Source organism: Streptomyces sp. NPDC022552, assembly GCF_055561875.1.
In genome coordinates this window covers 394483-618943 of record NZ_JBVHGJ010000003.1, presented here as the reverse complement: position 1 = coordinate 618943, position 224461 = coordinate 394483, and the positions used below count along the sequence as shown (strand labels likewise).

The 224461-nt window shown below is 71.6% G+C and carries 224 protein-coding genes, 2 pseudogenes and 1 riboswitch (2 of these 227 running past the window's edge); of the genes and pseudogenes, 149 read left to right on the top strand and 77 right to left on the bottom strand.

The features are described from left to right. The 3 genes from ACZ3OF_RS12690 to ACZ3OF_RS12680 all read right to left on the bottom strand — a co-directional run. Positions 1-51 carry the start of a hypothetical protein gene (locus tag ACZ3OF_RS12690; RefSeq protein WP_467304372.1) on the bottom strand. The gene continues 825 nt to the left of window position 1, outside the view, so the window shows 51 of its 876 coding nt (coding positions 1-51); its start codon is at positions 49-51; the stop codon falls past the left edge of the window. 11 nt (positions 52-62) lie between these two features. Then, on the bottom strand, positions 63-446 hold the full coding sequence (locus ACZ3OF_RS12685; protein WP_361667566.1) for a hypothetical protein: 384 nt from the start codon (positions 444-446) through the stop codon (positions 63-65). A 147-nt stretch (positions 447-593) separates the two neighbouring features. Continuing rightward, positions 594-1427 (bottom strand): RNA repair domain-containing protein, encoded by an 834-nt coding sequence (locus tag ACZ3OF_RS12680; protein ID WP_467304370.1) that lies wholly within the window; start codon positions 1425-1427, stop codon positions 594-596. A gap of 605 nt (positions 1428-2032) precedes the next feature. Here ACZ3OF_RS12680 and rpsJ point away from each other — a divergent pair. The 31 genes from rpsJ (at position 2033) to truA (ending at position 19179) form a co-directional block, all read left to right on the top strand. Beyond that, positions 2033-2341 (top strand): 30S ribosomal protein S10, encoded by a 309-nt coding sequence (gene rpsJ, locus ACZ3OF_RS12675; protein WP_003948644.1) that lies wholly within the window; start codon positions 2033-2035, stop codon positions 2339-2341. A gap of 13 nt (positions 2342-2354) precedes the next feature. Further along, positions 2355-2999 carry a 50S ribosomal protein L3 gene (rplC, locus tag ACZ3OF_RS12670; RefSeq protein ID WP_260229398.1) on the top strand — a complete coding sequence of 215 codons (645 nt, stop codon included), beginning with the start codon at positions 2355-2357 and terminating at the stop codon, positions 2997-2999. Between the two features lie 4 nt (positions 3000-3003). Further along, complete coding sequence (gene rplD / locus ACZ3OF_RS12665; RefSeq protein WP_361667568.1) at positions 3004-3654, top strand: 50S ribosomal protein L4; 651 nt, start codon at positions 3004-3006, stop codon at positions 3652-3654. After that, on the top strand, positions 3654-3977 hold the full coding sequence (gene rplW / locus ACZ3OF_RS12660; protein WP_352188385.1) for a 50S ribosomal protein L23: 324 nt from the start codon (positions 3654-3656) through the stop codon (positions 3975-3977). The genes rplD and rplW overlap by 1 nt, the downstream gene beginning before the upstream one ends. 39 nt (positions 3978-4016) lie before the next feature. Continuing rightward, positions 4017-4853, top strand: coding sequence for a 50S ribosomal protein L2 (gene rplB / locus ACZ3OF_RS12655; protein ID WP_361445385.1), 837 nt, complete (start codon positions 4017-4019; stop codon positions 4851-4853). A gap of 12 nt (positions 4854-4865) precedes the next feature. After that, entirely contained in the window at positions 4866-5147 is a 282-nt protein-coding gene (gene rpsS, locus ACZ3OF_RS12650; RefSeq protein ID WP_019888752.1) for a 30S ribosomal protein S19, read from the top strand. A 42-nt stretch (positions 5148-5189) separates the two neighbouring features. Then, on the top strand, positions 5190-5537 hold the full coding sequence (gene rplV / locus ACZ3OF_RS12645) for a 50S ribosomal protein L22 (protein WP_041662774.1): 348 nt from the start codon (positions 5190-5192) through the stop codon (positions 5535-5537). After that, positions 5537-6373 carry a 30S ribosomal protein S3 gene (rpsC, locus tag ACZ3OF_RS12640; protein ID WP_260229395.1) on the top strand — a complete coding sequence of 279 codons (837 nt, stop codon included), beginning with the start codon at positions 5537-5539 and terminating at the stop codon, positions 6371-6373. The genes rplV and rpsC overlap by 1 nt, the downstream gene beginning before the upstream one ends. A gap of 5 nt (positions 6374-6378) precedes the next feature. Then, a complete protein-coding gene (gene rplP, locus ACZ3OF_RS12635) occupies positions 6379-6798 on the top strand; it encodes a 50S ribosomal protein L16 (protein WP_015035580.1) in 420 nt (139 codons plus the stop codon). Then, positions 6798-7022 carry a 50S ribosomal protein L29 gene (rpmC, locus tag ACZ3OF_RS12630; protein ID WP_361445390.1) on the top strand — a complete coding sequence of 75 codons (225 nt, stop codon included), beginning with the start codon at positions 6798-6800 and terminating at the stop codon, positions 7020-7022. Before rplP ends, rpmC begins: the two co-directional genes overlap by 1 nt. Then, a complete protein-coding gene (gene rpsQ, locus ACZ3OF_RS12625; RefSeq protein ID WP_260229394.1) occupies positions 7022-7303 on the top strand; it encodes a 30S ribosomal protein S17 in 282 nt (93 codons plus the stop codon). The genes rpmC and rpsQ overlap by 1 nt, the downstream gene beginning before the upstream one ends. A 97-nt stretch (positions 7304-7400) precedes the next feature. Then, a complete protein-coding gene (gene rplN / locus ACZ3OF_RS12620; protein ID WP_003956455.1) occupies positions 7401-7769 on the top strand; it encodes a 50S ribosomal protein L14 in 369 nt (122 codons plus the stop codon). 2 nt (positions 7770-7771) lie between these two features. After that, on the top strand, positions 7772-8083 hold the full coding sequence (rplX, locus tag ACZ3OF_RS12615; protein ID WP_015035583.1) for a 50S ribosomal protein L24: 312 nt from the start codon (positions 7772-7774) through the stop codon (positions 8081-8083). Beyond that, entirely contained in the window at positions 8083-8640 is a 558-nt protein-coding gene (gene rplE / locus ACZ3OF_RS12610; RefSeq protein WP_260229393.1) for a 50S ribosomal protein L5, read from the top strand. The genes rplX and rplE overlap by 1 nt, the downstream gene beginning before the upstream one ends. 5 nt (positions 8641-8645) lie before the next feature. Next, a complete protein-coding gene (locus tag ACZ3OF_RS12605) occupies positions 8646-8831 on the top strand; it encodes a type Z 30S ribosomal protein S14 (protein ID WP_003948630.1) in 186 nt (61 codons plus the stop codon). A 209-nt stretch (positions 8832-9040) separates the two neighbouring features. Beyond that, positions 9041-9439 carry a 30S ribosomal protein S8 gene (rpsH, locus tag ACZ3OF_RS12600; RefSeq protein ID WP_158989430.1) on the top strand — a complete coding sequence of 133 codons (399 nt, stop codon included), beginning with the start codon at positions 9041-9043 and terminating at the stop codon, positions 9437-9439. A gap of 21 nt (positions 9440-9460) precedes the next feature. Further along, a complete protein-coding gene (rplF, locus tag ACZ3OF_RS12595; protein ID WP_361667570.1) occupies positions 9461-10000 on the top strand; it encodes a 50S ribosomal protein L6 in 540 nt (179 codons plus the stop codon). A gap of 3 nt (positions 10001-10003) precedes the next feature. Then, positions 10004-10387, top strand: coding sequence for a 50S ribosomal protein L18 (rplR, locus tag ACZ3OF_RS12590; protein ID WP_352188391.1), 384 nt, complete (start codon positions 10004-10006; stop codon positions 10385-10387). Positions 10388-10433: 46 nt separating this feature from the next. Then, positions 10434-11036, top strand: coding sequence for a 30S ribosomal protein S5 (gene rpsE, locus ACZ3OF_RS12585; RefSeq protein ID WP_015035588.1), 603 nt, complete (start codon positions 10434-10436; stop codon positions 11034-11036). Further along, the gene (gene rpmD / locus ACZ3OF_RS12580; RefSeq protein WP_005313525.1) at positions 11036-11218 is read left to right on the top strand and encodes a 50S ribosomal protein L30; all 183 of its coding nucleotides are present in this window, start codon (positions 11036-11038) and stop codon (positions 11216-11218) included. The genes rpsE and rpmD overlap by 1 nt, the downstream gene beginning before the upstream one ends. A 1-nt stretch (position 11219) precedes the next feature. Beyond that, on the top strand, positions 11220-11675 hold the full coding sequence (gene rplO, locus ACZ3OF_RS12575; protein ID WP_361445400.1) for a 50S ribosomal protein L15: 456 nt from the start codon (positions 11220-11222) through the stop codon (positions 11673-11675). Between the two features lie 212 nt (positions 11676-11887). Beyond that, complete coding sequence (gene secY / locus ACZ3OF_RS12570; protein WP_361445403.1) at positions 11888-13207, top strand: preprotein translocase subunit SecY; 1320 nt, start codon at positions 11888-11890, stop codon at positions 13205-13207. Then, on the top strand, positions 13207-13854 hold the full coding sequence (locus ACZ3OF_RS12565) for an adenylate kinase (protein WP_361667572.1): 648 nt from the start codon (positions 13207-13209) through the stop codon (positions 13852-13854). Before secY ends, ACZ3OF_RS12565 begins: the two co-directional genes overlap by 1 nt. Before the next feature lie 96 nt (positions 13855-13950). Further along, positions 13951-14787: a type I methionyl aminopeptidase gene (map, locus tag ACZ3OF_RS12560; protein WP_361667575.1), complete on the top strand. Its 837-nt coding sequence runs from the start codon at positions 13951-13953 to the stop codon at positions 14785-14787. Between the two features lie 172 nt (positions 14788-14959). Beyond that, positions 14960-15181 carry a translation initiation factor IF-1 gene (gene infA / locus ACZ3OF_RS12555; RefSeq protein ID WP_003956442.1) on the top strand — a complete coding sequence of 74 codons (222 nt, stop codon included), beginning with the start codon at positions 14960-14962 and terminating at the stop codon, positions 15179-15181. 62 nt (positions 15182-15243) lie between these two features. Continuing rightward, positions 15244-15357: a 50S ribosomal protein L36 gene (gene rpmJ / locus ACZ3OF_RS12550; protein WP_003956441.1), complete on the top strand. Its 114-nt coding sequence runs from the start codon at positions 15244-15246 to the stop codon at positions 15355-15357. Positions 15358-15542: 185 nt separating this feature from the next. Continuing rightward, positions 15543-15923 (top strand): 30S ribosomal protein S13, encoded by a 381-nt coding sequence (rpsM, locus tag ACZ3OF_RS12545; protein ID WP_005313488.1) that lies wholly within the window; start codon positions 15543-15545, stop codon positions 15921-15923. A 66-nt stretch (positions 15924-15989) separates the two neighbouring features. Then, complete coding sequence (gene rpsK, locus ACZ3OF_RS12540) at positions 15990-16394, top strand: 30S ribosomal protein S11 (protein ID WP_003956432.1); 405 nt, start codon at positions 15990-15992, stop codon at positions 16392-16394. A gap of 149 nt (positions 16395-16543) precedes the next feature. Continuing rightward, entirely contained in the window at positions 16544-17566 is a 1023-nt protein-coding gene (locus tag ACZ3OF_RS12535) for a DNA-directed RNA polymerase subunit alpha (protein ID WP_003966937.1), read from the top strand. Between the two features lie 181 nt (positions 17567-17747). Further along, positions 17748-18245, top strand: coding sequence for a 50S ribosomal protein L17 (gene rplQ / locus ACZ3OF_RS12530; RefSeq protein WP_361442477.1), 498 nt, complete (start codon positions 17748-17750; stop codon positions 18243-18245). 79 nt (positions 18246-18324) lie between these two features. Further along, on the top strand, positions 18325-19179 hold the full coding sequence (truA, locus tag ACZ3OF_RS12525; RefSeq protein WP_361667577.1) for a tRNA pseudouridine(38-40) synthase TruA: 855 nt from the start codon (positions 18325-18327) through the stop codon (positions 19177-19179). Between the two features lie 111 nt (positions 19180-19290). Here the strand turns inward: truA and ACZ3OF_RS12520 are convergent, their stop codons facing one another. Beyond that, positions 19291-20310 carry a hypothetical protein gene (locus ACZ3OF_RS12520; RefSeq protein WP_361667579.1) on the bottom strand — a complete coding sequence of 340 codons (1020 nt, stop codon included), beginning with the start codon at positions 20308-20310 and terminating at the stop codon, positions 19291-19293. 55 nt (positions 20311-20365) lie between these two features. On the opposite strand from ACZ3OF_RS12520, the gene ACZ3OF_RS12515 reads away from it, so the two are divergent. After that, a complete protein-coding gene (locus tag ACZ3OF_RS12515; RefSeq protein ID WP_361667581.1) occupies positions 20366-21988 on the top strand; it encodes an ABC-F family ATP-binding cassette domain-containing protein in 1623 nt (540 codons plus the stop codon). Positions 21989-22017: 29 nt separating this feature from the next. On the opposite strand, the gene ACZ3OF_RS12510 is transcribed toward ACZ3OF_RS12515, so the two are convergent. Then, on the bottom strand, positions 22018-22959 hold the full coding sequence (locus ACZ3OF_RS12510; RefSeq protein WP_361667583.1) for an NADP-dependent oxidoreductase: 942 nt from the start codon (positions 22957-22959) through the stop codon (positions 22018-22020). A gap of 107 nt (positions 22960-23066) precedes the next feature. On the opposite strand from ACZ3OF_RS12510, the gene ACZ3OF_RS12505 reads away from it, so the two are divergent. The 4 genes from ACZ3OF_RS12505 (at position 23067) to glmM (ending at position 26241) form a co-directional block, all read left to right on the top strand. Then, positions 23067-23483 carry a winged helix-turn-helix transcriptional regulator gene (locus tag ACZ3OF_RS12505; RefSeq protein WP_467304355.1) on the top strand — a complete coding sequence of 139 codons (417 nt, stop codon included), beginning with the start codon at positions 23067-23069 and terminating at the stop codon, positions 23481-23483. A 229-nt stretch (positions 23484-23712) separates the two neighbouring features. Then, positions 23713-24156, top strand: a complete 444-nt coding sequence (gene rplM, locus ACZ3OF_RS12500; protein WP_015035600.1) for a 50S ribosomal protein L13 — start codon at positions 23713-23715, stop codon at positions 24154-24156. 44 nt (positions 24157-24200) lie between these two features. Beyond that, complete coding sequence (rpsI, locus tag ACZ3OF_RS12495; protein ID WP_352188402.1) at positions 24201-24719, top strand: 30S ribosomal protein S9; 519 nt, start codon at positions 24201-24203, stop codon at positions 24717-24719. A gap of 163 nt (positions 24720-24882) precedes the next feature. After that, positions 24883-26241 (top strand): phosphoglucosamine mutase, encoded by a 1359-nt coding sequence (gene glmM / locus ACZ3OF_RS12490; RefSeq protein WP_361667586.1) that lies wholly within the window; start codon positions 24883-24885, stop codon positions 26239-26241. 12 nt (positions 26242-26253) lie between these two features. Here glmM and ACZ3OF_RS12485 read toward each other — a convergent pair whose 3' ends face one another. Both ACZ3OF_RS12485 and coaA read right to left on the bottom strand, forming a co-directional pair. Continuing rightward, positions 26254-27213, bottom strand: coding sequence for a DUF389 domain-containing protein (locus tag ACZ3OF_RS12485; protein WP_361667589.1), 960 nt, complete (start codon positions 27211-27213; stop codon positions 26254-26256). A 2-nt stretch (positions 27214-27215) separates the two neighbouring features. Continuing rightward, positions 27216-28190 (bottom strand): type I pantothenate kinase, encoded by a 975-nt coding sequence (gene coaA, locus ACZ3OF_RS12480; protein WP_361667591.1) that lies wholly within the window; start codon positions 28188-28190, stop codon positions 27216-27218. A gap of 209 nt (positions 28191-28399) precedes the next feature. On the opposite strand from coaA, the gene ACZ3OF_RS12475 reads away from it, so the two are divergent. From ACZ3OF_RS12475 to ACZ3OF_RS12435, 9 genes are all read left to right on the top strand, one after another. Continuing rightward, entirely contained in the window at positions 28400-29161 is a 762-nt protein-coding gene (locus ACZ3OF_RS12475; RefSeq protein ID WP_361667594.1) for a hypothetical protein, read from the top strand. A gap of 39 nt (positions 29162-29200) precedes the next feature. Next, complete coding sequence (gene glmS, locus ACZ3OF_RS12470; protein WP_361667596.1) at positions 29201-31048, top strand: glutamine--fructose-6-phosphate transaminase (isomerizing); 1848 nt, start codon at positions 29201-29203, stop codon at positions 31046-31048. Between the two features lie 4 nt (positions 31049-31052). Next, positions 31053-31421, top strand: a complete 369-nt coding sequence (locus ACZ3OF_RS12465; protein WP_361667599.1) for a holo-ACP synthase — start codon at positions 31053-31055, stop codon at positions 31419-31421. Between the two features lie 81 nt (positions 31422-31502). Next, positions 31503-31673, top strand: coding sequence for a hypothetical protein (locus tag ACZ3OF_RS12460; protein ID WP_467304350.1), 171 nt, complete (start codon positions 31503-31505; stop codon positions 31671-31673). 118 nt (positions 31674-31791) lie between these two features. Then, on the top strand, positions 31792-33219 hold the full coding sequence (locus ACZ3OF_RS12455; RefSeq protein WP_361667604.1) for an NAD(P)H-hydrate dehydratase: 1428 nt from the start codon (positions 31792-31794) through the stop codon (positions 33217-33219). A gap of 92 nt (positions 33220-33311) precedes the next feature. Then, positions 33312-34460 (top strand): alanine racemase, encoded by a 1149-nt coding sequence (gene alr / locus ACZ3OF_RS12450; protein ID WP_467304348.1) that lies wholly within the window; start codon positions 33312-33314, stop codon positions 34458-34460. 37 nt (positions 34461-34497) lie between these two features. After that, positions 34498-35670, top strand: coding sequence for an alpha/beta fold hydrolase (locus ACZ3OF_RS12445; RefSeq protein ID WP_361667609.1), 1173 nt, complete (start codon positions 34498-34500; stop codon positions 35668-35670). Positions 35671-35680: 10 nt separating this feature from the next. Then, entirely contained in the window at positions 35681-36172 is a 492-nt protein-coding gene (gene tsaE, locus ACZ3OF_RS12440) for a tRNA (adenosine(37)-N6)-threonylcarbamoyltransferase complex ATPase subunit type 1 TsaE (protein WP_361596314.1), read from the top strand. A 110-nt stretch (positions 36173-36282) separates the two neighbouring features. After that, a complete protein-coding gene (locus ACZ3OF_RS12435; RefSeq protein WP_361667611.1) occupies positions 36283-36444 on the top strand; it encodes a hypothetical protein in 162 nt (53 codons plus the stop codon). A 235-nt stretch (positions 36445-36679) separates the two neighbouring features. On the opposite strand, the gene ACZ3OF_RS12430 is transcribed toward ACZ3OF_RS12435, so the two are convergent. Further along, positions 36680-37240 (bottom strand): hypothetical protein, encoded by a 561-nt coding sequence (locus ACZ3OF_RS12430; protein ID WP_467304345.1) that lies wholly within the window; start codon positions 37238-37240, stop codon positions 36680-36682. A gap of 133 nt (positions 37241-37373) precedes the next feature. Here ACZ3OF_RS12430 and tsaB point away from each other — a divergent pair, with 133 nt between their 5' ends. From tsaB to ACZ3OF_RS12390, 8 genes are all read left to right on the top strand, one after another. Next, entirely contained in the window at positions 37374-38027 is a 654-nt protein-coding gene (gene tsaB, locus ACZ3OF_RS12425) for a tRNA (adenosine(37)-N6)-threonylcarbamoyltransferase complex dimerization subunit type 1 TsaB (RefSeq protein WP_361667613.1), read from the top strand. A gap of 104 nt (positions 38028-38131) precedes the next feature. Continuing rightward, entirely contained in the window at positions 38132-38611 is a 480-nt protein-coding gene (gene rimI / locus ACZ3OF_RS12420; protein ID WP_361668742.1) for a ribosomal protein S18-alanine N-acetyltransferase, read from the top strand. Continuing rightward, positions 38601-39722 (top strand): tRNA (adenosine(37)-N6)-threonylcarbamoyltransferase complex transferase subunit TsaD, encoded by a 1122-nt coding sequence (tsaD, locus tag ACZ3OF_RS12415; protein WP_361667616.1) that lies wholly within the window; start codon positions 38601-38603, stop codon positions 39720-39722. Before rimI ends, tsaD begins: the two co-directional genes overlap by 11 nt. Further along, positions 39719-39973 carry a hypothetical protein gene (locus ACZ3OF_RS12410; protein WP_361667618.1) on the top strand — a complete coding sequence of 85 codons (255 nt, stop codon included), beginning with the start codon at positions 39719-39721 and terminating at the stop codon, positions 39971-39973. The genes tsaD and ACZ3OF_RS12410 overlap by 4 nt, the downstream gene beginning before the upstream one ends. A gap of 36 nt (positions 39974-40009) precedes the next feature. Then, positions 40010-40885 carry a polysaccharide deacetylase family protein gene (locus tag ACZ3OF_RS12405; RefSeq protein WP_361667620.1) on the top strand — a complete coding sequence of 292 codons (876 nt, stop codon included), beginning with the start codon at positions 40010-40012 and terminating at the stop codon, positions 40883-40885. 96 nt (positions 40886-40981) lie between these two features. Then, positions 40982-41338, top strand: coding sequence for a YciI family protein (locus tag ACZ3OF_RS12400; RefSeq protein WP_361667623.1), 357 nt, complete (start codon positions 40982-40984; stop codon positions 41336-41338). Between the two features lie 35 nt (positions 41339-41373). Beyond that, complete coding sequence (locus ACZ3OF_RS12395) at positions 41374-42711, top strand: RNA polymerase sigma factor (RefSeq protein WP_467304340.1); 1338 nt, start codon at positions 41374-41376, stop codon at positions 42709-42711. Positions 42712-42721: 10 nt separating this feature from the next. Then, complete coding sequence (locus ACZ3OF_RS12390; protein WP_361667629.1) at positions 42722-43339, top strand: hypothetical protein; 618 nt, start codon at positions 42722-42724, stop codon at positions 43337-43339. A 14-nt stretch (positions 43340-43353) separates the two neighbouring features. Here ACZ3OF_RS12390 and ACZ3OF_RS12385 read toward each other — a convergent pair whose 3' ends face one another. Next, on the bottom strand, positions 43354-44538 hold the full coding sequence (locus ACZ3OF_RS12385; RefSeq protein WP_361667632.1) for a THUMP-like domain-containing protein: 1185 nt from the start codon (positions 44536-44538) through the stop codon (positions 43354-43356). Between the two features lie 110 nt (positions 44539-44648). On the opposite strand from ACZ3OF_RS12385, the gene ACZ3OF_RS12380 reads away from it, so the two are divergent. The 4 genes from ACZ3OF_RS12380 (at position 44649) to groL (ending at position 48099) form a co-directional block, all read left to right on the top strand. After that, the gene (locus ACZ3OF_RS12380; RefSeq protein WP_361667635.1) at positions 44649-45566 is read left to right on the top strand and encodes a polysaccharide deacetylase family protein; all 918 of its coding nucleotides are present in this window, start codon (positions 44649-44651) and stop codon (positions 45564-45566) included. Then, the gene (locus ACZ3OF_RS12375) at positions 45563-45784 is read left to right on the top strand and encodes a hypothetical protein (protein ID WP_467304337.1); all 222 of its coding nucleotides are present in this window, start codon (positions 45563-45565) and stop codon (positions 45782-45784) included. Before ACZ3OF_RS12380 ends, ACZ3OF_RS12375 begins: the two co-directional genes overlap by 4 nt. Positions 45785-46044: 260 nt before the next feature. Continuing rightward, on the top strand, positions 46045-46353 hold the full coding sequence (gene groES, locus ACZ3OF_RS12370; RefSeq protein WP_057584642.1) for a co-chaperone GroES: 309 nt from the start codon (positions 46045-46047) through the stop codon (positions 46351-46353). Positions 46354-46470: 117 nt separating this feature from the next. Next, entirely contained in the window at positions 46471-48099 is a 1629-nt protein-coding gene (gene groL, locus ACZ3OF_RS12365; protein ID WP_361667637.1) for a chaperonin GroEL, read from the top strand. A gap of 93 nt (positions 48100-48192) precedes the next feature. Here the strand turns inward: groL and ACZ3OF_RS12360 are convergent, their stop codons facing one another. Together ACZ3OF_RS12360 and ACZ3OF_RS12355 are read right to left on the bottom strand one after the other, a co-directional pair. After that, the gene (locus ACZ3OF_RS12360; RefSeq protein ID WP_361667639.1) at positions 48193-48897 is read right to left on the bottom strand and encodes an ester cyclase; all 705 of its coding nucleotides are present in this window, start codon (positions 48895-48897) and stop codon (positions 48193-48195) included. A 161-nt stretch (positions 48898-49058) separates the two neighbouring features. Then, positions 49059-50192, bottom strand: a complete 1134-nt coding sequence (locus tag ACZ3OF_RS12355) for a substrate-binding domain-containing protein (protein ID WP_361667642.1) — start codon at positions 50190-50192, stop codon at positions 49059-49061. Positions 50193-50363: 171 nt separating this feature from the next. Here ACZ3OF_RS12355 and ACZ3OF_RS12350 point away from each other — a divergent pair, with 171 nt between their 5' ends. Further along, positions 50364-52235, top strand: a complete 1872-nt coding sequence (locus ACZ3OF_RS12350; protein ID WP_467304331.1) for a DUF2264 domain-containing protein — start codon at positions 50364-50366, stop codon at positions 52233-52235. Positions 52236-52248: 13 nt separating this feature from the next. Here the strand turns inward: ACZ3OF_RS12350 and ACZ3OF_RS12345 are convergent, their stop codons facing one another. Both ACZ3OF_RS12345 and ACZ3OF_RS12340 read right to left on the bottom strand, forming a co-directional pair. Next, positions 52249-53022, bottom strand: a complete 774-nt coding sequence (locus tag ACZ3OF_RS12345; protein WP_361667647.1) for an SDR family NAD(P)-dependent oxidoreductase — start codon at positions 53020-53022, stop codon at positions 52249-52251. A 38-nt stretch (positions 53023-53060) separates the two neighbouring features. Beyond that, positions 53061-53738, bottom strand: coding sequence for an MOSC domain-containing protein (locus ACZ3OF_RS12340; RefSeq protein WP_361667650.1), 678 nt, complete (start codon positions 53736-53738; stop codon positions 53061-53063). A gap of 81 nt (positions 53739-53819) precedes the next feature. Here ACZ3OF_RS12340 and ACZ3OF_RS12335 point away from each other — a divergent pair, with 81 nt between their 5' ends. Continuing rightward, entirely contained in the window at positions 53820-54725 is a 906-nt protein-coding gene (locus ACZ3OF_RS12335) for a LysR family transcriptional regulator (protein ID WP_361667652.1), read from the top strand. Between the two features lie 179 nt (positions 54726-54904). Here ACZ3OF_RS12335 and ACZ3OF_RS12330 read toward each other — a convergent pair whose 3' ends face one another. Next, entirely contained in the window at positions 54905-55246 is a 342-nt protein-coding gene (locus ACZ3OF_RS12330; protein WP_361667655.1) for a WhiB family transcriptional regulator, read from the bottom strand. Positions 55247-55698: 452 nt separating this feature from the next. Between ACZ3OF_RS12330 and ACZ3OF_RS12325 the strand changes: the two genes are divergently transcribed. The 4 genes from ACZ3OF_RS12325 (at position 55699) to ACZ3OF_RS12310 (ending at position 60060) form a co-directional block, all read left to right on the top strand. Continuing rightward, on the top strand, positions 55699-56310 hold the full coding sequence (locus ACZ3OF_RS12325) for a response regulator transcription factor (RefSeq protein ID WP_003948568.1): 612 nt from the start codon (positions 55699-55701) through the stop codon (positions 56308-56310). 275 nt (positions 56311-56585) lie between these two features. Beyond that, positions 56586-57188, top strand: a complete 603-nt coding sequence (locus ACZ3OF_RS12320; protein ID WP_361667657.1) for a sigma-70 family RNA polymerase sigma factor — start codon at positions 56586-56588, stop codon at positions 57186-57188. 139 nt (positions 57189-57327) lie between these two features. Further along, a complete protein-coding gene (gene guaB, locus ACZ3OF_RS12315; RefSeq protein ID WP_361442577.1) occupies positions 57328-58830 on the top strand; it encodes an IMP dehydrogenase in 1503 nt (500 codons plus the stop codon). A 105-nt stretch (positions 58831-58935) separates the two neighbouring features. Further along, the gene (locus tag ACZ3OF_RS12310) at positions 58936-60060 is read left to right on the top strand and encodes a GuaB3 family IMP dehydrogenase-related protein (RefSeq protein WP_361596371.1); all 1125 of its coding nucleotides are present in this window, start codon (positions 58936-58938) and stop codon (positions 60058-60060) included. Between the two features lie 66 nt (positions 60061-60126). On the opposite strand, the gene ACZ3OF_RS12305 is transcribed toward ACZ3OF_RS12310, so the two are convergent. Both ACZ3OF_RS12305 and ACZ3OF_RS12300 read right to left on the bottom strand, forming a co-directional pair. Then, positions 60127-60618, bottom strand: a complete 492-nt coding sequence (locus tag ACZ3OF_RS12305) for a hypothetical protein (protein WP_361667659.1) — start codon at positions 60616-60618, stop codon at positions 60127-60129. Positions 60619-60707: 89 nt separating this feature from the next. Further along, the gene (locus ACZ3OF_RS12300) at positions 60708-61949 is read right to left on the bottom strand and encodes a nucleotide sugar dehydrogenase (protein ID WP_361667662.1); all 1242 of its coding nucleotides are present in this window, start codon (positions 61947-61949) and stop codon (positions 60708-60710) included. Between the two features lie 225 nt (positions 61950-62174). On the opposite strand from ACZ3OF_RS12300, the gene ACZ3OF_RS12295 reads away from it, so the two are divergent. The 6 genes from ACZ3OF_RS12295 to ACZ3OF_RS12270 all read left to right on the top strand — a co-directional run bounded on the left by ACZ3OF_RS12295 (position 62175) and on the right by ACZ3OF_RS12270 (position 74883). Further along, positions 62175-63881 carry a glycerol-3-phosphate dehydrogenase/oxidase gene (locus ACZ3OF_RS12295; RefSeq protein ID WP_361667665.1) on the top strand — a complete coding sequence of 569 codons (1707 nt, stop codon included), beginning with the start codon at positions 62175-62177 and terminating at the stop codon, positions 63879-63881. Positions 63882-64171: 290 nt separating this feature from the next. Then, a complete protein-coding gene (locus ACZ3OF_RS12290) occupies positions 64172-66490 on the top strand; it encodes a serine/threonine-protein kinase (RefSeq protein ID WP_361667668.1) in 2319 nt (772 codons plus the stop codon). A gap of 164 nt (positions 66491-66654) precedes the next feature. Next, positions 66655-69429: a protein kinase gene (locus ACZ3OF_RS12285; protein ID WP_467304326.1), complete on the top strand. Its 2775-nt coding sequence runs from the start codon at positions 66655-66657 to the stop codon at positions 69427-69429. Positions 69430-69623: 194 nt separating this feature from the next. After that, complete coding sequence (locus tag ACZ3OF_RS12280) at positions 69624-71249, top strand: serine/threonine-protein kinase (RefSeq protein WP_361667672.1); 1626 nt, start codon at positions 69624-69626, stop codon at positions 71247-71249. A 146-nt stretch (positions 71250-71395) separates the two neighbouring features. Then, positions 71396-73024 carry a succinic semialdehyde dehydrogenase gene (locus tag ACZ3OF_RS12275; RefSeq protein ID WP_467304323.1) on the top strand — a complete coding sequence of 543 codons (1629 nt, stop codon included), beginning with the start codon at positions 71396-71398 and terminating at the stop codon, positions 73022-73024. Between the two features lie 44 nt (positions 73025-73068). Further along, a complete protein-coding gene (locus ACZ3OF_RS12270) occupies positions 73069-74883 on the top strand; it encodes a GMC oxidoreductase (protein WP_467304321.1) in 1815 nt (604 codons plus the stop codon). 668 nt (positions 74884-75551) lie between these two features. Here ACZ3OF_RS12270 and ACZ3OF_RS12265 read toward each other — a convergent pair. Beyond that, on the bottom strand, positions 75552-75842 hold the full coding sequence (locus ACZ3OF_RS12265) for a chorismate mutase (protein ID WP_467304319.1): 291 nt from the start codon (positions 75840-75842) through the stop codon (positions 75552-75554). Positions 75843-76168: 326 nt separating this feature from the next. On the opposite strand from ACZ3OF_RS12265, the gene guaA reads away from it, so the two are divergent. The 4 genes from guaA (at position 76169) to ACZ3OF_RS12245 (ending at position 80837) form a co-directional block, all read left to right on the top strand. Then, positions 76169-77770 (top strand): glutamine-hydrolyzing GMP synthase, encoded by a 1602-nt coding sequence (gene guaA / locus ACZ3OF_RS12260; RefSeq protein ID WP_361667680.1) that lies wholly within the window; start codon positions 76169-76171, stop codon positions 77768-77770. A 161-nt stretch (positions 77771-77931) separates the two neighbouring features. Beyond that, positions 77932-78720 (top strand): class II aldolase/adducin family protein, encoded by a 789-nt coding sequence (locus ACZ3OF_RS12255; protein WP_467304317.1) that lies wholly within the window; start codon positions 77932-77934, stop codon positions 78718-78720. Between the two features lie 166 nt (positions 78721-78886). After that, complete coding sequence (locus ACZ3OF_RS12250; protein WP_467304315.1) at positions 78887-80116, top strand: hypothetical protein; 1230 nt, start codon at positions 78887-78889, stop codon at positions 80114-80116. Between the two features lie 88 nt (positions 80117-80204). Then, a complete protein-coding gene (locus ACZ3OF_RS12245) occupies positions 80205-80837 on the top strand; it encodes a DoxX family protein (protein WP_361667688.1) in 633 nt (210 codons plus the stop codon). A gap of 156 nt (positions 80838-80993) precedes the next feature. On the opposite strand, the gene ACZ3OF_RS12240 is transcribed toward ACZ3OF_RS12245, so the two are convergent. After that, entirely contained in the window at positions 80994-82346 is a 1353-nt protein-coding gene (locus tag ACZ3OF_RS12240) for a PspC domain-containing protein (RefSeq protein WP_467304313.1), read from the bottom strand. Positions 82347-82517: 171 nt separating this feature from the next. On the opposite strand from ACZ3OF_RS12240, the gene ACZ3OF_RS12235 reads away from it, so the two are divergent. Then, positions 82518-83786, top strand: a complete 1269-nt coding sequence (locus ACZ3OF_RS12235; protein ID WP_361667695.1) for a PspC domain-containing protein — start codon at positions 82518-82520, stop codon at positions 83784-83786. Beyond that, positions 83783-84490, top strand: a complete 708-nt coding sequence (locus tag ACZ3OF_RS12230) for a response regulator transcription factor (protein ID WP_361667697.1) — start codon at positions 83783-83785, stop codon at positions 84488-84490. The genes ACZ3OF_RS12235 and ACZ3OF_RS12230 overlap by 4 nt, the downstream gene beginning before the upstream one ends. 79 nt (positions 84491-84569) lie before the next feature. Here ACZ3OF_RS12230 and ACZ3OF_RS12225 read toward each other — a convergent pair whose 3' ends face one another. Further along, positions 84570-85655: a C40 family peptidase gene (locus ACZ3OF_RS12225; protein WP_361667699.1), complete on the bottom strand. Its 1086-nt coding sequence runs from the start codon at positions 85653-85655 to the stop codon at positions 84570-84572. A gap of 345 nt (positions 85656-86000) precedes the next feature. On the opposite strand from ACZ3OF_RS12225, the gene ACZ3OF_RS12220 reads away from it, so the two are divergent. Beyond that, the gene (locus ACZ3OF_RS12220; protein WP_361667700.1) at positions 86001-86354 is read left to right on the top strand and encodes a hypothetical protein; all 354 of its coding nucleotides are present in this window, start codon (positions 86001-86003) and stop codon (positions 86352-86354) included. Between the two features lie 25 nt (positions 86355-86379). On the opposite strand, the gene ACZ3OF_RS12215 is transcribed toward ACZ3OF_RS12220, so the two are convergent. Beyond that, positions 86380-87555 (bottom strand): C40 family peptidase, encoded by a 1176-nt coding sequence (locus ACZ3OF_RS12215; RefSeq protein WP_361667702.1) that lies wholly within the window; start codon positions 87553-87555, stop codon positions 86380-86382. A gap of 277 nt (positions 87556-87832) precedes the next feature. On the opposite strand from ACZ3OF_RS12215, the gene pcrA reads away from it, so the two are divergent. After that, complete coding sequence (gene pcrA, locus ACZ3OF_RS12210; protein ID WP_361667705.1) at positions 87833-90292, top strand: DNA helicase PcrA; 2460 nt, start codon at positions 87833-87835, stop codon at positions 90290-90292. Between the two features lie 67 nt (positions 90293-90359). On the opposite strand, the gene ACZ3OF_RS12205 is transcribed toward pcrA, so the two are convergent. Then, a complete protein-coding gene (locus tag ACZ3OF_RS12205) occupies positions 90360-91805 on the bottom strand; it encodes a M23 family metallopeptidase (protein ID WP_467304309.1) in 1446 nt (481 codons plus the stop codon). Positions 91806-92106: 301 nt separating this feature from the next. After that, positions 92107-92913, bottom strand: a complete 807-nt coding sequence (locus tag ACZ3OF_RS12200) for an esterase/lipase family protein (RefSeq protein ID WP_467304307.1) — start codon at positions 92911-92913, stop codon at positions 92107-92109. Positions 92914-93205: 292 nt separating this feature from the next. Between ACZ3OF_RS12200 and ACZ3OF_RS12195 the strand changes: the two genes are divergently transcribed. After that, positions 93206-93613, top strand: coding sequence for a cobalamin B12-binding domain-containing protein (locus tag ACZ3OF_RS12195; protein ID WP_361667713.1), 408 nt, complete (start codon positions 93206-93208; stop codon positions 93611-93613). 140 nt (positions 93614-93753) lie between these two features. Here ACZ3OF_RS12195 and ACZ3OF_RS12190 read toward each other — a convergent pair whose 3' ends face one another. Next, positions 93754-95418 carry a DUF5691 domain-containing protein gene (locus ACZ3OF_RS12190; protein ID WP_467304305.1) on the bottom strand — a complete coding sequence of 555 codons (1665 nt, stop codon included), beginning with the start codon at positions 95416-95418 and terminating at the stop codon, positions 93754-93756. Between the two features lie 105 nt (positions 95419-95523). Further along, the gene (locus ACZ3OF_RS12185; RefSeq protein ID WP_467304303.1) at positions 95524-96885 is read right to left on the bottom strand and encodes an SWIM zinc finger family protein; all 1362 of its coding nucleotides are present in this window, start codon (positions 96883-96885) and stop codon (positions 95524-95526) included. A gap of 146 nt (positions 96886-97031) precedes the next feature. Here ACZ3OF_RS12185 and ACZ3OF_RS12180 point away from each other — a divergent pair, with 146 nt between their 5' ends. The 6 genes from ACZ3OF_RS12180 (at position 97032) to sucD (ending at position 104851) form a co-directional block, all read left to right on the top strand. Beyond that, complete coding sequence (locus tag ACZ3OF_RS12180; protein ID WP_361667721.1) at positions 97032-97442, top strand: hypothetical protein; 411 nt, start codon at positions 97032-97034, stop codon at positions 97440-97442. A gap of 109 nt (positions 97443-97551) precedes the next feature. Then, the gene (locus tag ACZ3OF_RS12175) at positions 97552-98721 is read left to right on the top strand and encodes an ATP-binding protein (protein ID WP_467304302.1); all 1170 of its coding nucleotides are present in this window, start codon (positions 97552-97554) and stop codon (positions 98719-98721) included. Next, entirely contained in the window at positions 98718-101198 is a 2481-nt protein-coding gene (locus tag ACZ3OF_RS12170) for a DUF5682 family protein (protein WP_467304300.1), read from the top strand. The genes ACZ3OF_RS12175 and ACZ3OF_RS12170 overlap by 4 nt, the downstream gene beginning before the upstream one ends. Beyond that, positions 101195-102391, top strand: a complete 1197-nt coding sequence (locus ACZ3OF_RS12165) for a VWA domain-containing protein (RefSeq protein WP_361667728.1) — start codon at positions 101195-101197, stop codon at positions 102389-102391. Before ACZ3OF_RS12170 ends, ACZ3OF_RS12165 begins: the two co-directional genes overlap by 4 nt. Before the next feature lie 376 nt (positions 102392-102767). Next, positions 102768-103946, top strand: a complete 1179-nt coding sequence (gene sucC / locus ACZ3OF_RS12160) for an ADP-forming succinate--CoA ligase subunit beta (protein WP_361667730.1) — start codon at positions 102768-102770, stop codon at positions 103944-103946. 20 nt (positions 103947-103966) lie between these two features. Then, positions 103967-104851, top strand: a complete 885-nt coding sequence (gene sucD, locus ACZ3OF_RS12155; protein ID WP_260229316.1) for a succinate--CoA ligase subunit alpha — start codon at positions 103967-103969, stop codon at positions 104849-104851. A gap of 94 nt (positions 104852-104945) precedes the next feature. On the opposite strand, the gene ACZ3OF_RS12150 is transcribed toward sucD, so the two are convergent. Next, positions 104946-106358: a sigma factor-like helix-turn-helix DNA-binding protein gene (locus tag ACZ3OF_RS12150; RefSeq protein WP_361667732.1), complete on the bottom strand. Its 1413-nt coding sequence runs from the start codon at positions 106356-106358 to the stop codon at positions 104946-104948. Positions 106359-106474: 116 nt separating this feature from the next. Between ACZ3OF_RS12150 and ACZ3OF_RS12145 the strand changes: the two genes are divergently transcribed. Continuing rightward, the gene (locus ACZ3OF_RS12145; RefSeq protein WP_361667734.1) at positions 106475-108064 is read left to right on the top strand and encodes a cell division protein PerM; all 1590 of its coding nucleotides are present in this window, start codon (positions 106475-106477) and stop codon (positions 108062-108064) included. Between the two features lie 16 nt (positions 108065-108080). Here ACZ3OF_RS12145 and ACZ3OF_RS12140 read toward each other — a convergent pair whose 3' ends face one another. Next, positions 108081-108833 carry a hypothetical protein gene (locus tag ACZ3OF_RS12140; RefSeq protein WP_361667736.1) on the bottom strand — a complete coding sequence of 251 codons (753 nt, stop codon included), beginning with the start codon at positions 108831-108833 and terminating at the stop codon, positions 108081-108083. A gap of 304 nt (positions 108834-109137) precedes the next feature. Between ACZ3OF_RS12140 and purN the strand changes: the two genes are divergently transcribed. From purN to ACZ3OF_RS12125, 3 genes are all read left to right on the top strand, one after another. After that, a complete protein-coding gene (purN, locus tag ACZ3OF_RS12135) occupies positions 109138-109752 on the top strand; it encodes a phosphoribosylglycinamide formyltransferase (protein WP_361667738.1) in 615 nt (204 codons plus the stop codon). Continuing rightward, positions 109749-111317, top strand: a complete 1569-nt coding sequence (purH, locus tag ACZ3OF_RS12130) for a bifunctional phosphoribosylaminoimidazolecarboxamide formyltransferase/IMP cyclohydrolase (protein ID WP_361667741.1) — start codon at positions 109749-109751, stop codon at positions 111315-111317. Before purN ends, purH begins: the two co-directional genes overlap by 4 nt. 197 nt (positions 111318-111514) lie before the next feature. Next, positions 111515-112966: a DUF2079 domain-containing protein gene (locus ACZ3OF_RS12125; RefSeq protein ID WP_467304295.1), complete on the top strand. Its 1452-nt coding sequence runs from the start codon at positions 111515-111517 to the stop codon at positions 112964-112966. A 61-nt stretch (positions 112967-113027) separates the two neighbouring features. Here ACZ3OF_RS12125 and ACZ3OF_RS12120 read toward each other — a convergent pair whose 3' ends face one another. Beyond that, complete coding sequence (locus ACZ3OF_RS12120) at positions 113028-113621, bottom strand: hypothetical protein (RefSeq protein ID WP_361667743.1); 594 nt, start codon at positions 113619-113621, stop codon at positions 113028-113030. Between the two features lie 256 nt (positions 113622-113877). Between ACZ3OF_RS12120 and ACZ3OF_RS12115 the strand changes: the two genes are divergently transcribed. The 4 genes from ACZ3OF_RS12115 (at position 113878) to ACZ3OF_RS12100 (ending at position 118119) form a co-directional block, all read left to right on the top strand. Next, the gene (locus tag ACZ3OF_RS12115) at positions 113878-114738 is read left to right on the top strand and encodes a bifunctional methylenetetrahydrofolate dehydrogenase/methenyltetrahydrofolate cyclohydrolase (RefSeq protein ID WP_361667746.1); all 861 of its coding nucleotides are present in this window, start codon (positions 113878-113880) and stop codon (positions 114736-114738) included. A 398-nt stretch (positions 114739-115136) separates the two neighbouring features. Continuing rightward, on the top strand, positions 115137-115670 hold the full coding sequence (locus ACZ3OF_RS12110) for a DUF3017 domain-containing protein (RefSeq protein ID WP_361667749.1): 534 nt from the start codon (positions 115137-115139) through the stop codon (positions 115668-115670). A gap of 284 nt (positions 115671-115954) precedes the next feature. Beyond that, positions 115955-116944, top strand: a complete 990-nt coding sequence (locus ACZ3OF_RS12105) for a helix-turn-helix domain-containing protein (RefSeq protein ID WP_467304292.1) — start codon at positions 115955-115957, stop codon at positions 116942-116944. Between the two features lie 185 nt (positions 116945-117129). Beyond that, positions 117130-118119, top strand: coding sequence for a malate dehydrogenase (locus tag ACZ3OF_RS12100; protein WP_361667753.1), 990 nt, complete (start codon positions 117130-117132; stop codon positions 118117-118119). 106 nt (positions 118120-118225) lie between these two features. Here ACZ3OF_RS12100 and ACZ3OF_RS12095 read toward each other — a convergent pair whose 3' ends face one another. Together ACZ3OF_RS12095 and ACZ3OF_RS12090 are read right to left on the bottom strand one after the other, a co-directional pair. After that, positions 118226-118963: an isocitrate lyase/PEP mutase family protein gene (locus ACZ3OF_RS12095; RefSeq protein WP_361667755.1), complete on the bottom strand. Its 738-nt coding sequence runs from the start codon at positions 118961-118963 to the stop codon at positions 118226-118228. Continuing rightward, complete coding sequence (locus ACZ3OF_RS12090) at positions 118960-119472, bottom strand: carboxymuconolactone decarboxylase family protein (RefSeq protein ID WP_361667759.1); 513 nt, start codon at positions 119470-119472, stop codon at positions 118960-118962. The genes ACZ3OF_RS12095 and ACZ3OF_RS12090 overlap by 4 nt, the downstream gene beginning before the upstream one ends. Before the next feature lie 47 nt (positions 119473-119519). Here ACZ3OF_RS12090 and pdxR point away from each other — a divergent pair, with 47 nt between their 5' ends. Next, positions 119520-120932, top strand: a complete 1413-nt coding sequence (pdxR, locus tag ACZ3OF_RS12085; protein ID WP_467304289.1) for a MocR-like pyridoxine biosynthesis transcription factor PdxR — start codon at positions 119520-119522, stop codon at positions 120930-120932. A gap of 97 nt (positions 120933-121029) precedes the next feature. Here pdxR and ACZ3OF_RS12080 read toward each other — a convergent pair whose 3' ends face one another. Next, a complete protein-coding gene (locus ACZ3OF_RS12080; RefSeq protein ID WP_361668750.1) occupies positions 121030-121848 on the bottom strand; it encodes a hypothetical protein in 819 nt (272 codons plus the stop codon). 90 nt (positions 121849-121938) lie between these two features. Between ACZ3OF_RS12080 and ACZ3OF_RS12075 the strand changes: the two genes are divergently transcribed. Together ACZ3OF_RS12075 and ACZ3OF_RS12070 are read left to right on the top strand one after the other, a co-directional pair. Continuing rightward, positions 121939-122229, top strand: a complete 291-nt coding sequence (locus ACZ3OF_RS12075) for a hypothetical protein (protein ID WP_361667765.1) — start codon at positions 121939-121941, stop codon at positions 122227-122229. A gap of 16 nt (positions 122230-122245) precedes the next feature. Then, complete coding sequence (locus ACZ3OF_RS12070) at positions 122246-123430, top strand: glutathionylspermidine synthase family protein (protein ID WP_467304287.1); 1185 nt, start codon at positions 122246-122248, stop codon at positions 123428-123430. 30 nt (positions 123431-123460) lie between these two features. Here the strand turns inward: ACZ3OF_RS12070 and ACZ3OF_RS12065 are convergent, their stop codons facing one another. Beyond that, positions 123461-124162, bottom strand: a complete 702-nt coding sequence (locus tag ACZ3OF_RS12065) for a polysaccharide deacetylase family protein (RefSeq protein ID WP_467304285.1) — start codon at positions 124160-124162, stop codon at positions 123461-123463. Between the two features lie 79 nt (positions 124163-124241). Next, positions 124242-125447, bottom strand: a complete 1206-nt coding sequence (rocD, locus tag ACZ3OF_RS12060) for an ornithine--oxo-acid transaminase (protein WP_361667772.1) — start codon at positions 125445-125447, stop codon at positions 124242-124244. Positions 125448-125552: 105 nt separating this feature from the next. Beyond that, a riboswitch (ZMP/ZTP riboswitch) is annotated at positions 125553-125643 on the top strand. Between the two features lie 79 nt (positions 125644-125722). Here rocD and ACZ3OF_RS12055 point away from each other — a divergent pair. Beyond that, positions 125723-127012: a serine hydroxymethyltransferase gene (locus tag ACZ3OF_RS12055; protein ID WP_467304282.1), complete on the top strand. Its 1290-nt coding sequence runs from the start codon at positions 125723-125725 to the stop codon at positions 127010-127012. Between the two features lie 289 nt (positions 127013-127301). Here the strand turns inward: ACZ3OF_RS12055 and ACZ3OF_RS12050 are convergent, their stop codons facing one another. Then, on the bottom strand, positions 127302-128084 hold the full coding sequence (locus ACZ3OF_RS12050; RefSeq protein WP_467304281.1) for a hypothetical protein: 783 nt from the start codon (positions 128082-128084) through the stop codon (positions 127302-127304). After that, on the bottom strand, positions 128068-128682 hold the full coding sequence (locus tag ACZ3OF_RS12045; RefSeq protein WP_361668753.1) for an RNA polymerase sigma factor: 615 nt from the start codon (positions 128680-128682) through the stop codon (positions 128068-128070). The genes ACZ3OF_RS12050 and ACZ3OF_RS12045 overlap by 17 nt, the downstream gene beginning before the upstream one ends. 137 nt (positions 128683-128819) lie before the next feature. Between ACZ3OF_RS12045 and trpS the strand changes: the two genes are divergently transcribed. Next, positions 128820-129833, top strand: a complete 1014-nt coding sequence (trpS, locus tag ACZ3OF_RS12040; RefSeq protein ID WP_361596518.1) for a tryptophan--tRNA ligase — start codon at positions 128820-128822, stop codon at positions 129831-129833. Positions 129834-129923: 90 nt separating this feature from the next. Then, a complete protein-coding gene (locus ACZ3OF_RS12035) occupies positions 129924-130511 on the top strand; it encodes a 2'-5' RNA ligase family protein (RefSeq protein WP_361667780.1) in 588 nt (195 codons plus the stop codon). Between the two features lie 56 nt (positions 130512-130567). On the opposite strand, the gene ACZ3OF_RS12030 is transcribed toward ACZ3OF_RS12035, so the two are convergent. After that, the gene (locus ACZ3OF_RS12030) at positions 130568-131323 is read right to left on the bottom strand and encodes a decaprenylphospho-beta-D-erythro-pentofuranosid-2-ulose 2-reductase (RefSeq protein ID WP_361442733.1); all 756 of its coding nucleotides are present in this window, start codon (positions 131321-131323) and stop codon (positions 130568-130570) included. Positions 131324-131351: 28 nt separating this feature from the next. Then, positions 131352-132716 carry an FAD-binding protein gene (locus tag ACZ3OF_RS12025; RefSeq protein WP_467304280.1) on the bottom strand — a complete coding sequence of 455 codons (1365 nt, stop codon included), beginning with the start codon at positions 132714-132716 and terminating at the stop codon, positions 131352-131354. Positions 132717-132888: 172 nt separating this feature from the next. On the opposite strand from ACZ3OF_RS12025, the pseudogene ACZ3OF_RS12020 reads away from it, so the two are divergent. From ACZ3OF_RS12020 to ACZ3OF_RS12010, 3 genes and pseudogenes are all read left to right on the top strand, one after another. Further along, positions 132889-133401: pseudogene (locus tag ACZ3OF_RS12020) on the top strand (phosphatase PAP2 family protein); the annotation flags it as partial. 187 nt (positions 133402-133588) lie between these two features. Next, positions 133589-134557 (top strand): decaprenyl-phosphate phosphoribosyltransferase, encoded by a 969-nt coding sequence (locus tag ACZ3OF_RS12015; RefSeq protein ID WP_467304277.1) that lies wholly within the window; start codon positions 133589-133591, stop codon positions 134555-134557. A 52-nt stretch (positions 134558-134609) separates the two neighbouring features. Then, positions 134610-135590, top strand: a complete 981-nt coding sequence (locus tag ACZ3OF_RS12010; RefSeq protein WP_467304275.1) for a YihY/virulence factor BrkB family protein — start codon at positions 134610-134612, stop codon at positions 135588-135590. On the opposite strand, the pseudogene ACZ3OF_RS12005 reads toward ACZ3OF_RS12010, so the two are convergent. Next, positions 135544-136785: pseudogene (locus tag ACZ3OF_RS12005) on the bottom strand (D-alanyl-D-alanine carboxypeptidase family protein); the annotation flags it as partial. The gene ACZ3OF_RS12010 and the pseudogene ACZ3OF_RS12005 sit on opposite strands and share 47 nt — an antisense overlap. 127 nt (positions 136786-136912) lie before the next feature. Between ACZ3OF_RS12005 and ACZ3OF_RS12000 the strand changes: the two are divergent. From ACZ3OF_RS12000 to ACZ3OF_RS11990, 3 genes are all read left to right on the top strand, one after another. Beyond that, positions 136913-137158 (top strand): SCO4848 family membrane protein, encoded by a 246-nt coding sequence (locus ACZ3OF_RS12000; protein ID WP_361442745.1) that lies wholly within the window; start codon positions 136913-136915, stop codon positions 137156-137158. A 12-nt stretch (positions 137159-137170) separates the two neighbouring features. Then, positions 137171-138487, top strand: coding sequence for a metallophosphoesterase (locus ACZ3OF_RS11995; RefSeq protein ID WP_361667792.1), 1317 nt, complete (start codon positions 137171-137173; stop codon positions 138485-138487). Positions 138488-138711: 224 nt separating this feature from the next. Then, positions 138712-140268: an ABC transporter substrate-binding protein gene (locus ACZ3OF_RS11990; RefSeq protein ID WP_467304272.1), complete on the top strand. Its 1557-nt coding sequence runs from the start codon at positions 138712-138714 to the stop codon at positions 140266-140268. A 90-nt stretch (positions 140269-140358) separates the two neighbouring features. On the opposite strand, the gene ACZ3OF_RS11985 is transcribed toward ACZ3OF_RS11990, so the two are convergent. The 3 genes from ACZ3OF_RS11985 to ACZ3OF_RS11975 form a co-directional block, all read right to left on the bottom strand. Beyond that, positions 140359-141042 carry a TetR/AcrR family transcriptional regulator gene (locus tag ACZ3OF_RS11985; protein WP_361668756.1) on the bottom strand — a complete coding sequence of 228 codons (684 nt, stop codon included), beginning with the start codon at positions 141040-141042 and terminating at the stop codon, positions 140359-140361. Positions 141043-141188: 146 nt separating this feature from the next. Then, a complete protein-coding gene (locus ACZ3OF_RS11980) occupies positions 141189-141608 on the bottom strand; it encodes a thiol-disulfide oxidoreductase DCC family protein (RefSeq protein ID WP_361667799.1) in 420 nt (139 codons plus the stop codon). A gap of 10 nt (positions 141609-141618) precedes the next feature. After that, positions 141619-142050, bottom strand: a complete 432-nt coding sequence (locus tag ACZ3OF_RS11975) for a hypothetical protein (protein WP_361442757.1) — start codon at positions 142048-142050, stop codon at positions 141619-141621. A 136-nt stretch (positions 142051-142186) separates the two neighbouring features. On the opposite strand from ACZ3OF_RS11975, the gene ACZ3OF_RS11970 reads away from it, so the two are divergent. Then, on the top strand, positions 142187-142972 hold the full coding sequence (locus ACZ3OF_RS11970; protein WP_361668758.1) for an alpha/beta fold hydrolase: 786 nt from the start codon (positions 142187-142189) through the stop codon (positions 142970-142972). On the opposite strand, the gene ACZ3OF_RS11965 is transcribed toward ACZ3OF_RS11970, so the two are convergent. Further along, positions 142944-145460: a DUF4132 domain-containing protein gene (locus ACZ3OF_RS11965; RefSeq protein ID WP_467304269.1), complete on the bottom strand. Its 2517-nt coding sequence runs from the start codon at positions 145458-145460 to the stop codon at positions 142944-142946. The two genes, ACZ3OF_RS11970 and ACZ3OF_RS11965, sit on opposite strands and share 29 nt — an antisense overlap. Before the next feature lie 44 nt (positions 145461-145504). Continuing rightward, positions 145505-146743 carry an MFS transporter gene (locus tag ACZ3OF_RS11960; RefSeq protein ID WP_361667806.1) on the bottom strand — a complete coding sequence of 413 codons (1239 nt, stop codon included), beginning with the start codon at positions 146741-146743 and terminating at the stop codon, positions 145505-145507. Between the two features lie 86 nt (positions 146744-146829). Between ACZ3OF_RS11960 and ACZ3OF_RS11955 the strand changes: the two genes are divergently transcribed. After that, the gene (locus ACZ3OF_RS11955; RefSeq protein ID WP_467304266.1) at positions 146830-147375 is read left to right on the top strand and encodes a MarR family winged helix-turn-helix transcriptional regulator; all 546 of its coding nucleotides are present in this window, start codon (positions 146830-146832) and stop codon (positions 147373-147375) included. 254 nt (positions 147376-147629) lie between these two features. On the opposite strand, the gene ACZ3OF_RS11950 is transcribed toward ACZ3OF_RS11955, so the two are convergent. The 6 genes from ACZ3OF_RS11950 to ACZ3OF_RS11925 all read right to left on the bottom strand — a co-directional run bounded on the left by ACZ3OF_RS11950 (position 147630) and on the right by ACZ3OF_RS11925 (position 152436). Continuing rightward, the gene (locus tag ACZ3OF_RS11950; protein ID WP_361667812.1) at positions 147630-148169 is read right to left on the bottom strand and encodes a hypothetical protein; all 540 of its coding nucleotides are present in this window, start codon (positions 148167-148169) and stop codon (positions 147630-147632) included. A 112-nt stretch (positions 148170-148281) separates the two neighbouring features. Continuing rightward, positions 148282-149040, bottom strand: coding sequence for a succinate dehydrogenase iron-sulfur subunit (locus ACZ3OF_RS11945; RefSeq protein WP_331907562.1), 759 nt, complete (start codon positions 149038-149040; stop codon positions 148282-148284). Then, on the bottom strand, positions 149040-150794 hold the full coding sequence (gene sdhA, locus ACZ3OF_RS11940; protein WP_361667815.1) for a succinate dehydrogenase flavoprotein subunit: 1755 nt from the start codon (positions 150792-150794) through the stop codon (positions 149040-149042). Before sdhA ends, ACZ3OF_RS11945 begins: the two co-directional genes overlap by 1 nt. Positions 150795-150819: 25 nt before the next feature. After that, a complete protein-coding gene (locus ACZ3OF_RS11935) occupies positions 150820-151293 on the bottom strand; it encodes a succinate dehydrogenase hydrophobic membrane anchor subunit (protein ID WP_361667817.1) in 474 nt (157 codons plus the stop codon). 8 nt (positions 151294-151301) lie between these two features. Continuing rightward, on the bottom strand, positions 151302-151682 hold the full coding sequence (gene sdhC, locus ACZ3OF_RS11930) for a succinate dehydrogenase, cytochrome b556 subunit (RefSeq protein ID WP_361442776.1): 381 nt from the start codon (positions 151680-151682) through the stop codon (positions 151302-151304). A gap of 154 nt (positions 151683-151836) precedes the next feature. Next, positions 151837-152436 (bottom strand): 2-oxo-4-hydroxy-4-carboxy-5-ureidoimidazoline decarboxylase, encoded by a 600-nt coding sequence (locus ACZ3OF_RS11925; RefSeq protein WP_361667819.1) that lies wholly within the window; start codon positions 152434-152436, stop codon positions 151837-151839. Positions 152437-152789: 353 nt separating this feature from the next. On the opposite strand from ACZ3OF_RS11925, the gene ACZ3OF_RS11920 reads away from it, so the two are divergent. The 3 genes from ACZ3OF_RS11920 (at position 152790) to ACZ3OF_RS11910 (ending at position 155782) form a co-directional block, all read left to right on the top strand. Next, a complete protein-coding gene (locus ACZ3OF_RS11920; RefSeq protein WP_361667822.1) occupies positions 152790-154406 on the top strand; it encodes a beta-N-acetylhexosaminidase in 1617 nt (538 codons plus the stop codon). A 118-nt stretch (positions 154407-154524) separates the two neighbouring features. Next, positions 154525-155172 (top strand): DUF4328 domain-containing protein, encoded by a 648-nt coding sequence (locus ACZ3OF_RS11915; RefSeq protein ID WP_361667825.1) that lies wholly within the window; start codon positions 154525-154527, stop codon positions 155170-155172. Positions 155173-155233: 61 nt separating this feature from the next. Further along, positions 155234-155782, top strand: coding sequence for a hypothetical protein (locus tag ACZ3OF_RS11910; RefSeq protein WP_361667827.1), 549 nt, complete (start codon positions 155234-155236; stop codon positions 155780-155782). A 96-nt stretch (positions 155783-155878) separates the two neighbouring features. On the opposite strand, the gene ACZ3OF_RS11905 is transcribed toward ACZ3OF_RS11910, so the two are convergent. Further along, the gene (locus tag ACZ3OF_RS11905) at positions 155879-156613 is read right to left on the bottom strand and encodes a Clp protease N-terminal domain-containing protein (RefSeq protein ID WP_361667829.1); all 735 of its coding nucleotides are present in this window, start codon (positions 156611-156613) and stop codon (positions 155879-155881) included. Positions 156614-156688: 75 nt separating this feature from the next. Here ACZ3OF_RS11905 and ACZ3OF_RS11900 point away from each other — a divergent pair, with 75 nt between their 5' ends. From ACZ3OF_RS11900 to ACZ3OF_RS11875, 6 genes are all read left to right on the top strand, one after another. Next, positions 156689-157381: a DinB family protein gene (locus tag ACZ3OF_RS11900; protein ID WP_361667832.1), complete on the top strand. Its 693-nt coding sequence runs from the start codon at positions 156689-156691 to the stop codon at positions 157379-157381. Between the two features lie 56 nt (positions 157382-157437). After that, entirely contained in the window at positions 157438-157881 is a 444-nt protein-coding gene (locus ACZ3OF_RS11895) for a hypothetical protein (RefSeq protein WP_361667835.1), read from the top strand. A gap of 116 nt (positions 157882-157997) precedes the next feature. After that, the gene (locus ACZ3OF_RS11890; protein ID WP_467304256.1) at positions 157998-158573 is read left to right on the top strand and encodes an RNA polymerase sigma factor; all 576 of its coding nucleotides are present in this window, start codon (positions 157998-158000) and stop codon (positions 158571-158573) included. Further along, a complete protein-coding gene (locus ACZ3OF_RS11885) occupies positions 158570-159193 on the top strand; it encodes a hypothetical protein (protein ID WP_361667840.1) in 624 nt (207 codons plus the stop codon). The genes ACZ3OF_RS11890 and ACZ3OF_RS11885 overlap by 4 nt, the downstream gene beginning before the upstream one ends. 284 nt (positions 159194-159477) lie before the next feature. Continuing rightward, the gene (locus ACZ3OF_RS11880) at positions 159478-160143 is read left to right on the top strand and encodes an RNA polymerase sigma factor (protein WP_361667842.1); all 666 of its coding nucleotides are present in this window, start codon (positions 159478-159480) and stop codon (positions 160141-160143) included. Beyond that, positions 160143-161306: a hypothetical protein gene (locus ACZ3OF_RS11875; RefSeq protein WP_467304252.1), complete on the top strand. Its 1164-nt coding sequence runs from the start codon at positions 160143-160145 to the stop codon at positions 161304-161306. The genes ACZ3OF_RS11880 and ACZ3OF_RS11875 overlap by 1 nt, the downstream gene beginning before the upstream one ends. A 155-nt stretch (positions 161307-161461) precedes the next feature. On the opposite strand, the gene ACZ3OF_RS11870 is transcribed toward ACZ3OF_RS11875, so the two are convergent. Next, positions 161462-162298 (bottom strand): L,D-transpeptidase family protein, encoded by an 837-nt coding sequence (locus ACZ3OF_RS11870; protein WP_467304250.1) that lies wholly within the window; start codon positions 162296-162298, stop codon positions 161462-161464. Between the two features lie 229 nt (positions 162299-162527). On the opposite strand from ACZ3OF_RS11870, the gene ACZ3OF_RS11865 reads away from it, so the two are divergent. From ACZ3OF_RS11865 to ACZ3OF_RS11855, 3 genes are all read left to right on the top strand, one after another. Next, positions 162528-164108 carry an acyl-CoA mutase large subunit family protein gene (locus ACZ3OF_RS11865; RefSeq protein ID WP_361667850.1) on the top strand — a complete coding sequence of 527 codons (1581 nt, stop codon included), beginning with the start codon at positions 162528-162530 and terminating at the stop codon, positions 164106-164108. Between the two features lie 92 nt (positions 164109-164200). Further along, positions 164201-164857 carry a leucine efflux protein LeuE gene (gene leuE, locus ACZ3OF_RS11860; protein ID WP_467304248.1) on the top strand — a complete coding sequence of 219 codons (657 nt, stop codon included), beginning with the start codon at positions 164201-164203 and terminating at the stop codon, positions 164855-164857. 37 nt (positions 164858-164894) lie between these two features. Then, positions 164895-165719 carry a MerR family transcriptional regulator gene (locus ACZ3OF_RS11855; protein ID WP_361667855.1) on the top strand — a complete coding sequence of 275 codons (825 nt, stop codon included), beginning with the start codon at positions 164895-164897 and terminating at the stop codon, positions 165717-165719. 47 nt (positions 165720-165766) lie between these two features. On the opposite strand, the gene ACZ3OF_RS11850 is transcribed toward ACZ3OF_RS11855, so the two are convergent. Together ACZ3OF_RS11850 and ACZ3OF_RS11845 are read right to left on the bottom strand one after the other, a co-directional pair. Beyond that, positions 165767-167080 carry an alpha-2,8-polysialyltransferase family protein gene (locus ACZ3OF_RS11850; RefSeq protein WP_467304245.1) on the bottom strand — a complete coding sequence of 438 codons (1314 nt, stop codon included), beginning with the start codon at positions 167078-167080 and terminating at the stop codon, positions 165767-165769. After that, complete coding sequence (locus ACZ3OF_RS11845; protein WP_467304243.1) at positions 167077-168075, bottom strand: glycosyltransferase family 2 protein; 999 nt, start codon at positions 168073-168075, stop codon at positions 167077-167079. Before ACZ3OF_RS11845 ends, ACZ3OF_RS11850 begins: the two co-directional genes overlap by 4 nt. Positions 168076-168262: 187 nt before the next feature. Here ACZ3OF_RS11845 and ACZ3OF_RS11840 point away from each other — a divergent pair, with 187 nt between their 5' ends. From ACZ3OF_RS11840 to ACZ3OF_RS11785, 12 genes are all read left to right on the top strand, one after another. Continuing rightward, positions 168263-169561, top strand: coding sequence for a DUF6716 putative glycosyltransferase (locus ACZ3OF_RS11840; protein ID WP_361667862.1), 1299 nt, complete (start codon positions 168263-168265; stop codon positions 169559-169561). Further along, positions 169561-170742 (top strand): acylneuraminate cytidylyltransferase, encoded by a 1182-nt coding sequence (locus ACZ3OF_RS11835; protein ID WP_361667865.1) that lies wholly within the window; start codon positions 169561-169563, stop codon positions 170740-170742. Before ACZ3OF_RS11840 ends, ACZ3OF_RS11835 begins: the two co-directional genes overlap by 1 nt. A gap of 15 nt (positions 170743-170757) precedes the next feature. Then, the gene (locus tag ACZ3OF_RS11830; RefSeq protein WP_467304242.1) at positions 170758-171651 is read left to right on the top strand and encodes an N-acetylneuraminate synthase family protein; all 894 of its coding nucleotides are present in this window, start codon (positions 170758-170760) and stop codon (positions 171649-171651) included. After that, positions 171648-172895 carry a hypothetical protein gene (locus ACZ3OF_RS11825; protein ID WP_361667870.1) on the top strand — a complete coding sequence of 416 codons (1248 nt, stop codon included), beginning with the start codon at positions 171648-171650 and terminating at the stop codon, positions 172893-172895. The genes ACZ3OF_RS11830 and ACZ3OF_RS11825 overlap by 4 nt, the downstream gene beginning before the upstream one ends. 116 nt (positions 172896-173011) lie before the next feature. Continuing rightward, complete coding sequence (locus tag ACZ3OF_RS11820; RefSeq protein WP_361667873.1) at positions 173012-174232, top strand: M20 family metallopeptidase; 1221 nt, start codon at positions 173012-173014, stop codon at positions 174230-174232. Positions 174233-174508: 276 nt separating this feature from the next. Continuing rightward, positions 174509-175546, top strand: coding sequence for a BMP family lipoprotein (locus ACZ3OF_RS11815; RefSeq protein ID WP_361442845.1), 1038 nt, complete (start codon positions 174509-174511; stop codon positions 175544-175546). A 196-nt stretch (positions 175547-175742) separates the two neighbouring features. Beyond that, positions 175743-177335: an ABC transporter ATP-binding protein gene (locus ACZ3OF_RS11810; RefSeq protein ID WP_467304454.1), complete on the top strand. Its 1593-nt coding sequence runs from the start codon at positions 175743-175745 to the stop codon at positions 177333-177335. Beyond that, on the top strand, positions 177332-178444 hold the full coding sequence (locus tag ACZ3OF_RS11805; protein ID WP_361667876.1) for an ABC transporter permease: 1113 nt from the start codon (positions 177332-177334) through the stop codon (positions 178442-178444). Before ACZ3OF_RS11810 ends, ACZ3OF_RS11805 begins: the two co-directional genes overlap by 4 nt. Beyond that, a complete protein-coding gene (locus tag ACZ3OF_RS11800; protein WP_361667879.1) occupies positions 178441-179730 on the top strand; it encodes an ABC transporter permease in 1290 nt (429 codons plus the stop codon). Before ACZ3OF_RS11805 ends, ACZ3OF_RS11800 begins: the two co-directional genes overlap by 4 nt. Next, a complete protein-coding gene (locus ACZ3OF_RS11795) occupies positions 179727-180131 on the top strand; it encodes a cytidine deaminase (RefSeq protein WP_361667882.1) in 405 nt (134 codons plus the stop codon). The genes ACZ3OF_RS11800 and ACZ3OF_RS11795 overlap by 4 nt, the downstream gene beginning before the upstream one ends. Before the next feature lie 81 nt (positions 180132-180212). Continuing rightward, positions 180213-181490, top strand: a complete 1278-nt coding sequence (locus ACZ3OF_RS11790) for a thymidine phosphorylase (protein ID WP_361667884.1) — start codon at positions 180213-180215, stop codon at positions 181488-181490. Between the two features lie 157 nt (positions 181491-181647). Further along, the gene (locus ACZ3OF_RS11785) at positions 181648-181920 is read left to right on the top strand and encodes an STAS domain-containing protein (protein WP_361667886.1); all 273 of its coding nucleotides are present in this window, start codon (positions 181648-181650) and stop codon (positions 181918-181920) included. On the opposite strand, the gene ACZ3OF_RS11780 is transcribed toward ACZ3OF_RS11785, so the two are convergent. The 3 genes from ACZ3OF_RS11780 to ACZ3OF_RS11770 form a co-directional block, all read right to left on the bottom strand. Further along, complete coding sequence (locus tag ACZ3OF_RS11780) at positions 181921-182895, bottom strand: sigma-70 family RNA polymerase sigma factor (RefSeq protein WP_361667888.1); 975 nt, start codon at positions 182893-182895, stop codon at positions 181921-181923. It lies immediately after the preceding gene. A gap of 81 nt (positions 182896-182976) precedes the next feature. Beyond that, on the bottom strand, positions 182977-183624 hold the full coding sequence (locus tag ACZ3OF_RS11775) for a L,D-transpeptidase family protein (RefSeq protein WP_361668763.1): 648 nt from the start codon (positions 183622-183624) through the stop codon (positions 182977-182979). Between the two features lie 127 nt (positions 183625-183751). Next, on the bottom strand, positions 183752-185014 hold the full coding sequence (locus ACZ3OF_RS11770) for an MFS transporter (RefSeq protein ID WP_361667891.1): 1263 nt from the start codon (positions 185012-185014) through the stop codon (positions 183752-183754). A gap of 62 nt (positions 185015-185076) precedes the next feature. Between ACZ3OF_RS11770 and ACZ3OF_RS11765 the strand changes: the two genes are divergently transcribed. Beyond that, positions 185077-186030 (top strand): LysR family transcriptional regulator, encoded by a 954-nt coding sequence (locus ACZ3OF_RS11765; RefSeq protein ID WP_361596640.1) that lies wholly within the window; start codon positions 185077-185079, stop codon positions 186028-186030. Between the two features lie 15 nt (positions 186031-186045). On the opposite strand, the gene ACZ3OF_RS11760 is transcribed toward ACZ3OF_RS11765, so the two are convergent. Further along, positions 186046-186822, bottom strand: a complete 777-nt coding sequence (locus tag ACZ3OF_RS11760; protein WP_361667894.1) for a dienelactone hydrolase family protein — start codon at positions 186820-186822, stop codon at positions 186046-186048. 115 nt (positions 186823-186937) lie between these two features. Between ACZ3OF_RS11760 and ACZ3OF_RS11755 the strand changes: the two genes are divergently transcribed. Further along, entirely contained in the window at positions 186938-188092 is a 1155-nt protein-coding gene (locus ACZ3OF_RS11755) for an adenosine deaminase (protein ID WP_361667897.1), read from the top strand. Between the two features lie 172 nt (positions 188093-188264). After that, positions 188265-188618, top strand: coding sequence for a hypothetical protein (locus ACZ3OF_RS11750; RefSeq protein WP_361667899.1), 354 nt, complete (start codon positions 188265-188267; stop codon positions 188616-188618). A 95-nt stretch (positions 188619-188713) separates the two neighbouring features. On the opposite strand, the gene ACZ3OF_RS11745 is transcribed toward ACZ3OF_RS11750, so the two are convergent. From ACZ3OF_RS11745 to afsQ1, 5 genes are all read right to left on the bottom strand, one after another. Then, complete coding sequence (locus ACZ3OF_RS11745) at positions 188714-188914, bottom strand: PspC domain-containing protein (RefSeq protein ID WP_361442884.1); 201 nt, start codon at positions 188912-188914, stop codon at positions 188714-188716. A 93-nt stretch (positions 188915-189007) separates the two neighbouring features. After that, positions 189008-189592, bottom strand: a complete 585-nt coding sequence (locus ACZ3OF_RS11740) for a VanZ family protein (protein ID WP_467304232.1) — start codon at positions 189590-189592, stop codon at positions 189008-189010. A gap of 58 nt (positions 189593-189650) precedes the next feature. Then, a complete protein-coding gene (locus tag ACZ3OF_RS11735) occupies positions 189651-190277 on the bottom strand; it encodes a hypothetical protein (protein ID WP_361667904.1) in 627 nt (208 codons plus the stop codon). Further along, positions 190274-191746 carry a HAMP domain-containing sensor histidine kinase gene (locus ACZ3OF_RS11730; protein WP_361668766.1) on the bottom strand — a complete coding sequence of 491 codons (1473 nt, stop codon included), beginning with the start codon at positions 191744-191746 and terminating at the stop codon, positions 190274-190276. Before ACZ3OF_RS11730 ends, ACZ3OF_RS11735 begins: the two co-directional genes overlap by 4 nt. Positions 191747-191754: 8 nt before the next feature. Then, positions 191755-192432, bottom strand: coding sequence for a two-component system response regulator AfsQ1 (gene afsQ1 / locus ACZ3OF_RS11725; protein ID WP_181019089.1), 678 nt, complete (start codon positions 192430-192432; stop codon positions 191755-191757). A 160-nt stretch (positions 192433-192592) separates the two neighbouring features. On the opposite strand from afsQ1, the gene ACZ3OF_RS11720 reads away from it, so the two are divergent. Further along, positions 192593-193318, top strand: coding sequence for a SigE family RNA polymerase sigma factor (locus ACZ3OF_RS11720; protein WP_361667906.1), 726 nt, complete (start codon positions 192593-192595; stop codon positions 193316-193318). Between the two features lie 117 nt (positions 193319-193435). Here the strand turns inward: ACZ3OF_RS11720 and ACZ3OF_RS11715 are convergent, their stop codons facing one another. After that, positions 193436-194134: a uridine kinase family protein gene (locus ACZ3OF_RS11715; protein ID WP_361667909.1), complete on the bottom strand. Its 699-nt coding sequence runs from the start codon at positions 194132-194134 to the stop codon at positions 193436-193438. Positions 194135-194188: 54 nt separating this feature from the next. Between ACZ3OF_RS11715 and ACZ3OF_RS11710 the strand changes: the two genes are divergently transcribed. After that, the gene (locus ACZ3OF_RS11710) at positions 194189-194584 is read left to right on the top strand and encodes a hypothetical protein (protein WP_467304228.1); all 396 of its coding nucleotides are present in this window, start codon (positions 194189-194191) and stop codon (positions 194582-194584) included. A 57-nt stretch (positions 194585-194641) separates the two neighbouring features. Here the strand turns inward: ACZ3OF_RS11710 and ACZ3OF_RS11705 are convergent, their stop codons facing one another. Genes ACZ3OF_RS11705 through deoC form a run of 3 tightly spaced genes read right to left on the bottom strand, consistent with a single transcriptional unit; the run spans position 194642 to position 197917 of the window. Beyond that, positions 194642-195526 carry an aldehyde dehydrogenase family protein gene (locus ACZ3OF_RS11705; RefSeq protein WP_361667913.1) on the bottom strand — a complete coding sequence of 295 codons (885 nt, stop codon included), beginning with the start codon at positions 195524-195526 and terminating at the stop codon, positions 194642-194644. Further along, positions 195519-196955 carry an aldehyde dehydrogenase family protein gene (locus ACZ3OF_RS11700; RefSeq protein WP_361667915.1) on the bottom strand — a complete coding sequence of 479 codons (1437 nt, stop codon included), beginning with the start codon at positions 196953-196955 and terminating at the stop codon, positions 195519-195521. The genes ACZ3OF_RS11705 and ACZ3OF_RS11700 overlap by 8 nt, the downstream gene beginning before the upstream one ends. A gap of 5 nt (positions 196956-196960) precedes the next feature. Then, entirely contained in the window at positions 196961-197917 is a 957-nt protein-coding gene (gene deoC / locus ACZ3OF_RS11695) for a deoxyribose-phosphate aldolase (protein WP_361667917.1), read from the bottom strand. Positions 197918-198148: 231 nt separating this feature from the next. Here deoC and ACZ3OF_RS11690 point away from each other — a divergent pair, with 231 nt between their 5' ends. The 3 genes from ACZ3OF_RS11690 (at position 198149) to ACZ3OF_RS11680 (ending at position 200656) form a co-directional block, all read left to right on the top strand. Further along, positions 198149-199270, top strand: coding sequence for a hypothetical protein (locus tag ACZ3OF_RS11690; protein WP_467304226.1), 1122 nt, complete (start codon positions 198149-198151; stop codon positions 199268-199270). 122 nt (positions 199271-199392) lie between these two features. Then, a complete protein-coding gene (locus ACZ3OF_RS11685) occupies positions 199393-200004 on the top strand; it encodes a class F sortase (RefSeq protein WP_467304224.1) in 612 nt (203 codons plus the stop codon). A gap of 34 nt (positions 200005-200038) precedes the next feature. Further along, positions 200039-200656 (top strand): PH domain-containing protein, encoded by a 618-nt coding sequence (locus ACZ3OF_RS11680; RefSeq protein WP_361667927.1) that lies wholly within the window; start codon positions 200039-200041, stop codon positions 200654-200656. 24 nt (positions 200657-200680) lie between these two features. Here ACZ3OF_RS11680 and ACZ3OF_RS11675 read toward each other — a convergent pair whose 3' ends face one another. The 4 genes from ACZ3OF_RS11675 to ACZ3OF_RS11660 all read right to left on the bottom strand — a co-directional run bounded on the left by ACZ3OF_RS11675 (position 200681) and on the right by ACZ3OF_RS11660 (position 205382). Beyond that, positions 200681-201865 carry a hypothetical protein gene (locus tag ACZ3OF_RS11675; RefSeq protein ID WP_467304223.1) on the bottom strand — a complete coding sequence of 395 codons (1185 nt, stop codon included), beginning with the start codon at positions 201863-201865 and terminating at the stop codon, positions 200681-200683. Between the two features lie 168 nt (positions 201866-202033). Continuing rightward, positions 202034-203686 carry a phospho-sugar mutase gene (locus ACZ3OF_RS11670; protein ID WP_361667935.1) on the bottom strand — a complete coding sequence of 551 codons (1653 nt, stop codon included), beginning with the start codon at positions 203684-203686 and terminating at the stop codon, positions 202034-202036. Between the two features lie 248 nt (positions 203687-203934). Next, entirely contained in the window at positions 203935-204738 is an 804-nt protein-coding gene (locus ACZ3OF_RS11665) for a purine-nucleoside phosphorylase (protein WP_260231530.1), read from the bottom strand. Positions 204739-204944: 206 nt separating this feature from the next. Beyond that, on the bottom strand, positions 204945-205382 hold the full coding sequence (locus tag ACZ3OF_RS11660; RefSeq protein ID WP_352190175.1) for a gamma-glutamylcyclotransferase family protein: 438 nt from the start codon (positions 205380-205382) through the stop codon (positions 204945-204947). A gap of 205 nt (positions 205383-205587) precedes the next feature. Here ACZ3OF_RS11660 and ACZ3OF_RS11655 point away from each other — a divergent pair, with 205 nt between their 5' ends. Both ACZ3OF_RS11655 and ACZ3OF_RS11650 read left to right on the top strand, forming a co-directional pair. After that, on the top strand, positions 205588-207027 hold the full coding sequence (locus ACZ3OF_RS11655) for an NAD(P)H-quinone dehydrogenase (protein ID WP_361442928.1): 1440 nt from the start codon (positions 205588-205590) through the stop codon (positions 207025-207027). A gap of 166 nt (positions 207028-207193) precedes the next feature. Next, complete coding sequence (locus ACZ3OF_RS11650) at positions 207194-208147, top strand: DeoR/GlpR family DNA-binding transcription regulator (protein WP_361667938.1); 954 nt, start codon at positions 207194-207196, stop codon at positions 208145-208147. Between the two features lie 120 nt (positions 208148-208267). Here the strand turns inward: ACZ3OF_RS11650 and ACZ3OF_RS11645 are convergent, their stop codons facing one another. Together ACZ3OF_RS11645 and ACZ3OF_RS11640 are read right to left on the bottom strand one after the other, a co-directional pair. After that, positions 208268-208822, bottom strand: a complete 555-nt coding sequence (locus ACZ3OF_RS11645) for a TetR/AcrR family transcriptional regulator (RefSeq protein WP_361667941.1) — start codon at positions 208820-208822, stop codon at positions 208268-208270. A 97-nt stretch (positions 208823-208919) separates the two neighbouring features. Then, positions 208920-210674, bottom strand: coding sequence for an acetyl/propionyl/methylcrotonyl-CoA carboxylase subunit alpha (locus tag ACZ3OF_RS11640; RefSeq protein ID WP_361667944.1), 1755 nt, complete (start codon positions 210672-210674; stop codon positions 208920-208922). Between the two features lie 362 nt (positions 210675-211036). Here ACZ3OF_RS11640 and ACZ3OF_RS11635 point away from each other — a divergent pair, with 362 nt between their 5' ends. Then, positions 211037-211462 carry a hypothetical protein gene (locus ACZ3OF_RS11635; protein WP_361667946.1) on the top strand — a complete coding sequence of 142 codons (426 nt, stop codon included), beginning with the start codon at positions 211037-211039 and terminating at the stop codon, positions 211460-211462. 24 nt (positions 211463-211486) lie between these two features. On the opposite strand, the gene ACZ3OF_RS11630 is transcribed toward ACZ3OF_RS11635, so the two are convergent. From ACZ3OF_RS11630 to ACZ3OF_RS11620, 3 genes are all read right to left on the bottom strand, one after another. Next, entirely contained in the window at positions 211487-212092 is a 606-nt protein-coding gene (locus tag ACZ3OF_RS11630) for a nucleoside triphosphate pyrophosphatase (protein ID WP_361667949.1), read from the bottom strand. 110 nt (positions 212093-212202) lie between these two features. Beyond that, positions 212203-212331, bottom strand: a complete 129-nt coding sequence (mmpB, locus tag ACZ3OF_RS11625) for a morphogenic membrane protein MmpB (RefSeq protein WP_361442946.1) — start codon at positions 212329-212331, stop codon at positions 212203-212205. 75 nt (positions 212332-212406) lie between these two features. Further along, positions 212407-213042: a TetR/AcrR family transcriptional regulator gene (locus ACZ3OF_RS11620; RefSeq protein ID WP_361667953.1), complete on the bottom strand. Its 636-nt coding sequence runs from the start codon at positions 213040-213042 to the stop codon at positions 212407-212409. Positions 213043-213111: 69 nt separating this feature from the next. Between ACZ3OF_RS11620 and ACZ3OF_RS11615 the strand changes: the two genes are divergently transcribed. Next, complete coding sequence (locus tag ACZ3OF_RS11615; RefSeq protein ID WP_361667955.1) at positions 213112-214479, top strand: MFS transporter; 1368 nt, start codon at positions 213112-213114, stop codon at positions 214477-214479. Between the two features lie 122 nt (positions 214480-214601). On the opposite strand, the gene ACZ3OF_RS11610 is transcribed toward ACZ3OF_RS11615, so the two are convergent. Both ACZ3OF_RS11610 and ACZ3OF_RS11605 read right to left on the bottom strand, forming a co-directional pair. Continuing rightward, entirely contained in the window at positions 214602-214814 is a 213-nt protein-coding gene (locus tag ACZ3OF_RS11610; RefSeq protein ID WP_361667957.1) for an acyl-CoA carboxylase epsilon subunit, read from the bottom strand. A 16-nt stretch (positions 214815-214830) separates the two neighbouring features. Next, a complete protein-coding gene (locus tag ACZ3OF_RS11605) occupies positions 214831-216423 on the bottom strand; it encodes an acyl-CoA carboxylase subunit beta (RefSeq protein ID WP_361667960.1) in 1593 nt (530 codons plus the stop codon). A 133-nt stretch (positions 216424-216556) separates the two neighbouring features. On the opposite strand from ACZ3OF_RS11605, the gene ACZ3OF_RS11600 reads away from it, so the two are divergent. The 5 genes from ACZ3OF_RS11600 (at position 216557) to hutH (ending at position 222601) form a co-directional block, all read left to right on the top strand. Next, positions 216557-217408, top strand: a complete 852-nt coding sequence (locus tag ACZ3OF_RS11600) for a biotin--[acetyl-CoA-carboxylase] ligase (protein ID WP_361667963.1) — start codon at positions 216557-216559, stop codon at positions 217406-217408. Positions 217409-217574: 166 nt separating this feature from the next. After that, positions 217575-218714 (top strand): adenylate/guanylate cyclase domain-containing protein, encoded by a 1140-nt coding sequence (locus tag ACZ3OF_RS11595; RefSeq protein WP_361667965.1) that lies wholly within the window; start codon positions 217575-217577, stop codon positions 218712-218714. A gap of 229 nt (positions 218715-218943) precedes the next feature. Continuing rightward, positions 218944-219732 (top strand): enoyl-CoA hydratase/isomerase family protein, encoded by a 789-nt coding sequence (locus ACZ3OF_RS11590; RefSeq protein WP_361667967.1) that lies wholly within the window; start codon positions 218944-218946, stop codon positions 219730-219732. A gap of 82 nt (positions 219733-219814) precedes the next feature. Further along, positions 219815-220930 (top strand): GGDEF domain-containing protein, encoded by a 1116-nt coding sequence (locus ACZ3OF_RS11585; protein WP_361667969.1) that lies wholly within the window; start codon positions 219815-219817, stop codon positions 220928-220930. Between the two features lie 129 nt (positions 220931-221059). Further along, complete coding sequence (hutH, locus tag ACZ3OF_RS11580; RefSeq protein WP_361668771.1) at positions 221060-222601, top strand: histidine ammonia-lyase; 1542 nt, start codon at positions 221060-221062, stop codon at positions 222599-222601. Positions 222602-222677: 76 nt separating this feature from the next. Here hutH and ACZ3OF_RS11575 read toward each other — a convergent pair whose 3' ends face one another. Next, entirely contained in the window at positions 222678-222938 is a 261-nt protein-coding gene (locus ACZ3OF_RS11575) for an LAETG motif-containing sortase-dependent surface protein (RefSeq protein WP_361667971.1), read from the bottom strand. Between the two features lie 109 nt (positions 222939-223047). Here ACZ3OF_RS11575 and ACZ3OF_RS11570 point away from each other — a divergent pair, with 109 nt between their 5' ends. Next, complete coding sequence (locus ACZ3OF_RS11570) at positions 223048-223389, top strand: hypothetical protein (protein WP_361442971.1); 342 nt, start codon at positions 223048-223050, stop codon at positions 223387-223389. 252 nt (positions 223390-223641) lie between these two features. Then, positions 223642-224461 carry the 5' portion of a L,D-transpeptidase gene (locus ACZ3OF_RS11565; RefSeq protein ID WP_361667973.1) on the top strand. The gene runs 449 nt beyond the window's last position, so 820 of the gene's 1269 nt are visible here — the first part of the coding sequence; it begins with the start codon at positions 223642-223644; its stop codon lies off the right edge, out of view.

Here is a 224461-nt window from a genome sequence, read left to right as displayed (position 1 = left end):
GTTGCCGGTCTGTTCGGACGGAGGCGGCCCGTCCACGGAACGGTCGCTCACTTCTCGATCGGTCACTTTCCGCCGCGCAGGCCGCGGAAGCTGAAGCGGCCCCGGATGTTCTGGCCCTGGATCACGTTCCCGTGCACCGTGCCGGAGATCTGGTTGCTGTGCCGGAGCTGGTTCGTCGGGGCGGCCGGACCGCCGTCCTCGTACTCCTTGAGCCAGTCGCGCAGGTCCTCGGCGAAGGCCGGATCGCTCTCGATGTAGCGCGCCAGGGCCTCGACCAGAGGTGCGGTCTCCGTCCCGGCCGCGTCGAGGGCGGTCAGCGCCTCGTCGTCGCGGCGGAACCGGTGCCGGATCACGCCGAGCAGGCTGTCCAGAGCCCCTGCTCCGACCGCGCCCAGCGCGCCCTGCGCGACCGCGGCAGCCACCGACTGGGCAAGCGCAATGTCCATGGGATTCTCCGAAAGGTGACCGCGCCAGGGCACCGGCGCACGGCGCCGCCCGGGCCTGATCCGACGTTGGGTCAGATGATGGCAGAGTGCGGTCGCGTTCGACCAACTGAACGTATGATCAGGCCAGTTGGCGAAAATCACGTGCTGTCACGCGGGTCGCTCGGCGCCGGACTCCTCGGGCCGCCGCACCTCGCCCGTCCCCAGGCTCACCGTCGCCCGCACCCGCATCGGGCCGTCCTCGCGGCGGGAGAGCAGGACCAGCTCGGCGACCCGGGCCGTCGTGGAGCCGAGCAGGGCCTGGGAGGTGGTGGCCAGGGTGTGGGGGTCGTGGCTGCGGCCGAGGGAGAGGTGCGGGGTGAAGCCCCTGGCCTGCCCGCCGCACAGGGGGAACCGGGCCTCCAGCGCCTCCCGCAGGCGGATCCAGGGCCGGTCGCCGCCGGCGCAGGGGTCGAGCCAGACGGTGGCGTCCTCGCGGTGGCCGAACCAGTGGACGCCCTCCAGCTGCGCCCGGAACGGATGCGAGGCGCGGGCCGCGGCGGCGACGAGCTGGGTGGCCCGGTCGAACTCGGACTCCGGTACGAAGCCGAAGAGCACGTTGACGTGCGGAGGCCAGCGGTGGATCTGGCGGTCGTGCACGCGGCGGATGTGCTGGATCGGGGGCCAGAGCCGCCGGGGCGGGATCCAGGCCACGGCGGTCCGGCTCGTCGCGGGCACGGCGAGGACCTCCTCGGGCGGTACGTCCTCCTCGGGCGGCACCGTGTCGCCGAGCCGGTCCACACCCGTCGCCCGGTCCCAGACGAGCTCCCCGTCGGCCTCGAAGAAGATCACCCGGTGCCAGGGGATCTCGCCGCCCGGTACGAAGTCGGACAGCGCGACGCGTGCCGGACCGGCGCCACGCTCGGCGATCCCCATGACGAACCGTTCCGGGTCGAGGCGCGAGTCCCACAGCACTCGGTGGTAGATCTCGTCGCTCGTATGCACACCGGGCGACTGCCCAAGGGACGGTGTCCCACTCGCCGGTACCGGGCGGCGTGCCGCCCCACCGCACGCGCGGGCGTGGCGCCGGAGCCGTGCAGCGCACCGCCGGCGTCAGGACCGTCGCGGCCGCGCGTATCGGGCGCGGCCGTACCCCACCCGCGTGCCCGAAGCGTTGATCTTCGCAGCCGCCGATCGAACCGTGGCCGTGCCCCTACGTGTACCCCCACGTGACGTGGGGTACAGTCTTGCGCCCCGATTGGCGGCCGGATGCCCGCGTATGGCAGACTGTCGGGGTTGCTCGGTTGAGTGCCGATGCTGCACGCCTCCCGTCGGGAGGACCGGAAGCGAGTCCCACAGTACTCGTCGCCCCTTCTCAGGAGCGGACGTACGGGAATCTTCCGGGAAGTGTCAGCGGGGTACCGACCAGGCGCTCGGTGGGTGTTCTGCCCCCGACTCGCGGTCATGGTGACCGCACCCCCTTGGTTGGGAAATCCTTCGGGATTTCTGCGTAGAGGGAGTGCGACACGCCCGACCGCGTGGGTCGGAGGCGGAGTCATGAGAGCCCCCGAGTCCAGAGCGTTACTACGAGACAGGACTACTGAGTAGCCATGGCGGGACAGAAGATCCGCATCCGGCTCAAGGCCTACGACCACGAGGTCATCGACTCCTCGGCGAAGAAGATCGTCGAGACGGTGACGCGCACTGGTGCGTCGGTCGCGGGCCCGGTGCCGCTGCCCACTGAGAAGAACGTGTACTGCGTCATCAAGTCGCCGCACAAGTACAAGGACTCGCGCGAGCACTTCGAGATGCGCACGCACAAGCGCCTCATCGACATCCTCGACCCCACGCCGAAGACGGTTGACTCGCTGATGCGTCTCGACCTGCCGGCGGGCGTCGACATCGAGATCAAGCTCTGAGGTGACGCGCGAGATGGCTAAGAACATCAAGGGCATCCTGGGCGAGAAGCTCGGCATGACGCAGGTCTGGGACGAGAACAACCGGGTCGTCCCGGTGACCGTCGTCAAGGCCGGCCCCAATGTCGTGACCCAGGTGCGTACGAACGACATCGACGGCTACGAGTCGGTCCAGATCGCCTTCGGCGAGATCGACCCGCGCAAGGTGAACAAGCCCCTCAAGGGCCACTTCGCCAAGGCCGACGTCACCCCGCGCCGTCACCTTGTGGAGCTCCGCACCGCTGACGCCTCCGAGTACACGCTCGGCCAGGAGATCACCGCCGAGCTCTTCGAGGCCGGCGTGAAGGTCGACGTCACCGGTAAGAGCAAGGGCAAGGGCTTCGCCGGTGTCATGAAGCGCCACAACTTCCGTGGTGGCAAGGCCTCCCACGGTGCCCACCGCGTGCACCGTAAGCCCGGTTCGATCGGTGGCTGCGCCACCCCGGGCCGTGTCTTCAAGGGCATGCGCATGGCCGGCCGCATGGGCAACGAGCGCGTGACCACCCAGAACCTGACCGTTCACGCCGTTGACGCGGAGAAGGGCCTGCTCCTGATCAAGGGTGCGGTTCCTGGTCCGAACGGCGGCCTCGTCCTGGTCCGCACCGCGGCCAAGGGGGCCTGAGGATATGAGCACCATTGACATTCTGTCGCCCTCCGGCGACAAGACCGGGACCGTCGAGCTCCCGGCCGAGATCTTCGAGGCCAAGGTCAGCATCCCGCTGATCCACCAGGTCGTCGTCGCGCAGCTGGCCGCCGCCCGTCAGGGTACGCACAAGGTCAAGACGCGTGGCGAGGTCCGTGGTGGTGGCAAGAAGCCTTACCGCCAGAAGGGCACCGGCCGCGCCCGTCAGGGTTCGACCCGCGCCCCGCAGTTCGCCGGTGGTGGCGTCGTGCACGGTCCCGTGCCGCGTGACTACTCGCAGCGGACCCCGAAGAAGATGAAGGCCGCCGCCCTCCGCGGTGCCCTCTCCGACCGGGCGACCCACTCCCGCATCCACGTCGTCTCCGGCGTGGTCGAGGGTGGCATCTCCACCAAGGCCGCGAAGTCGCTGTTCGGCAAGATCTCGGAGCGCAAGAACCTGCTCCTGATCGCCGAGCGCTCCGACGAGGCCGCGTGGCTGTCCGCCCGCAACCTGCCCCAGGTCCACATCCTGGAGCCGGGCCAGCTGAACACGTACGACGTGATGCGATCCGACGACGTGGTCTTCACCCAGGCCGCCCTCGAGTCCTTCGTGTCTGGCCCCAAGGCCGCTGACAACGAAGGGAGCGAGGCCTGATGTCCGAGGCCACGATCACCAGCAAGACCTTCACGGACCCGCGTGACATCCTCGTCAAGCCGGTTGTTTCCGAGAAGAGCTACGCGCTGCTCGACGAGAACAAGTACACGTTCATCGTTGCGCCCGGCGCCAACAAGACCCAGATCAAGCAGGCCGTCGAGGCGGTCTTCTCGGTCAAGGTCACCGGGGTCAACACGATCAACCGTCAGGGCAAGCGCAAGCGCACCCGCACCGGTTTCGGCAAGCGCGCCAACACCAAGCGCGCCATCGTGACCCTTGCCGAGGGCAACCGTATCGACATCTTCGGCGGCCCGACCGCCTGACGGCGGTCGAGTCGTCCGGAATCGGACGAGGACTGAGAAATGGGAATCCGCAAGTACAAGCCGACTACGCCGGGCCGCCGTGGCTCCTCCGTAGCCGACTTCGTCGAGATCACGCGGTCCACGCCGGAGAAGTCGCTGGTCCGCCCGCTGCACAGCAAGGGTGGCCGTAACAACACCGGTCGTGTGACCGTCCGTCACCAGGGCGGTGGCCACAAGCGCGCCTACCGCGTGATCGACTTCCGTCGTCACGACAAGGACGGCGTGCCGGCCAAGGTCGCTCACATCGAGTACGACCCGAACCGCACCGCTCGCATCGCGCTGCTCCACTACGCGGACGGCGAGAAGCGCTACATCATTGCCCCGCGCGGTCTCTCGCAGGGCGACCGGGTTGAGAACGGCCCCACGGCCGACATCAAGCCCGGCAACAACCTGGCCCTCCGCAACATCCCGGTCGGTACCACGATCCACGCGATCGAGCTCCGTCCCGGCGGTGGCGCCAAGTTCGCCCGTTCCGCGGGTGCCTCCGTGCAGCTGCTGGCGAAGGAGGGCACGATGGCCCACCTTCGTATGCCTTCCGGTGAGATCCGTCTGGTCGATGCCCGCTGCCGCGCCACCATTGGCGAGGTCGGCAACGCCGAGCAGTCGAACATCAACTGGGGTAAGGCCGGCCGCAAGCGCTGGCTGGGCGTTCGCCCGACCGTTCGCGGTGTGGCGATGAACCCGGTCGACCACCCGCACGGTGGTGGTGAGGGCAAGACCTCCGGTGGTCGCCACCCGGTCTCCCCGTGGGGTCAGAAGGAGGGTCGTACTCGCTCGCCGAAGAAGGCTTCGAGCAAGTACATCGTCCGCCGCCGCAAGACGAACAAGAAGCGCTAGGAGCGGGTTTAGATGCCGCGCAGTCTCAAGAAGGGGCCCTTCGTCGACGACCACCTCGTAAAGAAGGTGGACGCCCAGAACGAAGCCGGCACCAAGAACGTCATCAAGACCTGGTCCCGTCGCTCGATGATCATCCCGGCCATGCTCGGCCACACGATCGCGGTGCACAACGGCAAGACCCACATTCCGGTGTTTGTCACCGAGTCGATGGTCGGCCACAAGCTCGGCGAGTTCTCGCCGACGCGCACCTTCCGGGGTCACGTGAAGGACGACCGGAAGTCGAAGCGCCGCTAGTAGCGGGGTGGAATGACCATGACAGACACTGGAAGGACAACCATGGAAGCCAGGGCCCAGGCGCGGTACATCCGCGTTACGCCCATGAAGGCCCGCCGTGTGGTGGACCTTATCCGTGGCATGGATGCCACGGAGGCTCAGGCGGTCCTGCGTTTCGCCCCGCAGGCCGCGAGCGTGCCGGTCGGCAAGGTGCTTGACAGCGCCATCGCCAACGCCGCGCACAACTACGACCACAGTGACGCCTCTTCGCTGTACATCAGCGAGGCGTTCGTGGATGAGGGCCCGACCCTGAAGCGGTTCCGTCCGCGTGCTCAGGGCCGTGCCTACCGGATCCGTAAGCGGACCAGCCACATCACCGTGGTCGTCAGCAGCAAGGAAGGAACCCGGTAATGGGCCAGAAGGTTAACCCGCATGGGTTCCGGCTCGGCATCACCACGGACTTCAAGTCCCGCTGGTACGCCGACAAGCTGTACAAGGACTACGTCAAGGAAGACGTCGCCATCCGTCGGATGATGACGTCCGGCATGGAGCGCGCCGGCATCTCGAAGGTTGAGATCGAGCGCACCCGTGACCGCGTGCGGGTGGACATCCACACCGCGCGTCCCGGCATCGTCATCGGCCGCCGTGGCGCCGAGGCCGACCGCATCCGCGGCGACCTCGAGAAGCTCACGGGCAAGCAGGTCCAGCTGAACATCCTCGAGGTCAAGAACCCCGAGATGGACGCTCAGCTGGTTGCTCAGGCCGTTGCCGAGCAGCTCTCCTCCCGCGTCTCCTTCCGTCGCGCCATGCGTAAGAGCATGCAGGGCACGATGAAGGCCGGCGCCAAGGGCATCAAGATCCAGTGCGGCGGTCGCCTCGGCGGCGCCGAGATGTCCCGCTCGGAGTTCTACCGCGAGGGCCGTGTGCCCCTGCACACGCTCCGCGCGAACGTCGACTACGGCTTCTTCGAGGCCAAGACGACCTTCGGCCGCATCGGTGTGAAGGTCTGGATCTACAAGGGCGATGTCAAGAACATCGCCGAGGTCCGCGCCGAGAACGCAGCGGCCCGTGCGGGTAACCGCCCGGCCCGTGGCGCCGGTGACCGTCCGGCCGGTGGCCGCGGTGGTCGCGGTGGCGAGCGTGGCGGTCGCGGTCGCAAGCCGCAGCAGGCTCAGGCTGCCGAGGCCCCCAAGGCCGACGCTCCCGCCGCCGCTCCGGCTGCTGAGAGCACCGGAACGGAGGCCTGACCGAAATGCTGATCCCCCGTAGGGTCAAGCACCGCAAGCAGCACCACCCGAAGCGCAGCGGTATGTCCAAGGGTGGTACGCAGGTTGCGTTCGGCGAGTACGGCATTCAGGCCCTCACTCCGGCGTACGTGACCAACCGCCAGATCGAGGCGGCTCGTATCGCGATGACCCGCCACATCAAGCGTGGCGGCAAGGTCTGGATCAACATCTACCCGGACCGCCCGCTGACCAAGAAGCCTGCCGAGACCCGCATGGGTTCCGGTAAGGGTTCGCCGGAGTGGTGGATCGCGAACGTCAAGCCCGGTCGGGTGATGTTCGAGCTGTCCTACCCGAACGAGAAGATCGCGCGCGAGGCCCTGACCCGTGCGGCCCACAAGCTGCCGATGAAGTGCAAGATCGTTAAGCGCGAAGCAGGTGAGCTGTGATGACCGCCGGTACCAAGGCGTCCGAGCTGCGCGAGCTGGGCAACGAGGAGCTTGTCGCCAAGCTCCGCGAGGCCAAGGAAGAGCTGTTCAACCTCCGCTTCCAGGCGGCGACCGGTCAGCTCGAGAACCACGGTCGGCTCAAGTCCGTCCGTAAGGACATCGCCCGGATCTACACCCTGATGCGTGAGCGCGAGCTGGGCATCGAGACGGTGGAGAACGCCTGATGAGCGAGAGCAATGTGACTGAGAAGACCGAGCGCAACGCTCGTAAGGTCCGTGAGGGCCTGGTCGTCAGCGACAAGATGGACAAGACCGTCGTCGTCGCCGTCGAGGACCGCGTCAAGCACGCGCTGTACGGCAAGGTCATCCGCCGTACGAACAAGCTCAAGGCTCACGACGAGCAGAACGCTGCCGGCGTCGGCGACCGCGTCCTCCTGATGGAGACCCGGAAGCTGTCGTCGACGAAGCACTGGCGCGTCATCGAGATCCTCGAGAAGGCCAAGTAATCACTTGAAGGGGTAACCCTTCGAGTTCGTTCCGCCAGGCTCGGCAGGGGCACCTCGGTGCCCCTGCCGGGAACCGGCAGACAATCAGGAGATAGACGTGATCCAGCAGGAGTCGCGACTGCGTGTCGCCGACAACACTGGTGCCAAGGAGATCCTTTGCATCCGTGTTCTCGGTGGTTCCGGTCGCCGCTACGCGGGCATCGGTGACGTCATCGTCGCCACCGTCAAGGACGCGATCCCCGGTGGCAACGTGAAGAAGGGTGACGTCGTCAAGGCGGTCATCGTTCGCACCGTCAAGGAGCGCCGCCGCCAGGACGGCTCGTACATCCGCTTCGACGAGAACGCCGCTGTCATTCTCAAGAACGACGGCGACCCTCGCGGCACCCGTATCTTCGGCCCGGTGGGCCGTGAGCTGCGCGAGAAGAAGTTCATGAAGATCATCTCGCTCGCGCCGGAGGTGCTGTAAGCATGAAGATCAAGAAGGGCGACCTGGTCCAGGTCATCACCGGTAAGGACAAGGGCAAGCAGGGCAAGGTCATCACGGCCTTCCCCCGCGAGAACCGTGTTCTGGTCGAGGGTGTCAACCGGGTCAAGAAGCACACCAAGGCCGGCCCGTCGCAGGCCGGTGGCATCGTCACGACCGAGGCGCCGGTCCACGTCTCCAACGTCCAGCTGGTCGTTGAGAAGGACGGCAAGAAGGTCGTCACGCGCGTCGGTTACCGCTTCGACGACGAGGGCAACAAGATCCGCGTTGCCAAGCGGACGGGTGAGGACATCTGATGGCTACCACCACCACTCCGCGTCTCAAGACGAAGTACCGCGAGGAGATCGCGGGCAAGCTGCGTGAGGAGTTCTCCTACGAGAACGTCATGCAGATCCCCGGCCTCGTCAAGGTCGTGGTCAACATGGGTGTGGGCGACGCCGCCCGCGACTCCAAGCTGATCGAGGGCGCCATCCGCGACCTCACCACGATCACCGGTCAGAAGCCGGCCGTCACCAAGGCTCGCAAGTCCATCGCGCAGTTCAAGCTGCGTGAGGGCCAGCCGATCGGTGCGCACGTCACCCTCCGTGGCGACCGCATGTGGGAGTTCCTGGACCGCACCCTGTCGCTCGCGCTTCCGCGCATCCGCGACTTCCGTGGTCTGTCCCCCAAGCAGTTCGACGGGCGTGGCAACTACACCTTCGGTCTCACGGAGCAGGTCATGTTCCACGAGATCGACCAGGACAAGATCGACCGTGTCCGGGGTATGGACATCACCGTGGTGACCACGGCGACCAACGACGCTGAGGGCCGCGCCCTTCTCCGTCACCTCGGCTTCCCGTTCAAGGAGGCGTAAGCGAGATGGCGAAGAAGGCTCTCATCGCGAAGGCTGCCCGCAAGCCCAAGTTCGGCGTGCGCGGCTACACGCGCTGCCAGCGCTGTGGTCGTCCCCACTCCGTGTACCGCAAGTTCGGCCTGTGCCGCGTGTGCCTTCGTGAGATGGCTCACCGTGGCGAGCTGCCGGGCGTGACCAAGAGCTCCTGGTAATCCCCCACTTAAGGGATTCCGGAGTCTCTCGGTAAGCACTGGGTCGGCGGAGGCCCACCCCCGCATGCCGTAGGCTTGTGGGGTTGGGCGTCCGCCGCCCGTACGACTTACTACGCCGTAGGTCCCCGCGCCGCACCCGTCCCGCCCCTGTGTGGGGAGAGGGATGGCGCATACAGGAAACCCCGGCGAGAGAGGCCGAAGGCCAATTCATGACCATGACTGATCCCATCGCAGACATGCTCACGCGTCTGCGTAACGCGAACTCGGCGTACCACGACTCCGTGTCGATGCCGCACAGCAAGATCAAGTCTCACATCGCGGAAATCCTCCAGCAGGAGGGCTTCATCACGGGCTGGAAGGTCGAGGACGCCGAGGTCGGCAAGAACCTCGTCCTCGAGCTCAAGTTCGGTCCGAACCGTGAGCGCTCCATCGCGGGCATCAAGCGGATCTCGAAGCCGGGCCTCCGGGTTTACGCGAAGTCCACCAACCTGCCGAAGGTTCTCGGCGGCCTGGGCGTGGCGATCATCTCCACGTCCCACGGTCTCCTGACCGGCCAGCAGGCAGGCAAGAAGGGCGTAGGTGGGGAAGTCCTCGCCTACGTCTGGTAGTCGGGAACGGAGGAATAGCTAATGTCGCGTATTGGCAAGCTGCCTATCCAGGTTCCCGCCGGCGTGGACGTCACCATCGAGGGTCGCTCGGTCACGGTCAAGGGTTCCAAGGGCACCCTGACCCACACCGTTGCCGCGCCGATCGAGATCGTTAAGGGCGAGGACGGCGTTCTCAACGTCACCCGTCCGAACGACGAGCGTCAGAACAAGGCCCTCCACGGCCTGTCCCGCACGCTGGTGGCCAACATGATCACCGGTGTGACCCAGGGTTACGTGAAGGCGCTCGAGATCAGCGGTGTCGGTTACCGCGTTGCCGCGAAGGGCTCCAACCTGGAGTTCCAGCTCGGCTACAGCCACCCGATCCTGGTGGAGGCGCCCGAGGGCATCTCCTTCAAGGTCGAGTCGCCGACCAAGTTCTCGGTCGAGGGCATCGACAAGCAGAAGGTCGGCGAGGTCGCGGCGAACATCCGCAAGCTGCGGAAGCCCGACCCGTACAAGGCCAAGGGCGTCAAGTACGCCGGCGAGGTCATCCGCCGCAAGGTCGGAAAGGCTGGTAAGTAAGCCATGGCATACGGTGTGAAGATCGCCAAGGGCGACGCTTACAAGCGTGCGGCCAAGGCCCGCCGTCACATCCGCATCCGCAAGAACGTGTCGGGTACGGCGGAGCGTCCGCGCCTCGTCGTGACGCGTTCGAACCGCGGTATCACCGCTCAGGTCATCGACGACCTCAAGGGTCACACCCTTGCGTCCGCGTCGAACCTGGACGCGTCGATCCGCGGTGGCGAGGGTGACAAGTCGTCGCAGGCCAAGCAGGTCGGCGCGCTCGTCGCCGAGCGCGCCAAGGCCGCGGGTGTCGAGGCTGTCGTGTTCGACCGTGGTGGCAACAGGTACGCCGGGCGCATTGCCGCTCTGGCTGACGCCGCCCGCGAAGCCGGGCTGAAGTTCTAAGCCCCGGTTCCGGGACTAACGGACGTAACAGAGAGAGGTAAATCCAATGGCTGGACCCCAGCGCCGCGGAAGCGGTGCCGGTGGCGGCGAGCGGCGGGACCGGAAGGGCCGCGACGGTGGCGCTGCCGCCGAGAAGACCGCGTACGTTGAGCGCGTTGTCGCGATCAACCGCGTCGCCAAGGTTGTCAAGGGTGGTCGTCGTTTCTCCTTCACCGCGCTGGTCGTGGTGGGTGACGGTGACGGCACCGTAGGTGTCGGTTACGGCAAGGCCAAGGAAGTTCCCGCGGCCATCGCCAAGGGTGTCGAGGAAGCCAAGAAGAACTTCTTCAAGGTTCCGCGCATCCAGGGCACCATCCCTCACCCGATCCAGGGCGAGAAGGCCGCGGGCGTCGTCCTGCTCAAGCCGGCTTCCCCCGGTACCGGTGTTATCGCCGGTGGCCCGGTGCGTGCCGTGCTCGAGTGCGCCGGCGTTCACGACATCCTGTCGAAGTCGCTCGGCTCCGACAACGCGATCAACATCGTGCACGCGACCGTGGAGGCCCTGAAGGGCCTGCAGCGTCCCGAGGAGATCGCGGCTCGCCGTGGTCTGCCCCTCGAGGACGTCGCCCCCGCGGCTCTGCTTCGTGCTCGTGCGGGAGCGGGTGCGTAATGGCCCGCCTCAAGATCACGCAGACGAAGTCGTACATCGGCAGCAAGCAGAACCACCGCGACACCCTGCGTTCGCTCGGGCTCAAGCGCCTGAACGACGTGGTCGTCAAGGAGGACCGCCCCGAGTTCCGCGGAATGGTGCACACCGTCCGCCACCTCGTGACGGTCGAGGAGGTCGACTGACATGGCGGAGAACAACCCGCTGAAGGTCCACAACCTCCGTCCCGCCCCGGGCGCCAAGACCGCCAAGACCCGTGTGGGTCGTGGTGAGGCGTCGAAGGGTAAGACGGCCGGTCGTGGTACGAAGGGCACCAAGGCCCGTTACCAGGTTCCGGAGCGCTTCGAGGGTGGGCAGATGCCCCTCCACATGCGTCTCCCGAAGCTCAAGGGCTTCAAGAACCCGTTCCGCACCGAGTACCAGGTCGTGAACCTGGACAAGCTGGCCGCGCTCTACCCGCAGGGTGGCGAGGTCACGGTGGCCGATCTGGTCGCCAAGGGTGCGGTTCGTAAGAACCAGCTCGTCAAGGTGCTCGGCGCCGGCGAGGTCTCCGTGGCGCTGCAGGTGACGGTCGACGCCGTCTCCGGCTCCGCCAAGGAGAAGATCGCCGCCGCCGGCGGCACCGTCACCGAGCTCGTCTGAGACGACTCGATGGCTTGAACATCCGACCGGGGATGCCTCCCAAAAGGGGCATCCCCGGTTGGTCGTTCCTAGGGGGGCATGGTCGCCGGTAAGGTGGCGTGCACGTCTATGCTCCGTGCGGTATGCCCGCACGGTTTTCATGACCGGTATCTATTCGTCGAACCTCAAGACCGTCACCTCTGGCGCATGGCGCGGGGGTCGCAGGAGGCACCGTGCTCACCGCGTTCGCCCGGGCGTTCAAGACGCCCGACCTGCGCAAGAAGCTGCTCTTCACGCTCGGCATCATCGTGCTGTACCGGCTCGGGGCACACATCCCCGTGCCCGGTGTCAGTTACCAGGCCGTACAGCAGTGTGTGGACCAGGCGAGCCAGGGCAACAACTCCCTGTTCGGCCTGGTGAACATGTTCAGTGGCGGAGCGCTGCTGCAGATCACCATCTTCGCGCTCGGCATCATGCCGTACATCACGGCGAGCATCATCCTGCAGCTGCTGACCGTCGTGATTCCGCGCCTCGAGGCCCTCAAGAAGGAGGGGCAGTCGGGCACGGCCAAGATCACGCAGTACACGCGTTATCTGACGATCGCGCTCGCCATCCTCCAGGGCACCGGTCTCGTCGCGACGGCCCGCACCGGCGCGCTCTTCAGCGGCTGCACGGTGGCCAACCAGGTCGTCCCCGACCAGTCGATCTTCGTGACCGCCACCATGGTCATCACGATGACCGCCGGTACCGCCGTCGTCATGTGGCTCGGTGAGCTCATCACCGACCGCGGCATCGGCAACGGCATGTCGATCCTGATGTTCATCTCGATCGCCGCCGGCTTCCCGGGCGCCCTGTGGGCCATCAAGGAGAGCGGCAAGCTCGCCAAGGGCTGGATCGAGTTCGGCACCGTCATCCTCATCGGCTTCGTGATGGTGGCCCTCGTCGTCTTCGTCGAGCAGGCCCAGCGTCGCATCCCGGTGCAGTACGCGAAGCGGATGATCGGCCGCAGGTCCTACGGCGGAACGTCCACTTATATCCCTCTCAAGGTGAACCAGGCAGGTGTGATTCCTGTCATCTTCGCCTCGTCGCTGCTCTACATCCCGGCCTTGATCGCTCAGTTCTCGAGCTCCACCGCAGGGTGGAAGACCTGGATCGAAGCCCACTTCGTCAAGGGTGACCACCCCTACTACATCGCTACGTACTTCCTCCTGATCGTGTTCTTCGCCTTCTTCTACGTGGCGATCTCGTTCAACCCCGAGGAAGTCGCGGACAACATGAAGAAGTATGGTGGCTTCATCCCGGGTATCCGGGCTGGTCGACCTACTGCCGAGTATCTGAGCTACGTGCTCAACCGGATCACTTGGCCGGGCTCGCTGTATCTGGGTCTGATCGCTCTTGTGCCGACGATGGCGTTGGCAGGCTTCGGCGGTGCCAATGCCAACTTCCCCTTCGGTGGGACGAGCATCCTCATCATCGTGGGTGTGGGGCTGGAGACCGTGAAGCAGATCGAGAGCCAGCTCCAGCAGCGCAATTACGAAGGGTTCCTCCGCTGATGCGAATCGTCCTCGTCGGACCGCCCGGGGCCGGCAAGGGTACGCAGGCTGCGTTCCTTGCCAAGAACCTGGACATTCCGCACATCTCCACCGGTGACCTGTTCCGTGCCAACATCTCGCAGGGCACGGAGCTGGGCGTGAAGGCCAAGGCGTACATGGACGCCGGCGACCTCGTGCCCGACGAGGTGACCATCGGGATGGCCAAGGACCGCATGGAGCAGGCCGACGCCGCCAACGGCTTCCTGCTCGACGGGTTCCCGCGGAACGTGGCCCAGGCCGAGGCGCTCGATGTGGTGCTCAAGGCCGAGGACATGCAGCTGGACGCAGTCCTGGACCTGGAGGTCCCCGAGGACGAGGTCGTGAAGCGGATCGCGGGTCGCCGTATCTGCCGCAACGACAGCGCGCACGTCTTCCACGTCACGTACACCCCGCCGAAGGCCGAGGGCGTGTGCGACGTGTGTGGCGGCGAGCTCTACCAGCGCGACGACGACTCCGAGGAGACCGTCCGCCGGCGCCTGGAGGTCTACCACACGCAGACCGAGCCGATCATCGACTACTACCGGGCGCAGAACCTGGTCGTGACGATCTCGGCGCTCGGCAAGGTGGACGAGGTCACCGCGAGGGCGATGGCAGCGCTCAAGAAGTAACCCTGGTTCGTACGACACGGCCGCGGTGCCCCTCGGGGGCGCCGCGGCCGTATCGTTGTTCTGTCCCGTGTACTCGCAAGGAAGGCCCCCGTCACGATGGTGCAGATCAAGACCCCCGAGCAGATCGCGAAGATGCGCGAGGCCGGGCTGGTCGTAGCCGCCATCCACGCGGCCACGCGTGAGGCCGCCGTGCCGGGTGCCACGACGAAGGACCTGGACGAGGTCGCGCGGAAGGTGATCGCGGACCACGGGGCGAAGTCGAACTTCCTCGGGTACGGCGGGTTCCCCGCGACGATCTGCACCTCGGTGAACGAGGTCGTCGTCCACGGCATCCCGGACGAGAAGACCGTCCTCAAGGACGGCGACATCATCTCCATCGACGCGGGCGCGATCGTCGACGGCTGGCACGGCGACGCGGCGTACACGGCGTTCGTGGGCTCGGGTCACGCCCCGGAGCTGATCGAGCTCTCCCGGGTCACCGAGGAGTCGATGTGGGCCGGCATCGCCGCGATGAAGAACGGCAACCGGCTCGTGGACGTCTCGCGGGCGATCGAGACGTACATCCGCCGCCAGCCGAAGCCGGGCGGCGGCAAGTACGGCATCGTCGAGGACTACGGCGGCCACGGCATCGGCACCGAGATGCACATGGACCCGCACCTGCTGAACTACGTCTCCCGCAAGCGCGGCAAGGGCCCGAAGCTGGTGCCCGGCTTCTGCCTGGCGATCGAGCCGATGGTCTCGCTCGGCACGCCGCGCACGGAGGTCCTGGAGGACGACTGGACGGTCGTCTCCACGGACGGCACCTGGTCCTCGCACTGGGAGCACTCGGTGGCCCTGACGGAGGAAGGCCCCCTGGTCCTGACGGCCCCCGACGGCGGCAAGGCGAAGCTGGCCGAGCTGGGCGTGGTGGCGGCGCCGGACCCCCTGGCGTAGGCGGGCCGTACTGCGGCGTGGCTGCTTGCGTAAGGATCTTCTCCGGTGGGCAAACTTCCCGGATTCGTCTTTTCCAGGGCCCTGACGTAGACTGATGCGTCGGCTCTCGTGTACCCGTGTGCCCGCACACGGATCGAGAGTCGATCAAGGTAGCCGATTCGAAAGGCGAAGCGTGGCCAAGAAGCAAGGTGCCATCGAAATCGAGGGCACCGTGATCGAGTCCCTCCCGAACGCCATGTTCAAGGTGGAGCTCCAGAACGGTCACAAGGTCCTCGCGCACATCTCCGGCAAGATGCGGATGCACTACATCCGAATCCTTCCGGACGACCGGGTCGTCGTGGAGCTCTCTCCGTACGACCTGACGCGTGGCCGGATCGTCTACCGGTACAAGTAGATCTTGCCCGCACCCCGGCTCCGCCGCGGGTGGTGGCACTGACCCGGAGAACCTCACATCCCATGAAGGTCAAGCCGAGCGTCAAGAAGATCTGCGACAAGTGCAAGGTGATCCGCCGTCACGGCCGGGTCATGGTCATCTGCGACAACCTGCGCCACAAGCAGCGCCAGGGCTGACGCACGCCGACCGACCTGCACCCGCAGTTCTTCGCGCGACGCAAGTAATTCGTACATACGCAGAGCCCGCCCAGCCCGCAAGGGTCGGCGGCACCTCCGGCGGGGGCCGGGGACCTGATTCGTACCTCATACGGCGGCTCAGGAGCGGCTTTGCGGAAGACCCCCGAACACACAGGAGCCATTGAATGGCACGCGTTTCCGGTGTTGACATCCCGCGCGAAAAGCGTGTGGAGATCGCACTCACCTACGTCTTCGGTATCGGGCGTACCCGTTCCAAGGAGATTCTCGCCTCCACCGGCGTGAACCCCAACACCCGCGTTCGTGACCTGGCCGAAGAGGACCTGGTCAAGATCCGCGAGTACGTGGACGCCAACCTCCAGACCGAGGGTGACCTCCGCCGCGAGATCCAGGGCGACATCCGCCGCAAGATCGAGATCCAGTGCTACCAGGGCATCCGCCACCGTCGTGGCCTGCCCGTGCACGGTCAGCGCACCAGCACGAACGCCCGTACCCGCAAGGGCCCGCGTCGCGCGATCGCCGGTAAGAAGAAGCCGGGCAAGAAGTAGTCCTCAGCGGACGCTTGACCAAGCGGTCTTCGCTGTAGGACCGACCACCTCCCGTAGGAGTTATAGATGCCCCCCAAGGGTCGTCAGGGCGCTGCCAAGAAGGTGCGCCGCAAGGAAAAGAAGAACGTCGCTCACGGCCACGCGCACATCAAGAGCACGTTCAACAACACGATCGTCTCGATCACGGACCCCTCGGGCAACGTGATCTCCTGGGCCTCCGCCGGCCACGTCGGCTTCAAGGGCTCGCGCAAGTCCACCCCGTTCGCCGCGCAGATGGCCGCCGAGTCGGCCGCTCGCCGCGCGCAGGAGCACGGCATGCGCAAGGTCGACGTCTTCGTCAAGGGTCCCGGCTCCGGCCGTGAGACCGCGATCCGTTCCCTCCAGGCCACGGGCCTCGAGGTCGGTTCGATCCAGGACGTCACCCCCACGCCGCACAACGGCTGCCGTCCGCCGAAGCGTCGTCGCGTCTGACGCTCTGCGTCTGACGTACGACCGGCAACGGTTGTTCTGAGGGATGGGCGGTACGGCTCTTCGGAGGCGTGCCGCCCGTACCCTTGCAGTACGAGAAGTACCCGTCGGGCGTCAAATAGTGGGCGTCCACGACTGAAGGAACAGACACCATGCTGATCGCTCAGCGTCCCTCGCTGACCGAAGAGGTCGTCGACGAATTCCGCTCGCGGTTCGTCATCGAGCCCCTGGAGCCGGGCTTCGGCTACACGCTCGGCAACAGCCTCCGCCGTACGCTCCTCTCCTCGATCCCGGGTGCGGCGGTCACGTCCATCCGTATCGACGGTGTCCTGCACGAGTTCACCACCGTGCCGGGCGTCAAGGAGGACGTCACCGACCTCATCCTGAACATCAAGCAGCTGGTCGTCTCCTCGGAGCACGACGAGCCGGTCGTGATGTACCTGCGCAAGCAGGGTCCCGGCCTGGTCACCGCTGCTGACATCGCCCCGCCGGCCGGTGTCGAGGTGCACAACCCCGACCTGGTGCTCGCCACGCTGAACGGCAAGGGCAAGCTGGAGATGGAGCTGACCGTCGAGCGCGGTCGCGGCTACGTCTCCGCCGTGCAGAACAAGCAGGTGGGCCAGGAGATCGGCCGTATCCCGGTCGACTCCATCTACTCGCCGGTGCTCAAGGTCACGTACAAGGTCGAGGCGACCCGTGTCGAGCAGCGCACCGACTTCGACAAGCTGATCGTCGACGTCGAGACCAAGCAGGCCATGCGGCCGCGCGACGCCATGGCGTCCGCCGGTAAGACGCTGGTCGAGCTGTTCGGTCTGGCGCGCGAGCTCAACATCGACGCCGAGGGCATCGACATGGGCCCGTCCCCCACGGACGCCGCCCTCGCCGCCGACCTGGCGCTGCCGATCGAGGAGCTCGAGCTCACCGTTCGTTCGTACAACTGCCTCAAGCGTGAGGGCATCCACTCCGTGGGTGAGCTCGTGGCGCGCTCCGAGGCCGACCTGCTCGACATCCGCAACTTCGGTGCGAAGTCGATCGACGAGGTCAAGGCGAAGCTGGCCGGCATGGGCCTGGCCCTCAAGGACAGCCCGCCCGGATTCGACCCGACCGCCGCCGCGGACGCCTTCGGCGCCGACGACGACGCGGACGCGGGCTTCGTCGAGACCGAGCAGTACTAAGAGCTCGGGCCGTTCCGGTCCGTACTTCGGGTGCGGGTGCGCTGTGCTTGATCGCGCAGTTCCCCGCGCCCCTTCCGGGCGCCCCCTACGGGGGCAGCCCGGATCTCCGATGGGCGACCGCCCGCTCGGACACTGACACCGGTACCTCATACGGCCGGTGCAGATCACAAGGAGAAACACCATGCCGCGTCCCGCCAAGGGTGCCCGCCTCGGTGGCAGCGCCGCTCACGAGCGTCTGCTGCTCGCCAACCTGGCGAAGTCCCTCTTCGAGCACGGCCGCATCACCACGACCGAGGCCAAGGCTCGCCGCCTGCGTCCGGTCGCCGAGCGCCTGATCACCAAGGCGAAGAAGGGCGACATCCACAACCGTCGCCTGGTGCTGCAGACGATCACGGACAAGGGCGTCGTCCACACGCTCTTCACCGAGATCGCCCCGCGCTACTCCGAGCGCCCGGGTGGCTACACCCGTATCACCAAGATCGGCAACCGTCGTGGCGACAACGCCCCGATGGCTGTGATCGAGCTGGTCGAGGGCGAGATCGCCAAGAAGGCGACCGTCGCCGAGGCCGAGGCCGCCACCAAGCGCGCCGTCAAGGAGGCCGACGAGGCCGCCAAGGTCGAGGACACCAAGGTCGAGGACGCCGCTGAGGCCCCGGCCGAGGAGTCGAAGGACGCGTAAGCGTTCCGACGATCTTGTGTGCGGGCCCGTACCCCTAGGGGTACGGGCCCGTTCCCGTGATGTTGAGAGGATTGATCGCGTGAGCGACGACGTGCAGGACGGCTTCGTACGGGTACGGCTCGACCTTTCGTACGACGGCAAGGACTTCTCCGGATGGGCCAAGCAGGCCCAGGGACAGCGGACCGTCCAGGGTGAGATCGAGGACGCCCTGAAGACCGTCACCCGCTCCAAGGAGACGTACGAGCTGACCGTCGCCGGCCGTACCGACGCCGGTGTGCACGCCCGCGGTCAGGTCGCGCACGTCGATCTGCCCGTCGAGCTGTGGGCCGAGCACCAGGACAAGCTGCTCAGGCGGCTCGCCGGGCGGCTCTCCCACGACGTACGGGTCTGGCGGCTCACCGAGGCCCCCGAGGGGTTCAACGCGCGCTTCTCCGCGATCTGGCGCCGTTACGCCTACCGCGTCACCGACAACCCCGGCGGGGTCGACCCGCTGCTGCGCGGCCACGTCCTGTGGCACGACTGGACCCTCGACATGGACGCCATGAACGCGGCCGCCGAGCGGCTCGTCGGCGAGCACGACTTCGCCGCGTACTGCAAGAAGCGCGAGGGCGCGACGACCATCCGTACGCTCCAGGAGCTGCGCTGGGAGCGGCGGGCCGGGGGCGTTCTGGAAGCGACCGTGAAGGCGGACGCCTTCTGCCACAACATGGTGCGCTCGCTCGTCGGCGCGCTGCTCTTCGTCGGCGACGGGCACCGTCCGGTGGAGTGGCCCGCGAAGGTCCTGGCGGCGGGCGTACGGGACTCGGCCGTGCACGTGGTCCGGCCGCACGGCCTCACCCTGGAAGAGGTCGGCTACCCCGCCGACGAGCTGCTGGCCGCGCGCAACCGCGAGGCCAGGAACAGGCGCACTCTGCCGGGCGCCGGCTGCTGCTGATCCGGCGCCCCGGGGGTTCGGCCGTCTCGACGGAGGTGTCCGCCGAGACGGCTTCTGCTCGGCCGAACCGGCACGAGGCGACGTGTCACGGTCCGCACCTGCGGTGTCCGCCTACTCCTGGGGGGCGCCCGCCGCCGCCGCGGAGGCCTGCGACTTGCCGCGGGCGTAGATCTGGTTGAAGGCGAAGGTGCCCAGGTCGTCGCTGGCCTGGAAGACGGCCTTGTCGGAGGTGGTCACCTTCTTGCCGTCGGTGAAGCCGGCCTGGGTGAAGTACGCGTACCGGCCGATCGAGTTCGCCCGGCGCAGACAGACCGTCGCACGGCAGAAGTCCTTCACACCCGCCCCGGCGAGCGGGGCGACACCGCCGCTGGCCTGGTTCTTCGCCTTCAGCGCCGCGGCCTCGGTCGGGAACACGGCCACGCCGACGGTGATGGCCACCCCGTCCTTCTCGTACGTGGCGCGGATCACCCGGTCGCAGCCGTTCTTCTTCAGGACGGCACCCAGACCGCCCTGGGTGACGCTCGCGCAGTCGGTCGTCGAGGAGGTCGCGCCCTTCTTGTAGGCCCGGCCGTTCATCGTGAGCTTCTTGCCCGGGAAGAGGCCCTCGGCGCTCAGCGGCGCCTTGTCCTTCTTCTCGTCCGAGATGTAGTCCTTGGGATTGGGCGGGGGCGGCGGCGCGACGGAGGAGAACGTCGGACCGGGGGTGGGGGAGCCACTGGGGGCGGCCGAGCCGGTCGGGGTGACCGTGCCGTTCTTGGCCGTGCCCGTGTCCTTGTTGCTGTTCACGACCGCCGTGGCGACGATCGCGCCGACCACGAGGGCCGCGAGCACGCCACCGCCGACCACCAGCCAGCGCTTACGGCGCCGGCCGGCCGCGGAGGCGTCGGCGAGGGCACCCCAGTCGGGTGTGTGGCCGGCCTCCGCACCCGGGAACGGGTTCGGCTGTCCCCCCGGGCCCTGCGGCCCGGGCGGTACCCCCAGCCCGAACTGGTTCCCGTACTGCTGCTGCTCGTTCTGCTGTCCGTACTGCTGTTGTCCCGGCTGTCCTGGCTGCTGCGCCGGCTGCTGTCCGAACGGCTGCTGCCCCGGCTGCTGCGGCTCCTGCGGCCACTGGGGTCCCCCAAAGCTCATGTCGCGCATCCTAAACCGGTTGGGCCTGAGCGGTGCGGGCGGCGACAATGCCCCCATGGGACACGTCGAGGCCGCGCATCTGGAGTACTACCTTCCCGACGGGAGGGTCCTGCTCGCGGACGCCTCCTTCCGGGTCGGGGAGGGCGCGGTCGTCGCCCTGGTCGGGGCCAACGGCGCCGGGAAGACCACACTGCTCCGGATGATCGCCGGTGAGCTCCAGCCGCACGGCGGCTCGGTCACCGTGAGCGGCGGGCTCGGTGTCATGCCGCAGTTCGTCGGATCGGTACGGGACGACCGCACGGTCCGTGACCTGCTCGTCTCCGTCGCCCAGCCGCGCATCCGCGAGGCGGCGAAGGCGGTCGACGCGGCCGAGCACCTGATCATGACGGTCGACGACGAGGCCGCGCAGATGGCGTACGCGCAGGCGCTCAGCGACTGGGCCGAGGTCCAGGGGTACGAGGCCGAGACCGTCTGGGACATGTGCACGATGGCGGCGCTCGGCGTCCCGTACGAGAAGGCGCAGTTCCGCGAGGTCCGTACGCTCAGCGGTGGCGAGCAGAAGCGCCTTGTCCTGGAGTCGCTGCTGCGCGGCACCGACGAGGTGCTGCTCCTCGACGAGCCGGACAACTATCTGGACGTCCCCGGCAAGCGGTGGCTGGAGGAGCGGCTGCGGGAGACCCGTAAGACCGTGCTCTTCATCTCCCACGACCGGGAGCTGCTCGCGCGGGCCGCGCAGAAGATCATCGCGGTCGAGCCGGGCCCGGCCGGGTCGGACGTCTGGGTGCACGGCGGCGGCTTCGAGACCTTCCACGAAGCGCGGCGGGAGCGGTTCGCCCGCTTCGAGGAGCTGAAGCGGCGCTGGGAGGAGAAGCACGCGCAGCTGAAGAAGCTGGTGATCAACCTGCGGCAGGCGGCGGCGGTCAGCCACGAGATGGCGTCCCGGTACGCGGCGGCGCAGACCCGGCTGAAGAAGTTCGAGGAGGCCGGCCCGCCGCCGGAGCCGCCGCGCGAGCAGGACATCCGGATGCGGCTGCGCGGCGGCCGCACCGGTGTACGTGCCGTGACCTGCGAGAACCTTGAGCTGACCGGTCTGATGAAGCCGTTCTCGCTGGAGATCTTCTACGGCGAGCGGGTCGCCGTGCTCGGCTCGAACGGGTCGGGCAAGTCACACTTCCTGCGTCTCCTCGCCGGGGACCCGTCCGTGGCCCACACGGGCGAGTGGAAGCTGGGCGCGCGGGTCGTGCCGGGCCACTTCGCGCAGACCCACGCCCACCCGGAGCTCCTGGGCCGCTCCCTGGTGGACATCCTCTGGTCGGAGCACGCCAAGGACCGGGGCGGGGCGATGTCGGTCCTGCGGCGGTACGAGCTGGAGGGGCAGGGCGACCAGCCCTTCGAGAAGCTCTCCGGCGGCCAGCAGGCCCGCTTCCAGATCCTGCTCCTGGAGCTCTCGGGCACGACCGCTCTGCTGCTCGACGAGCCGACGGACAACCTGGACCTGGAGTCGGCCGAGGCGCTCCAGGACGGCCTGGAGTCGTACGACGGCACGGTGCTGGCCGTCACGCACGACCGCTGGTTCGCGAAGAGCTTCGACCGGTATCTGGTCTTCGGCTCGGACGGTGTCGTCCGGGAGACGCCGGAGCCTGTCTGGGACGAGCGCAGGGTCGACCGGGTGCGCTGACGGCGGTGGCCGCCGGGTCCTCGGGGCTTCTACGGGAGCAGGACCAGACGGCCCCGTACGCCGCCCGCGGCGAGGCGCTCGTGGGCGGCCCGCGCCGCAGTGAGGGGGAGGGCGGCCGCGACGCGCGGTGTCAGGGTGCCGGTCTCGGCGAGGGCGGCCAGTCCGGCGAGGGCCCGGCCGTCGGCGCGGATCCAGATCTGGTGGACCCGGGTGCCCCGCAGCGGGACCGGGGCGCCGCCCGCGACGAGCGCCGCGAAGGCGCCGCCGGAGCGTACGGCGTCAAGGGCGGCCGCACCCAGGACCGCCGCGTCCACGGCCCCCGCCACGCCTCCCGGGACCAGGGCGCGGACCGCTTCGCCGAGGCGGTCGGCCGTGTCCGGCACGAAGAGCTCCGCCCCCAGGGTGCGGACGAGCGCCTCGTCGTTCTCCCGGGAGGTCGCGAGGACCCGCAGCCCGCGTGCGAAGGCGAGCTGCACGGCGTAACCTCCGACCGCTCCCGCCGCTCCGGTGACCAGCAGCGTCGCGCCCGGGGGCAGGTCGAGCGCGTCGAGCGCCTGGAGGGCGGTGAGGCCGCTCAGCGGCAGTGCGGCGGCCGCGGCGGCGGGGACGCCCGCGGGGGCCGGGGCGAGGGCGAGGGCATCGAGGACGACCTGCTCGGCCTGGGTGCCGAGCGGCACGTCCAGCCGGTCGTTCAGACCGATGACCCGGTCGCCGGTGCGCGGCTCGGTGACGCCGGGGCCCGTCTCCTCGACCACGCCCGCCACGTCCCAGCCGAGGCCGGTACGCGGCCGCGCCGGCATGAGCCCGGCGGCCGCGAGCGCGCCGGAGCGTGTCGCCAGGTCCACGGGGTTGACCGTCGCCGCCTCGACGCGGATCCGGACCTGACCGGGGCCCACGGAGGCGGGCGCGGGTACGTCCGCGATCCGCAGAACCTCAGGACCGCCGAACGAGTCGATGACGAGGGCGCGCAAGGCAGCCGCCTTTCCACGGGAAGGGGTGTTGCCACGAACCTAGGGAGAGCTACTCTCCGTGGGGAAGTACGTACTCGGGAGTGCGTACCGCACCGGGAGGGGCCTCCATGGCCACGCGTACCGCCGCGCAGCAGCGCGAGGAGGCGCGGCGCGCCTATGACGCCTATCTCGCCGAGTGCCCCGCCCGGCACCTTCTCGACCGGATCGCCGACAAGTGGGTCACTCTGGTCCTGAACGCCCTGGCGGACGGCCCGCGGCGCTACAGCGACCTGGGGCGCACGATCGCCGGTGTCAGCCAGAAGATGCTCACGCAGACGCTGCGGGCGCTGGAGCGGGACGGGCTGGTGACCAGGTCGGTGACGCCGTCCGTGCCGGTGCGGGTGGACTACGGGCTCACCGCGCTCGGGGTGAGCCTGCTGCCTGTGGTCCGGGCGGTGAAGGACTGGGCGGACGGGCACATCGAGGAGGTCCTCGCGTCGCGGGAGATCTACGACGGGGTGCCCCGGGTCGAGCGGGCGCGGTGAGCCGGGAGCGCCGGAGGCGTTTTGACCCGTCGGGGGTGGCGCGGGTACCGTTGCGGTTTGTTATGCGTATTGGCTTCGTCGTTCTCACGTGACGGGCCCTTACGCAGGTTCCCTGGAGCAGTTACCAGTGGCTCGCATACGGGCGGTGTTCCCGGCAGTGCAGGCCCCAGCTGCATGATCGCTTCAGGTGTGTCTGGACTCCATCCACTGAAGAAGCGAAGGCTACGAAGTGCGTACGTACAGCCCCAAGCCCGGCGATGTCACTCGCCAGTGGCACATCATCGACGCGCAGGACGTTGTCCTGGGCCGTCTGGCGACGACGGCTGCGAACCTCCTGCGAGGCAAGCACAAGCCCGTCTACGCCCCCCACATGGACATGGGCGACTTCGTCATCATCATCAACGCTGACAAGGTCCACCTGTCCGGCAACAAGAAGACCCAGAAGCTGGCGTACCGCCACTCCGGCTTCCCGGGTGGTCTGCGCTCCGTCCGTTACGACGAGCTGCTGGACAAGAACCCCGAGAAGGCCGTCGAGAAGGCCATCAAGGGCATGATCCCCAAGAACACCCTGGGCCGTCAGATGCTCTCGAAGCTGAAGGTCTACGCGGGCGAGAACCACCCGCACGCTGCTCAGCAGCCGGTCCCGTTCGAGATCACCCAGGTCGCGCAGTAGTTCCGGCCACACCCCCTAAGAACGAAAGAAATCTGAGGAGAATCGTGGCCGAGACCACTGTTGAGAACCCCATCGAGGGCGAGGAGACCTACGCCGAGGTCACCACCTTCGAGTCCGAGGTCCCCGTCGAGGGCGAGTACACCTCGGAGTCCCTGGCGTCGCGCTTCGGTGACCCGCAGCCGGCCGCCGGCCTGGGTCGTCGCAAGAACGCCATCGCCCGCGTCCGGATCGTCCCGGGCACCGGCAAGTGGAAGATCAACGGGCGTACGCTCGAGGACTACTTCCCGAACAAGGTGCACCAGCAGGAAGTCAACGAGCCCTTCAAGGTGCTCGAGCTGGACAACCGCTACGACGTCATCGCCCGCATCTCGGGTGGCGGCGTCTCCGGTCAGGCCGGTGCCCTGCGCCTCGGTGTGGCCCGCGCCCTGAACGAGGCGGACGTGGAGAACAACCGCGGTCCGCTGAAGAAGGCCGGCTTCCTCTCCCGCGACGACCGTGCGGTCGAGCGCAAGAAGGCCGGTCTCAAGAAGGCCCGTAAGGCCCCGCAGTACAGCAAGCGTTAATCGCCTGCTCGGTCTGCTTTGCACGTACGCCCCGGCGGCACTGCCCGTGCTGCCGGGGCGTACGTCTTTTCCTCCCCCTGGGCCCTTTCGGGCAGCTTTCACGTGAAAACGGGCATCAGGCGCTCAGGGGATCGCATTTTCGGAGCAGTTTCGGAGGACAGCTGTGGGACGACTCTTCGGCACGGACGGTGTGCGCGGTGTTGCCAACGCGGATCTGACGGCGGAGCTCGCGCTCGGCCTGTCGGTCGCTGCGGCGCATGTGCTCGCCGAGGCGGGGACCTTCGAGGGCCATCGGCCGACCGCGGTGGTCGGGCGTGACCCCCGTGCGTCGGGAGAGTTCCTGGAGGCCGCCGTCGTGGCGGGCCTCGCGAGCGCGGGTGTCGACGTCCTGCGCGTCGGCGTCCTGCCCACCCCCGCGGTGGCGTACCTCACCGGAGCGCTCGGCGCCGACCTCGGTGTGATGCTCTCCGCCAGCCACAACGCGATGCCCGACAACGGCATCAAGTTCTTCGCCCGCGGTGGCCACAAGCTCGCCGACGAGCTGGAGGACCGGATCGAGTCCGTCTACGAGGAGCACCGCACCGGTGCCCCGTGGGAGCGGCCGACCGGCGCCGGTGTCGGCCGGGTCCGTGACTACGACGAGGGCTTCGACAAGTACGTCGCCCACCTCATCGCCGTCCTGCCGAACCGGCTCGACGGGCTCAAGGTCGTCCTCGACGAGGCCCACGGCGCGGCCGCGTTCGTGTCGCCCGAGGCCTTCGCCCGGGCCGGCGCCGAGGTCATCACGATCGGCGCGGAGCCCGACGGCCTCAACATCAACGACGGCTGCGGCTCCACCCACCTCGGCCTGCTCAAGGAAGCCGTCGTCGAGCACGGCGCCCACTTCGGCATCGCCCACGACGGCGACGCGGACCGCTGCCTGGCCGTCGACGCGGCGGGCAACGAGGTCGACGGCGACCAGATCCTCGCCGTCCTCGCGCTGGCCATGCGCGAGGCCGGGACGCTGCGCGGCGACACCGTCGTCGCGACCGTGATGTCCAACCTCGGCTTCAAGCTGGCCATGGAGCGCGAAGGTCTCCAGCTGGTGCAGACGGCGGTCGGCGACCGTTACGTCCTGGAGTCCATGAAGGAGCACGGCTACGCGCTCGGCGGCGAGCAGTCGGGCCACGTCATCGTGCTCGACCACGCCACCACCGGCGACGGCACCCTCACCGGCCTGATGCTGGCGGCGCGGGTCGCGGCCACCGGCAAGTCCCTCGCGGAGCTGGCCGGCGTCATGGAGCGGCTGCCGCAGGTCCTCGTCAACGTGCCCGACGTCGACAAGTCCCGGGTGAAGACCTCCGGAGAGCTGGCCGCCGCGGTCGGCGACGCCGAGCGCGAGCTGGGCTCCACCGGCCGTGTGCTGCTCCGCCCCTCGGGCACCGAGCCGCTCGTACGGGTCATGGTCGAGGCCGCCGACATCGAGCAGGCGCGCGCCGTGGCCGGCAGGCTGGCCGACGTGGTGAAGTCGGCGCTCGGCTAGGACGTCCGAGAGTCACATGCCTCGTGGCGCACCCGGCGGTCGGGTCATCCGACCCCGCTGGGTGCGCCACAGCAGTTTCCAGCCGACGAGTGTGAGCACCCCGGCGACGATGATGCCGGTGAGGTTCAGCAGCAACTGCTCGGCGGAGCCCCACATCTGAGGCAGATCGCCGTAGCTGAGGGCGACGGCGGCGTTCGCGGCGGCCGGGACGGTCGTCACCGAGATCGCCACGCCGACCAGCACCCCGGCCTTGGAAGAGGTCAGCGAGACCACTCCGGCCACGCCCGCCAGCAGCGCCACGACGAGCGAGAACGGGTCGGGCTGGAAGATGAAGCCGGTGTTCGGGCGCGCCGCGTCGAGCATGCCCTCGTCGAACTGGCCGAGAGCGTCCATCACCAGGCTGAACACGGTCGTCGCGACGATCGCCGCGGCAAAGCCGGCCACCAGGGCGACCGTCGAGCGCCAGACGGCCCTCGGCGCGCGCTGCACCAGACCCGTACTGATGCCGGCGAGCGGGCCGAACTCCGGGCCGACCGCCATGGCCCCCACGATCAGGATCGCGTTGTCCAGGACCACACCGCAGGCCGCGATCATCGTCGCCACGATCATCAGGGCGACGTAGGTGATCGTGAGTGTGGACTCCTCCTGGGCGGTGTCCGTGAGCTGCTCCCAGATCACCGCGTCCGCGGCCTCGCCGGGTGCCTCCTCCTCCGCCTTCTCGGCGCGCCCGGAGAGCGACAGGTCGATGTGCTCGACGGCCACCGAACCGACCTTGTCGATGCCCAGCACCCGCAGCCCGTGCAGGAGTTCGTCACCGGCCTCGCGGGCCACGTCGCACAGCACGATGTCGCCCGCGGGATCGCGGGCGACATCCTTGAGCACCGCGAGATGAGTGGTGCCCACGGTCGTCTCGATCAGCTCGAGGACGGCGTCGGTGCGGACGGACGGAGTGATGATCCGCAGATGCAGCATGCTCAGAGCTTACGGAGACTCAGCCGCTGCACCTTGTGATCCGGTCCCTTGCGTACGACGAGTGTGGCGCGGCCGCGTGTGGGCGCCACGTTCTCCAGCAGGTTGACCTTGTTGATGGTCCGCCACATCGTGCGGGCGTAGTCCATGGCCTCCTCCTCGGAGACCTGGGTGTACTTCTGGAAGTACGAGAAGGGGTTCTGGAACGCGGTCTCGCGGAGCCGGCGGAAGCGGTTGAGATACCAGCGTTCGATGTCCTCGGGCCGGGCGTCGACGTACACCGAGAAGTCGAAGTAGTCGGCGAGCCCGACCCGTGTCCGGCCGTCCTTGCCGGGAAGCGCGGGCTGGAGGACGTTGAGCCCCTCGACGATCAGGATGTCGGGGCGGCGGACCACGAGCCGCTCGCCCGGCACGATGTCGTAGATGAGGTGGGAGTAGACCGGGGCGGTGACCTCCTCCTTCCCCGCCTTGATGTCGGCGACGAAGCGGGTCAGGGCGCGGCGGTCGTACGACTCGGGGAAACCCTTGCGGGACATCAGCCCGCGCTCCTTCAGCTCCTCCATCGGATAGAGGAAGCCGTCGGTGGTGACCAGCTCCACGCGCGGGTGCTCCGGCCAGCGCGCGAGCAGGGCCTGGAGGAGACGGGCGACGGTGGACTTGCCGACGGCGACGGAGCCGGCGACCCCTATGACGAACGGGGTGCCGCGCTGCTCGGCGCGCTCGCCGAGGAACGTGTTGAGCGCGCCGCGCAGCCCGCTGGTGGCCTGGACGTACAGATTGAGCAGCCGGGACAGCGGCAGGTAGACGTCCCGGACCTCGTCGAGGTCGATGACGTCGCCGAGCCCCCGCAGCCGCTCGACCTCCTCGGCGGAGAGCGGCAGGGGCGTCTTGTCGCGCAGCGCGCTCCACTCGTCCCTGGTGAGGTCGACGTAGGGCGTGGCCTCGGGCCGGCGCTGGCTTCGTGGCGGCGAAGTGATCACGGGTCCCATTGTCGCGGCTGGGGGGCGAGGGTGGTGGGTGGTGTCGGTCACGCGGGGGAGGTGGTGGAGGCCGCCGGGACCGCGATCGTGCGAGGCCCGTGCCGACGGGGTGGAGGCGGGGTGTGTACCGGCTGGTAATCCGGTGTCGGCGGTGGGTGGGGCTCGCATAGGGTGCGCACGAATCGCCGTTTCTCAGCAGAGAGTTGAACATGAGAGCCACCGCCCTTCGCCGTACCGCCGTCGCCGTCTCCGCCGTCTCGCTCGTGTTCGGTGTCGCCGCCTGTGGCGGGGGTGGGGAGGGCGAGGACAAGGGGAAGGACGCGCCCAAGGGCTCCGCCTCGGCTTCCGCCGCGCCCGACGCGAAGGCGCTGTCGGCCGCCGAGCTGGAGAAGCTGCTCGTCGAGCAGGCCGACCTCAAGGGCTACCAGGTGCAGAAGGACGAGGCCGCCGACGTCGTGAAGGCGGGTGAGGTCAGTGCGGACAAGCCCGCCTGCACGCCGATCGCCGAGGCCATGTCCTTCATCGCGACCGGCACCCCGGGCGCCAGTGTGCAGCGCAAGGCCATCGAGATGCCGAAGCCGGAGGGGGCGACGGCTTCGCCCGAGGAGGCCCTGGGCGTGCTCAGCGCGCCGGTGACGTCCGTGACGCTCGGCTCGTACGACGGCGGGGGCGCCCAGGAGGCGCTGGCCTCGTTGAAGACGGCGGGCACGGAGTGCGCGGGCGGCTTCACGCTCATCGGCGGCGGCGAGAAGACGAAGATCACCAAGGTCGCTCCGGAGGCCGTGACCGCCGGTGAGGAGGCGCTCGCCTTCACCGTCACCACCGACGTGGAGGGGGACGCGTGGACCAGCAAGCTGGTGGCCTTCCGGAAGGGCAACACGCTGGCGTCGTTCTCCGTCATCAGCCTCGGGGGCACGGTCAAGGAACTCCCGCAGCCCGTCATCGACGCGCAGGCGGCCAAGCTCGGCTGACTCCGGGCCTCCGGGCGGGTTCGGTCGTAGGCTGCCGACATGTGCGGAATCGTGGGGTACGTCGGCGGGCAGTCGGCGCTTGATGTGGTGATCGCGGGCCTCAAGCGGCTCGAGTACCGGGGCTACGACTCGGCCGGTGTCGCGGTGCTCTCCGACGGGGGGCTGGCCGCGGCGAAGAAGGCGGGCAAGCTCGTCAACCTGGAGAAGGAGCTGGTGGACCGGCCGCTGCCGAGCGGCACCACCGGGATCGGACACACCCGCTGGGCCACCCACGGCGGGCCGACCGATGCCAACGCGCACCCGCATCTGGACAACGCGGGGCGCGTGGCCGTCGTCCACAACGGGATCATCGAGAACTTCGCCGCCCTGCGCGCGGAGCTGGAGGAGCGCGGGCACGACCTGGCGTCCGAGACGGACACCGAGGTCGTGGCCCATCTCCTCGCCGAGGAGTTCTCCTCCTGCGGTGACCTGGCAGAGGCGATGCGGCTGGTGTGCCGGCGGCTCGACGGGGCGTTCACCCTCGTCGCCGTGCACGCCGACGAGCCCGACGTCGTCGTCGGCGCGCGCCGCAACTCGCCCCTCGTGGTGGGCGTCGGCGAGGGCGAGTACTTCCTCGCCTCCGACGTCGCCGCCTTCATCGCGCACACCCGCGCCGCGATCGAGCTCGGCCAGGACCAGGTCGTGAAGCTGTCCCGCGAGGGCGTCGAGGTCACCGACTTCGCCGGCACCCCCGCCGACGTCCGGGCGTACCACGTGGACTGGGACGCCTCGGCCGCCGAGAAGGGCGGCTACGACTACTTCATGCTCAAGGAGATCGCCGAGCAGCCGAAGGCCGTCGCCGACACCCTCCTCGGCCGGATCGACGGCGACGGCCGGCTCCGGCTCGACGAGGTGCGCATCCCCGACGCCGTCCTGCGCGAGGCCGACAAGGTCGTGATCATCGCGTGCGGCACCGCCTTCCACGCCGGCATGATCGCGAAGTACGCCATCGAACACTGGACCCGGATCCCCTGCGAGGTGGAGCTCGCCAGCGAGTTCCGCTACCGCGATCCGATCCTCGGCCAGCGGACGCTCGTCATCGCGATCTCGCAGTCCGGCGAGACGATGGACACCCTCATGGCGCTGCGCCACGCGCGTGAGCAGGGCGCCAAGGTGCTGGCCGTGTGCAACACGAACGGTTCGACCATTCCGCGCGAGTCCGACGCCGTTCTCTACACGCACGCCGGGCCCGAAGTCGCCGTCGCGTCCACCAAGGCCTTCCTGACCCAGTTGGTCGCCTGCTATCTGCTCGCGCTGTACCTGGGACAGGTGCGCGGGACCAAGTGGGGCGACGAGATCCACGCCGTCGTACGCGAGCTCTCCCGGATCGCCGACGAGGTCGAGCGCGTCCTGGAGACGATGGAGCCGGTACGCGCCCTGGCCCGCTCCCTCGCCGACAAGAACACCGTCCTCTTCCTCGGCCGGCACGTCGGCTACCCGGTCGCCCTGGAGGGCGCGCTGAAGCTGAAGGAACTGGCGTACATGCACGCCGAGGGCTTCGCGGCCGGCGAGCTGAAGCACGGGCCGATCGCGCTCATCGAGGAGGACCTGCCGGTGGTCGTGGTCGTGCCGTCGCCGCGTGGGCGGTCCGTCCTGCACGACAAGATCGTCTCCAACATCCAGGAGATCCGGGCGCGCGGGGCGCGGACGATCGTGATCGCGGAGGAGGGCGACGAGACCGTCGTCCCGTACGCCGACCATCTGATCCGCATCCCGGCAACGCCTACGCTGCTTCAGCCGCTGGTCTCCACCGTGCCCCTCCAGGTCTTCGCGTGCGAACTCGCGACGGCACGGGGCAACGAGGTCGACCAGCCGCGGAACCTGGCGAAATCTGTGACCGTGGAGTGAGTGAATGATCATCGGGGTGGGGATCGACGTGGCCGAGGTGGACCGCTTCGCGGCCTCCGTGGAGCGGACTCCCGGACTGCTCCAGCGGCTCTTCGTCGAGGGCGAGCTGCTGCTCCCGAGCGGCGAGCGCCGGGGCCCGGCCTCCCTGGCCGTCCGATTCGCCGCCAAGGAGGCGGTGGCCAAGGCTCTGGGCGCGCCCGCGGGCCTGCACTGGACGGACGCGGAGGTCTACGTGGAGGCCAGCGGTCAGCCCCGGCTCCGCGTACGCGGCACGGTGGCGGCCCGGGCGGCGGAACTGGGCGTCCGCCACTGGCACGTCTCGCTGAGCCACGACGCGGGCGTGGCCTCGGCCGTGGTGATCGCGGAGGGGTAGACGGTCGTACGAGCCCGGCTCGCCGCCGCGTCCGGCTTCGTCCTCACGTCCCTGGTCCTGCTCGGTGCGCTGGCCGTCGCCGTGGCCTCGAGCGTCCTCGAGGCCCTCAGCGGTTCGGCGTCGCGCGCGGCCTCCGACGGCCCGGCGATCGAGTCGGTACTCCGGGCGGCGGCCGTCCTCGCCCTGCTCGGGGGAGTGCTCCTGCTCCGCCTGGTCCGCGCCACAGGGCCGCCCACGTCGCGGAACGCCTGAAGCACCGGTACAGCCGGCGCCGACGGGTGGCCGCACGGGCGGAGTGGAGACCGTCTCGGTGGTCGGCGTCAACCCGCGCTTCCGGGCGGGGGCTTGGAGGGTGCGGCAGACTGCGGGCATGCGTACCGCTTACCGCGTGGAGACCGTACGGGCCGCCGAGGCCGAGCTGATGGCGATGCTGCCCGAGGGCACGCTCATGCAACGGGCGGCGGCGGGGCTCGCCGCCGCGTGCTTCTCGCTGCTCGGCCGCGGCCATGTGTACGGGGCGAGGGTCGTCCTGCTCGTCGGCAGCGGGGACAACGGGGGCGACGCCCTCTACGCGGGGGTGCGGCTCGCCCGGCGCGGGGCGGGGGTGACGGCCGTGCTGCTCGGCTCGCGGGCCCACGAGGCCGGCCTCGCCGCGCTGCTCGCGGCCGGGGGGCGGGTGGCGGAGGACCCGTTCGAGGCGCTCGCCGTGGCCGACCTCGTCCTCGACGGCATCACCGGGATCGGCGGGCAGGGCGGCCTGCGGCCGGACGCGGTCCCGGTCGCGCGGGCGGCGCGTGGATCGGACGCGGCCGTGGTCGCCGTCGACCTGCCGAGCGGGGTGGACGCGGACTCGGGGCAGGTCGCGGGGGAGGCGCTGCGGGCGGACGCGACGGTGACTTTCGGGGCGTACAAACCGGGGCTGCTGATCGATCCGGCGCGCGAGTACGCGGGGGCGCTGCGGCTGGTGGACATCGGCCTCGCGGACCACCTGCCGTCCGTGCCGGACGTGGAGGCGCTGCAACACGAGGACGTGGCGGGGCTGTTGCCGGTGCCGGGCGCGGAGAGCGACAAGTACCGGCGGGGTGTGGTGGGTGTCGTCGCCGGCTCCGCGCGCTATCCGGGCGCGGCGGTGCTCGCCGTCACGGGCGCGCTGCGGGGCGGTGCGGGCGCGGTGCGGTACGTGGGGCCGGCCGGGGACGCGGTGATCGCGAGCCACCCGGAGACGCTGGTGCACGCAGGGCCGCCGGGGAAGGCGGGGCGGGTGCAGGCGTGGGTGGTCGGACCGGGCCTCGGTGACGGGCCGGGGGTCGCGGACGTCCTCGCCTCGGACGTGCCGGTCCTCGTGGACGCGGACGGGCTGCGCGACCTGGACGCGGAGGCGGTACGGGCCCGCAGCGCGCCGACCCTGCTCACCCCGCACGCGGGGGAGGCGGCGGCGCTGCTCGGCGCGTCGCGGGAGTCGGTGGAGGCGGAACGGCTCTCGGCCGTGCGGGAGTTGGCGGCGCGCTTCGGGGCGACGGTGCTGCTGAAGGGCTCGACGACGCTGGTGGCGGAGGGTTCGGGTCCGGTACGGGTGAACCCGACCGGCACGTCGTGGCTGGCGACGGCGGGCAGCGGGGACGTGCTGTCGGGGCTCGCGGGTTCGCTGCTCGCGGCGGGCCTGCGGGCACGGGACGCGGCCTCGGCGGCCGCGTACCTCCACGGCCTGGCGGCCCGCCGCGCCTCGAACGGCGCCCCGATCGCGGCGAGCGACGTGGCCGCGGCCCTGCCGGACGCGTGGCGGGACGTGGTGGCGTAGGGCGGCCGGGCGCAGGGCTTCACGTGTGAGGGTGATCGGGGCTACAGCCTGGGAAAGCGGTGCGGGGGCCGACACCTGAGAGACTGGGCGCGATGACTGAGACACCGCCGCCCCGCCGAGCCCGCGCCGAGATCGACCTCGGTGCGCTGCGTGCGAACGTTCGCACGCTGCGTGCCCGTGTCGCGCCCCACGTCCAGGTCATGGCCGTGGTCAAGGCGGACGCGTACGGACACGGAGCCGTCCGCTGCGCCCGCGCCGCGCTCGAAGCCGGTGCCGACTGGCTCGGCACCGCCACCCCGCACGAGGCGCTCGCCCTGCGCGCCGCCGGGCTCACGGACGCCCCGATCCTGTGCTGGCTCTGGACCCCCGGCGACCCCTGGGCCGAGGGTATCGAGGCCGGTCTCGACATGACCGTCAGCGGGATGTGGGCCCTGCGCGAGGTCGTCCAGGCGGCGCGGGAGACCGGGCGGCGGGCCCGCGTCCAGCTCAAGGCCGACACCGGGCTGGGCCGGAACGGCTGCCAGCCCGCCGACTGGCCCGAGCTCGTCGGTGAGGCGCTCAGGGCGGAGAAGGACGGACTGGTCACGGTCACCGGGCTCTGGTCGCACTTCGCGTGTGCCGACGAGCCTGGCCACCCCTCGAGCGCCTCCCAGCTCGACGTCTTCCGCTCGATGCTCGACTACGCCGAGAAGGCCGGCGTCCAGCCCGAGGTCCGGCACATCGCCAACTCCCCGGCGACGCTCACCCTCCCCGAGACCCACTTCGACCTGGTCCGGCCCGGCATCGCCATGTACGGCGTCTCGCCCAGCCCTGAGCTCGGCGCCCCCGCCGACTTCGGTCTGCGGCCGGTCATGACGTTCAAGGCGAGCGTCGCACTGGTGAAGCAGGTCCCGGCCGGCCACGGCGTCAGCTACGGGCACCACTACGTCACCGAGGGCGAGACCCGGCTCGGCCTCGTGCCGGTCGGCTACGCCGACGGGGTCCCGCGCCACGCCTCCGGCCGCGGCCCCGTCCTGGTCGGCGACCGGGTGCGCCGGGTCGCCGGCCGGGTCGCCATGGACCAGTTCGTTGTGGACCTCGACGGAGACGACGTCGAACCCGGCACCGAGGCCGTGCTCTTCGGCCCCGGCGACCGCGGCGAGCCGACCGCCCAGGACTGGGCCGAGGCCGCCGACACCATCGCGTACGAGATCGTCACCCGCATCGGCGCGCGCGTCCCGCGCGTCTATGTGAACGGGTGAGCGAACAGGCAGGGCACCTACCGAACAGGGAGCGGCAGTGAGCGAGTCCAGCACCGACAACTGGCGGCGTGCCGGTCTCGCCGGTGCCGCGATAGGCGTCCTCGCCGCGGGCGCGGCGGCCGGCGTCGCCGTCGAGCGGCTCACGGTCGGGCGCGGCATGCGGCAGAAGGCACGGCTCGCCCTCGACACCTCCGCGCCGTACGGCTCCCTGCGCGGCACCCCCGGCAAGGCGACCGCCGACGACGGCACCGAGCTGTACTACGAGACGGACGCGGTCGCGCCGGACGCGCCGGCGCCCCGTCGCCGCAGGCTCTTCGGCCGCAAGGCCCCCGCGCCCGTCACCGTGGTCTTCAGCCACGGCTACTGCCTCGGCCAGGACTCCTGGCACTTCCAGCGGGAGGCCCTGCGCGGACTCGTCCGTACCGTCTACTGGGACCAGCGCAGCCACGGCCGCTCCGGCCGGGGCGTGGCCCAGTCCGGCCCCGACGGTGTGCCCGTCTCCATCGACCAGCTGGGCCGCGACCTCAGGGCCGTCATCGACGCCGCCGCGCCCGAAGGGCCGCTCGTCCTGGTCGGGCACTCGATGGGCGGCATGACGATCATGGCCCTCGCCGACCGCTACCCGGACCTCGTCCGCGAGCGGGTCGTCGGCGTCGCCTTCGTCGGTACGTCGGCGGGGAAACTGGGCGAGGTCAACTACGGGCTGCCCACGGCCGGGGTCAACGTGGTGCGGCGGGTCCTTCCGGGTGTCCTGAAGGCGCTCGGCGCGCAGGCCGAACTCGTCGAGCGGGGCCGCAGAGCCACGGCCGACCTGTTCGCCGGGCTGATCAAGAAGTACTCGTTCTCGTCCAGGGACGTGGACCCGGCCGTCGCCCGGTTCGCCGAGCGGATGATCGAGTCCACCCCGATCGACGTGGTGGCGGAGTTCTACCCGGCCTTCGCCGAGCACGACAAGGCGGCGGCGCTCGCGGCCTTCCTCGGCGTACCCGTGCTCGCGCTCGCCGGTGACCGTGACCTGGTCACCCCCAGCTCGCACACCGAGGCGATCGTCGATCTGCTGCCGGACGCGGAGCTGGTCATCGTGCCCGACGCCGGGCACCTGGTGATGCTGGAGCACCCCGAGGCGGTGACGGACCGGCTCGCCGACCTGCTGGCGAAGGTCGGAGCGGTCCCCGCGGCAGCGGCCAGGGCGGGCGCCGGCAGCAGTTAGGTTGGGCCGTATGGAAGAACCGCACTCCGCTGCCACCCTGGACATCGACTCCCCGGAGGAGATGCAGGAGATCGGCCGTCGTCTGGCGAAGCTGCTGCGCCCGGGCGACCTCGTGATGCTCACCGGCGAGCTCGGCGCCGGAAAGACGACGCTGACCCGTGGCCTGGGCGAGGGCCTCGGCGTGCGCGGCGCCGTCACCTCCCCGACCTTCGTCATCGCCCGCGTCCATCCGTCGCTGGTCGGCGGTCCGGCCCTGGTCCACGTCGACGCGTACCGCCTCGGCGGCGGGCTCGACGAGATGGAGGACCTCGACCTGGACGTCTCGCTGCCCGAGTCGGTGGTCGTCGTGGAGTGGGGCGACGGCAAGGTCGAGGACCTCACGGACGACCGGCTGCACATCCTGATCCACCGTGTGGTGGGCGACACGGACGACGACCGGCGCACGGTCGCGCTGCGGGGGATCGGCGCGCGGTGGGCGGACGAGAACCTCGCGCTGAGCTGAACGTACGTAGGTTCCGACAAGGTGTCGGGAAGATGTTGCGGCGACCGTACGAGCCGTGGTGACATGGATGCACGAGCTGGTTAGGTGTACCTAACCTACGGGAGGCATGCATGGCGACGCCAGAGCGCGCGGAAGCGCGGATCTCGATGAGTGAGCTGCTGGCGTCCTGTGCCGCGGCGAACGTGGTGTCGACACCGCCGAGAGAGTCGGACCGCGCGGAGACCGACCGCCCGGACCACGTCGAGCAGGACATCGAGCGCGAGGCGGCGTAGCCCGTACGAGTGACGGCGTGGCGTTGCCCGGGGCGTGAGCCGCGCGTGCCGGGCTCGCGCGCCCGGCGCGCGAAGAGCCGGCGGGAGCGGCGCGCGCGCAGAGCGGGCGGGAGCACGGTGCGCCGGACACGCGCGTGCCGGGCCGTTCCGCCTGCCGGAGAGGTCGGGGCGTGGGCCGTTCCGCCTGCCGGAGAGGGCCGCGTGGGCGTCGGCCGGGCGTCCGGTCGTCGCGTTCCTACGCGACGACCACGACCTTCGCGCCGATCGACGCGAACGTCCACATCGCGGTGGCGTCCGCGCGCTTCATGCGGATGCCGCCCGTCTTCCGCGACGGGTCCGGCGTCGGGAGCGAGCCGTCGACCGCCGCGCTGAAGCCGACCGAGACGTCCTGCACGCTCGCGAACCGCACCACGTGCTCGATCCGTACCCCGTCCGAGCCGGTCACCGCACCCGAGCGCGAGGTCACCTTGTACGACCCCGGGGCCGGGTGGACCGTGCTGGGCATGACCGAGAAGGTGTGCGTGGCCTGGCCCTTCGCGTCCACCAGCCACACCCGCCGCTCGGCCAGCGCGTACACGACGCGCGTTCCGGTGCCCGAGTTCGCGGGCACGGCGAGCGGGTCCTTGACGGGTTTCTGTGGGCCACCGGTCGCGGCGGAGGAAGGGGTCGCGGTGGCCCTAGGCTTGGCCGAGACGTCCGCCGGCGCGTTCGCCGACGCCTGGTAGGCGAGGAAGGCGACCGCGGCGACCGCCGCCGCCGTGAGCCCGGCCACGAATCCCGAGCTGCTCCGTGCCACCCTGCTGCCCACCTTCCTCCCCGGAGCCTCCGGCCCGGGAGGTACCCCTATACCTGTTCGACGTGACGGTAGCAGCCGCGGGCGACCGGGACGGGGCGCCGTGCGGACCGGCCGGGAGCCGTAGGCTGTTTGCGTGCTCTTGCTCGCCATGGATACCGCCACGCCCGCCGTCACCGTCGCCCTCCACGACGGCGACTCCGTCGTCGCCGAGTCGCGGCAGGTCGACGCCCGCCGCCACGGGGAGCTGCTGCTGCCCGCCGTCGACCGGGTCCTGAAAGAGGCCGGGCTGAAGCTCGACGCGGTCACCGGCCTCGTGGTCGGCGTCGGGCCGGGGCCGTACACCGGACTGCGCGTCGGTCTCGTCACCGCCTCGACCTTCGCCTCCGTCCTCGGCGTGCCCGTGCACGGCCTGTGCACCCTGGACGGGCTCGCGTACGCCTCGGGGATCGAGGAGCCGTTCGTCGTCGCGACGGACGCGCGCCGCAAGGAGGTCTACTGGGCGCGGTACGAGAACTCCCGTACGCGCGTCACCGACGCGGCCGTCGACCGGCCCGCCGAGATCGCCGAGCAGGTTGCCGGGCTGCCGGTCGTCGGTGCGGGCGCGCGCCTGTACCCCGAGGTCTTCCCGGATGCCCGCGACCCCGAGCACCAGTCGGCGGGCGCGCTGGCCGCGCTCGCGGCGGAGCGGCTCGCGGCGGGCGCCGACTTCCTCGACCCGCTGCCGATGTACCTGCGCCGCCCCGACGCCCAGGTGCCGAAGAACTACAAGGTGGTCACGCCCAAGTGACCGCCGGACAGCCCACCGCCGGACAGCCTGCCGGGCCGCCCGTGAGCGCCGGACAGCCCGCGACCGCGGGACCGTCCGCCGTCGGCGCCGCGACGCTGCGCGAGATGCGCTGGTGGGACATCGAGCCCGTGCTCGTGCTCGAACACGAGCTGTTCCCCGAGGACGCCTGGTCCGAGGGGATGTTCTGGTCCGAGCTGGCCCACGCCCGCGGCCCGCGCGCCACCCGCCGCTATGTCGTGGCGGAGGCCGGGGGGAAGCTCGTCGGTTACGCCGGACTCGCCGCCGCCGGCGGCCTCGGCGACGTCCAGACGATCGCCGTCGCCCGCGACCAGTGGGGCACCGGCCTCGGCGCGCGGCTGCTCACCGACCTGCTCCAGCACGCCACCGCGTTCGAGTGCGAAGAGGTGCTCCTGGAGGTACGGGTGGACAACACCCGCGCGCAGAAGCTGTACGAGCGCTTCGGCTTCGAGCCGATCGGCTTCCGGCGCGGCTACTACCAGCCGGGCAACGTCGACGCGCTCGTGATGCGACTGACCGTTCAAGCAACTGAGACCGAAACTGGAACTGATTCCGATGGCTGCTGACGAACCGCTCGTACTCGGTATCGAGACCTCCTGCGACGAGACCGGCGTCGGCATCGTCCGGGGCACGACGCTGCTCGCCGACGCCGTCGCCTCCAGCGTCGACACCCACGCCCGCTTCGGCGGCGTCGTGCCCGAGATCGCCTCCCGCGCGCACCTGGAGGCGATGGTCCCGACCATCGAGCGCGCCCTGAAGGACGCCGGGATCTCCGCCCGCGACCTCGACGGCATCGCCGTGACGGCGGGCCCCGGCCTCGCGGGAGCGCTGCTCGTCGGCGTCTCGGCGGCCAAGGCTTACGCCTACGCGCTGGGCAAGCCGCTGTACGGCGTGAACCACCTGGCCTCGCACATCTGCGTCGACCAGCTGGAGCACGGCCCGCTGCCCGAGCCCACGATGGCCCTCCTCGTCTCCGGCGGACACTCCTCGCTGCTGCTCGCCCCCGACATCACCGCCGACGTCCGGCCGATGGGTGCCACCATCGACGACGCGGCCGGCGAGGCCTTCGACAAGATCGCGCGCGTCCTCGACCTCGGCTTCCCCGGCGGCCCGGTCATCGACCGGCTCGCGAGGGAGGGCGACCCGAACGCGATCGCGTTCCCGCGCGGGCTGACCGGCTCGAAGGACCCCGCGTACGACTTCTCCTTCTCCGGTCTCAAGACCGCCGTGGCCCGCTGGATCGAGGCCAAGCGGGCCGCCGGCGAGGAGGTGCCGGTACGGGACGTGGCGGCGTCCTTCCAGGAGGCCGTCGTCGACGTGCTGACCCGGAAGGCCGTACGCGCCTGCAAGGACGAGGGCGTCGACCACCTGATGATCGGCGGCGGAGTCGCGGCCAACTCGCGGCTGCGGGCGCTGGCCCAGGAGCGGTGCGAGCGGGCCGGCATCCGGCTGCGGGTGCCGCGGCCCGGGCTGTGCACGGACAACGGCGCGATGGTGGCGGCCCTCGGCGCCGAGATGGTCGCCCGGAACCGGCCGGCCTCCGACCTGGAGCTGTCGGCGGACTCGTCGCTCCCGGTGACGGACCCGCACGTGCCGGGCGCGGACGGCCACGGTCACGGCCACACCCACGACCACGACCATGTGCACGAGATCAGCAAGGAGAACCTCTACTCGTGATCCTCACGCTCATGTGGGAGGCCCGGGCGGTCCAGGGCCGGGGCGCCGAACTCCTGGAGTGGGCGCGGTCGCGGGAGCTTCCGTACGAGCCGCTCCGGCGCGAGACCTTCCGGGCCCCGCAGGACCGTGTGCTCGTGCTGACCTGGTGGGAGGCCCCGGCGGTGGACGCCGAGCTGCCCGAGCTGCCGGAGCCGGCGGCCGACCTGGTCACCAGGCCGGTGCACCGCTGGCGCTTCGAGTCCGTGGACTGAGGCAACCTCCGGCACGGTTTCGACATCATCCACGGCGTGACTCACGGCGTGGACAAGAAGATCGTGACCTGGGCGGCGCTGACCGTCGCCGCGCTGCTCGTGTCGGGCTGCGGCGGCTCGGCGGGGGCGGAGCCCTCCGCCGCGAGACCGTCCGCGCCGGCGACGGCCTCCGCCGAGGACAAGGGCCCCGCCGAGGGCGGGGCCCCGGCCCCCGACCGGGCCGCCGAGGCCTCGGCCGCGTACCGGAAGTGGGGTCTGAAGCCCTTCGCCGCCCCGCCCGCGCCGCCGAAGGTCAAGCCGGTGCGGCGGCAGGCGGGCGGTCCCGTCCCCGTCATCAGCGAGATACCGACGAAGGACAAGATCGTCTTCATCACGATCGACGACGGAGCCGAGAAGGACCCGGAGTTCGTGACGATGATGGAGGAGCTCAAGGTCCCGGTGACGATGTTCCTCACCGACTCCGCGATACGGACGGACTACCCGTACTTCGCCCGGCTGGGCGCCCTCGGCAACGGCTTCGCCAACCACACCCTCACCCACCCGAACCTGCGCACCCTCGGCCGGGCCGCCCAGAGCCGGGAGATATGCGGCCAGCAGACGAAGCTGGCGAAGGAGTACGGCACGAAGCCGCGGCTCTTCCGCCCGCCGTTCGGCAACTGGAACGAGGACACCCGCGCGGCGGCGGGGGAGTGCGGCGTGGACGCGATCGTGCTGTGGCGCGAGTCCATGCAGATCAAGAACATGCAGTACCAGCGCGCGGACAGGAAGCTCCATCCGGGCGACATCATCCTGGCCCACTTCCGCGGACCGGCCGAGCTCAAGGGCACGACGATGACCCGGATGACGGCCAACATGCTCCGCCACATCCAGGAGCAGGGCTTCACGGTGGCCCGCCTGGAGGATTACGTCTAGAAGTTTTCCGGCTCCGGTGTCGATGCGGGCCCGGCCCGTTCGACGTATGAGTGGAAGGCGGGGAACGGCCCCGCCCGCCACGCAAGGAGACAGACCATGCCCCGCTATCTGACCATGATCCGCATCGAAGAGGGCGCGTTCCAGATGGAGGACGCCGACCCCGGTTTCGACGAGCGCATGGCCGCGCTGTTCGAGGAGATCACCAAGGCGGGCGTGATGCTGGAGACGGCCGGGCTCAAGCCGACCTCCGAGGCCACCCGCGTCATCTGGGAGAACGGGAAGATCGGCACCACCGACGGCCCGTTCACCGAGACCAAGGAGGTCGTCGGCGGCTACTCCATCAGCCAGTGCCGGGACAAGGCCGAGGCCATCGAGTGGTCCAGGCGGTTCCTGGAGATTCACCCGCCGCAGTGGAAGGTGACCTGCGAGGTCCGCGAGATCGAGGAGATGTAGGCGACCACCGGGGCGGGTGCTGTCATGGTGGATCCATGACCGCACCCGCCCCCGCCGCCGTCGAGACGGTCTTCCGGATGGAGTCGCCGCGGATCATCGCCGCCGTGGCGCGGATCGTGCGCGACGTCGGCATCGCCGAGGAGATCGCCCAGGACGCGCTGGTCGCCGCCCTGGAGCAGTGGCCGCGGACGGGCGTCCCCGAGCGGCCGGCGGCGTGGCTGACGGCCGCCGCCAAGAACCGCGCCGTCGATCTCGTACGCCGCCGGGAGACGTACGCGCGCAAGCTGGCCGAGGTCGGGCGGGAGCTGACCGAGGAGTCCTACGACCCCGAGCCGTCCGGGCCGGGCGACATCGACGACGACCTGCTGCGGCTGATCTTCACCGCCTGCCACCCGGTGCTCTCCGCCGAGGCGCGGACCGCGCTGACCCTGCGGCTGGTCGGTGGGCTGCGCACGGACGAGATCGCCCGCGCCTTCCTCGTACCGGAGTCGACGGTCGCGCAGCGGATCGTGCGGGCGAAACGGACGCTGGCGACGGCGGGCGTGGAGTTCGAGGTGCCGTACGGGGAGGAGCGGGCGGCCCGGCTCGGCTCCGTCCTGGACGTCATCTACCTCATCTTCAACGAGGGTTACGCGGCGACCGCCGGCGACGACCTGCTGCGGCCGGCGCTGTGCGAGGACGCGCTGCGGCTGGCCAGGGTGCTCGCCGGGCTGATGCCGAAGGAGGGCGAGGTCCACGGACTGGCGGCCCTGTTGGAGATCCAGGCTTCCCGGACCGCGGCCAGGACCGGTCCGGACGGACGGCCGGTCCTCCTCGCCGACCAGAACCGGAGCCGATGGGACCGGCGGCTGATCCTGCGCGGCTTCGAGGCCCTCGGGCGGGCGGGCGAGGGCGGTACGTACGGTCCGTACGCCCTCCAGGCCGCGATCGCCGCCTGTCACGCGAAGGCGCCGGCGTACGAGGAGACGGACTGGCGGACGATCGCCGCGCTGTACGGGCGGCTCGCTGCCGTCGCGCCCTCGCCGGTGGTCGAGTTGAACCGCGCGGTCGCCGTCTCGGTGGCCGAGGGCCCGGAGGCCGGCCTCGCCCTCGTCGACGCGCTGGCGGAGGAACGTGCCCTGATGGGCTACCACTTGCTGCCGAGCGTCCGCGGGGACCTGCTGGAGCGGCTGGGGCGGTCGGACGAGGCGCGTGCGGAGTTCGAGCGGGCGGCCTCGCTGACCCGTAACGAACGGGAGCGGGAGCTGCTGCGGGAGCGGGCGGAACGGGCGGGCCCGCGGAGGGCGGCGGATCGGGCCGAACGGGCGGACCCGGAGGGGGCGGCGGATCGGGCCGAACGGGCGGACGGGCGGGGCGCGTCGGAGGCTCGGTAGGGTCGGCCGTATGTCCCCACGCGCACCCCTGCCTCCCCCTCCGCCGCCCGCCGAGATACGGAGCTGGCCCGGCCGCGAGGCCCGACTGGCCGACCGGGCACGGGCGATGGCCGAGCTCAACCGCCGTCTGCTGGGCGGAGCGCGGCTGTCGGTCTTCCTGGTCTGGGTGGCCACCCTTCAGCTCGGCTGGGGGATCTGCGGCACCGGGTTCATCATGCTGGACGAGTCCAGCGACCCGTTCTCGGCCCTGTTCGCCTGCTTCTTCGTGGCCTTCGGGCTTCCTGCCGTGGTCCCCGCCGTCTTCTTCCTCGCCCGGGGTGTCCGCCGGGACCGCGAGGCGCGGGAGCGGCTGGTCCTGTGGGCCTCGCTGGACGCCGACCGCGCCGCCGACGCGCGGCTGCGCGAGCCCGTGCTGAGCGTGGTCTGGCTGCTGGTCTCGCTCGCCATGTGCGCCTTCGGCCTCTGGGTCTCCCTGGCCGCGCCCGCGGAGGCGGTCGGCCCGGGGCGCGGCGGATACGGAACGGTCACCTACCTCATGGGGGCGGCGCTCGGGCTGTGGATCAACGGCCTGATCGGCGCGACGAAGGCGATCAACCACTACCGGCTGGCGGTACGGCTGGTGGCCTAGCCCCGGGGGTGCGTTCAGGCCTTCACCGGGTGGCCGATCAGCATCGTCGGAGCCCCCGCGACCCGGGTCAGGACGACCGTGGCGGCGTTCGGGCCCTTCGGCTTGACGCGGCGGCGGATCTCCTCGGGTTCGACGGCCGAGCCGCGCTTCTTCACCGTGAGCGTGCCGACCTCCCGCTCACGCAGCAGTGCCTTCAACCTCTTCAGATTGAAGGGCAGTTCGTCGGTGATCTCGTACGCCGTGGCATACGGGGTGGGGGTGAGGGTGTCGGCGGTGACGTACGCGATGGTCTCGTCGATCAGACCCCCGTCCAGCTCCTCGGCCACCTCGGCGACCAGATGCGCGCGGATGACCGCGCCGTCCGGCTCGTAGAGGTAACGGCCGACCGGGCGGACCGCCGGATCGGGCAGGCCGCGGCCGGTCAGGCTCGCGCCGGAGGGCAGGAGGGTGGCCCGGCGGGTGCCGGGGGAGGTGCCGAACCACAGGACGGCCTCCTTCACGTCCCCGCCGTCCGAGATCCACTCGGCCTCGGCCTCCTGCGGCACGGCCTCGTGCGGGATGCCGGGGGCGATCTTCAGTGCGGCGTGCGGGGCCGTACGGGCGGCCTCGACCGCCCAGGAGAGCGGCGGCGAGTACGCCTCGGGGTCGAAGATCCGGCCCCTTCCCCCGCGCCGTGCGGGGTCCACGAAGACGGCGTCGTACGGGCTCGTGTCGATCTCGGTCACGTCCGCGCAGCGCACCTCGATCAGATCGGCGAGACCGAGCGCGGCGGCGTTGGCGCGGGCGACCTCGGCCGTCAGCGGGTCGCGGTCCACCGCCAGGACCGCGATCCCGGCCCGGGCGAACGCGAGGGCGTCCCCGCCGATCCCGCCGCACAGGTCGGCCACGCCGCGCACCCCGAGCCCGCGGAGCCGCTCCGCGCGGTACGCCCCGACCGTCGCCCGCGTCGACTGTTCGACGCCGTTGGGCGTGAAGTACATCCGGTACGCGTCCTCGGCGCCGAACTTCGCCACGGCGCGCTGACGCAGCCGCGCCTGCCCCAGCGCCGCCGAGACCAGCTCGGCGGGGTGCTCGCGGCGCAGCCGGGAGGCGACGGCCAGTTCCTGGGCGGGGTCGTAGTCGCGCAGGGCGGCGAGCAGCGTCTGGCCCTCGGGGGAGAGCAGGGCGGTGAAGTCGGCGAGGTCGGTCACCCGTCCCATTGTGGGCCAGCCGGGGGACGGTGGGCGCCGGGGCGGCGGTGTCGGCGGCCCTGGCGGTCCCGGCGCTGACAGGATGCGGCGCCATGCAGCTAGTAAGACAAAAAGAACAGATGCGAACAAAGCGAGCCCTGCGCCTTCGCCGGTCGGTGGGTGCGGCGCTGGTGGTCGCCGCGCTCGGATCGGCCTGTGCGGGCCCCTCCGGCGAGGGCTCCGAGAGCGGACGCAAGGCGCCCGCGCGCCCCGCCGCCGGTCAGCAGCAGCCCGAGGGCGCGGCCGCCGCACTCGACTCGTACGTGGAGAAGGTCCGCGAGCGGCGCGCCGCCCGGGTGCTCGCCGCCAAGAAATGGGGCCTCGAACGGCCGCCCCTGGAGGCCCCGGCGCCGCCTGCCGTGAAGCCGAAGATCACCACGCGCAAGGGCTTCGAGACCGATGGCGAGGGCCTGCCGCCGGTCTTCACCACCGTGCCGACCAAACAGAAGGTCGTCTTCCTGACGATCGACGACGGCGCGGAGAAGGACCCCGAGCTGCTGCGGATGATGAGCGACCTCCAGATCCCCTACAGCGCCTTCCTCAGCGACTACGTCGTCAAGGACGACTACGGGTACTTCGAGAAGATGCGGGACTCCGGCGTCTCCCTGCACAACCACACCCTCAACCACCGCTATCTGCCCGGGCTTTCGTACAAGGCGCAGAAGCGGGAGATCTGCGGGATGCAGGACGTCATCGAGAAGCAGTTCGGCACACGGCCCCCGCTCTTCCGCCCGCCGTACGGCAACTACAACGAGGACACGTTGCGCGCGGCGCAGACGTGCGGGGTGAAGGCGGTCCCGCTCTGGGCCTCGGAGGCCTTCCCGGACCGGATGGAGTGGCGCGAGTGGGACCGGGACCTGCACCCCGGTGACATCGTGCTCACGCACTTCCGGGGCAAGCGGGACTGGAAGGGCTCGATGCCCGACATGATCCGCCGGGTGATGAAGACGATCACGGCCAAGGGGTACGCGGTCGCGAAGCTCGAGGACTACGTGTGAGGCGCGCGCGCCGGCCGGTGGCCGCCGTCGCGCTGGCCGGCGCGCTCCTGGGGGTGACGGGGTGCGCCTCGTCCGTGGACCCGATCGAGCGCCTGGGCCGCAAGGCGGCCGTGCGGGTCGGGGAGGCGGGGGCGGGGGACGGGGCGTTCTCGAGGACGGCGGCCCGCGTCCTCCACACACTGGCCGGGCTCGACGGGAGCCGGCACCCGGGGCCTTGAGGCCGTCGCAACCGCACCTTTGTGCGGAACCATCGGCTCCGAAGCGCCGTTGCCCGTACCGGGACCGAATCGCCACGCGGCACTGTATTGGCACTCCGCTTGACCGAGTGCTAATCGCAGTCATAGTCTCGGCTCTGGCACTCCCCACTGGAGAGTGCCAACACAGCGACGGGCAGGTCCGGCACCCGCGACGACGGATCCACCTGGTCGCCACCTCAGACAGTTAGCCCCGTGAGATCTCCGAAGGGGGAGGTCGGATCGTGACGACCACCAGCTCCAAGGTTGCCATCAAGCCGCTCGAGGACCGCATTGTGGTCCAGCCGCTCGACGCCGAGCAGACCACCGCCTCTGGCCTGGTCATCCCGGACACCGCGAAGGAGAAGCCCCAGGAGGGTGCTGTCCTCGCCGTCGGTCCGGGCCGCTTCGAGAACGGCGAGCGCCTGCCGCTCGACGTCAAGGTCGGCGATGTCGTGCTGTACAGCAAGTACGGCGGCACCGAGGTGAAGTACAACGGCGAGGAGTTCCTCGTCCTCTCGGCTCGCGACGTGCTCGCGATCATCGAGAAGTAATTCACCGAAGTACCTGAAGCACATGCTTTGAGCTGCGCCCCTGACCCCGCACCGGGCGTCCGGGGCGCAGTTCGGTTTCACCAGTTTTTCGACATCCGAGAGGGCTGAATCGCTCCCATGGCGAAGATCCTGAAGTTCGACGAGGACGCCCGTCGCGCCCTTGAGCGCGGCGTCAACAAGCTTGCCGACACGGTGAAGGTGACGATCGGCCCGAAGGGTCGCAACGTCGTCATCGACAAGAAGTTCGGCGCTCCCACCATCACCAACGACGGTGTCACGATCGCCCGCGAGGTCGAGATCGAGGACCCGTACGAGAACCTCGGCGCCCAGCTGGTGAAGGAGGTGGCGACCAAGACCAACGACATCGCGGGTGACGGCACCACCACCGCCACCGTGCTCGCCCAGGCGCTGGTCCGCGAGGGCCTGAAGAACGTCGCCGCCGGTGCTTCCCCGGCCGCCCTGAAGAAGGGCATCGACGCCGCGGTCAAGGCCGTCTCCGACGAGCTGCTCGCGACCGCCCGTCCGATCGAGGACAAGTCGGACATCGCCGCCGTCGCCGCGCTCTCCGCGCAGGACCAGCAGGTCGGCGAGCTCATCGCCGAGGCCATGGACAAGGTCGGCAAGGACGGTGTCATCACCGTCGAGGAGTCCAACACCTTCGGTCTGGAGCTCGACTTCACCGAGGGCATGGCCTTCGACAAGGGCTACCTGTCCCCGTACATGGTCACCGACCAGGAGCGTATGGAGGCCGTCCTCGACGACCCGTACATCCTGATCCACCAGGGCAAGATCTCCTCGATCCAGGACCTCCTGCCGCTCCTCGAGAAGGTCATCCAGGCCGGCTCCTCCAAGCCGCTGCTGATCATCGCCGAGGACGTCGAGGGCGAGGCCCTGTCGACCCTGGTCGTCAACAAGATCCGTGGCACGTTCAACGCCGTGGCCGTCAAGGCCCCGGGCTTCGGCGACCGCCGCAAGGCGATGCTCGGCGACATGGCCACCCTCACCGGTGCCACCGTCATCGCCGAGGAGGTCGGCCTCAAGCTCGACCAGGCCGGTCTGGACGTGCTGGGCACCGCCCGCCGCGTGACCATCACCAAGGACGACACCACCATCGTCGACGGTGGCGGCAACTCCGAGGACGTCGCGGGCCGCGTCAACCAGATCAAGGCCGAGATCGAGTCCACCGACTCCGACTGGGACCGCGAGAAGCTCCAGGAGCGCCTCGCGAAGCTGGCCGGCGGCGTGTGCGTGATCAAGGTCGGCGCCGCCACCGAGGTGGAGCTGAAGGAGAAGAAGCACCGTCTGGAGGACGCCATCTCCGCGACCCGCGCCGCGGTCGAGGAGGGCATCGTCTCCGGTGGTGGCTCCGCTCTGGTCCACGCCGTCAAGGTCCTCGAGGGCAACCTCGACAAGACCGGCGACGAGGCCACGGGTGTCGCGGTCGTCCGCCGCGCCGCCGTCGAGCCGCTGCGCTGGATCGCCGAGAACGCCGGCCTCGAGGGCTACGTCATCACCTCGAAGGTGGCGGAGCTCGACAAGGGCCAGGGCTTCAACGCCGCGACCGGTGAGTACGGCGACCTGGTCAAGGCCGGCGTCATCGACCCGGTGAAGGTGACGCGCTCCGCGCTGGAGAACGCCGCCTCGATCGCCTCCCTCCTCCTCACCACCGAGACCCTCGTGGTGGAGAAGAAGGAAGAGGAGCCGGCGGACGCGGGCCACGGCCACGGTCACGGCCACTCGCACTGACGCGCGCGTAACTGATCACTGAGGCCCGGTGCCCCCGAGGAGGGGGCACCGGGCCTCAGCGTTCTCCGCAGTGATCTCCGGCGACGGCGGGTCCTAGCCCTCCACGGCGCCGAGCTGCCCCATCAGCCCGAGCAGGTCGTACTGCCACCAGGTCTCGGCGATCTTCCCGTCCGGCCGGAACTGGTGGATCGTCGTGCCGGTCATGGAGACCTTCATGCCGGGCCCGGCGGGCTTGAGCCCCAGGAACTCGCCCGTGTGCGTCCCCACCCAGGTCCACCGGGTGCACACCCGGTCGCCCTCGGCGATCTGGTCGTTCACGGTGAAGTCGAAGTCGAACCCGCCCCGCCACATCTCCACCTGGTGGCGGATCGCGTCCATCCCGATGGTGTCCTGGACATTGGTCGGATCGTGATCGTGACAGCCTTCCGCGAGGACCTCGTCGAGCGGCGGAAGCTCGCCCTCGGAGGAGACGAGCTCGAAGAACCGGCGGGCGTTGGACTTGTACAGCTGGATGTCCCGCACGATGTCGAGGTCCGTGAACGTCGGCATCTCGTCGCAGAGCGCCACCATCTCCCGGAAGATGCGGTCCGTCTCGGGGAGCTGCGAGTTGGTCATCGCGACCTCGTAGGAGGGGAACTCCACGATCTCCACGAGATGCTCCGAGTCGGAGCGGTCCTTGCCGATGACGCTGTGGCTGGCTGTCCGCTTGCCCTGGGTCTGCTCGACCCACTTGTCCATGAGCCGGTTCAGATCCTCGAACCGGCTGGTCTTGCAATCGATGATCTGTACGAAAGTCATGACACCTCCCGGACCGGGTGGGACACGTCCAGTCTAGGTCCGGGACCCGGGCAGCACGGGCCGGCGCCGGTGCCCGGACCAGGCCCGGAGCGGCTGCGCCGAGCACCGGAGATCCGCCGGCTGTACCGGAAGACCGATTGATCGAAAAAGGATCGCGTCGATCAGGTGGTGCGCGCCTCCGGTGCCGCCCCGCAGGAGGCCCGCACCCGCAGCCGCGGCAGCAGGCTCAGATGGCGCCGCGCGGGTTCCTCGTCCGGGGCCTCCCGGTCCGGGGCCTCCCGCCCCTCCGTGAGCCGCTCCACCAGCAGCTCCGTCGCGTGCCTGCCCACCTGACGCTTGGGCGGGGCGACCGCTGTGAGGGGGGTGTCGGCGAGCGCCGCGACCTCGTCGTCGTACGCGATGAGGGCCAGGTCCTCCGGCACCTTCACGCCCAGCTCCGCCAGGCGCCGGACGATCTCGATCGCGTCCACGTCGTTGTGGACCAGGGCCGCGCCGGCCCGGCCCGAGCTCACCGCCTCGTACAGGGCGCGCACCGCGCGCTCGAACCCGGCCGGATCCTGGTCGGCCGGTACGGAGGCGATCACCGGGCCGGGCGCCGTCAGGCCCAGCGTGCCCAGCGCCTCCGCGTAACCCGCGCGCACGGCGAGCGCGGTCGGGCTGTCGCCCCGGGCGACGAGCAGCGGGGTGCCGTGGCCGAGGCCGAGCAGGTGGCGCAGGGCGAGCAGGACGCCGTGGCCGTGGTCGGAGACCACCCGGTCCAGGGCGTCCAGCGGGCTGCCGGGGGCGGCCCGGCGCTCCAGGAGCACGGCGGGCACGGGGAGTTCGGCGAGCCAGTTCCCGTACGCCGGCAGGTCCTCCGGCCCCCGCCAGCCCGGCGCGACGAGGACGCCCTCGGCACCGGCCGCGAGGAGGCCCTCGGTGCGCGCGCGGTCCTCCTCGGGGCGGTAGTCGGAGATCCGCAGGATCAGCCGGGCCCCGGCCTTCGCGGCCGCCTCGTGCGCACCCCGGATGACCTCGGCGAAGTAGTACGTGGCGGAGGGTGCGAGCAGCCCCAGGACCAGGCCGTCGCCCGCACGCCGGGGACCCGCGCCGCCCGGGGCCGCGTGCCGCTCCGGCCAGGAGACCTGCCCGTGCACCCGGTCGAGGAGCCCCTTGGCGGCCAGTGCCTCGACGTCGCGGCGGGCGGTCACCGGGGAGACGCCGAGCCGGTCGGCGAGTTCCGCGACACGGGCGGTGCCGCGCTCGCGCACCAGGGCCAGAAGTCGGTCGTGTCGTTCGGCGGCACTCTCGCGCACGGTGCATCCCCTCGCGGTCGGTCGGTCCGGCGAGCAGTCGGACCCGGAATCGGAGCCTACGCCAGAATGATCGAACGACAGGAGTTTCGATCATTCGCTCCGATCTCATTGACGTTCGATCGAAGCCTGTCCATGATTCCGGCGACGACGACGTCCGCCTCAGGGAGCATCATGCCTACGCCGCCCGAGAACCGGGAGCTCAGTCCGTTCACCGGCTGGACCCGTGCTCACTGGGAGGACGCCGCCGACCGCCTCCTCCTCGCCGTACGGCCGTACGCCTCACCCCGCCACGGCCTCGTCGGCCTGCCCGGACCCCGCCCCAGCTGGTCCGGCGCCCGCTCCGACGGCCTCGAAGGCCATGCCCGTACGTTCCTGCTCGCCGCCCTCCGCGTCGCGGGCGCCCGGGGCGCGGACCCGCACGGCCACCTGGCCCGATACGCCGAGGGCCTCGCCGCCGGCACGGAGGCACCGGGCGGGGAGGAGCCCGAATCCTGGCCGCTCCTCACCGACGTACGCCAGGCCGTCGTCGAATCGGCCTCCGTCGCCCTCGGACTGCGGCTGACCCGCCCCTGGCTCTGGGACACCCTCGACGACCGCACCCGCCGGCAGATCGTCGACTGGCTGCTGCCCGCCCTCGAACCCTCCCCGGTCGACAACAACTGGTGGCTCTTCGGCCTCACCGTCGCCGGCTTTCTCCAGGACGCCGGCATCGAGACGGACCGCGCGGCCGCCACGATCGACCGCGCCTGCGCCACCGTCCACCGCTCCCTCGACCGGATCGAGCCGTGGTACCTCGGCGACGGCTGGTACAGCGACGGCGACAACCGCGCCTTCGACCACTACAACGCCTGGGCCCTGCACTTCTACCCCGTCCTGCACGCCCACCTCTCCGGCGACCAGGACCTCCTCGCCCGCTACGGCCCCCGTCTGCGCGCCCATCTCGACGACTACGTCCACCTCTTCGACGCGAACGGCGCCCCCGTCCCGTACGGACGCTCCCTCACCTACCGCTTCGCCACGGCCGCCGCCCCCTGGCTCGGCGCCCTCACCGGCCACACCCCGCTCACCCCCGGCGCCACCCGCCGCCTCGCCTCCGGCACGCTGCGGTACTTCCTCGACCGGGGCGCGTGCGACGAACGCGGGCTGCTCACGCTCGGCTGGCACGGCTCGTACGCGCCGATCGTCCAGAGGTACTCGGGGCCCGCCTCGCCCTACTGGGCGTCCAAGGGGTTCCTCGGCCTCCTGCTGCCCGCCGACCACCCGGTGTGGACCGACCCCGAGGAGCCCCTGCCCGCCGAGCGCGCCGACACCGTGCGCCGCGTCGCCCCGGCGGCGCTGCTCATCCAGACCACCGCCGCCGACGGACTCGTACGCCTCCACAACCACGGCAGCAACCAGGCCGCCGGTGATCCGGCCGGCGAGGACGACTCCGGCTACGCCCGCTTCGCGTACTCCACCCGCACCGGCCCCACGGCCCCGCCCGACCACGCCGACAACCACTTCGCCCTGGTCGTCGACGGCCGGGTCACCCGGCGCGGCCCGGCGACCCCCGCCGGCACCGGCCCCGGCTGGGCCGCCTCGCTCCACACCCCGCTCCCCGGGGTCCGGGTCCTCTCCGCGACCCTGGCCCACGGCCGTGCCGAGGTCCGCGCCCATCTCGTCCTCGGTGCCCCCGACGGAACCCCCGTCCGCCAGACGGGCTGGGCCACCACACCGGACGGACCGACGGCCCAGCTCCACGCCGTCCACGGCTACCCGCGCGCCGCCGGAACCGTCGAACTCGCCACCGGCGCCACGCTCCAGAGCGCCACGCCCGGGGGCGGCCCGCTCACCCGCACCGCCGCCCTGCACGGCACGACGGGCGGCGCCGAGTCGCTCTTCGTCGCCCTCGCCTCCCTCACCGCCGAACCGGACCCGGCCCCCGTCTCCACCCTCGCGACCGTGCGGGTCACCGGCCGCACGATCCACGTGACCTGGCAGGACGGCGCCACCACACGACTCGCGCTCGACGCGCCCGAACCGGAGGCGGGCACGGTCAAGTAGCTCGTGACTCCCCTTACTTGGGGCCGTACGTGCGGCCCGCCCTGGAGGAGACCCCGCCCAGCAGGCCGCGTGGCGTCAGCTTCACCACGCCCATCAGTGCCTTGTAGCGGGGATCGGGGATGGACAGCGTCTTCCCGCGCGACAGATCGCTCAGCGCCGTGGCCACCAGCTTGTCCGCGTCGAGCCACATCCAGCCCGGGATGTTGTCCGTCCCCATCCCGGCCCGCTCGTGGAACTCCGTCCGTACGAAGCCCGGGCAGAGCGCCATGAGCCGTACGCCGCTGTCCGCCAGGTCGCGCGCCGCGCCCTGGGTGAACTGCACGACCCACGCCTTCGACGCCCCGTACGTGCCCCGCGGCACGAACGCCGCCACCGAGGCCACGTTGACGACCCCGCCCCGGCCGCGGGCGCGCATGGACTCCGCCGCCGCCGACGTCAGCCGGAGCACCGCCTCGCAGTGCACGGTCAGCATCTTCAATTCGTCGGCCATGGAGACTTCCAGGAACCGGCCCTTGTTGCCGAAGCCCGCGTTGTTCACCAGCAGGTCCACCGGCTGCTTCGGGTCGGAGAGCCTGGCCTCCACGGCCGCGATCCCCTTCTCCTCGGACAGGTCCGCCGCCAGGACCTCGGCCTCGACGCCGTGCCGGTCGTGCAGTTCGGTCGCCTGCTCCCGCAGCCGCGTCACATCGCGGGCCACGAGCACGAGATCGTGTCCGTCCGCCGCCAGCTTCCGCGCGAAGGCGGCCCCGATCCCCGCCGTCGCGCCCGTAATCAGTGCAGTCGTCATACGCGGCACGTTAGTGCCCCGGGCCGCGGCCCCGGCGATCAGGAGCCGCTGCCGTACTTCTCCGTGTGGGTACGGGCCAGTTCGAGCAGTTCGGCGTCCATCCACGCGGCGGCGACCAGGGTGCTCGGCAGCAGCGAGCGCTCGGTGGTCACGGCCCGGTGCAGCAGCGCGACCGTGATGGTGTGGTCGGGGCGGCGGACGACCTCCACCGGGTCGCCGACCGTGAACGCGCCCGGCTCGATCACGCGCAGCAGGGCCCCCGGGCCGGCCGTCGACCGCGTGAAGCGCCGGACCCACCCCTTCTCCCCGAGGAAGCCACCGAACGTACGGCAGGGAGTGCGGCCGCCGGTCACTTCGAGGACCACCTCGGGGCCGACCCGCCAACGCTCGCCGATCAGAGCCCCGTTCACATCGAGCCCGAGCGTGGTGAGGTTCTCGCCGAAGGAGCCGTTGGCGAGCGGCCGGCCGAGCTCGCGCTCCCAGGCGTCCATGTCCTCGCGGGCGAAGGCGGAGACGGCGCGGTCGTTCCCGCCGTGGAAGCGCAGGTCGCACACGGTGTCCCCGACGAGCCCGCCGCCCCCGACACCGCGCGGTCCCGGCGCCTCGACCCGTACCGGACCCTCCACCGGACGCTTGTCGATGCCCGTCATGCCGGACGCCGCATCCGTGTAGTCCACGGCCATGGCGCGTCCGACATTCACACTCAGAACCTTCATAACGGCACCATAAGCCCCCTCGAACTCAAAGGTGCAGAGGGGTATTCGCATCGAAGCCCAAGTATCGCTTATGCTCGCCGTATGATCGAGGCCCGTCATCTCCGCGTCCTGCGCGCCGTCGCCGCGACCGGTTCCTTCTCGGCCGCCGCGCGCGAACTCGGCTGCACCCAGCCCGCGGTGAGCCAGCAGATGAAGGCGCTGGAGGCCTCCGCCGGAACGCCTCTGCTCATCAGGACCGGCCGCGAGATGCGGCTCACCCAGGCGGGCGAGGCCCTGGTCCGGCACGCCTCGGGCATCCTCGCGGGCCTCACAGCCGCCGAGGAGGAGGTGGCCGCGATCGCGGGGCTGCGGGCCGGGCGCGTCCGGCTGGTCTCCTTCCCCAGCGGCAGTTCGACGCTGGTCCCCACCGCCCTTGCCGCGCTGCGTGCGGCGCACCCGGGTACGCGGGTCTCGCTGGTGGAGGCGGAGCCGCCGCGCTCGGTGGAGATGCTGCGCGAGGGCGACTGCGACGTGGCCCTCGCCTTCCGGTACGGCGCGGGTCCGGCGGAGTGGGACGACCTGATCGTCCGGCCGCTGCTCGCCGACCGTCTGGTGGGCCTGGTGCCCGAGGGGCACCGCCTCGCCGACGCGGACGCGGTGGGCATCGCCGAACTGGCCGAGGAGTCCTGGATCGCGGGCTGTCCGCGCTGCCGGCGTCAGCTGGTGGAGGTGTGCGAGGAGGCGGGGTTCACCCCGCGCATCGACTTCGCGACCGACGACTATCCGGCGGTGGTCGGGCTCGTCGGCGCCGGCCTGGGTGTCGCGGTCCTGCCGCAGCTCGCCATCGAGTCCGTACGTCCCAAGGGTGCGCGGACCGTGGTCGTGGAACCGGCCGTGGAGCGCGAGATCGTCGCCCTCACCCTGCCCGACCTGGCCCAGGTCCCGGCGGTCGCGGCGACCCTCGACGAACTGACCCGGGCGGCCGGACGCGCGGCGACGTACGCGTGACGACGAACGTGTGACGACGACTCTTCGGCGACGCACGCGTGACGACGTACGCGTGACGACTCTTCGGTGCCGCACGCCCCCGGGCCGTGTGCGGCGTGGCCTCATGAGGCCGGGTGAGGCGCGGCCCCGGCCCCATCAAGGGCAGAAACGTTCCTTCATACCTTCGGGCGATCCGGGTCTCAGGCTCGCCCTACGCCGGCCGAACCCGGCCCCGATGCCGCGGCCGAAGCCGTGATCAGGCGGTTGCGGGCTCGTCCCATGAGCTCTTCGCGTTCGTCCTCGGTGAGGCCGCCCCATACGCCGTAGGGCTCGCGTACGGCGAGTGCGTGTGCCGCGCACTCCGCGCGTACCGGGCACCGCATGCAGACCTCTTTCGCCGAGTTCTCACGCGCACTCCGTGCCGCGCCGCGCTCTCCCTCGGGGTGGAAGAACAGGGAACTGTCGACTCCGCGGCAGGCCGCGAGCAGCTGCCAGTCCCACAGATCGGCGTTGGGTCCGGGAAGGCGGGAGAAATCTGCCATTGCGCTTGTCCCCTTGAAACCGTGTCGAACGGATTGGTGGGCGGGTGGATGGCTGATGTGCCGGGGGCCCTTCACCCCCCCGTGGGTCTCGCGTACCCGCTCTCGTGGATACGACCCGACCGTACAACTACTGTCTAAGTAGATGTAAATATGACTCATTGCGAATCTAGCCACAGACACCACAAAAAGGGAAGAAAACCCGCTAAATGGGGCATAGCTTCCAGTGAAGGACGGATGACCTGCGGCGCTCTCCTCCGCGCACGCTCCCTCACGTAGAGTGCCGAAGGCGGCCGTCCGACCCGTAACTCTTTCGAGTGACCGTCGTTGAGAGTGCGGAGGCGGTTGAAGGAACAAGCGCTCGGGCAGGTGTCCGAGAGCGTCAACCGCACAGGTGACGATACGTACCAGCCCTGGAGGCTCAAGGTGACGCGCATCAGCTGCGGAGGGCGGCCATGACATCCGTCCTCGTCTGCGACGACTCCCCGCTTGCCCGAGAGGCTCTTCGCCGTGCGGTCGCGACCGTGCCCGGCGTGGAGCGCGTGACCACCGCGGCCAACGGCGAGGAAGTCCTCCGCCGCTGGGGCGCGGACCGCTCGGACCTGATTCTGATGGACGTACGCATGCCCGGTCTGGGCGGCGTGGAGACCGTCCGCCGGCTGCTGTCCGCCGACCCCGGCGCCCGCATCATCATGCTCACCGTCGCCGAGGACCTGGACGGTGTCGCGCTCGCGGTCGCCGCAGGTGCCCGTGGCTACCTGCACAAGGACGCCTCGCGCGCCGAGCTGCGGGCCACGGTCACCCAGGCCCTCGCCGACCCGACCTGGCGGCTCGCCCCGCGCCGGCTGCGGTCGGCCGAGATGGGCGCGGCGCCGACGCTCACCGCGCGTGAGATCCAGGTGCTCGAAGGCATGAGCCACGGCCGGTCCAACGCGGAGATCGGGCGCGAGCTCTTCCTCTCCGAGGACACGGTGAAGACGCACGCGCGGCGGCTCTTCAAGAAGCTCGGCGCATCGGACCGGGCGCACGCCGTCGCCCTCGGCTTCCGGTGGGGCCTGGTCCGCTAGGCGGCGCCGACCGGCCGTTTCCCCGTCCGCGGCGTGCGGACGGGGCGGTAGCCCGGGCCCCGTCACGGCGGCAGCTCGGGTCTCCGTCGCGGCGGCTTGTGTCACTTCCGCGCGGGATGACGCATCCTTGAGATGTGGAGTTCCTCGGGGACGAGTCGATCGAGCGGAAGGGGAGGGCGCAGGAGATGAGTTCCGGCGCACCTGCTCATAACGCTTCGGTGCACAACAATGGACGCGGTGCCGCGAATGCTCAGGCGTCAAGGCACCATGGAGCGATGCGCGACGACGAGACCATGGGGTCCCCCATGCCCGTAGGGCCAGGGGAGATCGGTGCGCTCGTCCACCGCGCCGTCGACGGCGACGAGCAGGCCACGCACGACCTTCTGGCGCGCGTGCACCCCCTCGCGCTGCGCTATTGCCGTACGCGGCTGAGCCGGCTGCCCGGTGATGCTCGCCACTTCGTCGAGGACCTCGCGCAGGAGGTCTGCGTCGCCGTCCTGATGGCGCTGCCGCGCTACAAGGACACGGGCAGGCCCTTCGAGGCCTTCGTCTTCGCCATCGCCGGTCACAAGGTCGCCGATCTGCAGCGGGCCGCGATGCGGCACCCGGGATCGACGGCCGTGCCCTCCGACGAGATGCCCGAACGGCCCGACGACTCCCTGGGCCCCGAGGAGCGGGCGCTGCTCAGCGACGATGCCGAATGGGCCAAGAAGCTGCTCGCCAACCTTCCGGAGAACCAGCGGGAGCTGCTGGTCCTACGGGTGGCGGTCGGCCTCACGGCCGAGGAGACCGGCCAGATGCTCGGGATGTCCCCGGGGGCGGTACGGGTGGCGCAGCACCGCGCGCTCAGCCGCCTGCGGGCGCTGGCCGAGCAGTAAGGGTCGACGATGGCCGGTGGCCCTCACGTACACGTAGGAACGTCCAAAGCTGCTCTCTGATCTTGATCGTGGAATGAGACACCGTCGAGGCCCGTTAGCATGGACATCCGCACCGATCAAGGCCATTGGGGAAGGTGTCATGACTGCAAACGTCGACGGAGTGCCCGGTAAATTCGCGACACTCGGGCTGACCTACGACGACGTACTGCTGCTGCCGGGAGCATCCGAGGTGCTCCCCAACGCGGTCGACACCTCGTCCCGTATCTCCCGCAACGTCCGGGTCAACATCCCGCTGCTCTCGGCGGCGATGGACAAGGTGACCGAGTCCCGCATGGCGATCGCCATGGCCCGGCTGGGCGGCGTCGGCGTGCTGCACCGCAACCTGTCCGTCGAGGACCAGGTCAACCAGGTCGACCTGGTCAAGCGGTCCGAGTCCGGCATGGTCACGGATCCCATCACCGTGCACCCGGAGGCGACGCTCGCCGAGGCGGACGCGCTGTGCGCCAAGTTCCGCATCAGCGGTGTCCCGGTCACCAACCCGGACGGCAAACTGCTGGGCATCGTGACCAACCGCGACATGGCCTTCGAGAGCGAGCGCAGCCGTCAGGTCCGTGAGGTCATGACGCCGATGCCGCTGGTCACCGGCAAGGTCGGCATCTCGGGCGTCGACGCCATGGAGCTGCTGCGCCGCCACAAGATCGAGAAGCTGCCGCTGGTCGACGACGAGGGCGTGCTCAAGGGCCTGATCACCGTCAAGGACTTCGTCAAGGCGGAGAAGTACCCGAACGCGGCCAAGGACGCCGAGGGCCGCCTGCTCGTCGGTGCCGCCGTGGGCGCCAGCCCCGAGGCGCTGGAGCGCGCCCAGGCGCTCGCCGCCGCCGGCGTGGACTTCCTGGTCGTCGACACCTCGCACGGCCACAACAGCAACGCCCTGAGCTGGATGGCGAAGATCAAGTCGAGCGTGAACGTCGACGTGATCGGCGGCAACGTCGCCACGCGTGACGGCGCGCAGGCGCTGATCGACGCCGGTGTCGACGGCATCAAGGTCGGCGTGGGCCCCGGCTCGATCTGCACCACCCGCGTGGTCGCGGGCATCGGTGTCCCGCAGGTCACCGCCATCTACGAGGCCTCTCTCGCGGCCCGTCCCGCCGGTGTCCCGCTGATCGGCGACGGTGGCCTGCAGTACTCCGGCGACATCGGCAAGGCGCTGGCCGCCGGCGCCGACACCGTGATGCTCGGCAGCCTCCTCGCGGGCTGTGAGGAGTCGCCCGGCGAGCTGCTCTTCATCAACGGCAAGCAGTTCAAGTCGTACCGCGGCATGGGCTCGCTCGGCGCCATGCAGTCCCGCGGCCAGGGCAGGTCGTACTCGAAGGACCGCTACTTCCAGGCCGAGGTCGCCTCCGACGACAAGCTCGTGCCCGAGGGCGTCGAGGGCCAGGTGCCCTACCGCGGCCCGCTCTCCAACGTCCTGCACCAGCTCGTCGGCGGTCTGCGCCAGACCATGGGCTATGTGGGTGCCGCCACCGTCGCGGAGATGGAGTCCAAGGGCCGGTTCGTCCGGATCACCTCCGCGGGCCTCAAGGAGAGCCACCCGCACGACATCCAGATGACCGTCGAGGCGCCGAACTACAGCAGGAAGTAACGCAGCGCGACGCGTGGGGCGGTTCCGGCATGTGGCCGGAACCGCCCCACGCGCTTGTGTCGGGGATACTGGTAGGCGCAGACGTAGAGGGAAAGGCCACACATCGTGACTGAGATCGAGATCGGGCGCGGCAAGCGCGGCCGCAGGGCGTACGCGTTCGACGACATCGCCGTCGTACCGAGCCGGCGCACCCGGGACCCGAAGGAGGTCTCGATCGCCTGGCAGATCGACGCCTACCGCTTCGAGCTCCCCTTCCTGGCCGCCCCCATGGACTCGGTCGTCTCGCCGCAGACCGCCATCCGCATCGGCGAGCTGGGCGGCCTGGGCGTGCTGAACCTCGAGGGCCTGTGGACCCGGTACGAGGACCCGCAGCCGCTGCTCGACGAGATCGCGGAGATGGACGAGTCCACCGCGACCCGCCGTCTGCAGGAGATCTACGCCGCTCCGATCAAGGAGGAGCTGATCGGACAGCGCATCAAGGAGGTGCGCGACTCGGGTGTGGTCACCGCCGCCGCGCTCTCCCCGCAGCGCACCGCGCAGTTCTCCAAGGCCGTCGTCGACGCCGGGGTGGACATCTTCGTCATCCGCGGCACGACGGTCTCCGCCGAGCACGTCTCGGGCGCGGCCGAGCCGCTGAACCTCAAGCAGTTCATCTACGAGCTCGACGTCCCGGTCATCGTCGGCGGCTGCGCCACGTACACCGCGGCCCTGCACCTGATGCGCACCGGCGCGGCGGGTGTCCTGGTCGGCTTCGGCGGCGGCGCGGCGCACACCACGCGCAACGTGCTCGGCATCCAGGTCCCGATGGCGACCGCGGTCGCCGACGTGGCCGCGGCCCGTCGTGACTACATGGACGAGTCCGGCGGCCGGTACGTCCACGTCATCGCCGACGGCGGCGTGGGTTGGTCCGGCGACCTGCCCAAGGCGATCGCCTGCGGTGCCGACTCGGTCATGATCGGCTCCCCGCTGGCCCGCGCCACGGACGCGCCGGGCAAGGGCCACCACTGGGGCATGGAGGCCGTCCACGAGGACGTGCCGCGCGGCAAGCTGGTCGACCTGGGCATCGTCGGCACGACCGAGGAGATCCTCACCGGTCCGTCGCACACCCCGGACGGCTCGATGAACTTCTTCGGCGCGCTGCGCCGGGCGATGGCCACGACGGGCTACAGCGAGCTCAAGGAGTTCCAGCGCGTCGAGGTCACGGTCGCGGACTCGCAGCACAAGCGCTGACGTCCGTCCGTTCCGTACGGAGAGGGGCCCGCACCTGATGGTGCGGGGCCCCTCTCCGTACGGCTGTTACTGGGAGGCCTTCTTCGAGCCAGCGAACGCGGCGAACGCCGCCAGTGCGAAGAACAGGAACGTCATGAAGTCCTTGCTCTCGCTCCAGACCTCCATCAGGAGGTCGAAGTGCTCGAAGAACATGTCCGTCGCGGACACGCTCAGCTCCTTGCCGAGGATGATGGCGATCGCCAGGAGCTGGCCGAGGTAGACGGCCCCGAGGGACAGCGCGGCGCTGACCACCGGCAGGACCGGGTTGCGGCCGCCGACCTTGCCGGCGGCGAAGCCGACGAGGAAGCCGACACCCACGGCGGCGTAGCCGATCTCCCGGTCGACGGCCCCGGCGAGGCCGCCGTAGAGACCCGCGCCGACGAGAGCCGCGACCAGGGCGGCGACGAGGCCGAGGGCCACGTTGTCGCGGGCGGGCGCCGGCGGCGGGGCGGCCGGGTACGGGGTGGGCGCGGCGCCCTCGGCGAAGGGGTTGCCGGGCGGCGGAACGGGCTGAGACATGGTGCTGATCCCCCCAGGGACACGGGCGCACGGATGTGCGATCAAGAGCCCGGAGAGTAACAGTCCGCTCCGACACTCCGCCCGGGGTTTCAGAGGCGGTGGGCCGCGCCCGCCGGGGTGGCTCCGCGGGTGTCGAGGAGGAGCTGCGCCTTGACCGCCAGTCCCTGGAGGTCGTAGGTGCGGTGGTGTTGCAGAAGGACCGTCAGGTCGGCGTGGGCGGCGGCCTCGTAGAGGGAGTCGGCGCGGGGGACCGGGGTGTCGCGGACGCGCCAGTCCAGGACGTGCGGGTCGTGATAGCTGACGACGGCGCCCAGGTCCATCAGACGGCGCGCGATCTCGTCGGCGGGGGAGCTCTCGCGGTCGGCGAGATCGGGTTTGTACGTGATGCCGAGCAGAAGCACCCGGGCTCCCCGGGCCGACTTGCCGTGCTCGTTGAGGAGGGTCGCGCAGCGCTGGATGACGTACTGCGGCATGCGCTCGTTGACCTGGGTCGCCAGTTCGACCATACGGAGCGGGCGGTGGGTGCCCAGGCGCTCGACCGGGACGCCGTGGCCCCCGACGCCGGGGCCGGGGCGGAAGGCCTGGAAGCCGAAGGGCTTGGTCTCGGCGCAGCGGATGACGTCCCAGAGGTCGACGCCGAGTTCGTGGCAGAGGACCGCCATCTCGTTGACGAGCGCGATGTTGACGTGCCGGAAGTTGGTCTCCAGGAGCTTGACCGTCTCGGCCTCGCGCGGGCCACGCGCGCGTACGACCTTGTCGGTGAGCCGGCCGTAGAAGGCGGCGGCGGATTCGGTGCAGGCCGGGGTGAGCCCGCCGATGACCTTGGGGGTGCCCGCGAAGCCGTGCGCGCGGTTGCCGGGGTCGAGCCGGCCGGGGGAGTACGCGAGGTGGAAGTCGCGGCCCGCGCGCAGCCCGGAGCCCTCCTCCAGAACGTCCCTCAGCACACCTTCGGTGGTGCCGGGGTGGACGGGGGATTCGAGCAGGACCGTCGTGTGGGGGCGCAGCCTGGCGGCGAGGGCGCGCGCGGCGTCGAGGACGGCGGTGAGGTCGAGTGCCCGGTCGGGGCCGAGCGGGGTCGGGGCGCAGATGACGGCTGTACGGACCCGGCCGAGTTCGGCCGGGTTGGTGGTGGGCCGGAAGCCCCCCGAGAGCATCCGGCGGATCTCCGACGCGGTGAGCGAGCCGTCGACGGGCGGGCGGCCGGCGGCGAGTTCGGCGACGGGCCGGGGGTCGGTGTCGTATCCGATGGTGTCGACGCCGGCGGCGATCGCGGCCTGGGCGAGGGGGAGTCCGAGGTGGCCGAGGCCGATGACGGCGAGATCAGCGGGCATGAGGGTGGGCCGTCCTTCCCAATAGCCGGAGGGGACGAGGCGCGCAAGCCCGGTGGACAGAACGGGGCGAGTGCAATGTCAGACTAGGCGTAAATATGACCGATATGCCGCATTGCGTGGTCAAAGGTCGCCGAGTGTTATCCACAGGCGGTGGCTGAAGTCGGAGGGGCGGGACAGAATCGAGTCTGTGAGCCCGATCACGCAGGGGGACGACGGGAGGCAGCGGTGAGGACAGCGACACTGGGACCGGCCGAGCGCGCAGAGGCGCTCGCGGACATGGCCGAGCGTGAACTGGACGTACTGGTCGTGGGCGCCGGCGTGGTCGGTGCCGGGACGGCACTCGACGCGGTCACGAGAGGACTCTCGACCGGCCTCGTGGAGGCCCGCGACTGGGCATCCGGCACCTCGAGCCGCTCCAGCAAGCTGATCCACGGCGGCCTGCGCTATCTGGAGATGCTGGACTTCGCGCTGGTGCGGGAGGCGCTGAAGGAGCGCGGTCTGCTCCTGGAGCGCCTCGCACCCCATCTGGTGAAACCCGTCCCCTTCCTCTATCCCTTGCAGCACAAGGGCTGGGAGCGGCTCTACGCGGGCTCGGGCGTCGCGCTGTACGACGCGATGTCGCTCTCCTCGGGCCACGGCCGCGGACTGCCGGTCCACCGCCACCTCTCCCGGCGCAACGCCCTGCGGGTGGCACCCTGTCTGAAGAAGGACGCCCTGGTCGGCGCCTTGCAGTACTACGACGCCCAGATGGACGACGCCCGCTTCGTCACCACGCTGGTCCGTACGGCCGCGAGTTACGGAGCGAAGGTCGCCAGCCGTGCCCGGGTGATCGGCTTCCTCCGCGAGGGTGAACGGGTCGTGGGTGCCCGGGTCCAGGACGTCGAGGCGGGCGGGGAGTACGAGATCCGCGCGAAGCAGCTCGTCAACGCGACCGGGGTGTGGACGGACGACACCCAGGCGCTCATCGGGGAGCGCGGACAGTTCCATGTCCGCGCGTCGAAGGGCATCCATCTGGTCGTGCCCAAGGACCGGATTCACTCGAACAGCGGGCTGATCCTGCGGACCGAGAAGTCCGTCCTGTTCGTGATCCCGTGGGGACGGCACTGGATCGTCGGCACCACGGACACCGACTGGGACCTGGACAAGGCGCATCCGGCCGCGTCCAGCGCCGACATCGACTATCTCCTGGAGCATGTGAACAGCGTCCTGGCGGTGCCGCTCACCAGGGACGACGTCCAGGGTGTGTACGCGGGCCTGCGGCCCCTGCTGGCGGGCGAGTCGGACGCCACGAGCAAGCTCTCGCGCGAACACACCGTCGCGCACCCGGTGCCGGGCCTCGTCGTCGTCGCCGGCGGGAAGTACACGACCTACCGGGTGATGGCCAAGGACGCCGTGGACGAGGCCGTGCACGGGCTCGACCAGCGGGTCGCCGCCTGCGTCACGGAGGACATCCCGCTCCTGGGCGCCGAGGGCTACAAGGCCCTGTGGAACGCCCGGGCGAGGATCGCCGCCCGGACCGGCCTCCATGTCGTCAGGGTCGAGCATCTGCTCAACCGGTACGGCTCGATGACCGAGGAGCTCCTGGCGCTCATCGCCGCCGACCCGGGTCTCGCCGAGCCGCTGGCGGGTGCGGAGGACTATCTCCGCGCCGAGATCGTCTACGCCGCCTCGCACGAGGGCGCCCGGCACCTCGACGACGTCCTGACCCGGCGCACCCGGATCTCCATCGAGACCTTCGACCGCGGGACGCGCTGCGCGCGGGAGTGCGCCGAGTTGATGGCGCCCGTACTGGGCTGGGACACGCACCAGATCGAGAAGGAGGTGGAGCACTACGAGAAGCGGGTGCAGGCGGAGCGGGAGTCGCAGCGGCAGCCGGACGACCTGACGGCGGACGCGGCCCGGCTCGGCGCCCCCGACATCGTGCCGATCTGACCCGCTCGACGGGCTCATCGGGGTGCCACGGACGAACTCGGCTTCGGGGAGGGGACGTTGGGAGGCGTCTGCGGCATCCTGTTCGTACGGGTACGGAACCCGAGGGGGATGCTTCGGCGTCGGGTGCCATGACGGCAGCGCTTTCCCGCGAGGCCCTCTTCTCGGAGTGCGGACCCCGGAGCGGGATCGGTCCCGGGGTGAGAGACAATGGGCTCTCTTCCAGGGCGGGTTACCGCATCGCGCGGGAAGCGGCAGACGCGGGCGAAGATCAGGGATCGCAGAGGGGACGCATGTCGGAGGCGGAGCAGTCGCGGGACACGGCGCGGGACCCTCGGCGGGACGCCGGCGCGGGTGCCGGAACCGACGGCGACCGGGGTGTGGTTCCCGCGGCACGTGAGGCGGAGCCGGGCGGGAAGTCCGGCACGGAATCGGACGCGGCGGCGGGTGCTGCCGGACCGGCCGGAACCAGCGGCCCGGCCGAGGCCGGTACGGCCGGCGGGCCGGAGAAGTCGTCCGGGGCCGCGAAGGCCGGGGCGTCCGGAGCGGAGAAGGCGTCGGGGGCGGGGAAGTCGACGGCCTCCGAGCCGTCCGACGCCGTGCCGTCCGGGGCCAAGGGTGCCGGCGCCGAGCGGGCCGGCGTCGAGCCGTCCGACGCCGTGCCCGGTGCGACGCCGAAGGCCGAGGCGCCCAGGCTCAGGAAGCCGGCCGGTGGCGGGCGTTCCGGGTCGGCGGAGCGCGCCGGGGCGACGACCGAGGGCCGGTTGCTCGCCGGGCGGTACCGGCTCGACGGCGTCCTCGGGCGCGGCGGCATGGGCACGGTGTGGCGCGCGGTCGACGAGACGCTCGGCCGTACCGTCGCCGTCAAGGAGCTCCGCTTCCCCAACAGCATCGACGAGGACGAGAAGCGACGCCTCATCACCCGGACCCTGCGCGAGGCCAAGGCCATCGCCCGGATCCGTAACAACGGCGCCGTGACCGTCTACGACGTCGTCGACGAGGACGACCGGCCGTGGATCGTCATGGAGCTCATCGAGGGCAAGTCCCTCGCCGACGCCGTCCGTGAGGACGGCACGCTCACCCCGCACCGCGCAGCCGAGGTCGGTCTCGCGATCCTGGACGTGCTGCGCTCGGCGCACCGTCAGGGCATCCTGCACCGCGACGTGAAGCCGTCCAACGTGCTGATCGCCGAGGACGGCCGCGTCGTCCTCACCGACTTCGGCATCGCGCAGGTCGAGGGCGACCCGTCGATCACCTCCACGGGCATGCTCGTCGGCGCGCCCTCGTACATCTCGCCCGAGCGGGCCCGCGGCCACAAGCCCGGCCCGGCCGCCGACATGTGGTCGCTGGGCGGACTGCTGTACGCGAGCGTCGAGGGCAGCCCGCCGTACGACAAGGGTTCCGCGATCGCGACGCTCACCGCCGTGATGACCGAGCCCGTCGACCCGCCGAAGAACGCGGGGCCGCTCCTGGAGAAGGTCATCTACGGCCTGCTCGCCAAGGACCCGGACCAGCGGCTCGACGACGCCGGGGCGCGCGTGCTGCTCAGGGCCGTGCTCGACGCGCCCGCGCCCGCCCCGGTGGAGCCCGAGCCGTCGCCCGAGGCGACCCGTGTCGTGCCGCTGCCCCCGGTTCCGCCGGAGCCGCCGAAGGGGTCGGCGACCGCCCCGAAGGAGAAGGCCACGGACGTGGCCGCCGAGCGGATGCGCGGCGCGCTGAAGTCCGTACGGAACGCGGCCGCGTCGGTCCGGTCCGAGCCGCGGCCCAAGCCGCGGCCCGAGCCGCTTCAGGGCGGGAGCAGGCCGGCCCAGCCGCGGGCCTCGCTCACCGACGTTGTGCCGCGCCGCACGCTCGTCATCATCGCCGGGATCGTGGTTCTCGCCCTGCTCGGCACCATCCTCGCCGTCTCACTCGGTGGCGGTGACGACGGCAAGGACGGCAAGGCGGGCAAGGGCACCGACAAGACGGCCTCGGCCGGGGCCACGGCCGGCACCGGCGACGCCGAGGGCAAGGGCGAGACCCCGAGCGACCCCGGTCAGCAGGGCGGCGACCAGCCGTCCGGCTCGGGTTCGGACTCCGGTTCGGGTTCGGGTTCGGGCGGGCAGACCGGCAAGCCGTCGGGGAAGCCGAGCACCGGCGCCCCCGGGACGCAGCTGCCCGCCGGATACGTCATGGTGACGAACAGCCGGTTCCACTTCGCCATGGCGATGCCGTCCTCGTTCAAGCTCGCCGGCATAGCGGGCCGGAACTCGGGCGGGATCTTCAACGCCGGCGGCGGGTACCCGCGCGTCCAGGTCGACTACAACGGCAGCCCCAAGGACGACGCGGCCGCCGCGTGGGCGGCGGCCGTGGCCGGCGTCTCCGCGTCCAGCAACGGCTACCGCCACATCGGCATCAAGGCCGTCTCGTACAAGGGGTACCCGACGGTCGCCGACTGGGAGTTCGAGCGCAACGAGAAGGGCATGCGCGTCCGGATACTGAACCGGGGCTTCAAGGTGGACGCCACGCACGGTTACTCGATCATGGTCAGCTGCAAGGCGGACGAGTGGAACGCCACCGCGTGCAAGACGCTGCGGGACACCGCGTTCGCCACGTTCAGCCCCAAGGACTGACCGGCGCCACGTATCGTGAGAGGACGTGGACCGTACGCAGCCGAAAAGCATCGTCAACTGTACGGGCCAAGACCGGAATTGACGGTTTCGCGTATTCCGTGCGATTCATGAGCTGAACGGGATCCGTGCGACCCGGGGGACAGCGCGCTCGGTGGGGAGGCGTCGTGGACGACTACGCGGGAAGGGTGCTCGCCGACCGCTATCGCCTGCCCGTACCGCCGCAGGACGCGTACGAACTCGTCGAGACCCGCGCCTTCGACACCTACAGCGGGCAGGAGGTCCTGGTCCACCAGGTGCCCCTGCCCGAGGTCATCGACGCCGAGGTCGTCGACGAGGACGGCACCGGATTCACCCCGCACCGACCCGCCTCCGGCCGGGCGACCAGACGGCCCGCCGACCCCGCGGTGCGGCGCGCCGTCGAGGCGGCGCAGGCAGCCGCGCAGATCCCGGACCACCCGCGACTCGACCAGGTCTTCGACGTGTTCGCGGAGGCCGGTTCGCTGTGGATAGTGAGTGAACTGATCGCGGCCAGGCCGCTCGCGGCGCTCCTCGCCGAGCGCCCGCTGAGCCCCTACCGCGCCGCCGAGATCGGCTCCGACGTCCTCACCGCCCTGCGCGCGCTGCACGCGCACGGCTGGACCCACCGGAACATCACCCCGCGGACCGTGCTCGTCTGCGACGACGGACGTGTGCTCCTGACCGGGCTCGCGGCGGGCGCCGCGGAGGAGGCCCTGTGCGGCTACGCACCGGTGCCGCTCGCCGAGGACGACGAGCAGGGGTACGAGAGCGAGCCGGGCCACAGGGCCGGGCCGGCCTACGGGGACGAGCGGGGGTACCGGGACGAGCAGGGGTACCGGGACGAGGACGGAGCGCGTACCGGTACGGATGAGGGCGACAGTGCGCCTCCGGCGAGCGAACCGGGGGCACGTCCCGAACTCCCGGCGGGCGGCACCCCTCCGGCCACGGACGTACGGGCGGCCCGCGCGGGCGCCATCGCCGCGTACCGGGCGGGAGCCCGCGCCGCGGCGCACATCGGCGAGACCGGGGCCGCCGTCCCCGTGCAGCGGCCGGCGCCCGAGCCCGCCCCCGAGGCCGACCCGCGGGCCGCCCACGACCCGGAGCCTCCCGCCGCCCTCCCGACGCCCCCCGCGCCCGTGCCCGCGCAGGGGCTGGGGCCGGAGCCGCACTGGTGGTCCCAGACCGGCGACGACGAGGACGAGGACGACACCGACGACGAGTACCCGGCCCCGTACCGCAAGGGGTACGGCAGCGAAGACGGGGGGCCGCCCCGCGCGTTGCTCGCCGGTACCTGGAGCGACGGCCCGCACGCCTCGCGCGACGCCTCCGGACCCGTCCCCGCGGGCGGCGGCCACGCGCTCCCCGCCCTCCCCGCCGGATACGCCCCGGCCCCCGTCCCGGAGCACGTCCCCGCCCCCGCCTCCGGCGGGTGGGACGGGGCGGCCGAAGCGGGCGCGCCGACGTCCGTCTACCGCGGCCCTGCCACCCGGCTCGCCGCCGAACGCGCCCGCCAGGCCCGGATCGCCGTCGTCGGCGCGGTCACCGAGCGCTGGGCGCCCGAGCAGGCGGGACCGGTCCACGAGAACTGGCGCCTGGCCCCGCCCATCGGCCCCGCCACCGACCTCTGGGCGCTCGGCGCGCTCCTCTACCGGGCCGTCCAGGGCCATGCCCCGTACCCCGAGGACAACGCCGCCGAACTCGTCCAGCTGGTCTGCGCCGAGCCCCCGGCCTTCGCCGAGGAGTGCGGCCCGCTGCGCCCCGTCGTCGAGTCCCTGCTGCGCCAGGACCCCATCGAGCGACCCGACTTCGAGGAGCTGCGCGGCTGGCTGCGCTCGCTCGTACGGTCCGCCCCGGAGCCGGAGGCGGGCATGGGGATCGTCCCGCTGCCGTCCGTGGACGCGACGCGGCTGCCCGTCGTACGGCGCCGAGGCGAGCTGGTGCGCAGGCGCCGTGGAGGCGCGGCGGGGGGCCGGCACCGGCACCGCAAGGGCAGGCGCCACCAGGAGCTGCCCGCCCACGACGAGCCCCAGGCCGTACGCCACGAGCCCCAGGCCGGCCACCGCGAGCCCCAGACCGTACGCCATGAGCCCGGGCCGCGGCACCCGCGCCAGGAGTTCGCCCAGGAGCATTTCCACGAGGAACTCCCTCAGCGCGCCCCCCGTGCGCCCCGTGCGCCCCGAGCGCCGCGCGGCGCGGGCGGAGCCGGCCGTTCTCCGCGCTCCCTCGGCCTCACGCTCCTGCTCCTGGTCCTCCTCCTGCTCGTCGGAGCCGTCGCGTACGCCGTGCTGTTCCTGCCCAAGGACGGGGCCGACGGCGGGCAGCCCGCCGCCCACACGGGTGCGCCCACCACCGCGCCCCAGTCCCCGCCGTCCGGCAGACCGAGCCCCGGGCCCAGCACCAGGCCCGGCACCACGCCCGGTCCCACGAGGACGACCCCGCCGGCCACCACGCCGAGCACCCCCGCCCTCGCCGCCGGGTACACGCTCCGGAAGGACCCGGAGGGGTTCGAGGTCGGTGTCGCCAAGGACTGGCGCCGCAGCCCGATCAACGACGCGGGGCAAGTCCGCTACACCGGGGGGGATTTCACGCTGATCGTCGTTCCCGGCAGGGACACCGTGCAGGCCAACGGCTCTGACCCGATGGCCTACCAGCGCACCAAGGAGCGCGAGCTCCAGCCGTGGCGGGACTCCAGCTGGTCCGGCGCCACCGGTCTGCGGCGGATCGACGTGGGGCAGCAGTCCATGGCGGTGGGCCAGTTCACCTGGCAGGACAGCACCGGCCGCGATGTCTTCGTCCGTAACCTCGCCCTGATCGAGGACGGCCGCTACCACGTCGTCCAGGTCATCGGCCCCGAGAGCGAACGCGACAAGGTGTCCGAGATCTACGACCAGGCGGTGAAGGTCTACCGCGCCACCCGCTGATCCGGCCCCGGTCGGGCAGGTGAGGAAGCCCCCGGTCGGCCACCTGTACAGGACCCCTCGGCCAGGTGAAAGGCCCTCTACGGTCACGTGAACGGGCACCCGTCGGTCACGGTGCGGTTCCTTTGCCAGCCCCGAGGTTCCGTCCTGCGTGCCCCCCTCCGTAACCTGGCATCCGAAGGAACAGGCGGGGGACAGTGGAACATTCTCAGGGTGCGGACACGGCCGCGGGGCTTCTGCTCGCGGGGCGGTACAGGCTGGGCGAGGCCATCGGCCGTGGCGGCATGGGCAAGGTCTGGCGAGCGCACGACGAAGTGCTGCACCGGGTGGTGGCGGTCAAGGAGTTGACGGCGGGTCGGTTCGTGGCCGAGGCCGACCGCCTCGTCCTGCACGCCCGTACGCAGAAGGAGGCCCGCGCCGCCGCGCGGATCACCCATCCCGGTGTGGTCACCGTGCACGACGTCCTGGAGCACGACGACCGCCCGTGGATCGTCATGCAGTACGTCGACGGGCCCTCGCTCGCGGACGCCGCGAAGGAGGCCGGCACGATCGAGGCCCGCGAGGCGGCCCGGATCGGCCTGCACGTCCTGGGCGCCCTGCGCGCCGCGCACGCCGCGGGAGTCCTGCACCGGGACGTCAAGCCCGGCAACGTCCTGCTGGCCCGCGACGGGCGGGTGCTGCTCACCGACTTCGGCATCGCGGCCATCGAGGGCGACTCCACGATCACCCGGACCGGTGAACTCGTCGGCTCCATCGACTACCTGGCGCCGGAGCGGGTACGGGGCGGCGATCCCGGCCCTGCCTCCGACCTCTGGTCGCTGGGCGCGACCCTGTACTCGGCGGTGGAGGGGACCTCTCCGTTCCGGCGGACCTCGCCCATCAGCACCATGCAGGCCGTGGTGACGGAGGAGCCGCCGCACCCGGCCAAGGCGGGCGCGCTGGCCCCCGTCATCGTGGCGCTGCTCCGCAAGGATCCGGCGGAGCGGCCGCGCGCGGACGAGGCCGAGCGAATGCTGCTCGACGCCATGGAGGGCCGTTCGCCGCAGGCCGCGCAGGCGTACGTACCGACGCGGCGGGTGGGGCAGGAGGAGCTGGTCTCCGCGACCGCCCAGCTCCCGGCAGATCAGCCCCCCGCTTCCACGGCCACCCCCGTGCCCACCCTCACCGATGGGGCCCGTCCCGCGCGCCCCGAGCCCAAGGGCCGCGGTCGGTGGCTTTCGGCGGCCCTGGCGGCCGTTCTCGCCGGCCTGGTCGCCGGTGGTGCCGTCTTCGCTGCCATGAACTACTCCGGTGGAGGCGGCAAGGCCGTGGACGCCGGTCACAGCACGCAGCCCGAGGTGACGAAGGCCGCCAAGGACGCCCTTCCGGCCGGCTGGCACCGTGTCGAGGACGAGAAGGGCTTCAGCCTGGCGGTACCGAAGGGCTGGAAGCGCCAGACGGAGGGCGACAGCATCGACTACACGCCGGACAACGGACGCCACCGGATCCGGATCAGTGTCGACCCCACTCCCGACTTCGAGAACCCGTACGTGCACGTGCTGGACCTGGAGAAGACGCTGAAGAGGCGGCTCCAGTACAAGCGGATCAAGCTCAACCAGAACACCTACCGCGACCAGGTCCGCTCCGCCCGGTGGGAGTTCACCTGGTACGAGAAGCAGGAGTTCCCGGGCCCGAGACACGCCATCGACCAGCTGTACTTCGCGGACGACGGCACCGAGTACGCCGTGTACATGTCCTCGCCGGAATCGAGCTGGGAGACCACCCGGGAACAGTTCGACGTCGTCCTGAAGCACTGGCGGGCGCCGGGCGAACAGACGGGCTGAGCCAGCCGGATTTCGCACTCCCGGCCGACCGTAAGCCGCTGATCAGGGCTTATGTGCCAGCGATCGCTGGCGCGATTGTGCGTACCCCGTGAAAACGCGTTACCGACGGGTACCCAAAGGGCGGAATGCGCCCTACTCTCGCCCTCATGACGGACTTGCAGGCACCCACCGCCCCGGCCACCGCCGCCCTCGGCACGAACCCCCTCGCGCCCTCGCCGGCCGGTGTCCGTACCGCCGCCGACGTGGTCACCCCCGAGGTGGTCGCCCAGCTCACCCGCGGCGTCGCCGGTTCCGGCCGCACCTGGAACCACACCCCCTTCACCGGGGAGAAGCTGGCCGAGCTGCCCGAGTCCACCCCCGAGGACGTCGCCGAGGCCTTCGCGCGCGCCCGCGCCGCCCAGGCCGTCTGGGCCGCGACCCCTGTCAAGGCCCGCGCGGCCGTCCTGCTCCGCTTCCACGACCTGGTCCTGGAGCGCCAGGGCGAGGTCCTCGACCTCATCCAGCTGGAGACAGGCAAGGCCCGTCTGCACGCCCACGAAGAGGTCCTCGCCGTCGCGGTCGCCGCCCGCCACTACGGCCGCAAGGCCCCCGCCTACCTGCGCCCCAAGCACCACACCGGCGTCGTACCGACCCTCACCAAGGTCACCGAGCTGCGCCAGCCGCGCGGTGTCGTCGGCCAGATCGCGCCCTGGAACTACCCCCTGGAGCTGTCGGTCGGCGACGCGCTGCCCGCCTTCGTCTCGGGCAACGCCGTCGTGATGAAGCCGGACACCGAGACCGCGCTCACCGCGCTCTGGGCCCGTGACCTGCTCATCGAGGCCGGGCTGCCCGCCGAGGTCTTCCAGGTCGTCATCGGCGAGGGCCCGGTCGTCGGCCCCGAGGTCGTCAAGCACGCCGACTACGTCTCCTTCACCGGCTCCACCCGTACCGGCCGCCAGGTCGCCCAGGGCGCCGCGGCCCGGCTCGTCGGTGTGACCCTCGAACTCGGCGGCAAGAACGCCATGCTGGTCCTGAAGGACGCCGACATAGAGAAGGCCGCCGCCGGCGCCGTCCGCGCCTGCTTCTCCTCCGCCGGCCAGCTCTGCATCTCCATCGAGCGGCTGTACGTCCACGAGTCGGTCGCCGACGACTTCGTCGCCCGCTTCGCCGCCCGTACGAAGGCGATGCGTCTCGGCAACTCCCTCTCCTACGGCGCCGACATGGGCTCCCTCGTCGGCGAGCGCCAGCTGGAGACGGTCACGAAGCATGTGGAGGAGGCCGTCGCCAAGGGCGCCAAGCTGGTCGCCGGCGGCGTCGCCCGCCCCGACATCGGCCCGCTCTTCTACGAGCCGACCATCCTCGACGGCGTCGAGGCGCCCATGGCCGTCTGCGCCGAGGAGACCTTCGGACCGGTCGTCTCGATCTACCGCTTCAAGGACGAGGACGAGGTCGTCGAGCTGGCCAACGCCACCCCGTACGGACTGAACTCCTCCGTCTGGACGAAGGACTCGCGGCGCGGCCACGCCATCGCCGCCCGGCTGCGCACCGGCACGGTCAACATCAACGAGGGGTACGCGCCGGCGTACGGCAGCGTCCAGGCGCCGATGGGCGGCATGAAGGACTCCGGGCTCGGCCGGCGCCACGGCTCCGAGGGCATCCTCAAGTTCACCGAGGCCCAGACCGTGGCCCAGCAGCGGCTGATCCCGCTCGCGCCCTCCTTCGGGATGGACGACGAGAAGTACGCCGCGTTCATGAGCCTGTCCCTGAAGGCGATGAAGGCCCTGCGCCTGCGCTGACGCCCCGCCTGCCCGTTCCCGCCCCTTTTCGCACGAGGAGAGCCATGACCGCGGTACCCCCTGCCCAGAATCAGGACGAGGACGACCTGGACTCGGCGTACGACTACGACGTCATCGTGGTCGGCTCCGGGTTCGGCGGCTCGGTCACGGCCCTGCGCCTGACCGAGAAGGGCTACCGGGTCGGCGTCCTGGAAGCGGGCCGCCGCTTCACCCGTACCGAACTGCCCAGGAACTCCTGGGACCTGAAGAACTTCCTCTGGGCCCCCGCCCTCGGCCTCTACGGCATCCAGCGCATCCACCTGCTGGGCAACGTCATGGTGCTGGCCGGCGCGGGCGTGGGCGGCGGCTCGCTGAACTACGCCAACACGCTCTACGTACCGCCCACGCCGTTCTTCCAGGACCCGCAGTGGAAGGACATCACCGACTGGCAGGAGGAGCTGGCGCCGTACTACGACCAGGCCAAGCGCATGCTGGGCGTACGGCTCAACCCGACCATGACCCCCTCGGACGTCCACCTCAAGGCGACCGCGCAGGCCATGGGCATCGGCGACACCTTCCACATGGCGCCGGTCGGGGTCTTCTTCGGTGACGGCGAGGACGCCGGGGGCGCGGCCAAGGCGAGGCCGGGCACGGAGGTCGCCGACCCGTACTTCGGCGGCGTCGGACCGTCGCGCACGGCGTGCACCGAGTGCGGCGAGTGCATGACGGGCTGCCGCCACGGCGCCAAGAACACCCTCAACGAGAACTACCTCTACCTCGCCGAGAAGGCCGGCGCCGTCGTCCACCCGATGACCTCGGTCGTCGCCCTGACGGAGGACTCGCGCGGCGGGTACGCCGTGAAGACGCTGCCCACGGACGACAAGAAGAAGGGCAAGGGCCGGACGTTCACGGCGCCACGGGTCGTCGTCGCGGCCGGTACGTACGGGACGCAGACGCTGCTGCACCGGATGAAGGACACCGGGCTGCTGCCCCGGATCTCCGCCCGGCTCGGCGAGCTGACCCGTACCAACTCGGAGGCGCTGGTCGGCTCGCAGACCACCGACCGGCGCTACCGCAGGAAGCACGGCGCGGCGAAGGTCGACTTCACGCGCGGCGTCGCGATCACCTCCTCGATCCACCCGGACGAGAACACCCACATCGAGCCGGTCCGCTACGGCAAGGGCTCCAACGCCATGGGCGGCATGACGGTCCTCCAGGTGCCCTACGGCGCGCATCGCGTACGGAACTGGCTCCTGGAGATGGTCAAGCACCCCACCCTGGCCCTCCGCGCCCTCTCCAACCGCCGCTGGTCGGAGCGGACGATCATCGGTCTCGTCATGCAGTCCCTGGACAACTCCCTGACGACCTACCGCAAGCCGGGCGGCGTCGGAAAGGGCCTGCTCACGGCCCGCCAGGGACACGGCGCGCCGAACCCGAACCAGATCCCCGAGGCGACCCGCGCGGCCTCCCTGCTCGCCGAGGAGATCAACGGCTTCGCCGGCTCCAACATCGGCGAGCTGATGGGCACCCCGCTCACCGCGCACTTCCTGGGCGGCTGCCCGATCGGCGCGGACGCGGAGACCGGTGTCATCGACCCGTACCACCGGCTCTTCGGTCACCCGGGCATCTCGGTCGTCGACGGGGCGGCGGTCTCCGCCAACCTCGGCGTCAATCCGTCGCTGACGATCACGGCGCAGGCGGAGCGGGCGATGTCGCTGTGGCCGAACAAGGGCGAGGAGGACCCGCGCCCCGGCCAGGGCGAGGCGTACGTCCGCGTCGCGGCCGTCGCCCCGAAGTCCCCGATGGTTCCGGCGGACGCCTTCGGCGCGCTGAAGCTGCCGTTCCTGGGGATGCCGGCGGTCCCGCCGAAGAAGGCGTAGCCGGGTCCGGACGTGGAAGAGGCGCTGCACCCCCCTCCGAGTGCAGCGCCTCTCCAGCTTCTGGGTGGTGCTGCATACATGACCTGTGTCCAGAGGGATTGGTTGTAGGCGATCGGAGAATTCTTGATGTGACGCGCGTCACGTGGTCCGGAGGGTGCCGTTCCCGGGCAGCGCAAGGGCCCCGTGGCGCGATTCCGGTCGCGGCACGGGGCCCTTGGCGATCGGCACCGGTGTCAGGGCAGCGGCGGTGCCGGGGGAGCGCGGCGCCCGGGGGTCGCGCCGCGAGGGTGGTGTGGGGTGGAGGGGACGGGGAGGGGTGGGAGATGTTCGTGCTGGACGGACGTCGGCGCATCCGTCTGGACCGGTTGCGGTCGGCCCCGGGCGTCCCCGGGGCCGACCGCCCTTTCTGGGTGACCGGGCTGCTGTCCCCTGCCGTCCGGTCACGCGCGCTGGGGCGAGGTCCCACGACGTACTTGCGGTACGTCACACGCCCCAGCGAAGCCACGCGTGGTTTTTTCGGGCCCGCCCCTGGCTGGCACGGACACCGGGACCAACGAAGGGGGCCGGGAGGCGGTCACGCGCCGTACGGGTGAGAGCGGGCCCGAACTCAGGTCCGTCACCCCGCCCGCGGGAGGCACCTTGATGCGCGCCCGGACGTGCGCGTGTCCTCAGATACGGCCCCGGCAGAGCTCCAGCATCGTCATCGCCAGCGCCGTGCCCGGCTTGCCCAGCGCGTCCCTGTAGTGGCCGAGCACCTCCATCTCGCGCGCGAGGTTCACCCGGCGGCCGCCGGAGCCGATCCGGGCCTCCTGGATCACGGCCGAGACGGCCATCCGTTCCTGGATCAGGCCGATGATCCGGTCGTCGAGCGAGTCGATCCGCTCGCGCGCGTCACCGATGAGCTCGGCCGCCTCGTCGGTCCGGGCGCCGGTCTTCTCGGTGTGGGTCATCGCGGTCATGGTGGGGCTCCTGTTCTGGTGGGGTGCTGCCCCGGAGCGACAGGGCCCGGAAACGACAGAGCGCCCCGGGCCTTGTCGGCCCGGGGCGCCTGGGAAGTCGCTTGTCAGTTGCTCAAGCAGCACGACCATGGCAGCCGGACGGGCCGGTGCCATAGGTAAAGACGAAGGTCGTGAGCTTGCGCATGCGGACAGTATGGACTCCGCCGCGGGGCCCGGGACAACCCGGGTTCGGATGGTGAGACGAAAAGCGAGCCCGGCGCGCCGGTAGAATCGACAAATAGCCCCCCTTCGGGGGACCCCCTCCCTACCGCCGGAAGGCCGCCGTAGTGTCATCAGCGACTCCCGCTGCCGCGCCCGACGTCACCAACCCGGACGTAGTCCTCGTTGTCGACTTCGGCGCCCAGTACGCCCAGCTCATCGCCCGACGCGTCCGTGAGGCGCGGGTCTACAGCGAGATCGTCCCGTCCACCATGCCGGTGGCCGAGATGCTGGCCAAGAAGCCGAGGGCGATCATCCTCTCCGGCGGCCCGTCCTCCGTGTACGCGGAAGGCGCCCCGCGCCTCGACCGCGCGCTCTTCGAGGCCGGTGTCCCCGTCTTCGGCATGTGCTACGGCTTCCAGCTGATGGCGACCACCCTCGGTGGCACCGTCGACAACACGGGCGCCCGCGAGTACGGCCGTACGCCGCTGCACGTCTCCAAGGCCGGATCGACCCTCTTCGAGGGCACCCCGACCGAGCAGTCCGTGTGGATGTCGCACGGCGACGCCTGCTCCGCCGCCCCCGAGGGCTTCGCCGTCACCGCGTCCACGGACGTCGTACCGGTCGCCGCCTTCGAGAACGACGAGAAGAAGCTGTACGGCGTCCAGTACCACCCCGAGGTGCTGCACTCCACGCACGGCCAGCAGATCCTGGAGCACTTCCTCTACCGGGGCGCCGGCATCGAGCCGACCTGGACGACCGGCAACGTCATCGACGAGCAGGTCGCGGCCATCCGCGAGCAGGTCGGCACCAAGCGCGCCATCTGCGGTCTGTCCGGCGGCGTCGACTCCGCCGTGGCGGCCGCGCTCGTCCAGAAGGCGATCGGCTCGCAGCTCACCTGCGTGTACGTCGACCACGGCCTGATGCGCAAGAACGAGACCGAGCAGGTCGAGAAGGACTTCGTCGCCGCGACCGGCGTCCAGCTGAAGGTCGTCGACGCGCAGGAGCGCTTCCTCGCCGCCCTCGCCGGGGTCTCCGACCCCGAGCAGAAGCGGAAGATCATCGGGCGCGAGTTCATCCGCGTCTTCGAGCAGGCGCAGGCCGAGATCGTCGCCGAGTCGGCGGGCGCCGGCGAGGACGTCGCGTTCCTCGTCCAGGGCACGCTCTACCCGGACATCGTCGAGTCCGGCGGCGGCACCGGCACCGCGAACATCAAGTCCCACCACAACGTGGGCGGCCTGCCCGAGGACCTGGAGTTCGAGCTCGTCGAGCCGCTGCGCCAGCTGTTCAAGGACGAGGTCCGCATGGTCGGCCAGGAGCTCGGCCTGCCGGAGGAGATCGTCCAGCGGCAGCCGTTCCCGGGCCCCGGCCTCGGCATCCGTATCGTCGGCGAGGTCACCAAGGAACGCCTGGACCTGCTGCGCGAGGCCGACGCCATCGCCCGCGAGGAGCTGACGGCCGCCGGTCTCGACCGCGAGATCTGGCAGTGCCCCGTCGTGCTGCTCGCCGATGTGCGCTCGGTGGGCGTGCAGGGCGACGGCCGGACGTACGGTCACCCGATCGTCCTGCGTCCGGTCTCCTCCGAGGACGCCATGACGGCGGACTGGACGCGGATGCCGTACGACGTCCTGGCGAAGATCTCGACCCGCATCACCAACGAGGTCGCCGATGTGAACCGTGTGGTGCTCGACGTGACGAGCAAGCCGCCGGGCACCATCGAGTGGGAGTAGGACCTCCGGTCACTCCCGTAGGCGTGTGAAGCCGCCGCCCCCGTCATCCCGGGGGCGGCGGCTTCGTCGTCTGCGTCGTCTGCGTCGTCTTCGGGCTCCTCGTCGTCTTCGTCGTGTGATCTCTCTGGTCAGTTGTACGGCCCGGCGTTACCTTCCCGCGCATGAGTGATGCACCGGCACCCGTACCCGTCGAGCACCTCCATGTCGCGATGCCGCCCCTCCACGAGACCGCCGACGAGGAGCGGACGTACCGCAAGCGGAGACTCGCGGGCGCGCTCAGACTCTTCGGACAGTTCGGGTACGAGGAGGGCGTCTCGGGTCATGTGACCGCCCGGGACCCCGAGTACGCCGACTGTTTCTGGGTGAACCCCTTCGGCGCGCCCTTCGCCGAGCTGACCGCGAGCGACCTGGTCCTGGTCAACGGGGACGGGCAGGTGGTGCGGGGCAGCGCACCGGTGAACCAGGCGGCCTTCGCCGTCCACGCCCAGGTGCACCGGGCCCGGCCGGACGTCGTCGCCGTCGCGCACAGCCACTCCACCTACGGGCGGGCGCTGGCCGCGCTCGGCGAGCTGATCGAGCCGATCACCCAGGAGGCCTGCGGGTTCTACCAGGACCACGCGCTCTACGACGCGTACACCGGCGTTGCCGTCGACCACGAGGAGGGGCGGCGGATCGCCACCGCCCTCGGTCCGTACAAGGCGATCGTGCTCCGCAATCACGGGCTGCTGACCGTCGGGACCTCGGTCGACGCGGCCGCGTGGTGGTTCATCGCCATGGAACGGTGCGCCCGGGTTCAGCTGACCGCGCGGGCCGCCGGGAAGCCGGTGCCGATCGGGCACAAGGGCGCGGTCGCCACCCGCGAGCAGCTCGGCACCGACCTCGCCGCCTGGATCAACTACCAGCCACTGTGGCGCCGGATCAGCCGCGCCGAGCCCGAACTGCTGTCGTAGAGGTGGCCTTAACTGTCTTTAACTGTCTTTAACTGTCCTTACGTCAATGTGATGACGGTTCAATCACTCTCGCGCGGGGCGCACGGAGCAGGCCGGAGGCTCTTGGGTGCGACACAATTCCCAGTACTCAACGGTCAGTTGACGGGTAGATCGGGAAGTGGGCGCCGTGGCGGTGCAAGAGGCGAGACAGTGCGGTGACCACGCGGGGTGCGCGGAGGGCGGGCGCGCGGGTCACCGGCGAGCGGTCGCCGCCTTCCTCGCCCGACGGGACGAGCTGGCCGCGGGCCAGGGTGTGCCCGCGGCCGTCGCGCACTCGCCGGGGGCCTCGCGGCAGTGGGTCTCCGACGCGCTCGCCCAGTCCGCGCGCGCGGTCGCGGCCCGCGGCCGCGCGGCGGACGACGCATGGCTCCGCCGGGTCCGGTACGCCACGCTCGGCGCCGTCTGGGGCGGGGTCCTCGCCCTGCTCCTCGGTCAGACGCTCACGGCGCTCGGCACCGGCTGGACCGGACCGCGCACGGCCGGGCTCGTCGCCGCGCTCGTCCTCGCCGTCCCGCTCACCCTCGCCGCGCATGCCCACCGCGCGCGCGGCGGCGTCCTCGCCCCGCTGACCGGGGAGGACAACCGGCTCTCCACCTCCCGCGTGGTGGCCGCCGGCTGGCTGCTCCTCACCGTCTACACCGTGCTCTTCCTCGCGCTGCGCCTGGTCACCGGCGCCGAACGGGTCGGCCTCGGCATCCGCCAGGGCGCCGGACTGCTCACCGTCTTCGCGCTGACGGCGGCGGTCGCCGTCGCCACCCGCAGGATCGTGTGGTCCCGTGTCGCGGGGCAGCGGCTGCAGAAGGTCCGGGCCGACCGGCCCCGCGCCGCCGATCTGCTCTGCGACGACGACGGCCGCGCCTGCCTCACCGACGTCGCCCACGTCCTGGTTTCCGGCGCCGTCCTCGTCGTCGCCGCCGTGCGGCTGGGGCGCGCCCCCGACCGGCTGCCCGAGGTGCCGTGGTCCCTCGTACTCCTCGTCGCCGTGGCGGCGGCCGCGTACCTCGCGGCCAAGTTCACGGAGGGCGGCCGGCCCGCGATCCTCTCCGTCGTCCGGTCCCGCGAGGCGGGCGACCTGGATGCCGCGATCCGCATCGGCGACGACATCGAGATCCGAGGGACCGGTTTCGTCCCGGCCGGGGCCTCGGGACCGGACCCGTTGACCCGATTGGTCGTGCGCGTCGGTCCCGTTCACGCGCACGTTCCCCTGGTCCCCGTCCCGGGCGGCTTCGCCAACCCCACGGACACGGTCCTGACCGTTCCGCTGCCGGTCGACGTGGAGCCGGGGCGGGTCGAGGTGTCGGTGGTGACGGCCTCCGGCGTGGAGACCAACCGGGTCACGATCGACGTCGTCGACTGAACCATCCGCGCGTCCTCCACGTATCCACGGGGAGGGGGTCCGGGGACAATCGATTCCGCGGACAGTGGCGTGGAGAGGCAGGCCGACGATGGCACAGCACGGCAATGGAACGTCCGGGGCGCCCGGGGCTTCCGACCCGACCGGTTCGACGGGCTCGACCGGTTCGACCCGTCCGTACGGAGTGCCGGGCGGTGGCCATGGCGGGCGCGGGGGGCACGGCGGCCACGGCGGGTCCGGCCGGTCCGGGGGGCTCACCGCCTGGAAGGCGGCCGCCTCGCGCTATGCGCTGCTGCCGCTGCGCATCTTCCTCGGCGTCACCTTCGTCTACGCCGGGCTCGACAAGCTCACCGACTCCGCCTTCATGTCCGACAGCGGCAGCGGGTCCATCGGCGAGATGATGCGCGGCGTCCGGGACACCTCGGCCATCCCCGCCCTCGTCGACCTGGCGCTCAAGAGCCCCGTCGGCTTCGGCTACGCCATCGCCTTCGGTGAACTGGCCGTCGGCCTCGGCACGCTGGTGGGCCTGTTCGCCCGGGTGGCCGCGCTCGGAGGGGCGCTGATCTCCCTGAGCCTGTGGCTGACGGTGAGCTGGCAGGTCGACCCGTACTACTACGGGAACGACCTCGCCTATCTCATGTCCTGGCTCCCGCTCGTGCTCGCCGGCGCCGCGTACTTCTCGCTCGACGCCGTTCTCGCCGAGCGGCGGCGGCGCACACCGTAGGCGATCCAGGTCGCCACGGCCGCCAGACCCAGGCCGCCGAAGAGGATCGGGATCACTTCGTACCAGGGCGTCTCCCAGGCGTCCGCGGCGTCCCCCGCGTACATCACGGCGAGGGCGAGGGCTGTCGCGCCGACGATCAGCCGGCCCGGCCGGAACTCATGAAGCAGCACGGATGACCTCCACCTGTCCGAGACCGACCTCCAGCGAGAGGTCGACCGTTCCCCCGGGCGCGGTGCCTTCGACGGGGGGCAGCGTCCGCCGCTCGTCGCGGTCGGGCGCGATGTCGATGTCCTCGGGCCGCTGCTGCGGCAGCTGAAGATCACCCAGGCCCACCTGGGCCCGCAGCTTCACCGTGACGTTCTTCGGCACGATCACCTCCAGCTTCCCTGCGCCGACCTCGGCCTCCGTACCGACCGTCGTGCCCGCCGGGACGGCGAGCCGTGACAGATCGAGCGTGCCGACGCCCGTGCCCAGTTCGTACCGGGGCTCCACGGCGGCGACCGACGCCGGTCTCCAGGTCGTACGGACCCACTCCGTGGAGATCTCCTTGGGCAGCGCCGCCGCCACCGCGAGCAGGCCCGCGGTGACCACGGTCAGGAAGAGCGTGCCGAACCCGGTCCGGCCGAGGAAGCTGCTGACCACCAGACCGAGACCGAACACCCCCAGGGCGGCGACCAGTCCGATCTGCAGGCTCGTACCGAGCGGATGCGTCTCCCAGGACAGCCCGGTGCCGAGGCCGCCCGCGAGCATCGCGAGGAGGAGGACCAGGCCGCCGATGGAGCGCGGCCCGCGCCGGACCGCCGACGCCTCCGGCCGTCGCCCGGCCGCCGGGCCGTCCGAGCCCCACTGGCTGCCGGGCACCGGGATCTCCCCGTTCGGGAGCCGGCCGTCCGGCCCCGCGCCGTGCGGGCCCCAGAGGTAGCCGATGGCGACCTTGCCCGTCGAGCCGTCCTTGACGATGGGGTCCTTCCACCAGGAGGGGAACTCCACGAGCGGGGGCGCCTTCGTCTCGGGCGGTGCCTCCGCGACCGCGGCCGCCGTCGCCGCGTCCATGCGGCTCTCGGTGTCGCCCGTGGTGGCCTGCACGCGCCGCTGGGACCAGACCGCCGCGCCGCACACCGCTATCGACAGCATCATCGCGAACGCGAGCATCCCGCCGTTGCGCAGCATCGACAGGAAGACACCGCACCCCACCAGGGCCATCAGCACGGCCGCGAGCGCGGCACCGTCCACCCTGCCCGAGAGCAGTCTGCGGCCCTCGTTCTCCTCCTCGCCCGCGAGCGGCAGGAGCAGCCACGCGAAGCCGTAGAAGATCAGCCCGAAACCGCCGGTCACGGCCAGCACGCCGATCGCGATACGGAAGATCACCGGATCGAGGTCGAAGTGCCGGCCGAGGCCACCGCACACACCGGCCACGACCCGGTGCTGCCGAGAGCGGCGCAGGGGCGCGGCAGGGGGAGCCTCCGCCGGCGGCGGGGCCTCGTGCGAGGAAGGCGTCGAACTCGTCATGCGTCCATGGTGACGGCCGCCGTCCCGCCGCGGCACCGGGGCCGACCCTGGCCCGACCCTGATATTCCGCGGGCGGTCCACCCCGAGAAGTCCCCAGGGGCCGCTTCCTAGGGGCGATCTCAGGGATCGACCCTGATGTACCCGCCCGGCCGCACGTGTGACGATCGGTGCATGCCAGCAGCCGCCCAAGCCACCGAGACCGACGAACCGCCCGTGCGCAAGCTCTACCGCAGCGCCGACGGACGGTGGCTCGGCGGTGTCGCGCGCGGCCTCGCAGGTCATCTCGGACTGCCCGTGGTCTGGGTCCGCGTCCTGTTCGCGGCCCTGCTCCTCGCGGACGGCCTGGGCGCTCTCCTGTACGCGGTGTTCTGGATCGTCGTCCCGCTCGGTGTCGGCGGCCGGAGCGCGCCCCGCCCCGTCTTCGAGACCACCGCCGACGGCAGACGCCGGCTGCGCAAGCCGGACCGGGGCCAGGTCTTCGCCCTGATCGCGCTGGGGATCGGCGCCGCGGTCTTCGCGGGCAACATCAACTGGGGCAATCAGACGGACCGATATGTCTGGCCCACGCTGCTCATCGGGGTCGGCGTCGTCCTCGTCTGGCGGCAGGCGGACAACGCCCGCCGCGCGAGCTGGACCGAGCCGGGCCGCCGCCGGCGCACCCTCCAGCTCGCCCGCGGGTTCGCGGGCGTCGCCCTCGTCGGCATGGGCCTGACGGTCTTCATGGTGGTCCGGGGCTCCGCCGCCCAGCTGGGCACGGCGCTCACCGCCGCGATAGCCGTGCTCACCGGCATCGCGCTGCTCGCCGGGCCGTGGCTGGTGCGGATGTCGCAGGACCTCTCCGAGGAGCGGACCATGCGGATCCGCGCGCAGGAGCGCGCCGAGGTCGCGGCCCATGTCCACGACTCCGTTTTGCACACGCTCACGCTGATCCAGCGCAACGCGGACGAGCCGGGCGAGGTGCGCCGACTGGCCCGCGCGCAGGAGCGGGAGCTGCGGAACTGGCTGTACAAGCCGGAGGGCACGGGCAAGGACGAGAGCGAGGAGCCCGAGACGCTCGCCGAGGCGGTGAAGCGGGCAGCCGCCGAGGTCGAGGACAAGCACGGCGTCCCGCTGGAGGTCGTGGTCGTGGGCGACTGCCCGCTCGACGAGAAACTGGCCGCACAGATGCAGGCCGCGCGCGAGGCGATGGTCAACGCCGCCAAGTACGGTGGCGAGGGAGGGGCGGTGCAGGTCTACGCGGAGGTCGAGGGCCGTACGGTGTTCGTCTCCGTGCGGGACCGCGGCCCCGGCTTCGACCTCGACGCGGTGCCTGCCGACCGGATGGGCGTACGAGAATCGATCATCGGCCGGATGCAGCGCAACGGCGGTTCGGCCCGGTTGCGGTCCGTGCCGGACGGGGGCACCGAAGTGGAGCTTGAGATGGAGAGGGCGGACGGATGAGCGACGAGACCGGGACCGGGACGACGGCGGCACCGACCACGGAGCGTCGGGTGCGGGTCGTGCTCGTCGACGACCACCGGATGTTCCGCACGGGCGTTCAGGCCGAGATCGGCCGGACGGACGTCACGGGTGTCGAGGTGGTCGGGGAGGCCGCCGATGTCGACCAGGCGGTCACGGTGATCACCGCGACCCGCCCCGAGGTCGTCCTGCTCGACGTGCACCTGCCGGGTGGCGGCGGGGTGGAGGTGCTGCGCCGCTGCGCGAACCTGATGACGGCGCCCGAGGACCCGGTGCGGTTCCTGGCCCTGTCGGTCTCGGACGCCGCGGAGGACGTGATCGGGGTGATCCGGGGCGGCGCCCGCGGCTATGTCACCAAGACGATCACGGGCACCGACCTGGTCGACTCGATCTTCCGTGTCCAGGAGGGCGACGCCGTGTTCTCGCCCCGGCTGGCGGGCTTCGTGCTGGACGCCTTCGCCTCCACCGACGCCCCGCCGGTGGACGAGGACCTCGACCGGCTCACCCAGCGCGAGCGCGAGGTGCTGCGGCTGATCGCCCGTGGGTACGCCTACAAGGAGATCGCCAAGCAGCTCTACATCTCGGTGAAGACGGTCGAGTCGCATGTCTCGGCGGTGCTGCGCAAGCTGCAGCTGTCCAACCGGCACGAGCTGACCCGCTGGGCGACGGCCCGCCGACTGGTCTGAGCCTGCGCGCCTCACGCGACGCGCGTCGTGCGGGCGGCCGCGCGCCCGCACGACACGCGCGTCAGGCGGGCGCGCGCCCTCACGAGACGCGTGTCGCTCCCGCGAAGGGCATCTCGTCGATGGGCGCGATCCGCACCGGCGCGCCCGGTCGGGGCGCGTGGATCATCTGGCCGCCGCCGATGTAGAGCCCGACATGGCTGATCCCCGAGTAGAAGAACACCAGGTCGCCCGGGGCCAGTTCGGAGCGGGAGACCCGCTGCCCGGCGTTGATCTGCGTGTACGTCGTCCGGGGCAGCGCCACCCCGGCCGAGCGCCAGGCGGCCTGCGTCAGCCCCGAGCAGTCGTACGCCGACGGCCCCGTCGCGCCCCACACGTACGGCTTGCCGATCTGGTCCCGGGCGAAGGAGATCGCCTGCTCGGCGCGGCTGCTCGGCGCCGTGACCGGACCGCGCGTCCCCGAGGCCCGGTCGGCCCGGGTCCCCGACGTTCCCGTGGAGGAGCCGTCGGCGTCACTCCGCCCCGACCCGGCCGCCGCCGCCTCGTACCGTGCCCGCTCCTCGGCGGTCAGCCGGGCCAGCAGCGAGCGCGCCTCGCCGAGCTTGCCCTGGACGGCCGCCTTCTGCCGCCGCAGATCGGCCTCGTGCCCGCGCAGCTGGGTAAGCCGCTCGTCGGACTCGGCCCGCAGCTGTCTGATCCCGGCGAGTTCCCGCCGCATCGAGGCGATGGTCGCCGCCTGCCGCTGACCGGCCTTCTCGGCCAGCGCGGCGCGCTCCAGATACTGCTCGGGGTCGGAGGTGAGCGCGAGCTGAACGGCGGGGTCGAGGCCGCCGGAACGGTACTGGGCGGCGGCGACGGAACCGAGCCCGTTGCGCGCGGTGTTGAGCCGGTCGGTCCTCCGGGCGGCCTCGTCCCGCAGCCGGTCGAGTGCGTCCCGCGCCGCGTCCGCCTTCTCCTTCGCGCCGTTGTACCTCTCGGTGGCCACCTCGGCCTCCTGGTACAGCCGGTCCACCTTCGCCTTGACCTGGGCGGCGGTAAGCCGGGGCTCGGCGTGCCCGGACCCCTCGAAGAGGGTCGCCGTCGCCGCGGAGGCGAGGGCGAGCGTGGCGGCGGTCCGTGCCGCCTGGCCACCGAGGGGGGAGTTCCTGGGCTTCCGGTGCGATGCCACGAGGGCGGGTCACATCCTCTCCCTGAGGGGGTCGATGCCCACCGGGTCCGGCGATGGACCGCACAGGGGAGACGGCCCACCGCCGGATTCTCGGCGGGGGCGGCCGACTGCCGCCGGGAGACCGACGGTGGTGGGGAGCCGGCCACCTGGGGGAGGACGCTAAACCTGCCCGTCACGGGGCGGCGCGGCCTTGACCGCTATTGGCGCCAGTTGTCCCTTCGGGACCGTTCCCCTCCGGCCGCGGCGACGGGTGGGCCACGCATTCCGGCGCGGGCATGACCGAACGGCCGGAGAAGCCGCACCCGGCCGAACGGGGGTGCTATGGCCACGGTTAGGCTCCGCCCCATGGACGTACTCATCAATGTCTTCGTCGCCCTGCACATCATCGGAATCGCCTCGCTGCTCGGTGGATTCCTCACCCAGATGAAGGCGATGGGCGCGGGTACGGCCCGCTTCACGCCCGCCATGCTCCACGGCGCGCTCACCATGCTGGTCACCGGCGTCGCCCTGGTCGGCCTCAATCAGGCGGACGACCAGAGCGTCAACAACGTGAAGATCGGCATCAAGATGGCGGTGCTCGTCGTCATCCTCGCCCTCGTCTATGTGAAGCGGGACGAGGAGACGGTCGACAAGGGCCTCTTCGGCGCCGTCGGCGGCCTCACGATCGCGAACATCTTCATCGCGACCCTCTGGACCTGACGGCACCGGCGGCACCGGCGCCGGCTCAGGCCGGGCGGACGCCGCCGTAGATCGGCATGTAGTAGATCGACTCCTCGCGGACGTTCGCGCCCGGCTTCGGTGCGTGGATCATCTTGCCGCCGCCGATGTAGAGACCGACGTGGCTGATGTCGTCGTAGAAGAAGACGAGGTCCCCGGGGAGCAGATCGGCCGTCGCGACCCGGGTGCCCACCTCCACCTGGTCCCAGGTGGTACGGGGCAGGTCGACGCCCGCGGCCTTCCAGGCGCCCTGGGTGAGTCCCGAGCAGTCGTACGAGCTCGGGCCGGTCGCGCCCCACACGTACGGCTTGCCGATCTGGGCGCGGGCGAAGGCCATCGCCTTCTCCGCCTTCGCCGCGTACGTCGAGCCGGCCGATCCACCGGTCGATCCGCCGGGCGCCGGCTGCGTCGGCTGCTGCTCCTTCGCCGCCTCCTCCTGCCTGCGCCGCTCGGCCTCCTCCGACTCGGCCCTGGCCTCGGCCTCCGCCTTGGCCCGCGCCTCCGCCTTGCGCCGGGCCTCCGCCTCCCGCTTGCGCTCCAGCTCCGCGAGCCGCGCCTTCTCCTCGGCCGTCAGCCGGGCCAGCAGCGTCCGCGCCTCGCCCAGCTTCCGCTGGACGGTCTGCTTGGTCGTACGGAGCGTCGCCTGCGACTCGGTGAGGGTCTCCAGGCTCTCCGTCGCCTTCGCGCGCTGCTTCGCCGCCGCGACGCGCTTGCCCTCGTACTCCGTCACCGCGCTGCGCTGGCGCTCGGTGAGCCGGTCCATGAGGTGGGTCTGGTCGAAGTACGACTGCGGGCTGTCCGCGAAGATCAGAGCGGCGGTCGGGCCGACGGCCCCCGCGCGGTACTGCGCCGCCGCGTACGAGCCGAGCGCCCGCCGCGACTCGTTGATCTCCTGCGTCCGCTTGGCCACGTCGTCCAGGAGCCCGTCGACCTTGCGACGCTGCTGGTCGGTGGCCTCCTTGGCCCGGTTGTACTCCTGCGTCGCCGTGCCGGCCTGCCGGTAGAGGTCGTCGACCTTCTTCTGGATCTCCTCCACCGTCGGCTTCGACGGGGCGGCGGGTGTCGCCTGGGCGCTCTGCGTGGTCAGCAGCGTGACCCCGGCGAGTGCGGCCGTCGTGACCCCGACGGCGGGGGAGTGCGAACGATTGCTGCGCGGCTTGCGATGGGACGCCAAGACCGGCATCTCCTTCCGTGGCCGCCGAGGGGAACGACCGGCGACAACTGCCGTGGGGCAGGGCCGGTTTCGGCGTGAGCGGCCCGCTCGGCGCGTTTCGCCGTCGGAGCGGACGGGCTGCCTGGGCGAGCACGCTAGCCAACCGGTGAGGGTGCTGTGAAGGCCGATGTTCGATATGCCCGATACATTTTCGTGACCTGAAGCGGATGGCCACCCTCCGTGACATTTCTGTCACTTCGGGAGGTGGGGACCGGCTGTCGGTGCGGCGGCCTAGACTCGTTAGGCGATGAGCAGCCTCTTTGACGACAGCTTCCTGGCGAGCCTCCAGAACCACTCCTCGGAGGAGCCTCCGCCCCCGCCCGAGGACGACGAGCACCACGTCCACGGCGCCCCGGCCGCGGAGGAGGTCCCGCACGACCTCTTCGAGGGGCGCTTCGACGCGCCGCCGGCCCGGGACGCGTACTACCGCGACGGAGCCCCCCGCCCCGTCGTGGACGCCGCCGCGCTCCTGGACGGCCTGAACGAACAGCAGCGCGCCGCCGTCGTCCACACCGACACTCCGCTGCTCATCGTCGCGGGTGCCGGCTCCGGCAAGACCCGGGTGCTCACCCACCGCATCGCCCACCTCCTGGGCACCCGGCACGTGCACCCCGGCCAGATACTGGCGATCACCTTCACCAACAAGGCCGCCGGTGAGATGAAGGAGCGCGTCGAGCACCTCGTCGGCCCGCGCGCCAACGCCATGTGGGTCATGACGTTCCACAGCGCCTGCGTCCGCATCCTGCGCCGCGAGAGCAAGAAGCTCGGCTTCACGTCCTCCTTCTCGATCTACGACGCCGCCGACTCCAAGCGCCTGATGGCGCTGGTCTGCCGCGACCTGGACCTCGACCCGAAGAAGTTCCCGCCGAAGTCCTTCAGCGCCAAGATCTCGAACCTGAAGAACGAGCTGATCGACGAGGAGACCTTCGCCGACCAGGCCGTCGACGGCTTCGAGAAGACGCTCGCCGAGGCGTACCGGATGTACCAGGCACGGCTGCGCGAGGCCAACGCCCTGGACTTCGACGACATCATCATGACGACGGTCCACCTGCTCCAGGCGTTCCCGGACGTCGCCGAGCACTACCGCCGCCGCTTCCGCCACGTCCTCGTCGACGAGTACCAGGACACCAACCACGCCCAGTACACCCTCGTACGGGAGCTGGTCGGCACCGGTTACGAAGACCTGGACCCGGCCGAGCTGTGTGTCGTCGGTGACGCGGACCAGTCGATCTACGCCTTCCGCGGCGCGACCATCCGCAACATCCTCCAGTTCGAGGAGGACTACCCGAACGCGACGACGATCCTGCTCGAGCAGAACTACCGCTCCACGCAGACGATCCTCTCCGCCGCCAACGCCGTCATCGAGCGCAACGAGTCCCGCCGCCCCAAGAACCTGTGGACCAACGCGGGCGCCGGCGCGCAGATCACCGGCTATGTCGCCGACACCGAGCACGACGAGGCCCAGTTCGTCGCCGACGAGATCGACCGGCTCACGGACGCGGGCGACGCGAAGGCCGGCGACGTCGCCGTGTTCTACCGGACGAACGCCCAGTCCCGGGTCTTCGAAGAGATCTTCATCCGCGTCGGCCTGCCCTACAAGGTCGTCGGCGGCGTGCGCTTCTACGAGCGCAAGGAGGTCCGCGACGTCCTCGCCTACCTGCGCGTCCTCGCCAACCCCGAGGACAACGTCCCGCTGCGCCGCATTCTGAACGTGCCCAAGCGCGGCATCGGCGAGCGCGCCGAGGCGATGATCGACGCCCTCTCCCTCCGGGAGAAGATCACCTTCCCGCAGGCGCTGAAGCGGGTCGACGAGGCGTACGGCATGGCGGCGCGGTCCGCGAACGCGGTGAAGCGCTTCAACGCCCTCATGGAGGAGCTGCGCACGGTCGTCGACTCCGGCGCCGGCCCCGCCGTCGTCCTCGAGGCCGTCCTGGAGCGGACCGGGTACCTCGCCGAGCTGCAGGCCTCCACCGACCCGCAGGACGAGACCCGGATCGAGAACCTCCAGGAACTGGCCGCAGTGGCCCTGGAGTTCGAGCAGGAGCGGGGCGAGGACGAGACCGGCACCCTGGCCGAGTTCCTGGAGAAGGTCGCGCTCGTCGCCGACTCCGACCAGATCCCCGACGAGGACGAGGAGGGATCCGGCGTCATCACGCTGATGACGCTGCACACCGCCAAGGGCCTCGAATTCCCGGTGGTGTTCCTGACCGGCATGGAGGACGGCGTCTTCCCGCACATGCGCGCGCTCGGCCAGACCAAGGAGCTGGAGGAGGAGCGGCGCCTCGCGTACGTGGGCATCACCCGCGCCCGCGAGCGGCTGTATCTGACCCGTTCTTCGATGCGCAGCGCCTGGGGCCAGCCCTCGTACAACCCGGCCTCGCGCTTCCTGGAGGAGATCCCGGCGACGTATCTGGAGTGGAAGCGGACCGGTCCGATGGTCAAGCCCGCCGGGCCGACCTCGGGGATCACCTCCTCGCTCTCCTCCTCCCGAGCGCGCTCGGGCCCCTCGGGCTTCGCCACCCGCCGGACCAGCGACAAGCCGGTGATCACGCTCCAGGTCGGCGACCGGGTCACGCACGACCAGTTCGGCCTCGGCACGGTCATGCAGGTGACGGGTGCGGGAGCCGACGCGCAGGCGACGATCGACTTTGGTGACGAGAAGCCCAAGAGGCTGCTGCTGCGGTACGCGCCGGTCGAGAAGCTGTAGCGGTACGCACGGGAGAGGGGCCCCGGCTTCGGCCGGGGCCCCTCTCGCGTACGTCGGTACGGAGTCGTCAGCCGGTCGGGTTGAGACCGTGACTGCGCAGCCATGCCTCGGGGTCGATCGCGGCCCCGCCGCCCGGACGGACCTCGAAGTGGAGGTGCGGACCGGTGGAGTTGCCCGAGTTGCCGGAGTACGCGATGACGTCACCGGCCTTGACCTTGCCTGAGCGGATCTTGGTGCTGCTCAGGTGGCAGTACCAGGTCTCGGTGCCGTCCGGGGCGGTCACGATCGCCATGTTGCCGTAGGCGCTGTTCCACTGGGTGCGGACCGTGCCGTCGGTCGCGGCCATCACCTTCGTGCCGTACTGCACGGGGAAGTCGATGCCGGTGTGCACGGACATCCAGTTGACGCCCGCCTGGCCGTAGCTCGCGCTGAGCTGGTGCAGCTTCACCGGGAGCGCGAACTTGGGACGCATCGCCTCCTTGCGGGCGGCCTCCTCCTCGCGCTTCTTCTTCTCCGCCTCCTGGCGCGCCTTGAGGTCGATGCGCTCCTGGGTGCGGCTGGCGCGGTCGCCGAAGTCGCGGGCGTCGGCGCTGAGCGCCGCCAGCTGGGTGTCCAGCTTGTTGTTGGCGGCGACCGGCTTGACCGAGGAGGGGTCGGCGGCGGCGAGCGCCGTCGTGTCGTCCTTCTTGTCGGCGCCCGGGTCCGCGAGCCCGCCGACCGAGGCGGCGGCGATCCCGGCGACGCCCATGACGCAGGCGGAGGGAACGGCGACGGTCAGGAGCGCGGAGCGTTTGGCGGGCGTACGGCGACGGCCTCGGCTGCCACCGGAGGAGCGGCGCACGGGGCGGCCGACGGGGGCGGCGGCGGGTTCAGGGACGGCCGGAGACTCGTCGAGGAGCTCGACGGCCGGTTCCTCGGACCCCGCGGGGGCCTCGTAGTCGTACTCGTACGTGTCCTCGTAGGGCGCTTCGTACGGAGCCTCGTACGGCTGCTCGTTCGTGTCCTCGTACGGCGCCTCGTAGGTGTCCGCCTGCTCGGCCTGCGGTTCGGGCGCGGGGACGAACTCGTACTCAGGGGTGTACTGCTGCGGAACCACGGGCTCGGCGACCAGGACGTCCTGGTGCGGCGCGGCGTAGTTCCAGGCCGTGGCGTCGTACGTACCCGTCTCGAAGGTGGGGGTCGTCCACTGGCCGGTGGTGTCGTACGAGGCGAAGTGCGCGGTCTCGTACTGGCCCGTTTGCTGGGCCTCGTTCCAGGCGGAGGCGTCCCACTGTCCGGTGGTGTCGTACTGGACGCCGGCGTCGTACTGCCCGGTCGTGTCGTACTGACCGGTGGTCTCGTACGCGCCGGTCTCCCACTGGTGGCTGCCGCTCCACTGCGTGGTGTCGTACTGGCCGCTGTGACCGGCGTCGTAGCCGCCCGGGAGGGCGCCGAAGAGCGGGTCCGTGGCGAAGCTGCCGGTGCTGTGGGCGTCGTCTCCGACGTACCCGGCGTGGGGGTGCTGGTCGTTCACCAACTTCTCTCTCGCCTCGGCGGCAGGACCAGTCCGGGGCGGGCCCGTCGAGGGGTGTCCCGGGGTAAAGCAGTGGCGCGACTGTACCCGGCGGTATACGTGACCGACAATCTTCCGAGGGTTTTGGTTCCACAGGAAACGGGCAATCGGCCGTGTTTCGGCGGCCCGGGGACAGAGCTTTGGCTTGTGTTCGAGGAACGTTCGAAGAACAGCAACCTTCTGATGGGACGTCAGGCGTCCTGGCGTCATCCCGGCGCGCGGTGCTGCGTCGCGTCGGCTCGCGGTGCCGCGCCGAGCCGGCTCAGGCGACGGACGCGGCTCCCGGTTCGGCTTCCGGCGTGGCGTCGGGTTCGTCGATGTCCAGCGCCTCGCAGATCCCCGCCGCGACGGTCGGATGCACCGGCAGGGCGAGGTGGCCGATCCCGCTGACCTGAACGTTGTGCACCCGCAGATCCGGGTGGTCGAGGCGCGCCGTCTCCACCGGAACCATCACCTGGTCCAGATCGCTCCAGAAGCTGACGCAGCGCGTCCGGCACCCCTGCGCGGGCTCGGCGAGCTCCCGCAGGACGTCGGAGCCGGGGCGCATCTGGCGGACCAGGGGGTGGGCGCCCGCCCACGGGGCGGCGGTCGTCCCGGAGTGCGGGGTGCCGAGCATGACCAGCGTGCGCACCCGCGCGTCACCGCCCAGGCGCTGTACGTAATAACGCGCGATGAGCCCGCCCAGGCTGTGCCCGACGATGTCCACCTCGTGGTGGCCGGTGCGGGTGCAGACCTCCTCGACATGGCGGCCGAGGAGCTCGGCGGCGGCGCGCAGGTCGCAGGTGAGCGGAGAGTAGTTGAAGGACTCGACCGGGTGACGGCCGTGCCGGGCCAGGGAACGGCGCAGCAGGACGAAGACGCTGCGGTTGTCCACGAAGCCGTGGAGGAGGACGACGGGGCGCCCCGCCCGGGCCTTGGTCCCCGGCGCGGCGTCGGGGTCGGGGGCGGCCTCGGGGCGCTCGGAGACGATGCCGGAGGGGTAGAGGAGCAGATGGCCGGTGAGGATCGCCAGCTCGAGGGCGTTGGCCTTCAGTGCAGTGGTGACCTTGGTGAGCCTGGTGAGCTCCATCGGCGACCTCCGAGCGGCACGCGGGCGCCGAACGGTGGTCCGGTGAGCCGTACGTCCGGGCCGCCGGCTGACGGCCCGGACGTACGGCTACTCCGTTGCGGCTCCCTTGCGCGCGACCCTTGCGGCTGGTGGGCCCAGGAGGAGGGCCCGGGGTCCGGCGCGGGCGAACAATGTCCCACCGTGTGATTTCCCCCTCGGTGCCCACCGCGAAACAGCGGCGTGCGGGATGCTGGCGATAACGTTCGTTCACCTCCCCGGCAATCAGGCGCGGGGGTCGCATGTGGAGGCAGTGATGGGTGTGACCGGTCCGATCCGCGTGGTGGTGGCCAAGCCGGGTCTCGACGGCCACGATCGCGGGGCCAAGGTGATCGCGCGGGCACTGCGCGACGCCGGCATGGAGGTCATCTACACGGGTCTGCACCAGACGCCGGAGCAGATCGTGGACACGGCGATCCAGGAGGACGCCGACGCGATCGGCCTGTCGATCCTCTCGGGCGCCCACAACACGCTGTTCGTGAAGGTCCTGGAGCTTCTGAAGGAGCGCGACGCGGAGGACATCAAGGTCTTCGGCGGCGGCATCATCCCGGACGCCGACATCGCGCCGCTGAAGGAGAAGGGCGTGGCGGAGATCTTCACGCCGGGCGCGACGACGGCGTCCATCGTGCAGTGGGTCAACGCGAACGTCCGCGTCGCCGCGTAACCCCCTCAGGGTGAGGGGGCGGGGAGTGGCGGACGGGCGGCCCTGACGCGGGCCGCCGCAGCGCCGGGAAACTGTGACGCCCTTTCACCCGAACGGCCCAACACGCCGCCCGCCGGGACGCCGGTCGCGCTCCCTTTCGGCTACCCCGGTGGGGTGGTCGGGACCGTCCGCCACGCGGTCGGCTCGGTCGGCTCGGTCGGCTCAGTCGGTCCGGCCGTCGGCTCCGTCAGCTCCGTCTGCATCTGGGCGCGCAGGCGAAGGGTGGACACCAGGCGCTGGAACGCCTCCGACCAGTAGCCGCCGGCTCCCGGGGACGCGTCCTCCGGGTCCGTCGTGAGGGCGGTCAGAGACTCCAGCTGGCCGGCCGCGTCGGGCGAGAGGCAGCGTTCGGCGAGGCCCATCACCCCGCTGAAGCTCCAGGGGTAGCTGCCCGCGTCCCGGGCGATGTCCAAGGCGTCGATCACCGCCCCGCCCAGCGGCTCCGACCAGGGCACCGTGCACACGCCGAGGAGCTGGAAGGCCTCCGACAGGCCGTGGGCCGCGATGAACGAGGCGACCCAGCGGGCCCGCTCCTCGTGCGGGAGTATCGAGAGCAGCTTCGCCCGTTCCGCCAGGGACGACGTGCCCGGGCCGGTCGCCGGCGGGGCGGACGGCGCGCCGAGCAGCGCCCGCGACCAGTCGGCGTCCCGCTGGCGGACGGCGGCCCGGCACCACGCGGCATGCAGCTCGGCCGCCCAGTCGTCCATGACCGGCAGCGCGACGACCTCCTCGGGCGAACGCCCCCCGAACCGTTCCGGCCAGCAGGACAGCGGCGCCGACTCGACGATCCGGCCCAGCCACCAGGACCGCTCGCCCCGTCCGGTCGGCGGGACGGCGACGACTCCGTCCCGCTGCATCCCGGCGTCGCACTCGTGCGGTGCCTCGACGACGATCGTCGCGCGCCCTTGCGTACGGTCCAGGGAGACGCAGGACGACGCGCGGTCCGCCATCCGGTCGGCGAGGGCCGAGGAGGGCAGGGCGGAGAGCAGTTCGGCGGCGGTGGACCGCACGTTACGGCTGCGGTCGGACAGGGCCTCCTCCAGGAACTCCTCGTCCGCGCCGGAGAGCCCGGCCCGCAGGGAATCAAGGAACATCAGCCGGTCCTCGGCCCGCTCAGCCGTCCAGGTGGAACGCAGCAGGGCCAGGCCTGCGGCCGGATCATCGGCCCGTACGGAGGCGAGCAGCGCGACCCGCTCGGCGAACAGGCCCTCCGCCCAGAGGGCCTCGACCGCCTCGCCGTCCCGGGCGTCGGGGAGCGTGGTGCTGCCTCCGGCCCCGCGCAGGGCGAACTTCCAGTCCGGGTTGAGCCGGGCCAGCCAGAGCCCGCGCGGCCCTGCGAGGGTCAGCGCCTGGGGCCGTAGATCCGTACGGGCGCGGGCGGCGTCGAGGAGGGCGGGCAGGGTGGAGGCGGGTGCTCTGTAGCCGTGTTCGTTGGCGGCGGCGAGCCACTGGGGGAGCAGCTCGGCGAGGTCGGGCGCCGCCCCGCGCCGGCCGCCGGACGGGGCGGGGGCGGCGCGGCCCGCGAGCAACTGGCCGAGCCGGTGGCGCGCGGCCTCGGGCAGGGGGCGGCGGCGGTCCTCCGGCGCGGGCTCGGGAGCCGGGGCGGCGGGCCCGGGCCGCAGGCCCGCCCTGCGTCGTACGGTGTGCAGCGCGGCGGCGTCGAGCAGGGCGACGGGAGTGCCGCCGGCCGCCGTCGCGGGGAGTGCGGGCGGCCGGCGATCCGTGCCGAGCAGCGCCGAGGTGACGAGTTCTTCCCAGGCGTCCATGGAGGTCCTCCAGGCTGTCGTCGGGCGGTCGTACGGAGTCGGTCGACGAGTCGGTCGTACAGGGACGGTCGAACGGGGACGCGCGTACGGAGTCGGTCGTTCGGGTCAGTGGAGCGGGACCGTTTCGCCGGGGGCGTCGGCCGACCAGGCGGCGAGCGGGGTGAAACCGCGGTGTCCGCACTCGCCGAAGACGGTCACCGGGCCGCCCCCGGAGAGCGCGGCGAGCCGCCACAGGCCGGGCCGACCGAGAGCGGGCCCGCTGAGGGGCAGCGCCGCGCCGCCGTCCGCGGCCGGGGCCGCGTCGGCGAGCTGCCAGCCGTGGTCCGTCGGTATCGGCACGACGTCGGAGAGCGTCACCGGCCAGGAGTCCAGCCAGGGGTCGTCCCGCAGGGCGTGGCCGTAGGCCGTGAGCGCGTCGCCGACGGTGCCGCCGCGGGGCGGGGCGTCGAGCGGGACCGGGGCGGCGAACTGCTCTCCCAGCTCGGCCCTGAGCGCACCCGCGCCCGTGTGCGGGACGAGCGCGGCGTCGATCACGACCCCCACCGGAAGCGTCAGTTGGGGTGCGCGACCCGCCGCTCCGAAGGAGAGCAGCAGTGCCGTGCGCCCGGTGTCGCGGCCCCGCAGCCAGATGCGGCGCGTCGTCAGCTTGCCGTCGCCGGTGTCGTACTGGGCGAGGACGAGCCAGTGGTCCCGCACCGAGGGGCCCTCGGCGGGGGCGGTCAGGCCCACCCGGGTCCGTACCGTCGCCGCGAGCGGGCCGGGGAGCGTGTCCACGGAGAGCCAGGCCCGGTCGAGGAGATGGGTCAGCGCGCACTCCTCCAGGAGCCGCACCGGCCAACCCGGGCCCGAGCCCGGTATGGCGCCCAACTCCCTGACCCGGCCCGCGAGTCCCGGCGCCTGGGCGTCGACCATGCGGGCCGCGGTCTCCTCCCACAGGCCGTAGCCGGACTGCTCGGCCGAGGCCAGGCCGCCGCGCAGCAGATCGGCGAGCCGCTGCTCCAGCTCCTCGGCGCCCGAGGTGATCCGGGCCGACCGCCGCTCCGCCCTGCGCCGCGCGGCCTCGGGGTCGGCGCTGACGGCCGGACCGGCACCCTCTGCGCCCTTCGCGCGAGCGGCGGCGCGCTCGCGTCTGCCCTCCAGCCACCCGGACGCCCAGTCGGGCACGTCGGCGTCCGCGACGGCCGCCGTGTCCGTCGCCCAGAGGAGCAGCAGCCCCAGCGCGTGCTTGCACGGGAACTTCCGGCTGGGGCAACTGCACGAACAGGCCGGACCCGTGGTGTCGACGACCGTCCGGTACGGCTTGCTGCCGCTGCCCTTGCACAGACCCCACACGGCCCCGTCGCCGCCGCTGCCCGTGCCCGACCAGGGCCCGGCCGTGCCGAGCTTGCTTCCCGCCCTGCGCGAGGCGTCGTCAGGAGCCAGTGCCAGCACCTGATCCGCCGTCCAGCGCACCCCCTGTGTCTTCATGCCCTCGACCGTATGGGGCGCCACTGACAATGGACTTGACCTGCTGCTACGGCAGCCGGAAACGCGTCGCCGGGTATTTGACTTTGCCTGTCCTTTACGATTTTCTTCCGGGGCCCGCCACCGAACTCGTACCAGGGGGATCCCTCATGAAGCGCACCATCCGCACCGCCGTCGCGTCGCTCGCCGTCACCGGTCTCGCCTTCGGTCTCGGCGCGTGCTCCGCGGCCGACAAGGCCGCCGACCAGGTCGACAAGGCCGTGAACGAGACCTACGAGGTCACCTACGAGGTCACTGGCAAGGGCATCGAGTCGATCGACTACCACGGCGGCAGCGGCACGGCCATGGAGCCGAAGCTCGAGAAGGAGACGAAGCCGACCACGCCGTGGAAGAAGACGGTGACGCTGAAGGGCATCATGCCGGCGGCCGTCATGCCGATCTCGCTCAGCCCGGCCGACCTCACCTGCAAGGTCATCCACGAGGGCAAGGTCATCAAGGAGGCGAAGGGCGAGGAGGCGATGGCCGGGGGCTGCGTCGCGGTCTCCCCGATCGCCGGCTGACGCTCGTAGCGCATCCGGATTCCGCCCCTGACCTGCGGCGATGGCCGACTGTCAGTCGCATGGTGCACGGTGGATCCCACATCGGGTCGAACGATCTGGAGGGGGATCCATGACCGTGTCCGAAACCATCGCGAGCGCCGTGCCCGGTGCCGGAAGCGACACCGGGGCGGGCGTCGCCCCGGCCGCGGCTGACCTCGGTTCCGAGGCCCTGCGGCCGCACGCCGAACACGCCTTCGCGGACGAGCTCAAGGCGCTCGCCGCCGCCGACGACCGTCCGCGGCCCGTCCGTTGGCAGCTCTCGCCGTGGGCCGTCGCCACCTATCTCCTCGGTGGGACGCTCCCGGACGGAACGGTGATCACACCGAAGTACGTAGGACCGCGCCGCATCGTCGAGGTCGCCGTCACCACACTCGCCACCGACCGGGCGCTGCTCCTGCTCGGCGTGCCCGGCACCGCGAAGACCTGGGTCTCCGAGCACCTCGCCGCCGCCGTCAGCGGCGACTCGACGCTGCTGGTCCAGGGCACCGCCGGGACGCCCGAGGAGGCGATCCGGTACGGCTGGAACTATGCCAAGCTGCTCGCCCACGGCCCCAGTCGGGACGCGCTCGTGCCCAGCCCCGTCATGCGCGCCATGTCCGAAGGGCTGACCGCCCGCGTCGAGGAGCTCACCCGCATCCCCGCCGACGTGCAGGACACACTCATCACGATCCTGTCCGAGAAGACCCTGCCCGTGCCGGAGCTGGGCCAGGAGGTCCAGGCGGTACGGGGCTTCAACCTCATCGCCACCGCCAACGACCGGGACCGCGGGGTCAACGACCTCTCCAGCGCGCTGCGCCGCCGCTTCAACACCGTGGTGCTGCCGCTGCCCGCCACCCCCGAGGCGGAGGTCGACATCGTCGCGCGCCGCGTCGACCAGCTCGGCCGCTCGCTCGACCTGCCGGCCGTGCCCGAGGGCGTCGAGGAGATCCGGCGGGTCGTCACCGTCTTCCGTGAGCTGCGCGACGGGGTCACCACCGACGGCCGCACGAAGCTCAAGTCCCCTTCGGGGACGCTGTCCACGGCCGAGGCCATCTCCGTCGTCACCGGCGGCCTCGCGCTCTCCGCCCACTTCGGCGACGGCGTGCTGCGCCCCGCCGACGTCGCCGCCGGCATCCTCGGCGCGGTCGTCCGCGACCCGGCCGCCGACCGCGTCATCTGGCAGGAGTACCTGGAGACGGTCGTCCGGGAGAGAGACGGCTGGAAGGACTTCTACCGCGCCTGCCGTGAGGTGAGCGCATGACAGCGCCTCAGGCGGCGGGCTCACCCGTGAGGGTGACGGAGCCTCAGGGTGCGGGCGCGGGGGTGGCGCCTCGGGAGGTCGGGGCACCCACGCCGACGCCCACGCCACCGCCGACGCCCACGCCACCGCCGACGCCCGCGACGGCGGTGGCGGCTGCCGGAGCGGCGCCCTCCGTAGCGGCGCCCGCAGGCGGGGCGGCGCCCGCCGTCCGGGCGTCCGGGCCCTTGTTCCTCGGGGTGCGGCATCACGGGCCCGGGTCCGCCCGGGCCGTGCGGGGGGCGCTGGAGGCGCGGCAGCCGGCGGTCGTGCTGATCGAGGGACCCCCGGAGGCCGACGCCCTCCTCCCGCTCGCCTCCGACGACGGGATGCGGCCGCCGGTCGCCCTGCTCGCCCACGCAGTGGACGACCCCGGCCGGGCCGCGTTCTGGCCCTTCGCCGAGTTCTCGCCCGAGTGGGTGGCGATCCGCTGGGCGCTCGACCACGGAGCCGCCGTCCGCTTCATCGACCTCCCCGCCGCCCACACCCTCGCCGCCACCGACCCCACCTGGGGCGACGGCGAGGAGGACGAGGCCGATCAGGGGGTGCGGATCGACCCGATCGCCGAGCTCGCGCGCGCCGCCGGCTACGACGACCCCGAGCGCTGGTGGGAGGACGTGGTCGAGCTGCGCGGCGCCGCCGACCCCGTCACCCCCTTCGAGGCGCTCGCCGACGCCATGGGCGCCCTGCGCGAGACGTACGGTCACGGCGGCCACGCCCGTGACCTGGTCCGCGAGGCGTACATGCGGATCCAGCTCCGCGCCGCCCGCAAGGAGTTCGGCGACGACGTGGCCGTCGTCTGCGGCGCCTGGCACGTGCCCGCGCTGACCCGGAAGACGACCGTTACCGCCGACCGCGCCCTGCTCAAGGGCCTGCCCAAGGTGAAGACCGAGATGACGTGGGTGCCCTGGACCCACCGCCGCCTCGCCCGCCGCTCCGGATACGGCGCCGGCATCGACGCCCCCGGCTGGTACGGACACCTCTTCGCCGCCCCCGACCGCCCGATCGAGCGCTGGATGACCAAGGTCGCGGGCCTCCTCAGGGCGGAGGACACGATGGTCTCCTCCGCCCATGTCATCGAGGCCGTGCGGCTCGCGGAGACCCTCGCGGCGATGCGCGGCAGGCCGCTGGCCGGGCTCGGCGAGACCACCGACGCCGTACGGGCCGTGATGTGCGACGGCTCCGACCTGCGCCTCGACCTCGTGCGGGACCGCCTCGTCGTCGGCGACGTCCTCGGCGAGGTCCCCGCCGCCGCCCCCGCCGTACCGCTCCAGCGCGACCTCGCCCGGCTCCAGCGGAGCCTGCGCCTCAAACCCGAGGCGCAGGAGCGGGAGCTGGAGCTCGATCTGCGCAAGGAGAACGACGCGGCGCGCAGCCGCATGCTGCACCGGCTCGGCCTGCTCGCCATCGGCTGGGGCACCCCCGTCGCCGGGCGCGGCAGCACCGGTACCTTCCGGGAGAGCTGGCGGCTGCGCTGGGAGCCCGAGCTGCACGTCCGGGTCGCCGAGGCCGGCGTCTGGGGCACCACCGTGGAATCCGCCGCGACCGCCAAGGCCGAGGCCCGCGCCCTGGAGGCCACCGCCCTCGCCGACGTCACCTCGCTCGCCGAGCAGTGCCTCCTCGGCGGACTCGGCGCCGCCCTGCCCGTCGTCATGACGGCCCTCGCCGACCGCGCCGCGCTCGACACCGACGTCGCCCACCTCGCCCAGGCCCTCCCCGCGCTCGCCCGCTCCCTGCGCTACGGAGACGTGCGAGCCACCGACACCGCCGCGCTCGGTGAGGTCGCGGCCGGGCTCGCCGAGCGGATCTGCGTCGGCCTGCCGCCCGCCTGCACCGGGCTCGACACCGACGCCGCCGCCGAGATGCGCGGCCATCTCGACGGCGTCCACGGCGCGCTCCAGCTGCTCACCGACGACGCGGGGCTGACCGGGAGATGGGCCGGCGTCCTGCGCGGGCTCGCCGCCCGCGACAGCGTGCCGGGCACCATCCGGGGCCGGGCCGCCCGACTGCTCCTCGACGAGGGCGGCCTGGAGGAGGACGAGGCCGCGCGGCTGATGAGCCTCGCCCTGTCGCCCGGGACCCCGCCCGCCGACGCCGCCGCCTGGATCGAGGGCTTCGTCGGCGGCGCCTCCGGCGGAGGCATGCTCCTCGTCCACGACGAACGCCTGCTCGCGCTGGTCGACACCTGGCTGACGGGCGTCACGGCCGACGCCTTCACCGATGTCCTGCCGCTGCTGCGCCGCACGTTCTCGGCGTACGAGCCCGGCGTGCGCCGCACGCTGGGCGAGCTGGTCGCCCGCGGCCCGTCCGCCACCGCCGACCGTACGGAAGCCGGCCTGCCCGGATTCGGCCCCGGCCTCGACGAGGAGCGGGCCGACGGAGTCCTGCCGGTGCTCACGCTGATCCTGGGAGACATCGACATGGTGGGGGTGGACCGATGACCGGCACGATCGGCGGCACGGGGCACGACGAGCGGCTGCGCCGCTGGCGCATGGTCCTCGGCGGCGGCGACGCCGACGGCACGGGCTGCTCCCTCACCGGCACGGACGCCGCCATGGACGGCGCCCTGACCGCGCTCTACGGAGGAGGGGCGAAGAAGCCGGGGGGAGGCGCCACCGGGCGCGACCGGTCCGCCGGTCTCGGCGCCTCCGCGCCCTCCGTCGCCCGGTGGCTCGGTGACATCAGGACGTACTTCCCCAGCTCCGTCGTCCAGGTGATGCAGCGCGACGCCATCGACCGGCTCGGGCTCTCCACCCTGCTCCTGGAGCCCGAGATGCTGGAGGCCGTCGAGGCCGACGTCCACCTCGTCGGCACACTGCTCTCCCTCAACAAGGTGATGCCCGAGACGACCAAGGAGACGGCCCGGGCGGTCGTCCGCAAGGTCGTCGACGACCTCGAGAAGCGCCTCGCCACCCGCACCCGGGCCACGCTCACCGGCGCCCTCGACCGCTCGGCCCGTATCAGCCGCCCCCGGTACCGGGACATCGACTGGGACCGCACGATCCGCGCCAACCTCAGGAACTATCTGCCCGAGTACCGCACGGTCGTCCCCGAGCGGCTCATCGGCTACGGACGGGCGGCGCGGTCGGTCAAGAAGGACGTCGTCCTCTGTATCGACCAGTCCGGCTCGATGGCGGCCTCCGTCGTCTACGCCTCCGTGTTCGGCGCCGTCCTCGCCTCCATGAGGTCGATCGCGACCCGGCTCGTCGTCTTCGACACGGCGGTCGTCGATCTGACCGACCAGCTCGACGACCCGGTCGACGTGCTCTTCGGCACCCAGCTCGGCGGCGGCACCGACATCAACCGTGCCCTCGCCTACTGCCAGTCCCAGATCACCCGTCCGGCCGACACCGTCGTCGTCCTCATCAGCGACCTCTACGAAGGAGGCATACGCGACGAGATGCTGAAGCGGGTCGCGGCCATGAAGGCGTCCGGCGTCCAGTTCGTCGCCCTCCTCGCCCTCTCCGACGAGGGAGCCCCCGCCTACGACCGCGAGCACGCGGCGGCCCTCGCCGCTCTCGGCGCCCCGGCCTTCGCCTGCACCCCGGATCTCTTCCCCGAGGTGATGGCGGCGGCGATCGAGAAGCGGCCGCTGCCCGTGCCGGACCCGGCGGAAGGGCTGCGGAATCCGTAGCCGATCCACCACCCGAGCGGGCGTGTCGGGGCGCACTGAGGCCCATATCACACCCGGGTCCGCAGGCCCCTCACCCCGCGCCCGGGCGCGTCGTGAGGGCCGTACAGCCCTGTTCCCACCTGTGCCAGGGCCTCGGAGGCACCATAGGGGCCCCCTACGGACCGCCCCGGGACCCCTACGATCTGTGACTCGTATCACCGCTCCGGTGTGATCTGCGATTTAGGGACCCACGGCCTGCGGGGATAACCTGCGAGACGGACATGCCGCGTCCACGGACACCGTGTACGCCTCCCTTGTGACAGCGCAGTCACGTTGCCCTTCGCGGCACGCCCACGCAGACAACGAACCGCGATCATCAGAAAAGGGACGGACGCGCGTGGACCTGTTCGAGTACCAGGCGAGGGACCTCTTCGCCAAGCACGGTGTACCGGTGCTGGCCGGTGAAGTCATCGACACGCCTGAGGCGGCGCGCGAGGCCACCGAGCGTCTTGGCGGCAAGTCGGTCGTCAAGGCGCAGGTGAAGGTCGGTGGCCGCGGCAAGGCCGGCGGCGTGAAGCTGGCCGCCACCCCGGACGAGGCCGTCGCCCGCGCGACGGACATCCTCGGGATGGACATCAAGGGCCACACGGTCCACAAGGTGATGATCGCGGAGACCGCTCCGGAGATCCTCGAGGAGTACTACGTCTCGTACCTCCTCGACCGCACCAACCGCACCTTCCTCGCCATGGCCTCCGTGGCCGGTGGCATGGACATCGAGGAGGTCGCCGCGACGACCCCCGAGAAGCTCGCGAAGGTGCCGGTCAACGCCGTCGAGGGCGTCGACATCGAGAAGGCCCGCGAGATCGTGGCCCTGGCGCAGTTCCCGGCCGAGGTGGCCGAGAAGGTCGCCGAGGTCCTCGTGACCCTGTGGGACACCTTCGTCGCCGAGGACGCGCTCCTCGTCGAGGTGAACCCGCTGGCCAAGGTCGCCTCCGGCGACATCCTGGCGCTGGACGGCAAGGTGTCCCTGGACGCCAACGCCGACTTCCGTCAGCCCGGGCACGAGGCGCTCGAGGACAAGGACGCAGCCAACCCGCTCGAGGCTGCGGCCAAGGCCAAGGGCCTCAACTACGTCAAGCTGGACGGCGAGGTCGGCATCATCGGCAACGGCGCCGGCCTGGTCATGTCGACCCTGGACGTCGTCGCGTACGCCGGTGAGAACCACGGCGGCGTGAAGCCGGCCAACTTCCTCGACATCGGCGGCGGCGCCTCCGCCGAGGTCATGGCGAACGGCCTGGAGATCATCCTGGGCGACCCGGACGTCAAGTCCGTGTTCGTCAACGTCTTCGGTGGCATCACCGCGTGTGACGAGGTCGCCAACGGCATCGTCCAGGCCCTGGAGCTCCTCGCCACCAAGGGCGAAGAGGTCACCAAGCCGCTGGTCGTGCGCCTCGACGGCAACAACGCGGAGCTGGGTCGCAAGATCCTGTCGGACGCGAACCACCCGCTCGTGCAGCGTGTGGACACCATGGACGGCGCGGCCGACAAGGCCGCCGAGCTCGCGGCTGCGAAGTAAGGGACGAGGTCAAGCACACCATGGCTATCTTCCTCACCAAGGACAGCAAGGTCATCGTCCAGGGCATGACCGGTGCCACGGGCATGAAGCACACCAAGCTCATGCTGGGTGACGGCACCAACATCGTCGGTGGCGTGAACCCGCGCAAGGCCGGTACGTCCGTCGACTTCGACGGCACCGAGGTCCCGGTCTTCGGCTCCGTCGCCGAGGCGATGGAGAAGACGGGCGCCAACGTCTCCGTCCTCTTCGTCCCGCCGGCCTTCGCCAAGGCCGCCGTGGTCGAGGCGATCGACGCCGAGATCCCGCTCGCGGTCGTCATCACCGAGGGCATCGCCGTCCACGACTCCGCCGCCTTCTGGGCTTACGCGCAGTCGAAGGGCAACAAGACCCGCATCATCGGCCCGAACTGCCCCGGTCTCATCACCCCGGGCCAGTCCAACGCCGGCATCATCCCGGGCGACATCACGAAGCCGGGCCGCATCGGCCTGGTCTCGAAGTCCGGCACGCTGACGTACCAGATGATGTACGAGCTCCGTGACATCGGCTTCTCGTCCGCCGTCGGCATCGGTGGCGACCCGGTCATCGGCACCACGCACATCGACGCCCTCGCGGCGTTCGAGGCGGACCCCGACACCGACCTGATCGTCATGATCGGCGAGATCGGCGGCGACGCCGAGGAGCGTGCGGCGGACTTCATCGCGAAGAACGTCACCAAGCCGGTCGTCGGCTACGTCGCGGGCTTCACCGCGCCCGAGGGCAAGACCATGGGCCACGCCGGCGCCATCGTCTCCGGCTCCTCCGGCACCGCCCAGGCGAAGAAGGAGGCCCTCGAGGCCGCCGGCGTCAAGGTCGGCAAGACGCCGACCGAGACGGCCAAGCTGGCGCGCGCCATCCTCGCGGGCTGAAGCGGAATCGTCTGAACCGCACAGGTGGGCCCCGCCCCCTCCCGGGAAACCGGGCAGGGGGCGGGGCCCACGCGCGTACTGCGGTGTCCGCGCTCTAGTGCGGGTCCGGGATCAGCCGCTCCGGCCCGTTGTGGGGCTGGGAGCGGAGCGTGTCGTGCAGCTTCACGTCCTCCGGGGTGAGCTGCGGTGAGCCGCCGCGGACCGGGACGCCGTTGACGGTCTCGCCGGGGTGGATCAGCGGCAGGTACTGCGTCGGCGCGGTCGCGGCCGTGATGGCGGTCACCGCGATGAGCGCCGCCGTCACGCCGATCACCGCCCGCGTCCACATCCGGCTGCTCCGCTCGCTGCCGGTCCGTACGGACCGCGCCTCCGGGAGCGTCGCCGTCGGCGCCTCCGTGGCCAGCGCGCCCAGCGTCCGGTGGAGGGCGTCGGGGTCGGCGAGCTCGGGCACGCGCTGTCCGATGACGGTACGGGCGTGCAGCACGCGGTTGGCGGCTGCGGGGGTGCTCGCCTCGGTCTCGGCCGCCGTCTCGGGCAGGTCGAGGCCGAGACCGTCGTAGAGCAGGACGGTGCGGCGGTACGGCGGCGGCAGCTCGAGGAGCGCTGCGAGCAGCTCCCGCCGCCCTGCCTCGGCAGGCGGGGCGTCCGGGTGCTTGTGGGTGCGGCGCAGCCGGTGCCAGGGGGAGAGCGCGTACTCGTACGCCGCCGCCCGCACCCAGCCCACCGGGTCCCTGTCGACCGCGACCTCGGGCCAGTGCTGCCAGGCGTGGTGGAAGGCGTGCTCGACGGACTCCCGGGAGAGCCGGCGGCGGCCGGTGAGCAGGTACGTCTGGTGGAGGAGACCGGGCGCCGCGTGCGCGTAGAGCGCGTCGAAGGCCTGCTCCGGGGTGAGTGAGGGCTCCGCGGGAGCCTCGGGGGGCTGCTCGGCCGGGAACTGCGCCGCCGGGACCTGCTCGGCGGGGGGCTGCTCGGCCGGGAACTGTTCCGCCGGGGCGTGCGGGGGCCGTGGGGGAGTCTCCACCGGTTTCAGCTTCTCCAGGGGCTGCTGGGCGCCCGGGGCGCCCGCGCGGACGGCTCGCGGAGGCTTCTGGCCGCCGCCGATGCCACCGAAGGCGGCGATGCCGCCGCCGATGCCGAGGGCGCCTGCCGCGGGGGCCTTGGGCGGCTTCGCCGCGCGCTTGGTCGCGGACCGCGGACGGGTGTTGGCGGTCGCTGCCCCGGCGCCCACGGCGGGCTTCGGGGGCTGGACGTATGCCGTCGGCTCCGGCCGCGTCCCGGCGGGCTGCGGCTCCGGCGTCGGATCGAAGGGGGCGCCCGGCTCGTCGTACGCGCCGATCAGCTTCGCGTACGCCTCCTGCTTGCGCCCCCGTGGTGTGGTGCGGCCGGTCTCCCAGGACCGGACCGTGGCCCGTGTGACACCCATGGCCTCCGCGACCTGGTCCTCGCTCAACCCTCTGGCCTCGCGCAGTCTGCGCCGCTCCTTGGGGGAGGGCATGCTCCGGTTCATGGACGACGACCTCCCGAAGAGTTCCGGGCGGAAAAGTACATAAACGTATCTTGAGCGACACAACGGCGTTTTGCCTGTTACGCGAGAAAAGCGCGTGTCGTTGGCAGCATGGGCGCGTGACCCATCTGACCGAACGGTCCCCCTCGCCGGCGGCCGAGTCCGTGGTCCAGGGCGGCCGGTCCGCCGCCCTGGCGACCGCCTTCGTGCGCGGCGCGGTCGCGGCGGGGCTCGGCCTCGGGACCCTCGCGGTGCTCGTGACGGGGCTGTGGATCAGCTCGCCGTACCCCGACAGCGGTCCCGGCGGGGCCCTGCACGCGGCCGCCGGGCTGTGGCTGCTCGCCCACGGCGTCGACCTGATCCGCACGGAGGCCCTCGCCGGGATGCCCGCGCCCGTCGGCGTGGCGCCGCTGTTGCTCATGGTCCTGCCGGGCTGGCTCCTGCACCGGGCCGCCCGGGACACGATGGAGCCGTACGCCATGGAGCCGTACGCCCTCGGGCCGTACGCCGACGAGGAGATCGCGCACCGGTCGTCCACGAGCGCCACGAGCGCCGCGGTGGCCGCCATGGCCGGCGGATACCTGCTGGTCGCGGCCGGTGTCGTGGTCTACGCGGCGAGCGGCCCGCTGCCCGCCGACCCGCTGGCCGCCGGCCTGTGGCTGCCCGGAACGGTGGCGGCGGCGACGGGTCTGGGCGTCTGGACGGCGGCCGGGCGGCCCCTGCCCGAGCAGGAACAGACGGCCGTGGCGCTCCGTGCGGCGGGGCCGGCGGTCGTGGCCCTCCTGGGCGGCGGGGCGGCCGTGTTCGCGGCCTCGCTGGTCTGGCACGCGGGCGCGGCCCACGAGTCCTTCACCCGGCTCGCGGGTCCTTCGGGCGATTGGTCGGGGCGCGTGTCGGTCCTGCTCCTGGCCGCCGCGCTGGTGCCGAACGCGGCGGTGTGGGGTGCGTCGTACGGCCTCGGGCCCGGATTCGCACTCGGTACGGGCGCCTCGGCGACCCCGCTCGGCCTCACCGGCGCCGCGGCCGTCCCGCCCTTCCCGCTCCTGGCCGCCCTCCCCGCCGAGGGCCGGGGCAGCTGGCCGCACTGGGCCGCCGCGGCGGTCCCCCTGGTGGCTGCCGTGATCCTCGGGGCGGGCGTGGGCCGGTCGGCGCGGACCTGGACGGCCCGGGAGACGGCGCTGACGGCCCTGATCGGCGCCTGGGTGTGCGGGGCGGCGACGGCGCTGCTCGCGGCGGCCGCGGGAGGCCCGCTCGGCACGGGCCGGCTGGCGGAGTTCGGCCCGGTGTGGTGGCAGGCCGGCGCGGCGGCGGTGCTGTGGTGCGCGGCGGTGGGGGCGCCGGTGGCGCTGGGGGTACGGGCCTGGTCGCGGCGCGGCATGGAACCGGCGCCCAGGCCGAAGGCGACGACGGAGCCGCAGGCCGGGGCCGCCATGGCGCCGGGCCCCGTTCCGGATTCCGTACCGGCGCCCGCTCCCGTACCCGTGCCCGTCCTGCTCCCTGAGGAGGCGGAGCAGGACGACGACGGCGGGTTCGAGCCGTACGACTACCTGCCGGCGGCCTGGGAGCCGGCCCTGCCACCTCTGCCCCTGCCGCCGCCGGCTCACTCTCCGGCAGCCCAGTCTCCGCCGGCCCACTCTCCGGCGGCCCAGTCTCCGGCGGCCCAGTCCCCGGCGGCCCAGTCTCCGGCGGCGCCTGACGGCGACGCGTAGGGCGGGCCCGCCGGGCCTACTTCGGTACGCCGAACGGCTCCCGCAGCGGTTCCGGCAGCAGGTCGTTGCAGGCCAGCTGGCCCGACCTGGTCAGAGCGTCGTCGCGGCAGGTGTAGAAGTCGCGGTAGACCATCTGCAGGGTGAAGCCGCCCGCGACGATCAGTAGCGACAGGACCGCGGCGACCAGACCGCTGACGGCGGCCGTGCGCTGGGCGCGGGCCGCGACGCGCGTTCCTCCGGGCTGGACGGGCGGCTGCGGGCCGCTCGCGGACAGCGGCTGCGGCGGGGCAGGGGCCTGGACGGGCGCCTGACCCGGAGCCTGCGTCTGCGCCTGGGCCTGCGCCTTCGGCTTGGACCGCAGCGCGCTGATCGACCAGTACATGCCGAGCGCGCCGAGCAGCAGCGCCAGCTCCTGGATCTCGAAGATGGCGAAGAAGAACGCCCACATGCCGGCGAGCAGCGCGTACCGCGCCCGCCGCTGCGCCGGGTCCGTGGGGTCCCACCTGGGGCCCGGCCCCTGGCCCTGGCCGTCACCGCCGCCGGGGCGCTCCGGGCGGCGGCCGAAGCCGTCGGAGGAGCGGCCGGGCTGGCGGCTGCTCCAGCGGCCCGGGGCCCCGGAGCGGTCGGAGCCGTCGGAGGATCCGGACGACCCGGACGACGCGTCGTCGTCCGAGCCCTCCGGCCGCCGCGGCTGCCACGGCTGGTCCGGCTGCCCCTCGGGCGGCGGCGCGAACGGGTTGTTGTCGTCCGTGGACTGGCGTTCCGGCATCTGCTGAACGTCTTCCCTCTGTCGTCTCAACTGCTGTCTCAACTGCCGTTTCCACTACTGGCTCGGCCACTGGCCCAACCACCGGGGCTCGGCCACGTGCTCAACTGCTCGTTCCACCAAGGGTCGACCACGGGCCGAACTGTCGTCGAACCCCGACGCTACCCCCCGGCCACGCCCCCGTCCCGTGGGGGCCTTCCCGTGTGCCGGTATCGTTGCTGACGGTCGGGCCCTTCGTAGGGTTCCCCGTATCCAGGGGCACGATTCGTTCGTGCGACCGTACAAACACCACGGAAAGAGTGACCCAGTGGCCGCCGCCCGCCTCGTCGTCCTGGTCTCCGGCTCCGGCACCAACCTTCAGGCGCTGCTCGACGCCATCGCCGCCGACCCCGAGGGGTACGGCGCCGAGATCGTCGCCGTCGGCGCCGACCGCGACCACATCGCCGGCCTGGAGCGGGCCGAGCGCGCCGGACTCCCCACCTTCGTGTGCAAGGTGAAGGACCACGCGACCCGCGAGGAGTGGGACCGCGCCCTGGCCGAGGCCACCGCGGCGTACGAGCCCGACCTCGTCGTCTCGGCCGGATTCATGAAGATCGTCGGCAAGGAGTTCCTCGCCCGCTTCGGCGGCCGGGTCGTCAACACCCACCCGGCGCTGCTGCCCAGTTTTCCCGGTGCCCATGGAGTGCGGGACGCACTCGCGTACGGCGCGAAGGTCACCGGATGCACCGTCCACTTCGTCGACGACGGCGTCGACACCGGCCCGATCATCGCCCAGGGCGTGGTCGAGGTCCGGGACGAGGACGATGAAGCCGCTCTCCATGAGCGCATCAAGGAAGTCGAGCGTTCGCTGCTCGTCGAGGTCGTGGGGCGTCTGGCCCGGCACGGCTACCGCATTGAGGGACGAAAGGTAACAATCCCGTGACCGCCGAAGGTACGAAGCGCCCCATCCGCCGCGCACTCGTCAGCGTCTACGACAAGACCGGCCTTGAGGAGCTGGCCCGCGGCCTGCACGAGGCGGGTGTCGCCCTCGTCTCCACCGGCTCCACCGCCTCGAAGATCGCCGCCGCCGGTGTCCCGGTCACCAAGGTCGAGGAGCTCACCGGCTTCCCCGAGTGCCTGGACGGCCGGGTCAAGACCCTCCACCCGCGCGTGCACGCCGGCATCCTCGCCGACCTGCGCCTGGAGGACCACCGCAACCAGCTCGCCGAGCTGGGCGTCGAGCCCTTCGACCTGGTGATCGTCAACCTGTACCCGTTCAAGGAGACCGTCGCCTCCGGCGCCACCCCGGACGAGTGCGTCGAGCAGATCGACATCGGCGGCCCGTCGATGGTCCGCGCCGCCGCCAAGAACCACCCGTCCGTGGCGGTCGTCACCAGCCCGGCCCGGTACGCCGACGTCCTCGCGGCGGCCAACGACGGCGGCTTCGACCTGACCACGCGCAAGCGCCTGGCGGCCGAGGCCTTCCAGCACACCGCCGCGTACGACGTGGCGGTCGCCTCCTGGTTCACCGACAGCTACGCGGCCGACGAGGACGCGGAGCTGCCGGAGTTCCTCGGCAAGACGTGGGAGCGCAAGTCGTCCCTGCGCTACGGCGAGAACCCGCACCAGAGCGCCGCGCTCTACACCGACGGTCTGCGCGGCGGGCTGGCCAACGCCGAGCAGCTGCACGGCAAGGAGATGTCCTTCAACAACTACGTGGACACCGAGGCGGCCCGGCGCGCCGCCTTCGACCACGACGAGCCCTGTGTCGCGATCATCAAGCACGCCAACCCGTGCGGCATCGCGCTCGGCGAGGACGTCGCGGAGGCGCACCGCAAGGCGCACGCGTGCGACCCGCTGTCGGCCTTCGGCGGCGTCATCGCCGTGAACCGTCCGGTGTCGGTCGCCATGGCCGAGCAGGTCGCGGAGATCTTCACCGAGGTCATCGCCGCTCCGGACTTCGAGGACGGCGCGGTCGAGATCCTGGCCCGCAAGAAGAACATCCGCGTCCTGAAGGTCGACGGCTACCCGGCCGCGATGATCGACGACATCAAGCCCATCTCGGGTGGCGCGGTCGTCCAGCACCTCGACCTCTTCCAGGCCGAGGGCGACGACCCGGCGAACTGGACGCTGGCCGCGGGTGACGCGCTGTCCGCGGAGGAGCTGACCGAGCTCGCGTTCGCCTGGAAGGCGTGCCGCGCGGTGAAGTCCAACGCGATCCTGCTGGCGAAGGACGGCGCCTCGGTCGGCGTCGGCATGGGCCAGGTCAACCGCGTCGACTCCGCGAAGCTCGCGGTCGAGCGGGCGGGCGAGGAGCGGGCGCGAGGCTCGTACGCGGCTTCGGACGCGTTCTTCCCCTTCCCGGACGGCCTGGAGATCCTCACGGTGGCGGGCGTGAAGGCGGTCGTGCAGCCGGGCGGCTCGGTGCGGGACGAGCAGGTCGTCGAGGCGGCGAAGAAGGCGGGCGTGACGATGTACTTCACGGGCACGCGCCACTTCTTCCACTGATCCGAGCGGTACGACGGACGGCCCGCCGGTACTCCACGTACCGGCGGGCCGTCCGTCCCTGTGCGCCGACCCGGTGCGGCCGGTGGTCCGGCCGAGGCCGGTGACCGGAAGCGGAACGCCGTCGGGCCGTGGGGCGGGCCGGAGCGCTCTGGTCTAATGGGTTGCTCTTTTGTCGGCGGCTGGTAGGTGGGGGCGCGGTGTTGGATGTACAGAGCGGGGCGGTGGAGACCTCCGCCCCGGAGACCGGCCGGGCCGAGCCGCCGGAGCGCGGGCTCGCCGAGGCGCCCATACGCCCGTACGCCCTGGTGGCGGGCGTGCTGTGCGCGCTCTACTTCCTCTACTCCTGGGTCCAGTACACGCACTTCCGTACGCCTTCCTGGGACCTCGGGATCTTCAACCAGTCCGTCCGGGCCTACGCCGAGTTCCGGGCGCCGATCGTCGACATCAAGGGCCCCGGCTTCCTCATACTCGGGGACCACTTCAGTCCCGTGACGGCGCTGCTCGCGCCCCTGTACTGGATCTGGTCCTCCCCACTCGCCCTCCTCTTCGCCCAGGCCGCGCTCTTCGCCGCCTCCGCCGTCGTCGTCGGCCGCACCGCCCACCAGGTGCTCGGCAGCCGCGCCGCCGGCATCGGGCTCACCGTCGCCTACGGCCTGTCCTGGGGCCTCCAGGAAGCGGTCAAGTCCGACTTCCACGAGATCGCCTTCGCCGTCCCGCTGCTCGCCCTGACCTGCCGCGCCCTGCTCCTCGGGCGCTGGACGGCGGCCGCCGCCTGGTCCGCGCCCCTGGTCCTGGTCAAGGAGGACATGGGGCTCACCGTCGCGATGGTCGGCGCGGTCCTCTTCCTGAAGGGGCAGAAGCGCCTCGGCGCCTCGCTGGCCGCCTTCGGCGCCGCCTTCTTCGCCCTGACGGTCCTGGTCCTCATCCCGGCGGCGAGCCGGGTCGGCCAGTACGACTACTGGGCCAAGATCGAGAAGTCGAGCGAGGGCGCCGACGTCTCCTTCGTCCAGGTGCTGCTCGGCTCGCTCGGCTCCGGCGTGAAGTGGGAGATGATCTTCTTCCTCGCCGGCATCACCGGCTTCCTGGCCCTGCGCTCCCCGCTGATGCTCCTGGTGCTGCCGACGCTCGGCTGGCGCTTCCTCTCCCAGGACCCGAACCACTGGGGGATGCCCTGGCACTACAGCGCCATCCTGATGCCGATCGTCTTCCTCGCCCTCGTCGACGCCGTCCGCGCCGTCCGGACCTCCCCGCGCGCGTGGCTCGTGGCGTACGGCAAGGTCGTTGTCCCGGTCGTCACGGCGGTCGCGATCGTGGTCGCCCTGGACCTGCCGCTGCGGGAGCTGCTGCGCTCGGAGACGTACCGCACCGACGCCCGGACGCTGGAGGCCCGGCAGGCGGTCGACGCGGTGCCGGCAGGGGCGAGCGTGGAGACGAACGTGACGCTCATGGCCCACCTCACCGCGGACCGCAAGGTCTACTGGGTGGGCGGGGCGAAGGGCGTCAGCCCGGACTACCTGGCCCTCGACCTCGCCTCGGGCTGGTCCCAGCCGGTGACGGACCCGGTGCAGCTGGCGTCCCAGCTGCACCCGGAGGCGCGGTACGAGGTGTCGGCGCGGTCGGGACAGTTCGTGGTGCTGCGCCGCGTGTGAGATGTGCGGACACGCGAGGGGCCCGGTTCCGCACGGAACCGGGCCCCTCGGCGTGGGTTGATCAGTACTGCGGCGTGTTGCGCTTGAACCAGGCCTTGCCGTCGGACTTGGCCAGGAAGACGATGATCAGGATGCCCATGACCAGGCTGATCAGGGCGAAGACGTTCGCGCCGAGCAGGTTCACCAGGCTGCCCGCCGTCACCAGCGAGCCGTACACGATGCCGGAGATGCGCAGGCCGTTGCCGCCGGTACGGATCTTGGCGGCCGTGATGATCCCCCACACGCCGAAGCCGAGCGAGATGATGCCCACGACCACCATGACGCCGGTCATGACCGACGCGACGTCCTCGCCCTCGGAGCCGCTGAACTCGCCGGAGCTGGTCATCTGGTCGGCGATCCACCCGCCCGCGACGATCGCGAGGACGGCCATGAGGGCCTGCAGGATGCCGAGGATCCACAGCATGACGCGCGCGGCCTTGACGCCGCCGGGCATCTCCATCGTCGCGCCCGGGTAACCGCCGCCGTACGGCTGCTGGACCGGGGGAGCCTGCGGGTAGCCGTAGCCGGGCTGCTGACCCTGCTGCTGGGGGTAGCCGTATCCCGGCTGCTGACCCTGCGGCTGGCCGTAGGGGTTGTTCGGTTCGCCGAAGCTCATCGCGGGATTCCTCCGTTGGTCTGTGCGGGGACGACGCGGCCCGCGACGGAGGAACTTTCACACCTTATGAGCGATTTGCCCCCCGGCACTGCCCGCGGCAGTTCGCGGACATCGTCGTCGTAGCGTCGACTTTTTGTCCAGTCGGTTCGCACGGGTGTTGTGCGAGTGCAACTTTTCCCTCCGCTTCCGCGTGGTCCGTGTGGTCCGCGCGGACGCGAATTGGAACAAGCGAGGGGTCATCCGGGAGGATGGGCCCATGAGCGCCCAGATTCTCGATGGCAAGGCCACCGCAGCCGCGATCAAGTCCGATCTGACCGCCCGCGTGGCGGTCCTGAAGGAGAAGGGCGTCACGCCCGGCCTCGGCACGATCCTGGTCGGTGACGACCCGGGCAGCCAGAAGTACGTCGCGGGCAAGCACCGCGACTGCGCGCAGGTCGGCATCGCCTCGATCCAGCGCGAACTGCCCGCGACGGCCACGCAGGAGGAGATCGAGGCCGTCGTACGGGAGCTCAACGAGGACCCCGAGTGCACCGGCTACATCGTGCAACTCCCGCTGCCCAAGGGCATCGACGAGAACCGTGTCCTGGAGCTGATGGACCCGGCCAAGGACGCCGACGGTCTGCACCCGATGAACCTGGGCCGTCTCGTACTGAACGAGCCGGCGCCGCTGCCCTGCACCCCCAACGGCATCATCACGCTGCTGCGCGGTCACGGCGTGGAGATCAAGGGCGCGGAGGTCGTGGTCGTCGGCCGCGGTGTCACCATCGGCCGCCCGATGCCGCTGCTGCTCACGCGGCGCTCGGAGAACGCGACGGTCACGCAGTGCCACACGGGGACGCGCGACCTGGCGGCGCACCTGCGGCGCGCGGACATCATCATCGCGGCGGCAGGCGTGCCGCACCTGATCAAGCCGGAGGACGTGAAGCCGGGCGCCGCCGTGCTGGACGTCGGCGTCTCGCGCAACGGCGAGGGCAAGATCGTCGGCGACGTGCACCCGGGGGTGAACGAGGTCGCGGCCTGGATCTCCCCGAACCCGGGCGGTGTGGGCCCGATGACCCGCGCGCAGCTGCTCGTCAACGTCGTCGAGGCCGCGGAGCGCGCGGCCGAGGCGCTCTGACGATGACATCGCGCGTGGCGGGGGACGACACCCCGGACGCCTCGGACGCCCGGGACGCTTCGGATGCCCGGGGAGCTTCGGACGCTCCGGGTGCCGTGGGCGCTTCGGCTGCCTCGGGCAGGCCGGGTGCTTCGGGCGGCTCGGGTACCTCGGCCGCTTCGGGCGGCTCGCGTGCTTCGGCTGCCTCGGGCACTTCGGCTGCCTCGGGCAGGTCGCGTGCTTCGGGTGGCTCGGGCAGGCCGGGCGCTTCGGGTGCTTCGGGTGCCACGGGCAGGCCGGGTGCTTCGGGTGCTCCGGGCAGGTCCGGTGCTCCGGCCGCCTCGGGCAGGTCGGGAGCCTCGGACGCCTCGGGTGCCCTGGGCGCCCCGGGTGCTTCGGGAGTCGAGGGGCTGGGCGCGGTGCCGCATGCGGCGGAGGCCGCGGACGCTGTCGTGCCGGGCGACTCCGCCACCTCCGGCGGCTCCGGTGCCGAGTCCGGGGCCGCGGCCGAGTCCGGGGCCGGACCCGGTACGGAGGCGTCAGGTGACGCCGCCGGGCGGTCGCGGCGGCCTCCGGCGCTGACGACCGACACCGCACGACCCGAAGGCGGCGGGCGGGCCGCGGCCGGCGGGGCCTCGGCGCCCGCGCGCCAGTGGCCTCTGCTGACCGTGCTCGGGCTCGCCGCGCTGGGGCTGCTGGTCGTCGGTACGGATCTCTTCCCGCAGTCGTTCCGCGTCGGGACGATCCTCGTCGGGATCGCGCTGCTCGCCGGCGCGGCGCTGCGGCGCGCGCTGCCGTCGGTGGGCATGCTCGCCGTACGGTCGCGGTTCACCGACATGGTGACGTACGGCGTCATGGGCGGGCTCATCGTGCTGCTCGCGCTCATGGTGCAGCCGGACCCCTGGCTGAAGATCCCGTTCCTGGAGGACATCCTCCATCTGACGATCACCTAGGCCCGGCCGGCATCAGGCCGCACGGCCGGCGGAAACGGCGCCCGTCCTCTCCCCCGAGGGAGGACGGGCGCCGTTCCTCATTGAGGATCATGTACGCGCCAATGGGGTTCAAGCGCCACCCATGCCCTGTGGCACGGAAGTGACCATTCCGCTACTCCGTCACGCTCCGGGGGCGCGCGCTCGTCATGCATGCACCCACACACCCATGCGCCCCCGCCCCGGAGCTGTCATCCTGGCCCGAGCATCTTCCGGGGGTCGTCATGGGTGACGAGGGGGAACCGCACATGGCTCGTGGGAAGGCGCCTCCCGACGAACTCGACCCGCGCGTCAGGGAGTTCGTGAGTCGGTTGCGGCGCCTCGTCGACCGCAGCGGGCTCAGCGTCGCCGCCGTCGCCGACCGCACCGGCCACAGCAGGGCCGCCTGGGAGCGGTATCTCGACGGACGGCTCCTCGCGCCCCGCGGCGCTGTCGTCGCGCTCGCCGAGGTGACCGGCACCGACAGCGGCCGACTCATGGCGATGTGGGAGCAGGCCGAGCGCGCCTGGAGCCGCACCGAGGGCCGTCGCGACCCCGCTGCGGAGGCCCAGCGGCTCCCACAGGCCCGTTCCGCCCACGGAGCGAACGTCTCGACGGAGACCAGCGGCAGCAGTGGGGGCGGTGGACACGGTGCCGGTACGGGCGCCGGTACGGCCTCCGCCCCACCGCGCCGTACCACCGCCCCCGCGGGACCGGCGGGCGAGCCGCCACCCGCCCCCGTGCCTCCCCGCCGCCGCGCCGTCCTGCTCCTCACCGGGATCCTCGGTGCCCTGCTCGTCATCGCCGCCGCCGTCCTCCTCACCGACCTCGGCGGAACCGGCACCGGCGGCCGCGGCGGCACGGCCGCGGGTCCCTCCACCAGCGCCACCACGCCGAGTGCGACGCTCCCCGCGGGAGTGAAGTGCACCGGCGCCGGCTGCACCGGCCAGGACCCGGAGGCCATGGGGTGCGGTGGCACGTTCGCCACGACCGTCTCCCGGACGCCGGTCGGCGCCGCCGGGCTGCTCGAAGTGCGGCACAGCAGGATCTGCGCCGCCGCCTGGGTCCGTATCACCGGGGCCGCCCCCGGCGACACGCTGCGCATCACCGCCGGTACGGGCGCCCGCGCGAGCCAGGACACCACCGTGGGCGCCGACCCCGACGCGTACAGCCCGATGGTCGCCGCCACGAACGCGACGGACGCGACCGCGTGCGTGACGCGGACGAACGGCGCGCGGGTGTGCACCGGCGGCCGCTGACCCCGGTCGGGTGGCAGTGAGCCGGACCACAAGGGGGTGGGGGTTGAGCGGGTCCCGGGTCGGATAGCCTGACCGCTGGATATCTCTTCACGTCGAGACATCGGGTCGACCGATCGATCGTCGATCAAGAGAATCCGACACCAGGGGCAGGGACCCCCACCGCCAGCTGTCTTACGGAGATCGCCATGACCCGCACTCCCGTGAATGTCACCGTCACCGGCGCGGCCGGCCAGATCGGCTACGCGCTGCTCTTCCGCATCGCCTCCGGCCACCTGCTCGGCGCGGACGTGCCGGTCAAGCTGCGCCTCCTCGAGATCCCGCAGGGCGTCAAGGCCGCCGAGGGCACCGCCATGGAGCTCGACGACTGCGCCTTCCCGCTGCTCAAGGGCATCGACATCTTCGACGACCCGAGCCAGGGCTTCGAGGGCGCGAACGTGGCCCTGCTCGTAGGCGCCCGCCCGCGTACCAAGGGCATGGAGCGCGGCGACCTGCTCGCCGCCAACGGCGGCATCTTCAAGCCGCAGGGCAAGGCCATCAACGACCACGCCGCGGACGACATCAAGGTCCTCGTCGTGGGCAACCCGGCCAACACCAACGCCCTGATCGCCCAGGCGGCGGCCCCGGACGTCCCGGCCGAGCGCTTCACCGCGATGACCCGCCTGGACCACAACCGCGCGCTCTCGCAGCTGGCTGCCAAGACCGGCGCGTCCGTCGAGGACATCAAGCGCCTCACCATCTGGGGCAACCACTCGGCGACCCAGTACCCGGACATCTTCCACGCGGAGATCGCCGGCAAGAACGCCGCCGAGGCCGTCAACGACGAGAAGTGGCTGGCCGACACCTTCATCCCGACCGTCGCCAAGCGCGGCGCCGCGATCATCGAGGCCCGTGGCGCGTCCTCGGCCGCCTCGGCCGCCAACGCCGCCATCGACCACGTCCACACGTGGGTCAACGGCACCGCCGCGGGCGACTGGACCTCCATGGGCATCCCGTCGGACGGCTCCTACGGCGTCCCGGAGGGCCTGATCTCCTCGTTCCCCGTCACCTGCAAGGACGGCGCGTACGAGATCGTCCAGGGCCTGGACATCAACGAGTTCTCCCGCACCCGCATCGACGCCTCGGTGCGGGAGCTGGCGGAGGAGCGCGACGCCGTCCGCGAGCTCGGCCTCATCTGAGACCACCGCGTGTCGCGCCCGGCGCACTGACGCTTGGACGCATTGACGCACTGACGACCGCCCCCGGCCTGTGAGGCCGGGGGCGGTCGTCTTGTCCGAAGCGGAACTACGGGAGTTCCGCGGCCAGTTCTCCGGCCAGTCCCGCGACGCCCTTCAGCGTCCGCAGCAACAGCCCGTGCCCGAACGTGATCCGGGTCGCGCCCAGCCGCCCCAGTTCGGCGAACGACGGTCCGTCGGGCAGGGCGAGGGCATTGACCGGCCCGTCGATCTCGGCGCGCAGCAGCGGCAGATGCGCCGCGGGCGCCATGATCGGATAGACGCAGTCGGCGCCGGCCGCCGCATAGAGCCGCACCCGCTCGATCGCGTCGGCCACGTCGTCCACACCGCGCACGTACGTGTCCACGCGCGCGTTGACGAAGAGCAGCGGCCCGGCCTCCGCCCGTACCTCCGCCAGCCGGTCGGCCTGCTCCCGGGGGTCCTTCAGCCCGCTCGACCGGCCGCTGTCCTCCAGGTTCACCCCGGCCGCGCCCGTCTCCAGCGCTCGCTCCACGAGTTCCTTGGGCGGCAGACCGTATCCGTCCTCCAGATCGGCCGTGACCGGTACGGAGACGGCCCGGACGATCCTCGCCACGGCCGCGAACATCTCCTCGGCCGGGGTCGCGCCGTCCTCGTACCCGAGGGAGGCCGCGATCCCGGCGCTCGGCGTGGCGAGCGTCGGGAATCCGGCCTCCTCGAAGACCCGGGCGGAGGCCGCGTCCCACGGCCCCGGGACGATCAGCGGCGCTCCGCCGGTCCGCCCGGCGTGCAGGGCGCGCAGTGTGCGCACGGCCGCCTCGGTGGTCACTTCGCGTACTGCCCGGGGGTGTAGTGGCCGGGGGTCATGCGGGTGGTGACGGCGATCCGGTTCCAGGCGTTGATCACGGTGATGGCGCCGATGACCTGGGCGAGCTCGGTCTCGTCGAAGTGGGCGGCGGCCCGCTCGTACACCTCGTCGGGGACGAAGCCGTCGGTGAGGACGGTGACGGCCTCCGTCAGGGCGAGGGCGGCGAGCTCGCGCTCGGTGTAGAAGTGCCGCGACTCCTCCCAGGCGGACAGCTGCACGATCCGCTCGACCGACTCGCCGGCCGCGAGCGCGTCCTTGGTGTGCATGTCGATGCAGAACGCGCAGTGGTTGATCTGCGAGGCCCGGATCTTGATCAGCTCGTAGAGCGTGGGGTCGATGTCCTTCGCCGCGGCCTGTTCGAGCCGCAGCATCGCCCGGTAGAACTCCGGAACCCGCTCGGCGAGGTTCTGGCGGGGGGCGTGCTCGTCGGCGTGGGCGACCTTCGCGAGGTCCTGCGTCGTGGTGGTCATGCCACTCACCGTACGAGCGGGATGGCGCAGGAGTATGGTCCATTTCCATGGCAGAAGACTGGGCCACTCTCGGGGTCGACCTCCATCTGGACCTGCGCGGACCCGGCCTGCGTACGGGGCTGATGGACGCGCTGCGGGAGGCGGTGCGCAGCGGTCGTCTGAAGGCGGGCGTACGGCTGCCCTCGTCCCGCTCGCTCGCCGCGGATCTGGGGATCGCGCGCAACACCGTCGCCGACGCCTACGCCGAGCTGGTCGCCGAGGGCTGGCTGACCGCCCGGCAGGGATCCGGGACCCGGGTCGCCAGGCGGGCCGTGCCGCGCCGGCCGGTCACGACCGGAGTCCGCCGCCCGGCGGCGGCCCGGCAGGGCGCCGCACGCCCGGCGTACGACCTGAAGCCGGGCAGCCCCGACCTCGCGTCCTTCCCGCGCGCCGAATGGCTCAAGGCCTCCCGGCGCGCCTTGACGGCCGCGCCGAACGAGGCCTTCGGGTACGGCGATCCGCGCGGCCGGATCGAACTGCGCACGGTGCTCGCCGAGTACCTCGCGCGGGCGCGGGGCGTCCACGCGCGGCCCGAACGGATCGTGATCTGCTCGGGGTTCGTGCACGGGCTGATGCTGATGGCGCAGGTGCTGCGGGCGCGGAAGGTGCGGGAGGTGGCGGTCGAGTCGTACGGGCTCGACGTGCACTGGGAGCTGCTGACCCGTGAAGGGCTGCGGCTGCCCGCCCTGCCCTTCGACGAACTCGGCACCCGGACCGAGGGGTTGCCCGGGATGAAGGGCGTGGAGGCGGTGCTGATGACGGCCGCCCACCAGTTCCCGCTCGGCGGGGCGCTGCACCCTGACCGGCGGGCGGCGGCGGTCGACTGGGCGCGGGCTTCGGGCGGGCTGGTCCTGGAGGACGACTACGACGGGGAGTTCCGTTACGACCGCCAGCCCGTGGGCGCGCTCCAGGGCCTCGACCCGGAACGCGTGGTCTATCTGGGCACCTCCAGCAAGTCCCTGGCGCCCGGCCTGCGGCTGGCGTGGATGGTGCTGCCGGAGAGCCTGGTGGACGAGGTGGTCGAGGCGAAGGGCCATGTGGACTGGGTGTCCAGCTCGTTGGACCAGCTGACGTTCGCGGAGTTCCTGGGTTCGGGAGCGTACGACCGTCATGTACGGGCGATGCGGCTGCGTTACCGGCGGCGGCGGGACGAGCTGGTGGCGGCGGTGGCCGAGCACTCCCCGCGGACGCGGGTGAGCGGGATCGCGGCGGGTCTCCACGCGGTCCTGGAACTCCCGCCGGGCCAGGAGCGGGAGATCCTGCGGTCGGCGGCGTGGCAGGGCCTCGCCCTTCGCGGCCTCAACCACTTCCGCCACCCGGACGTCCCGCCGACGCAGGACGGCCTGGTGGTCGGCTACGCGACGCCGCCGGACAGCGCGTGGTCGGGCACGCTGTCGGCACTGTGCCGCGTCCTGCCCTGACCGCGGCCCCCCTGCGTGGGCAGCCACCCCCGTGTGGGCACGCAGGCCCCCGGGCCCGGGGCCCAAGGGGCAGAGGGCGCTCACAGGCGCAGGGGTCTCATCCCGGCTCCGGAGTCGGGGGCTCGCCGAAGCGGGCCAGGACCAGCGCCGCCGCCACCGCGATCGTGAAGCCCAGGATCGCCAGCCACGCGTACCCCTCGCGCGTCCGGTCGCCCAGCCAGATCACGCCCACCAGCGCCGGGCCGATCGTTTCGCCGAGGACCGCGCCGGCCGTCGCCGTCGTCACCGAGCCCCGCTGGAGCGCGGACGTCAGCAGGACGTACGCCGCCCCGCCGCCCAGGAGCAGCGCGTACACGGCCGGGTTCGCGAGGTCCCAGCTGTCGATCAGCCGGACCGCCACCTCCACCACCCCGAAGCCGAAGCCCGCGCAGAGTCCGAGCGCCAGCGCCCGCGGTCGGCCGGGCAGCCGCCCGGCGGCCGCGCCGAGCGCGAGCACCGAGAACGCCGCGGCCAGCATCGCCCACCGCAGCGCTTCCGACGAGCTCTGCTCGCCCTCCGAGCCCGAGGCGAGGGCGAGCATCACGAGCCCCACGCACACCACGGTCACCGCCGCCCACTCCATCCGGTGCAGTCGGACCTTGAGCAGCCAGGAGGCGGCCACCGCAGTGACCGCCAGACTCGCGGCGAGCGCCGCCCCCACCACGTAGATCGGCAGGGTCAGCAGGGCGACGACCTGGAGCCCGAAGCCGATCCCGTCGAGCAAGAGCCCGGCCAGATACCGCCATTGCCGCATCACTCGCAATTGCAGGGCCACATCGACGCCGGCGCCCGTCCCGGGCGTCGCCGCCCGCGCGCCGAGCGCCTGCAACACCGAAGCCATGCCGAAGCAGACCGAGGAACCCAGAGCGCAGATCATCCCAAAGAGCACGAATGGACTCTAGTGCGGGGGCGCTCGGCCACCGGCCTAAACTGTGCGGTCGCGACCACGGGATGGGGAGGCTGATTCATGCGCAGGCTGAGGTCGAGCACGGTGGTGCTCGGCGGTATGGGGGTGCTCGCGGCGACGATCACGTCCTGCGGCTCCGAGCCCGACAAGCGGTGTGTCGACCCCCTGACCCGCGAGAAGCTGCCGAGCTACGAGTGCGAGAGCGGCAGCGGCAGTGGCAGCGGCACCACGGCCCGCGGCTCCTACTACTACGGCGGCAGCGTCAGCGACAACCGCGTCAGCGGCGGCAGCTTCGACAAGAAGGCCGTCGACACCGGAGGCTTCGGCTGCTCCGGCTCCAGCGGCGGCTGAGCGGAGAGTCTGCGACATGCGGCGGCACACGATCGACCCCCGGCCGGGGTGGCAGCAGACGGTGGAGGAGCAGGGGCTCGTCTACCCCCTGACCCGCTACCCCGACGGCGCCCTGCGCCCGTACTGGGACGAGAGCGCGTACTACTCCTTCACGCTGCCCGAGGTCGAGGCCCTGGAGGAGGTCGTCGAGGAGCTGCACGCGATGTGTCTCGTGGCGGCCGCGCACATCGTCGAGAAGGATCGTTTCGCCGATCTCGGTCTCACCGACCCCCGGCTCGCCGCGCTCGTCGCCGAGTCCTGGCGCCGCCGGGCCGAACTTCCGTCGCTCTACGGCCGGTTCGACCTCCGCTACGACGGTACGGGCCCGGCCAAGATGCTGGAGTACAACGCCGACACGCCGACCTCACTGGTCGAGGCCGCGAGCCCGCAGTGGTTCTGGATGGAGGAGCGCTTCCCCGGCGCCGACCAGTGGAACTCGCTCCACGAGCGGCTCGTCGACGCCTGGAGGCGGCAGGCGAAACTGCTGCCGCCGGGCAGCCCGGTGCACTTCGTCCACTCCGACGGGGACGAGCTCGGCGAAGACCTGATGACGGTCGCGTATCTGCGCGAGACCGCCCAGCAGGCCGGGCTCGACACGGAGGCGCTGTCGGTCGAACAGATCGGCTGGGACCGGCTGTCGGGGCGGTTCGTGGACGACCGGCTGCGGTTCATCCGCAGCTGCTTCAAGCTGTACCCGTGGGAGTGGCTGACCACCGACCGCTTCGGCCCGTACGTCCTGGACACCCTCGACAACGGCGGCGGTACGGGCACGACCTGCTGGATCGAGCCCGCCTGGAAGATGCTGCTCTCCAACAAGGCCCTCCTCGCGATCCTCTGGGAGCTCTACCCGGGCCACCCGAACCTGCTGCCCGCGTATCTCGACGGCCCGCGCGAACTCGCCGCGACCGGCGGCTACGTCGCCAAGCCGCTCCTCGGCCGGGAGGGCGCGGGCGTGACGGTCCACGAACCGGGCTCGGCGGCCGTGGTACGTGACGAACCCTGCTGCTACCAGGCGTTGGCCCCGCTCCCCGACTTCGACGGCAACCGTGTCGTGCTCGGCGCGTGGGTCGTCGAGGACGAGGCGGCGGGGCTCGGCATCCGGGAGTCGGCGGGCCTGATCACGGACGAGTACGCGCGCTTCCTGCCGCACGTCATCCTCTGACCGCCACCGCCACCGCCGTTCCCGTGGCCGCTACTCGGGGACGTACTCCCTGAGTGGCGCGGGCTTCAGACCGGCGGCCCCGGCGGCGGCAAGGGCGCGCGTCAGATCCTGCTCCAGGGTCTCGTTGAAGTGCAGCAGGATGATGTCGCCGGGCCGGAGCGCCGGTGTCGGCGGGCTCCACTGCCCCCAGGTGGTGAGGTCGTACGTCCAGGTCACCACGGCCTTCGCCCCGCAGGCGCGGGCGGCGGTGCGAGTGGTCTCGTCGTACGTCCCGTAGGGCGGGCGCAGCAGACGCGGGCCGTCGCCGAACTCGGCGAGATGCCGTTCGCGCGCCCCGCAGACCTCCGCCTTCTGGCCGGCCGCGCCGAGCGTGGTCAGGTCCGGGTGGTTGACGGTGTGGTTCTCGACGCGGGAGCGGCCCTGGTCGAGCAGGGTGTGGAAGTAGCCGGAGTCGTAGGAGTAGGCGCCCGGGAGCAGGAAGAGCGAGGCGGGCACGCGGCGGTCGATGAGGACCTTCGCGGCGGCCGGGTCGTGGAACCAGCCGTCGTCGATGGTGATGAAGACGACCGGGTCGGTGGTCTCGACACGGGAGACGACGGGAACGGGCTCGGGCCAGGCCGCCTTGGGGGCGGCGTGCGCCGGGCCCCCGAGCGCGCCGAGCAGCGCGAGCGGGACGAGGGCGGCGACGGCGCCACGCAGCGCGCGGCGGGGGCGGGGTCTCGGTCTCGGCATGGGCGCATCATTGGCCTAGACCAACTGTGCTGTCAATGCCCCGAGTTGCCGCCACCGCCACCCTCTCAAGCGGACCGGGTCACTCCGAGAGAACCGCCCGCAGCTGCTCCAGACCCCAGTCCAGATCCTCCTTGCTGATCACCAGCGGAGGCGCGATCCGGATCGTCGAACCGTGCGTGTCCTTCACCAGCACCCCCCGCTCCATCAGCTTCTCGGAGATCTCCCGGCCCGTGCCCTTCGACGGCGCGATGTCCACCCCGGCCCACAGACCGCGCCCGCGCACCGCCTCCACGGCGCCCCCGCCCACGAGCAGGCGCAGCTCCGCGTGCAGATGCTCGCCCAACTCCGCAGCCCGCTGCTGGTACTCGCCCGTCCGCAGCATCGCGATCACCTCCAGCGCCACCGCGCACGCCAGCGGATTCCCGCCGAACGTCGACCCGTGCTCACCCGGCCGGAACACCCCGAGCACATCCCGGTCCGCGACCACCGCGGAGACCGGGACGACACCGCCGCCCAGCGCCTTGCCCAGCACGTACACGTCCGGCACCACACCCTCGTGCTCGCACGCGAACGTCCGCCCGGTCCGCCCGAGGCCCGACTGGATCTCGTCCGCGATGAACAGCACGTTCCGCTCACGGGTCAACTCCCGCACCCCGCGCAGATACCCGGCCGGCGGGACGAGGACTCCCGCCTCACCCTGGATCGGCTCGATGAGCACCGCCACCGTGTGCGCGGTGACCGCGCGCTCCATCGCGGTCAGATCGCCGTACGGGACGATCTCGAACCCCGGCGTGTACGGGCCGTAGTGGTCGCGGGCCTCGTGGTCCGTGGAGAAGCTGACGATCGTCGTCGTCCGGCCGTGGAAGTTGTTCGCCGCGACCACGATCTTCGCGTGCCCGTCCGGCACGCCCTTGACCTCGTACCCCCACTTCCGGGCGGTCTTCACCGCCGTCTCGATGGCCTCCGCGCCGGTGTTCATCGGCAGGACCATCTCCTTGCCGCACAGCTCGGCGAGCCGTGTGCAGAACTCCGCGAACCGGTCGTGATGGAACGCCCGCGACGTGAGCGTCACCCGCTCCAGCTGCGCCCGCGCGGCGTCGATCAGCCGCCGGTTGCCGTGCCCGAAGTTGAGCGCCGAGTACCCGGCGAGCATGTCGAGATAGCGGCGCCCCTCGACATCGGTCATCCAGGCCCCGTCCGCCGAGGCGACGACGACGGGCAGGGGGTGGTAGTTGTGCGCGCTGTGCGCCTCCGCGGAAGCGATCGCGTCTTGCGTACTCGACACGGGATCTCCGTTCGTCCTGCGGGCAGGGGCGGGTGTGCCCCCTTCTTATCGTCGCTCGGATGCCGGACGAAGAAACCTGTGTGACGGCGCGCCCGCTACTCTGGAAACACGCACGGCGACTGGCGTACGGGGAATCGACCCTGGGGGAGCCGTGCGCGGCAGACCACACGAGATGCCGCCCGCCTGGGCATTTTCGGGACCGAACATCCCGAGTGGTGCCGCCCAGCAGGTCTGAGCCGTACCCCGGGATCCACCGAACGCCCGGAGGAACCGCCATGACCGCCACCCCGCAGGCCGCCGATCTCGCCGCCCGCCACCCCGCCCTCGCCGCCGCCGACCCCGAACTCGCCGCGCTCGTCGGCGCCGAGGAGGTGCTGCAGGCCGAGACCCTGCGGCTGATCCCCAGCGAGAACTACGTCTCCCGGGCCGTCCTCGAAGCGTCCGGGACCGTGCTGCAGAACAAGTACAGCGAGGGCTACCCGGGCCGCCGGTACTACGAGGGCCAGCAGAACATCGACCAGGTCGAGACCCTCGCCGTCGAGCGGGCCAAGGCCGTCTTCGGCGTGGACCACGCCAACGTGCAGCCCTACTCCGGCTCGCCCGCCAACCTCGCCGTCTACCTCGCCTTCGCCGAGCCCGGCGACACCGTGATGGGCATGGCCCTGCCGATGGGCGGCCACCTCACCCACGGCTGGGGTGTCTCAGCCACCGGCAAGTGGTTCCGCGGCGTGCAGTACGGCGTGCGCCAGGACAACGGGCTCGTCGACTTCGACCAGGTCCGTGAGCTCGCCCTCAAGGAGCGCCCGAAGGTCATCTTCTGCGGTGGCACCGCGCTGCCCCGCACGATCGACTTCGCCGCCTACGCGGAGATCGCCCGCGAGGCCGGGTCCGTGCTCGTCGCCGACATCGCCCACATCGCGGGCCTGATCGCGGGCGGCGCCCACCCCTCCCCGGTCCCGCACGCCGACGTCATCTCCACCACCACCCACAAGACCCTGCGCGGCCCGCGCGGCGCCATGCTGATGTCCCGCGAGGAGCACGCCAAGGCCCTCGACAAGGCCGTCTTCCCCGGCCTCCAGGGCGGCCCGCACAACCAGACCACCGCCGCCATCGCCGTCGCCCTGCGCGAGGCGTCCCAGCCCTCCTTCCGTGACTACGCCCACGCGGTCGTCGCCAACGCCAAGGCCCTCGCCGAGGCGCTCCTCGCCCGCGGCTTCGACCTGGTCTCCGGGGGCACCGACAACCATCTGATCCTGATGGACCTCACCCCCAAGGAGGTCCCCGGCAAGGTCGCCGCGAAGGCCCTCGACCGCGCCGGGATCGTCGTCAACTACAACACCGTCCCCTACGACACCCGGAAGCCCTTCGACCCCTCCGGCATCCGCATCGGCACCCCCTCCCTCACCTCCCGCGGCCTCGGCACCGCGCACATGGACCTGGTCGCCGACTGGATCGACCGCGGTGTCGCCGCCGCCGGCGCGGGCGACGAGGACGCGCTGCGCACGATCCGCGCGGAGGTCGCCGAAGTGATGGCCGCCTACCCGGCCCCAGGCCTCCCGACCTGACCCACGCCGGGGCCCGCCCCGCCCTGCCCGGCTGCGAGCTGAGCCCCCCGACCCGGTCCGCACCAGGCCCGGCGGGATCCGGCCGGGACCTTGCCGGGATCCGGCTGGGACCCCCGCCGGGATCCGGCTGGGCCCGCCGGTGCCCCGCGCGCCTGGGCCCTGCCGGGCACCGCCCGACCGGGATCCCTGCCGGGACCCCGGCCCCGCGCGCCTGGGCCCTGCCGGGCACCGCCCGCCCGGGATCCCTGCCGGGACCCCGGTCCCGCCCCGCCGGGGCCCCGGGCTCCGGTCAGTTCGCCGACTCTGCCACCGCTCGGGCCCGGGCCAAGGACGGTTCGCCCTCCAGGCGCAAGGTCAGGGCCCCCGCGTTCCTCGTCCAGAGGAGTGTGGGGCCTGCCGTGCGTATGGAGTGCGTCCAGGTCCGCCCGCCCGCGTCCGTCATCGGGAAGCGCAGCAGATGCGGTTCGGCGAACCAGTACCCCTCCGCGCCGTCCGGCAGATCGACCCAGTCCGGGTGCGTCTGCACCTGCTTGGCGAAGCCCGCCTCCAGTCGCGCGGGGAACTCGTCCAGCCGGACCGTCCCGCCGTCCGCCCCGCGCCAGCACAGGCTGATCACTGCCCGGCCCCGATCCGCCGAGCCGGTCACCGAGACCGCGTCCGGGACACCGAGCGCGCTCGGTACCAGCGGCTCGAACCCCGCCCTCCGCGCGGCCTCCTCCAGCGGGACGGCCGAGGAGCACCCCGGCACCGCCGCGCCCGGCGCAGGACGCGCACCGGGGTCGTACCGGACCTCGACCCCGCCGAAGCCGAACCAGTCCGCCACCGTCGCCCGCACCGGCGGTGTGAGCACCAGGACCACCAGCAGCCCGGAGAACGCCGCGAGCAGGGCCTTCCAGCGCCGGCGCAGACCCTCGAAGCGGCGCCGCCGCACCGGCGCCGGCACCTGTTCCGCCAGGAGCTGAGCGAGCACCCGCTCGGCCATGGTCTCCCCGCCCACGTCCGGCACCTTCAGATGGCGCCCCAGCTCCCGCAGCTCTTCCGGGAGCCCGTCGCCGTCATTCGTGTCCTTCATGCTCGTCACCCCCTTCCAGCACCGGTCCGAGCTTCTTCAGCGCCCGGCTCAGCCGGGACTTCACCGTCCCCCGCGGCCAGCCCAGCGCGGCCGCCGTCTCCGTCTCGTCCAGCTCCAGCAGATACCGGTGGATCACCACCTGCCGGTGGTCCTCGCTCAGTCCGTCGAGCGCCGTGAGCAGCTGACGGCGTCTCTCCTGCTCCTCGGCCGCGACCGCCGGGTCCGACCCTTCCGGTATCCGCGGCTCGGAGGCCAGCAGCTCCGCCTCCCGGCCCGCGACCGCCCGCTGACGGCCCGCCGCGCGCACTGTGTTCCTCGTCTCATTGACCACGATCCGCAGCAGCCACGGCCGGAACGCCGCCCCCTCCTTGAAGCGCCCCAGCGACCGATACGCCTTGAAGAACGCCTGCTGCACGACGTCCTCGGCCTCCGCGCCCGCGCCGCACGCCACCGCCGCCCTCAGTGCGACCGCCGTGTGCGCGCGGACCAGCGCCGCGTATGCCTCCGCCTCCCCGGCGCGTACGCGTGCGATCACAGCCGCCTCGCCGGCCCGGCGCCCGTCGCCGTCCTTGAACGAGGCTCCCCCGGACTCCGTCAGGGGGGACCCCCTGCGCGCCGCCCCGCTGAATTCCAAGACCCGGCCCCCCTCCAGCGTCCTCACACCTTTGATACACCGGCAGAAGCGGATCGGTTCCCAGTCCGGGATCGGTTCCGACACCTGAGAGAATGTGGGACATGGCCTCTGACAGTCCCCGTGTGCTCTCCGGAATCCAGCCCACCGCAGGCTCGTTCCACCTCGGCAACTACCTCGGCGCCGTGCGCCAGTGGGTCGCCCTGCAGGAGACTCACGACGCCTTCTACATGGTGGTGGACCTGCACGCGATCACGGTCCCGCAGGACCCCGCGGAGCTCCGCGCCAACACCCGGCTCGCCGCCGCGCAGCTGCTCGCCGCCGGACTCGACCCCGAGCGGTGCACCCTCTTCGTGCAGAGCCACGTCCCCGAGCACGCGCAGCTCGGCTGGGTCATGAACTGCCTCACCGGCTTCGGCGAGGCCTCCCGCATGACGCAGTTCAAGGACAAGTCCGCCAAGCAGGGCGCCGACCGGGCCACCGTCGGCCTCTTCACGTACCCGATCCTCCAGGTCGCCGACATCCTGCTCTACCAGGCCAACCAGGTCCCGGTGGGCGAGGACCAGCGCCAGCACATCGAGCTGACCCGCGACCTCGCGGAGCGCTTCAACGGCCGCTTCGGCGAGACGTTCACGATCCCCGCGCCGTACATCCTCAAGGAGACGGCGAAGATCTACGACCTCCAGGACCCGGCGATCAAGATGAGCAAGTCGGCGTCGACGCCGAAGGGTCTGATCAACCTCCTCGACGAGCCGAAGACGACCGCGAAGAAGGTCAAGAGCGCCGTCACCGACACCGACACGGTCATCCGTTTCGACCCGGAGACCAAGGCCGGCGTCTCCAACCTGCTCACGATCATGTCCACGCTCACCGGGACGAGCATCCCCGACCTGGAGAAGAGCTACGAGGGCAAGATGTACGGCGCGCTGAAGACCGACCTGGCGGAGGTCATGGTGGACTTCGTCACGCCGTTCCGGTCCCGTACGCAGGAATACCTGGACGACCCGGAGACGCTGGACGCGATCCTGGCCAAGGGCGCGGAGAAGGCCCGCGCGGTCGCCGCGGAGACGCTGGCGCAGACGTACGAGCGGATGGGCTTCCTGCCCGCGAAGCACTGAGTCCAAGGACTCTGGCCTCAGGGGTGGTGCAGGCCGCACACTGGCGGCTGCACCACCACCCGATATGACACGACTATGGAGGAGAACGACGTGGGGACCGTAACGCTCGGCGTTTCGATCGCGGTCCCGGAGCCCTACGGCAGCCTGCTCCAGGAGCGGCGCGCGGGCTTCGGGGATCCCGCCGCGCATGGCATCCCCACGCACGTCACCCTCGTGCCGCCGACCGAGGTGGACGAGGAGCGGCTGCCCGCGATCCAGGCCCACCTCGCCGAGGTCGCCGCGGGCGTCCGCCCCTTCCCCGTGCGCCTGAGCGGCACGGGAACGTTTCGCCCGTTGTCCCCGGTCGTCTACGTGACGCTCGCCGAGGGCGTCTCCGCCTGCGCCTGGCTCCAGGAGCGGGTACGGGACGAGTCCGGGCCGCTCGTGCGCGAGCTGCAGTTCCCGTACCACCCGCACGTGACCGTCGCGCACGGCATCGCCGAGGAGGCGATGGACCGCGCCTACGCGGAGCTGGCCGACTTCGAGGCCGCTTGGACCTGCTCCTCCTTCGCCCTGTACGAGCAGGGCGCGGACGGGGTGTGGCGCAAGCTGCGCGTCTTCGAGTTCGGCGACGGCCGCCACGTCTCCGGCGTCCCGGCCCAGGGCACCTCGGTGGACACCCCGACCCCGACCTGCTGACCCGGCGGCAGCCTCCCGCCGGACCGACAGCCTCCCGCCGGACCGGCTGCCTCCTGTCAGACCGGCAGCCGTCGGAACACCGGCCTCGGCACGTGCCGCAGCGCCGCCATCACCATCCGCAGCGCCCCCGGCACCCACACCGTCTCCGAGCGCCGCCGCAGCCCCAGCTCGATCGCCGTCGCCACGGCCTCCGGCGTGGTCGCCAGCGGGGCCTCTTCGAGACCGGCCGTCATCCGCGACCGTACGAAGCCGGGGCGTACGACCATCACATGCACCCCGGTCCCGTGCAGCGCGTCCCCGAGCCCCTGGGCGAACGCGTCGAGACCGGCCTTGGACGAGCCGTAGATGAAGTTCGCGCGGCGGGCGCGCTCGCCCGCGACCGATGACAGCACCACCAGCGAGCCGTGGCCCTGCGCCTGCAGGGCGCCCGCGCAGATCAGCCCCGCCGAGACCGCGCCCGTGTAGTTGGTCTGGGCGACCTTGACGGCGGCGAGCGGATCGGCCTCGTCGTGCGCCTGGTCGCCGAGGATCCCGAAGGCGAGCAGCACCATGTCGATGTCGCCCTCGGTGAAGATCTTGCCGAGCCGCTCCTCGTGCGACTCGGTGTCGAGCGCGTCGAACGGCACCGTCCGCACGTCCGCGCCGAGCGCCCGCAGCGAGTCCGCGGCGGCCGTCAGGGCGGGCGAGGGGCGTCCGGCGAGCCACACCGTACGGGTGCGGCGGGCGATCAGCCGGCGGGCCGTGGCGAGCCCGATCTCGGAGGTGCCGCCGAGCAGGAGCAGGGACTGCGGGGTGCCGAAAGCGTCCTTCATGACGATCAAACTCCTCGGAGAGTGCGATTCAGAGGGCGAGGCGACGGGAGAGGTCGGACGTGAAGACGGACCGGGGGTCGAGTGCGGCCCGCAGCGCGCGGAAGTCGGCGAGCCTCGGATACATCGCGTGCAGCAGTTCGGGCCGCAGCCGGGAGTCCTTCGCGAGGTAGACCCGGCCGCCCGCGTCCGCCACCTCCTCGTCCAGCTCGTCGAGGAACGCGCCGAGACCGGAGAGCCGGGCCGGGATGTCGAGCGCGAGCGTCCAGCCGGGCACGGGGAAGGAGAGCCAGCCCGGGTCGCTCGCGCCGAAGCGCTTCAGCACGGCGAGGAACGACGGACAGCCGCGGCGCGCGATCCGCTTCACGATCCGGCGCAGGGTCTCCTCGTGCCCGTGACCGACGACGAACTGGTACTGGACGAAGCCGCCGCGCCCGTAGATCCGGTTCCAGTGCGGGACGCCGTCCAGAGGGTGGAAGAAGGAGGACATCCGCTGGAGTTCGCCGGTGCGGCGGCGGGGCGCCCTGCGGTACCAGAGCTCGTTGAAGAGGCCGACGGCCGTGCGGCCGAGCAGCCCCTCCGGGACCAGCGCGGGTGCGGCGGGCAGTTGTCCCGGGCGGAAGGCGAGGGGCGTACGGCGGGTGCGGCGGTCCTGGAGGGGGATCGCGTCGTACGGGGCGTGGTCGCCGCGGGTGAGGACGGACCGGCCGGTCGCGGCGCCGCGCGCGAGCAGGTCGATCCAGGCGACCGAGTAGCGGTAGCGGTGGTCCGTGGCGGTGAGCCGGGCCATCAGCTCGTCGAGGTCCGCGGCGCGTTCGGTGTCGACGGACATGAGGGAGGTCTCGACGGGGAGCAGCCGGAGGGTGGCGGAGAGGATCACGCCCGTCAGGCCCATGCCGCCGGTGGTGGCGTCGAAGAGGTCCGTGCCGGGGACGACGGTGTGGATCTCCCCGTCGGCGGTGAGGAGTTCGAGGGCGGCCACATGGCGGCCGAAGGAGCCGGAGACATGGTGGTTCTTGCCGTGGATGTCGGCGCCGATCGCGCCGCCGACCGTGACGTACCGGGTCCCGGGGGTGACGGGGACGAACCAGCCTAGTGGCAGCAGTACCTCCATCAGGCGGTGCAGGCTGACACCGGCGTCGCAGACGACGACGCCCTCGACGGCGTCGACCGAGCGGATCCGGTCGAGTCCGGTCATGTCGAGGACGGAGCCGCCGGCGTTCTGCGCGGCGTCGCCGTAGGCACGGCCGAGGCCGCGCGCGATGGAGCCGCGTGCACCGCAGGCACGGACGGCTTCGGAGGCCTCCTCGTACGTCCGGGGGCGGTGGACGCGCGCGAGGGTGGGGGCGGTGCGGCCCCAGCCGGTGAGGGGCTCGTCGTCGGTGTGGGCAGCCATGAAGTCGACCGTATCGCCCGATCTGTGCGTTATGACTGGTTTGCTGTCGGTTCGCCGAAATGGGTGATTAAAGGAGTGTCAGGAAAGATTGCCGTGCGGTCGCCGGGCCGCCGGGTCAGAGTCACCCCCGGGTCGACGGAGGAGCCCGTCGAGAACCGGGGAGGCGGAGTCGATGCGAAACGCGGACTGGGCCGGTGCCGAGAGGAGACTCCTGGCCGTCCTGCGCGGCTGCGGTCGCCGCGCGCCCGTGGCCACGGCGGCCCGCGCGCTGTCCTTCGGCGGCGAGCACGGCGCCCTCTGGCTGGCCGCCGGCCTCACCGGCGCGGCGGTGGACCGTGAGCGGCGAACGGGCTGGCTGCGCGGGACGGCCCTGGTCGCGGGCGCGCATCTGGCGAGCATGGGGATCAAGCGGGTGGTGCGGCGGCCGCGACCGGGGACGGCGGAGTACGAACCCCTGGTCCGCACGGCCGGCCGGCACTCCTTCCCCAGCTCCCACGCGACGTCCGCCGCCGCCGCGGCCGTCGCCTTCGGCGCCCTCCGTCCGACGGCCCGCCGACTCGCCGCCCCCGCGGCGGCCGCGATGTGCGTCTCCCGCCTGATCGTCGGCGTCCACTACCCGACGGACGTGGCGGCGGGTGCCCTCCTGGGCGCGGCGACGGCCGCCCTCGGCCGAGCCTGGCTCCGGACGCCGGTCACGGCCGTCGTACCGCCTCACGCGCGCGTGGCGCCCCTGCCGCCGATGCCCGCGCTGCCGGGGCCTGTGCCGCCGATGCGAGCGCTGCCAGGGTCCGCGTTGCCGGGGCCCGCCACCCGCGGGGCTCCACGCGCGCGTGGGACGACCGCCGCGCGGGCCGCGCTCCCCGGCGGTCGCCGTGGCTGAGCGCACCACCGGCGCCGCCGTGCTCGACAAGCCCGTCGGCGTACGAGAACGCCGGCGCGGCCACGGCAGCCGGCAGGTGTACGCGGTCGCCGCCGGGCTCGTCAGGACCGCGCGGCCCCGGCAGTGGGTCAAGAACCTCCTCGTCGTCGCCGCGCCCGTCGCGGCCGGGCAGCTCGTCTCCTGGCAGACGGCCGCCCGACTCGCCCTGGTCTTCGCCCTGTTCACGGCCGCCGCCTCCGCCGTCTACCTGGTCAACGACGCCCGCGACGCGGCCGCCGACCGCGCCCACCCCGTGAAGCGCCGCCGCCCCGTGGCCTCCGGCCTCGTCCCCGTACCCCTCGCGTACGCCACCGGAGCCCTCCTCGGCCTCGGGGCCGCCGTCGCCTGCGCGGTCCTGTGCAACCCCATGACCGCCGCGCTGCTCATCGCGTACCTCGTCATGCAGGTCGCGTACTGCGTGCGCCTCAAGCACGTCCTCGTCGTCGATCTCGCCGTCGTCACCACCGGGTTCCTGATGCGGGCCATGATCGGCGGGGTCGCGCTGGCGATCCCGCTCTCCCGCTGGTTCCTGATCACCACCGGCTTCGGCGCGCTCTTCATGGTCGCCGCCAAGCGCTACTCCGAGGCCGTCCAGATGGAGGACGCGCGCGGCGCGACGCGCGCGCTGCTCACCCAGTACACGACCGGGTATCTGCGCTTCGTCTGGCAGTTGGCGGCCGGAGTCGCCGTCCTCGGCTACTGCCTGTGGGCCCTGGAGAGCGGCGGCGTCGCCACCGGCAGCCTGCTGCCCTGGCGCCAGCTCTCCATGATCGCCTTCATCCTCGCGGTCCTGCGCTACGCCGTCTTCGCCGACCGCGGCTCCGCCGGCGCCCCCGAGGACGTCGTCCTGCGCGACCGCCCGCTCGCGATCGTCGGCCTGGTCTGGGCGGCGATGTACGGCATGGCTGTCGCGGACCTGTGAGGCCGCCGGAAGCACGCGGTATCGGCACGAGATCAAGGGGTACGCGTACGACATGGACTGGTTGACCAAGCTCCCCGTCATCGGCCCCTGGGTCACCAGGCTCATGAAGACGCACGCCTGGCGTTCGTACGAGACCCTCGACGCCGCCCACTGGACCCGGCTCGCCGCCGCCATCACCTTCATCAGCTTCCTGGCGCTGTTCCCGCTGATCGCCGTCGCCGCGGCGGTCGGCGCCGCGCTGCTCAGCCAGGAGCAGCTGGACAAGATCGAGGACAAGGTCTCCGACCAGGTCCCCGGCATCTCCGACCAGCTCGACATCGGCGGGCTCGTGGACAACGCGGGCACGATCGGCCTCGTCGCCGGCGCGCTGCTGCTCTTCACCGGCATCGGGTGGATCGGCTCGATGCGGGAGTGCCTGCGCGCGGTGTGGGGGATCGACGACCAGGACGAGGGCAACCCCGTCGTACGCAAGGCCAAGGACGCGCTCGTGCTGCTCGGGCTCGGCGCGGTCGGGCTCTGCTCCCTCGCCGCGTCCTGGCTGGGTTCCACCGCCGTCGGCTGGAGCGCCGACCGGGTGGGGATCTCCGGCGAAGGGGCCACCGGGATCCTGCTCCAGGTGGCCTCCGTCGCCGTCGCCGCCGTCGCGGGCTTCCTCGTCCTGCTCTACCTGCTGACGCTGCTCCCCGGCGTCCACCCGCCCCGCCGCCGCCTGGTGGTGGCGGCGGTGATCGGGGCGATCGGCTTCGAGCTGCTGAAGCTGCTGATCGGCGGCTACATGCGGGACGTCGCGGGGAAGTCGATGTACGGCGCGTTCGGCGTGCCGGTCGCGCTGCTGCTCTGGATCAACTTCACCGCGAAGCTGCTGCTGTTCTGTGCCGCCTGGACGGCTACGGGGTCACAGTCCGATCCGGCCCGTTCGGAGCGTCCTGACGGGCAGGACCCTCGTCCGGACGACGAGAGCCGTCAGGACCCTCGGCGCCGTCGGTCCGAGGGCGGCGACGGACCAGCTCCGGCAGCGGCCAGCGACGGTTGACGAGGAACGCGGCGCCCGCGAGCAGCACCAGGACCCCGCCGACGATGCCGAGGGCGGTCCCGACGCCACCGGACCCCCCTGCGGCGGCCTTCTGTACGGCGTCCGAGTCCGGGGCGTTCTTGCCGGGCGCCGGCGACGAGCCGTCGCTCTCGGTTCCCTGCTCCGTACGGGCGGACTTCGGCGGGACGAGCTCACCCACCGGCTGCACCTTCCCGGCCGCGGCGAAGCCCCAGTCGAGGAGCCGGGCGGTCTCCTTGTAGACCGCGTGCTGCTCCTTGGACGACGGGTTGAGTACCGTCACGAGCAGGACTTTGCCGTTACGTTCCGCAACGCCGGTGAACGTCGAGCCGGCGTGCGTGGTGTTGCCGTTCTTGACGCCGGCGATGCCCTGGTACGGCGCGACGCCCAGGTCGCCGGTCAGCAGCCGGTTCGTGTTCTGGATCTCGAAGGTCTCGCGCTTCTTCCCCGGCTTCTCCTCGCCGGGGAACTTGGCGCGGGCGGTCGCGGCGTACTCCCGGAAGTCCGCGTTCTGCATCCCGCTGCGGGCGATCAGCGTCAGGTCGTACGCGGACGAGACCTGGCCGGGGGCGTCGTAGCCGTCCGGCGACTCCACATGGGTGTCGAGAGCCTGGAGCTCGTCGGCGCGGTCGTTCATGTCCTGCACGGTCTTCGCGATGCCGTTGTTCATCGCGGAGAGCACGCGCACGGCGTCGTTGCCCGAGCGAAGGAACACCCCGAGCCAGAGATCGTGGACGGTGTAGGTCGACTTCTCCTTGATCCCGACGAGGCTGGAGCCCGCGCCGAGGCCGGCCAGATCCTGGGGCGTGACGGTGTGGGTCGTCGTCCTGGGGAACTTGGGCAGCACCGTGTCAGCGAAGAGCATCTTGAGCGTCGAGGCCGGGGCGAGGGGCCAGTGGGCGTTGTGCGAGGCGAGCACATGGCCGGTCTCCGCGTCCGCGACGATCCACGACCGCGCGCTCAGCTCCCGGGGCAGTACCGGCGCCCCCGGCCCGAGCCGCACCTGGGTGCCGGGCACGCCGAGCAGCGACCCGCCGACGGACGACATCTTGGCGGGCGGCTTGGGCTGCTTCTCCTCCTTGTTGTCCGCCGTGTCCGCGTGGGCGGGGGCGGCGGTGAGGAGCGGGAGCAGCGCAGCAGCAATGACCGCCCAAGCGGTCCTCTTCGAAGCAGACACGATCGAAAACGTACAGGCACGGCCCAACGATCCGAACCCCGCCGGGCGGTTCCCGCGGAGACCACCACTCCGGTGCCCGGGCCGCCCCGGAGACGAGGCGGCCGGGACAGGTGGTGATACTGAGGGTATGAAGCTCAGCCGTCCCGTCTCCTGGTTCCTGCTCGCTTTCGGGGTGTGGAGCTGGTTCATCTGGGTCACTTTCGTCAAGAACCTGTGGAACGACGGGAGCGGTCTCGCCTTTGACGACGCGGGCGATCCGACGGCCTACTTCTGGGTTCATCTGCTGCTCGCCATCACGTCCTTTGTTCTGGGGACGGTGGTCGGCGTGATCGGGTTGCGTGGAGTGCGCGCGTTGCGGCGCGAGCACGGATAGGGGTTGGGGCGCGTGCTCGTCTTTCTGCTCGTGTTCGTCGTGATTCTCGGCCTCCTGGCCACTGTCCACCGGTACGTGTGGCGGCGCCTGGTGCGCGATGTCACCGCGCGGGGGAGCGTGGCGCGGCGGCTGGGTACCGTCGCGGCGTTCGTGCTGCCCGCGCTGTCGGTCGCGGCCCTGGTCTCCGCGCGGGCGGGCGCCCCCTTCTGGCTCCAGCAGGTCGTGGCCTGGCCCGGCTACCTCTGGCTGGCCCTGCTGCTGTACGTGACCCTCGCCCTCGTCGTCGGGGAAGCGGTCCGCCCGCTGCTGCGGCGGGCGCTGGAGCACAGGGCGGCAGCCCGGGCCACCACGGCCACCTCCCAGACTCCGGATCAGCCCCTGTCCCAGGTTCCGGAACCCGTCCCGGCCACCGTCCCGCCTTCCGTTCCCGCCCCGGCCCCCGCCGCCCCCGCCGCGCCCGCCGACAGCGGCGAGGACGCGAACGTCGCCGGTGCCACCGCCGTCTCGCGGCGCCTGTTCGTCTCGCGCGTCGTCGGCGGGGCCGCCGCGGCCGCCGCCGTGGGGACCGTCGGGTACGGCACGTACGGCGTGCTGCGCGGGCCGCGCGTCAAGCGGGTGACCGTCCCGCTGGCCAAGGTGCCGCGGGCCGTTCACGGGTACCGCATCGCCGTCGTCTCCGACATCCACATCGGCCCCGTCCTGGGCCGCGCCCACACCCAGCGCATCGTGGACACGATCAACAGCACCCAGCCCGATCTGATCGCCGTCGTCGGCGACCTCGTCGACGGCAGCGTAGAGAACCTCGGCCCCGCCGCCGAGCCCCTCGCGCAGCTCAGGGCCCGGCACGGCTCCTTCTTCGTGACCGGCAACCACGAGTACTTCTCCGGCGCCGACGCCTGGGTCGACCACGTCCGCGAACTCGGCCTGCGCCCGCTGCGCAACGCCCGCACGGAGATCGCGGCAGGATTCGACCTCGCCGGGGTCGACGACGTCGCCGGCGAGAGCGAGGGCCAGGGTCCGGACTTCGCCGCCGCCCTCGGCGACCGCGACCGCGCCCGGGCCGCCGTCCTCCTCGCGCACCAGCCGGTCGTCATCCACGACGCCGTCCGCCACGGCGTCGACCTCCAGCTCTCCGGCCACACCCACGGCGGTCAGCTCTGGCCCGGCAACTACCTCGCCGAGCTCGCCAACCCGACCGTCGCCGGCCTCGAGCGGTACGGCGACACCCAGCTCTACGTCTCCCGCGGCGCCGGAGCCTGGGGCCCTCCCGTCCGGGTCGGCGCGCCCTCCGACATCACCATCGTGGAGCTGGCCTCCCGGCAGGCATGACGGGGCATGTCCGTCATCGGGGGACTGGGTACCGGAACGGGTCACTCATCGCGCCGGGGCCGATACATGCCGTTCAGTCCTCCGAAGTCGCTCATCACGGACATATACCTGCACTGTGAAGGTTTCCTCTTCCACTTGTGAAACTCGTGTGATTGGGTGACGCCATCGCGGCATGGCTGGGTGCCGCCGCGCCAGGGGTGGGCTCGAAAAAAGGAAGCACGGCGATGCGGTCGAAGGTCCGTCTGCGGATCCTCATCACTTGTGGAGTTCTGGTGGCCGCCGGGGTGGGAGGCTGGCAGCTGCTGCCTTCCGACGACGTCCGGACCGACCCGATCACGGTCGGCACCACGGACGAGGTCACCTCGCTCGACCCGGCCGGAGCGTACGACGCCGGCTCGTGGGCCATGTACAGCAACGTCTACCAGTCGCTGCTCTCCTTCAAGCCCGGCTTCACCACGCCGGTCCCGGACGCCGCCGACAACTGCAAGTTCATCGGCACGCGGCTCACCACGTACCAGTGCGTGCTCCGGGACGATCTGACCTTCGCCGGCGGCCGCAAGGTGACCGGCGAGGACGTCAAGTACTCCTTCGAGCGCATGCTGAACATCAAGGCCGACGTCGGTCCCGCGCCGCTCTTCGCGACCCTGAAGAGCGTGGTGGCCAAGGGCCAGACGGTCACCTTCAACCTGACGAGCCGGGACGCGACCTTCCCGCTGAAGCTCGCCACGGGCGCCGGTTCGATCGTCGACCGCGACCAGTACCCGGCCAAGAAGCTGCGTGAGGGCGACACGGTCGAGGGCTCGGGGCCGTACGTCCTCAAGGAGTACAAGCCCGGCGAGAGCGCCCGCCTGGAGCCCAACCCGAACTACCGGGGCTCGGTGGGCAAGCGTGGCGGCACGGTCGTCGTGAAGTACTTCACGGAGTCCGAGCAGCTCGCCGACGCCTGGAAGAGCAAGCAGGTCGACATCGCGCACCGGCAGATGCCGCCGGAGTTCCTCTCCACGGTGCAGGACGGCAAGGACACCGCCCGGATCACCGAGGCGCAGACGGCCGAGATCCGCAATCTCTACTTCAACGTGAAGTCCGGCTCCCCGATGGCGAAGAAGGCGGTCCGGCAGGCCGTCGCCGCCGTGATCGACCGCCCGGCGATCGTCACCGGCGCGTACCACGGCACGGTCGAGCCGCTGTACTCCCTCATCCCGCAGGGCTTCAACGGCCACAGCACCTCGTTCTACGACGCCTACCCCGAGCCGTCCAAGAAGACGGCGAAGAGCCTGCTGAAGGACGCGGACGTCGAGACGCCGGTGAGCTTCACCCTCGGCTACCGCAAGGACGCCACGTACGGCGCCGAGGCGGCCGAGCTGAAGAAGCAGCTGGAGGCGAGCGGCCTGTTCAAGGTGAAGCTCGTCGAGGCGGAGTGGAAGGAGTTCCAGAAGGGGTACGTGAACGGCGACTACGACGCGTACCCCGTCGGCTGGCTGCCCGACTTCCCGGACTCCGACAGCTTCACCGCCCCGCTGGTGGGCACGGACAACGCCATGCACAACGGCTTCGCCAGCAAGAAGATCGACTCGCTGATCTCCGCGACGCAGCAGTACAGCGACCGGGCGGCGGCGGCGAACGACTTCGAGGACATCCAGACCGAGGTCGCCGAGGACGTCCCGCTGATCCCGCTCTGGCAGAAGAAGGACTACGTGCTGGCGACGACCGAGGTCGCCGGTTCGCAGTACCTGACCGACGGCACCGGCATCTGGCGCCTCTGGGAACTCAGCTGGATCTGAGGCCGCCCTCGTGGCCCCGGGCACGGCCTGGGGCCACGGGCCGGGCTAGGGAGGGGCCTCGGGCCTCGCTGGGGCCCGGGACCGTGGCCGTCAGCCCTTCGGGGTCTTCCCGCGCTTGGGCTTGCCCGAGGCCGCCATGCCGGCCGCCGTCGGCATGAAGTCGGCGAGGAGGTCGTGGGTCTCGCGCACCAGGGGCCGCAGCAGCCGGAAGCGCGAGAGCGAGATCGCCCGGGCGGTGACCGGTGAGAGGCGCTCGACCAGGCGGCGGCTGTTGGCGCAGCCCTCGGAGCGGTCGTACACCCAGAACAGCACCAGGCCCATCTGCTGGAGCCAGAGCAACTGGGGCAGAGGCTCGGCCAGTTCGGGGTCGACCTTGACGTCGGCCCCCGAGATGACCCTGCGGTGGACCTCGATCGCCGCCTCGCGCGGGCCCTCCGACTCCGGGGAGAACGGGCTGAGCGGGCTGTCCGGGTCGGCCGCGTTCTTGAAGAACTGCGCCGCGAACTCGTGGTACGGCTCGGCGATGTCGAGCCAGCCGAGGAGGACCCCGCGGATGCGGGCCGTGAGGTCCTTCTCGCCGCCGTCGAGGATGTCCGCGACGGCGGCCTGGTGCTCCTCGGCGATCCGGTCGTAGAAGCCCTGGACCAGGTGCTCCTTGGAGGCGAAGTAGTAGTACGCGTTGCCGACGGAGACCCCGGCCTCCTGGGCGATGGCCCGCATGGTCGTCTTGTCGTAGCCGCGCTCCTTGAAGAGCCGGAGCGCGGTCTCGAGGATGAGCGTGCGGGTCTGTTCGCTCTTGGCGGCCTTGGCCGGAGCGGCGGCCGCGGCGGGCTCGGCGCCCGTGGGCCCGGCCCCGGTGGGCTCGGGCTCGTTGGGCTCGGCGGGCTGCACTTCCTTCACGTCCTTCACAGTGCCCGAGCCTAGCCGGGCGTGCCGGGCACTTCGCAGCGCCCGTCCTCGCAGCCCGGTCCGTGGGCCTTGATCGCCTCGCGCCACTTGGCGGCGGCCAGGACGGTCGCCCGGGCCAAGGGCTGCCCGGCCGGAGTGGCCAGCCAGTGGGCCTTGGGCCGGTGTTCGGCCAGGGCCCAGAGGCAGACGATCCACGCGGAGGCGGCGCGGTAGACCTGCCCCCGGTCCCCGATCACGGTGATCTCCTTGAGGGTGGACTCGTGGTCGAGGCCGGGGAAGCGGCGCATGGCTTCCTGCGAGGCGGCCGGGACGAGGTCGAGCGGGACGAGCTGGCGCTGCCGCAGCAGCCAGTGACGCAGGTGGACGCAGAGCGAGCAGTCGGCGTCGTACAGCACGGTGAGGCGGTGTACGGGAGTCACGGGCCGGCTCATCCGACTCTCCTCACGCTCCGGTGACGGGCGGGGCCCAGGGTCCCTTGGCGGGGCCGGTCCAGCCCTGCGGCGGCACCGGCGGAACCTGCTCGCGCTCCATCACGCCGCGGCGGCGGATCTTGTTGAGGACGTAGACGTTGCCCAGGTGCATCACGCCGAGCACGAGGAGCACCACGCCCTGCTTGACGGACAGGGCCTCGAAGAGCCCCCGGGCGTCGGCGACGGTCTCGTCCTGGCTGAGGTAGAGGGCGACGAAGCCGAAGTTGACGAGGTAGAAGCCGACCACCAGGAGGTGGTTGACGGCCTCGGCGAGCTTCTCGTTCCCGTGCAGGACGTCTGCCAGGAAGATCCTTCCGTTGCGGCTGAGTGTGCGGGCGACCCAGATGGTCAGAGCCACGCTGATCAGCAGATAGGCGATGTACGCGACGACAGTGAGGTCCATTCCCCACCCTCCCTTGAACGCGTTCAAAAGCTGGCAGTCATGACTGTAGACCTTCGTTTGAACATGTTCAAGAGAGGGCCGGGGGAGAGGTGCGGAAATCCCTAGGCGATCAGGAGCAGGGCGCTTAGGGTGACGCCTGATGCTTTCTCATGACGTGGCCGGTGAAGGCCCTTCCACAGTTGTCCTGCTCCACTCCGGCGTTTGCGATCGGAGGATGTGGGACGCGCAGTTCGCGGCACTTGCCGCCGCCGGGCACCGCGTGATCCGCTGCGACCTCCGCGGCTTCGGCGAGACCCCGATCGACCGCCCGCACACCCACTGCGACGACGTCGCGGAACTCCTCGACGCCCTCGGCGTCGAACGGGCCGCACTCGTCGGCTCCTCCTTCGGCGGCGAGGTCGCCCTGGAGACCGCCGTCCGCCACTCCGGGCGCGTCTCCGGGCTCGCGCTGCTCTGCTCCGGCATCCCCGACTTCAGCCCCAGCGACGACCTGCGCGCCTGGGGCCGGCGCGAGGACGAGCTGCTCGAAGCGGGCGACGTGGACGGGGCGGTCGCGCTCAACGTCGACACCTGGCTCGGCCCGGAGGCCGACGACGAGGCGCGCGAGCGGGTACGGGTGATGCAGCGGCGCGCCTTCGACGTACAGCTCGCCGCCCCCGAGGAGGTCCACCCGGTCGACGCCGGTGTGACGTCGGCGGAGCTGACCGGGATCGAGCTGCCGTGCCTGGTCGTCTCCGGGGCCCACGACCTGCCCGACTTCCGGGCGATGTCGGCCCGCCTCGCCACGCTCCTGCCGGGCGCCCGTCACCTCGAACTGGAGTGGGCGGCCCACCTTCCCGCCCTGGAGCGCCCCGAGGAGACGAGCGCGCTGCTCGCCGGCTTCCTGGCGGAGGTCACAGCCCCCGGCGTATCCGTGAGCTGATCGTGCGGTCGGTGATCCCGGCGTCGGCGGCGAGCAGGAACGCCTTCGAGAGGATCACCGACATCATCCCGCCGTCCTCCTCGAACGGCAGGAACATTTTCTCCGGGGCCTGCGGCGAACGGTCCGGCCCGATGGGCAGCGGGGCGTCCTCCGGCTCCATCAGGACGTGGCCAGAGCCCAGATGGATCCGGTACGCGCGCAGGTCGCCCCGCACCCGGAGGAACCGCTCCGTCAGCTCCGTACGGTCCGCGATCCCGGTCCGCGGGAGCAGCCGGGCCAGCGCCTCCCGGCGGATCCGGGCCGAAGCGGTCAGCTCGCCGAACGACCAGCTCTCCCAGTACCCGTCGTACGCCCGCTCCTCGCCCCTGTCCCGCCAGTCCGGGTCCGCGCCGATGGACGCCACCCCGACGAACAGATCGACGTCCCGCAGCGCCTCCGACAGCACGAGTGCCGGTACGTCGGCCGGTGCGACCCGCTCCCAGACGCCCCGTGCCCCGGCCGAGGCCACGCGGCGCTCGAAGCGGACCTGGTCGGTCGAGCAGAGCACGGCGACCCCGTCGGCCGAGCTGCCCGCCTCGACGAGTCCCACGAAGAACCGGGCCCGCCAGAACACCCCCTCGCCGACCGGCAGATCACCGGGGCGCGGCAGCTCCCGCACCATCTCGGAGGAGCCGCCCGCCCCGAAGTACCCCAGGTGGTCACCGGTCCAGCCGCGCTCCGCCATCAGGGCACGCGCCTGCCCGTAGCGCAGGATGTGTCCCGCGAACCGGTTCGAGTACGAGCCGGTCGCCACCTCGGCCGGAGTGAGCGGGTACACCTCGCGGAAGACCTGCTTGAACGGCTGCCGCAGCTCCCGCTCCGTCAGCTCGGCCCGCCATTCGGCCACTTCGTCGGCCTCGGCCCGGATGGGGTGCCACAGACGCAGCCGGGACCCGGGGGAGACGGGGGTCGCCGTGCCGTCCGCGCCGGCCAGCGCCCAGCCCCCGCCGGTCCGCTCCGGCACCCCGGCCGTCCAGCGCTCGTCGGCGTCCGGGGCGACCTCCCACAGCAGCGCGCGGGCGGCCGAACCGGTCACGGGGTGGTCGATGTAGTACCGCTCCCAGTCCTCCGCCGGCCAGGTCGTCCCCGCCACCAGATGGTCCTCCAGCCGGGCCCGTTCCGCGGCCAGCAGGGTCCGGAGCTCCTTCGACGCGGCCCGGATCGTGGCCAGCCGCTCGCCGTACCCCTCCCGGGCCACCTTCGGCGCCGACCTCAGCACCCGGCCCTGGGGTCCCCGGAACGACAGCGAGGCCACGCCGGGCTCCTGCACGGAGAGCACCGCCGTGTACTCCCCGAGCGCCTCCTCCCGCATCCCGCGCCCGTCGAGCCCGTGCGTCGGGGTGCCGCGCTCGCGCAGCATCGACGGCGTGAGCCCGGCCCGTCCGGCGACGGCCTCCAGGGCCTTGTCGATCGCCTTGAGCACCGTCCGGTTGCGGACCTTCCCCTTGAGCCGGCCGAGGTACTGGACGGCGTCGGCGGCCCGATCGCCCTCGCACGCGCCGAGGAACGCGACCCCGGCCGCCGCGAGCCTGGCGTTGCGGCAGATCCCGCCCGAACCGCCCGTACCCGTACCGGCGTTCAGCGCCACGGCCCCGACCGTGGGCACCACCCAGGCGCCGGGCAGCCCGGCCGCCGCCCACAGGGCCCCGCGCACGACCGCCGCGTTGCGCTCGCCGACCAGGCCCGGTTCGCGGTACACGCCCATGGGGTGAGGAGCCACGACCAGGTGCTCCGTCTGTCCGGCGGCCCCGTCGAGCAGCGCCCGTACGAGCGCGTCGCCGCGGTCCACCGCCGCGAGCAGCTCCCCGGCGGCCTTCTGCCACTTCCTCGTCGGCCGGGCCGCGCCGAGCGCCGCGCAGTGCTCCAGGAACGCCGCCACACCGGCCGCCGAGAGCAGCTCCGGGTGCTCGGACCGCATCCGGGGCCCGTACGCGTCCTCGTCGTTCAGGAGTGCCCACGGCAGCCCGGTGGCGTCGGGCACGTCGGGGCCGATCAGCCGGTCCAGGACCTTCCGTATCGCGGCGTTCTCCGAGCCCTCCGCCTGGTCGCCCCAGGCCGACAGGGAGGCCTTGCGCGCGGCCCGGAGCAGGGCGCGGTCGCATCCGCCCGTCTCGCGGGCGGCGGCCAACGGGAGCTGCATCAGCGGTCCGTACTCCTGGAGCAGCTGCATCGGATCGACCATGGCCATCACGCCCACCAGCCGTTCGAGCAGCTCCTCCGCCTGGGACACCGACCACCCCAGCCGCCGTCCGGCCAGCCAGGAGACGCTCCAGTCGGTGACCTTGTCCGCGCCGCCCCGGCACTGGTTCCGGTGTATCCACAGGGCGGCCCGGCGCAGCTCGTCGGGCGCCAGCTCCTGCAACAGCTCCTGGACGGCCGCGCCCCCTTGGGTCCGCTGCCGCACCCCCGCCTCGTACAGCCTGACTTCCAGACTCGTCGTCCCCACCATGCGTACGACGGTAGGGGACCCCACTGACAGCGCCACCCCGGCCCTCAGCCGAACTTCCTCACCCCCGGGACCAGCGCCGTCCCCAGGCAGCAGCCGGCCACCACGACCGCGGCGGCTATCAGGGGGACCTCCGGTCCCCAGGCGGAGGCGGCCATCGGTGCGAGGGCGTAGCCGAGCGGCATGGCGGCGAGGGAGAGCAGCCAGTCGTAGGAGCCCACGCGGGCCAGGGCGTGGGCCGGGACGGCCCGTTGGACGGCGGTCTCCCAGACCGGGGTGAGGAAGCCGAGACCGACCTGGGCGAGCCCGTAGGCGGTGATGGTCAGCGGCGCGGGCGCGGGGACGGCCAGCAGGAGGAGCGGCAGGGCGTACACGGCGAGACCGAGGTTCGCCGTCAGGACGGGGCGCCGGGGGCGCAGTCGGTCGGCGAGCAGCGCACCGAGGAGGAAGCCGACCGCGCCGACCTGGAGGAACACCACCCAGACGGTCGTGCCGCCGAGATGGGTGAGGGCGATCGCCGGGCCGAGGGTCATCAGGACGGCGGCGGCGCCGTTCCAGGCGCTGTGCCCGATGAGGCTGGTCCAGTACCAGTCGCGGGACCTGACCTCCTGCCAGCCCTCCTTGAGGTCGGTGAGTACCGAACTGCGGGGGACGGGCACGCGCTCGACCCGTACGGCGAGCAGCAGCAGGGCGCTGATTGCGAAGGTGGCAGCGTCCAGGACGAACGCCCAGCCGGCACCCGCGGTGACGATCAGTGTGCCGGCGAGGGCGGGTCCGGCGAGGCGGGTGACGCTCTTGGCCACGCCCATGGCGGCGTTGGCGCGGTGAAGGGCCTCGGGGGCCACCGTTCCCGTGATCAGCGGGGAGCTGGTGGGCATCGAGAACGCGCTCGCCGCGCCGCCGACGACTTCGGCGCCTGCGACGACCCAGAGGGACGGGTCGCCGCTCAGCAGCTCGGCGCCGACGAGGAGTTGGGTCGCGCAGCGGACGACGTCGGTGGTCAGGGCGACCGTACGGGCGTTGAAGCGGTCGCCGACGACTCCGCCGACGGGCAGCAGGAGCAGCTTGGGGACCATCGCACACGCCAGGACGATCGCGAGCGCGGAGCTCGATCCGGTGGCCTCCCAGACGGCGATGGCGAGCGCGGCGGGGATGGCGGCGTCACCGAGGAGCGAGAGGGCGCGGCCGGTGAAGAAGAGCCGGAAGGAGCGGGTCCGCAGGGGATGGGGGACGGGGGCGGGTGGCGGCGTGGGCACGGTGTCCGTGCCGGAGGAGGCGGTGGGCATGACAGAAACCGTATTTCGGTATCGAATGCTTCGTCAACGAAATATTCGGCACCGAACAATCATGGACGGCGACGTACGATCGACCCATGGAGCCGACCGAACCCACAGGGCCCACGCGGCGGGACTGGACCGACGAACACGTGGCCCGCTGGCAGCCCGTCCTGCCCGGCCTCGACCCGGTGGTGGAGGGCGCCGTCACCCGTATGAAGAAGCTCTCCGTCCATCTGCGGCGGGTCCGCGAGCAGTCCCTCGTCGACTTCGAGCTGGAACGCCACGAGTTCGACACGCTCCACAAGCTCGCCGGCCGCGGCGGCAGCGCCGCCCCCTCGGAACTGGCCCAGGACCTCGACCTCGCCCCCGCCTCGGTCACCGGCCGCCTCGACGCCCTGGAGAAGCGGGGCTTCGTCCGCCGTACGCAGTCCACGACCGACCGCCGCCGCGTCGTCGTCCAACTCACCGCCTCCGGCCGGGAGACCTGGCTCGGCGCGATGGACGTCCTCGGTCACGAGGAGGAGCGGCTGCTCGGCGTCCTCGACGACAAGGAACGGGCGCTGCTCAACGACATGCTCCGCCGGATCATGATCGTCGCCGAGGAGCCGGACGGCGTCACCGGCGCTCCTCGTACCCTCTGAACCCGGCCCCGACGATCCGCAGGACGCGGTCCAGCTCCTGTGCGTTCATGAAGCGCGACACGTCGGAGGCGGTGGAGATCATCCCGCCCCCGGCGCCACCGGACCATCGGGGACACCCCGGGTCGGACCCCGGCCCGACCCGGGCGGACCCCTGACGCGATCCCCTGGAGGCCCGGACCGACCGTCACTCCGACCGTGGCGTCGACCCGCACTCGCCCCTCACGCGCCTCCCGCTCGCCCCTCGCGCCCGGTGCTCACACGCTCAGCGAGCGCGCGAAGTTGACCTGGTTCATCACCCAGTGGAAGGTGTCCGGGCCGGTCGCGGGGATCATCGTGGAGTGGTGCCGACCGCCGCTGGTGACCGAGACCTGGATGAAGCCGGTCGTCTGCTTCTCCTTCATCAGCAGGAACAGCAGGCCCAGCAGGCAGAAGATGAAGAAGATGACGGCCAGCACGATCGCGACCGTGGGCATCTTCTCCTCCGTCCGCGACATGTCCATCGCGTTCCACACGGCGCCCTTGAGCGGCATCGCACCGGCCGGCGTGATGATCTGGTCCCCGACGACCGTGATGTCCCCGATGCTCAACAGCGGTGCCCCGCCGCCGCCCTGACTCACCGGCGGATACTGCGGCGGCACCGGCAGGCCCGGCATGGTCGGCTCGTACGAAGGCCCGGACGCCGCCTGCGGATACCCGTAACCCGGCGTCCCCTGCGGATAGCCGTATCCGGGCACTCCCGGCTGGTCGGGCCCCCACTTGTACTCACCGTCCGCGTAAGGGTTCGGCTCGCTCATCAATCCCCGCTCTCCCCGAAGTGTTTCGGACACACGATCCGGACATGGAAAACCCGAAGGCCCGTTCCCGCACGCCGCAGCGTACAGAAACGGGCCTCCGGCCGTGGAACGGTCAGAAACGACGCGTGATCAGCGCGCGCTTCACTTCCTGGATCGCCTTCGTGACCTCGATGCCACGCGGGCAGGCGTCCGTGCAGTTGAACGTCGTGCGGCAACGCCACACGCCGTCCTTGTCGTTCAGGATCTCCAGGCGCTGCTCGCCCGCCTCGTCACGCGAGTCGAAGATGAAGCGGTGCGCGTTGACGATCGCGGCCGGGCCGAAGTACTGGCCATCGTTCCAGAAGACCGGGCAGGACGACGTGCACGCGGCGCACAGGATGCACTTGGTGGTGTCGTCGAAGCGCTCACGGTCCTCGGCCGACTGCAGACGCTCACGCGTCGGCTCGTTGCCCTTGGTGACCAGGAACGGCATGACGTCCCGGTACGCCTGGAAGAAGGGCTCCATGTCGACCACGAGGTCCTTCATCACCGTGAGGCCCTTGATGGCCTCGACGGTGATCGGCTTCTCGGGGTTGATGTCCTTGATCAGCGTCTTGCAGGCGAGCCTGTTCTTGCCGTTGATCCGCATCGCGTCCGAGCCGCAGATGCCGTGCGCGCACGAGCGACGGAAGGTCAGCGTGCCGTCGACGTCCCACTTGATCTTGTGAAGGGCGTCGAGCACACGCTCCTTCGGGTCGATCTCGATCTGGAAGTCCTCCCAGACCGACGCGTCCGACACCTCGGGGTTGAAGCGGCGGATCCGCATCGTGACCGTGATGTACGGGGAGGCGGCGGACTCCGCCTCGACCTTGTCCAGTACGGGGGTAGCCATCAGTACTTACGCTCCATCGGCTGGTAGCGGGTCTGGACGACCGGCTTGTAGTCGAGACGGACGGTCTCGGAGCCGTCGTCGCCGACCTCGCGGTACGCCATGGTGTGGCGCATGAAGTTGACGTCGTCGCGGTTCGGGTAGTCCTCGCGGTAGTGACCACCGCGGGACTCCTTGCGCGCCAGGGCCGAGACGGCCATGACCTCGGCCAGCTCGAGCAGGTTGCCCAGCTCGATCGCCTCCAGGAGGTCCGTGTTGAAGCGCTTGCCCTTGTCCTGGATGGACACGTTCTCGTAGCGCTCGCGCAGCTCGGCGATCTTCTCGACGGCCGTCTTGATCGTCTGCTCGGTGCGGAACACCATCACGTTGGCGTCCATCGTCTCCTGGAGCTCACGGCGGATGTCGGCCACCCGCTCGCTGCCCGTGGAGTTGCGCAGCCTCTCGATCTGCGACACGACGAGGGACTCCGGGTTCTCCGGCAGCTCGACGAAGTCGTTCTTGGCGGAGTACTCGGCCGCGGCGATGCCCGAGCGCTTGCCGAAGACGTTGATGTCGAGCAGCGAGTTGGTGCCCAGACGGTTGGCGCCGTGCACCGACACGCAGGCGACCTCGCCGGCCGCGTACAGGCCCGGGACGACGGTGGTGTTGTCCGCCAGGACCTCACCCTCGACGTTGGTCGGGATGCCGCCCATGGCGTAGTGCGCGGTGGGCTGGATCGGGATCGGGTCCGTGTACGGCTCGATGCCGAGGTACGTACGGGCGAACTCGGTGATGTCCGGGAGCTTGGCGTCGAGCTGCTCCGGCGGAAGGTGCGTCAGGTCGAGGTAGACGTGGTCGCCCTCGGGACCGCAGCCACGGCCCTCGCGGATCTCCGTGTAGATGGAGCGCGAGACGACGTCACGGGACGCGAGGTCCTTCATGACCGGCGCGTACTTCTCCATGAAGCGCTCGCCGTCCTTGTTGCGGAGGATGCCGCCCTCACCGCGGGCGCCCTCCGTCAGCAGGATGCCCATGCGCCAGATGCCCGTCGGGTGGAACTGGAAGAACTCCATGTCCTCCAGCGGCAGACCGCGGCGGTAGCAGGCCGCCTGGCCGTCACCCGTCAGGGTGTGCGCGTTGGAGGTCACCTTGAAGAACTTGCCCGTGCCGCCGGAGGCGTAGATCACTGCCTTGGCCTGGAAGATGTGGATCTCACCGGTGGCCAGCTCGTACGCGACCACACCGGCGGACTTCTTGACGCCGTCGACCTCGGTGATCAGCTGGTCCAGGACGTAGAACTCGTTGAAGAACTCCACGCCCTCCTTGACGCAGTTCTGGTACAGCGTCTGGAGGATCATGTGGCCGGTGCGGTCCGCGGCGTAGCAGGACCGGCGGACCGGGGCCTCGCCGTGGTTGCGGGAGTGACCGCCGAAGCGGCGCTGGTCGATGGTGCCGTTCGGGGTCCGGTTGAACGGCAGGCCCATCTTCTCCAGGTCGAGGACGGCGTCGATGGCCTCCTTCGCCAGGATCTCGGCGGCGTCCTGGTCGACCAGGTAGTCACCGCCCTTGACCGTGTCGAAGGTGTGCCACTCCCAGTTGTCCTCCTCCACGTTGGCGAGCGCGGCGGCCATGCCGCCCTGCGCGGCGCCCGTGTGGGAGCGGGTGGGGTAGAGCTTCGTGAGCACGGCGGTGCGGCTGCGCTTCGTCGCCTCGATGGCGGCGCGCATGCCTGCGCCACCGGCGCCGACGATGACGGTGTCGTACTTGTGGATCTTCATGACGTGGATTACCTCAGCCCCGTGCCTAGCGGATGTTCGGGTCGAAGGTGAAGATCACCAGCGTGCCCAGAAGGATGGTGAACACCGTGGCGGTGTACAGCAGGCCCTTGAGCCACAGGCGCGTGTTGGCCCGCTCCGCGTAGTCGTTGATGACCGTACGGAGGCCGTTGGCGCCGTGCAGCATGGCGAGCCAGAGCATCAGCAGGTCCCAGACCTGCCAGAACGGGGACGCCCAGCGGCCGGCCACGAAGGCGAAGCCGATCTTGGAGACGCCGCCGTCGAGGAAGAGCTGGATCAGCAGGTGGCCGAGGACCAGGACGACGAGGACGATGCCCGAGAGGCGCATGAAGAGCCACGCGGCCATCTCGAAGTTGCCTCGCGTCGCCCGCGGCGTCCTGCCGGTGCGCTTGCGGGGGGCCTCGATGTACGGGGCCGGGTTGTCCACGTCGTAGGAAGCGCCCTCGACGGGACCGATCGCGGAAGTGGTGTCAGCAGACATGTCTGGCGTCAGCTCCCGAACAGTTCACGTGCGGCGTGGCCGAGGACGGGGTAGATGGAGCCCGCCATCAGCACGACCCAGATGCCCACGACGGTCCAGAGCATCTGCTTCTGGTAGCGCGGGCCCTTGGACCAGAAGTCCACCGCGACGACCCGCAGGCCGTTCAGCGCGTGGAAGAGGATGGCGGCGACCAGGCCGTACTCGAGGAGTGCGACGATCGGCGTCTTGTACGTGGCGACCACGTCGTCGTACGCCTCGGGGGAGACGCGGACGAGAGCGGTGTCCAGCACGTGTACGAACAGGAAGAAGAAGATGAGGACGCCGGTGACTCGATGAGCCACCCAGGACCACATTCCTTCCCGGCCGCGGTACAGCGTTCCAGCCGGCACGGAAAAACCCTCCGGGAGCGGGGATCAGGGTCGGCCGGCTTCAGTGTCGGTCTGACCCGGCCGGGTACGGTCCACCGGCCCCGGTCATCGTAGCGACGACTTGTCGGTTCGCTCGCGCGGGGTCCATAGGTGTGATCAAAGTGGCACGGACGGGCTATCGCGACGGCCCGAATCGCCGTATTCCGGACGCCTGCGCCGAAGAGGGCGCCGCGCCGGAGGCGAGCGCCGGATCGGGAGCGAGTGCCGCGATGTGGTGGGCGACGCGGGCGCGGGCCAGCCGGCGCAGCTCGTCGGCGGCGACCACCCGCTCCTCGTCCGGCTCGTTGGCCAGGCGGGACCGGATGCCCGCGAGCACCTGGTCGAGGCGCTCGCCGGGGCGTACGCCGTCGAGGCTGATCACGAAGGCGTGCCCGAACCGGCTCTCGTACGCGGCGTGGGCGGCCCGCAGCGCGGTGTGCGCGGCGGGCGGGGCGTCGGGGTGGGGCGCGGCGGAGGACTCGGCGGCCAGAGCCTCCTGGCGGTCGGCGGCGGGCAGGTCGTAACCGGCCTCGTCGGCGGCGGCGAGCAGCGCGTCGAGCGTCGGGTACGGGCGGTGCGCGGTCACCCGTTCGGCCCAGCGGGGGCTGTGGCAGCAGGAGAGGAGCAGCTCCTCGGCGACGTCGGCCGGGGCGGCGTTGAAACGCGCGAGACCGTCGGGCGTGGCGGGGCCGTCGGGCGTGGCGGGGCCGGCAGGGTCGCCCGGCGCGCCGGTCACCGTGCGTGTCGCCGACGTGGCGCGCGCGGCGGCGTGCCGGGGATCGCCCTGCTGGGCAGGTATCGCGGGACGCGCGGGGCCCGTGGGCGTCGGAGACGTCGCGGGCGGCGCGGCGGGTGTCGCGGCGGAGCCCAGGTCCCGGTTCCGGGACGGGGCGCGGGTGTCGCTGGTCAGCGTGGACTCCGGGAAAGATGGGGTGGGTGTGACGCAACGTTATCGACGGGGTGCGAGAACTGTCCGAAGGATGCACGAATTTCACCCGGAAGGGAGAGTTTCGGAACGTGTCCGTGACGTTCCGGGGTCGAGAACCTGCCCCGAATGGCCGCACGCGGCCGTCTGAGGGAGGATGCCGAATGATGCGGTACGCCATACGAAGGCCCCACGCGGGCCCCACCCTCCTCGCGGCCGCGGTGGCACTGGTCACCGTGACCTCCTGCTCCGACGGCGCGTCCTCCGGCCCCACCCCAGGTGCCGGTACGCCGTCCTCGGTCACCAGCGCGCCGACGAGCACGCCGCCGCCCAGCCCCACGCCCACCCGGACGTACCCGCTCTCCACCGCGCCGCTCACGGTCCCCGCCGTCCGGTCCCACGAGGCGGCCCGCGGACCCGGCTGGCGCCCCACGCCCGAGGCCGGTGTCGTCGTCGCCGCGGGCAGCGAGGGCCTCGCCGACGAGGGCCGGCTGCTCGCGGGGGAACTCAAGATCGCCTACCGGGGGGCGGTCGCCGCCCGCGCGGGCGACATCGAGCTGGCCCTCGGCGGCAAGGGCGCCCCCGAGTCGTACACGCTCACCACCCGTGACGACCGGGTCAGGATCACCGGCCCCGACCAGGCGGGGGTCTTCTACGGGACCCGCACCCTCAAGCAGTCGGTGAACGGCTCGGGAGCGATGCCCGAGGGCACCGTCACCGACGCGCCCGCCAAGCCCCAGCGCGGGCTGAACCTCGACATCGCCCGGAAGTTCTTCACGGCGGAGTGGATCGAGGCGCGGCTGCGCGAGATGGCGGACCTCAAGCTCAACCAGTTCGGTCTGCACTTCTCCGACGACCAGGGCTTCCGGATCGCCTCGGACACCCACCCCGAGATCGTCTCGGCCCAGCACCTCACCAAGGCCGAGGTGCGCCGGATCCTCGCCCTCGCGCAGACCCTGCACATCACCGTCGTGCCCGAGATCGACTCACCCGGACATCTCGGCGCCGTCCTTCGCGCGTACCCGGACCTCCAGCTGCGCAACGTCCAGGGCGTGCCGCGCCAGGGCGCCATCGACATCTCCAAGCCCGCCTCGGCGAAACTCCTGGACGAGCTGCTGCGCGAGTACGCGGGCCTCTTCCCCGGCGGCTGGTTCCACGTCGGCGCCGATGAGTACCAGGCGCTGACCGTCCGCTCCCCGGAGACCTCCTATCCGCAGCTGGCGACGGCGGCGCGTGAGAAGTACGGCCCCCAGGCGCGCGTGCAGGACCTGGCGGAGGGCTGGCTGAACGACCGGGCCGCGGTGGTGCGGGACGAGGGCAAGGTGGCGAAGGCCTGGAACGACGGCTTCTTCCGGGGCGGGGTCGTCCACGCCGACAAGGACATCGAGGTCGAGTACTGGACCGGCAAGGAGATCGGCGCCCGGCCGCCGACCGAGTACCTGGCCGAGGGCCGCAAGGTCGTGAACCTCAACGACGAGTTCCTGTACTACGTCCTCGGCGAGCCGAACGAGTTCACGTACCCCACCGGCCGCCGCATCTACGAGCAGTGGACCCCGCTGGTGCTGCGCGGCACGACCCCCGTGCCGGCGCGGTACGGACCCCAGATCCTGGGCGGCCGGTTCGCGGTCTGGTGCGATCTCTCCCAGGCGCAGACGCAGGCGCAGGTGGCGGAGGGCATCCGGATGCCGCTGACGGCGACGGCGCAGAAGCTGTGGGACGCGCGGACGCCGACGATGAGTTGGGCCCAGTTCCAGGAGCTGGCGGTGAAGGTGCGGGGCTGACCGCGGTCTCCCCGTGGACGCGGATCTTCCGCACCGCGTACGGTCCCCAGCGCGGCGGCCGCCCGGCCGCCCTGCGCCTCGGGAGAGGCGCCGCTCATCCGTGGGGGGCCGCTCCGTCATGCTCCGCAATCCCGTTGGTCTGTCGTACGCCGTGGTCGCGCTGCTCGCAGCGCTCGCCGTGGCCGATGTGGCGCTCTTCGCCGCGGCCGTCGACGTACGGCTCCTCATGACCGGCAGCCTGAAGGACCACCCGGACCCCGCGGGGTTCGGTCACATGGGCGTCGACGTCGCGTCGGCGCTCCAGGTCGTCGTCCAGCTGGCGCTCGCCGTCGTCTTCATCGTCTGGTTCCACCGGGTCCGCAAGAACGCAGGGGTCTTCGCGCCCGATGTGCACCGTGGCGGGCCCGGCTGGGCCATCGGTGCGTGGTTCGTCCCGATCGCCAGCCTCTGGTGGCCGCGGAGTGTCGCGGTCGGCACCTGGCGGGCGAGCCGCCGGGACCCGTACGGCGACGGCAAGGGCGAAGGCGAGTCGTTCGCCGTGCTCAACTGGTGGTGGGCCTTCTGGGTCCTGACGAATGTCATGAGCCTGTTCGCGAGCGCGGTGTACGACGACGCCGACACGGTCGAGGAGTTCGCGGCGGGGGCCGGCTTCCTCATGGGAGCGGCCGTCCTGGACATCGTCGCGATCGCCCTCGCGATCCGCTTCGTTCGCCGTCTCACCTCTATGCAGCACGCGAAGGCCACTGGCATGATTCCGGCCGCGTAGTGACGTAATCGCGCCAAGTGACGCAGTAAGGGAAGTACTGCGTCCGCAACGGGAGGCCCCGATGAGCCTGCTGGAACTGATCGACCGCGCCGACGAACGGAGTCTGGCGGCCGCCGGACTCGCCTGCCTGGACCGGTGTCTGCCGCTGCTCGCCCCCGAGGGCGGGGAGGTGCTGCGGCCTGTCTGGGCGGCGGTCGCGCGAGGCGACGGCGGAGCCTGGGGCGAAGCGATGGCCAAGGCCCGGGTCGAGCTGGGCGGCGACGCCGGGGACGGGGCTGCGGCCGATCTCGTACGGGAGATGCTGCGCGCCGCGCCCGTCGAGTGGGCCGAGGGGCCGCTGCGGGAGTGGGCCTCGGGGTGTTCGGTCACCGCGCTGGCCCTGCACGGCCGGTACGACGCGGCCGAGGTCACCGACGCCTCGATCGCGCGCTGCCGGGCCGGGGACGGGGCCGGTGCGGGCCCGCTCCTCGCGGGCGAACTGCGCCGGCAGGAGACCGTCCTCGAATCGGTCGCCCATGGGCCGACCGGTCTGCGCCGGGCCCGCGAACTCTCCACGGAGGGCGGCCGGGTGCTCCGCGCGGTGGTCTCCCGTCGCGCCCGCACGGCCTGAGGGCCGCCGCGCACGGTCTCGTACGTGTCCTCCCGTGACGGTCGAGTGGCCGGGCGCCCCCTGGGGCACCCGGCCACGGCCGTCATCGCTTCGCCGTCACTCCGCCGGCTTGATCGAGATCTGCTCGAGCGCCGCCGCGATGTCCGCCTCCGCCCGCGCCTTGTCGAGGCCGAGGCCCGTCAGGGGACCCTCGCCGTCCTCGAACTCCAGCAGCGCCAGCAGGATGTGCTCGGTGCCGACGTAGTTGTGTCCGAGCCGGAGCGCCTCGCGGAAGGTCAGCTCCAGGACCTTCTTCGCCGCCGCGTCGTACGGGATGAGCGCGGGCACCTCCTCGGCCGCCGGCGGCAGCGTCGGGGTGACCGCCTCGCGCAGCGCCTCGGGCGTCACGCCCTGCGTGGTCAGCCAGTGCACCGCGATGCCCTGGGGCTCCGCGAGCAGGCCGAGGGCCACGTGCCCCGTGCCGATCTCGGCGTTGCCCGCGGCCGCGGCCTCGCTCTGGGAGGCCACGACCACGTTCCGTGCGCGGGGGGTGAAGCGGCTGAACCCGGCGCTCGCGTCCATCTTCTCCGCGTCCGGGTCCTTGGGGACGAAGCGCTTCTGGGCCGCCTGGCGGGTGACGCCCATGCTTCGGCCGATGTCGGTCCAGGAGGCGCCGGAGCGCCGGGCCTGGTCGACGAAGTGGCCGATCAGGTGGTCGGCCACGTCGCCGAGGTGGTCCGCCGCGATCACCGCGTTCGACAGCTGGTCGAGCGCGTCGGTGTCGGTCTTCTTGATCGCTTCGATGAGGTCGTCGAGCCGGACGGGGATGGTCTTGCCGACTGGTTTCGTCATAGAGGCAACCCTAGGTTGACAGCGCAGGGGTGTCAACTTTCGGTTGACAGTCCGGCGGACGTCATGATGATCGCCATGACGACGACGAGCGACCCCACCGCACCCGGCATCACCGCCGACGATCTCCAGCACGCCGTCCGCCTCTCCCTGGCCACCCTCCGCGGCGCCGCCGCCACGACCACAGCCGCCGACTGGCAGCGCCCCGCCGGCGACCTGACCTGGAGCTGCTGGGAGACCGTCGAGCACCTCGCCGACGACCTCTTCGCCTACGCCGCCCAGCTCGGCCTCGACGCGCCGGCGCTCGGCACGGAGGTGCCCTTCCTCTGGGAGCGGCGCCGTGAGGGCGGCCCCGCCAACGTGACGTACGCCGACCCCGGGGCCGGGACCGCGGGGCTGCTCCAGGTCCTGGAGTCCTGCGGCGCGTTGCTGACCGCCGTCGTCCGCACGGTTCCGGCGGACCGGCGCGCGTACCACTGCTTCGGTCTCTCCGACGCCGAGGGCTTCGCCGCCATGGGCATCGTCGAGACGCTCGTCCACACCCATGACATCGCCGCCGGGCTCGGCGTCCCGTTCCACGCGCCGGCCGGCCTGTGCGGTCAGGTGCTCACCCGGCTCTTCCCCGGCGCCCCCACGGACACGGACCGCTGGCCGACCCTGCTGTGGGCCACCGGACGCGGCGAGCTCCCGGGGCGCGAACGGCTCACCTCCTGGCGCTGGTTCGCCGCCCCGCGGGCGGAGGGAGAGGCGGTCACCGATCTGACGGTGTGACAAGCGCCACCTCCGCCACCTGTGACACTTGCGCCCCATCGGTCGCTTGGTTGGGCATGTACCGGGAATCCGACAACGCGCCGGCCATGCCGTCCGCCGACGGAATGCGCGCCTACGTGTCCCATGTCGTCGAGCGGCTCACGGCCCGAAACCGGCTGCCGCTCGACTACTCCGTGGCCAGCCTCCGTCTGGTCGACCTCATCGTCGACGGACTGCGCCGCGACCATCCCGACCGCGGCCGGGTCGACGGCATCCTCCAGGGCCTCGGCGCGTACACCGGCGAGGTGATCGTGCGCCGGGCGGGCGCGCGGTGGGTGGACTTCGACGAGGGGCAGCGGGAGTTCTTCCGTCAGCCCGTGGGGATACGGATGCCCGACGGGCGTGCCTGGAACCCGCTCGGAAAGGTCGTCAACCGATTCGAGACAGGTCCGGAGGAATCCGTACAGCGCTTCTATCTGCTGCTGCACGGACGGGCCCGGACCCCTGTGCGGTGTCTGTGAACCAGTGACGTTTCGTCGGGTCCGCGCGCTGAACGAAGGGGGACGGCGCTTCGCGCCCTGCCTCACGAGGGGCATGGGCACGGTGTGCGGTGCCGAGTCGGCACGAAGAGGGAAGTGTGGGCGCGTACGACGCGGAACTGGGCCTCCTGGTCGAGCGCGCGCAGCGCGGGGACGAGGACGCCTTCGCGGAGGCCTACCGTCTCGTCCACCCCGGACTGCTCGGCTACGTACGGGGCCTGGTCGGCGAGGAGGCCGAGGACATCGCCTCCGAGGCCTGGCTGGAGATCGCCCGTGACCTCGGCCGGTTCCGTGGTGACGGGGCCGGTTTCCGCGGCTGGACCGCGGCGATCGTCCGTCACCGGGCCCTCGACCATCTGCGCCGGCAGCGGCGACGGCCCCGCACCTCCTTACTGGAGCAGGACGTACTGGAACTGCCCGGCGGCCACGACACGGCGGACGCCGCCCTGGAGAGGCTGTCGACGGAGCAGGCGCTCGCCCTGGTGCGCAGCCTCCCGCGCGACCAGGCCGAGGCCGTGCTGCTGCGGGTGGTCGTCGGCCTGGACGGACCGGCGACGGCCCGCGTCCTGGGCAAGCGCCCCGGGGCGGTCCGCACGGCGGGCCACCGGGGGCTGAGGAGACTGGCGGGACTGCTCGCCGCCGCGGAACCGCGACGGCGGAAGGATGGGACATGACACGCGAACCGGACGCGCTCGCCGCGGTGCTGAGCGCGGCGCTGCGGCGCGAACAGGCCGGTGCCGACGCGGGCGAGGCCAGGGCGCGCGAGGCCTTCCGGGCGGCGCGGGCCGTCGAAGGGACCGCGCCGCGCCGGACCAGACGGCGGGACGACTGGCGTCCGGCGCCGGTACGAGCACGGTGGCGCGCTTCCCTGCGGACCACCGCTTTCGGGGTGGCGGCGACGGTCCTGCTCGGCGGTGTCGCGGTGGCCGCGTCCGGCACCCTCGACCCCGCCCCGCCCGCCCCGCCGGCGCCGGCACCGGCGCGGGAGAACTCCGGGACCCCCGAGGCCCCCGAAGCTCCCGGCACCGACCGCGGCGCGTCGGCCGTGCCGACGTCGGCGGGCGAGGTGCGGGACCGGCCCTGGGGCGACGGTGCGGACAAGGCCGGAGGCGCGTCCCAGGGCAAGGGGCGGGGCAAGGGCGGCGGCTGGGACAAGGGCGCGCCCCCAGGCAAGGGCCGGGGCGAGACCAGGTCCCCGTCCAGGTCCTCCGAGGACAAGGGCGAGCGCGGGGCCGCGAACAAGGCCCGGAGTCACGGCGTGAACAGCCGGGAGGCGAAGGGTCAGAACCCCTGAGCCGGAAGCCCTGAAAAGCGGGCGAAAAGGAAGACGACCGGGGCCGCCACCCCCCACAGGAGAGGCCCCGGTCGTCGTCCGCCGGAGCCGCAGCACGGCCCCGTACTCCCTTCAGCGCCGTACATGCGTTTTCTGTCACACCACCGCCCATGTCCCAAGTTGGTTGCAGGTTGCACAATCAAAGGACGAACGTGGACGGGGCGCCGCAGAAGGACGTAGCGTGCTGCTGCGTGCCGGATGGTGCGGCGGTGGTGACCAGCCGTGATTGACGAACAGGGTGGGGAGTGCTGGGGGAGGACGCGGAGCTGACGGCCGCGCTGCTCGCTGCGCAGAACGGGGACGAGGACGCCTTCCGTACTGTGTACCGCGCCGTGCACCCACGGCTTTTCGGCTATCTGCGCTCGCTCGTCGGTGACGCCGACGCGGAGGACGTCGCCTCCGAGTCCTGGCTCCAGATAGCCCGCGATCTCGACCGCTTCAGCGGCGACGCCGACCGGTTCCGCGGCTGGGCGGCCCGCATCGCCCGCAACCGGGCGCTCGACCACATCCGGATGCGGGGCAGGCGCCCCGCGGCCAGTGGTGACGAGACCGAACTCACCGACAAGCCCGCCGACTCCGACACCGCGGACGAGGCACTGGAAGCATTGACCACCGGCGACACCATGCATCTGATCGCCCAACTTCCCCAGGACCAGGCCGAGGCCGTCGTGCTGCGGGTCGTGGTCGGCCTGGACGCAAAGAGCGCCGCCGACACCCTGGGCAAGCGCCCCGGCGCGGTCCGCACCGCCGCGCACCGCGGCCTCAAACGGCTCGCCGAACTCCTCGGCGCCGACGGCGACGCCGCCCAGGCCTCCCTGGGCGGCGTACCACCGCAGCGCGGCCGCAGGCCGGGGGTTCCGGCCCCCGGTGGTGTGACGCAATCGCGCGCGCGGACGCAGAAGGACATGTGATGGCCGACGAGCGGTACCAGTGGCTCGACCAGGACACCGCGGAGCGGTTGCTGCGCGGCGAGCCGGTCGACGCCGTCGACGATCACGCGCGTGCGGAGGCGCTCCGGCTGGCCCAGGCCCTCGCGGCGGCCCGCCCCGCCCCCCTCGCCCACGCGGCGCAGACCGAACTCCCCGGTGAGGCGGCCGCGCTGACGGCCTTCCGCGAGGCCACGGCCGAGCGCGCCCTCGCCCCGTCCCCTGCGGCGTTCGCGCCCACCGCCGCCGAACTCGGCGCGGTACGGATCGGACCGGTGCCCGCCGCGCGGCGCTGGGGCCGCTCGCTGCGGTACGGACTGGCCGCCGCGGTCGCCGCCGTGGCGGTCGGCGGGGTCGCCGTCGCCTCCGGCACGGGCCTGCTGCCCTTCACCACGGACCGCCCGGCCCCCGCCGGTTCCGTGTCGGCCGTGGACACGCCCGAGCCGATCGCCTCGCACGACTCGTCGGAGCGCTCGGACGTCCCGGAGGCCTCGGGCTCCCCGGAGCCCGGCCTCGGTACGGGTGCGCCCTCGGCGCCCCCCACCGGCGACGGCGCCACCTCGACGCCCGCCCCTCCGGCCACGGCCGGAAACGGCGGTACGGGCGACGAGGGCGGCAAGGGTGACGCGACCCCCGAGCCGGGGAGGAGCACGGGCGGCCCGTCGGAGAAGGACGGCGCGGACTTCGGCGCCAAGATCGTCCACGCCTGCGAGGACTACCGGGCGGGCCGCATCGACGACACCGCCAAGAGCCGGCTGGAGAAGTCCCTGCGCGGCGGCGAGACCGTACGGCGCTTCTGCGACCGTGTCCTGGGCGGTGACTCGGCCGGCGGCAGGGGCGACGGCGCGGGTGACGGCAAGGGCGACGACTCGTCCGAAGAGGGCGAACGAGCGGGCTCCGTCGGCCGCACCGACGACTGGAGCGGTGGCGGGAACGCCCGTACGCACGACCCGAACGCCGGCCACGCCGACGGTCCCGTCCCCGACGAGGACCGCTCCGAGGACCGCGCCCCGGTCCATGCCGACCTCCGCGCACCCGCCGCGGAACTCGTCGAGGCCCGCGCCCTGGGGCCGGTCGAGGACGCCCGGCAACTGGCCGAAAACCTCCTCCCGGACCTGGCCCGCATCCCCGTGACGAACAAGGTGTGACACTTTTCGGCCCGTCGGCGCAGTACTGAGTGAGCCGACTGGTCATCGGCCGCGCGTGAGCCGAGGTTCCCCCCGTACCTCCGGCTCCGCGCAACGGCGCGGGTGGGACACGTTCCCCCGGTCCCACCCGCGCCACTCTCACTCGCCCCTGGCGACTACCAGTGCACGACGACCTTGTCGCCGACCTTCACCTCGTCGAAGAGGGCCGCGAGCTTCGCCCGGTCCCTGACGTTCACACAGCCGTGCGAGGCCCCGTTGTAGCCGCGGGCCGCGAAGTCCGCCGAGTAGTGCACGGCCTGGCCGCGGCTGAAGTACATCGAGTACGGCATCGGCGTGTGGTACAGCTTCGACCAGTCGTTGCGGACCTTGCGGTCGACGTTGAAGATCCCCTCGCGCGTCGGGGTGTTCTCCGAACCGAAGCGGACGTCCATCGACGAGACGACCTTGCCGTCGATCATCCAGGCCAGCGTGCGCGTCTCCTTGCTGATGCAGAGCACGCGCCCGGTCATGCAGCGCGGGTCCGGCGTGTCCAGCGCGTTGGAGGTGGACGGCTTCAGCTCGGAGGCCGTCGGCTCACGGGTCATCCCGACCAGCCGCTGCCAGGTGACCTCGTCCACCGCACCGGTCTCCGGCAGCCCCCGCTTCTTCTGGAAGGCCGAGACGGCCTTGCCCGTGATCGAGCCGTAGAAGCCGGTGGGCGCGCGGTCGAAGTAGCCGATCTGCCGCAGCCGTGCCTGCAGCTCCCGCACCTGCTTGCTCTCGTCGCCGTCCTTCATCAGGACCTTGCCGGCCGGCTGCGCGGAGGTCGGGGAGGAGCTGGGCGAGGACGGCTTGTCGTCCGCCGTCGGCGAGGCGCTCGGGGAGTCCGAGGCCGGCGCCGGGGTCGCGGGTGCCGGGGCGGAGCTCGACGGTCCGCTCGTCGCGGGAGAGTGGCCCCCGCCCGCCGCCTGGGCCGTACAGCCGGTGGCGAGTGCCACCGCGGCCGCGGCCATGAGTGCTCTTCGTATGACGGACGATCGGCGCATCTGTGCCCCCCGGGAATCTGCGTGTGTACCTATTGGATGCTTCCCGGGCGCCCTTGGTTGCGCACCCGGGGTCACAACGGAGCATCCTTGTGAGGAAGGTCCCAGCGTGTGGCTCTCCACCCGTCGCACGGCCGCCACTACAGTCCGTCGCGAGAGTCCGTACCAGCCAGTAGGTTTCAGTCGGGAGGCACACCAGATGGCGCGCGAGTCGGAGTCGGGGCTGCCCATCGAGCCGGTCTACGGACCGGACGCCCTGGACGGATGGGAGCCCGCCGAGAAGCTGGGCGAGCCGGGCTCGTACCCCTTCACGCGTGGTGTGTACCCGTCGATGTACACCGGCCGGCCCTGGACCATGCGGCAGTACGCGGGCTTCGGCACCGCGGTGGAGTCCAACGCCCGCTACAAGCAGCTGATCGCCAACGGCACGATGGGGCTCTCCGTCGCCTTCGACCTGCCGACGCAGATGGGCCACGACTCCGACGCCCCGATCGCGCACGGCGAGGTCGGCAAGGTCGGTGTCGCCATCGACTCGATCGACGACATGCGCGTCCTGTTCGGCGGGATCCCGCTGGACCAGGTCTCCACCTCGATGACCATCAACGCCCCCGCCGCCCTCCTGCTGCTGCTCTACCAACTCGTGGGTGAGGAGCAGGGCGTCCCGGCCGACCGGCTGACCGGCACCATCCAGAACGATGTGCTCAAGGAGTACATCGCGCGCGGCACGTACATCTTCCCGCCCAAGCCCTCGCTCCGGCTGATCGCGGACATCTTCAAGTACTGCAAGGCCGAGATCCCGAAGTGGAACACCATCTCGATCTCCGGCTACCACATGGCCGAGGCCGGTGCCTCGCCCGCGCAGGAGATCGCGTTCACCCTGGCCGACGGCATCGAGTACGTCCGTACCGCCGTCGCCGCCGGCATGGACGTGGACGACTTCGCGCCCCGCCTCTCCTTCTTCTTCGTGGCCCGTACGACGATTCTGGAGGAGGTCGCCAAGTTCCGGGCGGCCCGCCGGATCTGGGCACGGGTGATGAAGGAGGAGTTCGGCGCGGAGAACCCCAAGTCGCTGATGCTCCGCTTCCACACCCAGACCGCCGGCGTGCAGCTCACCGCCCAGCAGCCCGAGGTCAACCTGGTGCGCGTCGCCGTCCAGGGCCTGGCGGCCGTCCTCGGCGGTACGCAGTCGCTGCACACCAACTCCTTCGACGAGGCCATCGCCCTGCCGACGGACAAGTCCGCGCGCCTGGCCCTGCGGACGCAGCAGGTCCTCGCGTACGAGACGGACGTCACCGCCACCGTCGACCCGTTCGCCGGCTCGTACGTCGTCGAGAAGATGACGGACGACGTCGAGGCCGCCGCGCTGGAGCTGATGCGGAAGGTCGAGGACCTGGGCGGCGCGGTCAACGCGATCGAGCGCGGCTTCCAGAAGAACGAGATCGAGCGCTCCGCCTACCGGATCGCGCAGGAGACCGACAGCGGCGAGCGGGTCGTCGTCGGCGTCAACCGCTACACGGTCGACGTCGAGGAGCCGTACGAGCCGCTGCGCGTCGACCCGGCGATCGAGGCCCAGCAGGCCGAGCGGCTGACCAGGCTGCGCGCCGAGCGGGACCAGGCGGCCGTGGACGCGGCGCTCGCCGAGCTGAAGAAGGCGGCGGAGGGCACGGACAACGTGCTCTACCCGATGAAGGACGCGCTCAGGGCGCGGGCGACGGTCGGCGAGGTCTGCGACGCGCTGCGCGAGGTGTGGGGCACGTACGTCCCGACGGACGCGTTCTGATTCTCCGCGCGTTCCGGCCCTCCGCGCGTCCGGTCTTCCGCGATACGAAACACCCGGGCGGAGTGTCGTACCCACGTGCGACACTCCGCTTCATGCTGGGTGTCACCGATCTTCCGACCTATCTCGTGGGCCTCGTCCTCATCATCCTTCTGCCGGGGCCGAACTCGCTGTACGTGCTGTCCGTCGCCGCCCGCAAGGGCACCCGGACCGGGTACAAGGCCGCCGTCGGCGTCTTCACCGGCGACGCCGTCCTGATGACGCTGGCCGCGCTCGGCGCGGCCTCGCTGCTCCAGACCACGCCGCTGCTCTTCATGATCGTGAAGTACGCGGGCGCGGGCTATCTGGCCTGGATGGCGTACGGGATGATGCGGTCGGCCTGGGCGATGTGGCGCTCGCGCGGGGAGACGGCGGACGAGGAGACCGAGCGGGCGCAGGAGACGCCGGGGGAGAACCCGTACCGCAGGGCGCTGATCATCAGCCTCTTCAACCCGAAGGCCATCCTCTTCCTGATCTCGTTCTTCGTGCAGTTCGTTGACCCCGCGTACGCCTACCCGGCGCTCTCCTTCCTGGTGCTCGGCACCCTGCTGGAGATCGGCAGCTTCCTCTACCTGACGATGCTGATATTCGGCGGGACGCGCCTCGCTTCCGCGTTCCGGCGCCGCAGGCGGCTCTCGGCCGGGGCGACCTCCGCCGCGGGCGCGCTCTTCCTCGGCTTCGCCGCGAAGCTCTCCCTCAGCAGCGCCGCTTGACCCTCACACCGTGTGAGGCCGTTCCGTAGGAGTCGTCATGTTCACCATCGGAGACTTCGCCCGGCACGGGCGGGTGTCGGTCCGCATGTTGCGCCACTACGACGCCATCGGACTGCTGCGCCCGGCCCATGTCGACCCGCACAGCGGCTACCGCTTCTACCAGGCGGACCAGCTCGCCCGCCTCAACCGCGTCATCGCCCTCAAGGAGCTCGGCTTCACCCTCGAACAGGTGGGGTCGATCCTCGACGAGCAGGTCGGCGCGGAGGAGCTGCGCGGCATGCTGCGGCTGCGCCAGGCCGAGCTGGAGACGGCGCTGGCGGAGGCGGCGGGACGGCTGGCCCAGGTCGGCGCGCGGCTCCGAGCCATCGAGAGCGAGGGGCACATGCCCACGCAGGACGTCGTGATCAAGAGGATTCCGCCGGTACGGCTCGCCGAGCTGAGCGGCGTGGCCGGGGGCTTCGGCCCCGGCGAGATCGGCCCGGTCATCCAGCCGCTGTACGAGAAGCTGTGCGCGCGCCTGGAGGCTGCGGGCGTCACGGGGTTCGGCCCCGGGATCGCGTACTACGAGGACGCGGGCCGGGGCGACGGCTCGGTCGTCGTCCACGCGGGGATGACGGTCCCCGCGGGCACGGAGGAGGTGGCCGGCGTCGACGTCGTCGTGCTGCCCGGCCTGGACGAGGCGGCGACCGTGGTCCACCGGGGCCCGATGGAGGACCTCCTGCCGACGGTCCAGACCCTGGCCACCTGGATCGACGCCAACGGCTACCGCTCGACGGGATACTCCCGCGAGCTGTACCTGGAGGCCCCGGACGACCGCGCGAAGTGGGTGACGGAACTCCAGGAGCCGGTCACCCGGGCGTAGGACGGAAAGGGGGCCCTCCCGGACACGCGTCCGGGAGGGCCCCCTTCTCACTTCGCCAGCGCCCGCTTCAGCTTCAGCGCCCGCCGCGCCAGACGGCGGACCCTCGGGTGGCGGGGGACCGGGATGCCGCCCGGGAGGCCCAGGACGGTGAGGCGGCGGCGCTTGAAGTAGTGCCGCGTCCGCTCCGCGAGCGGGCCCGACAGGTGCCGGACCGCCGCGCCCCGCAGATCCGGGCGGATCTTGGGCTGCATCGCGAAGCCGACCGCCGCGACCAGGCCCGCGAGGGACTCCGCGTCCCAGGCCGTGGCCGGCGCGGTGTCGTCCTCCAGGTCGGGGACGAGCGCGTCGACGAGGGTCGCCGGGATGCGGTTGCTGTTCTGGTACGGGGTCAGCTTCTCCAGGATCGTCCGCGTGCCGACCCGGGCCACCGGGATCCCGTAGAAGGCGCGCGCCGTCATCAGCGCCGTGGAGAAGCAGCCCACCACCAGCGCGGGACGCTGCTCCCGGTACACGACCTCGGCGAGCACCGGGCGGTCGAGGACGGTCAGTTCGGCGCCGAGCGCCTCCGCCTCCCGTGCGAGCCGCCGTGTCCAGGCGTCCGGCGCCGTGGGGTGCGGCTTGAAGACGAGGCGCCGGTGCCCGCGCGCGATCGCGCCGCGGACCATCCGTACGTGCAGCTCCTCCTCCTCGCCCGGGGTGAGCAGCGAGAGCGCCGCGAGGTACTGGCCGAGCAGCAGCGCCGGGCCCTCCTCCTCGGCGGTGGGACCGGCCGTGTCCGCCAGTTCCGCGACCACCTTGGTGAAGGCCTCCGTCGGCACCACCTCGGTCGTCGGCCCGAACTCGCCGAGCAGCAGGGGCGCGAGCCCGGGCACCAGGTCCAGATGGAGCAGCCGCCGCACCCGGTCGCCGACCAGCGGGTCGATCTTGTTACGGGTCGGGCCGTAGCTCATCAGGCCGTCGGCGTACACGTCGAGCGCCGCCTCCGGGAAGAGCCGGGCGATCGTCAGCGCCGGCGCGACCTGCACCGACTCCAGGGCGATCTCGATCCGGTCGTCGCCGAGGTCCCACAGCCGCCGCAGATGACGTTCGAGCATCGGTACGTCGTCCCCGCGGGGCGACCAGCCGGCCGGGTGGAGCGGCGAGATCGCCTCGTTCCAGGACAGCACCGCGTCGAACCGGCCGCGCAGCCGCTCGAAGCCGGGCATCTCGTCGAGGGCGGGCGTGGTCTCGGGCACCGCCGCGTTGTTGCCGACGAGCAGCAGCCGCCGGTCGGCGGGGCCGAAGCAGCCGCTGTCCAGGGCGGCGGCCAGCGTCGTCGCACCGTACAGGGTGGAGGCGTAGAAGATCTGAGTGGTCCTCACGCGGCGGCCCCCGCGCCCGCGCCTTGGCCGAGCGAGCCCGCGCGGCGGCGGCGCAGCTTGCGCAGCACGCCCGCCCGCTCCTCGTCCATCGAGGACAGCGCCTCGTCGAGCACGTCCTGCGGCATGCGCCGCAGCGCTCCCGCACTCATCGAGCGCAATTTCTTCGCCACCGCTGGTTCGAATCGTTCAATGGAGGAGACGTGGTGCGAAATGAGCGCGCAATAGGTACGGACGGCTTTCGGAAGAAGCCGGTCCGCGTCCACGTCGACGGCCGTTTCCTCGATCACCTGATCGAAGGCCCGGATGAAATCGAGTTGGCGGATATCGCCGATCTGCGTGAGTGAGGTGGAGACACCGCGCCGGTAGAAGATCCCGAGCGTGCTCACCGCGGCGAAGGTGTCCGCCTCCCGGTGCAGCTTCCAGATCCAGGGCCGGTCCTCCGCCGTCCGCAGCCCGGGGGTGAAGTGGAGCAGCCCGCGGTCGAGCAGCCGCCGGTGGTACATCCCCGCCCAGGCGTACGGATAGTCGACCGAGGTCGTCCGGTGGGCCGGCAGGATCGCGTCGCGGGGGCGCAGCAGTTCGCCCCGGCGCGCGATCGGGGCGCGCTTCACCGACCGGCTCCGGTTGGTGTTCACCACGTGGTCGGTGCGGAGGAAGTCGCAGTCCAGCTCGTCCATGGCCGTGACCAGGCGGGAGAGGTGCCCGGGGGCGAGCCAGTCGTCCCCGTCGAGGAACGCGAGATAGCGCCCACGGGCGGCGTCGAGTCCGGTGTTGCGCGCGGTGGCAAGACCCTCGTTCTTCTCGTGCCGGAGCAGGACGGCCCCCGGGATCTCACGCGCGGCCCGTTCGAGGATCTCCGGCGTTCCGTCCGTCGAGCAGTCGTCGACGAGAAGGAATTCGAAGTCCTCACGGGCGTTCGCACGCAGGCTTGTCAGGGTGTCGGGGGCGTATGTCTGCACGTTGTAGAACGGCACGACGACGGAGAGCTTGACCACCCGGCCGACGCTAGGCGCCGCCCCGGCATTCGTTCTGACCGGCAGAGGGATGTTCGGTGAACACGAAGAGGCGGGCGGCTTAACCGCCCCCGATCCCGGCCGTTTTCAGCGGGCGGAGAGGCTCTGTTCACCGTTTGTTGTGTCTCAGTTGGGCCAGCACACGAAATGCCTCTCTAGCGTCCTCGACGTGCCAGCAAGTACCCATGAACGAGTACGCGTCGCCGTACTCGCCGATTCCGACACCCGGTGGAAATGGGGCGCGCTCACCGCGCGCCGCATCGCGGCTTCCGAACCCACCGGTTTCGTCCTTCGCGGTCGGGCCACGCCCACCGCGCGTCAGCTCGCCGAGACCGGGGTGTCCACCACACCCCCGCGCGAGGTGACGGGCGCGGAGTTCCTTCGTGAGGTACGGGACGGGGAGTACGACCTCGTCGTCCTCTCCCTCGTCGGCGGCACGGTCCGCGCGGTCCTCCAGGGGATCGCCGACCTGGGCCTCGAGCGCCGCCCGGTGATCGTCACCGGCTATGTCGGAGTCGTCTACGAGAAGCTCGCGGACGGTCTCCTGCTGCGCCACGGCGCCGACGTCGTTCTCGCCAACTCCCGTCATGACGCGGAGCGTTTCCGCGCCGTGTACGAAGGAGTGGGCGCCGACGCCTCCTCGGTGGTCGAGGCGGCGCTGCCGTTCCTCGGTGGCGCGCCCTACGCCCCCGAGGCCGGCCGGAACACCCTCGTCTTCGCCGCCCAGCCGTCCGTGCCGGTCACCCGCGCCGACCGTGCGTACCTGCTCCGCAGGCTGGTCGAGCACGCCCGGCTGCACCCGCGGCGGGAGGTGCTGCTCAAGCTCCGCTCCAAGCCGGGCGAGCACACGACGCACCTGGAGGAGCTGCCGTACCAGAAGCTGGTGCGCGACCTGGACACCCCGCCCAACTTCCGTCTGGTGTACGGGCACATGGGCGAGGTCCTGGACCGCACCGACCTGCTGGTCACGGTCTCCTCGACGGCCGCGCTGGAAGCGCTGCACCGGCGGATCCCCACGGCGATCCTCACCGACATGGGGGTGCGCGAGGTCCTCGGCAACCACCACTTCATCGGCTCGGGGCTGCTGACCTCCTTCGACCGGCTCGACGCGGACGACCGCCCGAAGCCGGACGAGGAGTGGCTCTCGCGCCAGGGCGTGGCGGCTGAGGGTCCCCCCACGCCGCAAGGCGTAGGGGCAGGTTCGTACGAGAAGGCCTTCGACGCCGCCCGGGCCCGGGTCGCCGAGCTGCTCGACGGGCCGGCGCTGCCCCCGATCACCCCCTACTACACAACGGAGACGGCCCCCGGGTACCTGCCCGGGATCCTCGCCCGCCACCGCCTCGACGTGACCGCGCCGGAGGCCCGCGACAGCGGGCTGCGCCGAATCGTCCGGGAAGCGGCGCGGGGCGCGTACCGCCACGGCGTCCAGCGCGTGGCCCCCGTCATCCGCCGTCTTGGAGAACTCTGATGACCACGACCGTGCTTGCCGTCATCCCGGCGCGGGGCGGTTCCAAGGGCGTCCCCGCCAAGAACCTCGCCCCGGTCGCGGGCGTCCCGCTGGTCTCCCGCGCGGTCCGCGCCTGCCTCGGCGCCCCCGTGGTGACCGATGTCCTCGTCTCCACTGACGACGCGTCCATCGCATCGGCGGCCCGCGCGGCCGGCGCGGAGGCCGTCCACCGCCCCGCGTCGATCGCCGGCGACACGGCGACCAGCGAGTCCGCGGTCCTGCACGCGATGGACGCCTTCGAGGCGACGAGCGGGCGCCGCGCGGACGTGATCCTCCTCGTCCAGTGCACGAGCCCCTTCCTCACGGCGGCCGAGGTGAACGAGGCGGCCGAGCGGGTCACTTCGGGGGCGGCGGACACCGCCCTGACGGTGGCCCCGAGCCACGGCTTCCTGTGGCGGGAGACCGCCGAGGGCGCCACGGGCGTCAACCACGACAAGGCGCACCGCCCCCGCCGGCAGGACCGCGAGGCCGAGTACCTGGAGACCGGCGCCGTCTACGCGATGTCCGCCGAGGGCTTCCGTACCCACCGGCACCGCTTCTTCGGCCGCACCGAGCTGGTCGTCACCGACCCCGCCCGGGTCCTGGAGATCGACGACCCGCACGACCTGGCCCGCGCCCGCGCGCTCGCGCCGCTCCTCGACACCCCGATCACCCCCGGCTTCGACGACATCGACGCCGTGGTCCTCGACTTCGACGGCACGCAGACCGACGACCGGGTCCATCTCGACTCCGAGGGACACGAGTTCGTCTCCGCGCACCGCGGCGACGGCCTCGGGATCGCGGCCCTGCGCCGCGCCGGGATGCCGGTCCTGATCCTCTCGACCGAGCAGAACGCCGTCGTCGCCGCCCGCGCCCGCAAGCTCAAGATCCCCGTCCTGCACGGCATCGACCGCAAGGACCTCGCCCTCAAGCAGTGGTGCGAGGAACAGGGCATCGACCCGCAGCGCGTCCTCTACGCCGGCAACGACGTCAACGACCTTCCGTGCTTCCACCTCGTCGGCTGGCCCGTCGCGGTGGCGAGCGCGCACGACTCCGTGCGGGCCGCCGCCCGTGCGGTGACCCTCACCCCCGGTGGCTCCGGTGCCGTCCGCGAGATCGCGGCCTGGCTTCTCGGACCCGAGCTCCACACCCCCAACTCCTAAGGGACACCAAGAACGATGAACACGCGCACTCGCACCTTCGGCAGCAAGACCGCGGGCCCCGGCCGGCCCGTCTACGTCACCGGTGAGATCGGCATCAACCACAACGGCGAGCTCGAGAACGCCCTCGCGCTCATCGACGTGGCGGCCGAGGCCGGCTGCGACGCCGTGAAGTTCCAGAAGCGCACCCCCGAGATCTGCACCCCGCGTGACCAGTGGGACATCGAGCGGGACACCCCCTGGGGCCGCATGACCTACATCGACTACCGCCACCGTGTGGAGTTCGGCGAGGACGAGTACCGCGCCATCGACGAGCACTGCAAGAAGCGCGGCATCGACTGGTTCGCCTCCCCGTGGGACACCGAGGCCGTCACCTTCCTGGAGAAGTTCGACGTCCCAGCACACAAGGTCGCCTCCGCCTCCCTGACGGACGACGAGCTGCTGCGCTCGCTGCGCGCCACCGGCCGCACGGTCATCCTCTCGACCGGCATGTCGACGCCGAAGCAGATCCGTCACGCGGTCGAGGTCCTCGGCTCGGACAACATCCTGCTCTGCCACGCCACGTCCACGTACCCGGCCAAGGCCGAGGAGCTCAACCTCAACGTGATCAACACGCTGAAGGAGGAGTACCCGAACGTCCCGATCGGCTACTCCGGCCACGAGACGGGCCTCCAGACCACACTGGCCGCCGTCGCGCTCGGCGCCACGTTCGTCGAGCGTCACATCACCCTCGACCGCGCCATGTGGGGCTCCGACCAGGCCGCCTCGGTCGAGCCGCAGGGCCTGCAGCGCCTGGTCCGCGACATCCGCACGATCGAGACCGCGCTCGGTGACGGCGTCAAGAAGGTCTACGAGTCGGAGCTCGGCCCGATGAAGAAGCTCCGCCGGGTCCAGGGGTCTGTCGCCGCATGACCGGCCGGCTGGCGTTCGTCGAGAGCCCGGTCCAGCTCCTGAACGTCCTGGAGTGGGCACACGCCCAGTCCCTCGCCGTCGGGGGCACGACCGCCCCCGACGGCCGGGGGGCCGCGATACTCGCGCCCGCGCACCCCGGGGACCAAGCGCCCCCGCCCGCCGCGGCCCCGCGCCCCGCCACTCCCGCCGGCGCCACCGGCCCCGACGGCGATGCGGTCGGTGACGCGCCGCGCGTCACCCCCGTGCCCGGCCGGGGTGATCTCACGGTCATCGTGCTCTCGCCGACCGACCCGATGTCGCGCGGTCAGCTCCGCCGGATGGCGCAGCTGGCCCGCGACGACGGGTTCACCGTGCACTGGCAGGAGGCCCGCGGCGCCCGCGGCTCCCTCGCACGGACGCTGCGCGAGCTCGCCCCGCTGCTGCGGGCGGCCGAGCGGGTGATCGTCGGGGACCCGTTCTCCCGCTACGTCCAGCTCCTGCTCACCCTCTTCGCCCCCAAGCGCCTCACCGTCGTCGACGACGGCACCGCCACCATGGAGTACGCCGCCCAACTGGCGCGTGGTGAGCGTCTGGTGCGCTGGCACCGGCGCGGCAGCCGGGGTCCGCGCGAGCTGGTGCTCGCTCCGGTCACCGCCGCCGCCCGCCGCAAGCTCGCCCCCACGTCCCGCCGTACGGTCGAGATCTTCACCTCGCTCCCGGTCGAGTCTCCGCCCGGCACGACCGTCACCGAGAACACCTTCGCCTGGACCCGGTCCCGCTTCGGCCCGCCCCGTCTCACCAAGGGCGCGGATCTGGTCGGCACCTCGCTGGTCGAGACCGGCGTGGTCGACCCCGACCAGTACGCCGCCGTCGTCGCCGAGCTGGCCCGCGTCCACGGCGCCACCCGCTACTTCGCGCACCGCCGCGAGGCCACCGAGAAGCTGCACCGGATCGCGGTGGAGACCGGTCTGGAGATCGTCCGGCCCGATCTGCCGCTGGAGCTGATCGCCCGGCGCGGCCCGATCGGTCGTACGGTGGTCAGTTTTCCCTCCACCGTCGTGCACACCCTGCCGCTGGCCCTGGCCGGCACGGGGGTCAAGGTCGCCGTCTGCGAGATCGCGCCCGAGTGGCTCAAGGAGAACGCCTCACCCCGGGCGCAGGGCTTCCTGGCCGGAGTCGCGGGAACGGCGGCTCACGAGGTCGACCGCCTGACCGCCCAGGCCGCTCAGGCCACCCAGTCCCCACAACGGCTCGAATTCGGGTGAGCTTACCCACAAGGGATGGTCGTCAAGCCTGGTCAACCGAGATTCTTTCCCCTATCGGGCTGAACTTTTCGTGATCAACGGGCAGTTGATCTCTGAAGGGGCCTACCCTTCAAAAGGTGAACCAGTTGAAGTCCCGTGAGCCCGGCTCCGTCGCTCTGCCCGGAACGCTGTCCGCGCCGCTGCGCGCCGAACTGATCGCGTTCCGCCGCGACTTGCACATGCACCCCGAGCTCGGCAACCAGGAGTTCCGTACGACCGCGGCCGTGAAGGCACGCCTGGAGGCCGCGGGACTCGCGCCGAAGCTCCTCCCGACGGGCACGGGGCTCGTGTGCGACATCGGCACCTGGGACAGGGGCCGCCCCATGCTGGCGATCCGCGCCGACCTCGACGCGCTGCCCATCCCGGACGTCAAGACCGTTCCGTACCGCTCCACTGTGCCCAACCGGGCCCACGCATGTGGACACGATGTCCACACCACCACCGTCCTGGGCGCCGGGCTGGTCCTCGCCGAGCTCGACCGGCAGGGGCTGCTCCCCAACGCCGTACGGCTGATCTTCCAGCCCGCCGAGGAGGTCCTGCCCGGCGGCGCCGCCGATGCCATCGAGGCCGGGGTCCTGGACGGAGTCGGCCGGATCATCGCCGTGCACTGCGACCCGAAGGTGGACGCCGGCCGGATCGGCCTGCGCCCCGGGCCCATCACCTCGGCCTGCGACCGTCTCGAAGTCACCCTCGACGGCCCCGGCGGCCACACGGCCCGCCCGCACCTCACCACGGACCTGGTCACCGCCGCCGCCCGGATCGCGGTCGACGTCCCGGCCCTGCTCGCCCGCCGCGTGGACGCCCGCTCGGGCCTCGCGGTCACCTGGGGCCGTATCGAGGCCGGCCACGCCTGCAACGTCATCCCGCAGCACGCCGAACTCTCGGGCACCGTCCGCTGCCTCGACCTGCCCGCCTGGCGCGACGCCCCGGACCTGATCCACGCGGCGATCGACGAGATCGCCACCCTGCACCGCGCCAAGTCGACCATCACCTACGTCCGCGGGGTCCCCCCGGTCGTCAACGACCCGGTGATCACCGAACTGCTCCGGGACGCCATGACGGTCCGCAGGGGAGCGGAGCAGGTCGAGGACACCGAGCAGAGCCTCGGTGGCGAGGACTTCTCCTGGTATCTGGAGCACGTGCCCGGCGCGATGGCCCGTCTGGGTGTCCGTACGCCCGGCGACACGACACGCCGGGACCTGCACGCGGGCGACTTCGACGTGGACGAGCGAGCGATCGCGGTGGGGGTGGAGCTCTTCACCGCGGCGGCCCTGATCGACGCCGCTCCGCGGCTCTGACGCCCCGAAACACCGTTCATCCGTCCGGCGCAGCGGGCGACGCGCGTTCGGCCCAACGGCCCGCGCGTCGCCGAGCGGGCCCGGCTCGAACGCCCGCACCAGCGTGTATAACCGGCCGTGCCGGGTCGGACGCCGTCGGTCGCCCTTCTGGCCGGTTCGCGACGATCCGATAACGACTCATGAACGGGTCTTTAACTGACATCTACGCGCGTTACGATCCACGCGAAACCAGCGCCGGAAGAGGCGCTTTCGGTCAGTCTCGAAGGGACCCTCCTCTTGCGCCGGGTATCCAAGATCGTTTCCGCGTCCGCAGTGACCGCGGCCCTCGCTCTCACGGCCACCGCTTGTGGTGAGTCGTCCACCGACTCCGGTTCCGACTCGGACACCATCAAGGTCGGTATGGCCTACGACGTCGGCGGTCGTGGCGACAACTCGTTCAACGACTCCGCCGCCCGCGGCCTCGACAAGGCCAAGGCCGACCTCGGTGTCGAGACCAAGGAGCTCACCGCCAAGACCGGTGAGACCCCGGCCGACCGCGAGCAGCGCCTCACCTCCCTCGCCGAGGGTGGCTTCAACCCGGTCATCGGTGTCGGCTTCGCCTACAAGGACGCGATCGACAAGGTCGCCGCGAAGTTCCCGAAGACCACGTTCGGCCTCGTCGACTCGGTCTCCGAGGCGAAGAACGTCGACTCGATCGTCTTCACCGAGGAGCAGGGCTCGTACCTCGCCGGTGTCGCGGCCGCGCTGAAGTCCAAGGACGGCAAGATCGGCTTCATCGGTGGTGTCGACACCCCGCTGATCAAGAAGTTCGCCGCCGGCTTCCAGCAGGGCGTCAAGGACACCAAGCCGGACGCCTCGGTCACCATCCAGTACCTGTCCACCGGTACGGACTTCTCCGGCTTCGGCGCCCCGGACAAGGGCAAGGCCGCCGCCAAGGGCATGCTCGACAAGGGCATCGACGTCATCTACGCCGCCGCGGGCGGTTCGGGTGCCGGTGCCATCGAGGCCGTCGCCGCCAAGCCGGGCACCTGGGCGATCGGCGTCGACTCGGACCAGGCCAAGGACCCGGCCCTGTCCAAGTACGCCGGCTCGATCATGACCTCGATGGTCAAGAACGTCGACACGGGCGTCTTCGAGCTCGTCAAGTCCGTCCAGGACGGTAAGCCGGCGACCGGCACGCACGTCTACTCGCTGGCCGAGAACGGCGTCTCCCTGACCACCACCGGTGGCCACCTCGCCGACATCCAGCCCAAGCTGGACGAGGCCAAGCAGAAGATCATCGACGGCCAGATCAAGGTCAACACGACCCTCTGACATCCGTCGGAGAGGGGCCCGGAGAGCGGCTTCGGCCGACACTCCGGGCCCCCTTCACACGTCTGCCCGCGGGCAGTTGAACGATTTTCCAAAAGCTACGCGCGTAGCGTCCGCCGTACAGGGTATTTTTCGCCACCGACAGCGCCTGCGCACCGCCTCATCCCCTCCTCACGCTCCCTGCCTAGGAGAGTGCGTCATCAAAGCCTCCAGCCCCAGCAGTCCCAACGCCGTAGAACTCCGCGGCATCACCAAGCGTTTCCCCGGAGTCGTGGCCAACCACGACATCGACATCACCGTGCGCCGCGGCACCGTGCACGCCCTCGTGGGCGAGAACGGCGCGGGCAAGTCGACCCTGATGAAGATCCTGTACGGCATGCAGAAGCCGGACGAGGGCACCATCACGGTCGACGGCGAGCAGGTGACGTTCAACAGCCCCGGCGATGCCATCACCCGCGGTGTCGGCATGGTGCACCAGCACTTCATGCTCGCGGACAACCTCACTGTCCTCGAGAACGTCGTCCTCGGCTCCGAGAAGCTGTACGGCATCGGCGACAAGGCCCGCGCCAAGATCAAGGAGATCTCCGGCGCGTACGGCCTCGGCGTCCGTCCCGACGTGCTCGTCGAGGACCTCGGTGTGGCCGACCGTCAGCGCGTGGAGATCCTCAAGGTCCTCTACCGCGGCGCCCGTACCCTGATCCTCGACGAGCCGACCGCCGTGCTCGTCCCGCAGGAGGTCGACGCGCTCTTCGACAACCTGCGCGAGCTCAAGGCCGAGGGCCTGACCGTCATCTTCATCTCGCACAAGCTGGGCGAGGTCCTGTCGGTCGCCGACGAGATCACCGTCATCCGGCGCGGCACCACGGTCGGCACCGCAGACCCGAAGCACACCACCACCAAGCAGCTCGCCGAGCTGATGGTCGGCGCCGAGCTGCCCTCCCCGGAGACCCGCGAGTCGACGGTCACCGACGTGCCGATGCTGACGGTCGAGGACCTGTCGCTCAGCGCCATCGACCCCGACGGTGTGGTCCGCGCGGTCCTCGGCGGCATCACCTTCACCATTCACAAGGGCGAGGTGCTCGGCATCGCCGGCGTCGAGGGCAACGGCCAGTCCGAGCTCGTCGACACGATCATGGGCATGCGCAACGCCGACCACGGTGTGGTGACCCTGGACGGCGCGGACATCTCCGCCGCTCCGACGCGCAAGCGGCGCGAGGACGGCATCGGCTGCATCCCCGAGGACCGCCACCGGCACGGTCTGCTCCTGGAGGCCCCCCTCTGGGAGAACCGCATCCTCGGTCACGTCACCGAGAAGCCCAACTCCAAGGGCGCGATCCTCGACCTGAAGGCCGCCCGCAAGGACACCGAGCGGATCGTCCGCGAGTACGACGTCCGTACCCCCGGCATCGACGTCACCGCGGCCTCCCTCTCCGGCGGAAACCAGCAGAAGCTGATCGTCGGCCGCGAGATGAGCCACGACCCCAAGCTGCTGATCGCCGCGCACCCCACCCGTGGTGTGGACGTCGGCGCGCAGGCGCAGATCTGGGACCAGATCCGCGCGGCGCGCCGCGAGGGCCTGGCGGTCCTGCTGATCTCCGCCGACCTGGACGAGCTGATCGGCCTCTCCGACACCCTGCGCGTGATGTACCGCGGGCGTCTGGTGGCCGACGCCGACCCGGCGACCATCACCCCGGAGGAGCTGGGCTCGGCCATGACCGGCGCCGCCGCCGGCCACCTTGAGCACCCTGAGAGCCCTGAGGGCACCGACGGCCCGGAGGACGAGGCCCGATGAAGAAGTTCGACAAGGAGCGGCTGCTCCTCGGCATCGCGGCACCGCTGCTCGCGATCGTCGCCGCCTTCCTGATCACCGCCCTGGTGCTCGCGGCCACCGGCAAGGAGCCGTTCAGCGCCTTCGGCATCATGTTCGACTACGGCATCAAGTCGGACAGCCAGGTCTACATCATCAACAAGGCGACGACGTACTACCTGGCGGGCATCGCGGTGGCCATCGGCTTCCGCATGAACCTGTTCAACATCGGTGTCGACGGCCAGTACCGTCTCGCGGCGTTCTTCGCCGCCGCCGTCGGTGGCGCGCTGACCCTTCCCGGCATCGTCCAGATCCCGCTGATCATCATCACCGCGATGATCGTCGGCGCCATGTGGGCGGGCATCGCCGGTGTCCTCAAGACCACCCGGGGTGTCAGCGAGGTCGTCTCCACGATCATGCTGAACTTCATCGCGACCGCGATCATCGGCTACCTGCTCCAGCCCGGCCGTCTCGGCCACCTGGACGCGGCCGGTACGAAGGTCGCGACGACCCCGCTGCCGGAGTCCTCGCACTTCTTCGAGTTCCCGACCACGCCGACCCCGATCTACGGCTTCGTCGTCATCGCGGTCATCGCGGGCCTCGGGTACTGGTTCACGCTCTCCCGCACCCGCTTCGGCTTCGACCTGCGTACCGTCGGCCAGTCCGACACGGCGGCCGCGGCCTCCGGTGTCAACGTCAAGCGGATGGTCGTCACCTCCATGCTGATCTCCGGCGCCATGGCCGGTCTGATCGGTATGCCGACGCTGCTCAACGACTCGTACGAGTTCGGCGGCGACTTCCCCGTCGGCATCGGCTTCACCGGTATCGCCATCGCCCTGCTGGGCCGCAACCACCCGATCGGCATCGCGCTCGCCGCGATCCTCTGGGGCTTCCTGGAGCGCGGCGGCCAGCAGCTGGAGTTCGAGGACTACGACCGGGAGATCGTCGGCGTCATGCAGGGCGTCATCGTCCTCTGCGTCGTCATCGCCTACGAACTCGTCCGCCGCTACGGCCTCAAGCGCCAGCAGCGCCAGGTCGGCGAGAAGCTCGCGGCCCAGGCCCGTTCCAACAACTCGACGGAGGTGTCGGCGTGACCGCCACGGCGACTTCCACCCCGCCGCCCGCCGCGCCCAAGGCGGCCGGTGGCAAGGGCGGCCGCACCCGCCTCTCCCTTCCCTGGATCCTGCTGATCGTGGCGGGCGGGCTCATCGCCCTCTCCGCCGTCCGGGCCATCACCGGCGCGCAGGACCTCACCTCGGCCGGCCAGATCAGCGCCGCGCTCTCGCTCGCCGTGCCGATCGGCCTCGCCGGTCTCGGCGGTCTGTGGGCCGAGCGCGCGGGCGTGGTCAACATCGGCCTCGAAGGCATGATGATCCTGGGCACCTTCTTCGGTGCCTGGGCCGGCTGGCAGACCAGCCCGTGGCTCGGCATCCTCGCCGGCATCGTGGGCGGCATGCTCGGCGGTCTGCTGCACGCGGTCGCCACGGTCACCTTCGGCGTCGACCACATCATCTCCGGTATCGCGATCAACATCCTGGCGGTCGGCTTCACCACCTACTTCGCCAAGCTGTGGTTCAACTCCGGCGAGGCGGCGACGAAGGGCGGCAGCCCCAAGCAGTCCCCGCCGGCCGAGGAGATCACCTCGGTCACGATCCCGGGCCTGTCCGACTGGCTGGCCGACATCGAGAAGCACCACTGGTTCCTGATCTCGGACATCGCCGGCATCCTCGGCGGCCTGGTCACCAACGTCTCGGTGGTCACGATCATCGCCGTGCTGCTGGTGATCGGTACGTTCTTCGTGCTGTGGAAGACCTCGTTCGGTCTGCGCCTGCGCTCCTGCGGTGAGAACCCGATCGCCGCCGAGTCGCTCGGCGTCAACGTCTACAAGTACAAGTACATCGCCGTGATCGTCTCCGGCGGCATGGCCGGTCTCGGCGGCGCCTTCCTGTCGCTGGTCACCTCGCACATCTACAACGAGGGCCAGACCGGTGGCCGTGGCTACATCGGCCTCGCGGCGATGATCTTCGGCAACTGGCGGCCGGGCGGTCTCGCCATGGGCGCGGGCCTGTTCGGCTTCGCCGACGCGCTCCAGCTGCGCAGCGGCGGCGAGTCCGTGCACGCGCTGCTCCTGCTGCTGTTCGCGGTGCTCGTCGCGATCGCGGCCTGGAAGGCGTACAAGAAGCGCTGGATCACCTCCTCGATCGCCATCGTCATCGGTGTCGGCGTCTTCATCTGGTACCTCGGTACGGACACGGTTCCGGTCGAGTTCGTCAGCGCCACGCCGTACGTGGTGACCCTGCTGGTGCTGTCGCTCTCGGCGCAGCGTCTGCGGATGCCCAAGGCTGACGGCATGCGGTACCGCAAGGGCGAGGGCAAGTGACCACGCCCCTCTCCGACGCCGGCTGGGAGGCCCTGCGGGCGGAGGCCCGGGACGCCATGTCCCGCGCCTACGCCCCGTACTCCGGCTTCCCGGTCGGCGCGGCCGCCCGGGTCGACGACGGGCGCGTGGTCTCCGGCTGCAACGTGGAGAACGCCTCGTACGGCCTCGGGCTGTGCGCGGAGTGCGGGCTCGTCTCGCAGCTCCAGGCCACCGGCGGCGGCCGGCTGACCCACTTCGTCTGCGTGGACGGCCAGGGCGAGTCCCTGGTGCCGTGCGGACGGTGCCGGCAGCTGCTGTACGAGTTCGGTGGTCCCGAGCTCGTCCTGGAGACCCCGGTCGGGTTCGTCACGCTGGGCGAGATGCTCCCGCAGGCCTTCGGCCCCGGCCACCTCGCGAAGTAAGACCGCGGAGCGGCCCTTCCGGCACGATGGGAAGGGCCGCTCCTCCTTTCCCCCTCTATGCGCGTAGAAAGAGGCACCACCATGGACGTCATCTCCGTCATCCGCACCAAGCGGGACAAGGGCGAGCTGAGCCCGGAGCAGATCGACTGGGTCATCGACGCCTACACCCGCGGCGAGGTCGCCGACGAGCAGATGTCCGCCCTGGCCATGGCCATCCTGCTCAACGGCATGAACCGTACGGAGATCGCCCGCTGGACCGCCGCGATGATCGCGAGCGGCGAGCGCATGGACTTCTCCTCGCTCTCCCGTCCCACCTCCGACAAGCACTCCACGGGTGGCGTCGGCGACAAGATCACCCTTCCGCTCGCCCCGCTCGTCGCCGCCTGCGGCGCGGCCGTGCCGCAGCTGTCGGGCCGGGGCCTCGGCCACACCGGCGGCACGCTGGACAAGCTGGAGTCGATCCCCGGCTGGCGCGCGCTGCTCTCCAACGAGGAGATGCTGCACGTCCTGGACACGACCGGCGCGGTGATCTGTGCGGCGGGGGACGGCCTGGCGCCGGCGGACAAGAAGCTCTACGCGCTGCGTGACGTCACCGGCACGGTGGAGGCGATCCCGCTGATCGCCTCCTCGATCATGTCGAAGAAGATCGCCGAGGGCACGGGCTCGCTGGTCCTGGACGTGAAGGTCGGCTCCGGCGCGTTCATGAAGAACATCGAGGACGCCCGTGAACTCGCCTCGACGATGGTCGGCCTGGGCACGGACAGCGGTGTGAAGACGGTCGCGCTGCTCACCGACATGTCGACCCCGCTCGGCCTGACCGCCGGCAACGCCCTGGAGGTCCGCGAGTCGGTGGAGGTCCTCGCGGGCGGCGGCCCGGCGGACGTCGTCGAGCTGACGATCGCCCTGGCGCGCGAGATGCTCGACGCGGCCGGGATCAAGGACGCGGACCCGGCGAAGGCGCTGGCGGACGGTTCGGCGATGGACGTCTGGCGCCGGATGATCGCGGCGCAGGGCGGCGACCCGGACGCGACCCTCCCGGTCGCCCGCGAGAAGCACGTCGTGACGGCGGCCTCGTCGGGTGTCCTGACCCGCCTCGACGCGTACGACATCGGCATCGCCGCCTGGCGCCTCGGCGCCGGCCGCGCCCGCAAGGAGGACCCGGTCCAGGCGGGTGCGGGCGTCGAGCTCCACGCCAAGCCGGGCGACACGGTCACGGCGGGCCAGCCCCTGCTGACGCTCCACACGGACACGCCGGAGAAGTTCGACTACGCACTGAAGTCCCTGGACGCCGCCTGGGACATCGCGGCGGAGGGCACGGCGTTCACCCCGAACCCGATCGTCCTGGACCGCATCGCCTGAGGAATATGCCTCTGACACTTTCAGGTGAACGGGGCCGGCGGACCTCCGCCGGTCCCGTTCGGCATGCTGGGATCGGTGACGCACGGCCCAGGCGCAGCCCAGTCCGTCGCGGCCCGAGCCTCCGATGAGTTCCGGCCGCGGCGAGGGTCTTCCTGGTGTGGACATCAGTCAACCGCTCGTCCTGACCCTCGCCGCCCGGGCCACCCCCGACGAGGTCGCCCGGCTGTGCGCCGTGCTCGAAGGGGTGCCGCCCACCGACGTGGTCTGTGATGTCGGTGGACTGGCGCATGCCGATCTCACCGCCGTGGACGCCCTCGCCCGGCTCAAGCTCACCGCCGGGCGCCTCGGGCATCGGTTGCGGTTCGAGGGCGCCGGTGGTGAGCTGCGGCTGCTCCTCGGCCTGGTCGGGCTCGCCGACCTCCTCGTCTGACTAGGCGTCCAGTCGCTCCGGAAGGTCGAACAGCGGGAACCACCGCTTGGTGTCCAGGAAGAAGTCCATTCCGCCGACCTTGCCGTCCCGCACCTCCAGGACGATCAGGGCCCACGGGCTGTACCCGCCCTCCGGGTCCGGGTGGTAGTGCGCGAACGCCGGCGAACCGTTCGCCACGGTCGGCACCAGCTTCGAGCCGCGGCAGACGTCGCCGACCCCGAGCATCCAGCCCACGATGTCGTCGTGGCCGCGCAGCCACAGGTCGTACGGCGGCATGGACATCGTCGCGTCCTCGTGGAGGAGCGCGGTGAGCGCCTTCATGTCGTACCCCTCGAAGGCCGCGACATAGCGCTCCAGGAGCTGCTTCTGCTCCTCGTCCAGCGGGTCCGCCGGGTCCGAGACCGTCGGCTCGTTCTCCGCGATCGTGGCGCGCGCCCGCTGGAGCGCGCTGTTGACCGAGGCGACCGTGGTGTCGAGCAGCTCGGCGACCTCGCTCGCCTTCCAGGCCAGCACCTCGCGCAGGATCAGCACGGCCCGCTGCTTCGGCGGCAGGTGCTGCAGGGCGGCGACGAACGCGAGCCGCACGGTCTCGCGGGAGACGGCGGTCTCGGCCGGGTCGGTCACCGACGGCAGCACCCGGCCGTCGGGGACCGGCTCCAGCCAGGTGATCTCCGGCCGGGCGTTGAGCTGCGCCTGGGCGACCGGCGTCGCGGCCGTCAGATCCATCGGCCGCGCCCGCCTGTTCCCCGCGTTGAGCGAGTCCAGGCACACGTTCGTCGCGATGCGGTAGAGCCAGGAGCGCAGCGACGAGCGCCCCTCGAAGGAGTCGAAGGAGCGCCAGGCGCGCACCATCGTGTCCTGCACGGCGTCCTCGGCCTCGAACGACGAGCCGAGCATTCGGTAGCAGTAACCGGTCAGCTCCGTGCGGTACTTCTCCAGCTCGGAGTTCCGGTCCTCGGTCGCCAGGTCACTCATGCAGGTCCACCCCAGTCGCCCTCATCGGCACCGGTGCTGTGCCGATGAGGGGAAGCTACCGCAGCCCACTGACACCGGGGGTCAGGTTCCCGGCTTCCGTCCGTAGACGTACACGTCGTCGCCGTTCCTGAGCAGGTTCCAGTAGGCCTTGGCGTCCGCCGGACGCATGTTGACGCAGCCGCCGGAACCCGGCGGGTTCCACATGGACTTGGTCGTGGAGTGGAACGCCTGCCCGCCGTCGAAGAACTGGGAGTACGGCATCGAGACGTGGTAGAGCGTCGACCAGTGGTTGATGCTGCGCCAGTAGATCTTCTTGGAGCCCGTGCGGGTCTCGGTCCCGTTCTTGCCCGTACGGACCGGCACCGGGCCGTACTTGAGCTTCTTCCCGTCCTGGATCCAGCTGAGCTGCCGCGTCAGGTCGACACAGGCGATCCGGCCCTTGTTGGTCGGGCACTTGCCGGCCTTGTTCGGGTTCTTGCCGGCCGCCTTCTGCTCCAGCATCGTGTTCATCGTCCGCCAGGTCAGCGGCCCCGCGTACCCCATGGTCGGGGTGATGCCGTGCTTGCGCTGGAAGGACTGGATGGCCTTGCAGTCGGCGAGCGACTGCTTCCCGTCCACCTTCCGTCCGAGGAACTTCTCCACCTGCTTCTGGTGCGGCCCCGTCGTCACGTTGCACGACGCCGCCTGGGCCGTCCCCGCGCCGAGGGCGACCGTCAGCGGCACCACCATCGAGGTGATGCCGAGGACGATCCCGGCCCGCTTCTTTATTCCGTGCATGATCACCAACTCCCCCTTGGGTCCTATGACTCAGAGGACGAGCGGGGACGCGTTCTGGTTGTACGGATCCGGTCTCGATTCAGTGCGCGGTACGCAGCGGCATTCTCCGGGCCTGAACCCGCGCGCTGTGGCTGCCGTAGAGCGTGATCGACACGACGCCGAGGACCGCGACGAGGCCCAGGAGGACCGTGCCCGCCCAGCCGCCGGAGTGGAAGGCGATCGCGCCGAGCGTGCCGCCCACGCTGCTGCCGATGTAGTACGCGGACTGGTAGAGCGCCGAGGCCTGCGCGCGGCCCGTCGTCGCGGTCCGGCTCACCGACGAGGAGGCGACCGCGTGCCCGGCGAAGAAGCCGGCCGTGATCAGGACCAGGCCGAGCAGGACGGCGGCGAGGGCGTCGGAGAGCGAGAGCAGCAGACCGGCCGCGGTCGTGCCGACGGCCAGGTAGAGCGCCCCGCGCCGGCCGAGCCGGCCGACCAGCCTCCCGGCCGCGGCCGAGGAGACCGTACCGACCAGGTAGACCAGGAAGATCGAGCCGATGACGCCCTGGGGGAGCGAGAACGGGGCCTCGACCAGCCGGTAGCCGATCACGGTGTAGACCGCGCCGAAGACCGTCATGAACAGGGCGCCGATCGCGTACAGACGCATCAGCAGCGGGTCGGCGAGGTGGCTGCGGACCGTCGCCGCGAGCGCCTTCGGGTTGAGCGAACCCGGCGTGAAGTGGCGGGCCTTGGGGATGAGGACCCGGAAGGCGACCGCGCAGGCCACCGCCATCAGACCGACCGCGAGGAGTCCGGCGCGCCAGCCCCACATCTGGGCCACCCAGCCGGTGACGATACGGCCGCTCATGCCGCCGATCGAGTTGCCCGCGACGAAGAGCCCGATCGCGGCGATCAGCGCCTTGGGCCGTACCTCCTCGGCGAGGAACGCCATCGCGGAGGCCGGCAGGCCCGCGAGCGCCGCACCCTGGACGGCGCGCAGGGCGACCAGCCACTCCAGGCTCGGGGCGAAGGGGACGAGCAGTCCGACGGCGACCGCGACCGCCAGCGAGGCGGTCATCATCGTGCGCCGCCCGAAGCGCTCGGAGAGGGCGCTCATGGGGAGGACGAGGAGGGCGAGCGCGCCGGTCGCGGCGGAGACCGTCCAGGAGGCCGCGGAGGCGGTGGCGCCGAACTCGGCGGAGATCGCGGGGAGGAGGGCCTGGGTGGAGTAGAGGAGCGCGAAGGCGGCGAGGCCGGCGGCGAAGAGCGCGAAACTCATCCGGCGGTGACCGGGGGCTCCGGGGGCGAGGCGGGTGTCGGCGACCGTGCTGGTGGCGGCCGCCTTGGTACTGGCGGAAGGCATGTCTCGAACGTAGGACGATTCGTTTCATGCGTCCAATGCATGGAACTGCTGTAATCGTTCCCATGGTGCATGAGTACAGGTCACAGGGTCGGCTGTCACCGAGTAGTTACGAAGAAGACATGGGGCTGCTGCTCGCGCCACGGCTCGCGTACTTCGCGGCGGTGGCCCGGCACGAGCATGTGACCAGGGCGGCTGCCGAGATGGGCGTGCCCCAGTCGACGCTCTCGCGAGCGATGGTCCGGCTCGAACAGGACCTGGGGGTGGCCCTTTTCGCCCGCAGGGGCCGGACGGTCTCGCTCACCCCGGCCGGCCGGACGTTCCTGGCCTCGGCCGAGCGGGCCCTCGCGGAGGTCGAGCGGGCGGCCGACTCGGTACGGGCGGACGCGGACCCGGCGGCGGGGCGGGTCGCGTTCGGGTTCCTGCACACCATGGGCTCCGAGACCGTCCCCGGACTCATCCGCGCCTTCCGGGTCGACCACCCCCGGGTCCGCTTCACCCTCGTCCAGAACTACGGCGAGGCGATGATCGAGCGGCTGCGGGCCGGGGACCTGGACCTGTGCCTGACCTCTCCCGTCCCGGACGCGCCCGACCTCGTGGCCCGACGCCTGGACGAACAGCGCCTGCGGCTCGTCGTCCCCGACGACCACCGGCTCGCCTCCCGCAAGCGGGTCCGTCTCGCGGAGGCGGCGGAGGAGACCTTCGTGACCCTGGAGCCCGGCTACGGGCTGCGGCGCATCACCGACGACCTGTGCGCCGAGGCCGGTTTCACCCCGCGCGTCGCCTTCGAGGGCGAGGAGGCCGAGACCCTGCGCGGCCTGGTCGCGGCGGGCCTGGGCGTCGCGCTGCTGCCGCCGCCCGCGGTCCCGCGCCCCGGCGTCGTCGAGCTCACGGTCACGGCCCCGCGCGCGGTCCGCGAGATCGGTGTCGCCTGGCTCGACGGCCACCCGGACACCGCCCCGGTGGCGGCCTTCAAGCGCTTCCTGCTCAGCAAGCGGGGCTCTCTCCTGCCGGAGTGACCCCAGCAGAGTCCCCTAGCGGCGCAGCGCGCGGCCGAAGCCCGCCGCCAGCGGCATCCGCAGCCCCAGCGGCGGCGGAGCCGCGAGCGCGTCCGCGACGGGGCGGGCGAAGGAGCGGGCGAAGAGCGAGCCGAGGACGAAGTCGGCGGCCAGGGCGTGGATCTCGTCGTGGTACTGGCGCAGCGCATGACCGTCGGAGTGCACCTCGAAGCGGCACGTGTCGCGGTTCGCCTTCTTCGCCCGCTCCGCAAGGCGGTACGACAGCTCCGGGTCCGTCCGGGCGTCGTTCGTGCCGTGCACGATCAGGATCCGGCGCCCGACCAGCTGCCGTACCGGCTCGGGCTCGGCCGCCACGTCGTCCTCCGGCAGCCACGGGGCGAGCGCGAGGACCGCGTCGACCGCCGCGTGTCCGGCCGCCCGCAGCGCGGCCCGCCCGCCCATCCCGTGGCCGGCCAGGCAGACCGGGACGTCGCCGTAGCGCCGTACCGCCTCCGCCACCGCCCAGGAGGCGTCCGAGGCCAACTGGGCGTCCGTGCCGTTCCAGCCGCGCCCCCGGTAGCGCACCACGTGCGCCACCAGGCCCTCCCCGCGCCCCGCCCTGACCAGCCGGCGGCCCAGCGGAAGCAGCGCCGCGTGCGCCCGGAGCGAGGCGCCCCGCGCGGACGCCACCTCGCCGTCGGGAAGGAGCAGGACCACACCGCCCACCGCCGTACCGGGGTGCGATGCGCCGACGGGCCGTCCGAGCCGGGGTGTCCGACTGCCGGCAGTCCCTACGAGTGCGGAGTGCGCCATGGCAGAACAGTCTCAGAAGCCGAGGTGTACGCCATCCGTACGCGCGGTCACTGTTACGTATCGACAAGCGAGTTGAGGAGGGGCGCTCTACGCGCGTAGGGGCTAGAGTGCGGAAATGACGAGCCAGACCCCCAACGTCCCCACCGCGGACCAGATCCGCCGCGCCCCGAAGGTGCTTCTCCACGACCACCTCGACGGCGGACTGCGCCCCGGCACGATCATCGAACTCGCCCTCGCGCAGGGCTACGACAACCTTCCCGAGACCGAGCCCGACAAACTCGGCATCTGGTTCCGCGAGGCCGCCGACTCCGGCTCCCTGGAGCGCTATCTGGAGACCTTCGCGCACACCTGCGCCGTCATGCAGACCCGCGAGGCCCTCGTCCGGGTCGCCGCCGAGTGCGCGGTGGACCTCGCCGAGGACGGCGTCGTCTACGCCGAGGTGCGGTACGCCCCCGAGCAGCACCTGGAGGCCGGGCTCACCCTGGAGGAGGTCGTCGAGGCGGTCAACGAGGGCTTCCGCGAAGGCGAGCGCCAGGCTCGGGCGAACGGCCACCGCATCCGCGTCGGCGCGCTGCTGACCGCCATGCGGCACGCCGCGCGCGCCCTGGAGATCGCCGAACTCGCCAACCGCTACCGCGACTCCGGCGTCGTCGGCTTCGACATCGCGGGCGCCGAGGCCGGCTACCCGCCCACCCGCCACCTCGACGCCTTCGAGTACCTCAAGCGGGAGAACAACCACTTCACGATCCACGCCGGCGAGGCCTTCGGGCTGCCGTCCATCTGGCAGGCCCTCCAGTGGTGCGGCGCCGACCGGCTCGGCCACGGCGTGCGCATCATCGACGACATCGAGGTCGCCGACGACGGCTCGGTGAAGCTCGGCCGGCTCGCCGCGTATGTACGGGACAAGCGCATCCCGCTGGAGATGTGCCCGACCTCCAACCTCCAGACCGGCGCGGCGGACTCCATCGCCGAGCACCCCATCGGCCTGCTCCGCAAGCTGCATTTCCGTGCCACGGTCAATACCGACAACCGGTTGATGAGCGGTACGAGCATGAGCCGGGAATTCGAGCAGCTGGTCGAGGCGTTCGATTACACGCTCGACGACATGGCGTGGTTCACAGTCAATGCGATGAAATCCGCGTTCATTCCTTTCGATGAACGTCTGGCCATGATCAATGACGTCATCAAGCCGGGATATGCCGAGCTGAAGTCCGAATGGCTGTTCCGGCAGACCGTCACGACCAGCGAGTCTTCCGCGCAGGCGGGCTGAGGGAGAACTTCGGAGGAGTGCTGGGGCGGCCGGGGAACATCTGCTCGGCCGCCTTTCGGTGTTTGCGGGAGCGTCATCCGGTGGCTAAGTTGCAAAGCCGCTCTGCATTCCCCGAATTTCCTGCTTTCCTCGAAGCTCAAAGATCCCCAAGATCCCCAAGGATGATTTTCTGATGAAGCAGTCTGCCGCCAAGACGCTCGGTGTCGCCGCTCTCGGTGCCGCTTTCGCCGCTGCCGCCGCCGGCACGGCCACCGCCGCACCGTCGCTGCCCGCCACCCCGGACGCGCTCGGCCTGGTCACCCAGACCGTGCCGCTGGGTGACGGCCTCACCGAGCTCCCCGACGGCGCCGCCGAGTCCCTCCTCTCCGGCGAGGCGTCGGTCGACCAGGGCGTCAAGACCCTGCCGGCCGCTGCCGGCGCCGCCACCCAGCACCTCCCGCTCGACGCCGCCAACGGCCCGCTGGCCAGCACCCCGGTCGGTGGCCTGCTCGGCGGTCTGCCGCTGGGTGCCCTGCCGCTCGGCTGATCCCCTCACGCCGCACGCACGCCGATGGGGCGCCCACCCGGACCGGGTGAGCGCCCCATCGGCGTACGTACGTCCTGTGTTGCCGGGCCGTGCCTCTACCAGGCCGTGCTCGCCGACTTCTCCTGCGGGAGCAGCATCCAGAGCGCCAGGTACAGCAGGAACTGCGGACCGGGCAGCAGGCACGAGACGAGGAAGATGACCCGCATGGTGGTGGCCGAGGTGCCGAAGCGCCGTGCCAGCGCTGCGCACACTCCGCCGATCATGCGTCCGTCACGGGGGCGGGCAAGTGCGGCCATGGTGGGCTCCTTCGGGAAGCGTCTTCCGGAAGCCGCTCCGTCGGGCTTCCGATGACTCCATACTCGCCCGGAACCGAGGGACAAAGCGTCGGTCTACGGGGCGATCCCGACCCTGGGAATCGTCGGGGTATGCCCCTGAGAACCCTCGTCCCTCAGCAGGGCCGAACCCCGGCCCGGCCTGCTCCCCGAGGAGGACCGGCCGGCCGCCCCTCCGTCCCCCCTGCGGCGCAGCCGCGCCCGCCCGGCGGGCACGAGCAGCACATGGGCGAGCGCCACCCCGGCGGTGTTCAGGAGCAGCGAGTCCACGTCCACGACCTGACCCGGCACGGCGGTCTGGAGCAGTTCGACGGCGAGCGACACGAGCGCCCCGGCCGCGACCGTACGGGCCAGGGAGGCCCACGGCGACACATGGAGCCGTCCGTCCGCCATCGGGAGCAGGAAACCGAGCGGCGCCAGGAGCAGCAGGCCCTCGCCGAGCCGCCGGGCCGCCTCGACCGGGCCGAGCGCGAGATCCGCCTCGATCCCCGCCAGCGGGGTCAGGTTCGGCGCGGTCACCCAGGCCACGTCACGTGGTCGGAGCGCGACCCAGGCGACGAGCAGCAGATGCGCGAGGAGGAGGACGAACCCCGCCACGCGTACGACCACGGCGGCACTGCCGCCCGAACCTTGACGCTGCACGCCCCCCAAGACGCGTCCCGTCCCGGAATCGGTTCCGCCGCGCGGCGGAACACCTGCTTCAGGACGCCGAAGGGCTGGGCGGACCCACCGTCGGGGCCGCCGACTCCGGACGCTCCTTCAGCTCCGTCGTGCACGCGTAACGGCGCGGCGGGTAGTGACCGGGGCCGCCGAGGACCACGCTCCCCTCGCCCGCCCCGGCCGAGCTGTGGGCCAGGGTGCAGACGATCTGCGACAGCGAGGTCGGCGCCAGGTCCTCCGGCTGCCGGCTCAGCCGCAGCGTGGCCGTCGGATCGCCCTTGTACCCGCCGGTGACGAGCAGCGGCCCCTTCACGGCCGTCGAGAACCCGGCCTGCCGCTCGCCCTCCGACGGCTCGGCCAGCAACTGCGCGAGCAGCGCCGACGCGGTGGGCACCCGGTCCCCGTTCGCCTTCTCCTCCGGCAGCGGCGCCCGCCGGTCCACCGGCTCCAGCTGCGACCCGCACAGCAGGAAGACTCGGACCGGGACATCCGTCGTCCGCGTGGCGGCCTCGTCGCCGGTGACGCTGCACGGCACCCGCGAGGGGGCCGGTCCGGCGTCCACGGGCACCGACGTCGTCCTGATCCCGCACCCGGAGGCGAGCGCGGCCAGCACCACGGCCGCCGCCACCCCTCCCGTACGTACTCCCGTACGGCGAAGCCGGCTCAACTCTCCTCCACCTCGCCCTGCTCGCTGTCCTGCGGAAGCCGCAGGACGAACACCGCGCCGTCGCCGTCCGGCGAGTTCGCGGCCGTGATCGAACCGCCGTGGATCAGTGCGTTCTCCATGGCGATCGACAGACCCAGACCGCTGCCGTCCGACCGGGGCCGGGACGCGCTCGCCTTGTAGAAGCGGTCGAACACATGCGGCAGGACCTCCTCCGGGATGCCCGGGCCGTGGTCCCTTACCTCGATCACCAGCTCGCCGTCCTCCGTGCGGATCGCCACCCGCACCGGCGAACCGCCGTGCTTGAGCGCGTTGCCGATCAGGTTCGCCAGGATCACGTCGAGCCGGCGCGGGTCGAGCCGCGCCATGATCCCGCGCTCGGCGTCCAGCTCCACGGCGTCCAGCCAGGCCCGGGCGTCGATGCACGCGGTGACCTGGTCGGCGACGTCCACGTCGTCCAGGACGAGCCGTGCGGTACCCGCGTCGAAGCGGGTCACCTCCATCAGGTTCTCCACCAGGTCGTTCAGCCGCCGCGTCTCGCTCACCACGAGCGCCACGGCCGGCGCGATCATCGGGTCGAGGGAGTCCTGCTCGTCCTCCAGGACCTCCGTCACGGCCGTCAGCGCCGTCAGCGGCGTCCGCAGCTCGTGGGACATGTCCGCGACGAAACGCCGGCTGGACTCCTCCCGCGCGCTCATGTCCGCGACCTTCTTCTGCAGGGACTCCGCCGCGCTGTTGAACGTCCGTGACAGGTCGGCCAGTTCGTCCGTGCCCGAGACCCTCAGCCGGGTGTCGAGCTTGCCCTCGCCGAGCTGCCGCGCCGCCTCGCCCAGGCGGTGCACGGGCCGCAGCACCGTCGTCGCCGCGGCCTGCGCGAGCAGGGCCGAACCGACGAGCGCGAGCGCCGTCGCGATCCCCAACGACCAGGCCAGCGAGTTCAGATCGGCCCGCTCGGCCTCCAGCGACTTGAACATGAAGCCGGTGGGCCCGCCGCCGGCGATCCGCGTCCCGCCGACCAGGTACGGCGTCTGACCGCGCTGCGTCCGCTGCCAGAACAGGTGGTACGGGCTGGTGTCGCCCTCCTTGACCGGCCGCTCGGTGTCCACCGCGACGCGCAGCGACTCCGGCACGTCGGCCAGCGTGAAGGTGTCCGGGTTGGAGGCCCCGATGATCGGCTTGCCCGCGTCCCGCTCACCGAGCAGCAGCACGCTGTACCCGGCGCTGCCGCTCGCCATCTGCTCGGCGGTACGCCGCAGATCGTCCTCGGTGGGGCGCAGGGGGAGCGTCGCGGCCCGGTTCTGCATCTCCTGCCGGAAGTCGTTCAGCGACCCGTCCTGCGTCCTGGTCAGCACCGCCTCGCGGTTCAGCCAGTACGCGATCCCGGACGCGGACACCGCGGCCGTGAGCGCCACGAGGGCGAAGACGACGACAAGCCGCAGACGCAGACTGGTGAAACGCAGCCCGGCGAACATCGCTCTTCTCACGCAGGGACGTCCAGCCGGTAGCCCACGCCGCGCACGGTACGGATCAGGGTCGGCGAGGACGGCACGTCCTCCACCTTGGCGCGCAGCCGCTGCACACAGGCGTCGACCAGGCGCGAGTCGCCCAGGTAGTCGTGCTCCCACACCAGGCGCAGCAACTGCTGGCGCGACAGGGCCTGTCCGGGCCGCCGGCTCAGTTCGAGGAGCAGCCGCAGCTCGGTCGGCGTGAGCTGCAGGTCCTCCCCGTTCTTCGTCACCGTCATCGCGGAACGGTCGATGACCAGCGAGCCGAAGGTCGCCGAGTCGGTGGACTCCCGCTCGCCGCGCCGCAGTACGGCCCGGATGCGGGCGTCGAGCACCCGGCCCTGGACCGGCTTGACGACGTAGTCGTCCGCGCCGGACTCCAGACCGACGACCACGTCGATGTCGTCACTCCGCGCGGTGAGCAGGATGATCGGCAGCTGGTCGGTGCGCCGGATGCGCCGGCACACCTCGAAGCCGTCGATTCCGGGCAGCATGACGTCCAGCACGACCAGGTCCGGCCTCTGCTCCTTGAGCAGCTTCAGGCCGTCCTCGCCCGTCGCCGCGGTGGCCACTCGGTGGCCCTGGCGTGACAGGGAGAGTTCGAGGGCCGTGCGGATGGCGTCGTCGTCCTCGATCAGCAACAGGAAAGGCACGGGCGCCATTCTGTCGCATGCGGCCACCTGAGTTCGACTGTGTGGCCGGACCGGTGCCTGTGACAGGGCTGTGACAGTCGGCGGACACCGCGATGAAGTGGCCCGGGCAAGCTTCTTGGCACACGGACAGAAACACACTCCAACCGACGGGGGGCGCACGATGAACGCACTGCACAGCACCACCTCAGGCGCAGTTGTCACGCGTCTCCACGATGTCGTCGTGCGGAGCGCGGAGAAGTCCGGCGCGGTGAACGGGCGGGGGTGCGTTCGCAGCGCCGGGCGTCAGCACAAGGCGCCGTACATGGTCGCCGTGGCTGACGGGGGAACGGCGTACGGGGAGGTCACGGGGGAGCGGCAGTCGGTGTCGGAGGCGGAGTTCACCGCCTACGTCCAGGAACGCCGCGCCTCCCTGTACGCCACCGCCTACCACCTGACCGGTGACCGGTTCGAGGCCGAGGACCTGCTGCAGAGCGCGCTGTTCTCGACGTACCGGGCCTGGGACCGGATCAGTGACAAGGCGGCCGTGGGCGGCTATCTGCGCCGCACCATGACGAACCTGCACATCAGCGCGTGGCGCCGGCGGAAGCTGAACGAGTACCCCACCGAGGAGCTGCCGGAGACGGCGGGCGACACGGACGCGATGCGGGGGACCGAGCTGCGCGCGGTGCTGTGGCAGGCGCTGGCCCGACTGCCCGAGCTCCAGCGCACGATGCTGGTGCTGCGCTACTACGAGGGCCGTACGGATCCGGAGATCGCGGAGATCCTGGACATCAGTGTCGGCACGGTGAAGTCGAGCATCTGGCGCTCCCTGCGCCGGCTGCGCGAGGACGAGGTCCTGAGCTTCGGCCGTGACGAGGAGGAGTCCTTCGGCGAGCTGGTGGCCTGAAGGTCGGGGGGCAACGGGGGAAACACGGGGGGACGTACGGGGGTACGGGGGAAACAGCGCGGGTCGGACAAGCCGGGGGGGCTTGTACGACCCGCGTTTCTCGTCGTCCCGACCTCGTTACGCCCGTGCCGCCGGTGTCCGGTGCCGGCCCGCCGCCGCGGCGGCCAGGCGCCCCAGGGCCTCCTGCTTGGCGCAGGGGTGGGCGCCCAGTGCCGTCTGCCGGGCCACGATGGAGCGCTCCGAGCGCATCAGGCGCCAGCCGCGCCGCAGCAGGAACGGGACCGACTTGCGGCCCTCCCTGAGATCGCGCAGCAGGCGGCGGCGGAACGTCGTCGAGGGGCGGCCCCGCAGACACAGCGCGTCGGCGAGGACGCCGAGGTCCTGGCAGCGCTCCACGATCTCCGCGGCGAAGATCCCCTCCGCCACGAAGAGCGGGGTGCGGCCGATGTCGAGGGCGTCGCGGCCCACGCGCGAGCTGGTGGCGATGTCGTACACGGGGATGTCCGTACGGCCGGTGCGGCACAGCTCCACGATGGCCGTGACGGCGGTGTCGGCGTCCCAGGAGTGCGGGGAGTCCCAGTCGATGTCGGCGCTGCCCACGACCAGCGGGAGCGTCGGGTCGTCGGCCTCCTTGTAGAAGTCGTCGAGACGCAGGACCGGGAGACCGGCGAGGGCGGCGAGCGACGACTTGCCGGAGCCTGAGGGGCCCGCGAGCAGGACGACGCGGGTCGGGATCGGTTGGGAACTCACGGGACACCAGTGTGAGGCATTCCCCCGGGCAGGGGACCCCCGAGGGAGGGAGTTGGTATCGAGCATCACACCTCAACTACGCTCGGTGTCTCTGTCGTTACCCAACGTCGAAGGATTCTCATGGCGCGTCACAAGCAGTCCAGGACCCCCGGCCGCGTCGCCCTGCTGAAGGCCGGGCTGACCGCGACGGCGGCGGGAGCGGCGGTGCTCGGCATGGGCGCGACGGCGCAGGCGGCCCCGGCCGCCCCGCTGCCGCTGCCGGTCGGCTCGCTCGCCGGCAGCGACGCCGTCGCGGCCCTCGGGGCCACCGGCCACGCCGTGGGCCCGCTGACGAGCCTCCAGCTCGACCCGCTGGCGAACACCGGGGTCGATCCGCTGGACAACGGGATCGGCACGCAGGTCGCCGACTTCAAGCCCGTGGGCACGAACCTGGTGACCGACCACGTCACGAAGGGCGGCGGCCTGGACGACCTGCCGCTGGTCGGCGAGGTGACGGGGCTGCTGCCGACGACGTAGCGGCACGCGAAGGCCCCCGGGTGCACCCGGGGGCCTTCGCGTCGGTGCGCCGAGCCGTCAGTACGACGAGCCGCTCGCGCCCAGGGAGCCCGTGGGGTGCCAGACGGTCTTCGTCTCCAGGAAGGCCGTCATCCGCTCCGTGCCCGGGGACTCCGCGAAGTCCACCGCGCGCGGGCGCAGGACCCGCTTGAGGTTGTCCGCCGCCGCGACCTCCAGCTCGCGCGCCAGCTCCGCGTCCGCGCCCGTCAGATCGATCGCGTTGACATCCTGGTGGGCCGCCAGGTGCGGGCCCATCTCCGCGGCCTTGCCGGAGAGGATGTTCACGACACCGCCCGGCAGGTCGGAGGTGGCGAGCACCTCGCCCAGGGAGAGCGCCGGCAGCGGCGCCTTCTCGCTCGCGATCACGACCACGGTGTTGCCGGTCGCGATCACCGGGGCGATGACCGAGACCAGGCCGAGGAAGGACGAGTCCTGGGGGGCCACGACCGTCACGACGCCCGTCGGCTCCGGGGTCGACAGGTTGAAGTACGGGCCCGCCACCGGGTTCGCCCCGCCCACGATCTGGGCGATCTTGTCGGTCCAGCCCGCGTACCAGACCCAGCGGTCGACGGCCGCGTCGACGACCGCGGCCGCCTTGGACTTCGACAGGCCCTCCGCGTCCGCCACCTCGGCCACGAACTGGTCCCGGCGGCCCTCCAGCATCTCGGCGATGCGGTAGAGGATCTGGCCGCGGTTGTACGCCGTCGCGCCCGACCAGCCGCCGAACGCCTTGCGCGCGGCGACGACCGCGTCACGGGCGTCCTTGCGGGAGGAGAGGGGAGCGTTGGCCAGCCACTTGCCCTTGCTGTCCTGCACTTCGTACACCCGGCCGCTCTCGGAACGCGGGAACTTCCCGCCCACGTACAGCTTGTAGGTCTTGAAGACGGAAAGACGGTCAGACATCGAGGTACGCCTCCAGGCCGTGGCGACCGCCCTCGCGGCCGAAGCCCGACTCCTTGTAGCCGCCGAAGGGCGAGGTCGGGTCGAACTTGTTGAACGTGTTGGCCCAGACGACACCCGCGCGGAGCTTGTTGGCCACGGCCAGGATCCGCGAGCCCTTCTCCGTCCAGATGCCGGCCGACAGGCCGTACTGGCTGTTGTTGGCCTTGGCGACGGCCTCGTCCGGCGTACGGAAGCTCAGCACCGACAGGACCGGGCCGAAGATCTCGTCGCGGGCGATGGTGTGCGCCTGCGTGACGCCCGTGAAGAGCGTCGGGGCGAACCAGTAACCGGCGGCCGGGATCTCGCACGCGGCGGTCCAGCGCTCGGCGCCCTCGGCCTCGCCGCGGTCCACGAGCGAGGTGATGCGGGCCAGCTGCTCCGACGAGTTGATGGCGCCGATGTCGGTGTTCTTGTCGAGCGGGTCGCCCAGGCGGAGCGTGGAGAGCCGCCGCTTCAGGCTGTCGAGCAGCTCGTCCTCGATCGACTCCTGGACCAGCAGGCGCGAGCCCGCGCAGCAGACCTGGCCCTGGTTGAAGAAGATGCCGTTGACGATGCCCTCGACGGCCTGGTCGATGGGGGCGTCGTCGAAGACGATGTTCGCGCCCTTGCCGCCCAGCTCCAGGGTCACCTTCTTGTGCGTGCCGGCGACGGAGCGGGCGATCGACTTGCCGACCGCGGTCGAGCCGGTGAAGGCGACCTTGTTCACGTCCGGGTGCTCGACGAGCGCGGCGCCCGTGTCCCCGTAACCGGGAAGGATGTTGACGACGCCCTTCGGCAGCCCGGCCTGGCGGCAGATGTCCGCGAAGAACAGGGCGGAGAGCGGGGTCGTCTCGGCGGGCTTCAGCACGACCGTGTTGCCGGTCGCGAGCGCCGGGGCGATCTTCCACGCCAGCATGAGCAGCGGGAAGTTCCACGGGATGACCTGGCCGGCCACGCCGAGCGGGCGGGGGTTCGCGCCGTAGCCCGCGTGGTCGAGCTTGTCGGCCCAGCCCGCGTAGTAGAAGAAGTGCGCGGCGACCAGCGGGAGGTCCGCGTCGCGCGTCTCCTTGATCGGCTTGCCGTTGTCCAGGGTCTCCAGGACGGCCAGCTCACGGCTGCGCTCCTGGACGATCCGGGCGATCCGGAAGAGGTACTTGGCGCGCTCGGAGCCGGGCAGCGCCGACCACTTCTCGAACGCCCGCCGCGCCGCCTTCACCGCGCGGTCGACGTCCTCGGCGCCCGCCTGGGCGACCTCGGCGAGGACCTCCTCGGTGGAGGGGGAGACGGTCTTGAAGACCTTGCCCTCGGCCGCGTCGACGAACTCGCCGTCGATGAACAGGCCGTAGGAGGGGGCGATGTCGACGACGGACCGGGACTCGGGCGCCGGTGCGTACTCGAATGCAGATGCCATGATGATCAGTCCACCGTCACGTAATCGGGGCCGGAGTAGCGGCCGGTCGCCAGCTTCTGACGCTGCATGAGCAGGTCGTTGAGCAGGCTGGAGGCACCGAAGCGGAACCAGTGGTTGTCCAGCCAGTCCTCGCCGACGGTCTCGTTGACCAGGACCAGGAACTTGATGGCTTCCTTGGTGTTGCGGATGCCGCCGGCCGGCTTCACGCCGATCTGGACGCCGGTCTGCGCGCGGAAGTCGCGCACGGCCTCCAGCATCAGGAGCGTGTTGGCCGGGGTGGCGTTGACCGCGACCTTTCCGGTCGAGGTCTTGATGAAGTCGGCGCCCGCCATCATGCCGAGCCAGGAGGCGCGGCGGATGTTGTCGTACGTGGAGAGCTCGCCGGTCTCGAAGATGACCTTCAGGCGGGCCTCGCCGGAGGCCTCCTTCACGGCCCGGATCTCCTCAAGGACCTTCATGTACTTCCCCGCGAGGAAGGCGCCGCGGTCGATCACCATGTCGATCTCGTCGGCGCCCGCGGCGACGGCGTCGCGGGTGTCCGCGAGCTTCACGTCGAGTGCGGCGCGGCCGGCCGGGAAGGCGGTGGCGACGGAGGCGACCTTGACGGCGGAGCCCTTCAGGGCGGCCTTGGCGGTCGCCACCATGTCGGGGTAGACGCAGACCGCGGCGGTCGTCGGGGTCGTACGGTCGGTCGGATCGGGGTTGACGGCCTTGGCGGCGAGCGCCCGGACCTTGCCCGGGGTGTCCGCACCTTCGAGCGTCGTCAGGTCGATCATGGAAATGGCCAGGTCAATGGCGTAGGCCTTGGCCGTGGTCTTGATCGAGCGGGTGCCGAGGGACGCGGCGCGCGCCTCCAGGCCGACGGCGTCGACGCCGGGCAGCCCGTGGAGGAAGCGGCGCAGCGCACTGTCGGACGCGGTCACGTCGGCGAAAGCAGATGCTGCGGATGCAGTGGTGGGCATGGTCACCAGTCGAGCATATCTACGCGCGTAGCGGCCTGTACAGCCCCAGGGTTCCGGAAGGCAATTCGTGGCCCCTGTCACACCGTCGTGACATGGAGCGGACAAGTCCTCGATACAAGATCACTAACGTTCTTCCTGCAGCCAGCCAGAACTCACCGGCCCCACCCGAACGAGATGTCAGCGGCATGCGGCTCTTCCTCACCCGACCTGTACTGATTCACGGGAGTCGTTATGCGCACCGCCCTCCGTACCGCCGTCGTCACCGCCCTCCTCGCGGGCCTCGGCGTCACCCCGGCCCTCACCGCCGGAGCCGCCTTCGCCGCCGAGGCGAAGCCGAAGCAGGCCACCGGGCCGGCGTCCGAGGCGAAGCCCGACATCGACATCAAGCCCGCCATCGACGACGCCGGCACTCTCGTCCGTACCGAGACCCTCACCGACGGCACCATCGCCAAGATCTACAAGATCGGCGAGCACTACCACCGTGCCGAGCTGTTCATCGACGGTCACAAGGTCGGCGCCTTCGAAACCGCCAACCGCCCGGTGGCCGGAAACAACAACGGCGCCTTCTTCGTCCTCTACGCGGACGGCCGCACCCTGGACTGGACCGGTAACTACCTCCCCGGCGCTGACCTCGGCACGTACGAACTGGCCGACGGCACCCGCATCGAGCTGGGCAGGGCGAAGGACGGGCGCTACGGCCTCCAGCTGATCGAGAACGGCAAGGGCCGCGGCTTCATGTACCTCTACGCGGACCGCTCGGTCTGGTCGTACGGCAAGGCCGTGGTCGTCCTGGAGAGCGACGGTGGAATGGCCGCGTACATCCCCGGCTCGAAGGTCCAGGCGGCCCCGAAGCCCGTGAAGAACGAGACCCCGGCGCCGGAGCCGACGCCCACCCCGACCGAGGAGGAGTCGGAGTGGCTCGGCGAGTTCTCGGGCTGGCAGGTCCTGGGGCACGGCTACAAGGGGATCGCGCACCGGAAGGGCGGTGACATCACGGCGAAGATCTTCAAGGGGGAGAAGGAGGTCGGCCGGCTGTCCGTCGACCAGGAGGGCAAGACCTTCGACAAGCGGGTCTTCGGCTCTGAGATCGAGGTGACGCTCTCCTGGAACGGAGAACTGCGCGCGGACTGGCTCGCCGACCGACAGCAGGGCAAGACGACGCAGACCACGCAGACCACCACGACCACGCAGACCACCGTCGTCCCGCAGGGCGGCGTCGCCGCCGGGGCCGACCTGGACACCCGCACCGACCACACCGCGCTGTTCGCGGCCGGCGCGGGCGCCGCGTCCCTGGCCGCCGCGGGCCTCGGCTTCCTCGCCCTCCGCCGCCGCACCGCGGGCGCCCGCGGCTGACGGCCGTACCCACGCCTCCTCACACCTGCCACTGACCCGAGCAGGAGCACCACCCCACCCTGGCCGGCCGTCGCACCCACACCCCGTGCGACGGCCGGCCGCACCTCGTTCGGAGCCGCCCCGTGAACCGCCGCCGTACCGCCCCCGCCCTGCTCGTCCTCGCCGTCCTGGCCGCCCTCACGGGCTGCGCCGGCACGGCGGCGCCCGCCGCCGGCCCGCCCGCGAAGGTCACCGAGACCCGGGCGCCGGCGCCGAAGGCGTCCGTCGTGCCGCTGCCGCGCTCCAAGCCGGTCCGGGTCCGGGTGCCGGCCGCCGGGGTCGACACCGGGCCCGTGCTGGAGCTGGGGCTCGCCGGGGACGGGACCGTCGAGGTCCCCTCCGAGGCGGACGCGGAGCGCATCGGCTGGTACGACAAGGGCGTGACGCCCGGCGAGACCGGCCCCGCCGTCCTGATCGGTCACTTCGACACCGCCCGGGGCCCCGCCGTACTCAAGAACGTCGCGAAGGTCCGCGTCGGGGACGAGATCACCGTCGCGCGCGCCGACGGCACCGAGGCCGTCTTCCGCGTCCGCGAGCTGGAGCAGGTGGACAAGAAGGTGTTCCCCACCCGGAAGGTCTACGGGGACACCGAGCGGCCCGAGCTGCGGCTGATCACCTGCGGGGGAGAGCTGGTGGACGGCCACCGCCCCGACAACATCATTCTCTACGCCGATCTGGTCACCCGAGCCGCCTGAGCCCGGCGGCGGGGGCTGAGGCAGAATCGGCACCATGACGAGCCCCCAGCCGCCCGCCGAGCCGGCCTACGCCGACCGTGTCTTCCGTTCACCCCTCGGGATCGCGGGCGGTGTCCTGCTGCTCGGTCTGACCGTCTGGTTCTGCGTCGACGCGATGGTCAGGGGCGCGGGGCGCACGCCGTGGCTGGCGCTCGCGAGTCTGCTGCTCGTGGTGCCGCTCGTCGTGGCGTTCACGATCCGCCCGGCGGTGTACGCCAACGAGGACCGGCTGCGGATCCGTAACCCCTTCCGGTACATCACGCTGCCCTGGGCCTCCGTCGCGGACGTCCGCGCCGGGTACTCCAGCGAGGCGTTCACCCAGGCCGGCGGCAGGTACCAGCTCTGGGCCGTGCCCGTCTCGCTGCGGCAGCGCAAGCGTGCGGCCCGGCAGCAGGCGCGCGCCAACGACGATCCGCACGGCCGCGCGACGGCCGGCGACGCGGGGCGGCTCGCTCCGGCCGACCGGACGATCGCCGATCTGCGGGAGCTCGCGGAGCGGTGCGCGGGGCGCCCTGAGGCGCAGGGGGAGCCGCGCGTGCGCTGGGCGTACGAGATCATCGCGCCGGCGACGGCGGGCCTCGTCCTGCTCGTGATCCTGCTCGCCACCGGCTGACCCCGGAGTCCCTACGCACGGGACTCACGGCGCGCCCGCCCACACGAGCAGCATGTACGCGCCGAGCCACGCCGACGAGAGCGCCGCCGCGCCGAGCACCAGGGCGGCGACATGGCGGCGGGCCCGGCCGACCGCGAGGGCGAGCGGGAGCAGCAGCGGGAAGCCCGGCAGCAGGAACCGGGCTCGGGGGAAGTACACGCCCCCGCTGCCCAGGACCACCAGGAGCAGCACCCCCGTGAAGACCAGCAGCGGCAGCGGCTGCCGGTCGGCGACGCAGAGCGGGAACAGCGCGGCGGCGGCGATCAGCACGAGCGAGACCATGACCAGGAAGAGCTGCGGGTCCTGGGCGTAGACGAGATGCCTGCGCAGTTGACGCAGCGTCAACGATCCGCCGTCCCAGGTGTTGCTCCAGGACCTCTGCACCGCGAAGTAGCCGTCCCAGCGCCCCAGGCGGAGCCCCACCCAGCCGACGTAGCCCAGCCAGCCCAGGGGAGCGACGAGCGCGGCGACGAGCGCGGGCCGGCTGCCGCGACGGGCCGCGAGCAGCCCGGCGGCCGCCACCGCCGCGGCGACGGCGACCCCGGTCGGCCGGGTCAGCCCCGCTCCGACGGCCAGACCCGCCGCCCAGGCCCAGCGTCCGTCCAGGGCCGCGTACAGCGCCCAGGCGGCCAGCGCGGTGAACAGCGACTCCGTGTACCCCATCCACTGGACGACAGCGACCGGCAGCGCGCCCCAGAGCACCGCGAGGACCGTTCCCACCCGGCGCCCGTACAGCCGGTCGCCGACCGCGAAGACGCCCCAGGCGGCGGCGACCGAGCAGAGCACCGCGAGGACCAGGCCGACGGAGGCGCGCGATCCGGGGGTGACCGCCGCCACCGCCTTGATCAGGGCCGGGTAGAGCGGGAAGAAGGCCATCGTCCGATGACCGGGCGGCTCCCCGGGCCCGGGCTCGTAGCCGTGGTCCGCGATCCCGAGGTACCAGCGCGAGTCCCAGGACGTCGCCAGCGCCGGCCAGATCCCGTGCCCCCGCATGTGCACCCAGCGGCCCAGCACGAGCAGCCCCAGGAGCCGTACGGCCAGATAGCCGAGGAGCGCCGGAGCGGCGTGCCGCAGTGTGCCGCGCACCCGTTCCGGCAGGCGCTCACCGGGCGGGTGCGGTGGCTTCCGGGAGGCGGGGACGGTCGGTCGGACGGTCAGGACCGGGGGCACGGGGGCGGCTCCAGGAGGCTCGGCGGGACACCGGGTCACCCTGGCCGGAGCCACCTGATCGCGGGACGCGCGTTGGGCCGACCGCCGTACCGATTTCACCCGTACGGGAAAAGGCCGGAGGCCCGTACGGAAGCGATTCCGTACGGGCCTCACGCGGACCAGGGGCGGCTACAGGCCTGCCGCCTCCGACAGGTCACGCTTGATCGCGGCGAGGATCTCCGCGCCCTTCGCGCGCGCCGTCGTCAGCTCGCTCGCGTGGGCGACCGGGACCACGACCTCCAGGTAGCACTTGAGCTTGGGCTCGGTGCCGGACGGGCGGACGATCACCCGGGCCTTGTAGTCGCCCTCCAGGTAGTACCGCAGGCCGTCCGTCGGGGGCAGCGACTCCGTGCCCTTCGTCAGGTCCTCGGCCGTGGTCACCGTCAGACCCGCGAGCTGGACGGGCGGCCGCGAGCGCAGCGCGCTCATCGCGTTCGCGATGATGCTCAGGTCCTCGACCCGCACCGACAGCTGGTCCGTGGCGTGGAGCCCGTGGGCCACCGCCAGGTCGTCCAGCAGATCCGTGAGCGTACGGTCCTGCTCCTTGAGCACCGAGGCCAGCTCGGCGACGAGCAGCGCCGCCGTGATGCCGTCCTTGTCGCGGACGCCCTCGGGGTCGACGCAGTAGCCCAGGGCCTCCTCGTAGCCGTAGCGCAGGCCGTCCACGCGGGCGATCCACTTGAAGCCGGTCAGCGTCTCCTCGTAGCCGACGCCCGCCGCCTCGGCGATCCGGCCGAGCAGCGAGGACGACACGATCGACTCGGCGAAGACGCCCCGGGCCCCCTTGTGCACCAGGTGCGCGGCGAGCAGAGCGCCCACCTCGTCACCGCGCAGCATCCGCCAGCCGCCCCGGGCCGCCGGGTCCGGCACGGCCACGGCGCAGCGGTCGGCGTCCGGGTCGTTGGCGATCACGATGTCGGGGTCCACGGCGCGGGCCGCCTCGAAGGCGAGGTCCATCGCGCCCGGCTCCTCCGGGTTCGGGAAGGCGACCGTCGGGAACGCCGGGTCCGGCTCGGCCTGCTCGGCGACGAGCGCGGGCGGCGGGAAGCCGGCGCGGGCGAAGGCGGCCGTGAGGACGTCCTTGCCGACACCGTGCATGGCCGTGTAGACGGTGCGGACGGACCGCGGGGAGCCGGGGCTCAGGACGGCGTCCGTACGCGCCAGATAGGCCTCCAGGACCTCGTCGCCGAGGGTCTCCCAGCCGGTCTCGGGGCGCGGGACGTCGTTCAGGGAACGCACCGCGTCGATCTCGGCGGCGATCTCGGCGTCGGCGGGCGGCACGATCTGCGAGCCGTCGCCCAGGTAGACCTTGTAGCCGTTGTCGCGCGGCGGGTTGTGGCTCGCGGTCACCTCGACACCGGCGACGGCGCCCAGATGCCTTATGGCGTACGCGAGGACGGGCGTCGGAAGCGGGCGGGGGAGCACGGCCGCGCGCAGACCGGCACCGGTCATCACGGCGGCGGTGTCGCGGGCGAAGTCGGCCGACTTGTAGCGGGCGTCGTAGCCGACGACGACGAGCCCGCCGGCCTGGCCCTTGGCCTTCAGGTACGCGGCGAGTCCGGCGGCGGCCCTGATGACGACCGAGCGGTTCATGCGCATCGGACCGGCGCCCAGCTCGCCGCGGAGTCCGGCGGTACCGAACTGGAGCGTGCCCGCGAACCGGGCGGCGAGCTCGTCCGTCGCGCCGGCCTCGATGAGCTCGGCGAGCTCCTCGCGGGTCTCACTGTCGGGATCCTCGGCGAGCCAGGCCTGGGCCCGGGCGAGGAGGTCGTCCTGCGTCACGGTGTGCCTTTCGGGGTGTACGGGTGGGTGAGGCCGGGTGGGCGGGGGCGGGGCGCGGGTCGGTGGGTGCCCGCTGGGCGGAGCCTTGCCCCGCCCCGCCCCTTCCCGAAACCGGGGCTCCGCCCCGGACCCCGAGCCTCACGGCAGCGGGCCGTACGGGGGTCCGGGGGCTCGCCCCCGGTCCGGGAGAAGGGGCGGGGCGGGGGAGGAGCCGCAGGCAGCGGCCCCCGCCCCCGCCCCGCCACACCTCAGATCCGGTCCAGGACCCGCGTCAGGAGCTCGCCCATCCGGGCGGCCGAGTCGCGGCCCGCCTGGAGGACCTCTTCGTGGTTCAGCGGCTCGCCCGAGAGGCCCGCCGCCAGGTTGGTGACCAGGGAGATGCCCAGGACCTCGGCGCCCGCCTCGCGGGCCGCGATGGCCTCCAGGACGGTGGACATGCCGACCAGGTCGCCGCCCATGACGCGGACCATGTTGATCTCGGCCGGGGTCTCGTAGTGCGGCCCGGGGAACTGCACGTAGACGCCCTCTTCGAGGGTCTCGTCGACCTCCTTGCACAGCGCGCGCAGCCGCGGCGAGTACAGGTCGGTGAGGTCCACGAAGTTCGCGCCGACGATCGGCGAGGCGGCCGTCAGGTTGATGTGGTCGCTGATCAGGACCGGCTGGCCGGGGCGCATGCCCTCGCGCAGGCCACCACAGCCGTTGGTCAGGACGACGGTCTTGCAGCCGGCGGCGACGGCGGTGCGCACCCCGTGGGCGACGGAGGCGACGCCCCGGCCCTCGTAGAAGTGGGTGCGGCCCAGGAAGACCAGGACGTGCTTGGCGCCGATCTTGTACGAGCGGACCTTGCCGCCGTGTCCCTCGACGGCCGGCGGCGGGAAGCCGGGCAGCTCGGTCACGGGGAACTCGGCCTCCGGGGCGCCGAGGGCGTCGACGGCCGGCGCCCAGCCGGAGCCCATGACGAGCGCCACGTCGTGGGTCTCGATTCCGGTCAGCTCGCGAAGACGCGCGGCAGCGGCCTCGGCGGCCTCGTACGGGGTGGCAGTTGCGTTCACTGACTCTCTCGCCTCGGGGAGGGGGGTCCGAGGGGAGCCCCGGACGGATTTCGTACCCGCAGAAGCGTAGCCCGAGAATTCCTACGCGCGTAGATGACAGTGCGGACGGACATGCGATCGTTGTCTTGTCGTTTCCGACAAACGCCCCCGCGACCACCCCGCCACCCGCGCGGAGGACGCCCTGGGACCTCGCCGGTCCGGCCACGTCAGCACGGGCGCTTGCGCAGCTCCATCACGTAGTCGTGGGGGGCGCCCGCGGACTCCGCCGCGTCGGCGACCTCGCCCAGGTAGCGGGCCGACGGCAGGCCGCCCTCGTAGGCGTTGAGGACGTACACCCAGGCGGACTCGTCGCCGTCCAGGGTGTGCACGCGCACCCGCATCCGCCGGTAGATGTCCAGGCCGACGCCCTCCCAGCGGTCCATCGACTCCTCGTCCATCGGAGCGATGTCGTACAGCGCGACGAAGACCTGGGACCGCGGGGCCTCGACGATGGTGGCCAGCGCCCCCTCCCAGCCCATCTGCTCGCCGCCGAAGGTGAGCCGCCAGCCGTTCAGCCAGCCGGTGCCGCGCAGCGGGGAGTGCGGGGCGCGGCGGGTCATGAGCCGCGCGTCGAGGTTGCCGGCGTACGCGGCGTAGAGCGACATGGGGTCGAGGGTACGGGAGGGGAGAGGTGTCCGTGGAAGTCCGTGACCGGGACCGCGGCGGGGGCCGTACGGAGCCCCGGGGAGAGACCACCGCCGGCGTACGGGACAATGGGGTACGCACTTGAAGCGTGCGGGACAATGGCGTACGCACTGCAGCCCAGCGGGGGACCCCCCGGCAGAACGAGAGCGCGAGGCGTAGATCCCAGTGACCCGGATCGTGATCATCGGCGGCGGACCCGGCGGATACGAGGCTGCCCTGGTGGGCGCCCAACTCGGCGCGGAGGTGACCGTCGTCGACTGCGACGGTCTCGGCGGCGCGTCCGTCCTGACCGACTGCGTCCCCTCGAAGACGCTCATCGCGACGGCCGAGGTGATGACCACCTTCGACTCCTCGTACGAGGAGCTGGGCATCATCGTCGCCGACGACACCCCCCACGTGGAGCAGGCCGCCCGCGTCGTGGGCGTCGACCTCGGCAAGGTCAACCGACGGGTGAAGCGCCTGGCGCTCGCCCAGTCCCACGACATCACCGCCTCCGTCACCCGGGCCGGCGCCCGGGTGCTGCGCGGCCGCGGCCGGCTCTCCGGCCGCCAGGCGACGGACGGCTCGCGCCAGGTGATCGTCACCGCCGCCGACGGTTCCGAGGAGACCCTGACCGCCGACGCCGTGCTGATCGCGACCGGCGGCCACCCGCGCGAGCTCCCCGACGCCCAGCCCGACGGCGAGCGGATCCTCAACTGGACCCAGGTCTACGACCTCAAGGAGCTCCCCGAGGAGCTCATCGTGGTCGGCTCGGGTGTCACCGGCGCCGAGTTCGCCGGCGCCTACCAGGCCCTCGGCTCCCGGGTCACGCTCGTCTCCTCCCGCGACCGCGTGCTGCCCGGCGAGGACCCGGACGCCGCCGCCGTCCTGGAGGACGTCTTCCGCCGCCGCGGCATGAACGTCATGGCCCGCTCCCGCGCCGAGTCCGCCAAGCGGGTCGGCGACCGGGTCGAGGTCACCCTCTCCGACGGCCGGGTCATCTCCGGCACCCACTGCCTGATGGCCGTCGGCGCCATCCCGAACTCGGCCGGAATGGGTCTGGAGGAGGCCGGGGTCCGGCTGAAGGACTCCGGGCACATCTGGACCGACAAGGTCTCCCGCACCTCCGCCCCCGGCGTCTACGCGGCCGGTGACGTGACGGGTGTCTTCGCGCTCGCCTCGGTGGCGGCCATGCAGGGCCGGATCGCGATGTACCACTTCCTCGGTGACGCGGTGGCCCCGCTGAACCTGAAGACGGTCTCCTCGAACGTCTTCACCGACCCGGAGATCGCGACCGTCGGTTACACGCAGGCCGACGTGGACGCGGGCAAGATCGACGCCCGGGTCGTCAAGCTGCCGCTGCTGCGCAACCCGCGCGCGAAGATGCAGGGCATCCGGGACGGCTTCGTCAAGATCTTCTGCCGTCCGGGCACCGGGATCGTCGTCGGCGGCTGTGTCGTCGCCCCCCGGGCGAGCGAGCTGATCCACCCCATCTCGATCGCGGTCGACAACAATCTGACGGTCGAACAGATCGCAAACGCTTTCACCGTGTACCCCTCCCTGTCGGGCTCGATCGCGGAAGTGGCACGGCAGTTGCACACCCGAAAGGCGACGGGCGAGGGCTGACCCGCCCTCCCGCCTGGGGCGATCTGGACAACCCCCGGCAAGGCGGGGCATAGAACGATCAACGACGGGGCCTCCCATATCACTTGGAGGCCCCGTCTGTGCGCATCTTCTGCAATTCGGCGCATAGTGCTGAAAAGTTCCGGCCGGTCAGGTTACTGTCAGTTTCGTGTTCGCTGCAGAACGTCGTCAGTTGATCCTCGAAATGGTGCGCGCCAACGGAGCCGTGTCGCTCCGGGAGCTCGCCCGCGTCGTCCAGACCTCAGAAGTGACCGTACGGCGAGACGTGCGGGCACTGGAGGCAGAAGGACTCCTCGACCGCCGGCACGGCGGTGCGGTACTCCCGGGCGGGTTCACCCGGGAGTCCGGTTTCCCGCAGAAATCCCATCTCGCGACCGCGGAGAAGACGGCCATCGCCGATGTCGCCGCGAGCCTCGTCGAAGAGGGCGAGGCCATCGTCGTCGGTGCCGGGACCACCACGCAGGAGCTGGCGCGCCGGCTCGCCCGCGTGCCCGGTCTGACCGTGGTCACCAACTCCCTGCTCGTCGCCCAGGCGCTGGCCCACGCCAACCGGGTCGAGGTCGTCATGACCGGCGGCACGCTGCGCGGCTCCAACTACGCGCTGGTGGGCAGCGGGGCCGAGCAGTCCCTCCAGGGGCTGCGGGTCTCCCGGGCCTTCCTCTCCGGCAGCGGTCTGACCGCCGAGCGCGGGCTCTCCACGTCCAACATGCTCTCCGCGAGCGTGGACCGGGCGCTGGTGCAGGCGGCGGCGGAGGTCGTGGTCCTGGCCGATCACACCAAGCTCGGCACCGACACCATGTTCCAGACGGTGCCGACGGACGTGATCACCCGGCTGGTGACCGACGAGCCCCCGGCGCACGACGACCGGGCCGCGACGGAGCTCCAGGCGCTGGCCGACCAGGGCGTCCAGATCGCCGTGGCGGGCACCGGCGTGGGTGGTGACGCGGTCCCCCCGCCCGGACGCCCCCGCCGCGACGTCCCGCTGCCGGGCCAGCGGGGCCGCCACCCGGGCGGTCAACTCCGCAGCGCGGGAGGGGCGTTGACGAGTGAGGTGCTCGCCCCCGAGCGTGCGGCGCGGGTGGCGGACATGCGCAGGCGCTGAGACGCGATCCGGTGGCCCCTCCCCCAGGGGGCCGAGCGGCTCGGGCTCCGTCCCTCAGGCCTCGGGCTCAGCCCTTCAGGCCGGTGCGCAGGCTCAGCGCTACAGGCTCGGCACTTCAGCTCAGCGCTTCAGGCCCCGCAGGGTCAGGGCGAGAAGGCGGTCGGCCAACTCCTCGTCCTCCGGAGACTGTTCGGCGGCCAGCGCGATCGCGTTGGTGAGCTGCATCAGATCGCCGATCGACACGTCGTCACGTACCGTGCCCGCCTCCTGGGCCCGTGACAGCAGGGTCTCGCCCGCCGCGCGCAGCGGAACACCGCACTGCGCGAGCGCCGAACGCGCGTCCCGCGAGCCCGACATGGCCGTCATCAGCGCCCGCGAGAGTCCGCGGTACTCACCCGCATGAGTGATCAGGGAGCGCAGCCACTCCACGAGCGCCGGGCACGGCTCCTCGGCCTCCGCCAGCTCCCTGCCCCGCTGGAGCAGCGCCGCCAGGGCCTCCTGGAACACGGCGTTGATCAGCGCCTCGCGGGTGGGGAAGTGACGGTAGAGCGTCCCGATACCGACCCCCGCACGCCGGGCGACGTCCTCCAGCGAGGCGTCCGTGCCGTGTTCGGCGAAGACGGTACGTGCCTCGGTCAGCAGCCGCTCGTGGTTGCGGCGCGCGTCGGCGCGCATGGGGCCTCCCTCCGGATACGGGCGAAGGGCCCGCAGGTGGTGTGCCTGCGGGCCCTTCGTACCGTACCTGTGTCCAGCTCTGCGACAGGTGCGGTGATCAGTCCTTGATCTCGCAGATCGCCGCGCCGGACGTCACCGAGGCGCCGACCTCCGCCGACAGGCCCTTGATCGTGCCGGAGCGGTGCGCGTTGAGCGGCTGCTCCATCTTCATGGCCTCCAGGACGACGATCAGATCGCCCTCCTTGACCTCCTGGCCCTCCTCGACCGCCACCTTCACGATCGTTCCCTGCATCGGGGAGGCGAGGGTGTCGCCGGAGGCCGTCGGGCCGGACTTCTTCGCGGCACGGCGCTTCGGCTTGGCGCCGGCGGCCAGGCCCGTGCGGGCCAGGGACATGCCGAGCGAGGACGGGAGCGAGACCTCCAGGCGCTTGCCGCCGACCTCGACGACGATGGTCTCGCGGCCGGACTCGTCCTCCTCGGCCTCGGCACCGCCCGGGGCGAAGGGCTTGATCTGGTTGTCGAACTCGGTCTCGATCCACCGGGTGTGGACCCGGAACGGGTCCGCGGTGAACGCCGGGTCGACGACGACGGCCTGGTGGAACGGGATGGCCGTGGCCATGCCCTCCACCTTGAACTCCGCGAGCGCGCGGGCGGCGCGCTGGAGCGCCTGCTCGCGCGTGGCGCCGGTGACGATCAGCTTGGCCAGGAGCGAGTCCCAGGCCGGGCCGATGACCGAGCCGGACTCGACACCGGCGTCCAGGCGGACACCGGGGCCGGTCGGCGCGTCGAACGTGGTGACCGTGCCGGGCGCGGGCAGGAAGTTCCGGCCCGGGTCCTCGCCGTTGATACGGAACTCGAAGGAGTGACCCCTTATGGCCGGGTCGTCGTAGCCCAGCTCCTCGCCGTCGGCGATGCGGAACATCTCCCGGACGAGGTCGATGCCGGTGACCTCTTCGGTGACCGGGTGCTCGACCTGGAGGCGGGTGTTGACCTCCAGGAAGGAGATCGTGCCGTCGAGGCCGACCAGGAACTCGACCGTGCCGGCGCCGACGTAGCCGGCCTCCTTCAGGATCGCCTTCGACGCGCTGTAGAGCTGCGCGTTCTGCTCCTCGGAGAGGAACGGCGCCGGGGCCTCCTCCACCAGCTTCTGGTGGCGGCGCTGGAGCGAGCAGTCGCGGGTGGAGACGACGACCACGTTGCCGTGCGAGTCGGCCAGGCACTGGGTCTCGACGTGGCGGGGCTTGTCGAGGTAACGCTCGACGAAGCACTCCCCACGGCCGAACGCGGCGACGGCCTCGCGGACGGCGGAGTCGTAGAGCTCGGGGACCTCTTCGAGAGTGCGGGCGACCTTCAGACCGCGGCCGCCACCGCCGAACGCGGCCTTGATCGCGATCGGCAGACCGTGCTCCTCGGCGAAGGCCACGACCTCGTCCGCCCCGGAGACCGGGTCGGGGGTGCCGGCGACCAGGGGCGCACCGGCGCGCTGCGCGATGTGACGGGCCGCGACCTTGTCACCGAGGTCACGGATGGCCTGCGGCGGGGGGCCGATCCAGGTCAGACCGGCGTCGAGCACGGCCTGGGCGAAGTCGGCGTTCTCGGAGAGGAAGCCGTAGCCCGGGTGGATGGCGTCCGCGCCGGAGTCCTTCGCGGCCTGGAGCACCTTGGCCATGTCCAGATAGCTGGCGGCCGGGGTGTCACCGCCCAGGGCGAACGCCTCGTCGGCCGCGCGGACGTGCAGCGCGTCCCGGTCCGGCTCGGCGTAGACGGCTACGCTCGCGATCCCCGCATCCCGGCACGCCCGGGCGACGCGGACAGCGATTTCGCCACGGTTGGCGATGAGCACCTTGCGCACGATGGCTCCCTCCTTGAAAACAAGCTGAGTTTAGGGACTGCCGACACGTCTTTTCGACCCGTCCCCAGTGGTGAGCTTGCCCACACGGAGCGTGATACGAGGCGTTCGGGCTCGTGAAATCCCTTGTCGCACCACGGTACGCAGGGTTCCTCTACGGCACAGTAGCTCGCTCGTGTGGCGCAGGTCTCTGTTCGGGCGATCACTCGCTGATACGGATTCTTTGTGGAGTCCCTACGAATGGCGCAATGATTCTTTGCCACGGCTTCGTCCGTCGCCGACCCTTGTCCGCGGGTTTACCCGGCAGTAGCCTTCGCGCAGTCGTACGTACTGTCGGTAACAGCCGTATACAGGGGGTGGCCGAAGTGGCCCGCAGACCGATAGCGCTCGTGACGGCGGGGGTGCTGTTCCTGGAGGCGCCGGGCATCGTCGCGCTCAACGCCGTCATGGCACGGTTCGTCGAAGCCCAGTCGATGTCCCTCGACGGACTCGACCCGGACGCCATGGTCACGGGCACATGGGTGCTCGGGATCGTCTCCGGCCTGCTGCTCGCCCTCTGCGCCACCGTCGCGCTGCTCGCCGGCGTCCGCGACAAGCGGCCCGGGCGCGCGGGCCGGGCCCTGCTCATCGGCTGCGCCGTGGTGCACGGGCTGCTGGGCGCGGTGACGGTCGGTCTGATCGGCTGGGGCGCCTTCGCGTTCATGACCGTGGTGCTCGGACTGATCGTGCTGACGCTGGTGGCGTACGGGAAGGGCGTCGACGTCCCCGAGGGGGAGCCGGCGCCCGCCTAGGGGTCCCCCCAGGTCCCTCGTGGCTCAGTGCCACAGGTCGGTGATGGAGACCCCGAGCTTGGCGAGCAGCGTCCGCAGCAGGGGCAGCGACAGGCCGATCACATTGCCCGGGTCGCCGTCGATGCCGTCGATGAACGGCGCCGAGCGGCCGTCGAGGGTGAACGCGCCCGCCACGTGCAGCGGTTCGCCGCTCGCCACGTACGCGGCGATCTCGGCGTCACTGGGCTCGCCGAAGCGGACCACGGTGGAGGCGGTCGCCGACTCGTAGCGCTTGGCGGCCGTGTCGTATACGCAGTGACCCGTCTGGAGGATGCCCACCCGGCCCCGCATGGCCTTCCATCGGGCGGTGGCCTCCTCGGGGTCGGCGGGCTTGCCGAGGGCCTGGCCGTCGAGCTCGAGGACCGAGTCGCAGCCGATGACGAGTGCGCCGAAGACCTCGGGGCGGGCGGCCACGTGGGCGGCCTTGGCCTCGGCGAGCGCGAGGGCGAGTTCGGCGGGGGTCGGGGCGTGCACCTTGTCCTCGTCGACGCCGCTCACGATGACCTCGGGAGCGAGTCCGGCCTGCCGCAGCAGTCCGAGACGGGCGGGTGAGGCGGAGGCGAGCACGACACGGCGGCGATCAGCAGTCATGGGGGAAGCGTAGCCAGTACGGACGCTCCCCGGAGGCCGCGCCCCGAAGGGGTATGCGCCCACCACCCGTACCCGTGACGCGGCGTCCGCCCCCGACGCGTGCCCGCCGGTCAGTGGACGCCGACCACGAACATCGCCACCACCATCGCCAGGGCCAGCAGGATCGACGCGCGACGCAGCATCGCCTGCATGTCGCGCATCTCCTTCGGCGGCTCGTTCTCCGGGTCGGACCACAGCATGCCTCCGATCCTGCTCGCGCGAGGGCCGGGGCGCCTGAGTACCCGTACTCAAGCGACCCCGTGCCGACGAACTAGTCACATCGGGGTGAACACCCCCGCGCCCGCCGCCGTCAGCGCCGCCCGGACCGCCCGCTCGGCGTCCTCCGGGCCCAGCGGCTCACGCGTGATCATGAAGCGGTAGTAGAGCGGCGCCGAGACCGCGCGCAGCAGCTCGAGCGCGTCCGTCTCCGGCGGGATCTCGCCGCGCGAGGCGCCCCGCTTGACCACCGGGGCCCACTCCTCCAGGCGGGCCCGGTAGAAGCCGTTCAGCGCCTCCGCGCACTCCTCGTCGCAGGCCGCGGCCGCGATGACCGCGCGGAAGACGCCACCCATCCGGGGGTCGGTGAGGGTCCTGGTGACGAGCGCGGCGTTGGCCCGGAGGTCCCCGGCCAGGCTGCCGGTGTCGGAGGCCGGCAGGGACTGCTCCGCCATGTCGCGCAGCAGGTCGGCGACGAGGCCGACGGGGGAGCCCCAGCGCCGGTAGACGGTCGTCTTGCCGACGCCCGCGCTCGCGGCGACGTGGTCCATGTTCAGCCCGTGGAAGCCGGTGGCGGCCAGGGCGTCCTCGGTCGCTTCGAGGACGGCCCGGCGCACCTTCGCGGTACGGCCCCCGGGACGCACGGTGCCGGGCACAGCCGGCTGGCTCTCGCTCAAACGGGTCTCCTGTTCCATTAACGCTTCGGAGTCTGCTACGGTACGGGACATCTTAACGGAACCAGAAGCCCATTAAGGGGTCCGCTCATGGTTGCCACCGATGTCCGGCCTCAGGCCGACACCCCGCCCGCCGCCCGGATGGACGGACGGATGCGGCTCGTCCTCCTCGTCCTCCTCGTCGCCCAGTTCATGCTGGCCGTCGACTTCTCGATCCTGAACGTCGCGCTGCCCGTCATGGGCGAAGGACTCGGCTTCTCGCTGGCCGGCCTCCAGTGGATCGCCACGGCATTCGCCCTCGCCGCCGCCGGATTCACCCTCCTCCTCGGGCGCGTCGCCGACCTCGTCGGCCGCCGCCGGCTCTTCCTCGTCGGGATGGCGCTCCTCGGGATCTCCTCCCTCGCCGGAGGCCTCGCCACCGACCCCGCGGTGCTGATGGCCGCGCGTGTCGCCCAGGGCCTCGCCACCGCCGCCGTCACCCCCGCCGGACTCTCTCTGCTCACCTCCTCCTTCCCGGAGGGCCCCCTGCGGGCCAAGGCGCTCGGGCTCAACGGCGCGCTGATGTCGGCCGGATTCACCACCGGCGCGATCCTCGGCGGAGTCCTGACCGATCTGCTCTCCTGGCGCTGGGCGTTCTTCATCAACGTGCCCGTCGCCCTCGCCGTCCTCCTCGTCGCGCCCGCCGTGCTCAAGGAGAGCCGCCCCGAGGTCCGCCCCCGCCTCGACATCCCGGGCGCGATCACGGTCACCGGCGGCCTGCTCGCCCTCGTCTACGGCCTCACGACCGAGCCCCTGGCGCTTCCCGTGGGCGTCGCCCTCCTCGTCGCCTTCTGGTTCGTGGAGCGACGCGCCGCCTCGCCCCTCGTCCCCGTCCGGATCCTCACCCGCCGCACCGTCGTCTGGGGCAACCTCGCCGGGCTGGTCGCCTTCGTCACCGAGACCTCGCTGGTCTTCCTGATGACGCTCTACCTCCAGGACGTCCTCGGCTTCTCGCCGCTCGCCGCCGGTCTGTCCTTCGGCGTGCTCGGCGCGGGCACGGTCCTCGGCGGAGTCCTCGCGTCGCGTTTCATCGGCCGGTACGGATCCCGGGCCGCCCTCGTCGCCGGCGGACTCCTCCAGGCGGCCGCCACGGTCTCCCTCTACGCCCTCGGCGACGACCGGAGCTGGCTCTGGCTGCTGCTCGTCGCCACGTTCACGGGCGGTGTCGGCAACATGCTCGCCATCGTCGGCTTCATGGTCACCGCCACCTCCGGACTGCCCGACTCCGAGCAGGGCATGGCGACGGGCCTCGCCACCATGACCCAGCAGATCGGCATCACGATGGGCACGCCGATCATGAGTGCCGTCGTGGTCACCTCCACCACGGTCCTCGACGGCATCGGCCTCGCGGTCCTCGTCAACGCCGCGATCGTGCTCGCGGGCGCGGTCCTGGCGGGGATCTTCCTGCGCCGGGCGTGACGACGCCACCGACGCTCCCCGCGCACGCGAAAGGCCGGACCCCCCGCACACGGGGTCCGGCCTTCGGCGTACAGGTCTCGCGGTACAGGTCTTGCGGTACGGGTCTCGCTGTACAGGTCTCGCTACGCGGGCCAGTAGGAGCGCGCCCACGAGCGCGGTCCCGGCCGGGGCCGTACCGAACGGGCGATACGGGCCGGGTCCGACCAGCCCTCCGGGGGCACCGGACCGCCGCCGGCCGCGGACGCCGCCGCCGTCGCCGCGGCCCGGGCCTGGACCACCGCCAGTGCGGCGGCCAGCTCCTCCGGGGTCGGGTTACCTCGTACGACCTTGATCATGTCGACTCCCAGAGGCCTAGAGGGGGATGTTGCCGTGCTTCTTCGGAGGCAGGGATTCCCGCTTCGTGCGCAGCTGACGCAGACCCTTCACGATCTGCGGGCGGGTGTCCGACGGCATGATCACGCCGTCGATGTAGCCGCGCTCGGCCGCCGTGTACGGGTTGAGGAGCGTGTCCTCGTACTCCTGGATCAGCCGCGCCCGCTCCGCCTCCTGGTCCTCGGCCGCCGCGATGGTGCGGCGGTGCAGGATGTTGACCGCGCCCTGCGCGCCCATGACGGCGATCTGGGCGGTCGGCCAGGCGAGGTTGAGGTCGGCGCCCAGGTGCTTGGAGCCCATGACGTCGTACGCGCCGCCGAACGCCTTGCGGGTGATGACGGTGATCAGCGGGACCGTCGCCTCGGCGTAGGCGTAGATCAGCTTGGCGCCCCGGCGGATGATGCCGCCGTACTCCTGGTCGACACCGGGCAGGAAGCCCGGGACGTCGACGAAGGTGATGACCGGGATGTTGAAGGCGTCGCAGGTGCGGACGAACCGCGCGGCCTTCTCGCTCGCGTTGATGTCCAGGCAGCCGGCGAACTGCATCGGCTGGTTGGCGACGATGCCGACCGGGAAGCCCTCGACGCGGCCGAAGCCGGTGAGGATGTTCGGCGCGAACAGGGCCTGGGTCTCCAGGAACTCGCCGTCGTCGACGACGTGTTCGATGACGGTGTGCATGTCGTACGGCTGGTTCGCGGAGTCCGGGATCAGGACGTCCAGCTCGCGGTCCTCGTCCGAGGGCTCGGTGTCGGCGACCTCGGGGAAGGCCGGCGGCTCCGAGAGGTTGTTCGAAGGGAGGTACGACAGCAGGGACTTGACGTACTCGATCGCGTCCTTCTCGTCGCCCGCCATGTGGTGCGCGACACCGGAGGTGGTGTTGTGCGTCCGGGCGCCGCCCAGCTCCTCGAAGCCGACGTCCTCGCCGGTGACCGTCTTGATGACGTCAGGGCCGGTGATGAACATGTGCGAGGTCTGGTCCACCATCACCGTGAAGTCGGTGATCGCGGGGGAGTAGACCGCGCCGCCCGCGCAGGGGCCGACGACCAGGGAGATCTGCGGGATCACACCGGAGGCGTGGGTGTTGCGGCGGAAGATCTCGCCGTACATGCCGAGGGCCATGACTCCCTCCTGGATGCGGGCGCCGCCGGAGTCGTTGATGCCGACGACCGGGCAGCCGGTCTTCAGGGCGAAGTCCATCACCTTCATGATCTTCTGGCCGAAGACCTCGCCGAGCGCGCCGCCGAAGACGGTGAAGTCCTGTGAGAAGACGGCGACGGGACGGCCGTCCACCGTGCCGTAGCCGGTCACCACACCGTCGCCGTACGGGCGGGTCTTCTCCAGGCCGAAGTTGGTGGACCGGTGCCGGGCCAGCTCGTCGAGCTCCACGAACGAGCCCTCGTCGAGGAGGAGCGCGATCCGCTCGCGCGCGGTCAGCTTCCCCTTCGCGTGCTGCTTCTCCACCGCCCGTTCGGAGCCGGCGTGGGTCGCCTCGTCAATCCGGCGCTGCAGATCCGCGATCTTGCCCGCGGTCGTGTGAATGTCGATTTCTTGCGGCTCTACCGACTCGGACATCGGGATGCGGCTCCCTGCCTGGTCACGGGGGTTCGTTGGGTACGAATGGGCTACTGCCCGGCTACTGATCCGTAGGGTATCGACGCCGATACGGTTCGGCACTGCGGTGTTTGCCACACCTAGTCTGGCTTGCATGACGTCCTCCGATGCCTCAGGAGCGCGGTGGTCCGACCTGGACCGGCCCCCGCTCAACGCCGCCGCGCTGCGCCGCGCGCTCGTCCACTCCGACGGTCTGTGGACCTCGCTCGACCTCGTCACCACGACCGGATCCACCAACACCGACCTGGCCGCCCGCGCGGACGAGCTGCCCGAGGGCGCGGTGCTCGTCGCCGAGGAGCAGACCTCGGGGCGCGGCCGCCTCGACCGCGACTGGGTGTCGCCGCCGCGGGCCGGGCTCTTCTTCTCCGTCCTGTTCAAGCCGGACGTGCCGGTGCACCGCTGGGGCTGGCTCCCGCTGCTCGCCGGCGTCGCCGCGTCGAGCGGGCTCGCGAAGGCAGCCGGCGTGGACCTGTCCCTCAAGTGGCCGAACGACCTGCTGGTTTCGGTCGGGGGCGAGGAGCGGAAGACCGGCGGGATCCTCGCCGAGCGGGCGGGTGCGGACGGCATCGTCGTCGGCATCGGCGTCAACGTGACGCTGAAGGAGGACGAGCTGCCCGTGCCGGGGGCGGGGTCCCTGCTCCTGGCGAACGCGATCTCGACGGACCGGGACACGCTGCTGCGGGCGATCCTGCGGTCGCTGGAGCAGTGGTACGGGGAGTGGGTGCGGGCGGACGGCGACCCCGAGGCGTCCGGCCTGCAGGCGGCGTACACGACGGGCTGCTCGACCCTGGGCCGCCACATCCGGGCCGACCTGCCGGGCGAACGGATGCTGGAGGGCGAGGCGGTCGCCGTGGACGGCGACGGCCGCCTGGTGGTGGAGACCGAGGGCGGCGGAACGGAAGCGGTGGCGGCGGGCGACATCGTCCACGTCCGAGCCGCACCCTGACCCACGGTGGCGGACCGCCGCCCCGCCGGGGCGGCGGGGTGGGCGCCGCACGTGAGGTGGATGTGCGCGGTGGGCGTGAGCTGGCACACACCTGTCGTATCGTGGAGCGCGATCCATGGCGACAGATCGGCAGGGCAGTGGGCAGGGAACGGGCAGGAGGCGGCCGGTGACCGTCGACGACGAGCACAACGGCGGCGAGGCCGAGCCACCGGCGTACCCCACCCCGCACCACCACGTCGACCATACGGCGGAGCCGACCGACGATCCCCTCGCGATCCGCCTCGAACAGCTCATCCTCGGCGCGGAACGCCGCTACACCCCCTTCCAGGCCGCCCGCACCGCCGGCGTCTCCATGGAGCTGGCCTCCCGCTTCTGGCGTGCCATGGGCTTCGCCGACATCGGTCAGGCCAAGGCGCTCACCGAGGCCGACGTCCTCGCCCTGCGTCGCCTCGCCGGTCTCGTCGAGGCCGGGCTGCTCAGCGAGCCGATGGCCGTCCAGGTCGCCCGGTCCACCGGTCAGACCACCGCCCGGCTCGCCGAGTGGCAGATCGACTCGTTCCTGGAGGGCCTCACCGAGCCGCCCGAGCCCGGGATGACCCGTACCGAGGTCACGTACCCCCTGGTCGAGCTGCTCCTGCCCGAGCTGGAGGAGTTCCTGATCTACGTCTGGCGCCGCCAGCTCGCCGCCGCCACCGGCCGCGTCGTGCAGGCCGCGGACGACGAGGAGATGGTCGACCGGCGGCTCGCCGTCGGCTTCGCCGACCTCGTCGGGTTCACCCGGCTGACCCGCCGCCTGGAGGAGGAGGAGCTCGGCGAGCTCGTCGAGGCCTTCGAGACCACCTGCGCCGACCTCGTCGCCGCCCACGGCGGCCGGCTCATCAAGACCCTCGGTGACGAGGTGCTGTACGCCGCCGACGACGCCGGCACCGCCGCCGAGATCGCGCTGCGGCTGATCGAGACGCTCAGTCACGACGAGACGATGCCCGCCCTGCGCGTCGGCATCGCCTTCGGCACGGTGACGACCCGGATGGGCGACGTCTTCGGTACGACGGTGAACCTGGCGAGCCGGCTCACGTCGATAGCGCCCAAGGACACCGTCCTGGTCGACGGGGCGCTCGCCGAGGAGCTGACCCGCACCGGCGACGCGCCCGTCTCCGAGACGCAGGCCGCCGAGGAGGCCGCCCGCGCCGAGAAGGAGGGCGAGCAGCCGCCGACGTACCGCTTCGCGCTCCAGCCGATGTGGCAGCGGCCCGTGCGCGGTCTCGGTGTCGTGGAGCCCTGGCAGCTGACCCGCCGCCCGACTTAGGGCGCGCCGGGCGGTCGGGCCGGGCTCGCGGGTTCTGGCCCGCACCCTCGCCGCGTGCGTGGTCCCCCGTAGCCCTCGGGCACGGGAGGCCCCCCACCGCCATGCCTCCTTCCTCCGCCTTGCGGTCGCACGCATCAGAACCCGCCCCCTTTTCCGGCCCGACCCGCCCGGCACCCCCTAAGATCCCGGTGAACAGTCGTTAACAGGCGTTAACCGGGAGGGTGTGGTCATGTCCGAGCAGCGTTTTGGTGAGTTCGTCGCGGTCCGGAGGCACGAGCACGTCGCCGAGCTGGTCCTGGACCGGCCCAAGGCGATGAACGCGGTCTCCCTGGAGATGGCGCGCTCGATCAGCGCGGCCTGCGCGGCGCTCGGTGCGGACGACACGGTACGGGTGACGGTGCTGACGTCCTCCAACGACAAGGCCTTCTGTGTCGGCGCCGACCTCAAGGAGCGGAACTCCTTCACGGACGCCGACATGGTCCGCCAGCGGCCCGTCTCGCGCGGTGCCTACGGTGGCGTGCTCGACCTGCCGATGCCGACCGTCGCCGCGATCCACGGCTTCGCCCTGGGCGGCGGCTACGAGCTGGCGCTCGCCTGCGACGTGATCGTGGCCGACGCGACGGCCGTCGTCGGGCTGCCCGAGGTGTCGGTCGGCGTGATCCCGGGCGGCGGTGGTACGCAGCTGCTCCCGCGCCGGGTGGGCGCGGCGCGGGCGGCCGAGCTGATCTTCACGGCGCGGCGGGTGGAGGCGCCGGAGGCGCGCGAGCTGGGACTGGTCGACGTGCTGGCGGAGGACGCCCGTACGGCGGCGCTCGAGCTCGCGGGCCGGATGGCGGCGAACTCCCCGGTCGGCCTGCGTGCCTCGAAGCGCGCGCTGCGGCTCGGCCAGGGCCTGGACCTGAAGGCGGGCATGGAGGTCGAGGACGCGGCGTGGCGGGCGGTGGCGTTCTCGGGGGACCGGGCGGAGGGCGTGGCGGCGTTCAACGAGAAGCGGAAGCCGGAGTGGCCGGGCGTCTGAGAATCCTCGGATTCCTCCCGGATTGTCACTTTCCGTGATGCTCCACACGTTAAAACGGACGAAACGTCCCTAAGCTGGAGGAATGGGAGAGGATGTGCGGCTGCGGGCCGTAGTGGCGCTGGCGCAGGCGATGGCGGCGGCGCACACCCCGCGCGAGTTCTGGCGAGCCGCGGCGCTGGGCGCCCGCGACGCGCTCGGCGGGAGCTTCGCCGCACTGTCGGTCTGGCAGCGCGACCACGGCCGGCTGAAGGTCCTGGTCAATGCCGGGGAGCGGGCCGTGGGGGAGGAGGAGTTCCCCGACGCGGAGACGTATCCGGTGCACCAGTTCCCCGAGATCACCGAGTTCCTCCACGCCCGGTGGGCGGGCGGCGGTGAGCCGGACGCCTGGGTGGAGACCGCGGGCGACCGCGTCTCGACCGGGCGCGTCACCGGGCTGCGCAGGCGCGGGCGCGGCTGCTGCGTGGTCGCGCCGGTCGTGCTGCACGGGCGGGCCTGGGGCGAGCTGTACGTGGCCCGCCCGGCCGGGGTGCCGGTCTTCGACCGTGACGACGCGGACTTCGCGGCGGTGCTCGCGGCCGTGGTCGCCGCGGGGATCGCCCAGGCGGAGCGCCTGGAGGAGGTGCGGAAGCTGGCCTTCACCGACCCGCTGACCGGTCTCGCGAACCGGCGCGCGGTCGACACCCGGCTCGACGAGGCGATCGAGCGCTACCGGGCGGACGGGTCCGTGGTGAGCCTGGTGGTCTGCGACCTGAACGGTCTGAAGCGGGTCAACGACACCCATGGGCACGCGGTCGGCGACCGTCTCCTCGAACGGTTCGGCTCGGTGCTCTCCCGGTGCGGGGCGATGCTCACGGGAGCCCTGTCGGCGCGCCTCGGCGGTGACGAGTTCTGTCTGCTGTCGGTCGGCCCGACGGCGGACGAGGTGGTGGCGGTCGCGGACGAACTCTGCGTACGGGCCGGGGAGCTGGAGCTCGGTGAGGGCGTCGCCTGCGGGGTCGCCTCCACGGGCGACCCCATCGGCCCGGTCAAGTCCGCGCGGCGTCTCTTCCGCCTGGCCGACGCGGCCCAGTACCAGGCCAAGGCGGCCCGCTCGGTGAAGCCGGTGGTGGCGGGCCGTGACGGCACGGTCATCCGCCTCGCCGACGCCCCGCCCGGAGCGCGCGACCGCAGGCGCTTCCGCGACGCCCCGCCGGTGTAGGGCCGGCGCGCGGATCGCGTCACGTGGCGAGGTGCCGCTCGGAGGTGCCCCGTGCGGCCCTGTAAGGACCCGCCCGCCGGTCGACTAGTGACATGCAGGTCTTCAGTCCGTAGGGTGCTGAATATGGATATGCACTCAGTCGTCCTTGGCACGTCCGGAACCACCTTCCAGGACGTCATCGACGTCGCCCGCCACGGCGCCCGCATCGAGCTGTCCCCCGAGGCCGTGCAGGCGCTTGCCGACTCCCGTGCCGTCGTCGACGCGCTCGCCGCCAAGCCCGAGCCCGTGTACGGCGTCTCGACCGGGTTCGGGGCCCTCGCCACCCGGCACATCAGCCCCGAGCTGCGGGCGCAGCTCCAGCGCAACATCGTCCGCTCCCACGCCGCCGGCATGGGCCCGCGCGTCGAGCGGGAGGTCGTGCGGGCGCTCATGTTCCTGCGGCTCAAGACCGTCGCCTCCGGCCACACCGGGGTCCGCCCCGAGGTCGCGCAGACCATGGCGGACGTGCTGAACGCGGGCATCACGCCGGTCGTGCACGAGTACGGCTCCCTCGGCTGCTCCGGCGACCTCGCGCCGCTCTCGCACTGCGCCCTGACCCTCATGGGCGAAGGTGACGCCGAGGGCCCCGACGGCGCCGTCAAGCCCGCGGGCGAGCTGCTCGCCGCCGCCGGGATCCAGCCCGTAGAGCTGCGCGAGAAGGAGGGCCTCGCCCTTCTCAACGGCACCGACGGCATGCTCGGCATGCTGATCATGGCCCTCGCCGACCTCGACACCCTCTACAAGTCCGCGGACATCACCGCGGCCCTCTCCCTCGAAGCCCTCCTCGGCACCGAGAAGGTCCTCGAACCCGAGCTGCACGCGATCCGCCCCCACCCGGGCCAGGGCGCCTCGGCCGCCAACATGCTCGCCGTGCTCGAGGGCTCCGGGCTCACCGGCCACTTCCAGGAGGAAGAGGCACCGCGCGTCCAGGACGCGTACTCCGTGCGCTGCGCCCCGCAGGTCGCCGGCGCCGGCCGCGACACCATGGCCCACGCCCGTACGGTCGCCGAGCGCGAGCTCGCCTCCGCCGTCGACAACCCCGTCATCCTCGCCGACGGCCAGGTCCGTTCCAACGGCAACTTCCACGGCGCCCCCGTCGCTTACGTCCTCGACTTCCTCGCGATCGCCGCCGCCGACCTCGGCTCCATCGCCGAGCGCCGCACCGACCGGCTCCTCGACAAGAACCGGTCCCACGGCCTGCCGCCGTTCCTCGCCGACGACGCCGGTGTCGACTCGGGCCTGATGATCGCCCAGTACACCCAGGCCGCCCTGGTCAGCGAGATGAAGCGGCTGGCCGTCCCGGCCTCCGCCGACTCCATCCCGTCCTCCGCGATGCAGGAGGACCACGTCTCCATGGGCTGGTCCGCCGCCCGCAAGCTGCGCACCGCGATCGGCAACCTCAACCGGATCATCGCCGTCGAGCTCTACGCCGCCACCCGCGGCATCGAGCTCCGCCGCGGCCTCACCCCCGCCCCCGCCTCGCAGGCCGCCATCGAGGCCCTGCGCGCCGCGGGCGTCGAGGGCCCGGGCCCGGACCGCTTCCTCGCCCCCGACCTGGCGGCGGCCGACGCCTTCGTCCGCGAAGGGAAGCTCGTCGCCGCCGTGGAGCCGGTCACCGGACCCCTGGCGTAACGGACCCGCCACACAGCGGAAAGGGCCGCATCCCCCCGAGTCGGGGGGATGCGGCCCTTTCCGTCGTCCGTACGTCTCAGTAGGCCCGGCCGCCGCGTCTCATCGCCAGCGCCACGAACCCGGCCCCCACCGCGAGGAAGCCCGTCCCGCCGATCACATACGGCGTCGTGTCCGGGCCGCCCGTCTCCGCGAGCCGCGCCCCGCTCGCCGCGCGCTCCTGCTCGGAAGCGGTGACCCGACCTTCGTCGGTGGCGTTCGCGGACGGCACGAACCAGAGAGCGAAGAGCAGCGCCCCGGCCGTCGTGGCGGTCAGCAGCGGGCGTCGAGCGACGGACACAGAGATTCGATCCCCCTTGCGGAAACCGCGAATTGGTAGGTGCGCCGATGCTAATGAAAACAGCGGGTCGCAGGAAAGTCGGGAGCTCGGGCGGCCTACCCTCCGACCTATGAGCACTTCTGAGACATCACGCTATGTACGGCTTCGGGTGGAGGTCGTCCTGGAGATCGCCGGACCCGAGGAGCTGACGGGGGCGGCCGTCGGGCGGATCGAGACCGACGAGTTCATGCCCGAGGAGGAGCGCGTGCACGCCCGCTCCGCCGTCCACGAGGACAGCGCCGAGGCGCTGGCGTACCTCATCGAGCCCTTCGACCTCGTCCGGGACGTCCCCGGTGTCGACCTGGTCCAGGCCTCCTGGACCAGCGAGGAGATCGACTACGACCCCGATGCCCAGGAGTGGGACCTCGACGAGGAGGATGGGGACGAGGAAGACGACGAAGAATCGGCCTAGCAGCGCGGAAGCCCTGCTCGGAGCCCCGGGGCGATGTCGTGAGACATCGCACGCCCCGGGGCTTTCCCGTGGGGAATCCGTGCGCGGATCCCGGGTACGGATCCCCGTGCGGAGCCGGGCACGGAGCCGTGTGGGGAACCGGACGGACCGTACGCGCGTGTCGATCAGTGGTGTTCCCCACAAAGCCCCCGCTTCCGGAACCGGGCGGGGTGTCATGGATGTTCAGGCAAGTGTTGGCAGGGATCGGCGACGATGGAGAAGCGTGTGATGACGGACAGCAAGCGCCGCAGGAGCCTGGCGGCGGCAGCCGCGGTGCTCGGTGGCGTATTGGTGCTCTCGGCGTGCAGCGACGGGGACAAGGGCGGCGCGGCCGACAGCTCCAAGACGCCGCAGTCACAGGCTCAGGTCGACGAGGCCGCGGCGCAGAAGACGTCGAAGGCCCAGATATCCATCGCGCCCAAGAACGGCGCCGACAACGCCTCGATCAACAAGGACGCCAAGGTCACCGTCGTCGACGGCACGCTGACCGAGGTCACGATGACCACCCAGGACGGCGCGGCCGTCAAGGGTGAGATGTCGGCCGACAAGCTGAGCTGGCAGCCCACCGAGCAGCTCAAGCGCGCCACGGTCTACAAGATCTCCGCGACCGCCAAGGACGCGGCCGGGCTGGAGGCGCACGAGAACTCCTCCTTCACCACCGTCTCCCAGGCCAACAGCTTCATCGGCAACTTCACGCCCGAGGACGGGTCCACCGTCGGCGTCGGCATGCCGGTCTCGATCAACTTCAACAAGGCCATCACCGACAAGGCCGCCGTCCAGGGCGGCGTCAAGGTGACCTCCAGCAGCGGCCAGGAGGTCGTCGGGCACTGGTTCAACTCCCAGCGCCTGGACTTCCGCCCCGAGAGCTACTGGACCGAGGGCTCGACCGTCACGCTGAAGCTGGACCTCGACGGCGTCGAGGGCGCCCAGGGTGTCTACGGCGTCCAACAGAAGACCGTCACCTTCAAGATCGGCCGCAACCAGGTCTCCACCGTCGACGTCGCCACCAAGACCATGACGGTCACGCAGGACG

Bases quoted from the DNA above. Each gene is read 5' to 3' on its own strand.
- ACZ3OF_RS12685 (WP_361667566.1), bottom strand. From the start codon at position 446: ATGGACATTGCGCTTGCCCAGTCGGTGGCTGCCGCGGTCGCGCAGGGC.
- rpsJ (WP_003948644.1), top strand. From the start codon at position 2,033: ATGGCGGGACAGAAGATCCGCATCCGGCTCAAGGCCTACGACCACGAG.
- rplC (WP_260229398.1), top strand. From the start codon at position 2,355: ATGGCTAAGAACATCAAGGGCATCCTGGGCGAGAAGCTCGGCATGACG.
- rplD (WP_361667568.1), top strand. From the start codon at position 3,004: ATGAGCACCATTGACATTCTGTCGCCCTCCGGCGACAAGACCGGGACC.
- rplW (WP_352188385.1), top strand. From the start codon at position 3,654: ATGTCCGAGGCCACGATCACCAGCAAGACCTTCACGGACCCGCGTGAC.
- rplB (WP_361445385.1), top strand. From the start codon at position 4,017: ATGGGAATCCGCAAGTACAAGCCGACTACGCCGGGCCGCCGTGGCTCC.
- rpsS (WP_019888752.1), top strand. From the start codon at position 4,866: ATGCCGCGCAGTCTCAAGAAGGGGCCCTTCGTCGACGACCACCTCGTA.
- rplV (WP_041662774.1), top strand. From the start codon at position 5,190: ATGGAAGCCAGGGCCCAGGCGCGGTACATCCGCGTTACGCCCATGAAG.
- rpsC (WP_260229395.1), top strand. From the start codon at position 5,537: ATGGGCCAGAAGGTTAACCCGCATGGGTTCCGGCTCGGCATCACCACG.
- rplP (WP_015035580.1), top strand. From the start codon at position 6,379: ATGCTGATCCCCCGTAGGGTCAAGCACCGCAAGCAGCACCACCCGAAG.
- rpmC (WP_361445390.1), top strand. From the start codon at position 6,798: ATGACCGCCGGTACCAAGGCGTCCGAGCTGCGCGAGCTGGGCAACGAG.
- rpsQ (WP_260229394.1), top strand. From the start codon at position 7,022: ATGAGCGAGAGCAATGTGACTGAGAAGACCGAGCGCAACGCTCGTAAG.
- rplX (WP_015035583.1), top strand. From the start codon at position 7,772: ATGAAGATCAAGAAGGGCGACCTGGTCCAGGTCATCACCGGTAAGGAC.
- rplE (WP_260229393.1), top strand. From the start codon at position 8,083: ATGGCTACCACCACCACTCCGCGTCTCAAGACGAAGTACCGCGAGGAG.
- ACZ3OF_RS12605 (WP_003948630.1), top strand. From the start codon at position 8,646: ATGGCGAAGAAGGCTCTCATCGCGAAGGCTGCCCGCAAGCCCAAGTTC.
- rpsH (WP_158989430.1), top strand. From the start codon at position 9,041: ATGACCATGACTGATCCCATCGCAGACATGCTCACGCGTCTGCGTAAC.
- rplF (WP_361667570.1), top strand. From the start codon at position 9,461: ATGTCGCGTATTGGCAAGCTGCCTATCCAGGTTCCCGCCGGCGTGGAC.
- rplR (WP_352188391.1), top strand. From the start codon at position 10,004: ATGGCATACGGTGTGAAGATCGCCAAGGGCGACGCTTACAAGCGTGCG.
- rpsE (WP_015035588.1), top strand. From the start codon at position 10,434: ATGGCTGGACCCCAGCGCCGCGGAAGCGGTGCCGGTGGCGGCGAGCGG.
- rpmD (WP_005313525.1), top strand. From the start codon at position 11,036: ATGGCCCGCCTCAAGATCACGCAGACGAAGTCGTACATCGGCAGCAAG.
- rplO (WP_361445400.1), top strand. From the start codon at position 11,220: ATGGCGGAGAACAACCCGCTGAAGGTCCACAACCTCCGTCCCGCCCCG.
- ACZ3OF_RS12565 (WP_361667572.1), top strand. From the start codon at position 13,207: ATGCGAATCGTCCTCGTCGGACCGCCCGGGGCCGGCAAGGGTACGCAG.
- map (WP_361667575.1), top strand. From the start codon at position 13,951: ATGGTGCAGATCAAGACCCCCGAGCAGATCGCGAAGATGCGCGAGGCC.
- rpmJ (WP_003956441.1), top strand. From the start codon at position 15,244: ATGAAGGTCAAGCCGAGCGTCAAGAAGATCTGCGACAAGTGCAAGGTG.
- rpsM (WP_005313488.1), top strand. From the start codon at position 15,543: ATGGCACGCGTTTCCGGTGTTGACATCCCGCGCGAAAAGCGTGTGGAG.
- rpsK (WP_003956432.1), top strand. From the start codon at position 15,990: ATGCCCCCCAAGGGTCGTCAGGGCGCTGCCAAGAAGGTGCGCCGCAAG.
- ACZ3OF_RS12535 (WP_003966937.1), top strand. From the start codon at position 16,544: ATGCTGATCGCTCAGCGTCCCTCGCTGACCGAAGAGGTCGTCGACGAA.
- rplQ (WP_361442477.1), top strand. From the start codon at position 17,748: ATGCCGCGTCCCGCCAAGGGTGCCCGCCTCGGTGGCAGCGCCGCTCAC.
- ACZ3OF_RS12520 (WP_361667579.1), bottom strand. From the start codon at position 20,310: ATGAGCTTTGGGGGACCCCAGTGGCCGCAGGAGCCGCAGCAGCCGGGG.
- ACZ3OF_RS12515 (WP_361667581.1), top strand. From the start codon at position 20,366: ATGGGACACGTCGAGGCCGCGCATCTGGAGTACTACCTTCCCGACGGG.
- ACZ3OF_RS12505 (WP_467304355.1), top strand. From the start codon at position 23,067: ATGGCCACGCGTACCGCCGCGCAGCAGCGCGAGGAGGCGCGGCGCGCC.
- ACZ3OF_RS12485 (WP_361667589.1), bottom strand. From the start codon at position 27,213: ATGCTGCATCTGCGGATCATCACTCCGTCCGTCCGCACCGACGCCGTC.
- ACZ3OF_RS12475 (WP_361667594.1), top strand. From the start codon at position 28,400: ATGAGAGCCACCGCCCTTCGCCGTACCGCCGTCGCCGTCTCCGCCGTC.
- glmS (WP_361667596.1), top strand. From the start codon at position 29,201: ATGTGCGGAATCGTGGGGTACGTCGGCGGGCAGTCGGCGCTTGATGTG.
- ACZ3OF_RS12465 (WP_361667599.1), top strand. From the start codon at position 31,053: ATGATCATCGGGGTGGGGATCGACGTGGCCGAGGTGGACCGCTTCGCG.
- ACZ3OF_RS12455 (WP_361667604.1), top strand. From the start codon at position 31,792: ATGCGTACCGCTTACCGCGTGGAGACCGTACGGGCCGCCGAGGCCGAG.
- alr (WP_467304348.1), top strand. From the start codon at position 33,312: ATGACTGAGACACCGCCGCCCCGCCGAGCCCGCGCCGAGATCGACCTC.
- tsaE (WP_361596314.1), top strand. From the start codon at position 35,681: ATGGAAGAACCGCACTCCGCTGCCACCCTGGACATCGACTCCCCGGAG.
- ACZ3OF_RS12435 (WP_361667611.1), top strand. From the start codon at position 36,283: ATGGCGACGCCAGAGCGCGCGGAAGCGCGGATCTCGATGAGTGAGCTG.
- rimI (WP_361668742.1), top strand. From the start codon at position 38,132: ATGCGCTGGTGGGACATCGAGCCCGTGCTCGTGCTCGAACACGAGCTG.
- tsaD (WP_361667616.1), top strand. From the start codon at position 38,601: ATGGCTGCTGACGAACCGCTCGTACTCGGTATCGAGACCTCCTGCGAC.
- ACZ3OF_RS12400 (WP_361667623.1), top strand. From the start codon at position 40,982: ATGCCCCGCTATCTGACCATGATCCGCATCGAAGAGGGCGCGTTCCAG.
- ACZ3OF_RS12395 (WP_467304340.1), top strand. From the start codon at position 41,374: ATGACCGCACCCGCCCCCGCCGCCGTCGAGACGGTCTTCCGGATGGAG.
- ACZ3OF_RS12390 (WP_361667629.1), top strand. From the start codon at position 42,722: ATGTCCCCACGCGCACCCCTGCCTCCCCCTCCGCCGCCCGCCGAGATA.
- ACZ3OF_RS12385 (WP_361667632.1), bottom strand. From the start codon at position 44,538: ATGGGACGGGTGACCGACCTCGCCGACTTCACCGCCCTGCTCTCCCCC.
- ACZ3OF_RS12380 (WP_361667635.1), top strand. From the start codon at position 44,649: ATGCGAACAAAGCGAGCCCTGCGCCTTCGCCGGTCGGTGGGTGCGGCG.
- groL (WP_361667637.1), top strand. From the start codon at position 46,471: ATGGCGAAGATCCTGAAGTTCGACGAGGACGCCCGTCGCGCCCTTGAG.
- ACZ3OF_RS12360 (WP_361667639.1), bottom strand. From the start codon at position 48,897: ATGACTTTCGTACAGATCATCGATTGCAAGACCAGCCGGTTCGAGGAT.
- ACZ3OF_RS12350 (WP_467304331.1), top strand. From the start codon at position 50,364: ATGCCTACGCCGCCCGAGAACCGGGAGCTCAGTCCGTTCACCGGCTGG.
- ACZ3OF_RS12345 (WP_361667647.1), bottom strand. From the start codon at position 53,022: ATGACGACTGCACTGATTACGGGCGCGACGGCGGGGATCGGGGCCGCC.
- ACZ3OF_RS12340 (WP_361667650.1), bottom strand. From the start codon at position 53,738: ATGAAGGTTCTGAGTGTGAATGTCGGACGCGCCATGGCCGTGGACTAC.
- ACZ3OF_RS12335 (WP_361667652.1), top strand. From the start codon at position 53,820: ATGATCGAGGCCCGTCATCTCCGCGTCCTGCGCGCCGTCGCCGCGACC.
- ACZ3OF_RS12330 (WP_361667655.1), bottom strand. From the start codon at position 55,246: ATGGCAGATTTCTCCCGCCTTCCCGGACCCAACGCCGATCTGTGGGAC.
- ACZ3OF_RS12325 (WP_003948568.1), top strand. From the start codon at position 55,699: ATGACATCCGTCCTCGTCTGCGACGACTCCCCGCTTGCCCGAGAGGCT.
- ACZ3OF_RS12320 (WP_361667657.1), top strand. From the start codon at position 56,586: ATGCGCGACGACGAGACCATGGGGTCCCCCATGCCCGTAGGGCCAGGG.
- guaB (WP_361442577.1), top strand. From the start codon at position 57,328: ATGACTGCAAACGTCGACGGAGTGCCCGGTAAATTCGCGACACTCGGG.
- ACZ3OF_RS12305 (WP_361667659.1), bottom strand. From the start codon at position 60,618: ATGTCTCAGCCCGTTCCGCCGCCCGGCAACCCCTTCGCCGAGGGCGCC.
- ACZ3OF_RS12300 (WP_361667662.1), bottom strand. From the start codon at position 61,949: ATGCCCGCTGATCTCGCCGTCATCGGCCTCGGCCACCTCGGACTCCCC.
- ACZ3OF_RS12290 (WP_361667668.1), top strand. From the start codon at position 64,172: ATGTCGGAGGCGGAGCAGTCGCGGGACACGGCGCGGGACCCTCGGCGG.
- ACZ3OF_RS12275 (WP_467304323.1), top strand. From the start codon at position 71,396: ATGACGGACTTGCAGGCACCCACCGCCCCGGCCACCGCCGCCCTCGGC.
- ACZ3OF_RS12270 (WP_467304321.1), top strand. From the start codon at position 73,069: ATGACCGCGGTACCCCCTGCCCAGAATCAGGACGAGGACGACCTGGAC.
- ACZ3OF_RS12265 (WP_467304319.1), bottom strand. From the start codon at position 75,842: ATGACCGCGATGACCCACACCGAGAAGACCGGCGCCCGGACCGACGAG.
- ACZ3OF_RS12255 (WP_467304317.1), top strand. From the start codon at position 77,932: ATGAGTGATGCACCGGCACCCGTACCCGTCGAGCACCTCCATGTCGCG.
- ACZ3OF_RS12245 (WP_361667688.1), top strand. From the start codon at position 80,205: ATGGCACAGCACGGCAATGGAACGTCCGGGGCGCCCGGGGCTTCCGAC.
- ACZ3OF_RS12240 (WP_467304313.1), bottom strand. From the start codon at position 82,346: ATGACGAGTTCGACGCCTTCCTCGCACGAGGCCCCGCCGCCGGCGGAG.
- ACZ3OF_RS12235 (WP_361667695.1), top strand. From the start codon at position 82,518: ATGCCAGCAGCCGCCCAAGCCACCGAGACCGACGAACCGCCCGTGCGC.
- ACZ3OF_RS12230 (WP_361667697.1), top strand. From the start codon at position 83,783: ATGAGCGACGAGACCGGGACCGGGACGACGGCGGCACCGACCACGGAG.
- ACZ3OF_RS12220 (WP_361667700.1), top strand. From the start codon at position 86,001: ATGGACGTACTCATCAATGTCTTCGTCGCCCTGCACATCATCGGAATC.
- ACZ3OF_RS12215 (WP_361667702.1), bottom strand. From the start codon at position 87,555: ATGCCGGTCTTGGCGTCCCATCGCAAGCCGCGCAGCAATCGTTCGCAC.
- pcrA (WP_361667705.1), top strand. From the start codon at position 87,833: ATGAGCAGCCTCTTTGACGACAGCTTCCTGGCGAGCCTCCAGAACCAC.
- ACZ3OF_RS12200 (WP_467304307.1), bottom strand. From the start codon at position 92,913: ATGGAGCTCACCAGGCTCACCAAGGTCACCACTGCACTGAAGGCCAAC.
- ACZ3OF_RS12195 (WP_361667713.1), top strand. From the start codon at position 93,206: ATGGGTGTGACCGGTCCGATCCGCGTGGTGGTGGCCAAGCCGGGTCTC.
- ACZ3OF_RS12190 (WP_467304305.1), bottom strand. From the start codon at position 95,418: ATGGACGCCTGGGAAGAACTCGTCACCTCGGCGCTGCTCGGCACGGAT.
- ACZ3OF_RS12185 (WP_467304303.1), bottom strand. From the start codon at position 96,885: ATGAAGACACAGGGGGTGCGCTGGACGGCGGATCAGGTGCTGGCACTG.
- ACZ3OF_RS12180 (WP_361667721.1), top strand. From the start codon at position 97,032: ATGAAGCGCACCATCCGCACCGCCGTCGCGTCGCTCGCCGTCACCGGT.
- ACZ3OF_RS12175 (WP_467304302.1), top strand. From the start codon at position 97,552: ATGACCGTGTCCGAAACCATCGCGAGCGCCGTGCCCGGTGCCGGAAGC.
- ACZ3OF_RS12170 (WP_467304300.1), top strand. From the start codon at position 98,718: ATGACAGCGCCTCAGGCGGCGGGCTCACCCGTGAGGGTGACGGAGCCT.
- ACZ3OF_RS12165 (WP_361667728.1), top strand. From the start codon at position 101,195: ATGACCGGCACGATCGGCGGCACGGGGCACGACGAGCGGCTGCGCCGC.
- sucD (WP_260229316.1), top strand. From the start codon at position 103,967: ATGGCTATCTTCCTCACCAAGGACAGCAAGGTCATCGTCCAGGGCATG.
- ACZ3OF_RS12150 (WP_361667732.1), bottom strand. From the start codon at position 106,358: ATGAACCGGAGCATGCCCTCCCCCAAGGAGCGGCGCAGACTGCGCGAG.
- ACZ3OF_RS12140 (WP_361667736.1), bottom strand. From the start codon at position 108,833: ATGCCGGAACGCCAGTCCACGGACGACAACAACCCGTTCGCGCCGCCG.
- ACZ3OF_RS12120 (WP_361667743.1), bottom strand. From the start codon at position 113,621: ATGAGCTTCGGCGAACCGAACAACCCCTACGGCCAGCCGCAGGGTCAG.
- ACZ3OF_RS12115 (WP_361667746.1), top strand. From the start codon at position 113,878: ATGAGCGCCCAGATTCTCGATGGCAAGGCCACCGCAGCCGCGATCAAG.
- ACZ3OF_RS12105 (WP_467304292.1), top strand. From the start codon at position 115,955: ATGGCTCGTGGGAAGGCGCCTCCCGACGAACTCGACCCGCGCGTCAGG.
- ACZ3OF_RS12100 (WP_361667753.1), top strand. From the start codon at position 117,130: ATGACCCGCACTCCCGTGAATGTCACCGTCACCGGCGCGGCCGGCCAG.
- ACZ3OF_RS12090 (WP_361667759.1), bottom strand. From the start codon at position 119,472: ATGACCACCACGACGCAGGACCTCGCGAAGGTCGCCCACGCCGACGAG.
- pdxR (WP_467304289.1), top strand. From the start codon at position 119,520: ATGGCAGAAGACTGGGCCACTCTCGGGGTCGACCTCCATCTGGACCTG.
- ACZ3OF_RS12080 (WP_361668750.1), bottom strand. From the start codon at position 121,848: ATGATCTGCGCTCTGGGTTCCTCGGTCTGCTTCGGCATGGCTTCGGTG.
- ACZ3OF_RS12075 (WP_361667765.1), top strand. From the start codon at position 121,939: ATGCGCAGGCTGAGGTCGAGCACGGTGGTGCTCGGCGGTATGGGGGTG.
- ACZ3OF_RS12070 (WP_467304287.1), top strand. From the start codon at position 122,246: ATGCGGCGGCACACGATCGACCCCCGGCCGGGGTGGCAGCAGACGGTG.
- ACZ3OF_RS12065 (WP_467304285.1), bottom strand. From the start codon at position 124,162: ATGCCGAGACCGAGACCCCGCCCCCGCCGCGCGCTGCGTGGCGCCGTC.
- ACZ3OF_RS12055 (WP_467304282.1), top strand. From the start codon at position 125,723: ATGACCGCCACCCCGCAGGCCGCCGATCTCGCCGCCCGCCACCCCGCC.
- ACZ3OF_RS12050 (WP_467304281.1), bottom strand. From the start codon at position 128,084: ATGAAGGACACGAATGACGGCGACGGGCTCCCGGAAGAGCTGCGGGAG.
- trpS (WP_361596518.1), top strand. From the start codon at position 128,820: ATGGCCTCTGACAGTCCCCGTGTGCTCTCCGGAATCCAGCCCACCGCA.
- ACZ3OF_RS12030 (WP_361442733.1), bottom strand. From the start codon at position 131,323: ATGAAGGACGCTTTCGGCACCCCGCAGTCCCTGCTCCTGCTCGGCGGC.
- ACZ3OF_RS12025 (WP_467304280.1), bottom strand. From the start codon at position 132,716: ATGGCTGCCCACACCGACGACGAGCCCCTCACCGGCTGGGGCCGCACC.
- ACZ3OF_RS12010 (WP_467304275.1), top strand. From the start codon at position 134,610: ATGGACTGGTTGACCAAGCTCCCCGTCATCGGCCCCTGGGTCACCAGG.
- ACZ3OF_RS12000 (WP_361442745.1), top strand. From the start codon at position 136,913: ATGAAGCTCAGCCGTCCCGTCTCCTGGTTCCTGCTCGCTTTCGGGGTG.
- ACZ3OF_RS11990 (WP_467304272.1), top strand. From the start codon at position 138,712: ATGCGGTCGAAGGTCCGTCTGCGGATCCTCATCACTTGTGGAGTTCTG.
- ACZ3OF_RS11980 (WP_361667799.1), bottom strand. From the start codon at position 141,608: ATGAGCCGGCCCGTGACTCCCGTACACCGCCTCACCGTGCTGTACGAC.
- ACZ3OF_RS11975 (WP_361442757.1), bottom strand. From the start codon at position 142,050: ATGGACCTCACTGTCGTCGCGTACATCGCCTATCTGCTGATCAGCGTG.
- ACZ3OF_RS11965 (WP_467304269.1), bottom strand. From the start codon at position 145,460: ATGGTGGGGACGACGAGTCTGGAAGTCAGGCTGTACGAGGCGGGGGTG.
- ACZ3OF_RS11960 (WP_361667806.1), bottom strand. From the start codon at position 146,743: ATGCCCACCGCCTCCTCCGGCACGGACACCGTGCCCACGCCGCCACCC.
- ACZ3OF_RS11955 (WP_467304266.1), top strand. From the start codon at position 146,830: ATGGAGCCGACCGAACCCACAGGGCCCACGCGGCGGGACTGGACCGAC.
- ACZ3OF_RS11950 (WP_361667812.1), bottom strand. From the start codon at position 148,169: ATGAGCGAGCCGAACCCTTACGCGGACGGTGAGTACAAGTGGGGGCCC.
- ACZ3OF_RS11945 (WP_331907562.1), bottom strand. From the start codon at position 149,040: ATGGCTACCCCCGTACTGGACAAGGTCGAGGCGGAGTCCGCCGCCTCC.
- sdhA (WP_361667815.1), bottom strand. From the start codon at position 150,794: ATGAAGATCCACAAGTACGACACCGTCATCGTCGGCGCCGGTGGCGCA.
- ACZ3OF_RS11935 (WP_361667817.1), bottom strand. From the start codon at position 151,293: ATGTCTGCTGACACCACTTCCGCGATCGGTCCCGTCGAGGGCGCTTCC.
- ACZ3OF_RS11920 (WP_361667822.1), top strand. From the start codon at position 152,790: ATGATGCGGTACGCCATACGAAGGCCCCACGCGGGCCCCACCCTCCTC.
- ACZ3OF_RS11915 (WP_361667825.1), top strand. From the start codon at position 154,525: ATGCTCCGCAATCCCGTTGGTCTGTCGTACGCCGTGGTCGCGCTGCTC.
- ACZ3OF_RS11910 (WP_361667827.1), top strand. From the start codon at position 155,234: ATGAGCCTGCTGGAACTGATCGACCGCGCCGACGAACGGAGTCTGGCG.
- ACZ3OF_RS11905 (WP_361667829.1), bottom strand. From the start codon at position 156,613: ATGACGAAACCAGTCGGCAAGACCATCCCCGTCCGGCTCGACGACCTC.
- ACZ3OF_RS11900 (WP_361667832.1), top strand. From the start codon at position 156,689: ATGACGACGACGAGCGACCCCACCGCACCCGGCATCACCGCCGACGAT.
- ACZ3OF_RS11895 (WP_361667835.1), top strand. From the start codon at position 157,438: ATGTACCGGGAATCCGACAACGCGCCGGCCATGCCGTCCGCCGACGGA.
- ACZ3OF_RS11885 (WP_361667840.1), top strand. From the start codon at position 158,570: ATGACACGCGAACCGGACGCGCTCGCCGCGGTGCTGAGCGCGGCGCTG.
- ACZ3OF_RS11875 (WP_467304252.1), top strand. From the start codon at position 160,143: ATGGCCGACGAGCGGTACCAGTGGCTCGACCAGGACACCGCGGAGCGG.
- ACZ3OF_RS11870 (WP_467304250.1), bottom strand. From the start codon at position 162,298: ATGGCCGCGGCCGCGGTGGCACTCGCCACCGGCTGTACGGCCCAGGCG.
- ACZ3OF_RS11865 (WP_361667850.1), top strand. From the start codon at position 162,528: ATGGCGCGCGAGTCGGAGTCGGGGCTGCCCATCGAGCCGGTCTACGGA.
- leuE (WP_467304248.1), top strand. From the start codon at position 164,201: ATGCTGGGTGTCACCGATCTTCCGACCTATCTCGTGGGCCTCGTCCTC.
- ACZ3OF_RS11855 (WP_361667855.1), top strand. From the start codon at position 164,895: ATGTTCACCATCGGAGACTTCGCCCGGCACGGGCGGGTGTCGGTCCGC.
- ACZ3OF_RS11835 (WP_361667865.1), top strand. From the start codon at position 169,561: ATGACCACGACCGTGCTTGCCGTCATCCCGGCGCGGGGCGGTTCCAAG.
- ACZ3OF_RS11830 (WP_467304242.1), top strand. From the start codon at position 170,758: ATGAACACGCGCACTCGCACCTTCGGCAGCAAGACCGCGGGCCCCGGC.
- ACZ3OF_RS11825 (WP_361667870.1), top strand. From the start codon at position 171,648: ATGACCGGCCGGCTGGCGTTCGTCGAGAGCCCGGTCCAGCTCCTGAAC.
- ACZ3OF_RS11805 (WP_361667876.1), top strand. From the start codon at position 177,332: ATGAAGAAGTTCGACAAGGAGCGGCTGCTCCTCGGCATCGCGGCACCG.
- ACZ3OF_RS11790 (WP_361667884.1), top strand. From the start codon at position 180,213: ATGGACGTCATCTCCGTCATCCGCACCAAGCGGGACAAGGGCGAGCTG.
- ACZ3OF_RS11780 (WP_361667888.1), bottom strand. From the start codon at position 182,895: ATGAGTGACCTGGCGACCGAGGACCGGAACTCCGAGCTGGAGAAGTAC.
- ACZ3OF_RS11775 (WP_361668763.1), bottom strand. From the start codon at position 183,624: ATGGTGGTGCCGCTGACGGTCGCCCTCGGCGCGGGGACGGCCCAGGCG.
- ACZ3OF_RS11770 (WP_361667891.1), bottom strand. From the start codon at position 185,014: ATGCCTTCCGCCAGTACCAAGGCGGCCGCCACCAGCACGGTCGCCGAC.
- ACZ3OF_RS11765 (WP_361596640.1), top strand. From the start codon at position 185,077: ATGGTGCATGAGTACAGGTCACAGGGTCGGCTGTCACCGAGTAGTTAC.
- ACZ3OF_RS11760 (WP_361667894.1), bottom strand. From the start codon at position 186,822: ATGGCGCACTCCGCACTCGTAGGGACTGCCGGCAGTCGGACACCCCGG.
- ACZ3OF_RS11755 (WP_361667897.1), top strand. From the start codon at position 186,938: ATGACGAGCCAGACCCCCAACGTCCCCACCGCGGACCAGATCCGCCGC.
- ACZ3OF_RS11750 (WP_361667899.1), top strand. From the start codon at position 188,265: ATGAAGCAGTCTGCCGCCAAGACGCTCGGTGTCGCCGCTCTCGGTGCC.
- ACZ3OF_RS11745 (WP_361442884.1), bottom strand. From the start codon at position 188,914: ATGGCCGCACTTGCCCGCCCCCGTGACGGACGCATGATCGGCGGAGTG.
- ACZ3OF_RS11730 (WP_361668766.1), bottom strand. From the start codon at position 191,746: ATGTTCGCCGGGCTGCGTTTCACCAGTCTGCGTCTGCGGCTTGTCGTC.
- ACZ3OF_RS11720 (WP_361667906.1), top strand. From the start codon at position 192,593: ATGAACGCACTGCACAGCACCACCTCAGGCGCAGTTGTCACGCGTCTC.
- ACZ3OF_RS11715 (WP_361667909.1), bottom strand. From the start codon at position 194,134: ATGCTCGATACCAACTCCCTCCCTCGGGGGTCCCCTGCCCGGGGGAAT.
- ACZ3OF_RS11710 (WP_467304228.1), top strand. From the start codon at position 194,189: ATGGCGCGTCACAAGCAGTCCAGGACCCCCGGCCGCGTCGCCCTGCTG.
- ACZ3OF_RS11705 (WP_361667913.1), bottom strand. From the start codon at position 195,526: ATGTCTGACCGTCTTTCCGTCTTCAAGACCTACAAGCTGTACGTGGGC.
- ACZ3OF_RS11700 (WP_361667915.1), bottom strand. From the start codon at position 196,955: ATGGCATCTGCATTCGAGTACGCACCGGCGCCCGAGTCCCGGTCCGTC.
- deoC (WP_361667917.1), bottom strand. From the start codon at position 197,917: ATGCCCACCACTGCATCCGCAGCATCTGCTTTCGCCGACGTGACCGCG.
- ACZ3OF_RS11690 (WP_467304226.1), top strand. From the start codon at position 198,149: ATGCGCACCGCCCTCCGTACCGCCGTCGTCACCGCCCTCCTCGCGGGC.
- ACZ3OF_RS11680 (WP_361667927.1), top strand. From the start codon at position 200,039: ATGACGAGCCCCCAGCCGCCCGCCGAGCCGGCCTACGCCGACCGTGTC.
- ACZ3OF_RS11660 (WP_352190175.1), bottom strand. From the start codon at position 205,382: ATGTCGCTCTACGCCGCGTACGCCGGCAACCTCGACGCGCGGCTCATG.
- ACZ3OF_RS11645 (WP_361667941.1), bottom strand. From the start codon at position 208,822: ATGCGCGCCGACGCGCGCCGCAACCACGAGCGGCTGCTGACCGAGGCA.
- ACZ3OF_RS11630 (WP_361667949.1), bottom strand. From the start codon at position 212,092: ATGACTGCTGATCGCCGCCGTGTCGTGCTCGCCTCCGCCTCACCCGCC.
- mmpB (WP_361442946.1), bottom strand. From the start codon at position 212,331: ATGCTGTGGTCCGACCCGGAGAACGAGCCGCCGAAGGAGATGCGCGAC.
- ACZ3OF_RS11620 (WP_361667953.1), bottom strand. From the start codon at position 213,042: ATGGAACAGGAGACCCGTTTGAGCGAGAGCCAGCCGGCTGTGCCCGGC.
- ACZ3OF_RS11615 (WP_361667955.1), top strand. From the start codon at position 213,112: ATGGTTGCCACCGATGTCCGGCCTCAGGCCGACACCCCGCCCGCCGCC.
- ACZ3OF_RS11610 (WP_361667957.1), bottom strand. From the start codon at position 214,814: ATGATCAAGGTCGTACGAGGTAACCCGACCCCGGAGGAGCTGGCCGCC.
- ACZ3OF_RS11605 (WP_361667960.1), bottom strand. From the start codon at position 216,423: ATGTCCGAGTCGGTAGAGCCGCAAGAAATCGACATTCACACGACCGCG.
- ACZ3OF_RS11600 (WP_361667963.1), top strand. From the start codon at position 216,557: ATGACGTCCTCCGATGCCTCAGGAGCGCGGTGGTCCGACCTGGACCGG.
- ACZ3OF_RS11590 (WP_361667967.1), top strand. From the start codon at position 218,944: ATGTCCGAGCAGCGTTTTGGTGAGTTCGTCGCGGTCCGGAGGCACGAG.
- ACZ3OF_RS11585 (WP_361667969.1), top strand. From the start codon at position 219,815: ATGGGAGAGGATGTGCGGCTGCGGGCCGTAGTGGCGCTGGCGCAGGCG.
- hutH (WP_361668771.1), top strand. From the start codon at position 221,060: ATGCACTCAGTCGTCCTTGGCACGTCCGGAACCACCTTCCAGGACGTC.
- ACZ3OF_RS11570 (WP_361442971.1), top strand. From the start codon at position 223,048: ATGAGCACTTCTGAGACATCACGCTATGTACGGCTTCGGGTGGAGGTC.